This window comes from Streptomyces sp. NPDC002564 (genome assembly GCF_042889645.1).
Taxonomy (GTDB): Bacteria; Actinomycetota; Actinomycetes; order Streptomycetales; family Streptomycetaceae; genus Streptomyces.
The window spans coordinates 1-227,580 of the sequence record NZ_JBIARE010000012.1; the positions used below are offsets into that span (position 1 = coordinate 1).

Genomic DNA, 227,580 nt, shown 5'->3' on the forward strand with positions numbered 1-227,580 from the left:
GTGCACACCCGTGGTCGTCTCCTCGGTCACCCCACGGATCTCCGAGGCCAGCTGCGTCCACTTCTGCGAACCCTCACTGATCGTGCGGTTCAGCAGCTGCAGGATCACCCGGTGCTCATCGTTCTCCGCCGTCTCCACCCCGGGAACCGCACCGGCCTTCTCATACTCCACACCCTTGTGGACCAGCAGCGTGGCATCCCCACCGTCGTCCAGAATCATGTTCGGACCACCGGTCGGCGTGTTCGGCCAGGTCAGCGCCTGCTCCGTGCACCACCAGTACTCCTCCAGCGTCTCGCCCTTCCAGGCAAAGACCGGAATACCCCGCGGATCCTCCGCCGTGCCCTGCGGACCCACCGCGATCGCCGCGGCCGCATGGTCCTGGGTGGAGAAAATGTTGCAGGAGACCCAGCGGACCTGCGCACCCAGCGCCACCAGCGTCTCGATGAGCACCGCCGTCTGCACCGTCATATGCAGGGAACCCATGATCCGGGCCCCCGCCAGCGGCTGCGACGCCGCGAACTCCTTACGGATCGACATCAGACCGGGCATCTCATGCTCGGCCAGCGTGATCTCCTTACGACCGAACTCGGCCAGGGAGAGATCGGCGACCTTGAAGTCCTTGCCGTTGATGAGAGTCATGTGTGAGCTGCTCCTCGTGGTTGGTTCGAGGGTGGACATGGCTGACCTGCGGCATCGGACACACGGGTGCTCCGACGCGCGCAGCGCAGTCCGTCGGAGGCCCTCTCTCCCTCGGACGATCCGCACGCGGACCGCCCGACCGCCATCAGCAGCGACGTCTGGCTCGGTCTCCAAGCTACACCGATTGGCCCAGCAAGCCCCAGCCCGCCGTCAGGTACGCCATCACTGGCGGATAGGCCGTCAGACCCGGACGATATGGGACCTTTGCGCTTTTGATCCTGCGCTTATGTGTTGCAGGATGCCTTGAGATCGGGAACATTTGCGCGATCTTGTTCGGCAAAGGCGTTAGGAGATCCACGTGACCAGTCCGGCCGATCCCCCCATAGGCGGGGACACCAGTGGGCAGAAGAGGCTGAAACTGCTCGCGGTGACCGCCTGCCCGACCGGCATCGCTCACACGTACATGGCGGCCGAGAAGCTCTCGCAGGCCGCGGAGGGTCTCGGCATCGACATGAAGGTGGAGACGCAGGGCTCCATCGGGGCCGAGAACGTCTTGACTGACAACGATGTCAGGGAAGCCGACGGCATCATCATCGCAGCCGACAAGGACGTGGACCGCAGCCGGTTCGCCGGGAAGCGCGTCCTGTCCGTCGGCGTGTCCGAGGGCATCAGCAACCCGGAGGGCCTGATCGAGCGGGTGCGGAGCGCGCCCGTGCACGGCGGGGGTGCCGGTGGAGGCGCCGCCGCGGCGTCGTCGGGCGGTGCCGGTGGTTCCGGCGGCGGCCGGGAGCGGAGCGTCGCGTACAAGGCGCTGATGAACGGCGTCTCGTACATGATTCCGTTCGTGGTGGTGGGCGGTCTGCTGATCGCGATCTCGCTGTCGCTCGGCGGGCACACCGACCCCAAGGGCGGGCTCGTCATCCCGGACGGCTCGTTCTGGATGCACGTGAACCAGATCGGCACGATCGGCTTCACGCTGATGGTGCCGATCCTGTCGGGATACATCGCGTACGCCATCGGCGACCGGCCCGCGCTGGTGCCGGGCATGATCGGTGGCTGGATCGCCAACACCGGTGATCTGTACGACTCCAAGGCTGGCGCCGGCTTCATCGGGGCGATCGTCACCGGCTTCCTGGCCGGTTATCTGGTGTTGTGGATCAAGAAGGTCAAGGTCCCGAAGTTCGTCCAGCCGATCATGCCGATCATCGTGATCCCCATCATCGCGACGACCGCGCTCGGCCTGTTCTTCATCTACGTCATCGGCAAGCCGATCTCGTGGGTCTTCGAGCACCTGACGAGCTGGCTCAGCGGCATGACGGGGACCAGCGCGATCCTGCTCGGCGCGATCCTCGGACTGATGATCGCGTTCGACATGGGCGGGCCGGTCAACAAGACGGCGTTCCTCTTCGGCGCCGGGCTCATCGCGACCGGCAACCAGACCGTCATGGGCATGTGTGCCGCGGCGATCCCGGTGATGCCGCTCGGGCAGGGCCTGGCCACGCTGATCCGCAAGCGGCTCTACACCGAGCAGGAACGGGAGACCGGTCTCGCGTCGTTGTTCATGGGCTTCTTCGGCATCTCAGAAGGTGCCATTCCGTTCGCCGCCGCCCGGCCCGCGCAGGTCATCCCCGCCAACATGCTCGGCGGCGCCGTGGCCGGTGCCATCGCCGGCATGGCGAGCGTGAAGGACGCGGTGCCGCACGGCGGCCCGATCGTGGCGGTGCTCGGTGCCGTCGGCGGCGTGCCGATGTTCTTCATCGCCATCGCCATCGGTTCGGTGGTCACCGCGCTCGCCACCGTGACGCTGGTCGACCTCAGCGAGCGCAAGCGGCGCGGCGCTCCCCTGGTCGACGTGCCGGGCGGGCCCGAGCCGGTGCTCGCCGGGGTCGGCGCGACCGCGGGCGGCGCGGCAGGCGGCCTCCAGAAGGCCCCGCAGACCCCGCAGGCCACGGCGCCGAAGGCGTCCCCGGTACCGGCGGCGGCCCCCGCCCCCGAGCCGGAGCCCGCCGACGAGGTCCTCTCCGGCTATCTCACCGAGCAGACCGTGAAGGTCCGCCTGGACGCCAGCGACAAGGAGGCCGCCATCCGCGAGATGGCCGGGCTCCTCGCCACCACCGGCAAGGTCAACGACGTCGAGGAGCTGGTGCAGACCGCGCTGCGGCGCGAGGCGCAGGGCACCACCGGGCTCGGCGAGGAGATCGCCATCCCGCACGCCAAGACGGACGCCGTGGACTCCCCGCTCGTGGGCTTCGCGCGGTCGCCCGAGGGCATCGAGTGGGGTGCGCTCGACGGTACGAAGGCCAAGCTGATCTTCATGATCTCCGTGCCGGAGGCCGCCGCGGGCGACGAGCACCTGCGGATCCTCGCGCTCCTGTCGCGCAAGCTGATGGACACCGGCTTCCGGGAGCGGCTGGAGGCGGCACCGGACGACGCCGCGATCCTCGACGTCCTGCGTGAGGTGCGGTAGCTCTCACGGCGAGCAGGGCGCGTACGACCGGTACGCCCACGACGACGGGCCCCGCACCTGAACCGGTGCGGGGCCCGTCGTCGTGCGGCGGTCCGTGCGGACGTGCCGCCGAAGGCTCAGTGGCCGCCGGGCGACTTCGCCGGGTTGGTGCCGCGGGCCGCTGCCGTCTCGCTGAAGATGTCCGGCTCCAGGTAGATGACGCGGGCGATCGGGACCGCGGCGCGGATGCGCTCCTCGGCGGCGTTGATCGCGGCGGCGACCTCGGCGGCCGTCTCGTCGTGCCGGACGGCGATCTTGGCGGCGACGAGCAGCTCCTCGGGGCCGAGGTGGAGCGTGCGCATGTGGATGACCTTGGTGACCGTGTCGTCGTCGACCAGGGCCTTCTCGATCTTGCCGACCTCTTCGACGCCCGCGGCCTCGCCCAGCAGCAGGGACTTGGTCTCCGCGGCGAGGACGATCGCGATGACGATGAGCAGGATGCCGATGCAGAGCGTGCCGATGCCGTCCCAGACGCCGTCCCCGGTGGCCAGGGCCAGGCCCACGCCGCCGAGGGCGAGGATCAGGCCGACCAGCGCGCCGAAGTCCTCCAGGAGGACGACGGGGAGCTCGGGCGCCTTGGCGCGGCGGACGAACTCCTTCCAGGAGAGGTTGCCGCGCAGCGGGTTGGACTCCTTGATGGCGGTCCGGAAGGAGAAGCTCTCCGCGATGATCGCGAACACCAGGACCCCGACGGGCCAGTACCAGTGCTCCAGCTCGTGCGGGTGCTTGATCTTCTCGTAGCCCTCGTAGATCGCGAACATGCCGCCGACCGAGAAGAGGACGATCGAGACGAGGAAGGCGTAGATGTAGCGCTCGCGGCCGTAGCCGAACGGGTGCTGCGGGGTGGCCTCGCGCTGGGCCTTCTTGCCGCCGAGGAGCAGCAGGCCCTGGTTGCCCGAGTCGGCGAGCGAGTGGACGCTCTCGGCGAGCATCGAGGACGAGCCGCTGAAGATGAACGCGACGAATTTCGCCACCGCGATCGCGAGGTTCGCGGCGAGTGCCGCGACGATCGCCCTTGTTCCGCCTGACGCGCTCATGAGTGCCCCGGGTCCCTTCGCCTTCGTACGTTCTCTGCCATCGCGGGCGGGCAGCTCTTTGCCCGCCGTTTGCGGTGGGTCATTGTTGCAGCACGGGAGGGCCCTGGTGCGTCAGGCCACCACAGTGGCACGGAAAAGCGTGCCCACACCGGACACTTCGGCCTTTTCGCCCGCGGGGACGAAGGCGGACTGTCCGGGCTCCAGGGTCAGTTCGCCCGCGCGGACCGAGCCCGCCGTGCAGAGCAGGATCTGCGGGGTGGCGGCGGTGAGGTCGTGCGGGGCCGCGCCCTCGGGCAGCACGAAGCGGGAGAGGAGGAACTCGTCGATCGGCGTCTCGTAGACCTCCTCGCCGGTGGACGAGCCCTCCGGGCGCAGCACGCCGGGGTCGGTGGCCTCGAAGCGGACGATCCGCAGGAGTTCGGGGACGTCGACGTGCTTGGGGGTCAGGCCGCAGCGCAGGACGTTGTCGGAGTTGGCCATGATCTCGACGCCGAGGCCGTTCAGGTAGGCGTGCGGGACGCCGGCGCCGAGGAACAGGGCCTCGCCGGGCTGCAGTTGGACGTAATTGAGCAGCATCGCGGCGATGACGCCCGGGTCGCCGGGGTAGTGGTGGGCGATGCTCGCGTACGGCTCGTGGACGCCGCCGAGGCGCTGGGCCGCGGCGGTGACCTCGGTGACCGTCTCGGCCATCTGCTCGGGGTCGGCGCTCAGCACGGCCGTCAGGACCTCGCGCAGGGCCGCCTCTTCGGGCTGGGCGCGCAGCAGGTCGACGTACGGCTTGAGGGAGTCGACGTCGAGTGCCTCCAGGAGGTCGGCGGTCTCGCCGGGGGCGCGGAAGCCGCAGAGGCCGTCGAACGGCGTGAGGGCGCAGATCAGTTCGGGCTTGTGGTTGGCGTCCTTGTAGTTGCGGTGCGGGGCGTCGATCGGGACGCCCCGGCGCTCCTCGTCGGCGTACCCCTGCTTGGCCTGCGCGAGGTCGGGGTGGACCTGGAGGGAGAGCGGGGCGCCGGCCGCGAGGAGCTTGAGGAGGAAGGGCAGGCGCGGGCCGAACTTGGCGACCGCCGCCGTGCCGAGCTCGTGCTCCGGGTCCGCGGCGATGACCTCGTTCAGCGCGCCGCGCCCGGTGCGCGAGGGCGCGCCCGGGTGGGCGCCCATCCACATCTCGGCCTGCGGCTCACCGCTCGGCGCCACGCCCAGGAGCTCCGCGATGGCGGTGGTCGAACCCCAGGCGTAGGGGCGGATGGTGTTGGTGAGGCGGTCCACGGAGGGGGTCTCCCTTGCTACGTACGAGAGTGCTGAACTGCGGCCGCGACCGGTGCGGACACCTGGGTGGCCGGTGCGGTGGCGGCGGTGGCCGGTGCGGCGCCGGGGGCGGTCCGCGCGGGCACGGTCGGTGGGATCACGGCCGGTGCGGTCATGATCCGTCCCCCGAGGCGAGCGCCAGGTAAACGGCGGCGAAATCCGTGACGGCGATCAGGTCCGCGAGCGCTTCGAGCTCGTCGCCGTCCTCCGGCTCCAGCTCGCTGACGGCGATGTCGTGGCCGTGCGCCAGCTCGCGGGCGGCGGGCGCCGCGGTGAGGCCGCCGGCGTCCGCGGGGCGGTCGCGGAGCAGCACCACGCGCGCGCGCAGGGCGGCCGGGTCGTCGACGCGGTCGCGGAAGAAGTCGTCGGTGTCGTCGCCGCCCGCCGGGTTGCCCGCGAGCAGCGCGCCGTGCGCGGGCAGCGCCTCGGGCAGTTCGGCGGCGAGCGCCGCGTGCCCGGACAGCTCGGCGAGGATGGCCGCGAAGCGGCGCCCGGTGGCCGCGGCGGACCTGCCCTCGGTCCAGATCAGCGGGAGCGCGTCGGCGAGTTCGGCGGCGAGCGTCTTGGCGGGGTTGCCGTACGTCGCGACGGCCGGGCCGCAGCGCTCCGCGACGCGGTCGAGGCGGTCGGCGACCTTCTGGAGCGTGTCGACGGGTGCCACGAGCAGGCCGGTGCGGTCCAGGAGGACGAGCAGCGGGACGAGGAGGGCCCACAGGGTGCCGGGGGCGCCGGGCGCGGCCTCGTCCTCGACGCGGCGGGCCTCGTACGAGGCGGAGTCCCGGTCGGCGTCGTCGTGCGCGCCTTCGAACGCGCCGTAGGGCGAGGTCGCCATGGGGACGGTCAGGCCGTGGCTGCCGTCCACGCTCTCGGCGATCGGGGTGCGCGCGGGGGCGACCGCGACGACGGTGCAGCCGCGGCGGTACGCCTGGTCGGCGAGGAGCGAGAGGCCCGGTTCGGTGCCGTCCGGGGTGGCGATGAGGAGCAGGTCGACGGGGCCGGCCCAGCCGGGCAGCGCCCAGCGCAGGGCGCCGCCCGCGGGGGCGACGCCGGTGGGGGCCAGGCGGATCACCGGGCAGCCGGTGCCCGCGAGGCCGTCCAGCAGGTCGGCGACGCAGAGGGCCGCGGTGCCGGGGCCCGCGACGAGGACGGCGCGGGGGCGTCCGTCCGGCTTGAGCTCGGTCAGCCCGGCCTCGGTGGCGTGCCGGATCGCGGTGCGGACGCGGGCGCCGGCCTCCGCCGCGCCGCGCAGCAGTCCGCGGCGGTCGGCGCGGGCGAGCGCCTCGGGGGCGTCGAGCAGCGACTCGTCGAGCATGGGGTCAGGTCTCCGATCGCCGTGCGCGGGTTCCTGCGGGGTGCCGGGGCGGGAGTGCTCCCGGCGGGTGTCGCGGGCGGTCCAGACGGTGGCCGCGTGGGCCGCGTGCGTTGGATCGGCCCGAGGCGCCGTGCCGGGCGCCACGGGTCCGCGGGGGCCCCACGGCCATCCCCTAGGCCGGGCGGCGCGCCTCGTCGACCAGGAGGACGGGGATGCCGTCGCGGACGGGGTAGGCCAGACCGCACTCCTTGGCGTCCGCCGTGCAGACCAGCTCGGTCTCCGACTCCTTGAGGGGAGCGTGGCAGGCCGGGCAGGCGAGGATCTCCAGGAGGCCGGCTTCGAGCGGCATGGGGTGGGTCCCTTCGAGCGGATGCGGTGGGGTCACGAGCGGGTGGGCCGTGGGCCGCGCGGTGAGCTGTCCGCACACCGCGTGCGCCGCGGACCGCGCCGCCGCCGCACCGGATGCGGCCTGGTCAGCCTACCTCCGTGCGGGGCGTGGCGCGGGGGTGCGGACGGGCGGCCGGGGCGCGGGCTTTCGCGGGGCGGGAGCGGGGGCACGGTCCCCCGCCCCGGCCGCGCGGTGGTCGGTGGTGTGCCGTCAGCCGCGGATGATCGCCAGGGCCTCGTCCCGCACCTTGGCCATGGTGGCCTCGTCGCGGGCCTCCGCGTTCAGGCGGAGCAGCGGCTCCGTGTTCGACGCGCGGACGTTGAACCACCAGTCGGCGGCGGTCACCGTGAGGCCGTCGAGCTCGTCGAGGGTGATGCCGTCGCGGCCCTCGTACGCCGTCCTGATCGCGGCGAGGCGGGCGCCCTGGTCGTCGACCGTGGAGTTGATCTCGCCGGATCCGGCGTAGCGGTCGTACTGGGCGACGAGGCCGGAGAGCGGGCCGTCCTGGCCGCCGAGGGCCGCGAGGACGTGGAGCGCGGCGAGCATGCCGGTGTCCGCGTTCCAGAAGTCCTTGAAGTAGTAGTGCGCGGAGTGCTCGCCGCCGAAGATCGCGCCGGTCGTGGCCATCTCCGCCTTGATGAAGGAGTGGCCCACGCGCGTGCGCACGGGCGTGCCGCCGTTCTCCTTGACGACCTCCGGGACCGACCAGGAGGTGATCAGGTTGTGGATGACGGTGCCCTTGCCGCCGTGGCGGGCGAGCTCGCGGGAGGCGACCAGGGCGGTGACGGCGGACGGGGAGACCGGGTCGCCGTTCTCGTCGACGACGAAGCAGCGGTCCGCGTCGCCGTCGAAGGCGATGCCGAGGTCGGCGCCCTCCGCGCGCACCCGCTCCTGGAGGTCCACGATGTTGGCCGGGTCCAGCGGGTTGGCCTCGTGGTTGGGGAAGGTGCCGTCCAGCTCGAAGTACATCGGCACGACGTCGAGGGGCAGCCCGTCGAAGACGGTGGGGACGGTGTGGCCGCCCATGCCGTTGCCCGCGTCGACGACGACCTTGAGGGGGCGGACGGCCGTCAGGTCGACCAGGCCGCGCAGGTGGGCGGCGTAGTCGGTCAGGGTGTCGCGCCGGGTGAGGGTGCCGGGGGTGGCGGCGCTCCGCGGGGCGCCGGTCTCCAGCCAGCCCTCGACGAGGGCGCGGATCTCCGCGAGGCCGGTGTCCTGGCCGACGGGGGCGGCGCCCGCGCGGCACATCTTGATGCCGTTGTACCGGGCGGGGTTGTGCGAGGCCGTGAACATCGCGCCGGGCAGGTCCAGCGCGCCCGAGGCGTAGTACAGCTGGTCCGTCGAGCACAGGCCGATCTCGGTGACGTCCACGCCGAGCGCGGCGGCCCCGCGCGCGAAGGCCCGGGACAGGCCGGGCGAGGAGGGGCGCATGTCGTGGCCGACGACGATCGCGTCCGCCGAGGTGACCCGCGCGAAGGCGGCCCCGAACAGCTCGGCCAGTGACTCGTCCCACTGGTCCGGGACCACTCCACGGACGTCGTACGCCTTCACGATCTGGGACAGATCAGCAGTCACGGCCAACCCTCTCTGCAGGTTCTGCTAGCTCAGCGGGTACGGAGAGCCCTCCGCGGTCAGCACCAAGCTACCCGCTGGAACCGGTGCTGGACCGGGCGTCCCCGGCAGGCGTCTCACGGCAGCATCCAGCCGAGCACCGCCGTGCTCTGTCCGACGACGATCAGGCACATCACGAGGAGCAGGCCGAGGCTCCAGGGCAGCACCTTGCGCAGCAGGTCGCCCTCCTTGCCCGCGAGTCCGACGGCGGCGCAGGCGATGGTGAGGTTCTGCGGGGAGATCATCTTGCCGAGGACGCCGCCCGAACTGTTGGCGGCGGCGAGGAGTTCGGGCGAGAGCCCGGACTGCCGGGCGGCCGTCACCTGGAGGGCGCCGAACAGGGCGTTGGCCGAGGTGTCGGAGCCGGTGACGGCGACGCCGAACCAGCCGAGGACGGGTGAGAGGAAGGCGAGTCCGGCACCGGCGGCGGCCACGTAGTGCCCGATGGTGGCGGCCTGCCCGGAGAGGTTCATGACGTACGCGAGCGCCAGCACGGACGTCACCGTGAGGATGGCGTGGCGCAGTTCGTGGACGGTGGCCGCCCATTCGCGCACCGCCACGCGCGCGTGCACCCCGAGGACGGCGGCGGTGCCGATGCCGGCGAGCAGCACCAGGGTGCCGCCCGTGGAGAGCAGCGGCAGCGAGAAGACGTTGCCGCCGACGGGCTTGCCCGAGGGGTCGGCGACGTCCAGGAAGGGCCAGTCGACGGTGCGTGTCGCCCGCGCGAGGAGGTCCTTGACGGCGGGGATCTGGGCGATCGAGAAGACGGCGACGATCAGGGCGTACGGGGCGTAGGCGCGCAGCACTTGGGGGCGCGGGTCGGCGTGGTCGAGGTCGTCGCTGCGCGCGCCGGTCAGGACGGCGGCGCGGACGGGCTCGGCGGCGGGCCTGCGGGCCTGCGGCACCGCCATCAGCGCGCCCGCCCCGGCCAGGGCGGCGCCGATGTCGGCGAGTTGGGCCGAGACGTGGTTGGAGGCCGCGAACTGGGCGGCGGCGAAGGCGGATCCGCAGGCCAGCGCGGGCACCCAGGTCTCACGCAGACCGCGCCGCCCGTCCACGAGGATCACCAGGAGCAGCGGTACGACCAGGGCGAGCAGCGGGGTCTGGCGGCCGACGACGGTGGCCACGGAGTCGAGCGGCAGGCCCGTCACCTGAGCGAGCGTCACCACGGGGGTGCCCATGGCGCCGAAGGCGACCGGCGCGGTGTTGGCGACCAGGGAGACGACCGCGGCGCGCACCGGGTCGAAGCCGAGGGCGACGAGCATGACGGCGCTGATCGCGACGGGCGCGCCGAAGCCGGCGAGCGCCTCCAGGAGGGCCCCGAAGCAGAAGGCCACGACGAGTGCCTGGATGCGGGGGTCGTCGGAGAGCCGGCCGAAGGAGCGGCGCAGGATGTCGAAGTGCCGGGTGCGGACCGTCATCCGGTACACCCACAGGGCGTTGACGACGATCCACAGGATGGGGAAGAGCCCGAAGAGGACGCCCTGCGCGGCGCCGGACGCGGTCTGGCCGAGCGGCATGCCGAACACGAGCCAGGCGACCAGGACGGCGGCGGCGAGGCCGATGAGTCCCGCGCGGTGGGCCTTCATGCGGACGGCGCCGAGCAGGACGAGGACGGTCAGCAGGGGCAGGGTCGCGACGAGTGCGGACAGGCCGAGCGAGTCGGCCACGGGCTCCAGTTGCTGCACGAACACAGGGCGCCTCCCGGCTGTGGGGTGGCGAAATCCTCAGGGCCTGGGCGAACGCGCGTCAACGAGGCGGAAGGAGAAGATCCGGTGAAGGGCGCGCCGGGCGCGGGGCAGGCACGGACTCGGGAGGAGAGGGGAGCGGGCTCGGGTGCGGGCTCAGGAATCCGGTGAGCGCAGGACGCGGAGGTGGCCGCGGCGCGCGACCTCCATCGGGTCCGCGGCGCGCGGGCCGCCGCCCGCCTCGGCCGCGCGCTCCTGCGGACGGGCCGCCTCGCGCACGGCGTTGGCCAGCGCTTCGAGGTCGTCGCCGGAGGGGCGGGCCGGACCCGACGCGTCGGCGAGCCGGACGACGTCCCAGCCGCGCGGGGCGGTGAGGCGCTCGGAGTGCTCGGCGCACAGGTCGTAGCAGTGGGGTTCGGCGTAGGTGGCGAGGGGGCCGAGGACCGCGGTCGAGTCGGCGTAGACGTACGTCAGCGTCGCGACGGCGGGACGGCCGCAAGCGGTGCGCGAACAGCGACGTACAGGGCTCACGACGTTGGACGGTACCGCACTCTTGAGCGGGCCGCGACGACTCTCCACGAGGTCACCCCACCGTGTCGTGCCGCGGCCCGCCCCCGGACACCCCCCGCCGGGAACGCGCTGACCTGCACGGACACCGGGTACCGCACGGGCGGACCGTATTGAATCCGGTCACCACATGGTGTGGATCACGTCATTTGGCGCGAGCCCGGCGGTCCCGGAGAGATATGGAATCGAGTCCAAGCCCGGCCGGAACGGTCAGGAAGCGACATGTCGCGCACATCGCGGAAAGGTCGATCTCGGGGACTACTCTTCGTCAGTGATGGACGACCCCGTACAGCCCCGCTCAGCAGACCCGAGGCCCCGCCGTCGCGACCGCCACGGCCGGGGCATGCGCGGCCCTGTCGCGCCGCCGCAGGTGCCGCTCTCCGCGAGCCGCGGCGAGGCCTTCACCGACCTCGTGCAGGACTCCGTGGAGCGCCTGGAGCGGCGCTGGCCGCAGCTGACGGAGATCGAGTTCATGGTCCTCGAGGTGCCGCCCCTGGGCCGGGCCGACGGGGACTGGCAGGACGAGGTGGTGCCGCTCGGCGGGACGATCACCGCGTCCGAGGGGCGGCCCGCCCGCGTCGTCATCTACCGGCGCCCGGTGGAGATCCGCACCAAGGGCCGCGACGAGCGCGCGCACCTGGTGCACGAGGTGGTCGTCGAGCAGGTCGCCGAACTGCTCGGCCTGTCCCCCGAGTCGGTGGACCCGCGCTACGGGGACGAGGAGTGACCCCGCCCCGCCGACGTCACCTCGTGTCCGCCTGACCGCTCCGGACCTCCGCGGCACCGCTCACTTCTGCAGCACCGCCAGGTCCCGTTCCGCATGCGGCACCTCGACCGTCCCCCGGTCGTCCGGGAGCGTCTGGACGGTGAACATCGGGATGCCTTCCTCGGGGACCGCGAGCATCCGTGACGCGTACACCGGGCCGCCCGAGACCGGCTCCACCGTCAGCGCGTAGGACCCCTTGAGCCCGGCGGGCACCGGCGGGTCGGTGAGGGCCAGGGTGGTGCCGGCCTTGACCGTGTACGTCTTCGTGGCCGGGGAGCCGCCCTCGGTGCCGGCCGACGCCGTGACCTTCACCCGCGCCGACTTGTCCGGGGCCACCAGGGAGAGCGTGGAGCCCTTGGCGCGGTTGTCGGCGACGGTCGCCCGCGCGCCCACCTCGCCGGTCGCCGGGATGAACGCCGTCTCCTGCCGGGCGCCCTTGCCGCGGGTGACGCGCAGCGCCGCCACGACGGGCACCGCGTCGTCGGTCGGCGTCAGGAGCAGCGAGCCCGCCTCGCCCTTGGTGACGTCGCCGAGGTCGACGGCGGCCGTCATGCCGGACTTCACGTGCAGGCTCTCGTGCCCGGCGGGGGTGATCGTGCCGGTCGGCGAGGCCAGCTGGAGCTTGAGGTCCGCGTCGTCGGCACCCGGCGCGTAGGCCACCAGGCGGGCCGAGGTGGCGTCCTTGGGGATGCCCGGCAGGACGAGGCTGCCCGCCGGGTCGGCGGCGGCCGGCAGCCAGTCGCCGCCCAGCTTCTCGTCGGAGGACTGCACGGCGGCCGAGACCCGGCCGCTGCGCGCGATGACGTGCATCGTCAGGTTCGGGTACGCCTTGTCGGCGAGCGTGGACAGCAGCACCGGGACGCTGGAGTGCGGCTGGACCTGGATCGAGTCGCCGACCGGGGAGGTGACCTCGCCGGTCGGGCCGAAGAGCTCGACGTCGACGACGGCGGCGGAGTCGTCCGGGTTCGTCAGGTGGATGTAGTCGCTGCGGTCCTTGGCGGTGCTCGCGCCGGGGAACCAGAAGTCCGTGTCGGGGGCGGTGCAGTTGGTGCCGTGCATGCCGCGGCCGCTGCCCGCCGCGTACGTCGTGGTCTGCTGCACGGTCCAGCCGGGGGCGAGACCGCCGTCGGCCGTGCCGATGAGCGCGGGCGACTCGGCGCCCGACGCCTCGCCCGCGACCGGCTTGCCCGGGGCCTTCTGGGTCAGGAAGGGCTTGGCCTTCTTGTCCTTCTCCCTGGCCGCGTCGGTCAACGCCTTGCTCACCGGCAGCAGTCGCGCCGAGCCGCCCGCGTCACCGCCGCTGCCGCCGGGCGTGTAGGCGGTGTACGAGGTCTCGGCGAGGTCGGAGCCGCTGGGCACCGGGCAGAGCAGGCTGGTGCGCTCGACGGGCTGGTGCGCCGCGGCCTTCGCCCCGTCGTCGGCGGTGTCCGTGCCGCCGAACGCGGCGAACCCGGTGACGGCGCCGAGCGCGACGACGACGGCGATCAGGGACTGGGTGGTGCGGTTCACTGCTGGCTCCCGTCGGGGCGCTCACTGTCGGTGCCGTGCGGCGGCCGCGGGGGCTGCGGCGGCACCGGGGGCTGCTGCTGGTCGTACGCGGCGTCGTAGGCCCGGCCGTACGGCTGGTCGCCGGGCTGCCCGTACTGCTGCTCGCCCCCGTAGCCACCGCCCGCCCCGCCGTAGGAGGCGTAGGGGTCGTACTGGCCGCCCTGGTAGGCGTCCTGCTGGTACGCGGACCGGTCGTAGGACCCGCCCTGGTACGGCCCGGCCTGGTACTGCTGTCCGCCGTACGCCCCCTGTTCGGCGCCCGCGTGCGCGGGGGCGTCCCACTCCTCGTAGCCCTGCGCCTGCTGCGGCACCGGGGCGGGGGCCTCGGGGGCCTCCTCCGAGGGAGGCTGCGGGGGTGCGTCCTGGGCGGCCTGTTCGTTCTGGGCGCGCAGCCTGCGGGCCCTGCGGCCCTCGCCCTCGACCGCCGGGGCGGGGATGACGGGCTCGTCGGGCAGGTCGTCGTCGACGTGGCGGCGGCGGCCCGGCAGGGCGAGCACCACCAGGACGACGGCGAGTGCGCCCTGCGCCCACAGCCAGGCGGTGTGGCCCAGCGGGGCGTCGAAGGTGACGTCCAGGCGGCCGCCGGTCGCGGGCAGTTCGAAGCCCTGTGCCCAGCCGTCCACGGTGGTGCGGGTCAGCGGGCGGCCGTCCAGGGTCGCCGTCCAGCCCGGGTCGGCCGAGTCGGCCAGGCGCAGCACGCGGCCCGCGGCACCGGGCTTGAGCGTGGTGTGCAGCTCGACGGGGCCCGCGGCGACGGGCTCCGGGTCGCCGGTCTTCGGGACGACGGTGGCGCGTGCGACCTGCCGGTCGACCCGCCACAGGGCGCTGCCGTCCTCCTGGCTGAGCCGGGACAGGCCCGGCGTCGCGTCCAGGGTGCGGCTCATCTGGCGGGGCGCGCCGTCGCGGACCAGGACGTAGCGCACGGCGTAGCCGCCGAGCTGGTCGGCCTGGTCGGCGCCGGAGCCCGCGACCAGGCGGGCGACGATCGTGTCGAGCTGCTCGTCGTCGGCGGCGGCCGCGGTCAGTTCCGCGTCGCCGAGGCGGCCGCCGGAGCCGCGCACCAGGGTGTAGGCGACCTCGGCGGCGGAGTCGCTGTCGAGGACGAGGGTGCGGGCCTGGTCCTCGGTGCCGCTCTCCTCGGCGACGAACGCGGGCACCTGCACCGGGTCGCGTCGCTCCAGCGGGCCGTCGGCGCCGCCGATCATCCATCCGGCGGCCACGAGCAGCGGCCCGGCGGCGGCGGCGAACGCGATGAGCGCGGCGACCGGCTGGCGCCAGCCGAAGCTCTGCTCGGCGACCCGGGAGCGGGCGCCGTCGGCGCCGAGCGCGGCGGCGGCGAGGAGCGCGATGCCGTAGGCCAGGGTGGCCGGTCCGGCCCACGCCGAGCCGTTCGACAGGACGGCGAAGACCAGGGCGACCAGGGCGACGGCCCAGGCGGTACGGACGGCGCGCTGCCGCTCGCCGCGCAGCAGGGCGCCGAGCGCGGCGAGGACGATGCCGATGAGCAGCAGTCCGTGCACCGTGCCGGGTCCGCCGGGGCTCGCGCCGAGCAGGTCGAGGGCGCCGGCCGAGCCGGAGCCGAACTCCAGGCCCGCCTCCTCGAAGAAGCCGAAGGGCAGCAGCGTCAGCGACCACGGGGCGAGGACGAGCAGCGGGGTGCCGAGCGCGGCGAGCACGCGCGGGCCGTACCCGGTGAGGTCGGCGCGGCGCACCACGAGCAGGGCGAGGCCGAGCACCAGGGCGATCTGCCAGATGATCGGCGTGAAGGCGGTGGCGAGGGTCAGCAGCAGGGCGTACGCCCAGGTGGCGCGCCAGGTGCCGCGGGTGCCTCCGGGGGCGGCGAGGCCGCTCGCCGCGATGCCCGCGCGCGCGATGAGCGGCAGCAGGACGGCGAGGACCGCGGTGCCGATGCGGCCGCCCGCGAGCGCGCCGGTGGCGGCGGGCAGGAAGGCGTACGCGACGGAGGCCCAGGCGCGCAGCAGGCGCGAGGTGACCAGCGGGCGGGAGGCGAAGTACGCGGCGAAGCCGGCCAGCGGGACGGAGCCGACGAGCAGCACGGTGACCGCGAGCCCGGTGGAGCCGAGGAGCAGCGAGGACAGGCCGGCGACGAGGGCGAGGTAGGGCGGGGCGCCCTGGGTGCCGCCGGTGCCGACGGGGTGCCAGCCGTCCAGGTAGCGCGCCCACAAGTCGGCGGAGTCGGCGGGCGCGGGCAGCAGGGCGCCGCCCGCGAGCGCGCCGGTGCCGAGCAGGGCGCGGCAGGCGATGAGCGCGGCGAACAGGAGCACGACGAAGAGCACGGGGCCCGGCTTGCGGGCGATGCGCTTGAGGCGGGCGAACTGCTCGATCTCCAGGAAGTCGGCGTCGTCGCCGCCGGGTCCCGACTCGACGGCGCCGTGCCGTCCGGCGCCCGCGGGGGCCTCGGCGTCGGCGCGGCCCACCAGGCTGCCCGCCGCCTGTTCGACGGTGGCCCGCACGGTGGCGCCGGGCGGCGGGAAGAGCGCCCGCATCTCGCCCGCGTCGGGCAGCGGGGTGCCGCGCCGTTTGCGGGCGGCGAGGACGCGGCCGGGGCGGAGCAGGGTGGCGAGCAGGCCGGCGATCTCGTCGAGGGCCTGTCCGGGGGCCTTGCCGACGAGGTAGGCGACGGTGCGCAGGAGCGTGCCGACGACGATCCGGAAGAGGACCCAGGGCAGCACGGCCGCGCGGGCGTTGACCAGGAGGGCGTAGGTGGCGCCCGCCTTGTCGACGCGGTGCGGGGAGGTGGCGGTGCGGCCGACGCAGTCGACGGTGCGGCGCTCGCGCGAGGAGGCCTCGGCGTGCCGCACGACGGCGTCGGGGGCGACCAGGACGCGGTGGCCCGCGGCGTGCGCGCGCCAGCACAGGTCGACGTCGTCGCGCATGAGCGGCAGACGGCGGTCGAAGCCGCCGAGCTGTTCGTAGACGTCGCGCCGGATGAGCATGCCCGCGGTGGACACGGAGAGCACCGGCCGTACGTGGTCGTGCTGGCCCTGGTCCTGCTCGCGGCGGTCCAGGCCGGTCCAGCGGCGGCCGCTGTTGGCGATGGAGACGCCGACCTCCAGGAGCTGCCTGCGGTCGTACCAGCCGCGGAGCTTGGGGCCGACGACGGCGACGTCCTTGCCGAGCTCGTGTTCGTTCTCCACGACGCGGAGCAGTTCGGTCAGGGCGTCGGGGTCGGGCGCGCAGTCGTCGTGCAGCAGCCAGAGCCACTGCACGGGCTCGCCGTGCGGCAGGTCGGGGAGGTCGTAGGCGTCGTCGCGCCAGGTGCGGCTGACCGGGTCCCAGCCGCTGGGGCGCTTCAGGTACGGCAGCTCTTCGGGGGTGAGCACGGCGGCGGTGCGGACGGCCTCGTCGACGGCGGTGCCGAAGCCGGAGCGGCGGGCCAGGTGGAGCACACGGTCGGCGCCGATGGCCTCGGTGACCAGGCGGGCGGAGTCGTCCGCGCTGCCGGTGTCCGCCGCCACCGCGTTCTGCACGGGGCGCTCCTGGCCGAGGAGCCCGGCCAGGGCGTCGGGCAGCCAGCGGGCGCCGTCGTGGGAGACGAGCACGGCGGTCACGACGTGCCGCGGGAACTCGGGAGCGGCAGCGTCGTGGTGAGCGGCTGCCGAATGGCTGTGCACGGACATCGAGGTACGGGCCCCGGTTCGATGGACTGCGGTGGACGCCTGCGCCTGCGGGGGCGCCGGGGCGTCTCGGACGGGGCCCCACACTAACGGCTGGCATGAGGACGGCCCGCCGCCTGTGGATAACCCACGGGTGACGGGCCGTTCGATGCGCATTGGTTGAGGGAGGTGTGTGCCGAATTGGTCGGGCGGCACCCATGGACGGGGTCAGGGTCCGGTTCCTGCACGTGATTCCTTCGTACTGCCGTCGCGTACGCCTGTTCCCGTACGCGGGGGTGAGCGCGTGGGCTCAGACCGCGGCCTTCTTGAGGCGGCGGCGTTCGCGCTCCGACAGGCCGCCCCAGATTCCGAAGCGTTCGTCGTTGGCGAGTGCGTATTCGAGGCATTCCGAACGGACTTCGCAGGCGAGGCAGACCTTCTTGGCCTCGCGCGTGGAGCCGCCCTTCTCGGGGAAGAAGGACTCGGGGTCGGTCTGGGCGCACAGCGCGCGCTCCTGCCAGCCGAGTTCCTCGTCCGCGTCCTCGACCAGCAGTTCCTGAACCAGCTCGGTCATGTGCGCCCCTCGTCTGTCTGTGCGTCCCCGTGGTGCTGCCGTTACCGATTTCGGCTGAACGACACGAGTGAAATTACAAGTGTGCCGATCCGGGCCAGTCAAGCCGAGATCTGCTATTGGGCCCCTTATTCACTCTGCGGAACCAAGGCTATGCGGTAAGTGTTCAAATCGGCATAAACCCGGACAGCTTCGGCGACCCGTCCGACACTGCGTCATACGTTCCCTTCCGCCGGACCCCGAGGGGCCTCACTAGGAAGGACGTCGATGTTTGAGTGCCGGTTGCTGCGCCATGTGTCCCCTGGTTCGACTGCACAAACCTTTCGCCTGCCAGAACAACCGGATGAGGTGAAACATATCCCACATACCGGACACCGAGTTGACACCGAAGGTGTGACCCGGTGTTCTGGTGGGCATGCTCGCGAACATGGCTCTTTCGATGACCCGCACCAGCGGGTCCATCGGTGCTGCCCACGCGCGCTGTTGCTGTTCCTGCTCCAGCTGTTGAGTTTCTCCAGCTGTCGAGCCGCTTCTCCCGCACCACCGCGCATCTCCCGCACCTCCCCGCACCTCCCCGCACCTCTCTGCACCTCTCCGCGTTTCTCCCGGCGCGGGAAGCCCCCCGCGTTCCCGCGCCGCGCCCCACCTCCCCCGCGACACCCCAGCCTTCTTACGTTGAGGAACCACCGCACGATGAACAGCGACAGTGACCTCCAGATCGCCGGCGACATCCTCGAAGTCCCGCACCTCCTGCAGCCCGCCCGCGAGCACCCCGCCACCGTGGCCGAGTTCGTCGGCCTCGCCCGCGCCATCGCCGCCGACCGCTCCCGCTGGGCGCACCTGGTGCGCTACGACGCGGCCAGCCGCTGGTACCACCGCCTGACCACCGGTCCCGGCTACGAGGTGTGGCTGCTCTCCTGGGTGCCGGGACAGGGCAGCGGACTGCACGACCACGGGCCCTCGTCGGGCGTGCTCACCCTCCTGGAGGGCGAGTTGACCGAACGCACCGAGCGGGGCACCCGGGCGCTCGCCGCGGGCGCGCAGCGCGTCTTCGCGCCGGGGTACGCCCACGAGGTCGTCAACGACTCCCTGGAGCCGGCCGTCAGCCTGCACATCTACTACCCGGGCCTGACCGAGATGCCGATGCACGCGGCCCGGTGCGCCGCCGCCGTCGCGCCGGACACCACCGAGGATGTCGTAACCGCCTGACGCACTGTCGTACCCGCCTGACATGCTGGGTCCATGCGCATTGTGGTTCTGGCCGGCGGCATCGGCGGCGCCCGTTTCCTCCGCGGACTCAAGAAGGCCGCGCCCGACGCGGACATCACGGTCATCGGCAACACCGGCGACGACATTCACCTCTTCGGGTTGAAGGTCTGCCCCGACCTCGACACCGTGATGTACACGCTGGGCGGCGGCATCAACGAAGAGCAGGGCTGGGGGCGTACGGACGAGACGTTCAAGGTCAAGGAAGAGCTCGCCGCCTACGGGGTCGGGCCCGAGTGGTTCGGGCTCGGCGACCGGGACTTCGCCACGCACATCGTGCGGACGCAGATGCTGGGCGCCGGCTACCCGCTCAGCGCCGTCACGCAGGCGCTGTGCGAGCGGTGGCAGCCCGGGGTGCGGCTCATCCCCATGTCCGACGACCGCGTCGAGACGCACGTGGCCGTCACCGTCGACGGCGAGCAGAAGGCCGTGCACTTCCAGGAGTACTGGGTCCGGCTGCGCGCCTCCGTGGACGCGCACGCGGTCGTGCCCGTCGGCGCCGAGCAGGCCAAGCCCGCGCCCGGCGTCCTGGAGGCCATCGCCGAGGCCGACGTCGTGCTCTTCCCGCCGTCCAACCCGGTGGTGAGCGTCGGCACGATCCTCTCCGTGCCCGGCATCCGCGAGGCCATCGCCGACGCGGGCGTCCCCGTCGTCGGCCTCTCCCCCATCGTCGGCGACTCCCCCGTGCGGGGCATGGCCGACAAGGTGCTCACCGCCGTCGGCGTGGAGACCAGCGCCGCCGCCGTCGCCGAGCACTACGGCAGCGGGCTGCTCGACGGCTGGCTCGTCGACAGCGTCGACACCGGCGCCGTCGAGCGGGTCGAGAGCGCCGGGATCCGGTGCCGGGCCGTGCCGCTGATGATGACCGACGTCGACGCGGCCGCCGAGATGGCCCGCGAGGCGCTCGCGCTCGCCTCGGAGGTCCGCGCGTGACGGCGCCGTCGTACCGCGTGTGGGCCGTCCCCGGCCTGCCCGAGGTGCGCGAGGGCGACGACCTCGCCAAGCTCGTGGCCACGGCCGAGCCGGGGCTCGCCGACGGTGACGTCGTCCTGGTCACCTCCAAGATCGTCAGCAAGGCCGAGGGGCGGGTCGTCCGGGCGGACGACCGCGAGGCGGCCATCGACGCGGAGACCGTGCGGGTCGTGGCGCGGCGCGGGCCGCTGCGCATCGTCGAGAACCGGCAGGGCCTGGTGATGGCCGCGGCCGGCGTCGACGCGTCCAACACGCCCGCCGGGACCGTGCTGTTGCTCCCCGCCGACCCCGACGCCTCGGCGCGCGCGGTGCGGGAGGGGCTGCGGGACGCGCTCGGCGTGGACGTCGGCGTGATCGTCACCGACACGTTCGGGCGGCCCTGGCGGGCCGGGCTCACCGATGTCGCCATCGGGGCCGCCGGGGTGCGGGTCCTCGACGATCTGCGGGGCGGCACCGACGCGCACGGCAATCCGCTGAGCGCGACCGTCGTCGCCACCGCGGACGAACTCGCCGCGGCGGGCGACCTCGTCAAGGGCAAGGCGGCGGGGCTGCCCGTCGCGGTGCTCCGCGGGCTGCCGCACGTGGTCGGCGGCACGGACCCCGACGTAGGCGCGTCGGCGCTGGTGCGGGACGCGCGGGACGACATGTTCCGGCTCGGCACGTCCGAGGCGGTACGGGAAGCGGTGACGCGGCGGCGGACCGTGCGGGAGTTCTCCGACGAGGAGGTCGACCCCGGCGCGGTGCGGCGCGCGGTGGCCGCGGCGGTGACCGCGCCCGCGCCCCATCACACGACGCCCTGGCGGTTCGTGCTCCTGGAGTCCGCCGCGGCGCGGGTCGAGCTGCTCGACGCGATGCGGGACGCGTGGATCGCGGATCTGCGGCGGGACGGCAAGTCCGAGGAGTCCGTCGCGCGGCGGGTCCGGCGCGGGGACGTGCTGCGCAAGGCGCCCTACCTGGTGGTGCCGTGCCTGGTCATGGACGGCTCGCACACGTACGGGGACGCGCGGCGGGACGCGGCGGAGCGGGAGATGTTCGTCGTGGCGGCGGGGGCGGGAGTGCAGAACTTCCTGGTCGCGCTGGCCGGGGAGCGGCTCGGCTCCGCGTGGGTCTCGTCGACGATGTTCTGCCGGGACGTCGTGCGGGAGGTTCTCGGGCTGCCTGCGGGGTGGGACCCGATGGGGGCGGTGGCCGTGGGGCATCCCCTGAGTGAGCCTGCGGCGCGTGGGGGGCGGGGGGTGGAGGACTTCGTGGTCCTCCGCTAGGTCCCTGTGGGGCTTGGGCGGGTTTTGCGCCGTTCCTCGCGCCCCTTGTGCGTCTTCCGTCCGGACGGTCTTTTGCTGCGGGTGCGCTGGGGGTTTTGCGCAGTTCCCCGCGCCCCTGGGGGTGCCCTCCGGCCGTGCGTCTTTGAGTGCGGGTGCGCTGGGGGATTTGCGCAGTTCCCCGCGCCCCTGAGGGGTGCCTTCCGCCCGTGTGATTGCTCGTGCGGGTGCGCTGGGGGATTTGCGCAGTTCCCCGCGCCCCTGAGGGGTGCCCTCCGGCCGTGTGATTGCTCGTGCGGGTGCGCTGTGGGATTTGCGCAGTTCCCCGCGCCCCTGAGGGGTGCCTTCCGCCCGTGTGATTGCTCGTGCGGGTGCGCTGTGGGATTTGCGCAGTTCCCCGCGCCCCTGGGGGGTGCCCTCCGGCCGTGTGATTGCTCGTGCGGGTGCGCTGGGGGTTTTGCGCAGTTCCCCGCGCGCCTGGAGCCGTGGTTGTGTGCCGGGGGCTACCAGGATGCGATGTTGGTTTTGCGCATTTTGGGGGTTCTTCTTGGGGGGGTTCGGCCGCTGAGGAGGATCAGGCGGGTTGCTCGGTGGCGTTGGCCCTCGTAGGGGGTCAGGAGGCGGAGCATCTCCGTGTCGTCCGCGTCGCGGTCGTCCGCCAGGGCGTGGCCGACGATGCCGGGCAGGTGGAGGTCGCCGACCGTGACCGCGTCGGGGGCGCCGTTGGCCCGCTGGACGGTCTCCGCGGACGTCCAGGGGCCGATGCCGGGGATCAGTTCCAGACGGGCCTGCGCCGCCGCGGGCTCCATCGTGGCGGCCTCCTCCATGCGGGACGCCCGCGCGACCGCGCGCAGGATCGTGGCCGCCCGCTTGTCGTCCACGCCCGCCTTGTGCCACTCCCAGGACGGGATCAGGGACCAGGCGCGCGGGGCGGGCATCACGTGCATGCGGGCCTGGGCGGGGGTCGGACCGGGGGCCGGCTCGCCGAACGCGCGGACCAGCAGGCGCCAGGCGCGGTAGGCCTCGTCCGTGGTGACCTTCTGCTCCAGGATCGAGGGGATCAGGGTCTCCAGGACCAGGCCCGTGCGGGTCAGCCGCAGGCCGGGGCGGCGGTGCGCCGTCGCGGCGACCAGACGGTGGCGCGGCTCGAAGGCCGACGGGTCGTCGGACTCGCCGAGCAGGTCGGGGAGCCGGTCCAGGAGCCAGGACGCTCCCGGGCCCCACGCCTCGGCCTCGACGGTGCCGGAGCGCTGGGCGACCCGGAGCGTGCCGGGGCCCTGCGGGGTGCGGCTCGCGCGCCAGACGGAGCCGTCGGGGGTCGCGCGGAAGGTGGGGTCCGCCGGGCCGCGGCGCAGCGGACCGAGCGTCAGACCCAGGTCGAGGGCGTACGGCGGCCGCCAGACGCGGGTCAGGGCCGCGGTGGCCGGGCGCGGGACGCCCCGGGGCACGACCGTCCCGCCACCGCGCACCGTGGTGCGAGTGGGGCGCGGGGCGAAACGGGACGACATCTGTACGAGGGTAGGGGACGGCTCACCCCCGCCGGGCGGATCCCCGGGCCGGGGGGCTACTGGTCGGAGGAGAAGCGGACCGCGCCCGCCGGGAGCGTCGCCTCGCACCAGACGCGCACGCCCTCGCGCAGTTCGTTGTCGGCGCCGACCGTCGCCCCGTCGCCGACGACCGCGCCCGAGAGCGCCGAGCGGGCGCCGATCCGCGCGCCCGCGCCGATCAGGGAGTCCGTGATGACCGTGCCGGGCTCGATGACCGCGCCGGACAGGATCGTGCTGCCGGAGATCCGCGCGCCCTCGCCGACGCGCGCGTGCTCGCCGACCACCGTGCCGCCGGTGAGCTTCGCGTCCGGGGCGACCGAGGCGCTGGGCAGGACCAGGCGGTCGCCGCAGCGGCCGGGCACGGCCGGGGAGGGCGCACGGCCGAGGACCAGGTCCGCCGAGCCGCGTACGAACGCCTGGGGCGTGCCCAGGTCCAGCCAGTACGTGGAGTCGACCATGCCCTGGAGGTGCGCGCCGGAGGCGAGCAGGCCGGGGAACGTCTCGCGCTCGACGGAGACCGGGCGCCCCGCGGGAATGGTGTCGATGACCGAGCGCCGGAAGACGTACGCGCCCGCGTTGATCTGGTCGGTGACGATCTCCTCGGGGGTCTGCGGCTTCTCCAGGAAGGCGGTGACCCTGCCGGTCGCGTCGGTGGGGACCAGGCCGTACGCGCGCGGGTCGTCGACCTTCGTGAGGTGCAGGGAGACGTCGGCGCCGGACCGTTCGTGGGTGTCGACCAGGGCGCGGATGTCCAGGCCGGTGAGGATGTCGCCGTTGAAGATCAGCACCGGATCCGCGGGGCCCGAGCGCAGGCGCGAGGCGACGTTGCGGATGGCGCCGCCGGTGCCGAGGGGTTCGGTCTCGGTGACGTACTCGATGTGGAGTCCGAGGGCGGAGCCGTCGCCGAAGTAGGGCTCGAAGACCTCGGCGAGGTAGGAGGTGGCGAGGACGATGTGTTCGACGCCCGCCGCGCGGGCCCGCGCCAGCTGGTGGGTGAGGAACGGGACGCCCGCCGCCGGAACCATCGGCTTGGGGGTGTGGACCGTGAGGGGCCGCAGCCGGGTCCCCTTGCCGCCGACCAGGAGAATCGCTTCTGTCACCTGTCGTCTCTGCTTCCTGCTGGGGCCGGCCGAACTTGAGTTTCGGCCGGCCAGTGTATGCAGACTGATGTGCAGGTCGTGCAGGTCGTACCGTGCGAGCGGTGCGTCGGGCCTCAGCGGCCCTGGAAGCGGGCCGAGGTGGACCGGGCCTTGCCGAGCTTGCCGTACAGGCGGCTGCCGGGGCACTCGGTGGCGAACCCGTCCCGGTGCCCGGAGATCACGTTGAGCCGGACGTTCTTGCCCTTCGTGTACAGATTGCCACCGCCCGACTTCAGGTAGGTAGTACCGCGCGGATTGGCGCCGTACAGGCCGAGCTTCCAGGCGGTCAGCCGGGCGACGGCGTTCACGGCCGCCTTCGGCGGGGTGGAGTTGCTGTAGGTGCCGAGGACGGCGATGCCCATGCTGTCGGTGTTGAATCCGAGAGTGTGGGCCCCGAGGACCGGCTTGGCCACACCTCCGGCGCGTCCTTCGTAGATGTTTCCGCACCGGTCGACGGCGAAGTTGTAGCCGAAGTCACGCCAGCCGCTGCTCTTGACGTGGAAGCGGTAGATGCTGCGCAGCACCGCACCCGCCTCCGCGCAGCGGTAGTTGTTGCCGGACGCGCTGTGGTGCACGAAGGCCGCCTTCACGGTCTTCGTGTACGCGAAGTCCTTCTCGCGGAGCTTCTCGTCGGCGCCCCAGCCCTTGCGGGTGATGATGCGCGGGCGCGGGCCGACGAAGGGGCGCGCCTTGGCGGGCGGGCCGCCGCGGGCGGCGATCAGGTCGTCCTCGGTCTGCTTCTTGGTGAGTTCGGGGATGACCGGGGCGCCGATCGGCGCGAGGTCCGCGTTCACCGCCGACGCGGCGGCGGACGCGGCGCTGAGCGCGGTGGCGCGCGGCACCTCGGCCTGGGGGCCCTGCGGCGGGGCCTCGTCGCCGGGGTCGACGAGTTCGAGGTGCATGCCCTCGGGGAGCAGGCCCTCGGGGAGCAGGCCCTCGGGGGCGGTGGCCGCCCGGTCGGTGCTCCCGGTCCGCTCCGCGCGGACGCGGAGCTCGACGCCGTCGGAGTCGCCGACCCACAGCGGGGCGGTCGAGCCGCGGACGGCACCGGCGGCGCGCTCGGGGGTGCCGGGGTCGGCGGCGTGTTCGTGGTTGTGCGTCTCGACGTTCTGCCACCCGGACCAGGTGGTGGTGCCGGTCGCGCGGGTGCGGACCTGGACGGTGCCGTGGAGTTCGGCCTCGGGGTCGTTCCAGACGACGCCCACGAGGGAGAAGGGGCGGACATCGCGCCGGGCCAGGCCCTGTTCGCCCGCCCCGGCGGAGCCGAGGGAGCGGTCGGAGCCGAGCGGGGTGAGCGGGAGGGACTGGGTGCTGCCGGGGACCGCCTCCGCGGCGGGCCCGGCGGCCGACGGTGCGCCGGGCGTCGCGGCTCGGGCACCGGACGACGGCAGGGTGAGGGGCAGGGCCAGGGCGGCCGCGCACGTGACGCCGATCGAGGAAGCAAGGAATCCACGCATGCATCTGATAGTTGGCACAACGGGACATATCTGTCCATCGGGGAACTGACGGACCGTCGGCCGTGTCGGGCGTTCCCGCCGTCCGCGCTCCCCCGCCACGCCGCGGGGCGCGCCGGTGCGCGCGTACCCTTGCGCCCGTGAACGCCAACGACCGCACCCCTGCCGACCTGCTGCGATCCGCGCTCGCCTCGGACCCGGGCCGCCCACTGATCACCTTCTACGACGACGCCACGGGCGAGCGCGTGGAATTGTCCGTCGCCACCATCGCCAATTGGGTGGCCAAGACCGCGAATCTGCTCCAGGGCGACCTGAACGCCGAGCCCGGCGACCGGCTCGTCCTCCTGCTGCCCGCGCACTGGCAGACGGCCGTGTGGCTGCTGGCCTGTTCGTCGGCGGGCGTGGTCGCGGACGTCGGCGGCGACCCGGCCGAGGCCGACCTCGTCGTCAGCGGCCCGGACTCGCTGGATGCCGCGCGCGCCTGCTCCGGGGAGCGGGTGGCGCTCGCGCTGCGGCCGCTGGGCGGACGCTTCCCCGCGCCGCCGGCCGGCTTCGCCGACTACGCGGTGGAGGTGCCGGGCCAGGGCGACCGGTTCGCGCCGTACGCGCCGGTCGACCCGGGCGACGCGGCGCTCGTCGTGGGCGGCGAGGAGCTGACGGGCGCGCAGGTCTCGGAGCGGGCGTACCAGGACGCGCGGCGGCTGGGCGTGGGGACCGGCGGGCGGGTGCTGTCCGGGCTCTCCTACGGGACGTGGGAGGGCTTGAGCGCCGGTCTCTACGGGGCGCTGGCCATGGACGGGTCCGTGGTGCTCTGCCGTCACCTGGGGCAGCTTGCCGAGGAGGGGCTGGAGAAGCGGGTGGGGGACGAGCGGGTGGACCTCACCCTGCGGTGACTGGCCGTGGGCCTCGGGGGGATTCGGTGCGGGTTTGTGGGGGCTGGGCGCGCAGTTCCCCGCGCCCCTGGGGCTTGCCCCTTCGGGGCTCGCCCCCCCCTTTCGGGGCTCGCCCCCCCTTCAGGGCTCGCCCCCTCTTTGGGGCTTTCCCCTCGGGGCTTCGGCTGCTCTGAGGGGGCTTGGCTCGCCCATTCGGCCGATGCCGGGGGGTGGTCCAGAGGCCCCTCGTGGCGCGGCGGTCCATGGTCGTAAGGACGGACCATGCACCGACGCAGCCATGAGGGGTGGACGCACACGTGACCGAGACCGCGGGCACGCCTTCCGGACCGGACGAGAACCCGGGCCCGGAGGGCACATCGCCTGAGCCGAGGGCCACGTACGGACCCGGTGCGGGCGCGAGCCCCACCGGCGCGGGCGTCGCCCGGCGCAGGCGCCGCTGGCTGCGCTGGACCGCGCTCGGCGTCGCCGTCCTGGTGCTCGGCGCGGGCGGCGTCGGCTGGGCCGCGTACGAGAAGCTCAACGGGAACATCACCAAGGACACCGACGCGGCCGCCGAGCTGGCGCGCTACGAGAAGGAGCGGCCGACGCCGCTGGTGCAGGACGCGCAGAACATCCTGCTGCTCGGCTCCGACACCCGTGCGGGCAAGGGCAACCGCAAGTACGGCAGGGATCCCGGCACCCAGCGCTCGGACACCACGATCCTGCTGCACCTGGCGGCCGACCGGCAGAGCGCGACCGCCGTGTCGATCCCCCGCGACCTGATGGTGGACATCCCCGGCTGCCGCAAGCCGGACGGCTCCCGGACCCAGGCCCAATTCGCGCAGTTCAACTGGGCGTTCGAATTCGGCGGGACCGCCTGCACGATCCGTACCGTCGAGAAACTGACCAAGATCCGCGTCGACCACCACATGGTCGTCGACTTCACCGGCTTCAAGGACATGGTCGACGCGGTCGACGGGGTGCAGGTCTGCATCAAGGGACCGATCGACGACACCGACGCCCACGTGAAGCTCGCGCCGGGCCTGCGGACCCTCAACGGGGAACAGGCACTGGGTTACGTACGCGCCCGCAAGAGCCTCGGCAACGGCAGCGACACCGACCGGATGGACCGCCAGCAGGAGTTCCTCGGCGCACTCGTCAACAAGGTGCAGAGCAATGACGTCCTGCTGAATCCGACGAAGCTCTATCCCGTTCTCGACGCGGCGACTTCCTCGCTGACGACCGACCCGGGACTCGCGAGTCTGCGGGGTTTGTACGAACTGGTGCGCGGCATGCGCAACATCCCCACGGAACGGGTGCAGTTCCTCACCGTTCCCCGGCAGTCGTACACCTACGACGCGAACCGCGACGAGCTCGTCGAACCGGCCGCGGAACAGCTCTTCACCCGGCTGCGCACGGACACCCCGGTCGCCGTGGCCCGGCAGAAGCCCGCCACGTCCGGGTCGGGGGAGGAGGAGTCCTCCTCGTACGAAGAGAACTACGAGGAGCACTCCGAGGACAACGAGGACCACGAGGGCTACGAGGACGACCACGAGGACGACGAGAAGCCGGACGACCCTTCCCATACGCCGTCGCCCGCGCCGACATTCCGGGGCAACACGGCCGCGGGATCCACCTGTGGGTAAAACGATGCCCAAGGGAAGACGGCACCCCACAAAGAAATAGGGCGGATTGCCCAGTTGTAGGGGAGTGGAATTTGTCACCGGCGTCGTCCAACGCTGAACTGGGCGGATAGTGTGAGCGATCCGGTGCGCCGGGCCTTGTGGCCGCGCACCGCTGGATCGACTGACCGAGCGCCTTCTTGAGGGGGGAAAGGCGCCGCGTGGCCCCGACGGAGGACGCAAACAACCGTGGACGCGCAAGGCCGTGGGCGGGCGGAGAACATCGACCCCGCAGACCAGTGGGTGCTCAACCCGGACACCGGCGACTACGAACTGCGACTGAGCCCCTCCGCAGGGCAGTCGTCGGTACCGGGACCCCGTGGATCGTCGACCCGTCAGGGCGGCCGCGGCCGCTCGGCGCCGGGCCGTGAGCGATCACGTCAGGACGAGCGCGAGGAGCGCCGCGAGGTGCCCGGGCAGCGCAGGCGCCGCGTCAAGGAGCCCGAGCCGGGCTCGGGCGGCGGCCGGCGCAAGCAGAAGGCGCGCAAGGCCAAGGGCAGGAAGGTGCTGATCTGGACGGGCGGCACGCTGGCCTTCCTGCTCGTCGCGGGCTGCACCGGCGGCTATCTGTACTACCAGCACCTCAACGACAACATCACGTCGATAGACGACGACGGCGCGGGCACCGGCGGCTTCAGCAAGGACCGGGCCATCAACATCCTCGTGATGGGCACCGACAAGCGCAGCGGCAGCGGCAACAAGGGCTACGGGGACGAGGGCAGCGTCGGCCACGCGGACACGACGATCCTGCTGCACGTCTCCAAGGACCGTACGAACGCGACCGCGCTGAGCATCCCGCGCGACATGATCGTCGACATCCCGGACTGCCCGACCACGATGGAGGACGGCACCAAGAAGACCATCAAGGGCACGCCGAAGTCCCGCTTCAACGAGAGCCTCGGGCAGTACGACCGCACGCCGAGCTGCACCATGCGCACGGTCACGAAGATCACCGGCATCACGCCGGACCACTTCATGGTGGCCGACTTCAACGCGGTGAAGACGCTCTCCAGCGCGGTCGGCGGCGTGGAGGTGTGCCTCGCCAAGGACATCGACGACCCCAAGTCGCACCTGAAGCTGTCCAAGGGGAAGCACACCATCGAGGGCGAGGACGCGCTGGCGTTCGTCCGCACCCGCCACTCCGTGGGCACCGGCGGCGACTTGAGCCGGATCGAGCTGCAGCAGCAGTTCCTCAGCGCGCTCATGCGCAAGCTCAAGTCGAACGACACGCTCACCAGCCCGAAGAAGATGTTCAGCCTCGCCGAGGCGGGCACCGACGCCCTGGCCGTCGACTCCAAGATCGCCGACATCATGAAGCTCAAGGACCTCGGCATGGAGCTCGGCAAGCTCGACGTGAAGAACCTGAGCTTCGCCACGGTGCCGGTCATCGACAACCCCGAGGAGCAGGTCCACACCACGGTCGTGCCCGACCCGGCCAAGTCCGAGCAGCTGTTCGCGATGATGCGCGCCGACGAGTCGCTGACCGAGGTGAAGAAGAAGCAGAAGAAGGAGAAGGCCGAGGTGGCCGCCCGGCTCAAGGGCCCCAAGGCCGACGCCTCCGAGGTGCGCGTCGACATCTACAACGGCAGCGGGAAGACCGGCGCCGCTCAGACAACTCTCACGTGGCTGCAGAACAATGAGGGCGTGCTCAAGTCCAGCCAGCTGGGCAACGCGCCCTCGGACATCAAGAAGACGACGCTCGAGTACGCGCCCGACCAGGCCGATCAGGCCCGTCGGCTCGCCGACATCATGGGTCTTTCGGGCTCCGCCCTGAAGCCGGGCAAGAGTGAGAAGAACGCACAGGGCCTCCCGGCCATGAAGCTGACGCTCGGCGGAGACTTCAAGGGCGCGGGGGTGCCCGTCTCCGCTCCGTCGAAGGCGCCGGAGGGGATCCAGAAAGTCGAAGCCGACAAGACTGTGTGTGCCAAGTGACCTGAAGCGGTCGTTCTGCGTCTAACAATGCGCCAAGGCGCCGCAGAGCGGCCGCAGTTCAGGAATGGGGCGGGGAGGGGCTGGGGATGAGGCAGAACAGCGTGCGTAAGGAGGGGGCGCGACAGCGTGCCCCGCACGCAAGTGATCACGGCTGGGACAGCACCCGGCACGGGGGCGACGACGGCCCCGACGCGTCCTCGGGGAGTGGGGGTGAGCCCCCCGAGGGCAATGGCAGACACCGGCGCGGCACGGGCGGCGCGGAGCGTCCGCCGCGCCGCAAGCGCCGCGTCCTGCGCTGGTCGGCGACGATCCTTTCGGTGCTGATACTCGGTACGGCCGGCGCCGGATACCTGTACTACCAGCACCTCAACGGCAACATCGAGACGGACGACCTGAACCTCGGCGAGCACCGGGCGCCCGAGCCCACGCCCAACGCCGCGGGACAGACCCCGATCAACATCCTCCTCATCGGGTCGGACGCCCGGGACTCCAAGGCCAACCAGAAGCTGGGCGGCGCCAAGGAGACCTTCGGCTCGCCGCCGCTCGCCGACGTGCAGATGCTGCTGCACCTGTCGGCCGACCGCACCAACATGTCGGTCATCAGCATGCCGCGCGACACCCTGCTGCAGATCCCCAAGTGCACCGACCCGGACGACGGCAAGGTCTACGCGCAGTCCGGCCCGCGCACCATGACCAACGAGTCCCTCGGCCGCGGCGGCCCCGGCTGCACGGTCGCCACCTGGGAGAAGCTCACCAACATCCACATCAACCACTTCATGATGGTCGACTTCGCGGGTGTGGTCGCCATGGCGGACGCCATCGGCGGCGTACCGGTCTGCGTGGACAGGAACATCCACTCGCGCGACAGCCAGGGCCACGGCTCGGGCCTGAAGCTGAAGAAGGGCACCACGGAGGTCCAGGGCAAGCAGGCCCTGCAGTGGCTGCGCACCCGCTACGGCTTCGAGGGCGGCACCGACATCTCCCGCGCCAAGGCCCAGCACATGTACATGAACGCGCTGGTCCGCAAGCTCCGCGAGAACACCGGCCTGTCCAACCCCAACCAGCTGCGCAAGCTGGCCGAGAAGGCCACGGCCGCGCTGAAGGTCGACGACGGCCTGGACACCATCAAGAAGCTGTACGACCTGAGCGCCGAGCTCAAGAAGGTCTCCCCCGCGCGTACGACGATGACCACGATGCCGTTCGACTACGCCGGGGCGCGCGTCGTGCCCAAGCCCGGCGACGCCGAGCAGCTCTTCCGGCTGGTCCGCGACGACGTCCCGCTGGACGGCAAGGGCCGCAAGAAGCCCGCGGCGGAGAAGCCGTCGGACGACCCCGCGGCCGCCGACGGCGAGATCGCGGTGCAGGTGCAGAACGGCACGCGCAGCACCGTCGAGCCGCCGGTCAGCGGCCGGGCCGGCACGGTGGCGCAGCTGCTCACCGGCAAGGGCTTCACCAAGGCCACGCCGGACACCACGACGGCGCTCGCCGAGGAGCGGACGGTCGTGCGCTATCCCAGCAAGGAGCTGGAGGGCGACGCCCAGCGGATCGCCAAGTCGCTGGGTCTTCCGCTGAGTTCGGCGAAGAAGTCCACGGACGTCTCCGGGGTGACGCTGATCGTCGGCGCCGACTGGCGCGAGGGCGACGCGCCGCCCAAGCCGAAGAAGAAGGACGACAGGACGCCGGACTCCGCGGACGCGCTCAGCGGGTCCGACAAGAAGGCGTGCATGAAGGTGGACCCGAACTTCACCTGGTAGCGCACGGCGCGCGGGAACGACGGCGGCCCGGCCCCACCTCACCGGTGGGGCCGGGCCGTCCGCTCGTCGCCAAGGGGGCGCTCAGGCCTCCTGCGTCTCCCCCATGACCGCGGGGCGGCGCGAGGCGATGACCTTCCTGGCCAGCGCGCGCGGGCTGGTCAGGAAGCCCCAGCCCCAGGACATGTGCATGGTGGCGAGGGCCACCGGGATCTGCAGGCGGGCCTTCAGCGGCAGGCCCTTGCCCGCGGGGACGGACCCGGCGGCGATGGCCGCGAGGTAGCCGCCGGGGACGACCAGGCCCCACGGCGTGAGGGCCGCGCCGACCACGACGCCCGCGGCGATCGCGCAGACCGCGACCGGCGGCGCGAGGTAGCGCAGGTTGATGGAGCCCTCGTGGTAGCGGGCCACGACGTGGCGCCAGCGGCCGTAGTCCTTGTACTGCTTGGCCAGCGCCTTCACGCTCGGGCGCGGGCGGTAGGAGACCTTCAGCTCCGGCGAGAACCAGATCAGGCCGCCGGCCTCCCGGATGCGGAAGTTCAGCTCCCAGTCCTGGGCGCGGATGAACTCCTCGTTGTAGCCGCCCTGTTGCTCCAGGGCCTCGCGCCGGAAGACGCCCAGGTAGACCGTCTCGGCCTGCTGGGCGGCGCCGCCGGTGTGGAAGGCGGCGTTGCCCACGCCGATCTTCGAGGTCATGGCGGCGGCGACGGCCTGCTCCCAGGCGTTGGTGCCCTGGGCGTGCATGATGCCGCCGACGTTCATCGCGCCGGTCTCCTCCAGGAGCCGGACGGCGGTGGTGATGTAGCCCGGCGAGAGCGCCGCGTGGCCGTCCACGCGCACCACGACCGGGTGCCGGGAGGCCTTGATGGCGGCGTTGAGCGCCGCGGGCGTGCGCCCGGTGGGATTGGGGACCGTGTGCACCCGGGGGTCCTCGCGGACCAGCTCGGCGGCGATCTCGTCCGTGCGGTCGACGGAGGGGCCGAGCGCGACCACGACCTCCATCTCACCGGCGTACTCCTGGCGGAGAATCGCGTGGACGGCCTCGCGCAGATGCCGCTCCTCGTTGAGGACGGGCATGATCACGGATACGGCTGGCGGCTGCACCTCAGACTTCGCGTTCATCAGGCGTCACGTTACCGCGAATGGGGGACACGGGCGCGCGCCGTCCGGGTCGCTACCCCGGGCCGCATTTCGTATGGCATTACGTTTCTCGGGTCCCCCGGCTCGCCCCCACTCCGGCCACGGCCCGTCTCCCGCGGAGGTGTCCCGCTCGTGCCCACACCGCCCCGCTCCCCCGCCCGCCCACCGCGCCGCCCCCGACCACCGGCCGCCGCCGCGGCCCCGCGGCCGGTACGGCGGACGAGACGGCCGCGCTGGGCCATGCGCGTCGCGACGACGTTCTCCGTGGCGGTGCTTGCCGCGGCCGGCATCGGGCACTCCGTCGTCACCAGCCTGGACACCGGCATCCGGCGGGTCGACGCCTTCAAGGACATGAAGAACCGGCCCGAGCAGGGCAACGGGATGAACGTGCTGATGGTGGGCACCGACGGGCGCGACAAGATCACCCCGGCGGAGAAGCAGAAGTACCGGCTGGGCGGTGTGCCCTGCCACTGCACGGACACGATCATGATCGTGCACATCTCGGAGGACCGGGACCGCGCCAGCGTGGTCAGCCTGCCCCGGGACAGCTACGCCGACCTGCCGGCGCACACCGACCAGAACACCCGCAAGAAGCACCACGAGCACCCCAACAAGATCAACGCGGCGTACGCGGAGGGCGGCCCGAACCTCACGGTGCGCACCGTCGAGCACATGACGAAGGTCAAGATCGACCACTATCTGGAGGTCGACTTCACCAGCTTCATGAAGACGGTGGACGTGCTGGGGGGCGTGGAGATCTGCACGGCGCGCCCCCTGAAGGACTCCCACACCGGCCTCGACATGGCCGAGGGCACCCACCTCCTGAACGGCGGCGAGGCCCTCCAGTACGTCCGCTCCCGGTACGTCGACGGGGCGTCCGACCTCGGCCGCATGCAGCGCCAGCAGCGCTTCCTCGCGGCGCTCATCGCCAAGGCGACGAGCAGTGGGGTGCTGCTGAACCCGGTGAAGTTCCGGGACGTGACGCGCACGCTGCTCGGCTCGGTCCGGGCGGACAAGGGCTTCGGCACGGGCGAGATGCTGGACCTGGGACGGGCGATGCGCGGCTTCTCGCCGTCCTCGTCGGAGTTCACGACGGTGCCGCTGAGCGCCCGGGGCACGCTCCTGCCGGGCATCGGCTCGACGCTGCGGTGGCACCCGGTCAAGGCCGAGCGGCTCTTCGACGCGCTGCGCGAGGACCGGCCGCTGGCGCCGCACCGCTCGCGCTCCCGGGCCGCGCTGGTCGGCGTCGCGCCGCAGCAGATCCGGGTGCAGGTGGACAACGGCACGGGGGCGCCCGGCCTGGGCAGGCGGGTCGACGCGGCACTGCGCTCGACCGGCTTCCGCACCTCGCGGCTGCCGGGGAACGTGCCGGGCGCCGAGCAGAAGCCGCTCGGGCGCACCGTCGTCGCCTACGACCCGCGGTGGGACCGCTCGGCGAAGGCGCTGGCCACGTCCCTGCCGGGGTGCGAGATGCGCCGGGTGCCGGGGCAGGGGCCGACGCTGAAGGTGATCGCGGGCACGGACTTCAAGGCGGTGCGCCCGGTGCGGGCCGAGGACATCCACCAGGGTGAGTTCGGCGCGGTCACCGGGGACCAGGTCGTCTGCCCCTGAGCGGCCGTCCGGGGCTCAGTCGTCGAAGCCCTCGGCGACCCGGGACTCGCGCAGCTCCTTGATCGCCCGGCGGCGGGCCAGCCGGTGGGTGCGGCGGATCTGGGCCTCCTGGTGGCGCCGCCGGTCACGGTCCGTCTCGGGCAGGACGGGCGGGACCGTGCGCGGCTTGCCGTCGGCGTCGACGGCCGCGAAGACGAGGTAGGCGGAGCCGACCTGCTGGGCGGGCGTCGATTCGTTCCAGCGCTCGGCGAGCACCCGGACGCCGACCTCCATGGAGCTGCGTCCGGTCCAGTTGACCTGGGCCTTCACATGGACGAGGTCGCCCACCCGGACGGGTTCGAGGAAGGCCATCTCGTCCATGGACGCGGTGACCGCGGGGCCTCCGGAGTGGCGTCCGGCGACGGCCCCCGCCGCGTCGTCCACCAGTTTCATGATCACGCCACCGTGCACCGTGCCGAGGAGGTTGGTGTCACCGTGCGTCATGATGTGGCTGAGCGTGGTGCGGGACGCCGAAGTCGGCTTGCCCGGAATCTCCGATTCCGAGCGGGGAGCCTGGTCTGTCATCCCTCCACCCTATGCCGGACGTATGTCCGAGCCCTCCCCGGTCGCTTTGCATCAGCTCTGCAACAGCCCTGACCCGAATTACCGACCGCCCTGTAAGGCAGCCGTCAAAAGACGGCACACTGGGCCACATGAGCGATTGGCCTGACGATCAGGGCGGCCGGGGATACGGCCGCGGCAACGGGAACTCCCAGCCCGACGGAGCCCGTGTGATGCGGCACGTCCAGCGCGGCCAGCCCTCCCGTCCGGCCGGTCCGCCGCCCGGCGGGGTCCCGCCGCAGCCCGCGTACGACGACGGGTACGGCGACCGGTACGGGAACGGCCAGCCGTACGGCGACGCCCGCGACGAGGTCTTCGAGCCGCGCGCCGCCCGCCAGGACCCGTACGCCCAGGGCCCCGACAACGCGTACGACAGCGGCTACAACACCGGCCAGGTCTACGGCCAGCCCGCCGGCAACGGCGGGCAGGGCGGCACCGGGCGCCCGCCGCGCGGCCCGCGCCCCGCGCCGAACTGGCGCAAGCGGCTCAAGTGGGGGTCGATCGCGCTCGTCACCGTGCTGGTCGTGACGTCCGTCGTCACCTACTTCTGGGCCGACTCCAAGCTCAAGCGCGAGGTCGACCTCTCCAAGGTCATCGAGCGCCCCGAGGGCGGCGCGGGCACGAACTACCTGATCGTGGGCTCCGACAGCCGCGAGGGCATGTCCGCCGAGGAGAAGAAGGAGCTGCACACCGGCTCCGCCGAGGGCAAGCGCACCGACTCGATGATGATCCTGCACGTCGCGGACGACGGCGGGAACACGATGGTCTCGCTGCCCCGCGACTCGAACGTCACGATCCCCTCCTTCAAGGGCGCCGAGTCCGGCAAGCTCTACCCGGGCACCGGCCGCCAGACCAAGCTCAACGCGGCGTACGCGGAGGACGGCCCCGAGCTGCTCGTGCGCACCGTCGAGTTCAACACCGGCCTGCGGATCGACCACTACGCCGAGATCGGCTTCGGCGGCTTCGCCAAGATCGTGGACTCGGTCGGCGGCGTCGAGATGGACATCCCCAAGGCCTTCAAGGACAAGAAGTCCGGCGCCGACTTCGAGGCCGGCAAGCAGACGCTGAACGGCCAGGAGGCGCTGGCCTTCGTCCGGACCCGGTACGCCTTCGCGGGCAGCGACCTGGACCGCACGAAGAACCAGCAGAAGTTCCTCTCGGCCCTCGCCAACCAGGTGGCCACGCCCGGCACGATCATGAACCCGTTCAAGCTCTACCCCACGATGGGCGCGGGCCTGGACACGCTGATCGTCGACAAGGACATGGGCCTCACCGACGTGGGCTCCATGTTCTGGGCGATGAAGGGCGTCAGCGGCGGCGACGGCAAGTCGATGAACATGCCGATCGCGGGCACCGCCGGCGGCAACCTGCTGTGGGACAAGGCCAAGGTCAAGCAGCTCGTCGAAGAGCTGAACAACGACGAGAAGGTCACCGTCTCGGGCAGCTGACGACGGCCGCGTACCCCGAACGCTTCGCCCGCCGCGAAGCCGCGGCCGCTCCGTGACACGGTGGTCCGGACTGCACGACCCGACGTCCGGAGCCCTGCCATGGCAGACCTGCAGGAGGAACTCAACGCCACCGCCGAGGTGGGGGATCTCGACCTGCCCCCCGCCCCGCCCGAACCCCTCCCCCCGCCCGGGCCCGCGCCCGGCCGGGTGGCGGACCCCGAGCACGAGCACGAACCGGTGCGTGCCGCCGACCCGGCCGAGCGGGCCCGCGCGCTGCTGGCCGCGCACCCGGTCGCCGACGGCTACAGCGGTCTGCCCTGGGCCCTGCGCGAGCTGCCCTGGCACGACTTCGAGACGGGCGACTGCGGCCTGGAGAGCGACGTGCCGCGGCTGCGGGTGGGCCGGGTCGGCGCCCAGTTCTGGTCCGTGCACGTGCCGGACGGGTCCGGCTCCGCGCGGGCCGTCGCCGCGACGCTCGAACAGATCGACCTGGTCAAGCACGTCGTCGCCGCCCACCCCGAGAGCCTGCGGCTGGCCCGCAACGCCTCGGAGGCCGCCGACGCGCGCAACTGCGGCCGGATCGCCACGCTGATCGGCCCGGCCCACGGCGCGGCCATCGGCGACTCCCTGGGCGCGCTGCGCGCCCTGCACAGCCTGGGCCTGTGCGCCGTCACCCTCTCCGGCACGTCCTGGGCGGGCGCGGACGGCCTCACGCCGTTCGGCGAGGAGGTCGTGCGGGAGATGAACCGGCTCGGGGTCATCGCGGACCTGTCCGGGGCGACCGAGGCGACGGCGCGGCGGGTGCTCGCCGTCTCCAAGGCCCCGGTGATCTTCACCAGGTCCGGGGTCGCCGCCCTGAACGACCACCCGGCGAACCTCTCCGACGAGCTGCTGGCCGCGCTGGGCGCCGCCAAGGGCCTGTGCCTGGTGCCGCTGGCCGCCGACCGCACCGGCTCCACGGTGCGGGAGGTGGCGGACCACATCGACCACGTCCGCCGGATCGCGGGCCCGCAGTCCGTCGGGCTCTCGGGGACGTACGACACCGCCGAGTCGCACCCGGAGGGCCTGGCCGACACGGCGAGCTATCCGCGGCTGGTCGCCGAGCTCCTCGCGCGCGACTGGCCCGAGGCCGACCTGGCGATGCTCACCTGGGGCAACGTCCAGCGCGCGCTGCGCGGCGCGGACTTCACGGCGCGGGCGACCCGGGAGCGGCGGGCCGCGTCGACGGCGACGATAGACCGGCTGGACGGCTGACCGGCCCGCCCGCTCCCCGGCGGGTCAGGGAATCTTGCAGAGGCAGAACGGGTGGCCCGCGGGGTCCGCGTACACGCGGAAGTCCCGCTTGCCGCCGTCGTCGTCCAGGTCGAGGGGGCGCGCCCCGAGGGCGAGCACCTTCTCCTGGGCGGCGTCGATCTCCGCGTCGGTGCGCCCCGCGTCCAGGTCCAGGTGGAGCTGCTGCGCGTCCCCGTCCGAGTGCGGCCACCGCGGCGGGCGCAGGTCCGTGACCCGCTGGAAGGACACCTTGACGCGGCCGGGCGCCACCAGGTCCACCCAGTCGCCGTCGTCCTCGATCGTGCCGCCGATGATCGCGGCGTAGAACTCGGCGAGGGCGCGCGGGTCGGGACAGTCGAGGACGACGTTGCGCAGTCGGGCGACGGGCTCCGTCGGGTTCGTCGTCTCCGTCGTCTCCGTCGTCTCCGTCATGGGGGTACTCCTCTCCTCGTGGCGCCGGGCGCGCGGACGGCGCCCGGGCGGCACGTGTGCCCGCTCCCCCCATGCTCACACCCGGGCGACGAGTCCGCCGGACGGCCTCGTGGTGGGGCGGCGCCAGGGGTGGGGCGGCGCGCTAGGCGGCCGGGCGGCCCATCGCGCGGTAGGTCCAGCCGGCGGCGCGCCAGACCGCGGGGTCCAGCGCGTTGCGCCCGTCCAGGATCACCGCGGAGGTGGCCACCGCGCCGAGCTCGGCCGGGTCCAGCTCGCGGAACTCGCGCCACTCGGTGAGGTGCAGCACGACGTCGGCGCCGCGGACCGCGTCCAGGGCCGTGTCCGCGTAGCCGAGGGTGGGGAAGAGCCTGCGGGCGTTGACCATGCCCTTGGGGTCGTAGACGGTGACCTGGCCGCCCTGGAGGTGGATCTGCCCGGCGACGTTGAGCGCCGGGGAGTCGCGGACGTCGTCCGAGTCCGGCTTGAACGTGGCGCCGAGGACGGCGACCCGCTTGCCGAGGAAGGAACCGCCGCCGAGCGCCTCGCGGGCCATCTCGACCATCTGGCCGCGGCGGCGCATGTTGATGGAGTCGATCTCGCGCAGGAAGGTCAGGGCCTGGTCGGCCCCGAGCTCGCCGGCCCGCGCCATGAACGCGCGGATGTCCTTGGGCAGGCAGCCGCCGCCGAAGCCGATGCCGGCCCGCAGGAACTTCTTCCCGATCCGGTCGTCGTGGCCGAGGGCCTCGGCCAGCTTCACGACGTCGCCGCCCGCCGCCTCGCAGACCTCGGCCATGGCGTTGATGAAGGAGATCTTCGTGGCGAGGAAGGAGTTCGCCGAGGTCTTCACGAGCTCCGCGGTCGGGAAGTCGGTGACGACGAAGGGCGAGCCCTCCGCGACGGGCGCCGCGTACACCTCGCGCAGCAGCTTCTCCGCGTGCGCGCTGCGCACGCCGACGACGATCCGGTCGGGGTGCAGGGTGTCCTTGACCGCGAAGCCCTCGCGCAGGAACTCGGGGTTCCAGGCCAGCTCGACGTCGTCGCCCGCGGGGGCGAGCTCGGCCAGGCGGGCGGCGAGCCGGTCCGCGCTGCCGACCGGGACGGTGGACTTGCCGACGACCAGGGCGGGCTTGGTGAGGTGCTTGGCCAGCGACTCCACCGCGCTGTCCACGTAGCTCATGTCGCACGCGTACTCGCCGTGCTTCTGCGGGGTGTTCACGCAGACGAAGTGGACGTCGCCGAAGTCCGCGACCTCGGCCCAGTCCATCGTGAAGCGCAGCCGTCCGCTGGCGCCCTCGATGCCCGCGACGTGCTTGCGCAGCAGGTCCTCGAGGCCGGGCTCGTACATGGGGACCTCGCCCCGCTGCAGCATGTCGATCTTCTCGGGCACCACGTCGAGCCCGAGCACCTCGAAGCCGAGTTCGGCCATGGCCGCGGCGTGCGTGGCGCCGAGATAGCCGGTGCCGATCACGGTGATCTTGAGGGCCATGCGTGCTCCAGAGGTGCGGGGGCTTCGGTGCGCTGACCGAGCATAGTCCCGCGTGTCGCGGCGCACGGTCCCGCGTCTCCCGGCCGCGCACCGGGCCGGTTCGCCGCTGTCGGCAAGCTCACGTACCGGTCTCGCGGGAGCACCACTAAAATTTGGGTTACTTAACGGTAATTAGCGTCCTTGGAGCGTGAGAGACCTTGGCCGGATCGGCTGATTTCGACCTGTACCGCCCGTCCGAGGAGCACGACATGCTCCGCGACGCGATCCGCTCGCTGGCCGAGGCGAAGATCGCGCCGTTCGCCGCCGCGGTCGACGAGGAGGCCCGCTTCCCGCAGGAGGCCCTCGACGCGCTGGTCGCGAACGACCTGCACGCCGTGCACGTCCCGGAGAGCTACGGCGGCGCGGGCGCCGACGCCCTCGCCACGGTCATCGTGATCGAGGAGGTGGCGCGCGTCTGTGCCAGCTCCTCGCTGATCCCGGCCGTGAACAAGCTCGGCTCGCTGCCCGTGATCCTCTCCGGCTCCGAGGAGCTGAAGAAGAAGTACATGACGCCGCTGGCCGGCGGCGAGGGCATGTTCTCGTACTGCCTCTCCGAGCCGGACGCCGGTTCGGACGCGGCGGGCATGAAGACGAAGGCCGTGCGCGACGGGGACTCCTGGGTGCTCAACGGCGTCAAGCGCTGGATCACCAACGCGGGCGTCTCCGAGTACTACACGGTCATGGCCGTCACCGACCCGGAGAAGCGCTCGCGCGGCATCTCGGCGTTCGTCGTCGAGAAGGGCGACGAGGGCGTCTCCTTCGGCGCCCCGGAGAAGAAGCTCGGCATCAAGGGCTCCCCCACCCGCGAGGTCTACCTCGACAACGTCCGCATCCCGGCCGACCGCATGATCGGCGAGGAGGGCACGGGCTTCGCCACGGCGATGAAGACCCTGGACCACACCCGCATCACCATCGCGGCGCAGGCCCTCGGCATCGCCCAGGGCGCCCTCGACTACGCCAAGGGGTACGTCAAGGAGCGCAAGCAGTTCGGCAAGCCGATCGCCGACTTCCAGGGCATCCAGTTCATGCTCGCCGACATGGCGATGAAGATCGAGGCCGCCCGCCAGCTCACGTACGCGGCCGCGGCCAAGTCGGAGCGGGGGGACAAGGACCTCACCTTCCAGGGCGCGGCCGCCAAGTGCTTCGCCTCGGACGTGGCGATGGAGGTCACCACGGACGCCGTGCAGCTCCTCGGCGGCTACGGCTACACCCGTGACTACCCCGTCGAGCGCATGATGCGCGACGCGAAGATCACGCAGATCTACGAGGGCACGAACCAGGTCCAGCGCATCGTGATGGCGCGGAACCTGCCGTAGCCTGCGGCGCTTCAGCGGTGACGGTGCCCTCTCCCCGGCTTCGGGGGGGGGAGGGCACCGTCGCGTCTGCCCACGGCGGTCTCCGCGCGGGTGCGGCCTTGTTCCTGGCTGCTCGCGCAGTTCCCCGCGCCCCTGACGGGGCGCGCCCCGCCTCAGCCGTCCAGCTGCTCCAGCGTCGCGATCGACGGGCCCCTGCGGGACTGGAGGTCCCGGGCCACGTCCTCCGCCGCGCCGAGCACCCGTACCGCGTTCTGCCAGGTCAGCTTCGCGAGGTCGGCGCGCGACCAGCCGCGGGTCAGGAGCTCCGCGATCAGGTTCGGGTAGCCCGCGACGTCGTCCAGGCCGTCCGGGGTGAACGCCGTGCCGTCGTAGTCGCCGCCGATGCCGATGTGGTCGACGCCCGCCACCTCGCGCATGTGGTCGAGGTGGTCGGCGACCGTGGCGGCCGTCGCGACCGGGCGCGGGGTCGACTCCTCGAAGGCCGCGTGGACCTTCATGGCGTCCGGCGTCGTGTCCAGGTGGTGGAAGCCGTGGGCCCGCATGTTCTCGTCGGCGGCCTGCGTCCAGTCGACCGCGGCCTGCAGGACGAACTTCGGCACGAAGGTCGCCATCGCCACGCCGCCGTTGGCGGGCAGCCGCTCCAGGACGTCGTCCGGGATGTTGCGCGGGTGGTCGCACACCGCGCGCGAGGACGAGTGGGAGAAGACCACCGGCGCCACCGAGGTGTCCAGGGCCGCCCGCATCGTCGTCGCCGCGACGTGCGAGAGGTCCACCAGCATCCCGACCCGGTTCATCTCGCGCACGACCTCGTGGCCGAACGCCGAGAGGCCGCCGACGCCCGGCTCGTCCGTCGCCGAGTCCGCCCAGGCGATGTTGTCGTTGTGCGTGAGCGTCATGTAGCGCACGCCCAGCGTGTGCAACGCCCGCAGCGTGGCGAGGGAGTTGTTGATGGAGTGCCCGCCCTCGGCCCCCATCAGGGACGCGATGCGGCCCTCGGCGCGGGCCGCCTCCATGTCCGCGGCGGTGAGTGCGCGGCGCAGGTCGGCGGGGTAGCGGGTGATCAACTGGTCGACGCAGTCGATCTGTTCGAGGGTGGCGCTGACCGCCGCGTCGCCGGTCAGGTCGGTGCGCACGTACACCGACCAGAACTGCGCGCCGACGCCGCCCGCCCGCAGCCGGGCGATGTCCGTGTGCAGGCTGCCCGTCTGGTCGGCGGCGATGTCGAGGCGGCCGATGTCGTAACCGGCCTTCTCGCGCAGCGCCCACGGCAGGTCGTTGTGCCCGTCGGCCACGGGGAACTCGGCGAGCAGGGCCCGCGCCTCTTCCAGCTTCTGCGGATGCGTCATACCCGTCACTGTGCCGCTCACTTCCCCGAGCCGAAGCCGAATCCGGAACCCGCGCCCTCGACCTTGGCGCGAAGCCGCTTGCCCTTCTCCGTCGCCTGGTCGTTCAGCTCCTGCTGGAACTCCCGCATGCGGGACTGGAGTTCACCGTCGTGCGCGGCGAGGATACGGGCCGCGAGCAGGCCCGCGTTGCGCGCGCCGCCGACGGAGACCGTCGCCACCGGGACGCCCGCGGGCATCTGCACGATGGACAGCAGGCTGTCCATGCCGTCCAGGTACTTCAGCGGCACCGGCACGCCGATCACCGGCAGCGGGGTCACCGAGGCGAGCATGCCGGGCAGGTGGGCGGCGCCGCCCGCGCCCGCGATGACCGCCTTGAGGCCGCGGTCGGCCGCCTGCTCGCCGTACGCGATCATCTCGTGCGGCATGCGGTGGGCGGAGACGACACCGACCTCGTAGCGGATCTCGAACTCGTCGAGGGCCTTGGCCGCGGCCTCCATGACGGGCCAGTCGGAGTCCGAGCCCATGACGATGCCGACGAGGGGAGACGTGCTGCTCATTCGGTGATCGTTCCTCTGAGGTAGCCGGCTGCGTGACGGGCCCGCTCAAGGACCTCGTCCAGGTCGTCGCCGTAGGTGTTGACGTGGCCGACCTTGCGGCCGGGCTTCACGTCCTTGCCGTACATGTGGATCTTGAGCTGCGGGTCGCGGGCCATGCAGTGCAGGTACGCGGTGTACATGTCGGGGAAGTCCCCGCCGAGCACGTTCGCCATCACGGTCCACCTGGCGCGCGGGCGCGGGTCGCCGAGCGGCAGGTCCAGCACGGCGCGCACATGGTTGGCGAACTGCGAGGTGATGGCGCCGTCCTGGGTCCAGTGCCCGGAGTTGTGCGGGCGCATCGCCAGCTCGTTGACCAGGATGCGGCCGTCGTGCGTCTCGAACAGCTCGACCGCGAGGTGGCCGACGACGCCGAGCTCCTGGGCGATGCGCAGCGCGAGCTCCTGCGCCTCGCCCGCCAGGGCCTCGGACAGGCCGGGGGCGGGCGCGATCACCGTGTCGCAGACGCCGTCGACCTGCTGGGACTCGACGACGGGATAGGCGACGGCCTGGCCGTGCGGCGAGCGGACGACGTTCGCCGCCAGCTCGCGCACGAAGTCGACCTTCTCCTCGGCGAGCACCGGCACACCGGCCCGGAAGGGATCCTCGGCGTCCGCGACGGAACGGACGAACCACACCCCCTTCCCGTCATAGCCGCCCCGCACCGTCTTGAGGATCACGGGGAAGCCGTCGCCGCCGTCCGTGGCGCCCTCGGCCGCGAAGGCGGCCACGTCGGCCGGGTCCCGCACGATCCGATGGCGCGGACAGGGCACGCCGATCTCCGTGAGCTTCTCGCGCATCACGCCCTTGTCCTGGGCGTGCACCAGCGCGTCGGGCCCCGGACGGACGGGGATGCCGTCCGCCTCCAGGGCCCGCAGATGCTCGGTGGGTACGTGTTCGTGATCGAAGGTGATCACGTCGCAGCCCCGCGCGAAGTCACGCAGCGTGTCCAGGTCGCGATAGTCGCCGATGACGACATCGCCGACGACCTGGGCCGCGGAGTCCTGCGGGGTGTCACTGAGGAGCTTGAATTTAAGGCCGAGGGGGATGCCCGCCTCGTGGGTCATGCGGGCGAGCTGACCGCCGCCGACCATGCCGACTACCGGGAACGTCACGCCTCCAGGGTATCGGCCGGTATCGGCCACCCGGCAGCGGCCGGATACGGCGCCCCGCGGCCGGTCCTGTCACAGCGCGGCCACAGTGTCCGGGCGCCCGCGAGCGCCCGGGGGGCCCGCTGGTTAGCATGGCGGGGTCGACACGACCGAAACACCAATCCGTCGGCACGTAACCGACCGGCCGCAGGGCCGGTCCGCATCGACGGGGGCTGGGGCGACACCATGACGGAACGAGGCGCACTGCGGGTGCGGCTGGACAGCCTCACGCGCGAGATCGCCAAGTTCGGCGCCGTGGGGGCGGTCGGGACGCTGGTGAACTTCGGCGTCTTCAACCTCGTGCGGCACGTCACCGACCTGCACGTGGTGCGGGCCAGCGTGATCGCCACGGTCGTGGCCATCGCCTTCAACTACGTCGGCTTCCGGTACTTCACCTACCGGGACCGCGACAAGAGCGGCCGCACCAAGGAACTCACGCTGTTCCTGCTGTTCAGCGCGGTCGGCCTGGTGATCGAGAACGGCGTGCTCTACGCCGCGACGTACTGGTTCGGCTGGGACGGCCGGCTGCAGGCCAACTTCTTCAAGTTCCTCGGCATGGGCATCGCGACCCTCTTCCGCTTCTGGTCGTACCGCAGCTGGGTCTTCAAGGCGCTGCCCGCCCGCGATGCCGTCTCGCATGCCGAATCGTTCCTGGAGGAGACGGACGAGAAGCCCGTGGTGCGGCGCGCGAGCTGAGCCCGCCGCTTTCCGCCCGGGCCGAGCCCGCGCTTTCCGCCCGGGCCGAGCCTGCCGCTCCTGCCGCCCGAGCCCGCTAGCGGACCGTGCGGTCCTCCGCCTCGGCGGGCGTGCCCTTCGGCAGCGGCGTCCGTGACAGGAAGAGCCCGAAGACCGGCGGCTTCGTCTGCAGCATCTCCAGGCGTCCGCCGTCCGCCTCGGCCAGATCCCGGGCCACCGCGAGGCCGATTCCGGTCGAGTTCCGGCCGCTGATGGTCCGCTCGAAGATCCGCGCGCCGAGGTCCGCGGGAACGCCCGGGCCCTCGTCCGTGACCTCGATGACCGCCTGGTTGCCGGTGACCCGGGTGCGCAGGGCGACCGTGCCGCCGCCGTGCATCAGCGAGTTCTCGATCAGCGCGGCGAGCACCTGGGCCACCGCGCCCGGCGTGCCCACGGCCTCCAGGTGCCGCTTGCCCGAGCTGACGACGGCGCGGCCGGCGCTGCGGTAGGCCGGGCGCCACTCCTCCAGCTGCTGCTTGACGACCTCGTCCAGGTCGAAGGCGACGGCGGAGCCGGTCCGCGGGTCGCGGGAGTTGGTGAGCAGCCGCTCCACGACGTCGGTGAGCCGCTCCACCTGGGCCAGCGCGATCGTCGCCTCCTCCTTCACGGTGTCGAGATCCTCGGTGACGGTGATCTCCTCCAGGCGCATGGAGAGCGCGGTCAGCGGGGTGCGCAGCTGGTGCGAGGCGTCGGCGGCGAGCCGCCGCTCGGCGGTCAGCATCCGCCCGATGCGCTCGGCCGACCCGTCCAGGACGTCGGCGACGCGGTCCAGCTCGGGCACCCCGTACCGCTTGTGGCGGGGCCGGGGGTCGCCCGAGCCGAGGCGCTCGGCGGTCTCGGCGAGGTCGGTGAGCGGGGAGGCGAGGCGGTTGGCCTGGCGCACCGCGAGGAGCACGGCCGCGACGATGGCGAGCAGCGCCACCGCGGCGATGATCAGCAGGGTGCGGCCGACCTCGCGGGTGACCGCGGCCCGCGGCTCCTCGACGGTGACCTTCTCGCCCTGCTCACCGGGGCGGGTGGCGCTGATGACGTCGCCCGAGGGGCGGGCGCCGATCTCGATGGGGCGGCGGCCGGGGATGTCGATACGGGCGTACCGGTCGGTGGCGACCTGGTCGCGCAGGATGTCGCCGCTGATCCGCTCCTCGCTGATCAGGCGGCTGTCGACGATGCTGGCCAGGCGCAGCGCCTCGGAGTCCACGCGCTCCTGGGCGCTGCTGCTGATCGTCCTCGTCTCGACGATGACGAGGCTGACGCCGAAGACGGCGATCACCACGAGGACGACGGCGAGGGTGCTGTTGATCAGGCGACGGCGCATCTACTCAGTGTCGCGGATGTCGTGCCCCGTCAGGGCTGCCCGTGCCCGCGGGGTCGGGCGTCAGCTCTTCTCGAAGCGGAAGCCGACGCCCCGTACCGTCGCGATGTAGCGCGGGTTCGCCGCGTCGTCGCCCAGCTTCTTGCGCAGCCAGGAGATGTGCATGTCGAGGGTCTTGGTGGACGACCACCACGTCGTGTCCCAGACCTCGCGCATCAGCTGGTCGCGGGTGACGACCCGGCCCGCGTCCCGCACCAGCACCCGCAGGAGGTCGAACTCCTTGGCGGTGAGCTGCAGCTCCTCGTCGCCCATCCACGCGCGGTGCGACTCGACGTCGATGCGCACGCCGTGCGTGGCGGGCGCCTCCTTGGGCTCGGTGGCGCCGCGGCGCAGCAGGGCCCGGACCCGGGCGAGCAGCTCGGCGAGGCGGAAGGGCTTGGTCACGTAGTCGTCGGCGCCCGCGTCCAGACCGACGACGGTGTCCACCTCGTCCGCGCGCGCGGTCAGGATGAGGATCGGCACCGTGAGCCCGTCGGCCCGCAGCCTGCGCGCCACCTCCAGGCCGTCCATGCCGGGCAGCCCGAGGTCGAGCACGACCAGGTCGACGGCGCCCTGCAGACCTGCGTCGAGGGCGGTGGGACCGTCCTCACGCACTTCTACCTCGTACCCCTCCCTGCGCAGGGCACGGGCCAGCGGCTCCGAGATGGACGCGTCGTCCTCGGCGAGCAGTACACGGGTCATGGGGTGATGGTAGTCCGCGCCGGACAAGGGCAGGGAGGTGATCGGACGGTGAAGGATCGCGCCTGCGGCTGTGGGAAGGGATTCTGAGAATTACCTTTGATTGTGTGTCATTGGTTCCAGCGACACCTGTGATCCATGTCTCAAGTCCTTCCATATGCATCCCTGACGTGTCGTATGGTGACCCAACGCCTGATGCACTACTCAAGGACCTTTGGCCCGCTGTGCGCGCCTTAGGTCTCTTTTATGTGCGGGCCGGCTGCGGCCAGCCTTGAAAGGAATGACCTGTGGTCGGGCCCTGCGCGCGAGGATGCGCCCAGGGTGTGGATCCCGGAGTCGCCGTCCCTCACTCCCCCGCGCGGGGGTGAACCTCCCCTGGGCGTGGGGTTGGACGCCGCGACAACGGTGCCGACCGCCCCCCACCGGGCGCGCACACGCTCCTGCCGCGCGTCCCGAACCCACGAGGATCGACCCATGGCGTCCAGCCTGACGAAGGACTCCGCCAGTACCCCTGGCTCCGAGAAGACCTTCTTCGGCCACCCCCGCGGACTGGCCACACTCTTCATGACCGAGATGTGGGAGCGTTACAGCTTCTACGGCATGAAGGCACTGCTCCCGCTGTACCTGATCGCGCCCGGCGGCATGAACATGAGTGCCACCACCGCGACGGCGATCTACTCCGTCTACATGTCGATGGTCTACCTGCTCGCCATGCCCGGCGGCTGGATGGCCGACCGGTTCTGGGGTCCGCGCAAGACCGTCGTCATCGGTGCCGCGGTCGTGATCCTCGGCCACATCACGCTCGCGCTGCCGAGCTCGGCGACCTTCTTCGCCGGTCTCGCGCTCGTCGCGCTCGGCTCCGGCCTGCTGAAGGCGAACATCTCCGTGATGGTCGGCCACCTCTACGACGGTCCCAAGGACCCGCGCCGTGACGGTGGCTTCACGCTCTTCTACATCGGCATCAACCTCGGCGCCTTCCTCGCCCCGCTGTCCATCGGCACCGTCGGCGAGAACGTCAACTGGCACCTGGGCTTCGCGCTCGCCGCGGTCGGCATGGCGCTGGGCCTGGCCCAGTTCATGATCGGCTCGCGTCACCTGAGCGCGCAGAGCAGCGTGGTCTCGCAGCCCGCGACGCCGCAGCAGCGCGCCTCGGCCCTGCGCAACGGCCTGATCTGGCTGATCGTCGCCGCCGCGCTCTACACGCTGATGGGCGTGACGGGGAACTTCGCCGACTGGGCGCTGATGCCGCTGATCATCGCCGGCCTGATCATCCCGATCGCCGTCCTCGCCCGGATGAAGCGGGACAAGGAGCTGTCGCAGCTGGAGCAGTCCAAGCTGTCGGGCTACATCTGGTTCTTCGTGGTCGCCGCCGTCTTCTGGATGATCTACGACCAGAACGGCTCCACGCTGTCGATCTTCGGCAAGACCGCGACGACGAACAACCTGCTCGGGTTCGACTTCCCGACCTCCTGGTACCAGTCGCTGAACCCGATCTTCATCATGGCGCTCGCCCCGGTGGTCGCCTCGGCGTGGCTCTGGCTGAACAAGCGGGGCAAGGAGCCGAGCACGGCGGTCAAGTTCGCCTCCAGCCTCACGCTGATCGGCATCTCCTTCGCCGTCTTCCTCATCCCGCTGATCGACACCGCCAACAACGGCGGCCGGGTCAGCCCGATGTGGCTCGTGGCGATCTACTTCATCCAGACCGTCGGCGAGCTCTGCCTCTCCCCGGTCGGTCTCTCGCTCACCACGAAGATGGCCCCGGAGAAGTACAGCGCCCAGATGATGGGTGTCTGGTTCCTCGCGGTCACCGCGGGCGACTCCGTCACGGGTCTGCTCACCTCGCCGCAGCTCGGCGTGGACCTGAACAACTCGGGGGCGGTGGCCGTCGAGGCGCTCATCGCCGTCGCGGCGGGCTTCGGCATCTGGACGTCCCGCAAGAAGGTCAAGCAGCTGATGGGGTCGGTCAACTGACCCGTGCGGTCCTGACCTGACGTGCTCAAGGGCCGCCGTTCCCTCCGGGGAGCGGCGGCCCTTTCCCGTACGGGTTCCGTGCGATCCCGTCGGGGTTCCCGCGGGACGATCACCCGATACGTACGAACAGAGGACCGTTCGGCCACCCGCAGCGGTGGCGCCGAGCGTTTCTGGGCGGGCGGGGCGGCCGGGCGGTGCAGCATCGGGCCATGCGTCGTACGTTGCTGACCCTCGCCGTGTGCGGGGCGCTGCTCTCCTCCACTGCCGCCGCCGGCGCGGCCCCCGAGCCGCCCGCCGGGCGCCTCTTCCCCTACGGCGGCCACGCCCGCCAGAACATCACGGTGTACGGGGACAAGGGCCCGGCGCTGATGATCGTGCACGGCGGCTACTGGTCCAAGGACACGGACTGGAGCGGCTGGGCGCGGTGGTTCGCCGCGCGGGGCTTCACCGTGTACGACACGGACTACCGGCTGACCTCGGACGCCGTGTGGCCCGCGCAGCGCGACGACGTGCTGGCGGCGGTGCGCTGGGTGCGGCGGCGGGAGGGCGGCGAGCGGCCGCTCGTGCTCGGCTCCTCCGCGGGCGGGCACCTGGCCCTCCAGGCGGGGGCGTACGGGGCGGGGCATACGCGGGTCCGCGGGGTGGTCGCCCTGTCGCCCGTGGCGTCGCCGCGGCGGGCCTGGCGCGACGGGGCGAAGCGGGGGGCGTCCGCCGAGCGGCGGGAGCTGCGGAGGGCCGCGGAGCGGCTTGCCGGGTGCGTGCCGGATCGCGGGGTGCGGCGCTGCGAGGACCGGTGGGCGGACCTCTCCGTCGCCTCCCACGCCTCCGGCGCGGACGACGCGCCGCTGCTGCTCCTGCACTCGGCGGGGGACTTCGTGCCGCCGGCCCACTCGGCGGAGCTTGCCGCGGCGCAGCGGCGGGCGGGCCTCACGGACGTGACGGTCCGCACGCTCCCCGGCTCCGCCCACGGAGGCCCCCTCCTCAAGACCCCGGGCACCGCATCGGAAATCCTCCGCTGGCTCCGGAAACGGCCCTAACCCGCGCCGGGCCCTCCGGGGCTCCCCAGGGGCCCGCAGATCCCGCGCCGGGCACTCCAGGGCTCCCTCAGGGACACGCAGATCCCGCGCCGGGCACTCCAGGGCTCCCTCAGGGACACGCAGATCCCGCGCCGGGCACTCCAGGGCTCCCTAAGGGGCGCGGGGAACTGCGCGACAAGCCACGACGAACCCGCGGGCGGGCACGGGGCCCGCAGATCCCGCGCCGGGCGCTCCAGGGCTCCCTAAGGGGCGCGGGGAACTGCGCGACAAGCCACGGCGAACCCGCGGCGGGCCACGGACCCGCGCCACGCAGACGCGGTCACCGCGGGCCGCTGCGGGCCGCTCGCGCAGTCCCCCGCGCCCCTGACGGGGCACGAACACGAACCCCGCACCGGGTGCTCAACGGCTGCTGCTCAGCGGAGCCCTCCCCTGCGCCGGGGGAGAAACGTGAAGACCGCCCCGCCCAGCAGGATCACCGTGCCGGCCACCAGTCCGAGCGCCCGCAACGCACCGTCGTGTCCGGCCCCCGTCTCGGCGAGGCCGCCACCACTCGCGGAGCCCCCCGCCGAACCACCCGCGGAGCCCCCCGCGCCTCCCGCCGACCCGCCGCCGGAACCGGACGCGCCGCCCGGCTGGGCCTTCGTGTCGATCTCCAGGGAGACCTCGCTCCTGGTGGGCGTGCACGTCGTCGTCGTGCCCAGCGCCTTGACCGTCAGGACGCCCGGCGACAGCGTCGACCTGCCGTCGGCGCCCGGCTTGTACGTGCCGGTCAGGTCGGGGATGGTCATCGGGTCGCCGGACTTGATCGGCGCCTTGTTCGTCGGGCCCTCGACATGGACGGTGCCCTTGTCGGCGCCGCCCAGCGCGACCTCCATCGACGGCTTCACCGAGTCCGCCGGGATGTCCGCGGGGCTGTCCATCACGGCCTTCTTGAACTGCACCGTCAGGCCGTAACTCCCGCCGTCCTTCTTGGCGTTGATCTGCACCGGCGAGGTGGCTTCCTTGTCGCCGATCGGCGTCTTGCACTTGTAGGGGGTCTGGACCTCCTTGCCGGGGAAGTCGCTCCCTCCGCCGCCGCCACCCGACGTACCGCCCTCGGACGTACCGCCACCGGCGGCACCCCCCGAACCACCGCTGCCGCCGCTGCCACCGCTGCCGCCACCGTTCGCGCCGCCGTTGCCGCCCGAACCGCCGCCGGAACCCCCGCTGCCGTCCGTCACCTTGATCGTCGCGCCCGCCTTCACCTGCTCCTTGGGCGTGCACTTGGTGTCCGTGGAGATCGGCTTGCTGACGTTGATCGTGTACGCGTCCGGCGTGAGCGTCACCTCGCCCGCCGCGGTCAGCTTCAGCTTGCCCTTCATGTCGGACAGGAGCATGGGGCTGTTCTTCTTGATCGGCGGGTTCGTGCGCTCGCCCGCCACGGCGAGGCTGCCGGTCTGGCCGCCGGCCACCTTGACCGTGCCGGACGGCTTGACCGTGTCCTTGTCGAGGTCGAGCACATCGGGGTTCTTGGACGCGGCCTGCGTCGTCTTCCACACGACCTCGACCTGGTCGCCCACCTTGGCCGTGGCCGGTGCCGTGATCTGCACCTGCGTGGTGCCCTGCACGGGCGGCAGGCCGGAGATCGCCGGCGGGATGCACTCGGTCTTGTAGGCGACTTCGGCGGCCTGCGCGGGCCCTGCGGTCAGCAGGAGACCCGCTCCGCCCAGCAGGAGCGCGACCGAGGCCGCGCCCGCTCTCCGTCGTTGCGTGATCACGTGGTTCCCTTCGTCGGACGGTTGTCGGACGGTGCGGAGAGCCGGCCTGCGGGTGCGCCGGGGTCGGTGTCGGGGGTGAACCAGGGCAGCGCGGCGGTCGCCTCCGTCGTGCCCGCGCCGCTCGCGCCGGGGTCCCCCGGAGGTTTCGTACGGGAGGGGCGCGCCGCGTGGGCCGGGGCGCCGCCACCGGGCGTACGGGCCCTGCGGTCCGCGTCGACCGCGCCCTGCGGAAGCCTCAACTGCGGCATCCGCCGGACCAGTTCGGCGAAGCGCCCGGTGCGGTGGCGGCCCGCCCCGCGCCGGTGCGGGCGGAGCCGGTCGACGACCGCCATGCCGATGCGGAAGACGGCCGCGGGCACCACGACGCAGAGCAGGATCCAGAAGAGCGTCACGCCCCAGGGGCGGCCCACGCCCCACGGCTGTTCGGCGAGCACCTTCCCGCCGAACTTCAGCGAGACCAGGTAGTCGCCGTGCGCGCCCGCCGAGAGCTCCACCGGCAGCGTGATCCGCGCCTTCTTGCCCGGCGCGATCGTGCCGCGCCACTGCTGCTCCTCCCACTGCGGGGCGAACACGCCGTGCGAGGTGCCGACCTGGAAGACGGGGTCCTTGACGGGCGCCGGGCCGACGTTGCCGACGGTGAACTCCAGCTTGCGCTGCGGCGGGGCGCCGAACCACGTGAGCACTCCGCTGGAGCCTTCGAGCCCGGTGTCCGTCAGGACGGAGAGCCGTCCGCCGCCGGCCTGCGCGGGCAGTGCCTTCACGGGATGGCCCGCGACCTTGAGCACCGCGTCGACCTGCTGCTTCTCGCCGGTGACCGTCGCGACGTGGACGACGCAGGGGCAGGGCTCCGGCGGCTCGGCGACCGGCAGCTTCTTGTCGAAGGCGCCCTTCTTGTCGGTGGTGACGGCGCGGCCCTCGGCGTTGGCGCAGGAGTTGGTGCCGCCGAGCACCCCCTTGCCGGGCGCGGACCGTCCGCAGACGAGCATCATCAGCAGCGCGTCCGGCCGCCATCCCGCGCCCTTGACGGTCACCGAGCCGCCCTTGCCCGCCTGGGACGCGGAGAGCTTCACGGTCGGCCCGTCCGCGGCGGACGCCGTGGCCTGCGGCAGCAGCGCGAGAGCGAGGAGCGCGAGTGCGGCCAGTACGGCCCCGGCCGCGCCGGGCCTGTTCTTTCCGTTCACAGTTCCTCTCCCGTCCCCGCGACCGCCGCCCCGACCGGGGCCAACTCCCGTGTGCCGTGCTCCTGTTCGTCCGCCGGCTCCGGCCCTTCGGGGCGCCGCCGCCCGCGCACGAGGCGGACCGCGCCGGCCGCGGCGGCCAGCAGCAGGGCGCCGCCGCCCGCGACCGCGCCCCACGGCACGAAGCGGGCCGAGGCGGTGGCGGTGTCGCGGGCGCCGCCCGACGCCGTGGCGGTGAGCTCCACGTCGACCGCGTCCAGCGCCGGCGGGTGCGGCCACGGCTCGGTCAGCGAGACGCGCCGGCCGGGCAGCAGCTCGACCGGCAGGGTGCGCGCGGGGCGGTCGAGACGCGCGCCGAGGACGCCCTTCGCGTGCACCGCGAGCTTCGGCGTCAGCACGGTGTTGCCGCGGTTGACCAGGTCGTACGAGATGCGCTTCGCGCCCGTGTCGACCTTGACCCGCTCGACGGTGAGCGCCGAGAGCGAGGGCCCGCCGACCCGCAGGTGCACGCGCACGCCCACCGTGCGGCCGCCGCCGCTGGCGACGATCGCGCCGGGGTGGTCGCCGGGCACCGCGGTGTCGGGCACGGTCACGGTGAACGGCACCTCGGCGCGGGTCCGGGGCGGCACCTCGACCCGCCGCTTCGCGAAGGTGATCCACGCCCCGGTGTCCTCGGGGTGCTTCCCGGCCGAGGTGACGGAGAGGGCACCGGAGCCGGTGTTGGCCGCGTCCGCGCCGCGCAGGGTGACCGTGCGGGGCTTCGGGCCGGGGTTGGTGACGGCCAGGGTGTCCCGCAGCACCGTGCCGGGGCCGCCCTCCGCGTAGAAGGAGGGCCGCCCGTCCCGCACGGCACGGCCGCCGCCTCCCGCGAGGGGCGCGACGGTCCACCGCGCGGAGCCGCCGCCGTCGTCCGCGAGGGCGGGGCCCGCCCCCGCCGCCGCCAGGACGAGGGCGCACAGCGCGACCCGTGCGGCGGACGTCATCGGCGCATGCGGCTTCGGCGGCATCGGCGGCTCCTGATCTCCGTACGTGATCTTCCTGCGGGGTCCTGCCGGGCTACCGCGAGCGCGCCGCCTGGTTCCTGCGGGTCAGCCAGAGCGTGCCGGCCGCGCCCGCGAGCAGCACGGTGCCGCCGAGGGTGCCGAGCGCGACGGCGGAGTCCGCGGGGCCGGTCTGCGGGAGCTCGCCGCCGCCGGACGCGGAGTCGCCGGTGCCGCCGCTCGTGCCGGACCCGCCCGTCGTACCGCCGGAGCCGGAGTCGGAACCGCCGGAGCCGCCGGAGCCGCCGCCGGAGCCCTTGACGTCCAGTTCCAGGGACGGCTTGGGGTTGTTGGACGGGGTGCAGGTGGTGGTCGTGCCGAGCGCCTTGATGGTGAGGACGCCCGCGGTGAAGGTGACCTTGCCGCTCTTCTTGGGCGTGTACGTCCCCGACAAGTCACTTATCTTGATGGGGGTGTTGGCGGGGATCGCCTCGGCGTTCGTCGCGCCGGAGACCGGCACCGTGCCGCTCTCCGCGCCGCCCAGCTTGATCACCGCGCTGGGCTTCATCGCGCCCTTGCCGAGCTCCACGGGGCTGGACGAGACGCCCTTCTGGAACGACATCGTGAGCTTGTAGCCGCTGCCGCTCTTGACGCTCTTGATGTCGATCGGCGAGACCGCGCTCTTGTCCCCGATCGGCGTCTTGCACTGGTAGTTGACGTCCTGGACGGTGGCCTGCGCGGCGGGGGCGGCCAGCAGCACCGCTGAGCCGCCGGCCAGGGCGGCGGCAAGCGCGAGCGCGGCCGATTTCTTCGTGTGCGACACCTCGTTGTCCCCTCATGCCGGTCGTGGCGTGCCGCGGTGCGGAGGTACAGGTGTTACTGACGGCACATCAGATTGGGCGCTCAAGGTACGCCCGGGGCCTTGTGGAGGGAAGACAAAGGACGCGCCGGATCCGTAGTGATCCGGCGCGTGTGCGAACCGTGGGTAACAGCCGTGGCCATGGGCCGGCGGCGGGGGTCGCCCGGCGCTCTCCGCCGGGGGCGTGCCCGCGACGGGATCCGCCGGGGTCGCCCGCGACGGGATCCGCCGGACAGGCCCTAGGCGGGGGCGCCCAGCTCGGCCCAGACGGTCTTGCCCGCGACTCCCGGGGTGCGGACGACGCCCCAGTCCATGCAGAGCCGCTGCACGATGAACATGCCGTGGCCGCCGGGCCGCCCGGCCCGGTGCGGGGTGCGCGGCGCGGGCTGGCCCGTGCCGCGGTCGGAGACCTCGATGCGCAGCACCTTGCCGTCGCAGGAGAGCCAGAGCTCGTCGGGCCCCTCCGCGTGCAGGCAGGCGTTGGTGACGAGCTCGGAGACGACGAGGAGGACGTCCTCGGCGGCGGCGCGCCGGTCGGCGCCGTCGGCCGGCAGCCAGCCCCACGCGTGCAGCGCCTCGCGGGTGTAGTCCCGGGCGAGCGGGACGATGCCGCTCGCCCCGATCAGGCTGAGCCTGCGGACCTGCCGGCCCGCGGGCGCCTGGGAGACCTGGTCCGCGGGAGCGTCCGCGACGGCGGCCTCGGACTCCGGGCCACGGTCGCCCGGCGAGTAAGGCCGGGTGGTGCTCATCAGCGCTTCACCTCACCGACAAGGGGACTGAGGACTCTGGAAGACGTAGAGAACTCGGGGCGAAAGGGGACATCGGCTGCTTGCCGTTCTGACTGTGGGCGTGAGGACCGCTGTCGACGGATCCAGGTCTCTCCTGCCCGGACGAACCGTGAGAACACCCACTTCTTCGACACGGTCCGTGTGACGCTGGTAACGCCATGATCACGCAGGGACAACTGAAACGTAACTTTCGCGCGTGACCAGCAAGGACCCCGCCGCGGACTCAGTCACCGAGGGCCGCTTCGAGCGTCTCGTGGACCGTGAAGACGGCGTCCGCCCCCGTGATCTCGAAGACCCGGGCGACCACCGGCTGCATCCCCGCGAGGTGCACACCGCCGCCCGCGGCCTCCGCCTTGAGCCGCGCGCCGAGCAGGACGTTCAACCCGGTCGAGTCGCAGAACTCCAGACCCGAGCAGTCGACGACAAGCCGTGCGTAGCCCTCTTCCAGGCAGTTCTCGAGTGGCTCGCGCAACACATCGGCGGTGTGGTGATCCAACTCACCCGCCGGTGTCACGACGGCACTCGTGCCCACCTTCCGCACTTCGACCAGAAGTCGGCCCCTGTGCGCGCTGCCGACCGTCCCGCGGTCCATGCCGTCACTCTCTTCCGACCGTCGTGGCTGTTGATGACGCCCCTGAACATTACGCCCTCCCTACGGTCCGGGGTAGCCGAACATCCCCCCGAAATCGGACATTTAGCCTCAGAAGGCACTTGCGACCGACGCGCGGAAGCGGGTAGGGGTAGAAGAGACAGCAATCGACACGGACGGCTTCGGAGGCGCCGCACACCGCAGTGCACGTATTGGCATCGGCAGCCATATGCCGAGAACGATGGAGGACACCATGTCACCCCGGCTCGACGAATCGCATACTGACCAGGCGACGTCGACACTCCCGCCGCACCACTCCGCAACCGAGATCCCGGGCCCTGCCCACGAGCCCCTGCCGGCTCAGGACGCCCCGGAAGGCACCCACGGCCTTCCCGAGCTCCCCGAGATCCCGCCGTACGACGAGGTGGGGCCGCTGGATGCGAGGGCCCTGTCCAAGACCCTCTTCGAGCGTCTCGAATCGCTCGAGGAAGGCACGCACGAGTACGCGTACGTCCGCAACACCCTGGTCGAACTGAACCTCGCCCTGGTGAAGTTCGCGGCCTCCCGGTTCCGCTCCCGCAGCGAGCCGATGGAGGACATCATCCAGGTCGGCACCATCGGCCTCATCAAGGCGATCGACCGCTTCGAACTCAGCCGCGGCGTCGAGTTCCCCACCTTCGCGATGCCGACGATCGTCGGCGAGATCAAGCGCTTCTTCCGTGACACCAGCTGGTCGGTGCGGGTCCCGCGCCGCCTGCAGGAGCTCCGACTGGACCTCGCCAAGGCGGGCGACGAACTCGCCCAGCAGTTCGATCGCGCCCCCACGGTGGGCGAGCTCGCCGAGCGCCTGGGCATCTCCAAGGACGAGGTCGTCGAGGGGATGGCCGCCTCCAACGCCTACACGGCGAGCTCGCTGGACGCGCAGCCGGAGGAGGACGACTCCGAGGGCGCCCTCGCGGACCGCATCGGCTACGAGGACCACGGACTCGAAGGCATCGAGTACGTCGAGTCGTTGAAGCCGCTGATCGCCGAACTGCCGCCGCGCGACCGGAAGATCCTCTCGTTGCGCTTCGTCGCCAACATGACGCAGTCCGAGATCGGCGAGGAGCTCGGCATCTCGCAGATGCACGTCTCGCGGCTGCTCTCGCGCACCCTCGTCAAGCTCCGCAAGGGCCTGACCGTCGAGGAGTGACGCACCCCGCCGCCCCCAGCGGCAGCTGAACACCCCTGTGGGGCCCGCCGGACGAACACGGCGGGCCCCACAGCCGTATCCGCCCCCGCGCACCCGGTGTACTCGGTGTGCTGTTCTTCTGTTTGCTCTGTCCCGGATGTCACCCGTCGGGGGCGAGCGCCGCCTCGACCGCGGCCCGCGCGTGCAGCCGCGTCGTCGGGAACACCGGCACCGGGCTGTGCTCCTGCCCGATCAGCAGCTCGATCTCGGTGCACCCGAGGATCACGCCCTCGGCCCCTCGACGTACGAGTTCCCCGATGACGTCCCGGTATGCGTCCCGCGAGGCCTCGCGCACCACGCCGAGGCACAACTCCTCGTAGATCACCCGGTGCACGACCGCGCGCCCCGCCGCGTCCGGCACCAGCACGTCGAGCCCGTGCCCCGTGAGGCGGTCCCGGTAGAAGTCCTGCTCCATGGTGAACGCGGTGCCGAGCAGCCCGACCCGGCGCACCCCCGCCGCGCGCACCGCACCGGCGGTGGCATCGCCGAGGTGCAGCAGCGGCACGGAGACCGCGTCCGCCACCTGCGCGGCCACCTTGTGCATGGTGTTCGTACAGATCAGCACGAGCTCGGCCCCGGCCGCCTCGAGCCCCCGCGCCGCCCCGGCCAGCACGTCCCCGGCCCGCTCCCACTCCCCCGCGACCTGCAGCCGCTCGATCTCGGCGAAGTCGACGGAGTACAACACGCAGCGAGCCGAATGCAGCCCCCCGAGCCGCTCCCGCACGAACGTGTTGACGAGCCGGTAGTACTCGGCACTGGACTCCCAACTCATCCCACCGATGAGTCCGATGGTCCTCATGCCTCGTGGCCGACCCGGCGCCCCCGCTGCCACACCTCCCCCACCAACGGCACCCCCGGCCGGTACGCCAGGTGGACGTGGCTGGGGGCGGTCAGGAGGGTGAGGTCGGCTCGGGTGCCGGGGGTGAGGGTGCCGATGTCGGTGCGGCGCAGGGCCGCCGCGCCGCCCGCCGTGGCCGACCAGAGCGCCTCGTCGGGGGTCATCCCCATGTCCCGTACCGCCAGGGCGATGCAGAAGGGGACCGAGGAGGTGAAGGACGAGCCGGGGTTGCAGTCCGTGGAGAGGGCGACCGTGGCGCCCGCGTCCAGGAGGCGGCGGGCGTCGGGCCAGGCGGCGCGGGTGGAGAACTCCGCGCCGGGCAGGAGCGTGGCGACCGTGTCGCCCTGGGCCAGGGCGTCCACGTCCGCGTCCGTGAGGTGCGTGCAGTGGTCGGCCGACGCCGCGTCGAGCTCGACGGCCAACTGCACGCCGGGGCCGTACGACAGCTGGTTGGCGTGGATGCGGGGGTGCAGGCCCTTGGCCCGGCCCGCCGTCAGGATCGCGCGGGCCTGGTCGCCGTCGAAGGCGCCCTTCTCGCAGAAGACGTCGATCCAGCGGGCGTGCGGGGCGCAGGCGTCGAGCATCTCGCCCGTCACCAGCTCCACGTACGCCGCCGGGTCGTCGGCGTGGTCCGGGGAGACGATGTGCGCGCCGAGGAAGGTGACCTCCTCGGTGTGGCGGGCGGCGATGCGCAGGGCCCGCTCCTCGTCCTCGGTGGTCAGGCCGTAGCCCGACTTCGTCTCGAACGTCGTCGTGCCCTGGCGCAGGGCCTCCGCCAGGTAGTGGGTGACGTTGGCCTCCAACTGCTCGTCCGTGGCCGCCCGCGTCGCCGCGACGGTCGTGCGGATGCCGCCCGCCGAGTACGCGCGGCCCGACATACGGGCGTTGAACTCCTGCGTGCGGTCGCCGGCGAAGACCAGGTGGGAGTGGGAGTCGACGAAGCCGGGGATGACGGCGCGGCCCTGCGCGTCGTGGGCCTGGTCCGCCGCGGGGGCCTTGGCACTGGGACCCACCCAGGCGACGCGCTCGCCGTCCAGGACGACGGCCGCGTCCGTGAGGAGGCCCAGGGGGCTTCCGTCGCCCTGCGAGGGGTCGTTGGTGACGAGGCTTGCGATGTTGGTGATGACGGTGGTGGTCATGAGGGCTCCGGGGTGGCAGGGGCTCGGACGGGGGAAGCGCGTCAATCTCTCAGCGCCGCCACCGCCTCCGCCAGCGCCCCCGCCACGTCGGGCACCAGCGTGTGCGCCCCGTCCCGTACGACATGACGGCCGCCCGCCACCGTGTGCCGGACGTCCGCCGCCGTCGCGGCGAACACCGCCGTCTCCGCGGCGAGCCGCGGCACCGGTCCCGCCGTGCGCACCGAGTCCAGGGCGATCGTGGTGAGGTCGGCGAGCGCGCCCGGCTCGATGACGCCCGCGTCGGGCCAGCCCAGCGCCGCGTGGCCGTCCGCCGTGGCCGCGCGCAGCAGCGCCGCCGCCGTCCAGTGCCCTCGGGTGTGCGAGCGGAGCCGTTCGTTCAGCTCCATCGCCCTGGCCTCTTCGAGGATGTCGATCACCGCGTGGCTGTCGCTGCCCAGGGAGAGCGGGCTGCCCGCCCGCTGCAGCCGCGCCGCGGGCCCGATGCCGTCCGCCAGGTCCCGCTCGGTGGTCGGGCACATGCAGGTGCCGGACGAGGTGCCGCCGAGCAGGGCGATGTCCTCGTCCGTGAGGTGGGTGTTGTGGACGCCCGTGGTGCGGGCGCCGAGCACGCCGTGGTCGGCGAGCAGCCGGGTCGGCGTGCGGCCGTGCACCGCCAGGCACGCGTCGTTCTCCGCGGTCTGCTCGGAGAGGTGGACGTGCAGGGGCGCCCGGCGGGCCGCCGCCCACTCGGCCACCGTCCCCAACTGCCGTGCGGGGACGGCCCGTACGGAGTGCACGGCCGCCCCGATCCGGGCGTGCGGGCGCTCCTTGAGCGAGGAGACGCGCTCGGCCCAGGCGTCCGTCGTGCCGTCGGAGAAGCGCAGCTGGTGGCGGTTGGGCGGCTTGCCGCGCTCCGCGTCGAGCAGCCCGGAGGCGACGTAGGCCGTGTCGAGGAGCGTGATGCGCACGCCCGCGTCCGCCGCGGCCTGGACGAGCGCCTCGCCCATCGCGTTGGGGTCCGCGTACGGGACGCCGCCGGGCCCGTGGTGGAGGTAGTGGAACTCCCCCACCGTCGTGATGCCCGCCAGCGCCATCTCCGCGTACACCGCGCGCGCGAGCCGGTGGTACGACTCCGGGGTGAGGCGGTCCGCCACCGCGTACATGACCTCGCGCCAGGTCCAGAACGTGCCGGAGCCGACCTGGACGGTGCCGCGCAGGGCGCGGTGGAAGGCGTGCGAGTGGGCGTTGGCCAGGCCCGGCAGGGTCAGGCCGCGCAGCACGGCCGCCCCGGGCGGGGGCGCGTCGACGCCCCTGCGGACGGCCGTGACGCGGTCGCCCGTCACCTCCACCAGCACGCCCGGCTCCACCGTCGGGTCGAGCCAGGCCTGCTCCAGCCAGTAGGTCTCCGTGGTCACCTGCACGCCAGCCCTTCCAGTACGTCGGCCAGTGCCGTCACCCCGGCCAGGCAGTCGTCCTCGGCGGCGTACTCGGCCGGGGAGTGCGAGACGCCCGTGGGGTTCCGTACGAACAGCATGGCGGTCGGGATGGAGCCGGACAAAATACCCGCGTCGTGTCCCGCGCCGGTGCCGAGGACGGGCAGCGGCCGCGCGGCGCCCGCACCGAGGATCGCGCCGAGCTCGTCGCGCAGCGCGTCCTCGAAGTCGATGACGGGCGTGAAGGACTCGCGGACGACGTCGAGGTCGATGCCGTGCCGGTCCGCGTAGCCGCGGGCGGCCTTCTCGATGCCCGCGAGGACCGTGTCCAGGGACTCCTGGTCGGGCGCGCGCGAGTCGAGCCAGCCGCGGACGAGCGAGGGGATGGCGTTGACGCCGTTCGGCTCGACGGAGATCTTGCCGAAGGTGGCGACCGCCCCCGCGAGCTCGGCCTCGCGGCGGGCGGCGAGGACCGTCTCCGCGTAGGTGAGCATCGGGTCGCGGCGGTCGACCAGGCGGGTGGTGCCCGCGTGGTTGGCCTCGCCGCGGAAGTCGAAGCGCCAGCGGCCGTGCGGCCAGATGGCGCTCGCGATGCCGACGGGGTCGCCCGTCAGGTCCAGGGCGCGGCCCTGCTCGACGTGCAGTTCCACGAACGCGCCGATGCGGGCGAGGCGTTCGGGGTCGGGGCCGATCCCGTACGGGTCGTAGCCCGCCGCCTCCATCGCCTGCGGCAGCGTGACGCCGTCGCCGTCCCTGAGCCGGTGCGCGGCCTCGATGGTGAGCTGTCCGGCGGTGAGCCGGGAGCCCACGCAGGCCAGGCCGAAGCGGGCGCCCTCCTCGTCGCCGAAGTTGACGACGGCGAGCGGCCGGGTCAACTCGGCGCCCCGGGAGCGCAGTTCGTCCAGGGCGGCGAAGGAGGAGACGACGCCGAGGGGGCCGTCGAAGGCGCCGCCGTCGGGGACGGAGTCCAGATGGGAGCCGGTGACGACGGCGTCCCCCTGCTTCGGGTCGCCGAGCCAGGCCCATTGGTTGCCGTTGCGGTCCAGTTCGTAGGCGAGGCCGCGGGACTCGGCCTGCGCCTTGAACCAGGTACGGCAGTCGGCGTCGGCCTCCGTCCAGGCGTAGCGGCGGTAGCCGAGCGAACCGGCGTCCCGCCCGATGGGGGCCAGGTCCCGCCACATCTCCTGGAACGACGGGGGCGACGGAGGCGACGGAGGCGACGGAGGCGACGGGGCCGGCTCGTCGGCCCCCCGGCCGTGCGGCAGGCTCACGCGCCGTCACCCTCCCGCATCGGAATCCGCACGCCCTTCTCGTCCGCCACGGACTCCGCGATGTCGTACCCCGCGTCCACGTGCCGGATGACGCCCATGCCGGGGTCGTTCGTCAGGACGCGGCGGATCTTCTCGCCCGCGAGCGCCGTGCCGTCGGCGACGGAGACCTGGCCCGCGTGGATCGAGCGGCCCATGCCGACGCCGCCGCCGTGGTGGAGGGAGACCCAGGAGGCGCCGGAGGCGACGTTCACCATGGCGTTCAGGAGCGGCCAGTCGGCGATCGCGTCGGAGCCGTCCAGCATGGCCTCCGTCTCGCGGTACGGGGAGGCCACCGAGCCGCAGTCCAGGTGGTCGCGGCCGATGGCGAGCGGCGCGGCGAGCGTGCCGTTGCCGACCATGTCGTTGAACATGTCGCCCGCCTTGTCGCGCTCGCCCTGGCCGAGCCAGCAGATGCGGGCGGGCAGGCCCTGGAAGTGGACGCGCTCGCCGGCCATCCTGATCCAGCGGTGCAGTGACTCGTTCTCCGGGAAGAGGTCCAGGAGCGCCTTGTCGGTCTTGTGGATGTCGGCGGCCTCGCCGGACAGGGCGGCCCAGCGGAAGGGGCCCTTGCCCTCGCAGAAGAGCGGGCGGATGTAGGCGGGGACGAAGCCGGGGAAGGCGAACGCCCGCTCGTACCCGGCCAGTTGCGCCTCGCCGCGGATCGAGTTGCCGTAGTCGAAGACCTCGGCGCCCGCGTCCATGAAGCCGACCATGGCCTCGACGTGCCGGGCCATGGACTCCCGGGCGCGGGTGGTGAAGCCGGCCGGGTCCTTCTCGGCGGCCGTCGCCATGTCGTCGAAGTCGACGCCGAGGGGGAGGTAGGAGAGCGGGTCGTGCGCCGAGGTCTGGTCGGTGACGATGTCGATCGGGGCGCCCTCGGCGAGCAGCCGCGGGAACAGCTCCGCCGCGTTGCCGAGCAGGCCGATGGAGAGCGGGCGGCGGGCGTCCCGCGCCTCGACGGCCAGCTGGAGCGCGTGCTCCAGGGAGTCGGCGCGCACGTCCAGGTACCTGTGCTCGATGCGGCGCTCGATGGCGCGCGGGTCGACGTCGACGCAGAGGGCGACGCCGTCGTTCATCGTGACGGCCAGCGGCTGGGCGCCGCCCATGCCGCCGAGGCCCGCGGTGAGGGTGATGGTGCCGGCCAGGGTGCCGCCGAACCGCTTGGCGGCGACCGCGGCGAACGTCTCGTAGGTGCCCTGGAGGATGCCCTGGGTGCCGATGTAGATCCATGAACCGGCGGTCATCTGGCCGTACATGGTGAGGCCGAGCTGCTCCAGGCGGCGGAACTCCTCCCAGTTCGCCCAGTCGCCGACCAGGTTGGAGTTGGCGATCAGGACGCGCGGCGCCCACTCGTGGGTCTGCATGACGCCGACGGGGCGGCCGGACTGGACGAGCATCGTCTCGTCCTGCTTGAGGGTGCGCAGCGTGCGGACCATCGCGTCGAAGGAGCGCCAGTCGCGGGCGGCCTTGCCGGTGCCGCCGTAGACGACGAGCTTGTCGGGGTGCTCGGCGACCTCGGGGTCCAGGTTGTTCTGCAGCATGCGCAGGGCGGCTTCCTGCTGCCATCCCAGGGCGCTCAGTTCCGTACCGCGCGGGGCCCGTACGGGGCGGGGTCCTGACATGGCGGTGCCTCCTCGGTGAAGCCGCGGGCGAGCCGGCCCGGTCCGGCCGCTGCGCACCCGCTCGATGTGACCTTGTTATTCACATCCTGAGGTCATGAATAGAGCTAGTCAATAGCGAACGAATGCACGAGTACGGCAGCAGGGCCCCGCCCCGGATGATGGGATGGATCAATGGGCCACGACGACGACCGCACACAGCACCTCCGGGCGGCCACCGCCACCACCTCGGGCGCCGAGGCGGCCGCCCGCCGCGACCGGGCCGTGCGCGCCGCCGTCGAACAGGGCGTGGTGGGCCCCGCGGCCCCCGTCGCCGGCCTGCTCGACACCGCGGGGATCCGGGCGGGCGCCGCCGCCCTGCACGCCGCCTTCGACGCCGTCGTCCCGCCCGGCACCCCCGTCCTGCACGCCTTCGCGGTCAAGGCGACCCCGCTCGTCCCGGTGCTGCGGCTGCTGCGCTCGGCGGGCATCGGCGCCGAGGTGGCGAGCCCCGGCGAGCTGGCCCTGGCCCGGGCCGCCGGGATACCCCCCGCCGAGACCGTCCTCGACTCGCCCGCCAAGACCCCGGCGGAACTGCGCGAGGCCCTGGCCCTCGGCATCGCGGTGAACGCGGACAACCCCCAGGAGCTCACCCGGATCGACGCGATGATCCAGTCGGCCCGCACCGGCTCGCCCGTCGGCATCCGCGTGAACCCGCAGATCGGCGGGGGCGCGATCGGCGCCCTGTCGACGGCGACGGCCACCTCCAAGTTCGGTGTGCCGCTGCGCGACGAGGGCGCGCGGGAGTGGGTGGTGCGGGCGTTCCTCGACCGGCCGTGGCTGACCCGCCTGCACGCGCACTCCGGCTCGCAGGGCATGCCCCTGGAGATGATGGTGCGGGGCGTCGCGGCGACGTACGAACTCGCCGAGGAGATCAACGGGCGCGCCGGGCGGCGCCAGGTCGACACCGTCGACATCGGCGGCGGCCTGCCCGTCAACTTCGGCTCGGACGAGGAGACCCCGACCCACGCGCAGTACGCGCGCCGCCTCAAGGCCCGGGTGCCCGGACTGCTGGACGGGCGCTACGGCCTGGTCACCGAGTTCGGCCGCTCGCTGCTGGCCAAGCACGGCACCGTCCTCGCCCGCGTCGAGTACGCCAAGGAGGCGGGCGGCAGGCCCGTCGCGGTGACGCACGCGGGCGTGCAGGTGGCGACGCGGACCGTGTACGCGCCCGCGTCGTGGCCGCTGCGGATCGCCGCGTTCGACGCGCAGGGCCGCCCCAGGAGCGGACCGGTCGTCGGCCAGGACGTCGCGGGCCCGGCCTGCTTCGCGGGCGACCTGCTCGCCGAGAACCGCCCGCTGCCGCTGCTCGAACAGGGCGACTACGTGGCGGCGTTGGACACCGGCGCCTACTACTTCGCCCAGCACTACTCGTACAACAGCCTGACCCGGCCCGGTGTCCACGGCTTCGCCATCGACGGCGACACGGTGCGGTTCGCCGTGGTGCGCGCGCCGCAGACGACCGACGAGATCGTGGCCGAGGCGGGCGGCGCGGAGCGCGACGCGCTGCGGCACCTGTGAGCCCGCCGGGCCGCGGCCGGGCCGCCCGCAGGCTCTGAGCTTCCTCAACTCGCGCATAGTGACGTGGATCACGGGCAGACCCACTCTCCCAGGCCACGTTCTCGGGGGAGGCTCACGTGACGACGTCGGACCCGTCCACCACCGCACCGCAGCCGGAAGAGGAACCCGCGCTGCACCGCGCCATCGGCCCCAGACTGCTGATCCTCTTCGTGATCGGCGACATCCTCGGCACCGGCATCTACGCCACCACCGGCAAGGTCGCGGGAAAGGTCGGCGGCGCGCTGTGGCTGCCGTTCGCGATCGGCTTCGTGGTGGCCATCCTGACCGCGGCGTCCTACGTCGAACTGGTCGGCAAGTACCCGAAGGCGGCCGGTGCCGCGCTCTACACCCAGAAGGCGTTCAAGACGCCCTTCCTCACCTTCATCATCGCCTTCATGGTGATGTGCTCGGGGCTCTCCTCGGCGAGCGCCGCCGCCCGCGCCTTCAGCGGCGACTACCTCGGCGAGCTGACGAACGACGCGCTGCCGCCGACCCTGATCGCGATCACCTTCATCGTGCTGCTCGCCGCGCTCAACATGCGGGGCGTCTCGGAGTCGGTGAAGACGAACGTGGTCCTCACCCTCGTCGAGCTCACCGGCCTCATGATCATCCTCGCGATCGGCGCGTACGCCGTGCTGTCCGGGGACGGCGAGCCCTCGCGGCTCACCGACTTCGAGGCGAACGGCACCGGCTACGCCCTGATGACCGGCGTGCTGGGCGCGACCGCGCTCGGCTTCTTCGCCTTCGTCGGCTTCGAGGACTCGGTCAACATGGCCGAGGAGACCAAGGACCCCGTCCGCACCTTCCCGCGCGCCATCTTCATCGGCGTCGCGGTCACCGGCACCATCTACGTCCTGGTCGCGCTCGTCTCCTCGCTCCTGGTCGACTACAAGACCCTGGAGGGGTCCAGCGGCCCGCTCCTGGAGGTCGTGAAGGCCGGCGGCGTCGACTTCCCGCACAAACTGTTCGCCCTGATCGCGCTGTTCGCGGTCACCAACTCGGCGCTCATCAACATCATGATGGCCTCGCGGCTCTGCTACGGCATGGCCAACGAACGCATCCTGCCGCGCGCCATGGGCCGGGTCCTTTCCGAGCGCCGCACGCCCGTCGTCGGCATCGTCTTCGTCTCGCTGCTCGCGATCGGCCTGGTCTCCACGGGCGAGATCGAGGGGCTCGGCGACACCACGGCGTTCCTGCTCCTGTGCGTGTTCGCGGTGGTCAACGTCTCGGTGCTGGTGCTGCGCCGCGACCCGGTCGAGCACCGGCACTTCCGGGCGCCGACGGTCCTGCCGGTGCTCGGCGCGATCACCGCGCTGATCCTCGCGAGCCCGCTGGCGGACCGCCCGGCCGAGGTCTACATCCGCGCCGGGGTGCTCATCGCCATCGGCATCGGGCTCTGGGGCGTGAACAAGGTGGTACTCAAGGCCCGCGGCGAACAGTGAGCATCGCAGCGGGGGACGACTCGATCCCCTGACCGACACATTCGGTCAGGGGTGGACCGTTGACGGACCGTCTTCGAACGCGTCCTGTCGGCCTCGAACGCCTTCCCGCGGAATATGCCCAATCGGCACCGGACTTCGGCTCCGCTGCGTACTTTCCTCCCCACCGGGTGGTGGGGAACCGCCCGGTCGGGTGGTGGGGACCACCCGGTTTCACCTTGGGGATGGGGAGGCCGCGTGCCCGGAATCGACGAGTGTCTGTACGAAGCCATGACACTGCCCGGTGCCCGTGGAGCCGCGATCGTCGACTGGACCAGCGGACTCGCGCTCGGTTCGGTCGGCGATTCCCCCAACGGGGACTACGAGGCGACCGCCGCCGAGACCGCCGAGGTGGCCCGCTCCGCCGCCGAGTACCAGGCGTTCGCCCCGGTCGAGGACCCCGACGACGACTTCGCGCCGAGCGGTACGGGCGATACGGGCGGCACGGGTCCCGCGGGCGGCGCGTCCGGGGAGGGCGCGGACCCCAAGGGCCTGCCCGTCGAGGACCTCATGCTCACCACGCGGACCGGATTCCACCTGATCCGCTACGTGGAGACGACCTTCGACAGCAGCGTCTTCCTCTACCTCTGGCTCGACCGGCACACCGGGAACCTCGCCATGGCCCGGCTGCGGCTGCGCAGCCTGGCCGAGCGGCTGGTGCTGGGATGACCGCCCTCCAGGCCACCGAGCCCGCCGTCGTCCCGTGCTCCGCCGACGCCTTCGTCGCCTCGCCGCTGCTGACCCGGCTCGCCGCCGAGGGGGCCACCGGCGCCTTCCTGCGCGACCAGGGCACCCTCTACCTCGTCGAGGGCCGGGTCGTGCACGCCGAGAGCCCCGCGGCACCCGGCATCGACGTCCTGCTCACGGCGGGCGGCGCACTCGCCGCACAGGGCTGGCAGGACGCCCTGTCCCGCGCGGGGACCCGGCACGAGGTGGGCCGGGAACTGGTCGACAGCGGCCGGGTCGCGGCGGGCGAGCTGGAGGTGTGCCACCTCGGCGCGCTCTTCGACGCCGCCTTCTTCGTGCTCGGGGCGGCCGGCGGGCCCACCCGGTTCCGGCACGGCGTCGCGCACTGGCTGGGCCGGGTGCGCCCGGTGCCCGCCGCGGCGGTCGTCCGCGAGACCTGGCGGCGCCGGGCCCTCCTGGACAGCATCTGGCCCTGCCCCGACCTCGACACCGCCCCGGTCGTGCCCCGGCGGCCGGCCCCCGGGCAGCCCGTCACCGTGCGCCAGCGGGCCCTGCTGCGGCTCGCGGACGGCATCCGCACCCCGACGGCCATCGCCTGGGCGCTCGGCCGCCCCACGTTCCACACCCTGATCGAGGTCAGGCGGCTCGCCGCGGCCGGCCTGGTGGAGCCCCCGGAGCCGCCGGTGGCGACGGCCGGACCGGCGCCCGCCGTCCTGCCCTTCCCGGGCCCCGCCGACGACACCGAGCCCGACATCGCCCTGCTGCGGCGGCTCCGCGACGCACTGGAGGCGCTGTGAACGCCGGTGCCGCCGGCGCCGTGTGCCCCGCGGTCGCCACCCGGCCCGGGCCCCCGTCCGCATGAAGTTCTTCGCGCCCTGGAAGCGCGCAGGGAGGAGAGAGCTGGTGGCTGCCGAAGCCGACGTACTCGGCGAACTGAAACGGCTGCGGACCCGGATGCCCCAGCTCCGCGGCGCCCTGACCGCCAGCGTCGACGGCCTGCTGCTCGCGCAGGACGCCGGGGACGTGGAGGCGGAGGGCGTCTGCGCGCTCACCGCGGCGGCGCTCGGCGTCGCCCTGCGGCTCTCCGACGCCACCCACCAGGGCGGCTTCCGCGAACTGCTGATCCGGGGCGAGCAGGGCTACGTGGCCACGTACGCGGCCGGCTCGTCCGCCGTGCTCACGCTGCTCGCCGAGCCCCGTATCAACGTGGGCCGGCTGCACCTGGAGGCCCGCCGTTCCAGCGCGCTCATCGGAGAGCTGGTCGACGCCGCCGTCGAACGAGCGGAGGAAACCTGACCCATGACCCCCACCACACCCTCGTCGTCCCCCTCACCGCGGGCGACCGGCAGCAGACGGAAAGGAAGTGCCAAGCACATGACCGACACGGAGACCGCACTCAAGGATGCGACCACCTCGATCGAGGGCGTCATCGGTGCCGCCCTGGTCGACTACACGAGCGGGATGGCTCTCGGCACGATCGGGGGCGGGAAGGAGATGGACCTCCAGGTGGCGGCGGCCGGCAACACCGACGTGGTGCGCGCCAAGCTGCGCACCATGGAACTGCTGGGCCTGAAGGACGAGATCGAGGACATCCTCATCTCGCTGGGCAGCCAGTACCACCTCATCCGGCTGATGAAGGGCCGCAACAACAACGGCCTCTTCCTCTACCTGGCCCTCGACAAGGACCGCGCCAACCTGGCCATGGCCCGCCACCAGCTGCGGCGCATCGAGACCGGCCTGGACGTCTGAGGACTCCGGGCCGCCCGGCGGCGCCGCGCTCCCCCCGGGCGCGGCGTCGCCGTCGTGCGTGCGGGGGCCGGGTTCCGGGCTACTCCACGAAGAGGCCGCGGGCGGCGGCACCCGCGTCGAACTCCTCCAGGCGGGCCTGCGCGTCCGGCAGCCCGTCGCACAGGGCCTCCAGGAGGACCCGGCCCAGGAGCATCGGCGCGCAGGCCGTGTCGAAGGCGAGGCCGGTGCCGACCGCGGCGGGCAGCAGCAGGTCGGAGTGGGCGGCGACCGGGGCGAAGGCGGAGTCGGCGACGGTGACCACGGTCAGGCCCGCGCCCTGCGCGTAGGACAGCGCGTCGACGACCTCGCGGGGGTGGCGGGGCAGCGCGAAGCAGAGCAGCGCGGTGGCGCCGGCCCGCACCGCCGCGTCGACGCGGTCGGCGAGCATCGTGCCGCCCTCGTCGAGCAGGCGCACGTCGGGGTGGACCTTGGCGGCGAAGTACGAGAAGCCGTACGCCTGGGAGGCGGCGGCCCGCAGGCCGAGGACGGGCAGCGGGCGGGAGGCGGCGAGCAGCCGTCCCGCGCGCTCGACGGGCGCCGGGTCGGCGAGGACCTCGGCCAGGTGGCGCAGGTTCTCGATCTCGGCCTCGACGGCCTGCTGGTACTCGTTGGCGGCCGTCGCGCCGGTGGCCCCGGCGGGGGCGACGTCCCGCAGGTGCCGGCGCAGGGCCGGGTAGCCGTCGAAGCCGAGGGCGACCGCGAAGCGGGTGACGGAGGGCTGGCTGACCCCGGCGAGCTCGGCGAGCTCCACGCTGGAGAGGAAGGGCGCGTCGGCGGCCCTGCGCACCATGCAGTGCGCGATGCGCCGCTGGGTGGGCGTGAGCCGGTGGCCCTCGAAGAGCACTTGCAGTCGCGCGGCCGGGCTGTCGCTCATGCCGTCCCCCTCAGAATGTCCGTACCCGCAGTCGTTCCCGCGCCGAGCCCGGACCACAGCCGGGTGAACCGGTCGAGCAGTGCGGCCGCCGCCGTCACATCATCCGTCAGGGGCCGGTCCGCGACCTCCGCTTCCAGTACGGAGTCGGCGAGTTCGAAGGCTTCGAGGAGCGGGGTGCCGGGGTCGAGGCGCATGTCACGCAGCCGCAACGCCCGGATGGCGGCGACCAGTTCGCAGCCCACCACCATGCGGTAGGCCTCGCAGGCGCGCAGCGTCTGGCGGGCGGCGAGCGAGGCGAAGCTGGCCTGCTCCTCGACGCCGCGGGAGAGCACCGCGTGGCCGAGGGAGGCGGGCGCGGAGAAGGCGCGCAGGTCGCCGAGGGCGGCCCCGGCCGCGTACTCCAGGATCATCACGCCCGACGAGGCGGCCTCGCCGTCGGCGAGGAAGGGGCGCAGGCGGGTGAAGGCCGGCTCGTTCAGGGTGGACAGGCGCGAGGTCGACAGGCGGGCGGCCTGGGTCACGGCGAGCCGGAAGTGGTCCAGGGCCAGGGCGAGTTGGGCGAGGTAGAAGCCACCGTGGTGGTAGGCGGCCATGTCCTCGGGCGAGATCAGCGGGTTCTCGGCGGCGGCGTTGATCTCGACGGTGAGGACGTCCTCCAGGGCGTCGGCCGCGTCGTGGGCGGGGCCGTGGATCTGCGGCACGCAGCGGAAGCCGTAGGGGTCCTGGATGCGGCCGAGCGGCGGGGTGGGCCGGTCGGGGGCGCCCAGCAGGGTCCGCATGCGCTCGGCGACGGCGTACGAGCCGGGGTGGCGGCGGGCCTCGTGGACGGGCAGCGCGTACGCCTCGTAGGACCCGTCGACGGCCATCAGGGAGAGCGCGGCGACCACCTGGGTCGCGCCGATCAGGCCGCGCAGCTCGTGCAGGGCGAGCGCGGACTGGCCGAGGGTGAGGGCGTTGCTGCTGATCAGGGCGAGGGCGTCGTTGTTGTCCAGGGGCTGCGGCTCGGGGGGTGCGCCCGTGCCCCGCCAGGGGTGCTCACCGGCCAGCGCGAGGCCCATCTGGGCGAGGGCGGCGATGTCGCCGGTGCCGACCGAGCCGAATTCGTTGACGGTGGGGTGGGCGCCGGTCTCCAGTGCCCGGCACAGGGCGGTGACGACGCTGGGGCGCAGTCCCGCGCCGCCCGCGAGGAGCTGGTTGGCGCGGACCGCGAGCATGGCGCGGACCTGGCGGGCGGGCAGCTCGGCGCCGATGGCCCCGGCGTGCGAGCGCAGCAGCCGCAGGCCGTGGTCGGCGGCCGCCTCGGTGGGCACGGCCTCGTTCCGGTTGGCGCCGACTCCGGTGGACCGGCCGTAGACGCGGCCCCAGGCTGCGATCTCGCGCGCGGCGTTCCAGGACTCCTCGGCGCGCTTCATGCCGTCGGTGGCCGGCACCGGGCGGGCCTCGGATTCGGCCAGGCGTACGACGTCTGCGACCATCAGTCCCCGGCCGTCGAGGACGACGACCGCTTCCCTGTCGCCGGCCGCCGTGTCCGCGATACGAGACGACTTCACTCGCAAATCCTCCTCAACCGGACTCTTCGTCTTGCCCGTCGGCCACCGATGACGAGCGATTCACGCCGGGGCATTGACAACCTATTCAGACAGCAAGAACTCTGCATGACGATATACAGCCGGGCAAGGGACTCCACATGATCCAATTCGATACGGTCCACAAGCGCTTCCCGAACGGCACCACAGCGGTCCACGACCTCACCCTGGAGATGCCCGACGGCGGCGTGACCGTCCTCGTCGGATCTTCCGGTTGCGGCAAGACGACGACCCTGCGGATGATCAACCGGATGGTCGATCCGACCTCGGGCACCATCCGGGTCGGCGGCCGCGACGTCCTGGAGCAGGACGCGGCCGAGCTGCGCCGCTCCATCGGCTACGTGATCCAGCAGGCCGGCCTCTTCCCGCACCGCACGGTCCTCGACAACGTCGCCACCGTGCCGCTGCTGCTCGGCTGGGGCCGCCGCAAGGCGCGGGCCCGCGCCGCCGAACTCCTGGAGACCGTGGGCCTGGCCCCCGACGCGGGCAAGCGCTACCCGCACCAGCTCTCCGGCGGCCAGCAGCAGCGCGTCGGCGTGGCCCGCGCGCTCGCCGCCGACCCGCCCGTGCTGCTCATGGACGAGCCCTTCGGCGCGGTCGACCCGGTGGTGCGCACCCAGCTCCAGGACGAACTGCTGCGCCTGCAGCGCGAGTTGAACAAGACCATCGTCTTCGTCACGCACGACATCGACGAGGCGGTACGGCTCGGCGACCGCATAGCCGTCTTCCGCACCGGCGGCCACCTCGTGCAGTGCGCCGAGCCCGCCGAGCTGCTCGCCCGCCCCGCGGACGACTTCGTCGCGGACTTCCTGGGCGCGGAGCGCGGCCTGAAGCTGTTGTCCCTGTCGACGCTGAAGGGCGTCCCGCAGGGTCCCGCGCCGGAGGGCGGCGCATGGACGCTCCGCCTCGACCCGGCGGGGGCTCCCCTGGCCTGGCGGCACAAGGACGGGGAGTCCGCCGACGTCCCCGTACGCCCGCTGCGCGACGGCGACTCGCTGCTCTCCGCGCTCAACGAGTCGATATCCGCCCCGGCGGGTCTGGTCGCCCGGGTCGACGCGCAGGGCCGCCTGACGGGGGTCTCGTCGCGGGACGACATCCACGCGTCCGCGGGCGCGGCGCACGAGCAGGGCCGGTCGGTGTCCGACCGCGAGCCGGTGGGGGCCGACCGCGCACCCCGCGCCCCCGGGCCGTCCCCCGCATCCGGCGCCGCGACGCCCCTGAAGGAGACCTCGTGACCGTCGACTGGTCGTGGATAGGCGACCACACCGACGATCTGACCAGCCTCACCCTCACCCACCTCCAGGCCGCCCTCTCCGCGGTGGCCCTGGGGCTGCTGATCTCCCTCCCGCTGGCGGTGCTCGCGCACCGCGTCCGGCCGCTGCGCGGCCTCCTCCTCGGGCTCTCCAACATCCTGTTCACCATCCCCTCCATCGCCGTCTTCGTCCTGCTCCTGCCGGTCAGCGGCCTCACCCGGACCACCACCGTCGTCGGCCTGACCCTCTACACGCTCGTCGTGCTGCTGCGGAACACCGTCGAGGGCCTGGACTCCGTCCCCGCGAAGACCAAGGAAGCCGCCAAGGCCATGGGCACCCGCCCGCTGCGCACGCTGCTCACCGTCGAGCTCCCGCTCGCCCTGCCGGTGATCATGGCGGGCGTACGGATCGCGACGGTCATGTCGATCTCGCTGGTCTCGGTGGCGACGTACATCGGCGACGGCGGCCTCGGCCAGCTCTTCACCGACGGCTTCCAGCGCAACTTCCCCACCCCGGTGATCGTCGGCGTCGTCCTCACCCTGCTGCTCGCCCTCGTCGCGGACGCGCTGCTCGTCACCCTCCAGTACGTCCTGACGCCCTGGACCCGCCGCCGCAGGAGTGCCTGACATGTACGAACTCTTCAAGGACCTCGGCGCCTGGCTGGTCAGCGGCGAACAGTGGACCGGCGCCGACGGCATCGGGCACCGCCTGGTCGAGCACCTGCAGTACTCGCTGCTCGCCACCCTCGTCGCGGCCGCCATCGCGCTGCCGCTCGGCCTGCTCATCGGGCACACCGGCCGCGGCGCGTTCGTCGCCATCAACCTGTCCTCGTTCGGCCGGGCGCTGCCCACCGTCGGCCTGGTCGTGCTGGTCTTCCTCGCCAGCGGCCTGTCCATGTGGCCCGTCTACATCGCGCTGGTCGCCCTCGCGGTGCCCGCCATCGTCACCAACACGTACGCGGGCATGACCGCCGTCGACCCCGAGGTGCGGGACGCCGCGCGCGGCCAGGGCATGCGGGGCCACCAGGTCCTGTTCCAGGTCGAGCTGCCGCTCGCGCTGCCGCTGATCATGACCGGGCTGCGGCTCGCGCTGATCCAGGTCGTCGCGACGGCCACCATCGCCGCGTACGTCTCCTTCGGCGGGCTCGGCCGGTACGTCTTCGACGGGCTCGCCCAGCGCGACCTGGTCCAGGTGCTCGGCGGCGCCGTGCTCGTCGCGGTCGTCGCCGTCGTCCTCGACCTCGCGCTCTCCGCCCTCCAGCGCGCCCTCTTCCGCCACCGCCCCGCCCCGCAGGCCTAGGAGCACCCACCATGAACCGCAGAACTCTCCTCGGCGGCCTCCTCGCCACCGCGTCCGTCCCCGCGCTCGCCTCCTGCAGCGGCGGCATCACCTCGCTCAACGGCGACGGCGGCGGTGGGGGCGGCGGCGGCTCCAGCAAGGACGGCGTCACCATCGGCACCGCCAACTTCACCGAGAACCAGGTCCTCGGGTACCTCTACGCCGCCGCCCTCGCCGCCGACGGCATCAAGACGAACGTCCGCCCCAACCTCGGCACCCGCGAGATCCTCATCCCCGCCCTCAAGGGCGGCGACATCGACCTGCTGCCCGAGTACCAGGGCGCCCTGCTGCACTACCTGGACCCCAAGGCGAAGGCCACCGAGGAGGGCGAGATGCAGAACGCCCTCGCCATGCGGCTGCCGCGCGGCCTGCAGATCCTGCCCTACGGGCGGGCCGAGGACTCCGACGCGTTCGTCGTCACGCGCGAGACCGCGAAGAAGTACGGGCTGAAGTCCCTGGCCGACCTCGCCGAGCACAACGGCAAGCTGGTCATCGGCGCGGCCCCCGAGGTGAAGAAGCGCACGGTCGGCGCGGTCGGCCTCAAGGAGGTGTACGGCGTCGAGTTCAAGGAGTTCAAGTCCCTGGACTCCTCGGGGCCGCTGGTCAAGGGCGCCCTGCGCAAGGGCGACGTCGACGTCGCGAACCTCTTCACCACCGACACCGACATCGCCGCCGAGCACTGGGTGGTCCTCACCGACCCCAAGAACCTCGTGCCCGGCCAGCACGTCGTCCCGCTCGTCGCCGACCGCAGGGCCGACTCGGCCGTGCGCAAGGCGCTCGCCCGGCTCGGCGCGCTGCTCACCACCGAGGACCTCACCGAGCTCAACCGCCTGGTGGACAAGGACAAGAAGGACCCCGAGGACGTCGCCGACGACTGGGCGTCCCGGCACGGCCTGACCAAGAAGTAGGCCCGGCCCGACAGGAGGCCCGGCCCGACAGCGCCCCGGTCAAAAGGCCGGGGCGACACGGAAGTTGGCGGCACGGCGAGGGGAGCCGATCGGCATGGCAGCAGAGGACCTGGTGGAGCGGCGCTCCATCGACGTCGTCCCCGACGACGAACGGCACGGCACGGCGGTCAGCCAGTTCACGCTCTGGCTCGGCGCCAATCTGCAGATCACCGCGGTCGTCACCGGCGCCCTCGCCGTCGTCTTCGGCGGCGACGTGGTCTGGTCGCTGGCCGGCCTCGTCCTCGGCAACCTGCTCGGCGGCGCGGTGATGGCCCTGCACTCGGCGCAGGGCCCCCGGCTTGGCCTGCCCCAGATGATCCAGTCCCGGGCGCAGTTCGGCGTGAAGGGCGCGGTCGTCCCGCTGCTCCTGGTCATCGTGATGTACGTCGGGTTCTTCGCGAGCGGCAGCGTGCTCGCCGGACAGGCCACCGCACGGCTGACGCACACCGACGACACCACCGGCATCGTGCTCTTCGCCGCCCTCACCGCGGTCATGGCCGCGGTCGGCTACCGCGTCATCCACGTCCTCGGCCGGGTGGCGAGCGTGATCTGCGCGCTCGCCTTCGTCTACCTGGGCATCCGCCTCCTGGACCGCGTGGACCTGTCGGCGCTGCTCTCCGACGCCCACTTCGACCTGCCGATGTTCCTGCTCGCCGTGTCCCTCTCGGCGTCCTGGCAGCTCGCCTTCGGCCCCTACGTCGCCGACTACTCCCGCTACCTGCCGCGCACCACATCGGCGCGGGCCACCTTCTGGTGGACGCTGTCGGGCTCGGCGCTCGGCTCGCAGTGGTCCATGACGTTCGGCGTCCTGGTCGCCGCGAGCGCGGGCGACGCCTTCCTCACCGACCAGGTCGGCTACGTCGTGGGCCTCGGCGGCACCGGCCTGATCGCCTCCTTCCTGTACTTCGTGATCGCGCTCGGCAAGCTGACCATCAACGTGCTGAACACCTACGGCGGCTTCATGTCGATGGTCACGAGCATCAGCGGCTTCCGCGGCCAGAAGGTCCTCGGGCCGCGCGGCCGGGCCGCGTACATCGCGGTGATCATGGTGGCGGGCACCGCGGTCGCGCTGCTCGGCAAGGACAGCTTCCTGACGTCCTTCAAGGACTTCCTGCTGTTCCTGCTGACCTTCTTCACGCCCTGGTCGGCGATCAACCTGGTCGACTACTACCTGATCTCCCGCGAGCGGTACGACATCCCCGCGCTCTTCGACCCGCACGGCCGGTACGGCGCGTGGCGCCGGGACGCGCTGCTGGTCTACGGCGTGGGCCTGCTCGCCCAGCTGCCGTTCCTCGTCACGCACTTCTACACGGGGCCACTGGTCGATCCGCTGGGCGGCGCCGACATCTCGTGGATCGTGGGACTCGTGGTGCCCGCGGTCCTGTACTGGGCGCTGGCCCGGCGCAATCCGCCCGTCCCGGGGGCAGGGCCCAGGACGGAAAGGGGGGTTAGCCCCACCGCCACGGAGGCCTCCGCGCCGTAACGTGACCGGGTATGGAAGCCCGTGACGCCGAACTCAAGAAGGAACTCGACGCCACTCTGCACGCCCGCAGAGAGCTCGGCGAAGAGTACGACTCCGCCTTGGTCGACTCGTTCCTCGGGAAGGTCGAGCAGCGCCTTGACGGCACGATCGACCGCCGGATGCGCCGCCATCTGGCCGAGCAGCAGATGGTCGTCGCCCGCGGCGCCCGCTCCCCCGGCAACCCCGTCGACTCCTGGAGCGAGCGCTTCGGCTTCGGCGTCATCTCGCTGATCCTCGCGATCCCGCTCTCCGCGATCGCCGTGGTCAACGCCGGTCTGACCGGACTCCTGGTCTCCTGGGCCGGCATCTTCGGCGTGAACGCGGTGCACTCCCTGCGCGGCCTGGACTTCGGCCGCCGCCGCAGGGAGCGCGCCTCGGAGTGGGACGACTGAGCCGCCGAGCGCCCCGGCGGCTCACGCCTGGCGGGTGGGCAGCACGATCAGCTGACGCAGATTGACGTGGCGCGGACGGCTCGTCGCGTACGCGATGAGGTCGGCGATGTCCGCCGGGGCCAGCGACCCGACCGCACCGAACATGCCCTCCAGCTGGCCGCCGAGCTCCGCGTTGTCGATGTGCCCGCGCAGCTCGGTGTCGGTGAAGCCCGGCTCGACGTTGGTGACGCGCACGTCGCGCGGGCCGAGCTCGGTGCGCAGGGACTCCGACAGGTAGGTCAGCGCGGCCTTCGTCGCCCCGTACACCGCGTAGTGGGTGAACGGGATGTGCGCGCCGATCGAGGAGATGTTGACCAGGTCGGCGACCCGGCCGTCGGCCGCCGCCGCGATCAGGTCGGGGGTGAACGCCCCGATGATCCGCAGCGCGCCCGCCACGTTCGTGTCCAGCATGCGCTGCCACTCGTCCACGCGGTGGTCGGTGACCGGGTTCGGCAGCATGACGCCCGCCGAGTTCACGATCAGGTCGACGCGGCCGTACGCCGCGTGCACGCGCTCGGCGGCGGCGTCCACCGACGCCTGGTCGGTGAGGTCGGCGGGCACGGCAAGGGCCCGGCCGCCGTCCGCCTCGATCTTGGCGGCCAGCTCGTCGAGCCGGTCCGCGCGGCGGGCGAGCAGCGCGACCCGGGCGCCCCGGGCGGCGAGCAGCCGGGCGGTGGCCTCGCCGATGCCGCTCGCGGCTCCGGTGACGACGGCGGTGCGGTCCTGCGCGGTCTCGTACGACATGGGTGAACTCCCGGTGCGGTTGCGGCCGTCCGGGGTCGTCCCCGGCGGCGGTCACCACTGTGCGCGGCCCGTGCCGACCCACCCAGGGCCGAGCCTTTCCTGGGTCCGGCAGTACCAGGATCCGATCCGCCCCGCCGCCTAGGATCGGGCGCATGGACGGCGATCTCGGTGACTTCCTGCGCTCACGGCGCGCCCGCATACAGCCCGCGGACGTGGGCCTCGTGGCGCACGGCCGGCGCCGCGTGCCGGGCCTGCGGCGCGAGGAGGTCGCGCAGCTCGCGGGCGTGAGCGTGGACTACTACATCCGCCTCGAACAGGGCCGCGGCCCTTCCGTGTCCGACGCCGTGCTCGACGCGATCGCGCGGGTGCTGCGCCTGGACGGGACCGAGCACGCCTATCTGCGCGCGGTGGCCCGTCCCGTGCCGCGGGCGCGGGCGCCGCGGGCCGCCGCGCAGCGGGTCCGGCCCGGGCTGCGGCTGCTGCTCGACACGATCGACCGGGCGCCCGCGTTCGTCTTCGGGCGCCGGATGGACGTCCTGGCCTGGAACGACCTCGCCGACGCGGTCAACGGCTTCTCCCGGCTGTCCCCCGCCGAGCGCAACATCCCCCGGCAGGTCTTCCTCGAAGGGGCCGGGCGGCAGTGCTATCCCGAGTGGGAGGCGGTGGCCGCGGAGACGGTCGCGTATCTGCGGCTGGACGCGGCGCGGTATCCCTCGGACGCGGGGCTGTGCGCGCTGGTCGGCGAACTCTCCGTCAAGAGCGCGGAGTTCCGTCGGCTGTGGGCCGACCACCAGGTCAAGGAGAAGACCCACGGGGTGAAGCGGATCGACCATCCGGTCGTGGGCGAACTGGTCCTGCCCTACGAGACGCTGACGCTGCCGGGCGACCCCGACCAGCTCCTGGTCGTCTACACCCCCGAGCCCGGCTCGGACAGCGCGGACCGCCTGGCCCTCCTCTCCAGCTGGACCGCCACCCCGTCCTGACCCTCCAGGGGGGAGCGGTCGCGGGGACCGCCGCACCCCCGGGTCTCCCCAGGGGGCGGGACGACGGCGGTCCCCGCGAGGGACGCGTACCGGGTCAGGGCCAGGCCACGTCCAGGCGTCCTTGGAGGTCCGGGAGCCGCTCCGGAGGTCCTGACGCCGACAACCACCAATGTGCCGGAGCCTTGTTAAGCGGGTGCTGCGCGGACGTGACGTACGCGTACCGCTTGCGCGAAGTTCACCCCGGGCCCCGCCGCGCCGCGGTCACTGCGACTGCTGCTCCGCGAGGAACGCGAGGAGGTCCTGGCGGCTGACGACGCCCGTCGGCTTGCCCTCGACCAGCACGATCGCCGCGTCCGCCGCACCCAGCACCGACATCAGGTCCGCGACCGGCTCGCCGGAGCCGACCTGCGGCAGCGGCGCCGACATGTGCTTCTCCAGCGGGTCGGAGAGCGAGGCACGCTGCGCGAACAGCGCGTCGAGCAGCTCCCGCTCCACCACCGATCCGATGACCTCCGCGGCCATGACGTCGGGGTGGCCCGCGCCCGGCTTCACGATCGGCATCTGCGAGACCCCGTACTCGCGCAGCACCTCGATGGCCTCGCCGACGGTCTCCTCGGGGTGCATGTGGACCAGCGAGGGCAGCTCGCCGCCCTCCTTGCGGCTCAGCACGTCGCCGACGCGCGGCTGGTCGCCGGCCTCCTCCAGGAAGCCGTAGTCGTTCATCCACTCGTCGCTGAAGATCTTGCTGAGGTAGCCGCGCCCGGAGTCGGGCAGCAGCACCACGACGACGTCGTCCGGGCCGAGCCGCTCGGCGACCCGCAGCGCCGCGACGACGGCCATGCCGCAGGACCCGCCGACGAGGAGGCCCTCCTCCTTGGCCAGCCGCCGGGTCATCTGGAAGGAGTCCTTGTCGGACACGGCGACGATCTCGTCGGTGACGTTCCGGTCGTACGCGGTCGGCCAGAAGTCCTCACCGACGCCCTCGACCAGGTAGGGCCGCCCGGAGCCGCCCGAGTACACGGACCCCTCGGGGTCGGCGCCGACGACGGTGACCTTGCCCTGCGAGATCTCCTTCAGGTAGCCGCCGGTCCCGGAGATCGTGCCGCCGGTCCCGATGCCCGTTACGAAGTGGGTGATCCGCCCCTCGGTCTGCTCCCAGAGCTCGGGGCCCGTGGAGTGGTAGTGCGAGAGCGGGTTGTTCGGGTTGCTGTACTGGTCCGGCTTCCAGGCGTCGGGCGTCTCGCGCACGAGCCGGTCCGAGACGTTGTAGTACGAATCCGGGTGGTCGGGGTCGACGGCCGTCGGGCAGACCACCACATCCGCGCCGTACGCGCGCAGCACGTTGATCTTGTCGAGGGACACCTTGTCGGGGCAGACGAAGATGCACTTGTAGCCCTTCTGCTGGGCCACGATGGCGAGGCCGACCCCGGTGTTGCCGGAGGTGGGCTCGACGATGGTGCCGCCGGGCTTCAGGTCCCCGCTCTGCTCGGCCGCCTCGATCATGCGCAGCGCGATGCGGTCCTTCACGGAACCGCCGGGGTTGAAGTACTCGACCTTGGCCAGGACGGTCGCCTGGATGCCCGCGGTCACGTTGTTGAGCCTCACCAGCGGGGTGTTGCCGACGAGGCTGATCATCGAGTCGTGGAATTGCACCGTTGTCTCCGGGCTGCGATGTAGTGCGACGAATTGGTGCGGTCAGCCTAAGGGGCGGACTCATCCGTTCACCTCCGCTTGCGATTGGCCGACCGTGCTTACGGGGCAATGAGTGGATGTACGGCCGTACGAACCGGTACGGCACGAGGAGGTGGCTGCAGGGCATGTCGAGGGCGAGGGTGGCGAGGCGGATCGCCGCGGGCGCGGCGTACGGCGGTGGTGGCATCGGGCTGCTCGGAGCGGCCACGGTGGGCGTGGTGCTCGCCGAGGTACAGCTGGCGAAACGGAACGTGGGCAACGGCGGGCACGCGGATCCGCCGCGGGCGGACGGCCGGTACGGCGGGGTGTTCGCGGACCGTCCGGCCTGCGCCGAACCGGTGCGGTTCGCGATGCTCGGGGACTCCACCGCGGCGGGACAGGGTGTGCACCGGGCCCGGCAGACCCCGGCGGCGCTGCTCGCCTCCGGTCTCGCGGCGGTCGCCGAGCGGCCGGTCGACCTGCGGAACGTGGCGCTGCCGGGCGCCCAGTCGGACGATCTGGACCGGCAGGTGACGCTGATCCTCTCGGACCCGTCCTGGGTGCCGGACGTCTGCGTGATCATGATCGGCGCGAACGACGTGACGCACCGGATGCCGCCGACGCGGTCGGTGCGGCATCTGTCCTCCGCGGTGCGCAGGCTGCGTACCGCGGGTGCGGAGGTGGTCGTGGGCACCTGTCCCGACCTGGGCACGGTGGAGAACGTCTACCAGCCGCTGCGCTGGATGGCCCGCCGCGTCTCACGGCAGCTGGCCGCGGCGCAGACGATCGGGGCGGTGGAGCAGGGCGGGCGGACGGTGTCGCTCGGTGACCTGCTCGGGCCCGAGTTCGCGGCGAATCCGCGGGAGCTGTTCGGTCCGGACAACTACCACCCCTCGGCGGAGGGGTACGCGACCGCGGCGATGGCGGTGCTGCCGACGCTGTGCGCGGCGCTCGGGCTGTGGCCCGAGGAGGAGCGGCCGGACGTCTCGCGCCGCGAGGGGTTCCTGCCGGTGGCGCGGGCCGCGGCGCAGGCCGCGGCGGAGGGGGGTACGGAGGTCACGGCCGCGATGCCGACGGGGCCGCGGGGCCCGTGGGCGCTCCTCAAGCGCCGGCGCCGCCGCCGCATCCACACCCCGGACCACGCCCCCCTCCCCCACTGACCTCTCCCCGACTCCCCTCCGCGGCCGTCCGCGGCCGGGTGGGGGCTGGTCAATCCCGTCCGCGGCCGAGTGGGGACTCGTCCATCCCGCCCGCGGCCGGGTGGGGGCTGGTCGCGCAGTTCCCCGCGCCCCCAACCACTCCACCGCCCCCGGCAACGCCCCGCACCCCCAGAAACCCAAAACGCAAGGCCCGCCCCCCAGGGGCGCGGGGAACTGCGCGCCAAGCCACAGCGGCCCCGCAGCCAAAGACAACAAGCACCCACCCCAGCAGGGGCGCGGGGAACTGCGCGCCCAGCCACACCGAACCCGCAGCCAAAAAGCAACGAGCACCCCCCAGGGGCGCGGGGAACGGCGCGACCAGCCCCCACCGGACCCGCAGCCGAGAAGCACCCCCCTCCCGCCCCGGGCCCCGCGGCCTGAGCGCCCGCTTAGAAATGCGTCCCGTCTCACACCCCCCACCCGATGACCCACAGCAATACGTGCAGGTAACTTCCCAGTGAGTCCTGCCCCTTCGCCCCTGGAGCGCCCTGATGCCCGAAGCCGTGATCGTCTCCGCCGCCCGCACCCCGATCGGCCGTGCCTTCAAGGGCTCGCTGAAGGACCTGCGGCCGGACGACCTGACCGCCACCATCATCGAGGCCGCCCTCGCCAAGGTCCCCGGGCTCGACCCCAGGGACATCGACGACCTGATGCTCGGCTGCGGCCTCCCCGGCGGCGAGCAGGGCCACAACCTGGGCCGCATCGTGGCCGTGCAGATGGGCATGGACCACCTCCCGGGCTGCACCATCACCCGGTACTGCTCGTCCTCCCTGCAGACCAGCCGCATGGCCCTGCACGCCATCAAGGCGGGCGAGGGCGACGTGTTCATCTCCGCGGGCGTGGAGATGGTCTCGCGGAGCGTGAAGGGCACCTCCGACGGCCTGCCCGACACCCACAACCCGTTCTTCGCCGACGCCGAGGCCCGCACCGCGGCCGTCGCCCAGACCGAGGGCTCGTCCTGGCACGACCCGCGCCAGGACGGCCTGGTCCCCGACGCGTACATCGCGATGGGCCAGACCGCGGAGAACCTGGCCCGCAGCAAGGGCGTCACCCGCCAGGACATGGACGAGTTCGGCGTGCGCTCGCAGAACCTCGCCGAGGAAGCCATCAAGAACGGCTTCTGGGAGCGCGAGATCACCCCGGTCACCACCCCCGACGGCACCGTCGTCAGCAAGGACGACGGCCCGCGCGCGGGAGTCACCCTGGAGGGCGTGCAGGGCCTCAAGCCCGTCTTCCGCCCCGACGGCCTGGTCACCGCGGGCAACTGCTGTCCGCTGAACGACGGCGCGGCCGCCCTCGTGATCATGAGCGACACCAAGGCCCGTGAGCTCGGCCTGACCCCGCTCGCCCGCATCGTCTCCACCGGCGTCACCGGCCTCTCCCCCGAGATCATGGGCCTCGGCCCGGTCGAGGCGTCCAGGCAGGCCCTCTCCCGCGCCGGCCTCACCGTCGACGACATCGACCTCTTCGAGATCAACGAGGCCTTCGCCGCCCAGGTGATCCCCTCGTACCGCGACCTGAACATCCCGCTGGACAAGCTGAACGTGAACGGCGGCGCGATCGCGGTCGGCCACCCCTTCGGCATGACCGGCGCCCGCATCACCGGCACGCTCATCAACTCCCTCCAGTTCCACGACAAGCAGTTCGGCCTGGAGACGATGTGCGTGGGCGGCGGCCAGGGCATGGCCATGGTCATCGAGCGCCTCAGCTGACCCCCGGAAAACCCCGGTCCCCGCTGACTCAGCGTGCGCCGGGCTGACGCTCCGTCGCTGCATCACTTCGTGACCCAATCTCCCCCAGGATGTGACCTATCTCCTGGGGGAGATACATATGCCCAGCTCAGAGCACATCTGTGGGTAAACCCCGGGCCCAAAGACCTGTCCAATTCGTGACGTAATGCACTGACAGGTGGATCGTGCAGGCTTCAAGCTGATGTAGGAAGTCGGGGGTCGACTTGAAACCGGGAGTACGTCAGTGAGCGCCTTGCCTCTTGCCCTGCTGCTCTCCACGGCCGCTGCCACGGCCGTGGGCGTCGCTGCCCTGCACGCGGTGCACGGCCTGCGGAAGCAGCTCGCCGAGATCACAGCCCTGCACACCGAGCTGGCCGAAAGCCGTGCCCTGAGCGGTCCGCACCCCACGGTGCCGGGCGCCCGCGGCACGCTGGACACGGACGAGATACGCGCGGCCGTGACCGAGGCGCTCGCCGAGGAGCGCGAGCGCGAGCTCGCCGAGGCCCGGGCGTTCTGGGCCGCCCAGGAGGCCCGCGAGGGTGTCGAGGGCCCCGGCCTGCTCGGTGGCCTGACCGGCCTGCCCGAGGGCATCGCCGACGAGCTGTTCCTGCCCCGCCAGGCGGACTTCGCCGGCCTCGAGGCGGACAGCCTGGAGCCGGTCGCCGAGTCCTTCGCGGACCCGGCCGTCACCGACGAATTCGCCGGGGACTCGCCGGAGTTGGCCGCGGCCCGCCGCCGCCACCCCTCGCACCCGGACTTCGTGCCGGTGCAGTCGCCCGCCGCCGAGGGGCACGGCGACCACGAGCGCACGGTGGCGTGTCTGGAGGAGCTGGCCGACGCCCGCACCGCCCTCGCCGACGTCCGCCCCGGCCCGCTGGGCACCCTGGACGTGTACGTCTTCGCCGACGGCACGACGCTGTGCATGACCCCGGGGCACCGGGAGACCGCGGAGCTGCTCGCGACCGCGCTGCGCGAGGGCCGCACCCCGTTCCTGCTGGGCGGCTCCGGCATCTCCGGCGCGTACGCCCTGACCTTCGAGTGCGGCTCGGAGAACATCTACATCCTGGCCGACCGCGTCATCGCCTCGGTCTGACGGACAGGGCCGAGGTCGCTCAGACCCCGGCCCGCTTCTGTGCCTCCTCCACCAGCTCCAGCGCCCGCGCCAGCTCCTCGGGGTCCGTGAGGACCAGGGCGAGGTCGCGCCCGGCGACGGTGATCTGGTCGGCCGCGGCGAACATCCCCGCGTCCGGCATCTGCCGCGGCTCCGCTTCCGGTTCCTCGATGCGCTGCGTGCGCAGCGCCAACTCGCGGGCCAGGGCGAGCGCTTCGGTCGCCGCCCCGCGCTGCAGGCGGCTCTGCGGCGCGGCCCGCAGGCGGTCGGCGAAATGGTCCACTGCGGCCGTCAAAGGCGTCGTATCGAGCACCCCGCGACCTTATGCGCCTTTCCGGGACTGTTGCCAACGTCCCAACCCTCAGGCACGGTGTCGTGAAGGACGGAACACATCGCGACGCGTCCGGAGGCGCCGATGTCCCAAGTCTTCTCCGAGGAGACCCACCGCAACCTGCTCGCCCGAATCCCCCAATGCACCGGTCGTGAAGTGTCCGACTGGCTCCGCGCCGTGGAGGACGGCCCCTCTCTCTTCCGTTTCGAGGAGAAGGTCAGCTGGCTCCGCGCCGAACACAACCTCGCGTACGGCCACGCGAAGGCGATCATCCACGAGTACGACCTCAGGCGGGCCGCCCGCAACCTGCTCTGACCGGCCCGACCTGCGTTCATCCCTCACACCCGTCCCTCACACACGACGGCGAAGGGCCCGCGGACCGTTTCCGGTCCGCGGGCCCTTCGGTCGTGCGTCACGCGTCTCAGCCATGGGCCGAGAAGTCTCAGTCGTTGCCCGAGAAGATCGCGATCAGGCGCAGGAACTCCATGTAGATCCAGACGAGCGTCATCGTCAGACCGAACGCGGCGAGCCAGGCCTCTTCCTTCGGCGCTCCGTAAGCGATGCCGTCCTCGACCTGCTTGAAGTCCAGGGCCAGGAAGCACGCGCCGAGCAGGATGCCGACGATGCCGAACACGATGCCGAGGCCGCCGCTGCGGAAGCCGAGGCCGTCACCGCCGCCGAAGACCATGAACAGCAGGTTCACGGCGGTCAGCAGCAGGAAGCCCATCGCCGCGGCCATCACGAAGCCGTAGAAGCGACGGTTGACGCGGATCCAGCCCGCCTTGTACGCCACGAGGACGCCGATGAAGACGGCCATCGTGCCGAGGACGGCCTGCATGGCCGCGCCGCTCGCGATGCGGTTGTCCACGACGCTGGAGACGACGCCGAGGAAGACACCCTCCAGCGCCGCGTACGTCAGGATCAGCGCGGGCGAGGCCTTGCGCTTGAAGGCCTGGACGAGGCCGAGCACCATCGCGACGAGGCCGGCGCCGATCGCGATGCCGTAGGACTTGCTGATGTTCGCGTCGTCGACCGGCAGCAGCGCCCAGGCGATGGCGGCCGTGACCACCAGCGTGCCGAGCGTGGTGGCGGTCCGCAGGACGACGTCGTCCATCGTCATGCGGGACGCCGAGGGCGCCTGGGGGACGCCGTGCTGCACGTCCTGCTGGGCGTACGGGTTGGTGGCGTAGGGGGTGCCCGCGGCCTGCTGACCACCGGCGTACGGATTGCCCTGCGCGTACGGGTTGCCCTGCTGGGTCTGGGTCGCGGCTGCGGGTCCCCCGGCCTGCGGCTGCTGGCCGAAGCCGGCGAAGCCGTTGTCGCGGCTGAACCCCCGTCGCGAGAAGACCGGGTTACTGCTCCTCATTTCACTCCTCCATGGCCACCGTGCGTGGCTTTGGTACAAGAGTAATGCGTAGGCAAAGGGATGGGCCTAGTGCCTGGGGAGGATCTTTCCCTCACTGTGACGGAGAACGCGTGACGAGGGCCGCACTGTTCCCGGATCGGTACCGTTCCGCCGCTCGGGTGGCCCGGGCGGGACCCGGGTGGGAGGAGAGTGGCTCACGGGGCTCGGGCGACGGGGTGCCCGGGGGCGGCGGCCCACGGCTCGGGCGACGCGGCGACGGGGGCGATGCGGTGACGCTCGGTGTCCGCTCTCTCACCCGGCCGCCCGTACCCGGTCGTCGCGCGCGGGTGCCGAGCGGTCCCGCGGCGGAGTGCTTGACGCGCCGTCAGGCATATGCGGATGTGCCCGGAGCCGGACTCGAACCGGCACGCCCCCGAGGGGCAGCGAGGTTTAAGCTCGCCGTGTCTGCATTCCACCATCCGGGCAGGCCATGTGGGCTCCGCGTCGAGGCTTCGACCCTATCGGGAGGCGTCCCCCGCACAGCGGGCGGGCAGACCGATGTTGTCTTATTTTATTGACGCCTGAGGGAGCATCAGTCCGCCGCACGCCCCATCGGTACTTGCCGGAGGCCCATCCCTGGGCCCGCCCTGTCTCGTGGGCCTCTGCGCGGAATGACGGAATTTAGCCGTCCGGACGTTCCCGGTCCCGCTTTCTCCTCCTTTCCGCCCCGAGTCCGCCTTGAGCCGTTCTCGAGGCGTCCGGGAGTTCGGCGGCATCAGGGACGCTCCTCATCCCCAGGTATGACACGGCGGGCCGGAGTCCGACCGGAGAGGGCCACCCGAACCGGAACAGCGGCTGACTACACGGCGCCGATCGGGCAAGAGGATGGACTACGTCCCCACTCGTCGTCCCGACAGGAGCACCGTCCCGTGACCACCACCCCCTTCGCCGCCCGCGCCACCACCGTGGCCGCGCGTGCCACGGACCTCTCCAAGGTGTACGGACAGGGCGAGACCCAGGTGGTCGCCCTGGACCACGTCTCCGTCGACTTCGGGCAGGGCGAGTTCACCGCGATCATGGGCCCCTCGGGCTCCGGCAAGTCGACCCTCATGCACTGCGTGGCCGGCCTGGACAGCTTCAGCTCCGGCTCCGTGCGCATCGGCGAGACCGAGCTGTCCACGCTGAAGGACAAGCAGCTCACCAAGCTCCGCCGGGACAAGATCGGCTTCATCTTCCAGGCGTTCAACCTGCTGCCGACGCTGACGGCGCTGGAGAACATCACGCTGCCGATGGACATCGCGGGCCGCAAGCCGAACCGCCAGTGGGTCGAACAGGTCATCGAGATGGTCGGCCTCTCCGGGCGCCTGAGCCACCGGCCCACCGAGCTCTCCGGCGGCCAGCAGCAGCGCGTGGCCGTGGCCCGCGCCCTGGCCTCCCAGCCGGAGATCATCTTCGGTGACGAGCCCACCGGAAACCTCGACTCGCGCTCGGGCGCGGAGGTCCTGGGCTTCCTGCGCAACTCCGTGCGCGACCTCGGCCAGACCGTCGTGATGGTCACGCACGACCCGGTCGCCGCGTCGTACGCGGACCGCGTGATCTTCCTCGCGGACGGGCGGGTCGTGGACGAGATGCACGGGCCGACGGCGGACGGGGTGCTCGACCGGATGAAGCACTTCGACGCGAAGGGCCGCACGAGCTAGTGGCCGCCCGGCCGCAGGCGGTTCCCTCTCCGCCTGCCCGGCCGGGCATGTGTGTCGGGACCGCTGCGGGCCGGTCGTGGCTCGTCGCGCAGTTCCCCGCGCCCCTGGAGAGGCCCCTGCGGGCCCTCCTCCCCCTCTCCTCACCCTGGACTCACACCCATGTTCCGTACCGCCCTGCGCAACGTGCTCGCGCACAAGGCCAGGCTGCTGATGACCGTGCTCGCCGTCATGCTCGGCGTCGCCTTCGTCTCCGGCACCCTGGTCTTCACCGACACCTTCGGCAACGCCTACAAGAACAAGTCGGCGAAGAGCTTCGACCACGTCTCCGTCGCCGTCCGGCCCGACGGCGGCTCCTCCTCCGACGACGGCGAGACCAAGGGCCCGGCCCGGCTCACCGACGGCCTCCTGAAGAAGGCCGGGTCGCTGCCCGGTACCGACTCCGCCATCGGCGCCGTCTCCGGCTTCACCGCGCTCGCCGACAAGGACGGCAAGCTGGTGGGCGGCGAGTGGGGCACCACCGGCGCCAACTACTACCCGGGCAAGGACGGCAAGGACCCGCGCTACGACTTCGCCAAGGGCGGCGCCCCGAAGTCCGCCGGTGACATCGCGCTGGACTCCCGCACGGCGGCACGCACCGGCTACCAGGTCGGCGACAGCGTCCGCTACTCCACCGACGGGCCGGTGCGCACCGCCAAGGTCAGCGGCATCTTCGACACCGACGACGGCAGCGTCGTCGCGGGCGGCAGCCTCGTCGTCCTCGACAACAAGACCGCCCTCAAGGCCCTGAACAAGTCCGAGTACGACGAGATCGACGTCAAGGCCGCCGCGGGCACCTCCGAGACGGCGCTCAAGGACTCCGTCGAGAAGATCCTGCCCAAGGACACCGAGGCGGTCACCGGCGCCCGGCTCTCCGCCGACCAGGACCGCATGATCGAGCAGCAGACCAGCTCGATGAGCCAGGTCCTGCTGATCTTCGCCGGCATCGCGCTCTTCGTCGGCATCTTCATCATCGCCAACACCTTCACCATGCTGGTCGCCCAGCGCACCAAGGAGCTCGCGCTGATGCGCGCCGTCGGCGCCTCGCGCCGCCAGGTGACGCGCTCGGTGCTCATCGAGGCCTTCCTGGTCGGCCTGATCGCCGCCGTGGCCGGCTTCGGGCTCGGCATCGGCGTCTCGGTCGGCCTGCAGGCCCTGATGAACTCCGGCGGCGCCTCGCTGCCGGACGGCCCCCTGGTGATCGCGCCGACCACGATCGTCGTGGCGCTGGTCATCGGCGTGTGCGTGACCATGCTGGCCGCCTGGCTGCCGGGCCGCCGCGCCGCGAAGATCCCGCCGGTCGCCGCGATGAACAGCGTCCACGCGACGCCCACCACGCGCGGCCTGGTCGTGCGCAACACCCTCGGCTCGCTGATCGCCGCCCTCGGCACGGTCCTGCTGTTCATGGACGACAACTACGTGAAGGCGGCCGGCGCGGGCACCATCCTGGTCGGCGTCATCGTGCTCACCCCGCTGCTGTCGCGGCCCTTCATCGCCGCCTCCGCGCCGCTCCTGAAGCCGTTCGGGGTCACCGGCAAGCTGTCCCGCCTGAACTCGGTGCGCAACCCGCGCCGCACGGCCTCCACGGCCGCGGCCCTGATGATCGGCCTGACCCTCATCACCGCGATGACGGTCATCGCGACCTCCATGGGCAGCGCCATCAACAAGATGGCGGCGGGCTCCCTGAAGGCCGACTACAGCGTCTCCATGGCGAACTTCCAGCCGCTGACCCCGGAGGTCCGCGAGAAGATCGACAAGCTCCCCGACGTCGAGGCGAGCAGCCCGCTGCGCACCGCCTACGGCGAGGTCGACGGCAGCTACACGAACATCAACGGCGTCGACCCCAAGACCTTCGGCAAGCTCGTCGGCCTCGACCTCACCAGCGGCTCGGCGGACGACCTGAAGGCCGGCACCGCGCTGGTCGACGCGGACACCGCCAAGGACAAGGGCCTCAAGGCGGGCGACACCTTCCCGCTGAAGTTCGACGACGACGGCAAGACGGTCCGGCTGAAGGTCGCGGGCGTCTACGAGAGCAACGAGATGCTCGGCGGCCTGTTCACGCCGACGTCCGTGGTCGACCCGCACGTCTCCAAGGTGGTCGACAAGCAGGTCCTGGTGAAGATGAAGGGCGGCACGTCGGACCGGGCCGAGGACGCCATCGTCAAGGCGCTCGGCGACAACCCGGCGATCACCATCCAGGACAAGGACGCGATCAGCAACGCGGTCGCGGGCGGCATCAACATGATCCTGAACATGCTGTACGGCCTGCTCGCGATGGCCATCCTGATCGCGGTGCTCGGCGTCATCAACACGCTGGCCATGTCGGTCTTCGAGCGCAAGCACGAGATCGGCATGCTGCGGGCCATCGGCCTCGACCGGGCGAAGGTCAAGCAGATGGTGCGCCTGGAGTCGGTGGTGATCTCCCTGTTCGGCGCGGTGCTCGGCATCGGGCTCGGCCTCTTCATGGGCTGGGCCGTGGGCGGCGGCATCGCCGAGAAGGTCCCCACCTACGCCATGGAGGTCCCGGTCGGCCGGATCGCGATCTTCCTGGTGATCGCGGCGGCGGTCGGTGTCCTCGCGGCCATGTGGCCCGCCCGCAGCGCGGCCCGGCTGAACCCGCTGATGGCGATCAAGAGCGAGTAGCTCCCGCCGGGGGCGACCGCCGAAGGGCCCCGGACGGGGAATCCCGTCCGGGGCCCTTCGGCGTGTCCGGCACTTCGCCGCCGCGCGGCTCGTCCTCAGGCGCCGGACGGCCCGGTCACCGGTCCCGCCAGTCCCTGGTGCGCAGGGGCAGGCCCGCGGCGCCGTCCTGAGGGGTCTTCACCGCGAGGACCTGGTTGACGCCGATGCGGTTGCGCTCGAAGGCGAGCGCGGAGGCGGCCATGTAGAGCCGCCAGACGCGCGCCCGGCCGGGCGAGGTCAGCCGCTGCCCCTGAGCCCAGTGCGCCTCCAGGTTCGCCACCCAGCCCCGCAGCGTGAGGGCGTAGTGCTCGCGCAGCGACTCCAGGTCGCGGACCTCGAAGCCGGCCCGCTCCAGCAGGGTGACCGTGCTGCCCACGGGCGCGAGCTCCCCGTCGGGAAAGACGTACGCGTCGATGAACTCGTCCACCGCGTACGCCGACTCGTCGGCCTGCGGGCGCCGGGCGATCTGGTGGTTCAGGAGCCGTCCGCCGGGCTTGAGGAGGGCGTACAGGTCCTGCGCGTACTCCAGGTAGCGCTCGGCGCCGACGTGTTCGGCCATGCCGATGGAGCTGATCGCGTCGTACGGGCCGTCCCGCACGTCGCGGTAGTCCTGGACGCGGATCTCGATCCGGTCGGTCAGCCCCTCCTCGGCGATCCGCTTCCTGGCGTACGCGGCCTGCTCCTGGGAGAGGGTGACGCCGACGACGGTCACGCCGTGCTCGCGGGCCGCGTGGACGGCCATGGAGCCCCAGCCGCAGCCGACGTCCAGCAGCCGCATGCCGGGCCGCAGGCCGAGCTTGCGGCAGACGAGGTCGAGCTTGCCGCGCTGGGCGTCCTCCAGGGTGGACCCGGGCGACTCCCAGTAGGCGCACGAGTAGACCATCGAGGGGCCGAGCACCAGCTCGTAGAAGTCGTTGCCGACGTCGTAGTGGTGGCTGATGGCCCGGCGGTCGCTGCGCTTGGTGTGCAGGTGGAGACGGCCGCGTCGGCGCGTCTCCTCGGGCGGCGGGGCGGGCGGCAGGAAGGGCGCGGAGAGGGCGACCAGCGAGCGGATCGCGGCCCGCACCTTCGGGTCGCGCAGCGACTCACGCAGGCTCCGCGCGTCCTCGCCGCGCTCCCAGATGAACCCGGCCATCAGGTCCAGGGTCCGGTAGAGGTCGCCGTCGACGTCCAGGTCGCCGGCCACCCAGGCGCGGGCCAGGCCCAGCTCGCCCGGCTTCCACAGCAGGTGCCGCAGGGCGCGGCGGTCGCGCACGACCAGGACGGGGGCGCCCGGCGGCCCCGCCTCCGACCGGTCCCAGGCGCGGATGCGCACCGGCAGCGGGGCTCCGATGAGCTGCTCGGCGAGATTCTTCAGCCGCAGTGCGGCGTCCTGCATGACGCACACCTCCGAAGTGAACGGTCCGACACCACGTAAACACCAAAGGGTCGGGTGCGCAGTCCCGGTGCGGCGTCACGGATCGGCAAAATAGATGGTTCAGGCATCTACTTCGGTCCGGGAACGCCGAAGGGGGCCGCCCGCACCACGGATGGCGGACGGCCCCCTTCGGGGTGGATCAGTGACGCGAGGTCAGGAGGCCTTCGCCCGCTCCTCGGTCTTCACCGCGGGCGCCGGCTCGGCGGCGACCGGCGGCTTCGGGGCGGGCTTGGCCGCCTCGTAGAACTCCTCGCGCGGTGCCTCGAGGGCACCCAGCGAGACGACCTCGCGCTTGAGGAACATGGCGAGCGTCCAGTCCGCGAAGACGCGGATCTTGCGGTTGAACGTCGGCATCGCCATGCCGTGGTACGCGCGGTGCATGTACCAGGCGAGACGGCCCTTGAGCTTGATCTTCATCTTGCCCATGACGATCATCGCGACGCCCTTGTGCAGGCCGAGACCGGCGACCGCACCCTTGTTGGCGTGGCTGTACTCCTTCTGCGGGAAGCCCCGCATGCCGGAGATCACGTTGTCGCCGAGGACCTTGGCCTGGCGCAGCGCGTGCTGGGCGTTCGGCGGGCACCAGGCGTTCTCGTTGCCGGCCTTGCGGCCGACCATGTCCGGCACCTGGGCGTTGTCGCCCGCGGCCCAGATGTAGTCGGTGCCCTGGACCTGGAGGGTCGTCTGGGTGTCGACGTGGCCACGGGGGCCGAGCGGCAGACCGAAGCGGGACAGCGCCGGGTTGGGCTTGACGCCCGCGGTCCACACGATGGTGTTGGAGTCGACCTCGAGGCCGTTGTTCAGGACCACGTGGCCGTCCACGCAGGAGTCCATGCCGGTCTTCAGGTAGACCTCGACGCCGCGGCCTTCCAGGTGCTCCTTGCCGTACTGGCCGAGCTTGGGACCGACCTCGGGGAGGATCTTGTCCGCGACGTCGACGAGGACGAAGCGCATGTCCTCGCGCTTGACGTTGCTGTAGTACTTGGCCGCGTCGCGGGCCATGTCCTCGACCTCGCCGATGGTCTCCGCACCCGCGAAGCCACCGCCGACGAAGACGAAGGTCAGCGCCTTGCGGCGGACGTCCTCGTCCTTCGTGGAGTCGGCCTTGTCGAGCTGCTCGAGGACGTGGTTGCGCAGGCCGATGGCCTCCTCGACGCCCTTCATGCCGATGCCCTGCTCGGCGAGGCCGGGGATCGGGAAGGTGCGGGAGACCGCGCCCATCGCGATGACCAGGTAGTCGAAAGGCAGCTCGTACGCCTCGCCGACGAGCGGCGCGATCGTGGCGACCTTGCGGTCCTGGTCGATGGTGGTGACCCGGCCGGTGAGGACCTCGGCCCTCGGCAGTACGCGTCGCAGCGGTACGACGACGTGCCGAGGCGAGATGCTGCCGGCGGCGGCTTCGGGCAGGAAGGGCTGGTAGGTCATGTACGACCGGGGGTCGACGACCGTGACGGTCGCCTCTCCGAAGCGCATCTTCTTGAGAATGCGCCGAGCTGCGTACAGGCCTACGTACCCACCGCCTACTACGAGGATCCTGGGACGCTCCGTGGTGCTCATGCCATCGAGTATCCACCTGCCCGCCGGGGGTCGCTCGTGCGCCCCTTCACAAGCATGCGCACCCCCTCTGCTACACTTCGCCGCCCACGTGACCGAGGTCATGGTGACGGCGGGGAACCAGGACGGCACGCGAGTCGTTGTCCACCCCTCGTGAGCTGCGCTCCGAGGCCCCGCGGGGGACGGACCGGCCGGCCGCGCAACACGGGCGACACCCGCGCGAAGCGCTCCGGTCACACGCCGTGGAGGCCCCACGGACCCCGTTCGGGGGTCCCACGCCCCCGAACCTCGCCCATCGGGGCCCTTTTCCTTGTGAAGAACTTCACGAAGTTTTCCGACGGAGTGTCGCCGGAGGGCCTTTCGACCCCCCTGGCGACCGCTCAGACGCTACAGGACGCGCTCAGGCGTACCCCCTGGCGGGCCCGCGGCGGGCCCTCAGGCGAGGGACCAGCCGATGCCGTCGAGGATGTCGTGCTCGCTGACGACGACCTCCCGCGCGGCGACCCTGTCCATGATCGCGAGCAGCACGAGCGCGCCCGACGCGATGACGTCGACACGGCCCGGGTGCATCACCGGGATCGCGGCGCGCTCGGCGTGCGTGGCGTGCGTCAGCCGCTCCACGATGGCGCCGACCTGCTCGTAGGAGATCCGGGCGTGGTGGATCGCCCGCCAGTCGTAGGTGTCGAGGCCGAGCGCGATGGCCGCGATCGTGGTGACGGATCCGGCCAGGCCCACCAGGGTGCGCGCCTCCTTGAGCGGAACGGTCCGCTCGGCGAGGTCCAGGGCCGCCTCGATGTCCGTGCGGATGGCCTCCAGCTGCGCCTCGGTCGGCGGGTCGGTGACGACTCCGTCGCGTACGAGGTGGCGCTCGGTCATCCGCACGCAGCCGACGTCGACGGAGCGGGCCGCCGCCACCCGCTCCACGCCGACCACGAACTCCGTGGACCCGCCGCCGATGTCCACGACCAGGTACGGCGTGGCGAGGTCGGCGCGGCCGGTCAGCTCCTTGGTCGCCCCCGTGAAGGAGAACTCCGCCTCCTGGTCGCCGGTGATGACCTCCGGCTCGACGCCCAGGATGTCCAGGACGCCGCGGACGAACTCGTCGCGGTTCTCCGCGTCGCGCGAGGCGGAGGTGGCGACGAAGCGGACGCGCTCGGCGCCGTGCTCCTTGATGACCTCGGCGTACTCGCGGCAGGCCGCGAAGGTCCGCTCCAGCGCCTCGGGGGCGAGCCGCCCGGTCCGGTCGACGTCCTGCCCCAGGCGGACGATCCGCATCCGGCGGTCGAGGTCGACCAGCTCACCGGTGGCCGGATCGGCGTCGGCGACGAGCAGCCGGATGGAGTTGGTGCCGCAGTCGATGGCGGCGACGCGGGTCACGCGGCCCCCTCGGGGGCGCACGGCGTGACGCACGGGCCCTTGGCCCACCACTCGGGCAGCATCGCGAGGGCCTCGTCGCCCAGCGGGTTCACGCCGGGGCCCGCGGCCAGCGAGTGGCCGACCAGGACGTGCAGGCACTTCACGCGGTCCGGCATGCCGCCCGCGCTCGGGAAGCCCTCCAGGACCTCGATGGCGTCCCGGCGCCCGATGTAGTCCTCGTGCGCCTTGCGGTACGCGGCCGCCAGCTCCGGGTCCGTCTTCAGGCGCTCGGACATCTCCTTCATGACGCCGTTGGCCTCGAGGGTGCCGATCGCGGACGCGGCCCGCGGGCACGTCAGGTAGTACGTCGTGGGGAACGGCGTGCCGTCCGGGAGGCGCGGGGCGGTCTCGACGACGTCCGGCTGCCCGCAGGGGCAGCGGTGCGCGATGGCCCGCAGGCCGCGCGGCGGGCGGCCGAGCTGCTGCTTGAAGGCCTCGACGTCGGCGTCGGTCGGCTCGGTGCGCTCAGTGGTCGGCGGGGGCGTTTCCATGCCTGTCTTCCGTGTCCTTGGGTCAGTCGTCGGGTCGGTCGGCCTTGTCGACGCCGTCCCAGACGTTCGAGTACCAGGGGCGCGTCGCCGCCCCCTGGTCCGCGCGGCGGCTCTGCGCCGCCGCGGGGTCGATCACCGTGAAGCCGGTCTCGCCCGGCAGCACGTAGTGCAGGCGGTCCCGGATGCGGTGCTCCGCGTACGCGTCGTCCTGCCAGCGGGCCTTCTCGTCGCGCAGCTTCTCGACGTCGGCCCGGTGCTCGGCGCGCTGCCTGCGCAGGTCGTCGACCTCGGCGCGCTGCGACACGTACTGCCGCATCGGGTACGCGAGGGCGACCACGAGGGAGCAGAGCACCAGCGCGAGCAGGGCCGCGCGGCCGGTGAGCCGGGAGCGGCGCGCCTGGCGCTTGGTCTGGGAGCGGTAGACCCGCTCGGCGGTCTGCTCACCGAGCAGCCGCAGGCGGGTCGCCGTGGAGAACCGGTCCTTGGTCCCGGCCTTGGGCATGGTTCCGCCTCCCCAGAGCAGCGCGTATACGTACGTACGTCCCCGCACACGGTACGGGACCGGGTGCGGGGACGTAGGTAACTACGTGGCGCTAAGAGCTCAGCCCTTGAAGCGCGGGAAGGCGCTGCGGCCGGCGTAGACCGCGGCGTCGTCCAGGATCTCCTCGATGCGCAGGAGCTGGTTGTACTTGGCGACACGCTCGGAGCGGGCCGGGGCGCCGGTCTTGATCTGGCCGCAGTTGGTGGCGACGGCCAGGTCGGCGATGGTGACGTCCTCGGTCTCGCCGGAGCGGTGCGACATCATGCACTTGAAGCCGTTGCGCTGGGCCATCTCGACGGCGTCCAGGGTCTCGGTCAGCGAACCGATCTGGTTGACCTTGACGAGCAGGGCGTTGGCCGAGTTCTCCTCGATGCCGCGGGCCAGGCGCTCGGGGTTGGTGACGAACAGGTCGTCGCCGACGAGCTGCACCTTGTCGCCGAGCTTCTCGGTGATGACGTTCCAGCCGGCCCAGTCGTCCTCGAACAGCGGGTCCTCGATGGAGACGAGCGGGTACGAGGCGACGAGCTCCTCGTAGTACTCGGTCATCTCGGCGGCCGAGCGGGACTTGCCCTCGAACTCGTACGTGCCGTCCTTGTAGAACTCGGACGCGGCGACGTCGAGGGCGAGCGCGATCTGCTCGCCGGGGACGTAACCGGCCTGCTTGACGGCCTCGAGGATGAGGTCGAGGGCGGCGCGGTTGGAGTCCAGGTTCGGGGCGAAGCCGCCCTCGTCGCCCAGGCCGGTGGACAGGCCCTTGTCCTTCAGGACCTTCTTGAGGGTGTGGTAGACCTCGGTGCCCCAGCGCAGGGCCTCGGAGAAGGACTCCGCGCCGATCGGGGCGATCATGAACTCCTGGATGTCCACGTTCGAGTCGGCGTGCGACCCGCCGTTCAGGATGTTCATCATCGGGACGGGCAGCAGGTGCGCGTTCGGGCCGCCGAGGTAGCGGAACAGCGGCAGGTCGCTGGCCTCGGAGGCGGCGTGCGCGACGGCGAGGGAGACGCCGAGGATGGCGTTGGCGCCGAGCGAGCCCTTGTTGTCGGTGGCGTCCAGGTCGAACATGGCCTGGTCGATCAGGCGCTGCTCGGTGGCGTCGTAGCCGACGAGCTCCGGGCCGATCTGCTCGATGACGGCGAGGACGGCCTTCTCGACACCCTTGCCCTGGTAACGGTTGGGGTCACCGTCACGGAGTTCGATGGCCTCGAAGGCACCGGTGGAGGCACCGGACGGAACGGCGGCACGACCGGTGCTGCCGTCGTCGAGGCCGACCTCGACCTCGACCGTGGGGTTGCCTCGGGAGTCCAGGATTTCCCGGGCTACGACGACGTCGATGGACGGCACGAGCATCTCCTTCTGGGATGTGACGCATTTACGCGAGCCGCTTCGGCCCTGCGTCTCCTGAGCCTAACGGGCTCCGGGGCTTCGGCCAGCCGACCGCCCGTCCCGTGGGACGCGCGCGGGCCCAAATACCCGGGAAACAGGACGGAAGCCCGCGTTTCTACTGGCCGGTAGCTCGCTAGGGGCGAACAGCCGGTGCCCGGCCGCGGGCGGCACCGGACGCGGACATGGCCCCGCCCCGGTGCGTACGGGGGATACGCGCACCGGGGCGGGGAGCCCGTGGGGACGGGGCGGCCGTGCGTCCGCCGAGGCACGGCCGGGAGGGCCGGTCAGCCTCAGCTGAGGTGCAGCTGCTGGCCGGGGTAGATCATGTCGGCGTTGTCGATGATGTCGCCGTTGAGCTTGTAGACCTTGTGCCAGCCGCCCTTGACGTGCTTCGCCTCGGCGATCTTGGACAGGGTGTCGCCCGTCTTGACCTTGTACTCGCCGTCGCCCTTCTTGACCGTCTTGCCGGTCGGGGTCTCGACGGTCTTCTTGCTGTCGGTCTGCGGCGTGGGCTGCGGCTTCGGCGCGGCCTGCTCCTGCGGAGCCTGCTGCTGCGGAGCCTGCTGCGGCTGCGTCTGCTGCGGCTGCGGCTTGGTCTGCTCCTGCTGCGGGGCCTGCTCCTGCGAGCCGCCGCCACCGCCGGAGGCGTTGGAGAGGCCGGTGCCGCAGTTCGGCCAGGCGCCCTTGCCCTGACCGGCCAGGACCTTCTCGCCGATCTCGATCTGCTGGGCCTTGGAGGCCTTGTCGGCGGTCGGCGCGTACTTCGTGCCGCCGTAGGCGGACCAGGTGGACGGCGTGAACTGCAGACCGCCCTGGAAGCCGTTGCCCGTGTTGATCGACCAGTTGCCGCCGGACTCGCACTGGGCGACGGCGTCCCACTCGGAGGCGGTGGCCGCGCTGGCCGAGCCCGCCGCCATCAGCGGGGCGGCGACGGCGGCACCGGTGACGCCGACGAGCGTGGCGACACGGGTGGCCTTGGATGCGCGACGGTGCTTGCCCTTGCCGTTAAGCAGCATGAGTTGATCCCCTACACCGACGCCTGCGAGGTGAGCTGTCGGGTTCGGGCCGATGTGGTTGCCCGGTCGCGCTTCCTTGAGTGCGACTTCACCCCTAGCCGTTCCCGCCCGTCTCCCGGCCTCCCCGCCTTGCGGCTGGTGGCCCTTCAACGGACGGACCCGGCACAAACCTTGGGTCCCCCGCTCCTGCCTACGGCGCTCATGAGCGACGACTGTTCCCGTCCGGCCGTTGGCAGGATTCGGCGTACCGACCGGCGGGGCCCACCAGTGGCGAGCGGTCACGACCGTAGACACGCGCTCGCCGGAATTTCAAAGACGATCAGGGCTTCTGAGACCCATCTCTCACTCGCACCAAACGGGACATACGGCACGAAGTCCCCGGCCGACTCTTCGTCAACTTCCGTTACTTTTCGCCCAGATCGAGGCTCTGACCGGGGAGGATGAGGTCCGGGTCGCCCCCGACGGTCTTCTTGTTCGCGCTGTAGAGCCGGTGCCATCCGCCGTCGACCGCCAGGTCGTCCGCGATGACCGAGAGGTTGTCCCCGGAGCGCACCGTGTACGTCCCGTCGGCGACCTTCCCGGTGCGCTCCGCGCCGCGCGAGGCGTGCCGTCCGGAGCGGCCGTCCGCGCTCTCGCCCTCGTCCGCCCGGTCGCCGCGGTGGCGGCCGGAGGAGCCGTCGGAGGCGTCGCTCCCGCCGGTTCCCGCGGCCTCGCCGGCCTCGTCGGACCCGCCGGCGGGGTCGGCCGAGTCCTCGGGGTCCGGCGAAGTGGAGTCCTTCTCGCCGGACTTGTCGGAGTCGTCCTCGCCCCCGGCGTCGCCCTTGCCGCCCTTTTCGCCGGACTCGTCGTGATTCTTGTCTCCGGCGCCGTCGCCGGAGCCGGGCGTGTCGTCCGCGTCGCCGGACGGGTCCGCGGAGTCCGGGGCGTCACCGGACGGCTCGTCGGTCGCGCCGGACCCCTTGCCGTCCTTCCCGTCCTTGCCGCCCTTGCCGTCCTCGGAGCCCGTGGAGCCCTTCGTGCCCCCGGAGCCCTTCGCGTCCTTGCCGTCGGACCCCTCGGCGTCGCCGGACGGGTCCGAGGGCTGCGGGGTGACCGGGCCGCCCGGGTCCACGTCGGCCGCGGCGCCGCCGTCGGTGAGACCGGCGATCGGGGCGCAGCTCGGCCAGGCCTGCGGACCCTTGGCGTCGAGGATCTTCTCGGCGACGGCGATCTGCTGGGACTTGGAGGCCTGCTCGGCGCTCGGCGCGTACGCGAGGCCGCCGTATCTCTCCCACGTCTCCTGGGAGAGCTGGAGCCCTCCGTAGTACCCGCTGCCGGGGTTCGCGCTCCACGCGCCGCCGCTCTCGCACTCGGCCAGCTTGTCCCACGTGGTGGTGTCCGCGGCGCTGGCGCCGGTGGCGCCCAGCAGCGGGATGGCGATGGCGGATCCGGTGACTCCTGCCGCGACGATGAGGGCCGGGGCTTGGCGGGGGCGTCGGTGACGACCATGGCCGGAGAGCATGCGGTTGCCTTTCAGGAGACTGCTGCGACTACCGGGGCGCCGGGGGCGCCCAAGTCGTCGTGAACGTAGCCGCACTCGAACGCTTGTCACAAGTCGATGCAGCGGAGATCACGTGAAAGTCACATTCCTGACGGACCGTCACCGTGGGCTTCTCCGGGCACCGTCCTCTGTGCGGTCGTGAACTCCACGGGCAGGGTGCGCAGTCCACGCATGATCAGCCCACCACGCCAGCGCAAATCGGCCGGATCCCCCGCGAGTTGCAGGTCGGGAAGGCGGCGCAGCAGCGTCGCGAGCGCGGTCTGCCCCTCCAGGCGGGCCAGCGGGGCGCCCAGGCAGTAGTGGATTCCGTGCCCGTACCCGAGGTGCTGGTTGTCGGTGCGGGAGAGGTCCAGCGTGTCCGGCTCCGCGAACCGCGCGGGGTCGCGGTCGGCGGCGGCGAGCACGACGAGGACGGGGTCGCCCGCGGCGATGTCCTGGCCCCCGATCGTCAGCGCCTCGGTCGCGAACCGCCAGGTGGCGAGCTCGACCGGACCGTCGAAGCGGAGCAGCTCCTCCACGCCGGTCGCCAGCAGCGCGGTGTCGCCGGCCGCCAGCGCCCGCTGCAGCCGTTCGCGCTGCTCGGGGTGGGTGAGCAGGGCGTACGTGCCGTTCCCGATGAGGTTGACGGTGGTCTCGAAACCGGCGAAGAGCAGGATGAAGGCCATCGCCGCGGCCTCGTTCTCGGTGAGGTGCTCGCCGTGGTCGGAGGCGCGGATGAGGCCGGAGATCAGGTCGTCGCCCGGGTCAAGGCGCTTGCGGTGGATGAGCTCGGCGAGATAGCCCCGCATCTTCTTCACCGACCGTGCGACGCCGCCCCGCGGGCCGCCCCCGTGCCGGATCATCATGCCCGCCCAGTCGCGGAAGTCGTCCTGGTCCTCGCGCGGGACGCCGAGCAGGTCGCAGATGGCGTAGATGGGGAGCGGGAAGGCGAACTCGTGGATGAGGTCGGCGCTGCCCTCCGCCACGAACCGGTCGATGAGCCGGTCCGTCAGCTCCTGCACGCGGGGCGCGAACTCGGCGACGCGGCGGGGCGTGAACGCCTTCGCGACGAGGCGGCGCAGCCGGGTGTGGTCCGGCGGGTCGATGTTGAGCAGATGCGTCATCAGCTCGGCCTTGCGCTCGCCGGGGATGCCGGTCTTGCCCTTGGCGTGCGCGGGTTCGGCGTGGTGCGCCGGGTTCTTGCTGAGCCGCTGGTCGGCGAGTGCGTGGCGGGCGTCGGCGTAGCGGGTGACCAGCCAGGCGTCCACGCCGCTGGGCAGCGTGGTGCGGTGCACGGGGGAGTTCTCGCGCAGCCAGGCGTACGCGGGGTAGGGGTCGGTGGCGAACTCCCACGTGAAGAGGTCTGGCCCCTGGGCCTTGGGCGGGTGGGGTGGGGCCGGGGTCTGGCTGGTCTTGTCGGTCACCTCTCGACGGTATCCGGAGGTGGGGTGGTGGCTGTTCGTGGAGTGTTGGGGGCGGGTGGTCTGTGGTTGCCCGCGCCGTTCCCCGCGCCCCTTGGAGGGCTGCCCGCGGGGTGTTGGGTGCGGGTGGGCTGTGGTTGGTTGCGCAGTTCCCCGCGCCCCTTGGAGGGCTGCCCGTCGAGTGTTGAGTGCGGGTGGTTCGTGGTTGCTCGTGCCGTTCCCCGCGCCCCTGGAAGGGCTGCCCGTCGAGTGTTGGGTGCGGGTGGTTCGTGGTTGGTTGCGCCGTTCCCCGCGCCCCTGGAAGGGCTGCCCGTCGAGTGTTGGGTGCGGGTGGTTCGTGGTTGCTCGCGCCGCTTTGGGGGGCTAGTCGGGGGTTTGTTCCTTGGTGAGGATTGCCGTGCGGTAGGTGCGGGCCGCTGCGCGGAGGGACGCTTCCGGGTCCGTGCCTTCCGCCTCGGCCCGGAGGGCAAGGGCCAGGAGGGCGTAGCCGATGCCCTCGCCGGTCGGGACCGGCACGTCGAGGTCCGCCGTGCGGACGCGGGAGGCCAGCTTGGCCGCCAGGGCCAGGGCGGGCTGGCCGAGCGGGATGCCCTCGGTGAGCGACGTGCGCTGCTTCTCCTCGGCCTTCGTGCGCAGCCAGTGCGCCTTGACGTCCTCGGGGGTCTGCGCCGAGTCGTCGCCGAAGACGTGCGGGTGGCGGTGGATGAGCTTGTCGACGATGCCGCCCGCGACGTCGTCCACGGAGAACGCCTCGTCGCCCGGCTCGCCGGACGCCTCCTCGGCGATGCGGGCGTGGAAGACGACCTGCAGCAGGACGTCGCCGAGCTCCTCGCGCAGCTCGTCCCTGTCGCCCTCCTCGATCGCCTCGACCAGCTCGTACGCCTCCTCGATGCCGTACTTCGCGAGGCTCTTGTGGGTCTGCCGCGAGGACCAGGGGCACTCCTCGCGGATCCGGTCCATCACCTGGACCAGGTCGAGCAGCCGGGCACCCGGCAGGTCGTACGAGGCGGGCAGGAGCTCCAGGTCCGGCATGGCGACGCGGCCCGATCCGGCGAGCCTGGCCAGGCCGTCGGTCAGGGCGCGGTCGCCCTCGGCGGTGGCGACGACCAGGACCGTGCGGCCGCCCGCGCAGGCGTCCACCAGCTCCTGCGCGCCGGGCGCCGCCCGCTCGACCCGCACGCCGGCCTCGGCCAGGTAGGGCAGCTGGGGGTGGTCGGCGTCGGCGCAGAGCACCGCGTCGGCGGCGTGCAGCGCCTGCCAGGCGGGCCAGGACAGCAGGCCGGGCGCGACGCGGTGGCTGGTGGTCAGCAGGATGACGCGGCCGGCGGGCGCGTCCGCGGCGTCGGCCGGAGGCGGGGTCTCGGTCTGGTTCACGCCTCGAACGTAACCCAGCCCACCGACAGCACCCCGGCCCCCTGCCTCACAGGACGGTCACGCCGGCTGCTCGGGCCGCGGCGCCCCGGCGTCGGTGACCTCGCGCACCCACGGCGTGCGGGCGTCCGCCCGCTTGTTCTTGTCGACGTCCCACGTGCCGTAGCGCGGGTTCAGGTCGATGTCGAGCTTCTTGGAGGCCGCCGACAGCGCCTTCCAGAAGACGGCCTGGCCCTGCTGGGTGTTCATGTCGGCGCCCAGCTTGCGGGCGAGCTTCTGCGCCTCGATCTCGGTGCGCAGGCTGTCCTCCAGGTGGTCGGGCGCGACGCTGTACTGCTGCAGCCAGCCCTCCTCCAGGGCCTTCTTGCCGCCCGCCTGCTGCTCCAGGCCCGCCCGCATGGTCTGGATGTCGCGGCGGGTGACGCTCACCCCGGCGTCGGTGGCCGCCCGGTGCAGGACCTTGTCCAGGACCATCGTGTGCAGGGTGCTGCGGGTGAGGCCGCCGGACTTGGCGATGGCCTGCGCGTACTGGGCGTCGTCGGGGATGGCGGCCCGCTGGGCGTCGCGCACCTCGTTCACCCGGCCCTCCAACTGCGCGACCGTGATGCGGTCACCGCCCACGACGGCCGCGGCGCCTGGGTGCGCCTCGCTGCCGCAGGCGGTCAGGAGGGGAGCCGCGGCGATCGCGGCCGCGGAGAGGATGAGCGCTGTGCGACGACGGCGGTGCAAGTGAGCCTCCCGTTGGAGATGGTGCAATTCGCTGTGGCGCGCGAGCGCCTCCACCTGGGGCGGTGGTCGGGCGACGGGCGGGCGCACGAGGTCTTGCGGTGATCGATGGTAGGCAGTGCCCGTCCTCCGGGCCAGCCATTCGACACCTATTCGACCAACGATTTCCCGGGAGTTGAGGCACTCTCCACCCCGCCGTACGAGCGCTAGCCGCGCACTTGTCCGAGCCAGTGCAGGGTCCGCCGGACCTCCGCGGGGAAGGGGTGCCCCGGGCCGTGCAGCAGTTCGGCGTCGTGCAGCAGCCGGGCCAGGGTGTCGTGGGCGGCGGCCCGGTCGCCGAGGGCGAGCAGCAGATGGCCGATGCGGCGGCGGATCTCCAGGGACTGGTGGCGGTCCTCCGTCGCGTACTGGTTCTCGTAATAGGGGAGCAGCGTGCGGTACTCGGCGAGCGCCGCCGCGGCCTCGCCGAGCTGTTCGAGGCACTGCGCGGCCTCGTAGCGGAACTGCAGCGAGTGCGGGTCGGCCTGGCCCGACTCGGCGGCCCGCTCGTCGGCGAGGCGGCGCAGTTCGGGCAGGGCCCTGCGGTACTGGCCGTCGTCCATGAGCGTGGCCGCGTACTGCTTGCGCAGGGTGCGCACGACCGGGGAGTGCTCGCCGTGCTTGGCGGCGGCGGCCGGCAGGATCGCGCCGAGGATGTCCACGGCCTGGGTGATGCGGCCCTCGCCGAGGAGGCGCCGGACGTCCTCGACGGCCCGGGCGAGGTCCTGGCGGGGCGGGCCGCCCGGGGGCTGCGCCGGCAGGTCGGGGGCGGCGGCGGGCGTCGCGGCGCGGTCCGGCCAGGGGGCGTGCGGGCGCAGGAAGGGGCGGGTGGGGTCGAGGGGGTGGCCCGACGGGGTGCCGCGGGCGGGCAGCAGCGGCGCCAGGTCGGCGTAGACCTCCTGGGCGCTGGCGTACCGGTGCTGGGGGTCCTTGGCGAGCAGGCGCAGGACGAGGGACTCCAGGGCCTCGGGCACCTCGGGGCGCAGCCTGCGGACCGGCAGCGGCGGTTCGTACAGGTGGCGGTGGAGGACGCCGAGCGCGGTGGAGCCGGAGAACGGCACGTCCCCGCTGAGCAGTTCGTGCAGCAGCACGCCGAGCGCGTACAGGTCGGTGTACGGGCCGACGGCGCCGCCCATCGCCTGTTCGGGCGCCATGTAGGCGGGGCTGCCGATCGGGGATCCGGTGTGGGTGAGGCGGGTGGTGTCGGTGTCCATGGCGGAGGCGATGCCGAGGTCGAGGACGGCGATGGTGCCGTCCTGCCTGACCATCACGTTCCGCGGCTTGAGGTCGCGGTGCACGATCGGCACCGCGTGCACCGCGGAGAGCACCGCGCACAGCTGGGCGGCGACGGCGACGGCCCACGGCCAGGGGTAGGGGTCGTGCTCGGCGAGGTGGTCGCCGAGGTCCGCGCCGTCGACGTACTGCATGACGAGGAACAGGGCGCCGTCCTCGGCGGGTTCGGTGCCCGCGTCGTGCACGGTGACCAGGCCGGGGTGGTCGACCTGCGCGGTGACGCGGCACTCGCGCACGAAGCGGCGGCGCAGTTCCTCGGCCTCGGCGCCCGCGACCCGGTCGGGGCGCAGCAGCTTGACGGCGACGCGGCGGTCCAGGCGCTGGTCGTACGCCGTCCAGACCTGGCCCATGCCGCCCTGGCCGATGAGCGTGGCGAGTTCGTAGCGCCCCGCGACGATGCGGCCGCCGGGGCCGCCGGTCGCCCCGGTCCCCGGCGACGTGCCCGGTGTCACGGTCAGCTGCCGCCTTCCTGCTTGCGCAGATAGTCGCTGAGCTCGTCGAGCTCGGCCCGGACCTGGTTGATGCGGGCGGGCGCGGGCCGCCCGGGCGGCGGGGTGTGGCTCGACGGGGGCGGGGTGTGCGTCGGGGGCGGGGTGTTCGGGGGTGCGCCGAACTGGGTCGGCGCGAGGTGGACCGGGCCGGGCGGGGTGGGCTGCTGCGGGTAGCCGTAGGCCGCCGGGGGCGGGGCGTAGCCGGTGAAGGGGGCGGGCCGGAAGCGCCGGTGGGCGCTGAAGTGGCGGATGTCCGCGAAGAGGTAGTAGGCGACGGCGGCCAGCAGGGTGCTGAGCAGGACGATCATCCCCGCGTTCCCCGGGCCCTGGAAGTCCTCCTCGCCCGGGTCGATGCCGATCAGCACGAGGGCCGTCACGTCCAGCGCCGTGACCGCGGCGAACAGCACCCAGTCGTGCGCCTTGCGGGTCACCAGGCCGAGCCGCAGCATCGGCGCCCACGCGAGCATCCCGCAGGTGACCACCGCGAGGGCCACGAACACCACGCGCAGGGTCACGTGCGTGTTCCCGGCCGGGGGCGGCGGGGGCTGCGTCGCATAGCCGTGGCCGTGCATGGCTGCTCCTGGTGCCTGAAGAAGGGAGTGGACGAAAAGGGCGTGGACGAAAGCGTGCTGGTTCGAGCGTATAGGCCGACTCGGACAACCGGTCCAGGGTTGTACCGAACCGTTGTCGTACTGGTCACGCGGTGCCCGGCGGAAGGGTTCCCTCCGTCAGTCCGTCGTGCAGGCCGCGCACCAGCCGCTCGCCGAGCCGGGACGCGTGGCGCAACGCGTCCTCGAAGGCGGCGAGTTCGCGGAACCGCTCGGCGTAGCCGCGCTGTCCGGCGAGCGGCAGGCGGGGCAGCTCCAGGCGGCGGACGTCCAGGCGCGCGGAGGTGGAGGCGTAGCTGCTGGCCCTGCGGTGGCTCGCGGTGCCGCGCAGGAAGCCCGCGAGGAACCACGGGTCGAGGGCCGCCGGGTCGGGGCGCAGCAGGGCCAGGCCCCGGCCGAGCGCGGCGCCCGCGGCGGCCTCGTCGATCACGCGGGCCGCGGCGCCGCCGCCGAAGACGGGGACGACGACGTCGCCGGGTGCGGTGCGTACGGGCTCGTCGTCCGCCGTGCCGTCCTGGGCGGTGCCCGTGGGCGGGCCGCCGCCGAGCACGTCGTGGTCGGTGAGCACGGGCGTGCCCGCGGGGCCCGCGCCGGTGCCGGTGTGCAGCGCGAGCGCCCCGGCGCGGGCCAGTTCGCCGACGGTGGTGAGCGGGGGGCGCCCGGATCCTTCGGCGGGCGGCGCGAGGTCCTCGGCGCGCGGCGTGAGGTCGACGGCCCGGCGCAGCGCCTCGCCCAGGCCCTGGCGCACGGCCGCGAGTTCGGTGCCGCCGCCCTGGGCGGGCGGCGGGAGGCGGCGTGCGGGCGCCAGGTCGACCTCGTCGTCGAGGAGTTCGAGCACCGGCACGCTGCGCGCGACGCCGGGGCGTTCGTCGAGCGTGCCGTGCCGGTCGACGTGCTGCCAGGCGTCGAGGACGGTGTCCTGGACGGCGGGCCAGAGCTGTTGGTCGCGGCCGTCGGCGGCGAGCAGCCCGGCCGTCTCGACGAGCAGCAGCTCGGGCGCGGGCCGCGCGGCCGCGTCGGGCCTGCGCAGCACCCAGACGTGCAGGGGCAGGTTGTACGGGGGTGCGGCGCCGGCGGGCAGCGCGATGACGGCGCGCAGCGCGCCGCGGCGCAGCAGGTCGGCGCGGATGCGGCGGCCCGAGCGGCGGGAGGCGGCGGCGGGCGGCATCAGCAGGACGGCGGTGCCGCCGTCGGTGAGCCGGGCCAACGCGTGCTGGACCCAGGCCAGTTCGGATTCGGCGCGGGCCGGGAAGCCGTACTCCCAGCGGGCGTCGTAGGCGAGTTCGTCGTGGCCCCAGTTGCGTTCGTTGAACGGCGGGTGGCAGAGCACGGCCTCGACCCTGCGGTCCTCGTGGCCGTCGGCGCGCAGGGTGTCCCCGGCCAGGGTGCGCACGGTCGCGTCGGAGTGCAGGGCCAGGCGCAGCGCGGTGAGGGCGGCGAGCTCGGGGGCGCTGTCCTGGCCGGACAGGTGCCGGCCGGGGCGGGCCGGGACGGCGCGCAGCAGGGCGCCGGTGCCGCAGGCGGGGTCGAGGACGGTGCGGGGCGTCCCGGCCAGGCGGGCCATCAGGTCGGCGGGTCCGGCCGGGGTGAGCGTGTACTGGCGGGGGTTGGCGTCGGTGTGGCGGCCGAGGAGGAACTCGAAGGTCTGCCGGGCGCCCAGTTCGGCGGCGAGTTCGGCGACGCCGCGCAGGAGCGGGACGGACGGCAGGAGCGCGGTGGCGTCGGGGACGCGGACGGCGCGCTCGCGCCGGGCGCCGAGGCGCGGGGTGACGACCCCGTCGAGCTCGGCGGGCAGCAGCCGGGCCATCCGCTCGTCGGAGACGGCGCTCACCGCGAGCCAGGCGGGCGGCCTGTCGCGGACCAGGAGCAGGGCGCAGCCCGCGTGCAGCAGGGCGGTGACGGGGCCCGCGGGGTGTCCGGCGAGCTGCTGCCAGACGCGTTCGCGCAGCGGGACCTCGACGAGTTTGCCCTGGTCGCGCAGCCACTGTTCGACCTCGGCGAGCGCGAAGGAGGGGCTGCTCCCGGTGCCGCCGACGGGTCGCGGGAAGTCGCCGTGCCGTCGGCGCCAGTTGCTGACGGCGGCCCGGCCGACCCCGGCGAGGCGGGCGATCCCCGCGGCGGTGACCTCGGTCGTGTCGTCCCGCGGCGTCATCTGGCTGCTCCCCTCGTCGCGCGGGGTCCTCGCGCGGCGTCGAGCATACCCAGGCGCGGGTCCGCACGTACCGCTTCACGGCCGTTAACCGACGGTTCACACAAACGCGTGTTGACTCGGTTCACACACTCCTGCTCTGATGTGTCTCACCGAACGACTTCCCTGGGGGGATCTCCATGCGTCACCACCCGCGTCACCACCTGCGCGCCCGCCTGCGCCGCTCCGCCGCCGTCGCCGCCTGCCTGACCGCGGCGGCCGTCGGCCTCGCGGCCTGCGGCACCGAGTCCGCCGGCACGGCGGCGGAGCGGAGCGGGACGCCGAAGGGTCCCTTCGCGGGACTGTCCGGGGCCGACATCGCACAGAAGGCGATCGCGGCGACCTCGAAGGCGACCTCGCTGCGCATCGCGGGCAAGGTGACGGACGAGGAGAGCGGGCCGATGTCGCTGGACATGGCGCTGAACACCTCGGGCACCTGCGCGGGCACCATCGGCAGCGGGCAGGGCTCGGTCGAGCTGCGCATCCCGGGCCCGGCCGCGGGCGGCACCGTCTACATGAAGTACGACGAGAAGTTCCTGCGCGCGCAGAGCAAGGGGGAGCCGGCCGCGGACGTGCAGGCGGCGGTGGACATGGTGGCGGGCCGCTGGGCGAAGACGCGGACGACCAGCGCCGACGCGAAGGAGATCGGCTCGTTCTGCGACCTCGACGTGCTCCTCGCCGACTTCAAGGACTCGGGCACGCTGGCCCGCAGGGGCGCGACGACCACGGTCGGCGGCACCCCGGCGATCAAACTCACCGAGAGCGACGGCAAGGCGACGTACACGCTGTACGTCGCCACCCGCGGCAAGCCCTACCTGCTGCGGATCGACTCGCGGGACCGCGCCGCGCAGCCCGAGTCCCTGACGTTCACCGACTACGGCAAGCCGGTGCGGGCGACCCCGCCCACCGGTGACGTCCTGGACCTGGACAAGCTCTAACGGCGGGCGGCAGGCGCCTCAGAGGGCGTGCCGCACCCACACGTTCGGCTCGACGTACACGCCGTAGCCGCGCGCCGGTTCGCAGTGCACCGGCACCAGCGCGCCCGCCACCTCGACCGGCCCTTCCTCGTCGAAGGGCAGCCCGGTCCACTCGCGCCACTGGGCGGTCGAGCCGGACACGGTCATGGAGGCGTGCGCGACCTTGTCGACGATCCCGCCGCCCCGTACGTGCACCCGCAGCCACGGGTCGTACGGAAGACCGTCCTCGCGGGTGCGGAAGGCGTACTCGTCGATCGGGGCGGCCGGTTCACGGTGCTTGGCGTTGGGGCGCACGGGCGCGACGACCTCGCTGAAGCCGTGGGCGCGGGCGTTGTCCCGCATCGCCGCGAGCATCCGCGCGGAGACGCCCCGGCCCCGCGCGCTCTCGGCCACGGTGATCTCGATCGCGCTGACCGTGTCCGCCTCCGCGCCGTGCCGCAGGTCGGAGAAGGCCCACAGCAGGACCTGGCCCCAGCCGCCGTCGGGCAGTTCGCCGTCCCCGCGGGCACGCAGCGCGAACGGCACGCTGAAGCCGCGGGCGACGACCTCGCCCCCGGCATCGGTGGCCACCAGGACGTACTCCGGCAGCTCCGCGACGATCCGGCCGATCAGCGACCAGCCCACCGGGTCGTGCTGGATGAACTCCGGCCAGTCCTCGGCCATGCTCCAGAGGGGGAGGGTGAGTTCGGGCCGCTCGGCCAGCGTCGTGATCTTCAGGTCCATGCGGCGCACGCTACGGGGCCCCTCCCGGCACGGCATCCGATTTATCCGGGGCCCCGGCCCGGCCCGGCGCGCGGGCCGGGCACGTCAGCGGGCACGTCAGCGGGCGTGGAAGCGGCCCGGGGCGAGGGTCGGGGCGTTGCCCGCGGGCAGCTTCTCGCCGGGGCAGGTGGTGAGGACCTTCTTCATCGCGTCCCGCTCGGCGCCGGTCACCCACACCCCGTACTTCTTCTTCACCGCGACCTGCCCGGCCACGTAGGTGCAGCGGTAGGCCTTGTTCGGCGGGAGCCAGGTCGCGGTGTCGCCGTCGCCCTTGCCGCGGTTGGGGCCCGCGTCGACCGCCAGGAGGTTGAGCGGGTCGTTGGCGAACGCGATGCGCTTGCCGGGCTCCCACCGGAAGGCGCCCTTCTGCCAGGCGTCCGACAGGGCCACGAGGTGGTCGATGTCGACCTGGCTGCGACCGCGCCGGAAGGTGACGTCCTTGCCGGTGTAGGGGTCGGGGGACAGCGTCCCGGAGGCCACCCGGCAGTCGCCGCCCTGGTAACGGACGTCCTTCAGGTCCCGCTTGAGGATGTCGTCGCGGGTCGGGCAGCTGTTGGAGTCGGTGTCGGCCCAGGCGCTGCCGAACCGCGCGCGGTCGTAACCGGTCTTGGGCGCCCGGCCCTTGACGGTCAGCGCGTCGACGGCGGCGAGCGCGGAGCCCGCCTTCGCGCCGGGACCGCCCACGCCCCTGTCCTTCAGGTCGTCGGCCTGGTCGCAGCCGGTGAGGAGCGCGGGGAGGGCGAGCAGGGCGAGCAGCGCCGGTGCGGTGCGCCGGTTCACCGGACCACCACCGCGTCGCCGAGGGAGACCGGCGCGGGCGCCAGCATCTCCGTGTGGAGGCCGATGCACATGTCGCGTTCGGTGGTGAGGGTCTTCAGGATGCGGTTGTCGGCGGCGAGGCCGGGCTGGGCCTGGGTGACCATGACGCAGCGCTTGACCCGCTTGAGGCCGCGCAGCCGCAGGGGCGGGGCGCCCGCGGTGCCCCCGATGACGATCTCGCGGTCCACCCAGTCCTCCTCGATCCAGGGTTCGTCGGTCTCGACGACGATGTTCTTGCGCAGCCGCCGTACGTCGACGGGCTCGCTCTCGCCCAGCAGGTCGGCCAGCGCCCGCAGCGAGGCGGTGCCGACGATCGAGACGGCCGACACGTCCTTGTGGCTGTCCTCGCCCTCACGGACCAACTCGACGCCCGCGCCGAAGCGTTCGGGGATGCGCGGGTCGCCGGGGCGCAGCGTCGCGCCGTCCGGGGCGGTGATCACCGGCAGGCCGTCCGCGTCGTACGTGGCGCAGTGCTCCAGGAGCCCCGGCGTACGGCGGAAGCGCGCGTGGTTCTTGCCGCTGCCCAGCTTCCCGTCGGCGTACCGCAGGGCCCACAGCCGGTCGCCGGCCACGCCGCGCGCATGGCACTCCAGACGGTCGTGTTCCTCCCCGAGCATCGACTTCACCGGGAACCGGCGCAGATTCACGACCTTGAGCGGCACGGCGCTCTCCCCTCCCCTGGGCGGACTCTCGCGGCCACCACGGTAGCGGCCAAGTGGTCCAGACCATATCGCCTCTTCGTCGAGCAAACGGGACACGGCGGACGTATCGTCGTCGGTGAGTCCGCTCCCCTCCCCCGCCTCTCAAGGAGTTCTCCCCATGGGCATCTTCGACCGGTTCAAGGACCAGGCCCAGGACAAGGGGGAGGACGTCGCGCAGGCGATGGACGCGGAGATCGAGGGGAAGACCGGCGCCGCGCCCGCGGGCCCGGACCGGCCGCGCGACGAGCCGTCCGCCGGGAAAGAGGAGCCGGACGCCGGCCGACCGGCCGCCGACGCACCGGACGCCGACGCCCCGGGCACCGAGGAGCCGGACGCCCCGCGCGGCCGGCGGCCCGCCTGACGCGCCCCGCCACCCCGGCATTACCCCGGCGGTAATCGACCGGCCACCGCCGCCCCGGCAGGATCGGGGCCGTCAGCCGGAGCCGAACCCGAGGAGCACCCCATGACCGCCGACGTCGCCACCGAGACGGCTGCCCGCACCCGCGCCGTCGTGCAGGAGTTCCTGACGGCCCGGATGGCCGGGGACACCGCGCGGATGACCGAGCTCTTCGCCGACCGGGTCGACTGGCTGCTCGCCGAGAACCCCGCCGCGCCGTGGATCCGGCCGCGCTCCACCGGCGCCGAGTGCGCCGCCCAGGCCGCGGAGCTGGCCGAGCACACCGTCGCCGAGGACGCCCGGGCCAGCCTGGACACCTTCCTCGTCGACGGCGCCGACGCGGTCCTGATGGGGCACCTCTCGGGCACCGTGCGCGCCACCGGCAGGTCCTTCGAGGGCCCCTTCGCCCTGCGGCTGACCGTCGAGGAGGGCCGGATCACCCGGCACCACCTCTACGAGAACGGCCTGTCGATCGCGCAGGCCTGCGCCCCCGCGGCCTGACCGCCCCCTGCCCCGGCCCTGCGCCTACGCCTGCGCCTGCGCCTGCGCCTACGACCCAAGGATCGACGTCAGGAACTCGCCGACCCAGCCGAGGAGTTCGCGTCCGACCAGCGGCTTGCCGCCGACCTTCGCGGTCTTCGGGCGCGGCACCAGGACCTGGTGCGCGGCGGCCTTGATGACGGTGCCGGGGTAGAGCCGCTTCAGGCGCAGCTCCTGCGACTCCCGCAACTCCACCGGGGCGAAGCGGATGTTGGTGCCCTGCAGCACGATCTCGCCGACCCCGCAGGCGCGGGCCAGCATCCGCAGGCCCGCCACGAGCAGCAGGTTCTCCACCGGCTCCGGCAACTTGCCGTAGCGGTCGGTGAGTTCCTCGCGCACCGAGGCGATGTCCTGCTCCGTGGTGGCCGAGGCGATGGCACGGTAGGCCTGCAGGCGCAGCCGCTCGCCGGGGGCGTAGTCGTGCGGGACGTGCGCGTCGACCGGCAGCTCGATCTTGACCTCCAGCGGCGGCTCCTCCTCGACCCCGCCCTCCAGGGAGGCCCGGTAGTCGGCCACGGCCTCGCCGACCATCCGCACATACAGGTCGAAGCCGACGCCCGCGATGTGCCCGGACTGCTCGCCGCCCAGCAGGTTTCCGGCGCCGCGGATCTCCAGGTCCTTCATCGCGACGTACATGCCCGCGCCCATCTCGGTGTGCTGGGCGATGGTCGCGAGGCGCTCGTGGGCGGTCTCGGTCAGCGGCTTCTCCGGCGGGTAGAGGAAGTAGGCGTAGCCGCGCTCGCGGCCGCGCCCGACCCGGCCGCGCAGCTGGTGCAGCTGGGAGAGGCCGAAGTTGTCGCCGCGCTCCACGATCAGCGTGTTGGCGTTGGAGATGTCGATGCCGGACTCGACGATCGTCGTCGAGACGAGCACGTCGAACTTCTTCTCCCAGAAGTCCACCACGACCTGTTCCAGGGCCTGTTCGGACATCTGGCCGTGGGCGGTCGCGATCCGGGCCTCCGGCACGATGTCCCGGAGCCTGGCGGCCGCCCGGTCGATGGACTCGACGCGGTTGTGGATGTAGAAGACCTGGCCCTCGCGCAGCAGTTCACGGCGCACGGCCGCGCCGATCTGCTTCTCCTCGTAGGGGCCGACGAAGGTGAGCACCGGGTGGCGCTCCTCGGGCGGCGTGGTGATCGTCGACATCTCGCGGATGCCGGTCACGGCCATTTCGAGCGTACGGGGAATGGGCGTCGCGGACATGGTGAGCACGTCGACGTTGGCCCGGAGCTTCTTCAGCTGCTCCTTGTGCTCGACGCCGAAGCGCTGCTCCTCGTCGACGATGACCAGGCCCAGGTCCTTGAACTTGGTCTCGGACGAGAAGAGGCGGTGGGTGCCGATGACGATGTCGACGGAGCCGTCCCGCAGGCCCTCCAGGGTCGCCTTGGACTCGATGTCGGTCTGGAAGCGGCTGAGCGCCCGGACGTTCACCGGGAACTGGGAGTAGCGCTCGGAGAAGGTGCCGAAGTGCTGCTGCACCAGGAGCGTGGTCGGGACCAGGACGGCGACCTGCTTGCCGTCCTGCACCGCCTTGAAGGCCGCGCGGACCGCGATCTCCGTCTTGCCGTAGCCGACGTCGCCGCAGATCAGCCGGTCCATCGGGACCGTCTTCTCCATGTCCTCCTTGACCTCGGCGATCGTGGTGAGCTGGTCGGGCGTCTCCGCGTAGGGGAAGGCGTCCTCCAGCTCGCGCTGCCAGGGGGTGTCGGCGCCGAAGGCGTGGCCGGGCGCCGCCATGCGCGCGGAGTACAGCTTGATGAGGTCCGCGGCGATCTCCTTGACCGCCTTCTTCGCCCGCGCCTTCGTCTTCGTCCAGTCGGCGCCGCCGAGCCGGTGCAGCGTGGGGGCCTCGCCGCCGACGTACTTGGTGATCTGCTCCAGCTGGTCGGTGGGGATGTAGAGCCGGTCGCCGGGCTGGCCGCGCTTGGCGGGGGCGTACTCGACGACCAGGTACTCGCGGGTGGCGCCCTGGACGGTGCGCTGGACCATCTCGATGTAGCGGCCGACGCCGTGCTGCTCGTGGACGATGTAGTCGCCGGCCTCCAGGGTCAGCGGGTCGATCGTCTTGCGGCGGCGGGCCGGCATCCGCTGGCCGTCCTTGCCGGCCGCCTTCTGGCCGGACAGGTCGGTCTCGGTGAGCACGGCCAGCTTGAGCGCGGGGTCGATGAAGCCGTAGTCGATCGAGCCGCAGGAGACATGCACGACGGACGGCGTCAGCTCGGCCAGGTCCGCGTCCAGGCGGGCCGCGATACCCTCGCCGCCCAGGACCTCCACGGTGCGCGACGCGGGGCCGTGGCCCTCGGTGACGTAGACCGTGCGCCAGCCGTCGGCGAGCCAGCCCTTGGTGTCGGCGAGGGCCTTCGCGGTGTCGCCGCGGTAGGTCTCCGGGGCGTGCATGCCGAGCTTGAGGGTGTCGTCGTCCAGCTCCTCGTCGGCGGCGAACGGCGAGACCGACCACCACATCATCCCGAGGTCGCCCGCGTGGTCCCGGACGTCCGCGATGCCCCACAGGGAGGCGGCGCCCACGTCGATGGGGGCCTCGCCGCCGCCCGCGGTGGCCGCCCAGGACGCCTGGAGGAACTCCTGCGAGGTCGCCACCAGGTCGGCGGCGCGGGTGCGCACCCGCTCCGGGTCGCAGACCACCGCCATGGACCCCTTCGGCAGCACGTCGAGCAGCAGCTCCATGTCGTCCACCAGGACCGGGGCCAGCGACTCCATGCCCTCGACGGCGATGCCCTCGGCGATCTTCCCGAGCAGCTCGCCCAGCTCCGGGTGGAGCTCGGCCAGGGCGGCGGCCTTCTCGCGGACCGCGTCGGTGAGCAGCAGCTCACGGCAGGGCGGCGCCCACAGGCCGTGCTCGGCGACTTCCAGGGAGCGCTGGTCGGCGACCTTGAAGTACCGGATCTCCTCGACGTCGTCGCCCCAGAACTCCACGCGCAGCGGGTGTTCCTCGGTGGGCGGGAAGACATCGAGGATGCCGCCGCGCACGGCGAACTCGCCGCGCTTCTCGACCAGCTCGACCCGGGAGTACGCGGCGGCCGCGAGCGCCTCGACGATCTCGTTCAGATCGGTGCTCTGGCCGGAGCGCAGCGCCACGGGCTCCAGGTCGCCCAGGCCCTTGACCTGCGGCTGCAGCACCGAGCGGACCGGCGCGACGACCACCGAGACCGGGCCGGTCTCCGGGTCGTCCTCGCGCGGGTGGGCGAGCCGGCGCAGCACCGCGAGGCGGCGGCCGACCGTGTCGGAGCGAGGCGAGAGGCGCTCGTGCGGGAGCGTCTCCCACGAGGGGTACTCCGCGACGCCGTCCGGCGGCAGGATCGTGCGCAGCGCGGCGGCCAGGTCCTCGGCCTCCCGGCCGGTGGCCGTCACGGCCAGGACGGTGCGGCCGGACTCCCTGGCCAGCGCCGCCACCGCGAAGGGCCGGGCCGCGGGCGGGCCGACCAGGTCGACGTGCATGCGGTGGCCGTCGGTCGCGGCCTCGGCCGCTTCGGCGAGTGCCGAGTCCTTGACGACAGCGTCGAGCAGACCGTGCAGGCTCATTGAAGGCTTTCCGTCCAGATAACCGGAGTGAGTGGGCAGCGCGAAGGGCCCGGCACGTCGTACGGGCCGGGGGTCTCCAGCGTACGACTCCGGGCTGATCGGCGCGGCCCGGTCGGGCCGGGTCCGGCGGCCGGGACCCGGCGCCGCCTCCCGGACAATGTCCCGAAAGAGCCGGTCCGAAAAATTATGGCCCCCCGCGTAAACCGGACGCGTGTGCCAGGCGTACTGCCTACGAGAGCCCCGCACGCCACAGCTGCACCACGCGCCGCACGCACCAGGAGACCACTTGACCGACGAGGAGTTCGAGGCGTTCTACGCGCACTCCGTGCGACCGCTGGTCGGGCAGGTGTATCTGATGACGGGCGACCTCCACGAGGCGCAGGACGTGGTCCAGGAGGCCTTCGTGCGGGCCTGGGCGCGCCGCTCCCGCCTGGAGCGGGACGCCGGACCCGAGGCGTGGATCAGGACCGTCGCCCGGCGGCTCGCCGTCTCCCGGTGGCGCCGGCACGGGCGGTCCGCGGACGCCTGGCGGCGCCACCACGGCGGCCGGCCGGCCGACATCGCCGAGCCCGACCCGGGCACGGTCGCGCTGGTCGCCGCGCTGCGCAGGCTCCCCGAGCGGCAGCGGCGGGTCGCCGTCCTGCACTACGTGTGCGACCTGTCCGTCCAGCAGGTGGCCGCGGAGACCGGGATCGCCGCCGGGACCGTGAAGTCCCACCTCTCCCGCGCCCGGGCGGCCCTCGCACCGCACCTCGACGACGCGCCCACCTCGGAGGAGCCCCGTGACTGAGCCCCCGTCCCCGCCCGACGACCGCCTCGCCGGCGCGCTCCGGCGGGCCGCCGCGGCGGGCGGCTCGCTCGCCGCGCCCGCCCCCGCCGGACAGGTCGCCGCACGCGGGGCCCGCCGCAGGCGCCGCACCCAGGCGCTGGCCGCGGCCGCCGCCGTGTGCCTGGTGTCCGGCGGCGTGGCCCTCGCCGCGGTGCAGCTGGGGCAGCGGGGCGAACCGGTGGGGCCCGCGGTGCCGCCGAGCCCGACGAAGTCCGCGTCCCTGCCCGAGTCCGCCCGCTCCACCGACTCCGCCCGCTCCGGACTCCCCCACTCCGGCCGCACCCCCTCCGGCCAGGCCCCGCCACCGCCCACGGCCACGCCCTCCGACCTGCCGACCCGGCTGCCGCCGTCCACGGCCCCCGCCACGTCCACGCCCCCGACCGGATCGCCCTCGCCCGCCTCGTCGGGCGACTGAGTACGGTCGAACACACCGCCGCACCCGCCACGCCCCGCTCCCCGCAGGGGCCGCACCGCCTCCCACCAGAAAGCCACCCCATGCCCGGAGCCCAGACCGACCTCCCCGCCCAGGAGCGCGCCGACGAGCTCATACCGGGGCGGGACCGGACCCGCCCCGCGCCCGCCACCGGCGTGCCCGCACGGCTCCGGAACCGCGCCCCGCGACTCCTCGGGAACGCCGCCCCCCACCTGCTGGCCGCCGTGCTGTTCGTCGCGTACACCCTCGTGTCCGTCAACCGGTGGCGGCGCCTGGAGTCCCTGTCCTGGGACCTCGGCATCTTCGAACAGGCCGTCCGCGCCTACGCCCACCTCCAGGTGCCGGTCGCCGACCTCAAGGGGCCCGGCGCCAACATCCTGGGCGACCACTTCAGCCCCATCACCGCCCTCCTCGCCCCGGCGTACCGCCTCTTCCCCTCCCCGCTGACCCTGCTCGTCGCCCAGGCGCTGCTCCTGGCCGTCTCCGCGATCCCCGTCACCCGGGCCGCCACCCGGCTCCTGGGCCGGGCGTCCGGGCTCTGCGTCGGCGTGGCCTACGGCCTGTCCTGGGGCATCCAGCGCGCCGTCGACTTCGACTTCCACGAGATCTGCTTCGCCGTGCCGCTGATCGCCTTCGCCCTGGAGGCGCTGCTGCGCGGGCGCCCGCGGGCCGCGCTGCTGTGGGCGCTGCCGCTGGTCCTGGTCAAGGAGGACCTGGGCGTGACGCTCGCGGCGCTCGCCGTCGTCGTGGCGATCCGCTCCCGCCGCACGGACCCGAAGGCCGTGCCCTGGGCCCTGGGCGTCGCCGCGTTCGGCGCGGTCGCCACCCTGGTCACCCTCACGCTGGTCGTCCCCGCCTTCAACTCCGTCGGCGCGTACGACTACTGGGACAAGGTCGGCGAGGCGGGCGGCGCCGCCGGTCTCCTCGACGGCACCGGCACCAAGCTGCGCACGCTGGCCTGGCTGCTGATCCCCACCGGCGGGCTGCTCGCCCTGCGCTCCCCGCTGCTGCTGGTCGCCCTGCCCACCGTGGGCTGGCGGTTCCTGTCCGCCGACGACCACTACTGGGGCACCGACTGGCACTACAGCGCCGTCCTGATGCCGGTCGTCCTGCTCGCCCTCGCCGACGCCGCGCACACCGCGCGCCGCGACCGGCGGCCGTGGCTGCGCGCGTACGCGGACCGGCTGCCCGCCTGCGCCGCCGCGGCCGCCCTCGCCCTGACCACCGCGCTGCCGATCGGCGGCCTCACCGAGGCGGCGACGTACGAGAAGAGCAAGCAGGTCGTCGCCGTCGAGCGGATGCTGGACCGGATCCCGGACGACGCGACCGTCGAGGCGAACATCGGCCCGATCTCCCGGCTGACCTCGCGGACCCGGGTCTTCTGGGTGGGCGCGGCCCGTCCGGTCGTGCCCGACTACTTCGCCCTGGACGTCCGCGACGGCTGGACCAAGAACCCCGTCGCGTACGCCGAGTCGCTGCACCCGGGCACGCACTACGTGGCCGAGGACACCGCCCACGGCTACGTGCTGCTGCGCCGGGAGTGAGCGGCGCCCGGCCCGCACGTACGGCGGCCCCGGCGGGCGCGTGACGCGCCGGCCGGGGCCGTCCCCCGCTCCCCCGTGGCGGTGGCTATTCGGTGGCGATGGCGTCGAGGACGTTCATCCGGCCGGCCCGGAAGGCGGGCACCAGCGCGGCGAACAGGCCCACGAACGCCGACCCGACGAAGACCGCGACGATCGTCGGCCAGGGGATCTCCAGGACCTTCAGGCCCTCCAGGGCCAGCAGCTTCTGGGCGGTGGCGCCCCAGCCCATGCCGAGACCGAGGCCGAGCAGCGCGCCGAACAGGGCGATGACCACCGACTCCATGCGGATCATGCGGCGCAGCTGGCGGCGGGAGAGACCGATCGCCCGCATCAGGCCGATCTCGCGGGTGCGCTCCACCACCGAGAGGGCCAGGGTGTTCACCACGCCGAGGATCGCGACGATGATCGCGAGGCCCAGCAGGCCGTAGACCATGTTCAGGAGCTGGCCGACCTGGTCCTTCAGCGTCTGCTTGAAGTCGGTCTGGTCCATCACCTTGTACTGCGGGTACTTCTCCAGGGACTCCTTCAGGGAGGCGTAGGCGGCCTTCTCCTGACCCTTGTCGGCCGAGGCGAACATCATGTCGTTCTGCGGGATCCGGTCGGCGGGGACGTACCGCTCCATCGTCGTGATGTTGAGGTACATCGCGCCCTTGTCGACCGACGTGTCGTCCTCGGTGATCGCCGCGAGCCGCAGGGTGGCCGTCCTGCCGTGCTCGAAGGCGATCTTCAGCCGGTCGCCGACCTTCAGCCCGTGCTCGGCGGCGAAAGCGTCGCCGACCGACATGGCGTCCTTGCCGTAGGCGGCGGGCAGCTTGCCCGCGACGGTCTCGCGGCGCAGGTCGGTGGCGTAGGACGGGTCGGCGGCGCTCAGGCCGACGCCGTCGACCTTCTTGCCGGCGGGCGTCGTCATGTCCGCGTTGATCTGCTTGTAGCGGGTGATGTGCGCGATGTGGTCGGCGGTGCCCAGGGACCGGGCGGCCTTCTCGGTGATGGAGATGCCGGGCTGGGTGGGCTGGACGATGAAGTCGGCGCCGACCGACTTGTCGAGCTCGTCGGTGGCCGAGGCCACCATCGAGGAGCCGACGACGGAGAGGCAGGCGACCAGCGCGAGGCCGATCATCAGGGCCGCGCCGGTGGCGCCGGTGCGGCGCGGGTTGCGCAGCGCGTTGCGCTCGGCCATCCGTCCGACCGGGCCGAACATCCGCAGCAGCAGGGCGCTGATGACGCGGACCACGCCGGAGGCGAGCACCGGGCCGATGACGACGAAGCCGATGAGGGTCAGGACGACGCCGCCGCCCAGGAAGAGCGAGCCCTCGCTCGCCTTGTCGGCCTGCGCCGCGGTGTAGAGGCCGAAGCCGCCCGCGCCGGTCAGGACCAGGCCGATGACGGCGCGCAGCGCGCTCGCCCTGCCGTCGGCCGGGGTGCCCGCGTCGCGCAGTGCGGCCATCGGCGAGACCTTGCCGGCCCGTCGTGCGGGGAGGTAGGCGGCGAGGACGGTGACGACGATGCCGAGGACCATGCCGAGGACCGGCGTCGTCCACTTCACCGTGAGGTCGCCGGTGGACAGTTCCATGCCCATCCCGGCCATCAGCTTCATCAGGCCGATCGCCAGGCCGATGCCCGCGCCGACGCCGAGGACCGAGCCGAAGACGCCGAGCAGCAGCGCCTCGACGAGCACCGAGCGGTTGACCTGCTTGCGGCTGGACCCGATGGCCCGCATCAGGCCGATCTCGCGGGTGCGCTGGGCGACCAGCATCGAGAAGGTGTTGATGATGAGGAAGATGCCGACGAGGAAGGCGATCCCGGCGAAGCCGAGCATCGCGTACTTCATCACGTCGAGGAAGCTGCCGACGTCCTTGCGGTTGTCGTCGGCGGTCTCCTGCTGCGTGCGGACCTCGTAGCGGGACGTGTCCAGCGTCCTGGCGACGTCCGCCTTCAGGGCGCTGTCGCTGACGCCCGCCTCGGCGGCCAGGTTGACGTGCGTGAACCGGCCGGTAGCGCCCAGGAGTTCGCGCTGCGAGGTCCGGGTGTCGAAGTAGACGATCGCGGCACCGGGGTTGGTCACCTTGAAGGTGGCGATGCCGGAGATCCTCGCGGTGTGGTCGCCGGTCGCGGCGATGGTGCGCAGCTCGTCGCCGATCTTGAGGTGGTGCTTGTCGGCGGTGTCGGCGTCGATCATCACGTCGGCGGGGCCGCGCGGGGCGTGGCCGGAGGTGATGTCCATCGAACGCAGCTCGTTGCGCGTCCAGTTGCCCGCGATGGTCGGGCCGCCGCTGGTCGGCCCCATGTTCTTGTTCCGGTCGTCGACGACGGTCACGCTCTGGCTGCTGACCGCGCCCTCGGCGGACTTCACGCCCGGCGCCTTCGCCACCTGTCCGACGACGGAGGCGGGCAGCGACTCGGGCTTGCCGCTGCGCGGCGTGTCGCCCGCGTCCCCGGCGGACTCGGGGCTGACGGTGACGTCGGCGGAGGTCGCCGCGAAGAGCTTGTCGAAGGTGGTGCTCAGGGTGTCGGAGAAGACGAGGGTGCCGCACACGAACGCCACCGAGAGGACCACGGCGACCGCGGAGAGCGCCATGCGGCCCTTGTGCGCGAAGAAGTTGCGCATCGAGGTCTTGAGGACGGTCATGACGTACGCCCCCGCGCGTCGAAGGACTTCATGCGGTCCAGGACCTGGTCGGCGGTCGGCTGGTGCATCTCGTCGACGATCCGGCCGTCGGCGAGGTACAGGACGCGGTCCGCGTACGAGGCGGCGACCGGGTCGTGGGTGACCATCACGATGGTCTGGCCGAGCTCGGTGACCGAGCGGCGCAGGAAGCCCAGCACCTCGGCGCCGGCGCGGGAGTCGAGGTTTCCGGTCGGCTCGTCACCGAAGATGATCTCGGGCCGGGAGGCGAGGGCGCGGGCCACGGCGACGCGCTGCTGCTGGCCGCCGGAGAGCTCGGTGGGGCGGTGCTTGAGGCGCCCGGCCAGGCCCACGGTCTCCACGACCTGGTCGAGCCAGCCGCGGTCGGGCCTGCGGCCCGCGATGTCCATCGGGAGCGTGATGTTCTCGATGGCGTTCAGGGTGGGCAGCAGGTTGAACGCCTGGAAGATGAAGCCGATCCGGTCCCGGCGCAGCCGCGTGAGCTTCTTGTCCTTGAGGCCGGTGATCTCGGTCTCGTCGAGGTAGATCTGCCCGCTGCTGACCGTGTCGAGGCCGGCGAGGCAGTGCATCAGGGTGGACTTGCCGGAGCCGGAGGGCCCCATGATCGCGGTGAACTGCCCGCGGGCGATGTCCACGTCGATGTGGTCGAGCGCGACGACGCGGGTCTCCCCGGTGCCGTACGCCTTCACGACCTGGCGCGCCCGAGCCGCCACGGCCGTACGCCCTCCAGTGCCCCCGTGCCTGGGTGTGGTCACAGCCGTTGTCACGGTACGTCTCCTATGTCGGTCATGCGATGCGTCAGGTGTGTGCGGTACTTCACGGTGCGTGCGGTGCGTGCGGGTCCGCGCGGTGTGCCCTGCGCGGGCGGTGCGGCGCGGTGGTGGTGTGGTGGTGCGGCGCGCGTGAAGTGCGGTGTGAGCGGTACGACTTCGGCGCGTCCTCAGTCTCCGGCCGCGAGGGGGTCCGGCGCGCTGGTGCTCAGCGCAGTCTTTTCCGGGGGAAAACCCCACCCTTGTTGGTGTGGTTCTCCGAGCCCCGTACGAGCCGCCGTACGAGCCGCCCCCGTGCCCGGCTCGTAAAGACAATCTAAGAACAGCCCGGGGCCCGCCTCATCCTCCGGCGGGACGAACGCCCCCCGGTCCGATGTACGGAGGTACCCCTAGGGGATCTCCACCCGCCGGTGGAGATCACCTCAGGGTTGCCTCCACCCTGCCCTCCACCTCCGCCGGGTGAGAAAGTGGCCCGCAGCAACCGGATGCAGGGGGAAGGAAGTTCCGTGGGCACCCAGGACGCGATACGCGGCAGGGGCGCGGTCGTCGCCGCGCTCATGCTGGCCATGGCGCTGGCCGCCGTCGACTCGACGATCGTGTCGACCGCCGTCCCGCAGATCGTGGGCTCGCTGGGCGGCTTCTCGATCTTCTCCTGGCTCTTCTCCGGCTACCTCCTCGCCGCCACCGTCACCCTGCCCGTCTACGGCAAGCTCTCCGACACCTTCGGCCGCAAGCCGGTGCTCGTCGTGGGCTGCGTGCTGTTCCTGCTGGGCTCGGCGCTCTGCGCGTGCGCCTGGAACATGGAGTCGCTCATCGCCTTCCGCGTCGTCCAGGGGCTGGGCGGCGGCGCGGTCCAGGGCACCGTGCAGACCCTCGCGGCCGACCTCTACCCGCTCAAGGAACGCCCCAAGATCCAGGCGAAGTTGTCGACCGTCTGGGCCACCTCGGCCGTCGCGGGACCCGCGCTCGGCGGCTTCATCGCCTCGTACGCGGACTGGCGCTGGATCTTCCTGATCAATCTGCCCATCGGGGCGGTCGCCCTCTGGCTGATCGTGCGCCACCTGCACGAACCCGAACGGGAGAGCGTCCCGCGCGGCCGCGTCGACTGGCCCGGCGCGCTCGCCGTCTTCGCCTGCGGCGGCACGCTCCTGACCGCCCTCGTGCAGGGCGGCGTCGCCTGGGACTGGCTGTCCGCGCCGTCCCTCGCCCTGTTCGCCGCCGGGCTCGCGCTGATCGGCGCCGTCGTCCTCATCGAGCGCAGGGCGGCCGAGCCGATCATCCCCGGCTGGGTCTGGCAGCGCCGCACCATCGCCGCGGTGAACCTCGCCCTCGGCGCGCTCGGCCTGCTCATGGTCGCCCCCACGGTCTTCCTGCCGACCTACGCCCAGTCCGTGCTCGGACTCGCGCCCGTCGCCGCCGGGTTCGTGCTCTCCGTGATGACGCTGAGCTGGCCCGTCTCGGCCGCGCTCAGCCAGCACGTCTACCGCAGGATCGGCTTCCGCAACACCGCCGTCGTCGGCATCGGCGCCGCCGCCCTGATCCTCTTCGCGTTCCTGCTCCTGCCCTACCCCGGCAGCGCCTGGCAGCCGGCCCTGCTCATGCTGCTGCTCGGCGCCGCGCTCGGCCTCTTCCAACTGCCGTTGATCGTCGGCGTCCAGTCCACCGTCGGCTGGGCCGAACGCGGCACGGCCACCGCCTCCGTCCTCTTCTGCCGCCAGATCGGCCAGACCCTGGGCGCCGCCCTCTTCGGCGCGGTCGCCAACGGCGTCCTGAGCGCCCGCCTCGGCGGCTCGGGCTCCCTGGACTCGGTGGCCCGCATCCTGGACGACCCCGGCTCCGTCGCCGACCCCGAACCCCTGCGCCGGGCCGTCGACGCGGCGGTCGACGCGGTCTACCTGGGCGCGGCCTGCGCGGCCCTGGCCGCCCTCCTGGTCCTCCTCTTCCTGGCCCCCCGCCGCTTCCCGGTCCTCCAGGAGAACCACCTCGCACCCCGACCGGAACGGGTGCCGCCGAAGTGACCGCGCCTCCGGTGCTCCTGGCCGAGGGCGAACGGTTCACCGCTCGGTTCACGCCCCCCCGCATCCGGCGGTCCGTCGGGCGGGCGCGGGACCCCAGGGCTGGGCCCCAGGGCGGGGAGCCCAGGGCGGGGGCCCTTCCCTACGGTGTCTCCTCCGCCGGGGCGCGGCCCGTCAGGGCGGCCAGGCTGGTGCGGACGTGGTCCATGTGGGCCCGCACCTCGTCCCACTGCTCGCCGTGCTCGCGCAGCACCCGCTCCGTCTCGCGGGCCACCCGCTCCTCGACGACGCCGGCCTCCGCGACCAGCTCCGCGGCACGGGCCTCCGCGTCCTCCTGGCGGTGACGTGCGGACTCCTCCGCCTCGGCGAAGGCCCGCTTGGCCTCCGACAGGCGCGCCTCGGCGGCGGCCACCCGCTCCGCCTCCCACGCGTCCGACGCCGCCTCGCGGTCCGCCGCCTCCCGCTCGGCGGCCTCCCACCGCTCCTTGTGCTCCTTCTCCTGCTCCGCGAGCATCCCCTCGCACCGCTGCCGCATCTCCCGCAGCGCCGCGAGCGCCTCGCCCCGCCACTCCTTCACGTCCCGCCGGGCGGCGAGCCGCGCCTCGTCGGCCGTGGTCCGGTCCGCGCGCAGGCGCCGGTCCGCCCGCTCCTCCGCGTCCGCGCCGACCGCGTCGGCCGCCGCGCGCGCGGCGTCCCGCAGCTCCCGCGCCCCCGCCTCCGCGGCCTCCGTCACCGCCTGCGCGTCGGCCCTGGCCGCCTCCAGGACGGCGGCCCCCTCGGTCTCGGCGAGCGCCAGGATCTGCCGGGCCCGCTCTCCGAGCGTCTCGTACGTCTGAGGGGCGAGCCGGGACACCACGTCCCGCAGGCGCTCGGCCTCCGCCTCCATCTCCTTGGCCAGGACGGTCAGCCGGGCCGCGCGCTCCCACGACCCGTCGCGCTCCTGGGACAGGGCGGCGGCGTACGCCTCGACCTGTTCGGGACGGTAGCCGCGCCCCCGCACGGTGACGAAGCCGTGCGGCGACGACGATGCACCGCTGCTGCTCATCCTTGGATCCCCTCTCCGAGGTACCACGCGCGTACAGCACGATTGGCGCACATCTTGATGGATCAAGTGGAAGTGCTCATAACGCGACACTCCGCCCACTCCACCCGGTCAAGGATGCGCCAATTGGTGGCAGAAGTCGGAATCGGGGTGTCGTCCCCGGCCGCGCACGGCCGAGGCGCCCGCCCCCTTCCGGGGGTCGGGCGCCTCGGTCCGGCACGTCGTGCCGTACGACGACGGGCTACAGCAGGCCGTCCCACATCTGCTCTAGGAGCACCGACCACCAGCTCTCCGGCGACGCGAGCGCCGCCGGGTCCAGGGCGGCGAGCTGGCTCTGGAAGTCGACGGTCCAGCGGCCCGCCTGCTCCTGGTTGAGCCCGTACCGCAGCCGCCACATCCGGCCGAGCAGCGCCATGCAGCGGGTGAACTCGGGCAGCCCGGTGTTCACGAACTGCGGCGGCACCGGCGCACCGCCGGGCCCCGCCTCCACCGGCACGGCCACGATGTTCGCCGTCCCGTACTGCACGCACAGGGCGCGGCCGAAGTCGCTGCCCATCACCAGGTACGAGCCCGCGTCCGACGCGGCCTGCACCCCCCGCTCCTGCGCCAGCTCCGCCAGGGTCGGCACCGGCCTGCCCGGCTGGGCCTGCGCCCAGAAGAACGGCCCGAAGTCGACGGGCAGCCCCGCCACCACGAGCGTGTGCGCCACGATGTCCGGCACGCCCTGGCGCGACACCGCCCGCTGGTCGAAGCGGAAGATGCCGGGGCCGAAGGCCGCGGCCAGCTCCTGCGCGACGCCCTCCGGCGGGATCGGCGGGACGGGCGGCATCGGCTGCAGCGGTGCCCGCACCGGCGCGGGCCTGGCCGGGCCGTCCGCCACCTGGTGCAGCTCGCCCTGGTGGGCGAGGAGTTGCTGCATGCCCTGCCGGCGCGACGCGTGGTCCCTGCCGTACGGGGCGATCGAGGTGATCCGCGCCTGCGGCCAGGTCTCGCGGATCATCCGGGCGCAGTACGCGCCCGGCAGCTCGCACGACTCCAGCTCGGTGTGCAGCTCCAGGACCTGCTGCGGCGGCACGTTCATGCCGCGCAGCTCGTGCAGGATCTGCCACTCCGGGTGCGGGGTGCCGGGCGCCGAGCGGCGGATGACCTGCTGCTCGGAGCCGTCGGCGGCGCGGTAGCGCAGCACGGCCTGGTAGCCGGGGCCGACGGTCGGCTGGCCGACGGGCGGCTGCGGATAGCCGTACGGCTGCCCGCCCGGCGGCACACCGGGCGCGCCGGGTCCGGGCATGCCCGGGGCGGGCGGCGGCATACCGGGCGCGCCCGGACCGCCGACGGCGGGGCCGGCCAGCATCGTCGCGGCGTGGTGGACACCGCCCGGAGGCGTACCGGGGGCCGCGGGCGGCAGCGGGGCGCCGGGCGGACCGGGAGGCTGGGGAGCACCGGGAACGCCGGGCGGACCCGGGGGCTGGGGCGCACCGGGAGCACCCGGCGGCTTCACACCACCGGGACCGCCCATGCTCGGATCCGCCAGCATCGTCGCCGCGTGGTGGACACCGCCCGGAGGCGTACCGGGGGCGCCGGGCGGACCCGGAGGCTGCGGGGCGCCCGGAGCACCGGGCGGGCCGGGAGGCTGGGGCGCACCCGGAGCACCGGGCGGACCGGGAGGCTGCGGAGCACCGGGAGCACCCGGCGGCTTCACACCACCGGGACCGCCCATGCTCGGATCCGCCAGCATCGTCGCGGCATGGTGGACACCGCCCGGAGGCGTACCCGGGGTACCAGGCGTACCCGGCGTGCCGGGAGCGGCCGGAGCACCCGGGGCGCCGGGCGGCTGGGGCGCACCCGGTGCCGCGGGCGGCCCGGGCTGCCCGTCCGGGCCGAGCGAGGAGACGAGCTGCGTCGGGACGTACCCACCGGCAGGCGTGCCGGGCGCACCGGGCCCGGACGGCGGCGGCGTACTCCCCGCGGGCGCGGCGGGCGCACCCGGCGGGGCGGGAGGCGGCGGCGTGCCCGCACCGCTCCCCCGCGGCCCGTCCGCCTTGCTCGTGGCGGCGGAGGCGAGGTCACCGGCCGCTGCCGAGGCGTCGGGCCCCTGCGGATAGCCGTAAGCGGAAGCACCCGGCGGCGGAGGCGGCGGCGAACCGGCAGGCGGCTGCGACGCGTTCGGCGGCGGACCCGCAGGTGCGGCAGGCGCCTGCGGATAGCCGTAAGCCGAAGCACCCGACGGAGGCGGCGGCGAACCGGCAGGCGGCTGCGACGCGTTCGGCGGCGGGGCGGTGGGGCCGCCCGGCGACGCGTCGTCCAGGGCGGGCGCGACCGACGTCCGCGGCAGCTGGCTGCCCCCGTGCATCAGGGCCGTCTTGGCTTCCGGCGCGGCACTCGGCGGCGGCGCGTCGTCCTCGTCGAGGTTGGCCAGCGGCGGCGCGAACACCGTCGCGGGCAGCGCCACCGAGTGGTCGTCGCCCTCGTCCGCGTTGGTGTCCGTACCGGCCCACGGGGTCGCCCCCGCGGGCAGGCCCGGCGACGTCGCGGGCAGGCTGTCGGCCCGCTCCGGCTCGCCGCCCCCGTCCGCCGCCGCGGGCCACGGCGTACCGCCGCCCGGCGCCGCAGGGCCCGAACTCCCCGTCTCCGCAAGCCCGTCCGGCGAAGCCGAAGCCGCGGCCGGAGACGGAGAAGAGAACGGAGAAGGAGCAGGGGAAGGGGAAGGGGAAGGGGAAGGGGAAGGGGAAGGGGAAGGGGAAGGCGACGGAGATGGCGACGGCGCCAAGTCCTGCGGCTCCGCGGCCTCGTCGGCCCGCTCCGCGTCCTCGTCGGCCCGCGCACCCGCCCCCGCCCCCGCCCGCCGGTCCGGAATGCCGAGCTTGTCCGCCGCCTCCTGGAGCCACTCCGGCGGGCTCAACAGGAACGACGTCTGGTTCAGGTCGACCCGCTCCGGCGGCGGGGGCGCCGCGTCCTGCGGACCCACGTCCGGCAGCCCGTACTCCTCCTCGTACCGCCGGATCACCTCGCCCACCGGCAGCCCGGGCCACAGCGTGGCCTCGCCGCTGTCCCGCGCGATGACGAGCCGCTGGGCGCCGCCGTCGGACACCGGACCGTTCTCCCGGTCCTCGGCCCACACGACGAACCCCAGGTCGAACTCCCGGACCCGCACCTCACGGTGCTGATAGCCGGGCACCTCGCCGTTGATCCACTCCTCGGCGCGCTCCTGCGCCTGCGCGAAGGTCACCATCGCCACGTCACTCCCCACCCGAGGACACGGGGACGGCCTGCGCGAAGCCGCCGTCCACCATCAGGTTCGCCACGGTCTCCAGCTCCGGCGGATTGCCCGCGAGCCGGGACAGGAACGCGTCGAAATCGTCGCCGCACGGCAGCAGCAGCCGCCGCACCCGCTCGGCCGGCGGCCACGAAGCCGCCTCCGAGACGTCCCGCGCGTCGTCGTACGCGCAGAACCACACCGACCCGACCCGGTCGCCCTTGACCTTCACGGCCAGCAGACCGCCCTGCACGAACCCGACTCCCAGGTAGTCCTTGGTGAGATGGTCGCGCAGGCACTTGTTCACGTACACCAGATCGTTCACCGCGGCCTCGTCGCGCACCGTGAAGAACGGCTGGTCCACCAGGAGGCCCAGCTCCGCGTCGAGCGCGGCACCGACCGGCGCGCAACCGCCCGCCGCCTTCAGGAACGTCCGGTAGGCGCCCGGCAGCCGGTACCCCAGGTCCTCCTCCACGCCCTGGACCTGCTGCTCGGTCACCGCCACCGCCGACTTCGGCAGCGCGAAGTGCGCCGGCCGCGTCTCCTGCAGCGGACGCGTGCCCCGCTTGTCCTGGTCCACCGGCGTCGTCGCGATCCCGCCGTGGTGGCGCAGCAGCGCCTTCACCTCGACCGGCACCAGTTCGAGCCGACGGCTGTTCGGCACGTGGTGCCAGGTCCAGCCGTGCGGGGTCGCCACCGCGGGAATCGTGTCCCACAGCTCGTGCCCCTCGGCCGCCGACGCCGCGTTCGCCGACACGTAGTCCGTCAGGCGCAGTTCGTCCACGCCGAAGCCCTCCGGGGGCTCGGCGATCTCGGCGGCCGCCCGCGCGTACGCCGAGAAGTCCGGATAACCGTGCTCGTCGACCCGCACCCCTCTGGGATGGCGCGCGGCCCGGACCGGATCCGGGAAGTGCACGACCTGCCCGGCGTAGGCCGCGTTCGGCGGCGCGGACTGCTGCCCCAGCCGACCTGTCGTCATGGCGGTTGCCCCCTGCGGCACTGTGGAAGGTTCTGGTTCCGTCGTACGGACCGACCGGCAGAACCGGCTCAACCGGCTCGCGAGAACCGCCTCCGGCCCGGCGACGTCGACACAGCCTATGCGCAAGAACGGCACCGGTCACCGGGCCTCCGCTTCCATGACCACCAGCCACCGGACGGTCACCGTGCGACGAAACCCGACGGAAAGCCAGGCGTGTCGCAGTGCCCCAGCTTCCGCACCACCCGCCCCATTTGGCAGGCTGTCCCCGCGACGCGGGGGCGTGGCACACGCGGTGACGACCGCGCAGCAGGGGGAGGGAAGAGCACGATGCAGACGGCACAGAGCGGCATGCCCGGCCACACACTGCCCACCACGGCAGCCACCACCGACGGCACGAGGGACCACGGGACGGACCGGGCCACCGGAGACCCCAGAGTCGGCTGGAGCACCACGGCCGCCCACGCACCCGTCCTGCGCCAGCGCCGCGACGGCATCCTGCCCACCGTCGCCGCCGCCCTCTCCGTACGCGGCCAGACCACCCTCACCTGCACCGCGGGCCGCGGCGAGGAACCCCCCGCCCTGCACCCGCTCGTCCAGGACTTCCTGGACACCCTCACCAGCGGCCAGCGCGAACGCTTCACCGGCCGCTGCGCCGAGGCGATCCTCATCTCACGCCACCTCGGCGCCGCCGACGCGAGCCGCTCCAAACGCGCCTCGCGCAAGGCGATGACCAACGGCGAGGCCCGCAAGGCACTCAAACACGCCAAACTCACCACCCGCCGCATCCGCGAGGACGGCGACCCCCTGCACGGCGCCTTCGCCCAGCCCTGCCGCTCCTGCTCCGCCCTCACGGCCCACTTCGGCGTACGGGTCGTCGACCCCACCGCCGAGGCCTGACCGCCCCCCGGACACCCGCAGGACCGGCGCCCCACCCACCGACCGCCCGTCCCCACGACCGTCCGCCCCAGAGAACAAGGGCCACCCCATGCACCCCGAGCAACCCGCCACGACCACCGCACCGGCCGCCGGCGGCTCCACCCGCTTCCCCGTCCCCGTCGACGCCGCGCTCCGCGCCGCGGGCTGGCGCCCGGGCCACTGGGACATAAAGCAGGCGGAGATCTGGGCCGACGCCCTGCGCGGCCACACCTCACCCGCCGGACACCGGCACACCGTCTTCCCCGCCGCCGTCGAGGCCTGGGCCGAATTCGGCGGCCTGCACATCACCCCGCAGGGCCCCGGCCGCCAGATAGCCCCGGCCACCGTGCACCTCGACCCCATGTACGGCCTGCACCTCGCCCGCACCCTCGGCGACCTCGGCCGCGCCCTGGACACCGAGGTCTGCCCCATCGGCGAGGAGACCGACACCCAGGCGCTGCTCGCCATCGACACCGAGGGCCGCGTCTACAGCCTCGACCACAGCGGCGACTGGTTCCTCGGCGCCCACATCGACCAGGCGCTCGCCACGCTCGTCACGGGCGCCCAGCCGGTCCGCCTGTCGGCGAGCGCGGGAGCGTAGAAACAGGAACACGCCCCCGGGGAGGGGAGCCGACGGCCGGGACCTCGCGGATCCGGCCTAGCCCAACGCCACCGCCGCCGCGGGCAGCACCGCCGAGACACGGAAACCGCCCCCGTCCGTCGGCCCCGACACGAACACCCCGCCCAGACCCGTCACGCGTTCCTTCATGCCCACCAGGCCATTGCCCCCGCTGGGCAGCCGCGCGTCGGCCGAGCCCACCTCCGGCGGGGGTTCGTTCTCCACCTGCATCGCGATCTCGGCGCCCCGGTGCGCGAGCCGCACGTACGTCTTCGCGCCCGCCGCGTGCTTGTGGACGTTGGTCAACGCCTCCTGCACCACCCGGTACGCCGTCTGCTCGACGTCCGCCGCATAGTCCCGCGGCTCGCCCTCCACCGAGAGCTCCACGGCCATCCCCGCGGCCCGCGACTGGCCCACCAGCTCGTCCAGCTCCGCCAGCGAGGGCCCGTCCTCGTCCACCGCGCGGGACGCCGCCGCGGCCGCCGCGAACCCCACCGCCGCCAACGGCAGCGGCTCCGCGGGCTTCACCGCCTTGGCGCCGTCGCCCGCGCGCAGCACCCCGAGCATCTCGCGCAGCTCGGTCAGCGCCTGCCGGCCCATGTCCCCGACCAGCGCGGCGTTCTTCACCGCCTTCTCCGGATCCTTGCGCGCCACCGCCTGCAGCGCCGCCGCGTGCACGACCATCAGGCTCACCCGGTGCGCCACCACGTCGTGCATCTCGCGGGCGATCCGCGTCCGCTCCTCGTTGCGCGCCCACTCCGCGCGCTCCTCCGCGCGCTCGGCCAGCAGCTGGAGCTCCCGCTCCAGGCTGTCCGCCCGCTCCCGCATGCCCTCGACGAGACGGCGCCGCGCGCCCACGTACAGGCCGAGGAGGACCGGGGGCGCGGTCACGCCGACCGCGGCGGTCACCGCGAAGAAGGGGATGAACTCGCTGCCGATCGACGGGCTGCCCTCCGCCGCGTCCTGGTTGGCCCGCACCAGCGCGACGACCAGCGTCCCCGCCATCGACATGCCGGCCAGCGCGCCGGTGATCCGGCGCGGCAGCTCCGAGGCGGCCAGCGTGTAGAGGCCGACGACCGTCAGGAGCACGCCCATCTGCGCGGGCGTGATCGCGATCGATATCAGCACCACGGCGATCGGCCAGCGCCGCCGGATCAGCAGCGAGGCCCCCGCGAGCACGCCGAAGCCGACCCCCACCGGCGTGGGCAGCCCGGAGTCGCGCGCGAAGGCGATCCCCTCCGCCCCGCACTCCGCCGCGGACAGCGCGGCGAGCCCCACGTCCAACGCGGCGCCCCGCCACCGCTCCCACCACCACGGCCCGGTCATGGCCGTGGTGCCGTCGTCCCCCGTCGTGGTCATGTCCTCCAGCGTACGGGCGTTCCGCCCCGGTTTTCCGGTGAGTTTCCCCCGCGGTGATCGAGCACACGCCCCGTTCGACGAGAAGCGAAACCACCCGCTATCCCTCGACCTGTCGAACCCTTCACCCTTTGACACCGGACCTCCGCATTCCGGACGAACGTCGTCACATGACAGAGATCACGCGCCCCGACCCGGGAGCGACCGGCAAATCCGGGGCCGAGTTGCACCGTCGCATCGAGGGCGCCTGGTACGGCATAGTGTTGTCCGCACACCGCTCCGACCGGTGAGATCGGACGTGTGCGGCGAACCATCCCGGGTCGTCTAATGGCAGGACAAATGGTTTTGGTCCATTGAATGAGGGTTCGATTCCTTCCCCGGGAGCTCCGTGATGCGGGTCCCGACCTCCCAGGTCGGGACCCGCCCTCATTTCCACCCCCCTACGCCCCGGTATCCTGCGGATGTCTCCTCCCCCCAGAGGAACCCCAACCCATCCGAAGCCGAAGGGCACCCTCGTGAGCGCCAACCGCCCGGCAGCCGTCGTCGTCCTCGCAGCGGGTGAGGGCACCCGTATGAAGTCGGACCGCCCCAAGGTCCTGCACGAGATCTGTGGTCGTTCCCTCATCGGGCACGTGCTCCACGCCGCCTCCGCGCTCTCGCCCGAGCGGCTCGTGACCGTCGTCGGCTTCCAGAGCGAGCAGGTCCGCGAGCACCTGGGCGTCATCGCGCCGCAGGTCCGCACCGCCTACCAGGCCGAGCAGAACGGCACGGGGCACGCCGTGCGCATCGCGCTGGACGAGCTCGGCGGCACCGTCGAGGGCACCGTGATCGTGGTCTGCGGCGACACCCCGCTGCTGACCGGCGAGACGCTGCGCAAGCTGGCCGCCACGCACGACGGCGACGGCAACGCGGTGACCGTGCTGACCGCCGAGGTGCCGGACGCGACGGGCTACGGCCGCATCGTGCGCGACGGCGCCGACGGCGCGGTGACCGCGATCGTCGAGCACAAGGACGCCTCGGACGCGCAGCGCGCGATCCGGGAGATCAACTCGGGGGTGTTCGCCTTCGACGGGCGCCTGCTGGCGGAGGCGCTCGGCAAGGTCCGTACGGACAACAGCCAGGGCGAGGAGTACCTCACGGACGTCCTGGGGATCCTGCGCGAGGCCGGGCACCGGGTCGGTGCCGCCGTGGCCGACGACCACGAGGAGATCGCGGGCATCAACAACCGCGTCCAACTGGCGCAGGCCCGCCGCACCTTGAACGACCGCCTGCTGACCGGCGCGATGCTGGCCGGTGTGACGGTGGTGGACCCCGCGTCGACCTGGGTGGACGCGACGGTCACCTTCGAGCGGGACGCGATCGTGCACCCCGGCACGCAGCTGCACGGTGCGACGCACCTGGCCGCGGGCGCCGAGGTGGGCCCCAACACCCGCCTGAAGGACACCACGGTGGGCCCGGGGGCCCGGGTGGACAACACCGTCGCGGACACCGCGGAGATCGGCGAGGGCGCGAGCGTGGGCCCGTTCGCGTATCTGCGGCCGGGTACCCGGCTTGGAGTGAAGGCCAAGGCAGGTACGTATGTGGAGATGAAGAACGCGACGATCGGCGACGGTTCGAAGGTGCCCCACCTGTCGTACGTGGGGGACGCGACCATCGGCGAGTTCTCCAACATCGGCGCCGCGAGCGTCTTCGTGAACTACGACGGCCAGGCCAAGCACCACACGACGGTCGGGTCCCACTGCAGGACCGGTTCGGACAACATGTTTGTGGCTCCCGTCACGGTCGGGGACGGTGCCTACACCGCCGCCGGGTCCGTGATCACGAAGGACGTGCCGGCCGGTTCGCTGGCCGTCGCCCGGGGCCAGCAGCGGAATATCGAGGGCTGGGTGGCCCGAAAGCGTCCGGGGAGCGCGGCCGCGAAGGCGGCGGAGGCGGCGTCCCGGGAGCCGGCCGGCGAAAGCTGACCGGAAACAGGTGCGCCTGACACGGCGTACCGTGATAGGTGCACATTCGGCCGACTCGACGCACCGGGACGCGTGAGTACGGCAGCGGGAAGAACTCTCTGAGGAGACAGTGCTGTGACCGGGATCAAGACGACCGGCGAGAAGAAGTTGATGCTCTTCTCCGGCCGCGCCCACCCCGAGTTGGCCGAGGAGGTCGCACACAAGCTGGGTGTCGGCATCGTGCCGACGAAGGCCTTCGATTTCGCCAACGGCGAGATCTACGTCCGCTACCAGGAGTCGGCGCGCGGCGCCGACTGCTTCCTGATCCAGAGCCACACCGCTCCGATCAACAAGTGGATCATGGAGCAGCTGATCATGATCGACGCGCTGAAGCGCGCGTCGGCCCGCTCCATCACCGTCATCGTGCCGTTCTACGGTTACGCGCGGCAGGACAAGAAGCACCGCGGTCGTGAACCGATCTCGGCGCGGCTGATCGCCGACCTGATGAAGACCGCGGGCGCGGACCGCATTCTCACGGTCGACCTGCACACGGACCAGATCCAGGGCTTCTTCGACGGCCCGGTGGACCACCTGTTCGCGCTGCCGATCCTCGCGGACTACGTGGGCGCGAAGGTCGACCGCACGAAGCTGACGGTGGTCTCGCCGGACGCCGGCCGCGTGCGCGTCGCCGACCGCTGGTGCGACCGTCTCGGCGCGCCGCTGGCGATCGTCCACAAGCGCCGTGACAAGGACGTCGCGAACCAGGTGACCGTCCACGAGGTCGTGGGTGAGGTCAAGGGCCGCGTCTGCGTCCTGGTCGACGACATGATCGACACCGGTGGCACGATCTGCGCCGCCGCCGACGCGCTGTTCGCGCACGGTGCCGAGGACGTCATCGTGACGGCGACGCACGGTGTGCTGTCGGGTCCGGCCGCGGACCGTCTGAAGAACTCGAAGGTCAGCGAGTTCGTGTTCACGGACACGCTGCCGACGCCGAGCGAGCTGGAGCTCGACAAGATCACGGTGCTCTCGATCGCGCCGACGATCGCGAACGCGGTGCGCGAGGTGTTCGAGGACGGCTCGGTCACGAGCCTCTTCGAGGAGCAGTAGGACCGCCGGGGCCGCCCGGCCCCTGAAGATCCTTTTGGGTGTGGCCTCCCGGCCGAGTAGACTTCTGAAGTTGCTCGGCGAGGGAGGCCGCACTTCTTGGTGCGGCGGTCCGTTATCGACGCGCTCTTCGTAGCAGGCCAGTCGTATGGCCGGGTAACCCCATCCGACACCTGTTGTACGAGGAGTGCACATGTCTGAGGTCAAGCTCACCGCTGAGACCCGCACCGAGTTCGGCAAGGGCGCCGCCCGCCGCATCCGCCGCGAGGACAAGGTCCCCGGCGTCCTGTACGGCCACGGCGCCGAGCCGGTCCACCTGACGCTGCCGGGCCACGACCTGCTGATGGCGCTGCGCACGCCGAACGTCCTGATCTCCCTGAACGTGGACGGCAAGACCGAGCTGGCGATCCCGAAGGCCGTGCAGCGCGACGCCCTCCGTCAGGGCATCCTCAAGCACGTCGACCTGCTCATCGTGAAGCGCGGCGAGAAGGTCACCGTCGAGATCCCCGTGCAGACCGAGGGTGAGCTCGCGCCGGGCGCCAACCTGCTCGAGCACGTCCTGAACACGCTGCCGGTCGAGGCCGAGGCCACCCACATCCCGACCGAGGTCACCGTCTCGATCGCGGGCCTGGACGCCGGTGCGTCGGTTCTCGCCAAGGACATCCCGCTGCCCAAGGGCGTCACGCTGGCCGTCGAGGACGACGCGGTCGTCCTGCAGGTCCTGGCCGCGCAGGCCGAGGAGGCCCCGGCCGAGGGCGAGGCCGAGGGCGACGCGGCCGCCGAGGCCTGAGCCTCGCGACGCACGTTCGGCACGGCAGCCGCCGCTTCCCTCGGGGGGCGGCGGCTGCCGCGTATGAGGCAGTGATGCGCGTATGAAGGAGACATGCACGTGACGACGGATGCCAGCGCCCCCTGGCTGATCGCGGGCCTGGGGAATCCGGGCCCGGAGTACGCCATGAACCGGCACAACGTCGGCTTCATGGTGGCCGACCTGCTCGCGCAGCGCATGGGCGGCAAGTTCAAGCGGGCCGCCAAGGCGCAGGCCCAGGTCGTCGAGGGCCGGATCGGTGCGCCGGGTCCGGGCAGCCGTCGGGTGATCCTGGTGAAGCCCATGTCGTACATGAACGTCTCGGGCGGTCCGGTGACGGCGCTGCGGGACTTCTACAAGGTGCCCACCGAGCACATCGTGGCGGTCCACGACGAGCTGGACATCGACTACGCCACGCTGCGGCTGAAGCTGGGCGGCGGCGACAACGGCCACAACGGACTGAAGTCGATGACGAAGGCGATGGGCCCGGACTACCACCGGGTGCGGTTCGGCATCGGGCGTCCGCCGGGGCGGATGCAGGTCGCCGACTTCGTCCTGAAGGACTTCTCCTCGACCGAGCGCAAGGAGCTCGACTACTTCGTGGACCGCGCGGCCGACGCGGTGGAGGCCCTGGTCACGGAGGGTCTGGAGCGGGCGCAGAGCACGTACAACTCCTGACGCGCAGCGCGGTCACCGCACCGCATGCGGCGACGGCCCGCCCGGACCGATGTCCGGGCGGGCCGTCGCCGTCCGCGGGCGGCCGTGGTTCAGCCGGTGTTGCGCAGGCCCGCCGCCACGCCGTTGACGGTGAGCAGCAGGGCCCGGCCGAGCAGCGGGTCCGGCTCCTCGTCGGCCGCGGCCGCGTCGCGCTGGCGCTTGAGGAGGGCGACCTGGAGGTAGGAGATCGGGTCCAGGTAGGCGTCGCGGATGGCGAAGGTCTGCTGCAGGGCGGGGTGGGAGTCCAGGAGCTCTTCGCCGCCGGTGATGCGCAGGACCTCGCGGACGGTCAGCTCGTGCTCTTCCTCGATGGTGGCGAAGACGTGCTTGAGCTCGTCGGGGACCAGGCTGTCGACGTAGTGCCGGGCGATGCGCAGGTCCGTCTTGGCCAGGGTCATCTCGACGTTGGAGACGAAGTTCCGGAAGAAGTGCCAGTGCTCGTGCATCTCGTCCAGGACGGTGTCCAGGCCGGCCTCGCGCAGCGCCTTGAGGCCGGAGCCGACGCCGAACCAGCCGGGCACGATCTGCCGGGACTGGGTCCAGCCGAAGACCCACGGGATGGCGCGCAGGCCGTCGAGCGAGACGCCGGAGCCGGGGCGGCGGGAGGGCCGCGAGCCCAGGTGCAGGTCGGCGAGCTGGTCCACCGGCGTGGACGCGAGGAAGTACGTCGGCAGGTCCGGGTCCTCGACGAGCTTGCGGTACGCGGAGTGCGCGGCGTCGGAGACGACGTCCATGGCCGCGTCCCAGCGGGCCAGCGCCTCGTCGGACTGGCGGGGGGCGGTGTGCAGGGCGGAGGCCTGCAGGGTGGCCGCGACCGTCAGCTCCAGGTTCTCCCTGGCCAGCGAGGGGACGAGGTACTTGTCGGAGATGACCTCGCCCTGCTCGGTCACCTTGATCTCGCCCTCCAGGGTGCCCCAGGGCTGGGCGAGGATCGCGTCGTGCGAGGGGCCGCCGCCGCGGCCGACGGTGCCGCCGCGGCCGTGGAAGAGGCGCAGCCGCACGCCGTAGCGGTGGGCGACGTCGCGGAGCCTGCGCTGGGCGCGGTGGATCTCCCACTGGGAGGTGGTGATGCCGCCGAACTTGGAGGAGTCGGAGTAGCCGAGCATGACCTCCTGCACGTCGCCGCGCAGGGCGACCAGGCGGCGGTACGAGGGGTCGGCGAGCATCTCGTCGAGGATGACGTCGGCGGCGCGCAGTTCGTCGGTGGTCTCCAGGAGCGGCACGATGCCGATCCTGGCCCAGCCCGCGTGCAGGTCGACGAGACCGGCCTCACGGGCGAGGACGGCGGCGGCGAAGACGTCGTCGGCGCCCTGGCACATCGAGATGATGTAGGACTCGACGACCTCGGGGCCGAAGACCTCCAGGGCCTTCTTGACGGTGTGGAACACGCCGAGGGTCTTCTCGCCCGCGGCGTCCAGCGGGGCCGGGGAGGGGGCGAGGGGACGGCGGGACCTGAGCTCCTTGGCGAGGAGCTTCTGGCGGTACTCGCGGGGCATGTCCGTGTAGCGCCAGGACTCCTCGCCCAGGCGGTCGAAGAGCTGGCCGAGCGCGTGGTGGTGGGCGTCGGCGTGCTCGCGCACGTCCATGGTGGCGAGCTGCAGGCCGAACGCGGCGAGGGTGCGGATGGTGCGGTTCATCCGGCCGTCGGCGAAGAGGGCGCCCTTGTGCTCGCGCAGCGAGGTCTGGATGAGGGTGAGGTCGTGCAGCAGCTCGGCGGTGCCGAGGTAGTCGCGGCCGTCCTCGTGGGCGCTGCCCTTGGCGAGGCGCTGCTTGGTGTTCTCCAGCTTCTGCCGGATGCAGGTGGCCTTGAGCCGGTAGGGCTCCTCGGCGTTCAGCCGCTTGTAGCGGGGGCTGATCTCCGGGAGGCGCTCCAGGTCGCACTGGAGGGAGGCCTTGAGCTCCTCGGTGGCTCCGGTGTAGCGGATGGAGTTGGAGAGGAAGCCGCGCAGCTCGTCGATCATGTCGAGCGCGTCGTTGATGCCGTGCTCGTGCTGGAGGATCAGCACGTCCCAGGTGACCTGCGGGGTCACGTTCGGGTTGCCGTCGCGGTCGCCGCCGATCCAGGTGCCGAAGCTGAGCGGGCGGGTGCCCTCGGGCAGGGCGACGCCGACCCGCTCCAGCTCGGCGGTGAGGTCCTCCAGGACGTCGCCGACGGCGCCGGCGTGCAGCTCGTCGAGGTAGTAGATGGCGTTGCGGGCCTCGTCGGCGGGCTCGGGGCGCACGACGCGCAGCTCGTCGGTCTGCCACACCAGGTCGATGTTCTCGGCGAGGCGGACGTCGTGGCGGCGCCGGTCGGACTCGATGACCGGGGTCTCCAGGAGCTCGGCGACGCGGCGGAGCTTGTTGAGGACCGAGCGGCGGGCCGCCTCGGTGGGGTGCGCGGTGAAGACGGGCCGCACGTTGAGGTGCTGGACCGTCTGGCGCAGGTGCTCGGGGTCGGCGTCCTTGAGGCGGTCGGCGGTCCGGGCGAGCAGTCCGCCCTCGGCGGCCCGCCGGGTGCGCAGTTCGCGGCCGCGGTGCACCTGCTCGGTGACGTTGGCCAGGTGGAAGTAGGTGGAGAAGGCGCGGACCAGCTTGGCCGCGGTCTCCAGTTCGGTGCCGCGCAGGAGGGCCGCGGCGGCCTCGCCGTCCTCGCGGGTCAGCCGGCGGACCTTCTCGACCAGTTCGAGGAGCTCGGGGCCCTCCTGGCGTACGAGGGTCTCGCCGAGCAGGTCGCCGAGGCGGCGGATGTCGGCGCGCAGCTCGGTGCTGGCGGTGCTGGTGGCCTGCTGGCCCTGGTCGTCGGCACTGCTCACAGGTGCGGCTCCTTGCAGTGTGGAAGCACGTCAAGACTGGGAGGGGTCCCGGGTGGGGATCCGGGGGAGATACAGAGCGGACCGCGCTGTCCGACCGTGTCCAAGGATAGGTGTCACTTCGGCGCTCGGAGCTCACGGCCTCTTGCCGCGGCGCTCCTCGCTGCCATACTTACGTCGCCGTAGGTTACGGACCCGTAGGAAAAGACCGGCTCCGTTCCCGCGTGCCCGTAGACAACCCTCATTCCTCGACCCCACAGGGGACGTGCCCATGACGACAACCTCCGATGCGTACTCCGACGCCGATGTGATCGAAGACGCTCCGCGGGCGGCCGGCGACCCGGCCGCCGAGATTCCCTCCGCGACGCTGGGCGGTGAGCAGAAACGATCTCTGGAACAGATCACGCTGCTGCTGTTCATCGCCGTGCCCTTCCTCGCCCTGCTCGCGGCGGTGCCGCTGGTCTGGGGCTGGGGGGTGAGCTGGCTGGACCTCGGCCTGCTCGTCTTCATGTACTTCCTGGGGTGCCACGGCATCACCATCGGCTTCCACCGCTATTTCACGCACGGCTCCTTCAAGGCGAAGCGGCCGCTGCGGATCGCGCTGGCGGTGGCGGGGTCGATGGCCGTGGAGGGTCCGCTGGTGCGCTGGGTGGCCGACCACCGCAAGCACCACAAGTTCTCCGACGCGGAGGGCGACCCGCACTCCCCCTGGCGGTTCGGCGAGACGGTCCCGGCGCTGATGAAGGGCCTGTGGTGGGCGCACATCGGCTGGATGTTCGACGAGGAGCAGACGCCGCAGGAGAAGTACGCGCCGGATCTGATCAAGGACCCGGCGATCCGCCGGATCTCGCGGCAGTTCCTGTTCTGGACGATCGTGTCGCTGGGCATTCCGCCGCTGGTGGGCGGTCTGGTGACGATGTCGTGGTGGGGCGCGTTCACGGGCTTCTTCTGGGGTTCGCTGGTCCGGGTGGCGCTGCTGCACCACGTGACGTGGTCGATCAACTCGATCTGCCACGCGGTGGGCAAGCGGCCCTTCAAGTCGCGTGACCGCTCGGGCAACGTGTGGTGGCTTGCGGTGCTGTCCTGCGGCGAGTCCTGGCACAACCTCCACCACGCCGACCCGACGTCGGCGCGGCACGGCGTGATGAAGGGGCAGATCGACTCCTCGGCGCGGATCATCCGCTGGTGCGAGCAGCTGGGCTGGGCGTCCGACGTGCGGTGGCCCTCGCAGTCGCGGCTGGAGTCGCGGCGCAATCCCGCGGGCGCGGGCGAGTCCCGCCGCCCGGCGCGCTCCGCCGACGCGGCATGATTGACGACGTGGCGACCGACTCCAGCAACGCGAACCCTGCCGGCAAAGAGAAGCAGCCCCGGCGCACCCGCCGGACCCGGATGACGGGGGCCGAGCGCCGGGAGCAACTGCTGGACATCGGCCGTACGCTCTTCGCCGCCAAGGGCTTCGAGGGCACCTCGGTGGAGGAGATCGCGGCGAAGGCCGGGGTCTCCAAGCCGGTGGTGTACGAGCACTTCGGCGGCAAGGAGGGGCTGTACGCGGTGGTGGTCGACCGCGAGATGCGGGCGCTCCTGGACATGGTGACGGGGGCGCTGACCGCGGGGCATCCGCGTGAGCTCCTGGAGCAGGCGGCGTTCGCCCTGCTCGACTACATCGAGACGTACACGGACGGTTTCCGCATCCTGGTGCGCGATTCGCCGGTGGCGCAGTCGACCGGCACCTTCGCCTCGCTGATCTCGGACATCGCCACGCAGGTCGAGGACATCCTGGGCCAGGAGTTCAAGACCCGTGGCTTCGACCAGAAGCTGGCGCCGCTGTACGCGCAGGCGCTGGTCGGCATGGTGGCGCTGACCGGCCAGTGGTGGCTGGACGTGCGCAAGCCGAAGAAGGCGGAGGTGGCCGCCCATCTGGTCAACCTGGCCTGGCACGGCCTGGACGGTCTGGAGCCGAAGCCGCGGTTGATAGGGCACAGGAAGAGCTGACCGCCCGCCCCGGCGTCAGTCGCCGGGGCGCGGCTCCAGGAACTCCAGGCGGTTGCCGACCGGGTCGTGGGAGTAGAACCGCCGGTGCCCGGGGAGGCCGTCGTCCCAGACGACCTCGGCGCCGTGCGCGGCGAGCCGGTCGGCGTAGGCCTCGATGTCCCGTACGCGCAGCCCGGGGTGCGCCTTGCGGGCGGGCCGGAAGTCCTCCTCGATCCCCAGGTGCAGGTGCACGCCGCCGGTGCTGAACCAGCAGCCGCCGCGGGCGGCAAGCACCGGGGGCTTCGCCGTCTCCGTCATGCCGAGCACGCCGCCGTAGTAGGCGCGCAGGGCGGGTTCGCTGCCGGGCGGGGCGGCGAGCTGGACGTGGTCGACGGCCGTGAGCATCAGGCACCGTCCTTGACGGCGACCGCGAAGATCCTGCGGAAGGGGAGGACCGTGCCGTGGGCCGTGGCCGGGTAGGCCTCGCGCAGCAGGTCGCGGTAGGCGGTGAGGAATGCCTCCGTGGCCGCCGGGTCGTCGGCGAGCGCGGTCAGGACGGGGCGCAGGCCGGTGCCCTTGACCCAGTCGAGGACGGGGTCCTCGCCGGTCAGGAGGTGCAGGTAGGTGGTCTCCCAGACGTCGGCCGCGCAGCCGAGGTCCGCGAGCCGCGCCAGGTAGTCGCCGGGGGCGAGGACGGCGTCGGCGTGCCGGAGCAGGCCGCCGAGGCGCTCGCGCCAGGGCGGGGACGCGGCGAGCTCCCGCATCAGGACGTGGCTGGGGGCGTCGAAGTTGCCGGGCACCTGGAAGGCGAAGGTGCCGCCGGGCGCGAGGGCCCGGGTCCAGGCGGCGAAGGAGCCGGGGTGGCCGGGCACCCACTGCAGGGTCGCGTTGGACAGGACCAGGTCGTACGTGCCGGGCGCGGGCGCCCAGTCGGTGGCGTCGGCGGGCGCGAAGTCGAGGCGGCCGCCGCCGGGGGTGGGCCCGGCCAGGGGCTCGGCGCGGGCCAGCATCTGCGGGGAGTTGTCGTAGCCGGTGATGTGGGCGTCGGGCCAGCGGTCGGCGAGCAGCCGGGTGGTGTTGCCGGGGCCGCAGCCGAGGTCGGCGATCCGGGGCGGGCGGCCGCGTGCGGGCAGCTCGGGGACGCGGGCGAGCAGGTCGGTGAAGGGGCGGGAGCGGTGGTCCCGGTGGCGCAGGTACTGGCCGGGATCCCAGGTGGCGGCGGCTGCGGCGGCGGACATGGGGGCCTCCTCGGGGACGGGCGCGGGCGCGCCGGTCGGCGTCGCGCCGGGGTCGCGCTGACGTCCCGTACGCGCTTCTCCGCCATCCTGAACCCCGAAGTCTCTTGACGTCAAGAGACTTCATGTCGACAGACCCCCTACACTGATCGTCATGGAGGACGAGGTCGATCGGCTGGTCGCAGCGTGGCGCCGGGAGCGCCCGGACCTCGACGTGGAACCACTCGAGGTACTCAGCCGCGTGAGCAGGCTCGCGCGGCACCTGGACCGCGCCCGCAGACTCGCCTTCGCCGAGCACCATCTGGAGCCCTGGGAGTTCGACGTCCTGACGTCGCTGCGGCGCGCGGGCGCGCCCTACCAGCTCTCCCCCGGCCAGCTCCTGACGCAGACGCTCGTCACGTCGGGCACGATGACCAACCGCATCGACCGGCTGGCGAAGAAGGGCCTGGTCGAGCGCCTGCCCGACCCCAGCGACCGGCGCGGCGTCCTGGTGCGCCTGACCACCGAGGGCCAGGACCGCGCGGACCAGGCCCTGGCCGGCCTGCTCGAACAGGAGCGGGCGATCCTGGTGGAGCTCTCCCGCGCCCAGCGGGGTGAACTGGCCGGGCTGCTACGCCAGTTGACCGCCCCGTTCGACAACATCCCCGGCTAGGTCGGCCGGGCCCACGCCCGCGCGCCGGGCGAGCGCCACGGCGGCGAGGGTGGAGTGCACGCCCAGCTTGCCCAGGACGTTCTGCATGTGGGTGCGCACGGTGTGCGGCGAGAGGAAGAGCCGCTCGGCGACCGCCTTGCGGCCCAGGCCCGCCACCATGCAGCGCAGCACCTCGCGCTCGCGCGGGGTCAGCGACTCGACCAGGCGCTCGGACTCGGTGCGGTGCTTGCGGGCCGCGGTCAGCTCGCGCAGCACGCCGGTGAGCAGGGCGGGCGGCAGGTGCGTCTCGTCGCGCAGCACGCCCCGTATGACCGTCAGGAGCCGGGAGAGCGAACAGTCCTTGGCGACCCAGCCCGAGGCGCCGGCCTGCAGCGCGAGGGCCGCGCGGCGCGGGTCGTCCTTCTCGGCGAGCACGACGGTGCGCACGGCGGGCTGCCCGGAGCGGACCCCGGCGACCAGCGAGATGCCGTCGACCAGCCCGTCGGCGGCGCCGTCCTGGACGGGGGCGGCCACGGGGCTCCCCCCGGACCGGGCGAAGCCGAGGGTCTGGGGGAGGCCGCCCTGCATCGCGCTCGCGGTGGCGCCGAGGTCGGCGTCGACGAGCAGCACGTCGTATCTGCGGCCCTCGGTGACCGCCCGCTCCAGGCAGCGCAGCGCGGCGGGGCCGCTGCCGGCCGCGGACACGTCGACGTCGGGCTCGGCCGCGAGTGCGGCGGCCAGCGACTCGGCGAAGATGCGGTGGTCGTCGACGACCAGGACTCGAATACGAACCACGGAAACCCCCTTCCCCGCGCTCCTGCCAGGAGCTGGGGATACCCCTTGATCGGGGACCGGTTGGTGCGGGTACGGCGCCCGGAGCGAGGATTCGCGCAGTCCCACGGCCGCCGCCGTGCTGTGACTGCCCACCCCACTGCCAGGCGTCGTACCCGACTGTCTCGCCCCCTGATCAGTGCCGGCCCCCACCGGCACTGCCCTTCAGAGTAGGGCCGGACGCCCGGAGCGGAAGGTGATTTGCAGAACTGATTGACCGACGCGTTTATGGTGAGCCGTATGTTTCGTATTGAGACGGGAGTCGACAAAGAGCGACTTGGTCTGCTCCGCTCGCGGCTGAGCGAGACGAACACGGCCGCGTCCCCGGCCCTCCGCGCCCTACGCGGCACCCGCGACGACCAGGAAGTTCCCCTGGCGATCTGGGCGTTGGACGACTCGGGCGGCCTGGCGGCGGGGCTCGCCGCGCACACCTGGGCGCGCTGGCTGCACGTGAACCACTTGTGGGTCGACGACCGTCACCGCGGGGCGGGGCTCGGCTCCCGGCTGCTCGCCGAGGCGGAGCGGGTGGCCCGGCAGGAGCGCGGCTGCCTCAACTCCCGGGTGGAGACGTGGGACTTCCAGGCCCCGGGCTTCTACCGCGGCCAGGGGTACGAGCTGGTGAGCGTGATCCCCGACTACCCCGAGGGCGTCAAGGAGTTCACGCTCACCAAGCGGCTGGGCTGAGCCGGGCAGCGGGCGCTCAGGCCGCGAGGCCCAGCGCCAGCGCGCCGACCACCGGCGCCGCGTACACCAGCGGGAAGGGGATGTGCGCGTACCAGCGGGCCCGCACCACGGTGACGACGGCCCCGGCGAAGTAGAGGACCAGCGCGATCCCGGCCGCGAGGCCGACGGCCGGGACGAACAGGCCCACGAGCAGGCCCGCGGCGCCCGCGGCCTTGGCGGCGCCGAGCCGGGGCAGCCACGTCATGGGGACGCCGTAGTCGGCCATCGGCTGCACGACCCACTGGGCGCGCAGGAAGACGGAGGCGGCGGAGAAGCCCACCATCGCGGCGGCGACCAGGGTGACGACTGTCTGGGTGGTGGACATCGTGGGTGCTCCTCTGCGGGCGGCGCCCGGTGCGGAGTGTCGCCCCGGGCTGGTGTCTGGCTGCTTTCACTGCCATGACGGAGCCCTCGGGCGGAGTGTGACCGCTCGGCGGAGAACTCTTTTCCCCGCCCCGGCCGCGGTGCGCTCACGCCTCCCGGCGCGCTCCCGTCGACGCCACCGCGGGGAACACCCGCGGCGTCCGGAAGCCCGCCGCGGCGAAGGCCTCGACGACCGACTTCGTGACCGTGTCCGCCTCCGCCGCCTCGACCAGGACCACCGCGGAGCCGCCGAAGCCGCCGCCGGTCATCCGGGCGCCGAGTGCCCCCGCCGCGTTCGCGGTGCTCACCACCAGGTCCAGCTCAGGGCAGGAGATGCGCAGGTCGTCGCGGAGCGAGGCGTGGCCCTCGGTCAGAACGGGGCCGATCGCCCGGACGTCACCGGCGTCCAGGAGGCCGATGACCTGCTCGACGCGGTGGTCGTCCGACACGATGTGCCGCACGTACCTGCGGATCCGCTCGTCGGTCAACCGCGCCAGGGCGGCAGGAAGTTCGGCGTACGCCACGTCGCGCAGGTGGGACACCCCGAGCAGGCGCGCGCCCTCCTCGCACCCGGCCCGCCGCTCGGCGTAGGCGCCGTCGCCCAGCGCGTGCTGCACGCGGGTGTCGACGACCAGGAGCCGCAGCCCGCGGGCCGCGAGGTCGAAGGGGATCTGCCGTATCGACAGGTCGCGGCAGTCCAGGTGCAGGACGTGGCCCTCGGTGCAGCACGCCGACGCGGTCTGGTCCATCACGCCGCAGGGCACCCCGACGAAGGCGTTCTCGGCGCGCTGGGCGAGGACCGCGAGCTCGGGCCGGGTCAGCCCGAGGCCGTACAGGGCGTCGAGGGCGAAGGCGGTGACGACCTCCAGGGCCGCCGACGAGGAGAGGCCCGCGCCCGTGGGGACCGTGGACGCCAGGTGCAGGTCGGCGCCGGTGACGGCGTGCCCGGCGCCCCGCAGCGCCCAGACGACCCCGGCGGGGTAGGCGGCCCAGCCGCCGTCGGACAGCGGGGCGAGCTCGTCCACCCGCAGCTCGACGAGCGGGGCGTCGATGTCCGCGGAGTGCAGCCGCAGCACGCCGTCGGTGCGCCGGGCGACGGCGGCGACCGCGGTGTGCGGGAGGGCGAGCGGCATCACGAAGCCTTCGTTGAAGTCCGTGTACTCGCCGATGAGGTTGACCCGGCCGGGTGCCGAGAAGACCCCTTCGGGCTCGTACCCGTACAACGCGCGGAACCGTGCGGCGACTTCGGTGACCGGATCCATGATCCCCCTGCCCTCCCTGCGGACTGGCTGTGCTGTGCGGTCTGCGGAGCGGTCCGCGGACTATCCGTTGCGCCCGGCGAACGCCCAGGCGTCGGCGACGATGCCCGCGAGGTCCGCGCGGGTCGGGTTCCAGCCGAGCTTCTCGCGCGCGGTGGCGGCGGACGCGACGAGGACCGCGGGGTCGCCGCCGCGGCGGGCGGCCACGACCTCGGGGATCGGGTGCCCGGTGACCCGGCGGACGGTCTCGATGACCTCGCGCACCGAGAAGCCGTTGCCGTTGCCGAGGTTGCAGATGAGGTGCTCGCCGGGGGTGGCGGCGCCGACCGCGAGGAGGTGGGCCTCGGCGAGGTCGGCGACGTGGATGTAGTCGCGTACGCAGGTGCCGTCCGGGGTCGGGTAGTCGTCGCCGAAGACGCTGATCGCCTCGCGCCTGCCCCGGGCGACCTGGAGGACGAGCGGGATGAGGTGCGACTCGGGGTCGTGGCGCTCGCCGTACGCGCCGTACGCGCCCGCGACGTTGAAGTAGCGCAGCGAGACGGCGGCCAGGCCGTGCGCGGCGGCCTCGCCGGTGATCATGTGGTCGACGGCGAGCTTGGAGGCGCCGTAGGGCGAGGTGGGGGCGGTCGGGTCGGACTCCGTGATGGGGGTGTTCACGGGCTCGCCGTAGGTCGCGGCCGTCGAGGAGAAGACGAGCCGGCGCACGTCCGCGTCGCGCATCGCGGCGAGCAGCGCCATGGTGCCGCCGACGTTGTTGTCCCAGTACTTCTCGGGCTTCACGACGGACTCGCCGACCTGCGAGAAGGCGGCGAAGTGCAACACGGCGTCGAAGGAAGAGTCCAGCCACTTGGCGGCATCGCGGATGTCGCCCTCGACGAAGGCCGCGTCCGCGGGGACGCCCTCGCGAAAGCCCGTCGAGAGGTTGTCGAGGACGGTCACCTGGTGCCCGGCCTCGATCAGATGCTGGGCGACCACGCTTCCCACATAGCCCGCCCCGCCGGTGACCAGGTACTTACCGCTCATGAACTCGCTACCTCTCGCAGTCGCTGGGCCGCGGCTTCCGGCGGCACGTCGTTGATGAACACGCTCATGCCGGATTCGGAACCCGCGAGGAACTTCAGCTTGCCCGAAGTGCGGCGAATCGTGAAAAGTTCGAGGTGCAGGGCGAAATCGTCCCGATTGATGCCGTCGTGTCCGTCCAGCGCGGTGAACGGCGCCTGGTGCCAGGCCGCGATGTAGGGGGTGGGGCTCTCGGCGCCGCCCTCGCGCTCGCCCGGGCCGAAGAGCCGGTCGAAGCGCCGCAGCAGTTCCAGGTAGATCCGCGGGAACTCCGTGCGCGCCGCCTCGTCGAGGGCGAGCAGGTCGGGCACCCGGCGCTTGGGGTGGAGGTGCACCTCGTAGGGCCAGTGCGCCGCGTACGGCACGAAGGCGATCCAGTGCTCGCCCTCCAGGACGACCCGCTCCCCCGCGCTCTCCCGGGCGACGATGTCGTCGAAGAGGTTGCCGCCGCCGGAGGTCTCCTTGAACGCGGCGAGCGAGCGGAGCATCAGGGCCGTGCGGGGGGTGACGAAGGGGTACGCGTAGATCTGCCCGTGCGGGTGGCCGAGGGTCACGCCGATCTCGGCGCCGCGGTTCTCGAAGCAGAACACCTGCTCCACGGAGGGCAGGTGGGAGAGCTCGGCGGTCCGGTCGGTCCAGGCCTCGAGGACCAGACCGGCCTGCTCGGGGGTGAGGTCCGCGAAGGACGCCGTGTGGTCGGAGGTGAAGCAGACGACCTCGCAGCGGCCCGCGTCCCCGGCGAGCGAGGGGAAGCGGTTCTCGAAGACCACGACGTCGTACGAGGAGTCGGGGACCTCGCTGAGCCGGTCCCCGGCCGAGGGGCACAGGGGGCACTCGTCGGCCGGCGGGTGGTAGGTGCGGCCCTGGCGGTGCGAGGCGATGGCCACGGCGTCGCCGAGCAGGGGGTCCGTGCGGATCTCCGAGGTGGTCGAGACGGGCCCGAGCGGGCGCCGGTCGACGGCGTCGCGCACGGCGTCGTCGCGCACGTCGTAGTAGATGAGCTCACGACCGTCGGCGAGACGGGTCGAGGTCTTCTTCACGTCCGGGGCTCCTCACCACCCACCCAACAGAACCGCACATAACAAATCACAAGCCAACAGCTCAGTCAATGCCGGGCCACCCGCCGCCGGCCCGCCCGACCCCGCATGATCGCGGGAGGCCTCGATCACAATCAAACAAAGAACACCAACAGAAGTGTTCAGTTATTGAAGCGAGGGGCGTAGGTTCCGGTCTGATCCGTTCGCGCAACGAAGCGAGTTCACATGCAGTCCCCGACACAAACCCTGGCCGAGGGGCTTCGGCTGCCCACCAACGGCCTCGACTACGCGATCCTGGCGATCTACTTCGCCGTGGTCCTCGGCATCGGTTTCGCCGCCCGGCGCTCGGTGAAGACCAGCCTCGACTTCTTCCTCTCGGGCCGCTCCCTGCCCGCCTGGGTCACCGGCCTCGCCTTCGTCGCCGCGAACCTGGGCGCCACCGAGATCCTGGGCATGGCCGCCACCGGCGCGCAGTACGGCGTCGCGGTCGTCCACTGGTACTGGATCGGCGCCATCCCGGCCATGGTCTTCCTCGGCCTGGTCATGATGCCGTTCTACTACCGCAGCAAGGTCCGCTCCGTCCCCGAGTTCCTGCTCCAGCGCTTCGACAAGTCGGCGCACCTGCTCAGTTCGGCGCTCTTCGCCTTCGCGGCCATCCTCATCGCGGGCGTGAACCTCTACGCCCTGTCGATCGTCGTCGAGGCGCTGCTGGGCTGGCCGCAGTGGGTGGCGATCGTCGTCGCGGGCCTGTTCGTGCTCGCGTACATCACCATCGGCGGCCTCTCCTCGGCGATCTACAACGAGGTCCTGCAGTTCTTCGTGATCCTCGCCGCGCTGATACCGATCTGCGTCATCGGCCTGAAGAAGGTCGGCGGCTGGGACGGTCTGACCGGCTCCATCGAGAAGCAGCACGGCGAGAACTTCATGACCGCCTGGGGCGGCACCGGCATCGGTGACGCCAACCCGCTCGGCGCCAACTGGCTGACGATCATCCTGGGCCTCGGCTTCGTGCTCTCCTTCGGCTACTGGACGACGAACTTCGCCGAGGTGCAGCGCGCGCTGTCGGCCAAGAACCTCAGCGCCGCCCAGCGCACCCCGCTGATCGCCGCCTTCCCGAAGATCTTCATCGTCTTCCTGGTGATGATCCCGGGCCTGGTCGCCGCGGTCCTCGTCCCGAAGATCGGCACCCCCGGCTCGGACCTGACGTACAACGACGCGATCCCCTATCTGATGCAGGAGTTGCTGCCCAACGGCGTCCTGGGCATCGCGGTCACCGGTCTGCTCGCCGCGTTCATGGCGGGCATGGCGGCGAACGTCTCGTCCTTCAACACCGTGTTCACGTACGACATCTGGGCGAAGTACGTGGTCAAGGACCGTGAGGACGGGTACTACCTGAACTTCGGGCGGCTGATCACCGCGATCGGCGTGCTCGCCTCGATCGGCACGGCGTTCATCGCCTCGTCGTTCTCGAACATCATGGGCTACCTGCAGACGCTGTTCTCCTTCTTCAACGTCCCGATGTTCGTCGTCTTCATCATCGGCATGTTCTGGAAGCGCGCCTCGATGAAGTCCGGCGTGTGGGGCCTGGTCGCCGGCACCTCGGCGGCGATGATCAACTACTTCTGGATCTACAAGCAGGGCGTCATCGACATCCCGACCGACCAGGGCGCCAACTTCGTCTCGGCGATCGTCGGCTTCGTCGCCGGTGCCGTCGTGATGGTCGCCGTCACCCTCTTCACCGCGCCGAAGCCGGCGGCCGAACTGGCCGGCCTGGTCTACGGCACGGCCTCGCCCGGCCTGGAGGACGAGGGGGCCGAGGCGGGCGACGACGCCTGGTACCGCAGGCCCGCGCTGCTCGGCTGGGGCGCCGTCGTCCTCGCCGCGGCCTGCTACCTGCCGTACTCGCTCTAGCCCCGATCGGAGGACCGAAGACCATGTCCGACCTGCACAACGAAGTCTCCGAGCTGGAGCGCAAGTCCGCGACCGCCGCCCGTCTCTTCGACATCCGGCGCATCATCGGCGGCCTGTTCGTCGTCTACGGGATCATCGTGACGATCGCCGGCATCACCGCGTCCGACGCCGACCTGAAGAAGGCCGAGGACATCAACATCAACCTGTGGACGGGCCTCGGCATGCTCGCCCTCGGGCTGTTCTTCCTCGGCTGGCTCTGGCTGCGCCCGACGGCACCGCCCACGCCCGAGGAGCCGCAGGCCCAGGAGAAGTGACCGCCGCCCGCCCGCCGGCGGGCGCACCCCCCGTCGGGGCCCGGCTCACCTCGGTGGCTCGGGCCCCGTCGGCGTGTCCGGGCCCTCGGCGCCGCCCGCGTGGTGGGCGTAGGCCGCCGCGGGCCGCTCGGCGCGGTCGAGCAGGCCGGTGCGCGCGGCGAGCGCGGCGGCCTCCAGGCGCGAGCCGACGCCCAGCTTCATCAGGACCCGCTGCACATGGGTACGTGCGGTGCTCGGCGCTATCCCCATCCCGGCGGCGATCAGCCGGGTGTCCTCGCCGTCCGCGACCCGGACCAGGACCTCGACCTCGCGGGGCGTGAGCATCTGCAGGAGCCGCTGGCCCTCGTCGTCGGGCTGGGCGGCCGGGTTCAGCAGTTCGCCGAAGGCGCCCTGGAGCAACTGGGGCGCGACGGCGGCCTCCCCGGCGCGCGCCTTCATGATGGCGCGCTCCACTCCTTCGATGCGCTCGTCGTGCCGCACGTACCCGGAGGCGCCGGAGGCGAAGGCCGCGGCGATCCCGCGCGGGCTCGGCACCGGGCCGAGCACCACCACGGCCACCTGCGGACGCTCCCGCTTGATCTTGACGACCGGGTCGAACATGCCCGGCTCGGCCGGTGTCGCCGTGCCCAGGAGGCAGACCTCCGGCGCCCTGCTGATGACCAGCTCCGCCGCTCCCGCGGCGGGCGCGGCGGCCGCGAGCACCCGGTGCCCGCGCAGTTTCAGCGCCGAGGCGAGGGCCTCGGCGAGCAGTCGATGATCGTCGACCACCATGAGCCGCACACCCATAGCAACCCCCCAGTTCCCCCCACTGATCCCCCGGTCCACCGGTCGCCCTGCTCTCCCGCTCCCCGTGGACCGCGGGCCCCCCGACCCTCCATCCCCCGGAAGCTACACGCTTGTTCGACGTTGCGCGCCCCCTACCGGCCAGAAGCGGCCCGGAATGCCGAAATCCCTGCCATTGCCGGGTGGTGGCGCGTACCGGGTGGTAGACGGACGGCGGCGGCCGCCCCCTCGTCCGTGCGAGGGGGCGGCCGCCGTCGGTGGATCCGCGCCTACTTGGCGACGAAGCCGATCGCCACGTACTCCTTCTCGTCCTTCGAGAAGGGCTTGCTCAGGAGCTTCTTGCCGAGGAACAAGTGCCCGTTCGCGTAGAGGAGTTCGTTGGACTTCGGGACCATGCCGCTGATCGCGCCGGTGACCGCCTCGGTGCCCGGGGTCTCCAGGAGCTTGGTCTCCTTCATCGTCTTACCGTCGAGGGAGACGATCTGGGCGCCCTGCTTGTAGCCGTGCGCCTTGTACGCGATGACGTTGCCGCCGTCCATGCGGACCGGGAAGATCTCGCCGTTGTCACCGGCGACCGCGCGGTCGCTGGTCGGCTTGCCGGTGGCCAGCGAGAACGACACGATCTCGTTGGTGCGGTTGTAGCTCTCGCCGCTGCCGTCGTGCTGGCGGGTGGGGACGTACAGCCGGTCGTTGCCGACCGCGATGGAGTGGCAGTCGTTGACCATGTTGACGCCGCAGTCGTGGTCGTACTTGCCCTCCTCCAGCGAGATCTTGGTGCGCAGCTTGCCGTTGCCGCCCAGCGCGAAGACGTCCGTCACGCCGGATGCGGTGATCTCGGTGGTGTCCTGGCCGAAGACGACCGGGTTCGTCGAGATGATCTTGGCGTTGTCCACGCCGTCGGCGATCGGGTACGTCCACTTGTCGTCGCCGGTCTTCGGGTCCAGGAGCTGGACCTTCAGCTTGTAGTCGCCGAACGTGCCGCACTTGCGGACCGCGACGAGCTGGTCGCCGCCCGCGTAGCCGACGTCCTGGCACTTGCCGACCTTCGGCGACCAGAGCGACTTGCCCTTGACGTCCCAGGCGGCGCCGCCGCTGGAGGTGGCCGCGCCGGCGGCGATCGTGGTGCCCGAGATGGTGACTTCCTTGAAGGCCGCCTTCACGCCGTTCGACTCGGCGCTCTCGGTCCACAGCTTCTTGCCGGACTTGAGGTCAATCGCGGAGACGTCGGTGCACTGCTCGTAGTCGCCCTTCTTGTTCCGCTTCGCCTCCTCGGAGACGACGGCGACGATGCCGTCCTCGGTGACCTCGCGCGACATCGCGCAGGTCATGCCGGCGAGCGGGACCGTCCACTTCTTCTTGCCGGTGTCCGGGTCGTAGCCGTTGACCTCATTGATGCCGGACTTGGCGTAGACGTCCTCGGTCAGCACCGAGCCCGTGGCGGTCCAGATCTGGTCCTTGGGGATCTCGGGCTGGGGCAGCTGCATGAGGACCTTGGCCGCGGGGTCGGCCGGGGCCTTCTCCTTGGCCGTGCCCTGGCCGGGCAGACCGCCGCCCTTCTCGCCGCCCTTGCCCTCGCCCTTGCCGCCCTTGCCGCCGGAGCCCTGCGAGGTGGTCTTCGAGTCGTCGTCCTTCGTGGAGGCGTAGAAGATGCCGCCACCGACGATCAGCGCGATGGCGACGACCGCCGCGATGATGATCGTCGTCTGCTTGCCGATCTTCTTGCCGCCACCGCCGGTGCCGCCGGGGCCCGCCATGGGCTGCGCCGGCATGGTGGGCGGCTGCTGGTAACCCTGCTGGTACGGCTGCTGATAGCCCTGCTGGTACTGCGGCTGGGCGGGCTGCGTCGGGTAGCCGTAGCCCTGCGGGGCCTGCGGGGCCGGGGGCTGCTGCGGGTAGCCGTAGGGCGGCTGGCCCGCCGGGGGCGCCGGCGGGGCCTGCGGCGGCTGACCGGGCGGGGCCGGGGGCTGCGCGGGCGGCGGGCTCTGCGGCTGCTGGGCCGGGGACCCGGGCGCCTGCGGGTAGCCGTACGACGGGTCCGGGGCCTTGCCGAAGCCTCCGGGCGGAGGGTCCTGCGGGGCGCCGAAGCCGCCCTGGGAAGGCTCGTTCGGCGGCGGCTGCGGCGGCTGGGGCGGCTGGGGCGGCTGAGTCATGAGGGTGTCGATTCCTTGGGGACGGGAAGGGGCGAGAGCAGTCGGGCGAAGGACGGGGCGGCAGCGGTCACTTGCCGAAGGCGAGCATCAGTTTCGACTCGCTGGACGTGCTCATGATGTTGGTGGTCGAGATGTAGAAGCGCCCGTCCACGTAGTCGACGTCCTTGGAGTAGAAGCCGCTCTCGATCCGCGAGGTGCCCTTCGGGTGCTGCAGAAGGGTCCTGGGCCGGTGCGAGCCGCTCGTCGCGAGGGAGACGACACGGCCGCCGGAGTCGTACGACGGTTTGATGTACGCGATGAGCGAGCCGTCGGCCATCTTCAGCGGGAGCATCGTCTCGTCCGTCGGCGACTTGGCGCGCCAGGCCTCCTTGCCGGTGGCCAGGCTGAACGCGACGACGTCGTTGGCGTCGCTCTTCTCGTCCGTCGGCAGGTAGAGGTACTTGTCGTCCGCCGTCACGCCCAGGCAGCCGCCCAGTTCACGGTCGAGGACCGACGTGCCGCACTCGGGGGCGAAGTTGTCCTTGGTGACGATCTCGGAGCGCGTCCTGTCGCTGTTCTCCTCAAGGACCGAGATGTTCCACTTCTTCTTCTCCTCGTTGCGGAGGTAGACGACCGTGGGACTGACCGAGTAGAGCTTGCTGATCCGCCAGCCCTTGGGGAACTTCTTGGTCCACAGGGCGCGGCCGGTCTTCGGGTCGAGCTGCTGCAGCTCGTCGTGCTGCTTGGGCGTGCTCGCGCCGCAGGACAGCGCCATGATGAGCTTCTTGCCGCCCGCGAAGCCGTTGGGGAAGCAGCTGCCCTCGTCCTTCTTGCCCGCGACGAAGAGCTTCTTGCCGTCGCTCATGCGCAGCGCGGTGCCCGACTGGTCACGGCCGACCATCAGCACGTCGCCGACCACGACGAGGTGGCTCTGCATCGCGAAGTCGAAGAGGCCCTCCTCCTTGACCGGCTTGCCCCAGCCCTTCTCGCCCGTCTTGAGGTCGACGACCTGGAGCTGGTTGCACTTGGCGCTGCTCTTGGTGCCTTCCTTGTACGCGACGACGATCCTGCCGTCGTCGGTGGCGGTCTGCGTCGCCGCGCAGATCTTCTGCGGGAACTCGATGGGCTTCCAGGCGGCCTTGCCGCTGTCCACGTGGTACGCGAGGAGCTGCTTGTAGGCGGCCTTGACGGCGATGCCGTCCTGCACCCACATGCCCGGGGCGTCGCCGCCGGAGCCGGGCACCTTGGGGGCCTCCTTGTACCAGAGGACCTTCGCCTCGCCGGCCTGGCGGCCCTCGTTGAGGTCCTCCTTGCCGTCGTAGCCGTCCCCTTCGCCCGTGCCCGGGTCCGCCGAGGCCGACGCGGTGGGCTTGGGGTCCTTGTTCTTCGCCTCGGATTTCTTCCCGCCGTCGTCACCTCCGCCGACCACGGCGTAGGTGACACCGCCCGCGACGAGCAGCGCGGCCACGGCCGCGGCGACGATCACCACGAGCTTCTTGCGCTTGCCGTCACCGCCGCCGGGCGGGGTGCCCGGCCCGGCGGGGAACTGCGGCTGGGTGGGCGGCTGCGGGTAGCCGTACTGCGGCTGCGTGCCGTACGGACCGGCCTGCTGGGGCTGCCCGTAGGGACCGGGCTGCTGGGGCTGCGTGCCGTACGGACCGGGCTGCTGCGGCTGGCCGTAGGGACCGGGCTGCTGCTGGGGTTGGCCGTAGGGGCCGGGCTGTTGGGGCTGCCCGTAGGGGCCCGGCTGCTGCGGGTAGCCGTAACCGGGCTGGGGAGCGGCGGGCGGCGGGGTCTGCGGCGGCTGGCCGGACGGCGGCTGCGGCGGCTGACCGGGTGGCTGGGGCACTCCGGACTGCCGTGGATCCTGCGGAGCTCCGAAACCGCCGGACGGCGGCTGGTTGGGCGGCTGAGTCATCAGCGCTCCCCCCTTCACTGATTTTCGGCACGCCAATGGGTGCTTTCAGGTCAGCCTTTCTATCACCCTGAGCCCGTACCACACGGGGCCGGTCCACCCCCTGTTCCCAAGGGAGGACCGGCCCGTGATGCGTCCGTTACGCGAGCTCCACCGGGTCTCTACGCGTCGTCGGCGAGCTCCAGCCAGCGCATTTCCAACTCTTCCCGCTCGCCGACCAGTTCGCGCAGTTCGGCGTCCAGTTTGGCCACCTTCTCGAAGTCGGTGGCGTTATCGGCGATCTGGGCGTGCAGCTTGCTCTCCTTTTCGGACACCTTGTCCAGCTGCCGCTCGATCTTCTGGAGCTCCTTCTTGGCGGCGCGCGCGTCGGCCGCGGAGACCGTCCTGGTGGCGGTGGACTGCGCGGGCGCGGCCTGCGCGGGGGCCGCGGGCACCGCCGCCTGCGCCATGCGCTGCCTGCGCTCCAGGTACTCGTCGATGCCGCGCGGCAGCATCCGCATCGTGGCGTCGCCGAGCAGCGCGAACACCTGGTCCGTCGTGCGCTCGACGAAGAACCGGTCGTGGGAGATGACGACCATGGACCCCGGCCAGCCGTCGAGGACGTCCTCCAGCTGCGTCAGCGTCTCGATGTCCAGGTCGTTGGTCGGCTCGTCGAGGAAGAGGACGTTCGGCTCGTCCATCAGCAGGCGCAGCAGCTGCAGCCTGCGCCGCTCACCGCCGGAGAGGTCGCCGACCGGCGTCCACTGCTTCTCCTTGTTGAACCCGAACGTCTCGCAGAGCTGTCCCGCGGTCATCTCGCGGCCCTTGCCGAGGTCGACGCGCTCGCGCACCTGCTGCACGGCCTCCAGGACGCGCAGGGTCGGCTTCAGCTCGGCGACCTCCTGGGAGAGGTAGGCCAGCTTCACCGTCCTGCCGACGGCGATCTTCCCGGCCGCGGGCTGGACGTCGCCGTCGCTGCGGGCGGCCTCGGCCATGGCGCGCAGCAGCGAGGTCTTGCCCGCGCCGTTCACCCCGACCAGGCCGATGCGGTCGCCGGGGCCGAGCTGCCAGGTCAGGTGCTTGAGCAGCAGCTTCGGTCCGGCCTGGACGGACACGTCCTCCAGGTCGAAGACCGTCTTGCCGAGCCGCGTCGTCGCGAACTTCATCAGCTCGCTGGTGTCCCGCGGCGGCGGCACGTCGGCGATCAGCTCGTTGGCCGCCTCGATGCGGAACTTGGGCTTGCTGGTGCGGGCCGGGGCGCCGCGGCGCAGCCAGGCCAGCTCCTTGCGCATCAGGTTCTGCCGCTTGGTCTCCTCGGTGGCGGCGATGCGCTCCCGCTCGGCGCGCGCGAACACGTAGTCCGAGTAGCCGCCCTCGTACTCGAAGACGGAACCGCGCTGCACGTCCCACATGCGGGTGCACACCTGGTCGAGGAACCAGCGGTCGTGCGTCACGCAGACGAGCGCCGAGCGGCGTGTGCGCAGGTGCCCGGCCAGCCAGGAGATGCCTTCCACGTCGAGGTGGTTGGTCGGCTCGTCGAGGACGATCAGGTCCTGGTCGGCGATGAGCAGCTTGGCGAGCGCGATGCGGCGCCGCTCGCCGCCGGACAGCGGGCCGATCACGGTGTCGAGCCCCTGCGGGAAGCCCGCCATGTCGAGCCCGCCGAACAGGCCGGTCAGCACGTCCCTGATCTTGGCGCTGCCCGCCCACTCGTGGTCGGCGAGGTCGCCGATGACCTCGTGCCGGACGGTGGCGGCCGGGTCGAGCGAGTCGTGCTGGGTGAGCACGCCGAGGCGCAGCCCGCCGTTGTGCGTGACGCGGCCGGTGTCGGCCTCCTCCAGCTTGGCGAGCATCCGGATCAGGGTCGTCTTCCCGTCGCCGTTGCGCCCCACGACGCCGATCCTGTCCCCCTCGGACACGCCGAGTGAGACGCCGTCGAGCAGGGCACGGGTGCCGTACACCTTGCTGACTGCCTCGACATTGACCAGATTGACGGCCATTTCTCTCCTGACAGGGGGGATCGATCGATCCTCCAGCGTAGTCGCCCGGACGGCCCTGCCCGCCGGCCGCTCCCCGGGGCCGGGCGGGCGCGCTCAGAGCACGCGGGCGCCCGGCGCGGGCGAGGGGGCGACGCGGGCCGTGCGGCAGGTCCCGGAGGCGCGCAGCGCGTCGGCGATCCGCCCGGCGGACGCGGCGTCCCGCGCGAGGAACGCGGTCGTGGGGCCCGAACCGGAGACGAGCGCGGCGAGCGCGCCCGCGGCCGTGCCGGCCGCGAGGGTGTCGTGGAGCGCGGGGAAGAGGGAGAGGGCGGCGGGCTGCAGGTCGTTCGAGACGGCGGCGGCCAAGGCGTCGGCGTCTCCCGTGCGCAGCGCGTCCAGGAGCGCGGGCGAGGCCTCGGGGGCGGGGGCGGCGGGCGTGAGCCGGTCGAACTCGCGGTACACGGCGGGTGTGGAGAGCCCGCCGTCGGCGACGGCGAACACCCAGTGGAAGGTGCCGCCCACCTCCAGCGGCTCCAGCTTCTCGCCGCGGCCGGTGCCGAGGGCGGCGCCGCCGACCAGGGAGAAGGGCACGTCACTGCCCAACTCGGCGCAGATGTCGAGCAGTTCACCGCGTGACGTGTTCGTCCCCCACAGCGCGTCGGCGGCCACGAGGGCGCCCGCGCCGTCCGCGCTGCCGCCGGCCATGCCGCCCGCGACGGGGATGTCCTTGGCGATGTGGACGTGCACGTCGGGGGCCCGGCCGTGGCGCGCGGCGAGCAGTTCGACGGCGCGGGCGGCCAGGTTCGTGCGGTCCAGGGGCACCTGGTCGGCGCCGGGGCCCGCGCAGGTGATCCGCAGCCCGGCGGCGGGGGTGACGGTCACCTCGTCGTGGAGGCCGACGGCGAGGAAGACGTTGGCCAGGTCGTGGAAGCCGTCGGGGCGCGCGGCGCCCACCGCGAGCTGCACGTTGACCTTCGCGGGGACGCGGACGGTCACGCTCACGCGGCGGCCTCCTTGTGCTCGGCGATGCGGGCGAACTCCTCCACGGTCAGGGCCTCGCCGCGGGCCTGGGGCGAGACCCCGGCGGCGACGAGCGCGGCCTCGGCCGCCGCGGCGGATCCCGCCCAGCCCGCGAGGGCGGCCCGCAGGGTCTTCCTGCGCTGCGCGAAGGCGGCGTCGACGACGGCGAACACCTCGCGCTTGGAGGCGGTGGTCCGCACCGGCTCGGCGCGGCGCACCAGCGAGACGAGTCCCGAGTCGACGTTCGGGGCGGGCCAGAAGACGTTGCGCCCGATGGACCCGGCGCGCTTCACGTCCGCGTACCAGGCGGCCTTCACCGACGGCACGCCGTACACCCGCGAGCCCGGCCCGGCGGCGAGCCGGTCGGCGACCTCGGCCTGCACCATCACGAGCGTGCGCTCGATGGTCGGGAAGGTGTCGAGCATGTGCAGCAGGACGGGCACGGCGACGTTGTACGGGAGGTTCGCGACCAGCGCGGTCGGGGCGGGGCCCGGCAGCTCCCGTACGAGCATGGCGTCGCTGTGCACCAGCGCGAAGGAGTCGGCCTTCTCCGGCAGACGCGCCTGCACGGTGGCGGGCAGCGCGTCGGCGAGCACGTCGTCGATCTCGACGGCGGTGACGCGGTCGGCGCTCTCCAGCAGGGCCAGCGTCAGGGAGCCGAGCCCCGGGCCGACCTCGACGACGACGTCGTCCGGGCGGACCTCCGCGGTGCGGACGATGCGCCGCACGGTGTTGGCGTCGATGACGAAGTTCTGGCCGCGCTGCTTGGTGGGACGTACGCCCAGGGCAGCGGCCAGTTCGCGGATGTCGGCGGGGCCGAGGAGGGCGCCGTGCTCAGTGCTCACCGCACCAGGTTACGGGGCCTGGCCCCTGGGCCTCGAACGGTCCCACGGGGCGGGGGCCCGGGGGGGTGGGGTTCACCCCGTCTCCCCCTGCGGCCCCGAACAGGCCCGCCGCTCCGCGGCGGATACCTCCCACCCACCCACCCGTTTGCCCTGCGCCGTTCGGCGGGAGTAGGGGCGGGTGAGTCCCGCTGAGCCGGAGGGGGCCGGGTGAGCCCCGCCCTCGTGCCGGGCGGGGGCGGGTGGGTGGGGAACTCCCCCCACCTCTCCGGTCGAGGGGACTTGTCGGCTCACTCCCGCCTCTTCGGTCGAGGGGACGTGTCGGTTCTCCCTCGTCTTTTCGGTCGAGGGGACTTGTCGGCTCACTCCCGCCTCTTCGGTCGAGGGGGCGTGTCGGTTCTCGCTTCCGCCTCTTCGGTCGAGGGGGCGTGTGGGCTCACTCCCGCCTTTCCGGTCTAGGGGGCGTGTCGGTTCTCGCTTCCGCCTCTTCGGTCGAGGGGGCGTGTGGGCTCACTCCCGCCTTTCCGGTCGAGAGAGCCTGCGGGCTCACCCCCGCCCCTCCGGTCGAGGGGACTCACGGAACAAGCCCCACCGGCCCGCACCCGCGAGCGAGACGCGAGGGGACGTGGGGGTATGTGCGCACGGAGCACCGAGGAAACAATGGCGTCTTTGTTCGTGCAGCGGGGCGCAGGGATAGCGAGTACGCACATACCCCCGCGGCCCCGCCCCACGAACCAAGCCGGGGCGCAGACGATCACCCGTGAAGCCGGGACCCACAGTGCGGCCACGGACTGGCCCCACGCTGCACGTACAGCTTCTTCGCCCGGAACGTCTGCTCCGCCGCCGTGGCGTCCTGCGGCCGCCCCGCCCCACCGAGCGCCTGCCACGTCCGCGTGTCGAACTGGTACAGCCCGCCGTAGGTCCCCGACGGATCCACCGCCGCGGGCCGCCCGCCCGACTCGCAGTGCGCGAGCGACCCCCAGTCGAGCCCGTCCGCCCCGGCCACCGACGACGGCATCTGCTTCGTACCGATCCGGACGACCCGCTTCTGCGGCTCGCGCACCACCTCGGACCTGACCCGCCGCGGCTTCTGCCGCACGCCGTTGACGGTCCGCACCGTGTACGTGACGCGCCGGACCCCCTGCCGCCCCGCCTGCACCACGACCTCCGTGCCGCGCAGGACCGTCGCGTCCTCGGTCTTCTCCACGTCGAACGGGATCGGCTCCTCCCGCACCTCCTTGGTGCCGGTGACCCGCATGACCGTGACGGTCTGCCCGTCGCGCGGAAAGCTGCCGGGCGCGACCGACGTGGTGTCCTGCCCGCGCAGCGTCACCCCGGACTCGGCGACGGCCTCGCGCACGGTCGCCGCGTTGGTGCGGATGGTCCGCTCCCGCCCGTCGACCATGATCGTGACGGTGCGTTCGGTGCGGACGTCGAGGTCGAGCCCGTCCCGGTCGATGCGGCGGCTGCGCGAGGCGGACAGGGCGGCGCCCTCCGCGCGGACCCCGAGCTGCCGGAGCGCGCCGTCCACCGTGCGGGCCGTGGTCCACACCTTGCGCCGCTGCCCGTCGAGGGTGAGGTGGACGGGCCGCCCGTAGCGGACGGCGATCTCGTCGCCGCTGGCGAGGACGGTCCCGGCGCCGGGCGCGACGATGTCGTGGCTGCCGACGTCGACGCCCTCGTCGTCGAGGAGCTCGCCGACGTCGTCCGCGAAGGTGTGCAGGGTGCGCGGCTTGCCGTCGACGATGAGCTGGACGGCCTTGTCGTTGGCGACGAACGCGGACGTGCCGCCCGCGAGGAAGGCGACGACGAGGGCCTGCGGCAGCAGCCGGCGCATCGCGTCGGGCACGGGCCGCTCCGGGGCGCCCCGCCGGGGCCCGGCCGCCTTCTTGCGGCGCGCGGCCCGGCGCGCGTCCGCCCGCCCGCCCTCGGGCGCCCCGGCCTGCCGGGGAAAGGGTTCCTCACCCACAGACTCGGAACCCACGGAACCCACGGAACCCACGGAACCCACGGAACCCACAGACCCCACAGACCCCTCGGAACCCACGGGATACGACGCGGGCCGCCACTCCTCGTACGACGGCGATCCGTACTGGGGTTCGTACGGCGGCTCATACGTCTCGTACGTCTCGTACTGCGCATTGCTCACGACGACGCTCCAGGGGTCCGTACCGGGCGGACAGAACCTAGCGGAGCTCTCGTCACTCTCCAAAGCAGGACGACTACGCTGTGTCGCCGCCCTCCCCGTCAGTAGCCAAACGCACGAGCGGTGTTCGCGGAAACGGCCGTGGCCATGGCGTCCTCGTCGATGCCGCGCACCTCGGCCATCGCGCGCAGCGTGACCGGAATGAGATACGGAGCGTTAGGCCGTCCGCGGTACGGGGCGGGCGTGAGGAACGGCGCGTCGGTCTCCACCAGGACGAGGTCGAGCGGCGCGACGGCCAGCGCGTCCCGCAGATCCTGCGCGTTCTTGAAGGTGACGTTGCCGGCGAAGGACATGAAGTAGCCGTGCTCGGCGCAGATTTCGGCCATGGCGGCGTCGCCGGAGTAGCAGTGGAAGACGGTCCGCTCGGGGGCGCCCTCCTCCTTCAGGATCCGCAGCACATCCGCGTGGGCCTCGCGATCGTGGATGACGAGGGCCTTGCCGTGCCGCTTGGCGATCTCGATGTGGGCGCGGAAGGAGCGCTCCTGGGCGGCCATGCCCTCGGGCCCGGTGCGGAAGAAGTCCAGGCCCGTCTCGCCGACGCCGAGGACCTGCGGCAGTGCGGCGAGCCGGTCGATCTCGGCGAGCGCCTCGTCGAGCGCGGCGTCGCCGCCCGGCTCGCGCGCGCCCTGCCGGGACCAGCCGTCGGGGTCGCCGAGGACGATGCGGGGCGCCTCGTTGGGGTGCAGGGCCACGGTCGCGTGCACGCTGTCGTGCGCGGCGGCGGTCTCGGCCGCCCACCGGGAGCCGCGGAGGTCGCAGCCCACCTGGACGACCGTCGTGACGCCCACGGCCGCGGCCTTGGCGAGGCCCTCCGCCACCGTGCCCGACTGCATGTCGAGGTGGGTGTGGGAGTCGGCGACCGCCACCCGCAGCGGTGCGGGCGGGGGCGGCGGGACGTCGGCGTTCTTCGAAGGCATGCACCGATCCTACGAAGGCGGGCGGACCCCGCGGACCGTAGGCCCGTACGGCAGCCTTCGACCCCCCGTGTCCCCCCGCCCCGCCCGGCGGCACCGGTCGGCGCCGGTGCCGGTCAGTCCGGCCCGCGCCGGTCAGTACCGGTCAGTGCCCGTGCCGGTCAGTGCCCGTGCCGGTCAGTGCCCCTTCCGGTGCTGAAAGGGATGCAGCAGGTCGGACAGATGCCAGTGGTGCTTGTCCGCGCCGTCGACGCCGTCGACGCCATCGGTGCCGTTGGCGGCGCCACCGGGCGCCCCGCGCCCCCGGCCCTCGCGCTGCCTGCGCATCATGTCGAGCACCGAGGACACCTGTCCGGCCCGCATGATCCGCACGACGTGGCCACCGCAGTTCAGGCACGTGGGGCGGGTCAGCGGAGACGGCACGTGCTGCCCGTCCGCCAGGTACGTCACGAACTCGTGGCCCGTGGCGTCCACGTGGTGCTCTATCTCGTAGGACTGTTCCCAGCCGTGCCCACAGCGCATGCAGGCGAAGGCGTACGACTCGTGAACGACATTCAGTGCCGTGGTGGGGTGGCCGGTGTCGGCGATCTCACTCATGCCAGCTGCTCCTCTTGCCCGAGGGACAAGCACTGCCGGTGTCCGGGGAGTGGCCCCGGACCGGAAGCGTGGGGACGGGTGCGTCCCTTCAACCAGTGGACGCCTTTCCCGGAGCGTGCGCATCAGACCTGTCGAGCATTGGAGCCGTTTTGGCCTTTCCATAGGAAAGAGCCCTGGTGCGCGGCCCGCGCTTTGCCTTTCACGATAGTCCTTTGCCTGCCGATGGGCTGCCCCGATCCGCATTCTTTGCCGCCACGACGGCATCGAAGACCTCGCGTTTGGGCAGCCCCGCCTCGGCGGCGACGGCGGCGATCGCCTCCTTGCGTCGCTCGCCCGCCTCCTCGCGCACCCGCACCCTGCGCACCAGCTCGTCCGGGCCCAGATCGGCGGCGCTCTTCTCCGGGGCACCCTCGACGACGACGGTGATCTCACCGCGTACGCCGTCGGCGGCCCACTCGGCGAGTTCCTTCAGCGAACCGCGCTTGACCTCTTCGTACGTCTTGGTCAGCTCGCGGCAGACCGCGGCCCTGCGCTCGTCGCCGAACGCCTCGGCCATCGCGGCGAGCGTGTCGTCGATGCGGTGCGGGGCCTCGAAGTAGACGAGGGTGCGGCGGTCCTCGGCGACCTCGCGCAGGCGGGACAGGCGCTCGCCCGCCTTGCGCGGCAGGAACCCCTCGAAGCAGAAGCGGTCCACGGGCAGCCCCGACAGCGCGAGCGCGGTGAGCACGGCGGAGGGTCCCGGCACGGCGGTCACCCGCACGTCCCGCTCCACCGCGGCGGCGACCAGGCGGTAGCCCGGGTCGGAGACCGACGGCATGCCGGCGTCGGTGACCAGCAGCACCCGCGCGCCACCGGCCAGCGCCTCGACCAGCTCGGGCGTGCGCGCCGATTCGTTGCCCTCGAAGTAGGACACGACCCGCCCGCCGATCTGCACGCCGAGCGCCTGGGTCAGCCGGCGCAGCCGCCGGGTGTCCTCGGCGGCGACCACGTCGGCGGACGCCAGCTCGGCGGCGAGCCGCGGCGGGGCGTCGGCGACGTCACCGATGGGGGTGCCTGCCAGCACCAGGGTTCCGGGAGAATCAGCGCTTCCTGTCACGGTTCCATCCTCGCAGGGGCTGGAGGCGGGACTCGCACAGTCTGGTTCCCTACGATGGCGCGGTGACCAGTACCGCGTCTTCCCCGGACACCCGCGAGGGCCAGGCGGCCGAGGAGCAGCAGCCCCCGTGGCAGCGGCGGCTGCGCCGATTCGGCCATGCGGAGCGGCCGAGAGCGGACGTGGGGGCGCGTCTCGTGCCCGCGTACACGGAGCCGGGCCCCCGCCTGTGGGCGGCGCTCGGCCTGTCCGGCGCCGCCGCCGGCCGGGTGGCGCGCTGGTCCGGCTGGCTCGGTCCGCTGCTGATCACGCTCGTCGCCGGGGTGACCCGGTTCCTGAACCTCGGCAATCCGAAGGCCGTGATATTCGACGAGACGTACTACGCGAAGGACTCCTGGGCGCTCATCCACCGCGGCTTCGAGGTCAACTGGCCGGAGAAGATCAACGACGACGTGCTGCGCCAGGGCGGCGACATCGCGATCCCGCACGACGCGGCGTACGTGGTGCATCCGCCGGTCGGCAAGTACGTGATCGGGATCGGCGAGTGGCTGTTCGGCTTCGACCCGTTCGGCTGGCGGTTCATGACGGCGGTGCTCGGCACGCTGTCGGTGCTGATGCTGTGCCGGATCGGGCGGCGGCTGTTCCGCTCGACGTTCCTGGGGTGCCTGGCGGGCGGGCTGCTCGCGGTGGACGGCCTGCACTACGTGATGAGCAGGACCGCGCTGCTCGACCAGGTCCTGATGTTCTTCGTGCTGGCCGCCTTCGGGTGCTTCCTGATCGACCGGGACACGGCGCGGGCCCGGCTCGCCGCGCTCCTGCCGCGCGACGAGGACGGCCGGGTGCGGCCCGACGCGCACGTCGCCGGGACGGCCCGGCTCGGGTGGCGGCCGTGGCGGTGGGCGGCCGGGCTCTGCCTGGGCCTCGCCTTCGGCACCAAGTGGAACGGCCTGTACGTCATGGTCTTCCTCTGCTTGATGACGGTGCTCTGGGACGTGGGCGCGCGCCGGGTGGCGGGCGCGGCGCGGCCCTACCGCGCGGTCCTGCGGCGGGACGTGCTCCCGGCGTTCGTCTCGACGGTGCCGGTGGCCCTGGCCACGTACGTGCTGTCGTGGCTCGGCTGGATCCTCTCGCCGGCGGACGGCAGCGGCGGCTACTACCGCAACTGGGCGGCCACCGACGGCAAGGGCGGCGGCTGGACGTGGCTGCCGGACTGGGTGCGCAGCCTGTGGCACTACGAGCACGCGGTGTACGAGTTCCACGTGGGCCTCTCCTCGCCGCACACCTACCAGTCCAACCCGTGGAGCTGGATCGTCGACGGCCGTCCCGTCTCGTACTTCTACGAGTCGCCGCTGCCCGGCAAGGACGGCTGCCCCTCGGACACCACGGAGAAGTGCGCCCGCGAGGTCCTCGCGCTCGGCACGCCGGTGCTGTGGTGGGCGGCGGCCTTCGCGCTGCTCTACGTGCTGTGGCGGTGGGTGTTCCGCCGCGACTGGCGGGCGGGCGCGATCCTGTGCGGTGTGGTGGCGGGCTATCTGCCCTGGTTCTTCTACCAGGAGCGGACGATCTTCTACTTCTACGCGGTCGTCTTCGTGCCGTTCCTGTGTCTCGCGGTGGCGATGATGATCGGCGCGATGCTGGGCCCGCCGGGTTCGAGCGAGCGGCGCAGGCTGGTGGGCGCGGCCGCGTCCGGCGTTCTCGTGCTCCTCATTCTCTGGAATTTCATCTATTTCTGGCCCATCTACACCGGAACCGCGATTCCGATCGATTCCTGGCGTTCGCGAATGTGGCTGGATACATGGGTGTAAGACGCACCTTGGACACCGTCGGATAACAAAGGGCCCGCGCTTCTCCCCCTCCCCTTAAAGTTCGGACCATTGACCTTTCCGGGCCGTCACGGGCCGGGGAGGCTCCTGGGGAGGGGAGCGCATGGTGCGCAAGGGCGTGAAGATCGCGCTGGTGGGCGGGGTGTTCACCGCGATGGTGGGGGGCGCCGGGTACGGCGCGTACAACCTGGTGAGCGGCGTGACCGGGAACAGCGGACCGTCCCGGCCGGGCACCTCCGAGGTGCGGTCGGGTCCGCCGTCGGCCGCCGAGGTGCGCGAGACGTCGCGGAAGTTCCTCGCGGCGTGGGCCGACGGCGACGCCCGGCAGGCCGCCGCGTACACCGACAACGCCGAGGCCGCGGGCAGGGCCCTGACCGGCTTCCGCGAGGACGCGCACCTGACGAAGGTGAAGCTGACGGCGCAGCAGGCGTCCGGCGCCCGCGTGCCGTTCGCCGTGTCGACGACCGTCTCGTACAAAGGCAGGAGCAAGCCCTTCTCGTACGACTCGCAGCTCACGGTGGTGCGCGGGAGGACGACCGGGCGGCCGCTCGTGGACTGGTCGGAGGCCGTCGTGCACCCCTCGCTGGAGCGCGGCGACACCCTGGTGACGGGCGAGGGCGCGGCGCCGCCCATCCGGGCCGTGGACCGCGCGGGCGCCGTCCTGCGTCCCAAGGACTACCCCTCGCTCGGCCCGATCCTGGACACGCTGCGCGAGAAGTACGGCGAGAGCGCGGGCGGGACGCCGGGCGTCGAGCTCTACGTCCGGCACGAGGACGAGGACGCGGGGTCCCGGACGCTGCTCACCCTCACCGCGGGGAAGCCGGGCACGCTGCGCACGACGCTCAGCGCGGGCGTGCAGAAGGCCGCCGAGCGCGCCGTGCTGCGCAGCGGCGAGTCGTCCGTGGTGGCGGTGAAGCCGAGCACCGGCGAGGTCCTCGGCGTCGCCAACAACCGTGAGGACGCCTTCAACGCGGCGTTCCTCGGCAAGGTCGCGCCCGGCTCGACGATGAAGATCGTCTCGGCGGCGATGCTCATCGACAAGGGCGTCACCAAGGCGACCGGCTCCGCGCCCTGCCCGGACACGGCGGTGTGGCAGAGCCAGACCTTCCACAACCTGAAGGGCATGGCGCCGAACGAGGCGGCGTCGTTCTCGGAGAGCTTCGCGCGCTCCTGCAACACGGCGTTCGTGAAGCTCATCGACGAGGACGGCGTCACGGACGCCTCGCTGACCGAGGAGGCGCAGGACAACTTCGGCCTCGGCAAGGGCGACTGGAAGGTCGGCGTGCCCTCCGCCGACGGTTCGGTGCCGCCCTCGGGCGGGCCCGAGCGCGCGGCGAACGCCATCGGCCAGGGCCAGGTGGAGATGAACCCGCTGAACATGGCGTCGGTGACGGCGACGGCGATGACGGGTGCCTTCCGCCAGCCGGTGCTCGTGCCGCGCTCCCTGGACGACCGCGAACTGGCCACCGCCCGGGGCCTGTCCCCCTCCACCGTGCGGCAGCTGCGCCAGATGATGAACCGCACCGCGGTCAGTGGCACCGGTGCGCGGGTGATGGCGGGCCTCGGCCCGGACATGGGCGCGAAGACGGGGTCGGCCGAGGTCGACGGCCAGGAGAAGTCGGACAGTTGGTTCACCGGCTACCGGGGCGATGTCGCGGCGGCGGCGATGGTGCAGCGCGGCGGGCACGGCGGCGACACGGCGGGGCCGATCGTGGCGGCGGTGCTGGCGGCAGGGTAGTCGGTGCGGGGGCCGGTCGCCCGGCCGGGCGGTGAAGTGGTCAAGGGTTTCTCCGGGCGCCTCTAAGGTGGCCTTCCGGTGAGGAGCCGGGGGTTCGGGGAACTGCGGAGGGTTTGTGGGCAAGCGAAGGCGCGCCACCGAGCGCAAGAGCGTCGGTATCAAGAACGTGAACGTGCACCCGGGGGTGCTCGGCGGGGTGGCCGCCGTCGTGGTGTGCGGCGTGGGGGCCGCCGCGTTCGCGTTCTCCGGCGGCGGCGACCCGGACGGCGCGAGCGTCGACGAGAAGCCGGTGGCCTCGGGCCCGCCGACGTCCGCCGAGGTGCGCACCACCGCGCGGGCGTTCCTCGCCGCGTGGGCCGGGGGCGATGTGGCGCGGGCCGCCGCGCTCACCGACGACCGGGCGGCCGCCAAAAAGGCCCTGACGTCGTACGGCAAGGACGGCCACCTGACGAGGACCACGCTCACACCGGGCAAGCGGTCCGGCGCCGGGGTGCCGTTCAAGGCGGCGGCCACGGTCTCGTACGGGGGAAAGAGCAAGCCCTTCTCGTACGAGTCCGAACTGACCGTCGTGCGCAGGAAGAGCGACGGGAAGACGCTGGTCGGCTGGCGGCCCTCGGTGGTGCACCCGGAGCTCAAGGAGGGGGACCGGCTGGTCACCGGTGAGGCGGGCGACCCGCCGATCAAGGCGGTGGACCGGGACGGCGCCGAGCTGACGGCGGCCAAGTACCCGTCGCTGGGCACGGTCCTGGACGGGCTGCGCGAGAAGTACGGCAAGAAGGCGGGCGGCAGGGCCGGCGTCGAGCTGCGCGTGGTGCGGGCCGACGGCGGCGACGAGAAGTCCGGCGCGCGGTCCGCGAAGAAGAAGGACGACGCCGAGTCCGTCCCGGACAAGACGCTGCTGACGCTGGCGCCCGGCACCCCGGGGACGCTGAGGACGACGTTCAGCGGGTCGCTGCAGGCCGCCGCCGAGCGGGAGACCGCCAAGCGGCAGCGGGCGTCCGTCGTCGTGGTCAAGCCGAGCACCGGCGAGATCCTGGCCGCCGCGAACTCCAACCCCGGCGGCTTCAACACGGCCTTCCAGGGCTCCATCGCGCCCGGCTCCACGATGAAGGTCATCAGCTCCTCGATGCTCCTGGAGAAGAAGCTCGCCGGGGTCGACAAGAAGCACCCCTGCCCCAAGTACGAGACGTACGGCGGCTGGAAGTTCCAGAACGACGACAAGTTCCAGATCAAGGGCGGCACGTTCCGGGCGAGCTTCGCGCGCTCGTGCAACACGGCCTTCATCAGCCAGGCCAAGAAGCTGGAGAACGACTCCCTGACCAAGCAGGCGCAGGAGGTCTTCGGCCTCGGCCGCGACAACTGGTCGATCGGCGTGCCGTCCTTCGACGGCGCGGTGCCGGTGCAGAGCGACGCGCAGATGGCGGCCTCGCTGATCGGGCAGGGCGGGGTGCGGATGAACCCGCTGAACATGGCGTCGGTCGCGGCGACGGTGAAGTCCGGCACGTTCCGCCAGCCCTATCTGGTCTCGCCCGACCTCGACGACCGCACGCTCGCCACGGCCTCGCGCAGGATGTCGGGCGCGACGGCGTCGGCGCTGCGGGACCTGATGCACTACACCGCGGTCGCGGGCACGGCGGTCGAGCCGATGGCGGGGCTCGGCTCCGACATGGGCGCGAAGACCGGCTCGGCGGAGGTCGACGGCCAGAAGAAGCCCAACGGCTGGTTCACCGCGTACCGCGGCGACCTCGCGTCGGCGGCGGTCGTCCAGGAGGGCGGCCACGGCGGCGACTCGGCGGGGCCCGTGGTGCGGGCGATGCTGCGGGCCGGGGGCTGAGCGGGCGACTCCGCCGGGCCCCGGGGGCGGCGCCCGGTACCGGGTGTCCGCTCTGCGGATACCTGGTCGCGTGGCTCGTACACCGACCGCTAGCGTGCCGGGTATGAGCGCTACCTCACCCGAGACGTCCGACGCCCACCCCCGATTCGCCGAGGCCCTGCAGGAACTGGGCCTCGGCGATCTGCTTCCCCGGGTCCGCCGCTTCCCCGAGCGGACCCGCACCGCGGCCGAGGCGGCCGCCGCCATCGGCTGCGGACTCAGCGAGATCTGCAAGTCCCTGATCTTCGCGGCCTGGGGGTCGCCGCGGCTGGACCAGGGCCGGGAGCCCGGGCAGGGCGTCCCGGTGCTCGTCCTGATGGACGGCGCCTCCCGTGTCGACCTGGAGCGCGTGCGCCAGGAGCTCGGCGCCGAGAAGGTCACCCGGGCCGGGGCGGACCTGGTCAGGGAGGCCACCGGGTACGCGATCGGCGGTGTGCCGCCCTTCGGCCACGCCACCCGGACCGTGGTCCTCGCCGACCGGTCCCTGCTCGACCACGACGTGGTGTGGGCGGCGGCGGGCACGCCCCACGCGGTCTTCCCGATGGCACCGCGGACGCTGATCGCCCACGCGGGCGGCGCGCTGGTGGACGTGCGCGAGACCGCGGAGTGACCCCGCTGGTCGCGGCGGCCGTGCTGCTCGCCGCCGTCACCCACGCCAGCTGGAACGCGATCGCCCACCACATCACGGACAAGCTGGTCGGCTTCACGCTGATATCCGGCGGCGGAACCTTGATCGGCCTGTGCCTGGCCCCCTTCGTCCCGCTCCCGGACGCGGCGGCCTGGCCCTACCTGATCGTCTCCGCCGCCCTGCACGTCGGCTACTACGCCCTGCTCATGAGGTCGTTCAAGCTCGGCGACTTCGGCCAGGCCTACCCGATCGCGCGCGGCACCGCGCCGCTGGTCGTCACCGTCCTCGCCGCCCTCTTCGCGGGCGAGGTCCCCGACGCCTGGCAGGCGGCGGGCGTCGCCGTCTCGTGCGCGGGCCTGACCTGGCTCGCCCTGTGGGGCATCCGGGGCTCGGGCCGCCGCCCCGACTGGGCCGCGATCGGCGCGGCGCTCGCCACCGGCGTCTCCATCGCCGCGTACACCGTGGTGGACGGCCTCGGCGTACGGTCCGCCGGGTCGCCGATGAGCTACATCGCGTGGCTGATGATCATGGAGGGCGTCACGATCCCGCTGTACGCGGCGTACCGCTGGCGGGGCGAACTGGTCCCGCGGCTGCGTCCGTTCGCGGCGGTCGGCCTCCTCGGCGCGGCCCTCTCGGTCGCCGCCTACGGCCTGGTCCTGTGGGCCCAGACCCGGGCCGACCTGGCGCCCATCTCCGCGCTGCGGGAGTCGTCGATCATCGTCGGAGCGGCGATCGGCGCGGTCTTCTTCAAGGAGCGCTTCGGGGCGCCACGGCTGCTCGCGGCGGGCCTGATGGTCGCGGGCATCGGGCTGATGCTGCACGCGGGCTGAGACCGATGCGGGGCGCCGGGGGCGCGGGGGTGCCGGGGGCGCGGGGGGCGCCGGGGGCGCGGGGGGCGCCGGGGTGCCGGGGCGCCGGGGGCGCCAGCGGGTCGGCGGGTGGCGGGTTGGCGGCGGGCCTACGGGTCGGCGGCGGGTCGGCGGCGGGCCTGCGGGCCTGCTTCGCCAGCGGGCCGGCAGGCGGGACGCCGGGTCTCCGGCGGGCGGGTTCGGGGGCTGAGCCCGTCGGCGGGCGGGTCCAGGGGTCGGCCCGTCGGCGGGCGGGTCCAGGGGTCGGCCCGTCGGCGGGCGGGTCCAGGGGTCGGCCCGTCGGCGGGCTCAGCCCAGGGCCACCGGCAGGGCCGCGCAGCGGCGGGCGCGTCCAGGGGTCGGCCCGTCGGCGGGCTCAGCCCAGGGCGACCGGCAGGGCCGCGCAGCGGCGGCAGGCGCGGGCCGAGGCCGCCACCACGGCGTGCGCGGCAGCCGCGAGCGCGCCGGCCGCCGCGAGCAGCGGCCACTGCGTGGCCAGGGCCGCGGCGACGGCGAGCGCGAGGGTCGCCACCGCCATCGCGGCGCTCGCGGTGGTCCCGGCCCAGGCGACCAGGCGCGGCAGCCGGTGCGGGGCGGGCAGCCGCCGGGCGAGCGGCCCGGTCGCCGCCAGGGCCGCGGCGGCGCACAGCGCGGCGAGGGTCGCGACGAAGGCGAGGTGGACCGCGAGCAGCTGCGCGGCATGCGGCAGGTGCCCGGGCGTGCCGTCGTCCGCGGTGCGGGCGAGGTACCAGCAGGCGACCAGGAAGGGCGCGGTGAGCACGACCGTCCGCGCGGTGTGCCGGGCCTGGGCGATCGTCAGTTCGCGCTGGCAGGCGGGGACCAGTTCGTCGACGGTCCCGAACTCCCGTACCGCGCGGCGGGCCGCCTCCTCGCCGGGCAGGCCCGTCCCGGCATGGGCCGCCGCGGTGTCCAGGAGGCCGTCGTGCAGCTCCTCGACGAGCCGGGACTTGGCCCGCGCCGGGCCGTGCAGGGCGGCCGTCAGCTCCGCCACGTGCGCCTCGACGGGGCCGGTGCGCCCGCCGGTGCGGGGCGGCGCGTCCGCCCGTGTCCCGCGCCTCACGTCGCGAGTCCGGGCCGGGGGCCGGGGTTGAGGACCGAGCCGATCGCCGTGGTGAACGCGCTCCAGGCCGCCCGCTCGCCGGCCAGCGTGGCGCGCCCCGCGTCGGTGAGTTCGTAGGCCCTGCGGCGTCGTTCGCCGGCCGCCGACTGCCAGCTGCTGGTGAGCAGGCCGAGGCGCTCCAGCCGGTTCAGCGCCGGATAGATCGTGCCCGTGCGCAGTTCGAGGACACCGCCGCTGCGGCGCTGCACCGCGGCGATGATCGCGTACCCGTGCAGCGGGCCCGGTTCCAGCACGGCCAGCAGCAGTCCGTCGAGGTGCCCGCGCACCGCATCCGCCTTCATGAGGAGGCAGCCTACCCACAGAAGGTGTTGGCAGTGTATGTATTGGCAGCCAACTTATTTGCGTTGCCTGCCTACGCATGGCTTCGCCCGCCCCGCGCCCGCGCGCTCCTCGGAGGCCCGCGCCCGCGTACTCCTCGGAGGCCCCGTGACGAAGTTCCTGCTGTCCGTGCACGTCCTCGCCGCGATCCTGGCGGTCGGCTCGATCACGGTGGCCGCGTCGATGTTCCCCCGCTACGCGCTGCGCGCCCTGGGCGCCGCCGGGTCCGGCGACGCCGACCGGTCCCCCGGGATCGCCGCGCTGCTGCACCGGATCTGCCGCGCCTACGCCGTCGCCGGGCTCGCCGTCCCCGTCTTCGGCATCGCCACCGCCGCGCGGCTCGGCGTCCTCACCGACGCCTGGCTGATCGCCTCGCTCCTCCTGACGACGGCCGCCGCCGCGCTCCTCGCGCTGGCCGTCCTGCCCGGCCAGCGGCGCCTGCTCGCCCTGGCGGACGACGGGTCCGGGGCCGCGCCGCCCGGCGCCCGGCCCGCGGCGGCCCGGCTGGCGATGCTCACCGGCGTCTTCAACCTCCTGTGGGCGACGGTCACCGTGCTGATGATCGTCCGCCCCGGCTCCACGACGGGAGCGTGACCATGTGCCCCGCGCGCACCCTGCGTCCGCTGCGCATCGCCTCCGGCGCGGAGGCGGCCTCCCTCGTGCTCCTGCTGGCCAACCTCGCCACGGTCCACGCCCGCCCCCTCTCCGCCCTGCTCGGCCCCCTGCACGGCACGGCCTACCTGGCCGTCATCGCCCTCACCTGGCTGCTCCCGCCGCCCCTCCCGCCCGGCGTCCGGTGGCGCGCCCTGGTACCGGGCGTCGGCGGGCTGCTGGTGCTGCGCCGCACGGACGGCACGGACAGCACAGACAGCTCGGACAGCACAGACAGCGCGGACGGCGCGTCAGTGGCGACGAAGCGCTGACGCACGCGCGCGGGTGCGGCGGGAGTGCCGCGGCCGGCGGCCTACAGCGCCTCGCGCAGCGCCCGTACCAGGGCCTGGGCCCGGGGGTCGGCGGTGACGCCCTTGTTCATGCCGTTGGTGACGTAGCCGAAGGCCACGCCCGTGTCCGGGTCGGCGAAGCCGAGGGCGCCGCCGCGGCCCGGGTGGCCGAAGGAGCCGTCGCCGAGGAGCGGGGAGGCGCCGCCGTGCAGCATGTAGCCGAGGCCGAAGCGGGTGCCGACGACCAGGACGCGGTCGGGGCCCGCGGACGCCTCGGTCGCGGCCAGGGCCGCGGTGGCGGGGGTGAAGAGCCGGGCGGCGCCGTCGACGTCGCCGATCAGCGCGGCGTAGAAGCGGGCGAGGCCGTCGGCCGTGGCGATGCCGTTCGAGGCGGGCAGGGCCGCCGCCCGGTAGGCGGGGTCGTTCTCGTCCGGCCGGGGGTCGATCGCACCGAAGGCGCGGCGGGTGAGAGAGGCGGGGTCGGCGTAGGCCTCGGCGACGTTGCGCCGGGGCCGCATCCGCAGCCCGCCGGGTGCGGCGGGCGGCTCGATCCGGCCCAGCAGGCCGACCCGGGGCGCCTGCTCCGGCGGCAGCCCGACCCAGAGGTCGAGGCCGAGCGGCCCGGCGATCTCCCGCGCGATCCACTCCCCCACCGGCCGTCCCGTCACGCGCCGCACCAGCTCGCCGGTGAGCCAGCTGTACGTCTGCGCGTGGTAGCCGTGGTCCGTGCCCGGCTCCCAGAACGGGGCCTGGGCGGCGACCACCGCGGCCGCCAGGTCCGGGTCGAGCGCCTCGGCGGGTGTCAGCGGGCGGTCCAGGGCGGGCAGGCCCGCGCGGTGCGCGAGGACGTGCCGGACCAGGACGCTTTCCTTGCCGCGCGCCTTGAACTCCGGCCAGTGGTGGCCGACCGGCGCGTCCAGGTCGAGGTCCCCGCGCTGGTGCAGCAGGAGCAGCGCGGCGGCGGCCACGCCCTTGGTCGCCGAGCGGACGATCTGCGCGGTGCCGGGCGTCCACGGGGCGTCCCCCTCGACGTCCTTCGTGCCGCCCCACAGGTCCACGACCCGGTGTCCGTCGCGGTAGACGGTGACCTGCGCGCCCCGCTCCCCGCGCTCGGCGAAGTTGCGCAGGAAGGCGTCCCTGACCGGCTCGAAGCCGGCGGCCACCGTGCCGTGCACCCCGCCCGTGACGTCCTGCGCCTGACCCATGACATCGTCCATGCCAAGGCCAACAGTCACACTTCGCCGCCGATTCCCTGGCCGCCCGCCTTCACCGTCTTCGGATCGAAGCCGAAGGGGAGCTCCAGGCGGTGGGCGCTCATCAGGGCCTCGTCGGAGAGCAGCGCGCCGGTCGGGCCGTCGGCCGCGATGACGCCCTCGCTGAGGATCAGGGCGCGGGGGCAGAGCTCCAGCGCGTAGGGCAGGTCGTGCGTGACCATGAGGACGGTGACGTCCAGGGACCGGAGGATGTCGGCCAGTTCGCGGCGCGAGGCCGGGTCCAGGTTGGAGGACGGCTCGTCCAGGACGAGGATCTCCGGCTCCATCGCGAGCACCGTGGCGACGGCGACCCGGCGCCGCTGCCCGAAGGAGAGGTGGTGCGGCGGGCGGTCCGCGAAGGGGGCCATGCCGACCTGGTCCAGCGCCTTGTGCACGCGGGCCTCCAGCTCGGGGCCGCGCAGCCCGGCCGCGGCGGGCCCGAAGGCGACGTCCTCGCGGACCGTGGGCATGAACAGCTGGTCGTCGGGGTCCTGGAAGACGATGCCGACCCGGCGCCTGATCTCCGCCATGTGCCGCTTGCCGACGGGCAGCCCGGCCACGGTGACCGTGCCCGCGCCGCCGGTCAGGATGCCGTTCAGGTGCAGGACGAGGGTGGTCTTGCCCGCGCCGTTCGGCCCGAGCAGGGCGACGCGCTCGCCGCGTCCGACGGTGAAGTCGACGCCGAAGAGGGCCTGGTGCCCGTCGGGGTAGGCGAAGGCGAGGCCGGCCACTTCCAGGGAGGGCGCGGGCGCTGATGCAGAGGTCACAGGGTCCATCCCAACAGGCATACGGCGAGTGCGGCGACCGGCAGGGCCAGCGCGTGGGTCCACTGCGCCCGGGAGGCGCTGACGTCGTCGATGACCGGCATCGACCCGGCGTATCCCCGGCTGACCATCGCCAGGTGCACCCGCTCGCCGCGCTCGTAGGAGCGGATGAAGAGGGCGCCCGCGGACTTGGCGAGGACGCCCCACTGGCGCACGCCCCGCGCCTCGAAGCCGCGCGACTCCCGGGCGATCTTCATGCGGCGCATCTCGTCCGTGATGACGTCGCCGTACCGGATCATGAAGGAGGCGATCTGGACGAGGAGCGGGGGCAGCTTCAGGCGCTGGAGGCCGAGGAGCAGTTCGCGCAGCTCGGTGGTGGCGGCGAGCAGGACGGAGGCGGCGACGCCCAGGGTGCCCTTGGCCAGCACGTTCCAGGCACCCCAGAGGCCGTTGACGCTGAGGGAGAGGCCGAGGACGTCGACGCGCTCGCCCTGGGCGACGAAGGGCAGCAGGACGGCGAAGGCGACGAAGGGGACCTCGATGAGGAGCCGCTTCAGCAGGAAACCGGCCGGGACGCGGGCGGCGCGGGCGACGGCGGCGAGCAGCAGGGCGTAGACGCCGAAGGCCCACATCGCCTCGCGCGGGGTGGAGACCACCACGACGACGAAGCAGAGGACGGCCGTGAGCTTGGTGTGCGGCGGCAGCGCGTGCACCGGCGAGCGGCCTTTCCGGTACAGCCGGTGGGCGTGCCCCGCACCCATGTCAGGCCTTCTCGGACGGGGCGGCGGACGACTCGGGCACGGCGGTCGGCGAGCTGTCGCCCGAGCGGCGGCGGCGCAGTCCCCAGAAGACCGCGGAGCCGGCGACGACGGTGACGCCGACGCCGATCACACCGGCCAGGCCGCCGGAGATCCGGGCGTCGGCGATGTCCTTGACGCCGTAGTCGGCGAGGGGGGAGTCCGCGGTGGCGTGCTCCTCGGCCTTCTTGTCGATGCCCTTGTCGTGGGCGACCTTCTCCAGGCCGTCCGGGTTCGCCGAGGCGTAGAAGCTGACGAAGCCGGCGAGGACGAGGGAGGCGACCAGGCCGGCGGCCCACACCTTGCGGGTGGAGCGGGGGGCGGCCGGGGCGGGCTCGGCGGCGGGGGCGTCCACCAGCTCGCCGCCGACGCGCAGCTTCAGGGGCCGGGTCAGGCCGCGGGCGCCGTACACGAGGTCGGGGCGGACGGCGATGACGGCGCCGACGGTGAGGGCGGTGATGGCGGCCTCGCCGATGCCGATGAGGACGTGCACGCCGACCATCGCGGTGGCGACCTTGCCGATGGGGACGTCGGTGGTGCCGCCGACGGCGTAGATGAGGGTGAAGGCGACCGCGGCGGCGGGCACGGAGAGCAGCGCGGCGGCGAAGGAGGCGACGGTGACGGAGCGGCGGCCGCGGGGCAGCGCCTTCACCAGGCCGCGGAAGACGAGGTAGGCGACGACGGTGGTGACGATCGCCATGTCGGAGATGTTCACGCCGAGCGCGGTCAGGCCGCCGTCCGCGAAGAGCACGCCCTGCATGAGCAGGACGACGGAGACGCAGAGGACCCCGGTGAAGGGGCCGACGAGTATCGCGGCGAGCGCGCCGCCCAGGAGGTGCCCGCTGGTCCCGGCCGCGACGGGGAAGTTCAGCATCTGCACGGCGAAGATGAAGGCGGCGACCAGACCGGCCAGCGGTGCGGTCCGTTCGTCCAGCTCGCGCCGGGCGCCCTTGAGGCTGACGGCCACGGCGCCGGCCGCGACGACCCCGGCGGCGGCGGACACCGGGACATTGATGAACCCGTCGGGGACATGCATGCGCTCGCTCCTGGGCAGGGGCCCCTGGACAGGGCAGATCGCTCGTGAACCGTTCAATGATAGTGCCTTGTTGCAAACGGTTTGCAAGAGCGTCGCGGTCCCGAATCGGCTACGCCTCGCCTGCGGCGAAACACCGTACATATGGGACATTGGTGAGGAAGGGCCCGTACGGATGAGGAGTTCAGTGATGTCCGCAGTCGAGCAGTACGCACGCGCCCATCTCGTCACGGACTCCTCCGAGGGCCACCGCGCCGTCCCCGTCGTCCTCCACTACGACCCGGAGGCCGACCCGCAGGCGGTGCGGATCGGCCTCCCCGGCTCCCCGCACCGGGTCTTCTCCCGGCAGCTCCTGGAGCAGGGGATGCGGGCCCCGGTGACGTCGGGGCCGGTCCACGTGTGGCCGTGCGGGCGGGTCCAGACGGTCGTGGAGTTCCACGACCGGGACGGGGTGACGGTCGTCCAGTTCGACGCGTCGGCACTGGTCCGCTTCCTGCGCCGCACCTACGCGACCGCCACCCCGATCACCCGCTAGGCCCTACACCCCCGGATCGGACCCGGATCGGACCCGGATCAGACCCGGATCGGACCCGGATCAGACCCGGACCGGCTCCCGGTCCTCGTCGGACACCGGGCCCGCGCCCTTCTCCTCCGCGGTCCGCAGGCCCTCGCCCTCCACGTCCACGTTCGGCAGCGCACGGTCCAGCCGGCGCGGCAGCCACCACGCCTTCTTCCCGAGCAGCGCCAGCACCGCGGGCACCAGCGCCATCCGGACCACGAAGGCGTCGAAGAACACCGCGATCGCCAGGCCGAACCCGATCATCTTGACCATCTGCTCCGACGACCCGATGAAGCCCGCGAAGACGGCGATCATGATGACGGCGGCGGCGGAGACGACGCGGGCGCCGTGCCGGAAGCCGGTCACGATCGCCTGGCCGGGGCGCTCGCCGTGCACGTACGCCTCGCGCATCCGGGTCACGAGGAAGACCTCGTAGTCCATCGCCAGGCCGAAGACCACGCCCACCATGAAGATCGGCATCATCGACATGATCGGGCCGGTCTGCTCCACGCCGAAGAGCGAGCCGAGCCAGCCCCACTGGAAGACCGCGACGACCGCGCCGAGGGCCGCGAGGACCGAGAGCAGGAAGCCGAGGGCCGCCTTGAGCGGGACCAGGATCGAGCGGAAGACGACGATCAGGAGCAGGAACGCCAGGCCCACGACGAGTGCCAGATAGGGCAGCAGGGCGTCGTTGAGCTTCTGCGAGACGTCGATGTTCATGGCCGTGGTGCCGGTGACCATGATGTCGGCGCCGGTGTCCGAGGCGATCCGCGGGCCGGTGTCGCGGATCGAGTGGACCAGGTCCTCAGTCTCGATGCCGCTCGGCTTGGAGGACGGCACGACACTGACGATCGCGGTGTCGCCGGCCTTGTTGAGCACGGGCGGCGCGACGGTCAGGACGTCGTCGAGCTTGGAGATCGTCTTCCGGATCTCACCGGCCGCGGCCTTCGGGTCGTCCGCGCCCTTGAGGTCGCCGACGACCATCAGCGGCCCGTTGAAGCCGGGCCCGAAGCCCTCGGAGACCAGGTCGTACGCCTTGCGCTGGGTGGTCGACGTCGGCTGTGCGCCGTCGTCGGGCAGGCCGAGCTCCAGCTGCGAGACCGGCAGGGCCGCCGCACCCAGGCCCACGATGCCGACCAGCAGCACCGCGATCGGACGGCGCACCACGAACCGGGCCCAGCGGGTGCCCATGTTCTCCTTCGCCGCCCCGCCGGAGGCGTCCGCGGCCTTCTTGCGGCCGCCGCCGAAGAGCCTGCTCTTCTCACCCATGGGCATGACCCGCTTGCCCGCGTACCCGAGCAGCGCCGGGATGAGGGTGAGCGCGATGAGGACGGCGATCACGACCGTGCCGGCCGCCGCGAAGCCCATCTTGGTGAGCATCGGGATATTCACCACGGCGAGGCCGACCAGCGCGATGACCACGGTGAGCCCGGCGAAGACGACCGCGGAGCCCGCGGTCCCCACGGCCCGGCCCGCCGCCTCCTCGCGGTCCCGGCCGTCGGCCAGTTCACCGCGGTAGCGCGAGACGATGAAGAGCGCGTAGTCGATGCCGACCGCGAGGCCGATCATCATGGCGAGCGTCGACGTGGTGGTGCCGAGGTCCAGCGCGTTGGCGAGCGCGGTGATCGTCGAGACGCCGATGCCGACGCCGATCAGCGCGGTGAGCAGCGGCAGACCGGCCGCGATCAGCGAGCCGAAGGTGATGACGAGGACGACCGCGGCGATGGCGATGCCGATGACCTCGGTGGCCCCGGTCTCCGGCATGGCCTGCAGCGCGTCGCCGCCGACCTCGACCGTCAGGCCGGACTCCCGCGCCTTGTCGGTGGTCTTCTCCAGCGCGTCCCGGTCCTCGTCGGTCAGCTCCATCGAGGTGACCTTGTAGGAGACCGAGGAGTAGGCCGTGGAGCCGTCCTTGCTGACCGTCTTGGCCCGGAAGGGGCTGTCCGCGCGGGCCACCTGGTCCGAGCCGGACTTCAGGGCGGCGACGGTCTTCTCGATCTCGGCCTTGTTGGCCTTGTCGGTGACCTTCTGGCCGTCCGGCGCCTTGAAGACGACCCGGGCACTCGCCCCGTCGGCGCTGGCCTCGGGGGCCCGCTTCTCCAGGAGGTCGAAGGCCTTCTGCGCCTCGGTGCCGGGGATCGAGAAGGAACTGGAGGCGGCGGTGGGCGCGGAGGCCGCGCCGACCCCGGCGAGCGTCAGCAGCGCCACCCAGATCAGGGCGACGAAGTGCCGCCGCCGGAAGGCGAGTTTGCCTAGTTTGTAGAGGAAAGTTGCCACGAGGGCGTACTCCCGGTCAGGTCGTGTGTCCGGATTGGGCAAGGTGGATCAGCCCGACGACGTGAGCGGTCGCGTCAGGTGCGGGGGATTCGGCTGTGGGGAGGTGCTGGGGGAGGTCAGACGCCGAGGGCGGGGAGGATCACGGCGTCGACGTACGAGGCGAGGAAGCGCTGGTCGACCGGGCGGTCCTCGATGAGGTCCCGGGCGACGAAACCGCCGACCATCATGTGGACGACGTACTCCAGCGCCGGGTTGTCCGCGGCCACTTCACCGCGGTCCACCGCCCGGCGCAGCAGGTCGTTCAGGCCGGTGAGCTCCGGCTCGACGAGGAGGTTGCGCAGCGCCTGGTGGAGTTCGGGATTGTCGTGGATGGCGTGGAAGAGGCCCCGCATGAGCGCGGCGTCCCGCTCCATCTGGCAGTCGTCCGAGCGCGCCACCATCTCGTACAGATCGCCGCGCAGCGATCCGGTGTCGATGTCGGCGAGCGACGCGGGCTTGTTGTGCCGCAGCGCCTTGGCGATCAGCTCCGGCTTGCTCCCCCACTGGCGGTAGAGGGTGGCCTTGCTGGAGCGCGTGCGGGAGGCGACGGCGTCCATGGTGAGCGCCTCGTACCCGACCTCGCGGAGCAGGTCGAGCACGGCCTCGTAGAGCTCGGCCTCACGCTCGGGCGTGATCCGGCTGCGTCGCGTCGTTGCCACGTCAGTCATGATCTCCACCTCCCGCTCCGAACGAAACGATTCCGTCCACCCGGACTCTACCCAGCCCCTTAACGAAACGAAACCGTTTCGTACGTGTGCTGCGTCACGCCCCGCCGCGACCGCGCGGATCACCCCCGGCACGAGTTGCCGCCGCCTGCCGGGCGGAAAAGCATGGTGAGGTGACCGACGCGCGCGACGATGCCCAGGACGCCAGTGCCCCGGACGACCACGCATACCTGCGTTTTCCGCATCTCAGCGGCGACCGCCTCTGCTTCGCCGCCGAGGACGACCTGTGGGTGACCCCCCTCACCCCGCAGGGCGTCCCGGCCGGCCGGGCCTGGCGGCTCACCGTCGACCGGACGAAGGTGAGCCACCCCCGCTTCTCGCCGGACGGCCGCCACATCGCGTACACGACCTGGCGCAGCCTCGACCCGGAGATCCACCTCGCCCCGGTGGACGGCGGGCCCGCGCGCCGGCTGACGTACTGGGGCAGCACCGACACCCGGGTCTGCGGCTGGTCCCCCGACGGCGACATCCTCGCCGTCTCCTCGCACGGCCAACCCTTCTCGTACTTCTGCTGGGCCTACAGCGTGCCCGTCGACGGCTCGCCGGGCGGCCGGCTGCCCTGGGGCCCGGTCTGGGACATCGCGATCACCGACGGCCTGGCCGACGGCGGGGCCGAGCGTAAGACGCTGCTCCTGACCGGCAAGCCGCCGCACGAACCGGCCGCCTGGAAGCGGTACCGGGGCGGCGCGACCGGCCGTCTGTGGGTGCACGGCGAGCAGATCCTCGCCGACCTCGACGGGCACCTGGACGCGCCGATGTTCGTGTCCGGACGCATCGCGTTCCTCTCCGACCACGAAGGCGTCGGCAACCTCTACTCCTGCCTGCCCGACGGCTCCGACCTGCGCCGCCACACCGACCACGACACGTTCTACGCCCGGCACGCGGCCAGTGACGGCACCCGCGTCGTCTACCAGTGCGCGGGGGACATCTGGCTGGTCGACGGCCTCGCGCCGGACTCCGTGCCGCGCCGGCTCGACGTGCGGCTCGGCGGGCCGCGGCCCGGGCGGCGGACCTACCAGGTGCCGGCCGCCCAGCACGTCGACGCGCTCTCGGTGGACACCACGGGCCGGGCCAGCGCCGTCGTCATACGCGGCTCCCTCTACTGGCTCACCCACCGGGACGGCCCGGCCCGCACCATCTCCGACACCCCCGGCGTACGGGTCCGGCTGCCCGAGATGCTCGGCACCGGCGGGCAGGTCGCCTACGTCACCGACGCCGAGGGCGAGGACGCCGTCGAGATCGCCCATCTGCCCCGGGCCAGCGGCGACCGCGGGCCGCGCAGGCTGGCGAGCGGGGGCCTGGGCCGGGTGCAGGAGATGGTCGCCGACCGCGACGGCGAACGCCTGGCCATCGCCTCCCACGACGGCCGTCTGCTGCTCCTCACGGTCTCCGACGCGGCGGAGGGCGGGGCGGCCGGGGACGGCGGGACGGGCGGGGACAGCGGGACGATCGGGGACAGCGGGACGATCGGGGACGGCGGGACGGGCGGGGACGGTGACGGCGAGGTCACCGAGCTGATCCGCTCCGTCAACGGCCCGGTCCGCGACCTCGCCTTCTCCCCCGACGGCAACTGGCTGACCTGGTCGCACCCGGGCATCGGCCGCTCGCTGCGGCAGATCAAGCTGGCCCGGATCGCGGGCCCCGGACCCCGCACCGTCGTGGACGTCACCAACGGCCGCTTCGAGGACGAGAACCCCGTCTTCACCCGCGACGGCCGCTACCTCGCCTTCCTCTCCTGGCGCGGCTTCGACCCCGTCTACGACGTGCACACCGGCGACCTGTCCTTCCCGCTGGGCTGCCGCCCCTACCTCGTACCGCTGTCGTCCGCGACGCCCTCCCCCTTCGCGCTGCTGCCCGACGGGCGCCCGGCGGCGGGCGGCCTCGACCCGGCCGACGGCGGCGGGGGCGGCACCACCACCACGGTCGAGGTCGAGGGCCTGGAGGCGCGGGTGACGCCCTTCCCGGTCGCCGCGTCGAAGTACTCCGCGCTGCACCCCGTCAGCGGCGGCGGCCTGGTCTGGCTGCGCTGGCCGATCTCCGGCGCGCTCGGCGAGACCTTCGCCAACCCGTCCGACACCTCGGGGCGCCCCACCCTGGAGTACTTCAACATCGCCAAGGCCAAGAAGTCCCAGCTCGTCGACCACCTCGACTGGTTCGCGCCGAGCGGCGACGGCTCCCGGCTCGTGGTCGTCGACCAGGGCGACCTGACCGCGGTGCCCGCCACCGAGCAGGGCGACGGCGACACCACGGTCTGGATCGACCTGCGCCGCATCCTGCACGACGTCGACCCGGCCGCCGAGTGGCGCCAGTCCTTCGACGAGGCGGGGCGCATCATCCGCGCCTACTTCTGGGACCCGGGCATGAGCGGCATCGACTGGGACGGGGTGCTCGCGCAGTACCGGCCGCTGGTCGAACGCGTCGCCTCCCCCGACGAGTTCGCCGACCTGCTGCGCGAGGTCCTCGGCGAGCTGGGCACCTCGCACGCGTACGTCTCCCCCTCGCGCCGCAACGAGGGCCCGCCGCACTACCAGCGCGCCATGGGCCTGCTCGGCGCCAACCTGGTGCGCAGGGACGAGGGCTGGACCGTCCAGCGCATCCTGCCCGGCGACTCCTCCGACTCCAAGGCGCGCTCGCCGCTGGCCGGCGCGGGCATCCGCGAGGGCGCGGTCCTCACGCACATCGACGGCCGCGCGGTCGACCCGGTGGCCGGCCCCTACCCGCTGCTCGCGGCGGCGGGCGGCACCACGGTCGAGCTCACCTTCCTGCCCGCCGGGGGCGAGGGCCGGGCCCGCCGCGTCGCGATCGTCCCCCTCATCAACGAACGCCCCCTGCGCTATCAGGACTGGGTGGCCAAACGCCGGGACGTCGTACGGGAGTTGAGCGGCGGCAAGTGCGGCTACCTGCACATCCCCGACATGGGCGGCTCGGGGTGGGCCCAGTTCAACCGGGACCTGCGCCTGGAGGTGTCGCGGCCCGCGCTCATCGTGGACGTGCGCGGCAACGCGGGCGGCCACATCAGCGAGCTCGTCGTCGAGAAGCTGACCCGCAAGATCCTCGGCTGGGACCTCACGCGCAACGCCCAGCCCGTCTCGTACGCCTCGAACGCGCCCCGCGGACCGGTCGTGGCGCTCGCCGACGAGGCGACGTCCTCGGACGGCGACATGATCACGGCGGCCTTCAAGCTGCTCGGGCTCGGCCCCGTCGTGGGGCAGCGCACCTGGGGCGGCGTGGTCGGCATGACCGGGCGGCACGCGCTCGGCGACGGGACGGTGATCACGGTGCCGATGAACGCGGGCTGGTTCGACGCGTACGGGTGGGGCGTGGAGAACCACGGCGTCTCCCCGGACCTCGACGCGCTGCGTACGCCGCTGGACTGGGCGGAGGGGCGGCACGCCCAACTCGACGACGCGGTACGCCTCGCGCTGGATCTCCTGGAGCGGGAGCCGGCCGCCGATCCGCCCGGTTACTCGGACGTACCCGACCGCAGCAGGCCGCCGCTGCCGCCCCGCCCCTGACCGGCCCCCGAGGGGCCCGCGACCGGTCACCGACACGCTGCGTCATGATCGAAATGCGAGGAATGTCCGGTCGTGCAAATCTGGTCGAGGCCCCATCCCCCTCACCCAACAACGGGAGTGAATCGCATGGGCATCAAGGACCAGTTCCAGGACAAGGCTCAGGACCTCGCCAACAAGGCGAAGGACATGGGCGGCGCGAAGGGCGACGAGGCGAGCGAGCGTGCCTCGCAGGCCCGCGACGAAGCGCGCGACCGTGCCTCTCAGGCCCCGGACCAGGCCAGGGACGCGGCGCAGGAGCAGCAGGACAAGTTCAACCAGGACTACGACGCCTGACGTTGCACTGCGCTCGACCAGAAGAGGCCCCCCGGGACGCCGGGCGGGCCTCTTCTCCGTTCCTCCGCTTCCCTGTCCCCGTTCCCCGTTCCCCGTTCTCCGCTCTCCGCTCTCCGCTCTCCGCTCTCCGCTCTCCGCTAGGAGTTCGCCCGGGCCTTCTCGTCCGCCGAGCCCCCCGCCCCCACGAGCCCCGTCGACACCGTCCCGAGCCGCGGCTCGAACCGCTTCATCTCGCGCTGGCCGACGGACCCGATGACCGAGGGCAGGTAGCCCCGGATGCCCTGCATCCCCCGCAGCCACCACTGCGCGTACACATGGCTGGAACGGCGCTCGATGCCGGCCACGATCCGGTCGACCGCGGGACCCAGCGGGTACGTCTTGTTGGACGGCCACGGCAGCCGCTGGCGCAACTCCCGCATCACGTCGTCCTGATCGGCCCCCCGCACCATGTCCGTGTCGGTCCAGGAGAGGTAGCCGACGCCGACCCTGACGCCCTTGTAGCCGACCTCCGCCCGCAGCGAGTGCGCGTACGCCTCGACGCCGGACTTGGACGCGCAGTACGCCGTCATCATCGGCGCCGGCGTGATCGCGGCGAGCGAGGCGATCTGCAGCAGATAGCCGCGGCTCTCCATGAGGACGGGCAGGAAGGCCCGCCCGGTGACCGCGCTGCCGATGAGGTTGACCTCGATGACCCGGCGCCACGCGTCGGGATCGGACTCCAGGAAGGGCCCGCCGCTGGCGACGCCCGCGTTGGCGACGACGATGTCGACCTTGCCGAAGTGCTGCTTGACCTCCTGGGCGACCCGCGCCATCGCCACGTGGTCGGTGACGTCCGCGTGCCAGTGCGCGGACTCCGTGTGCAGCCGCTCCGACACCTGCTTCAGCTCGTCCGGCTCCAGGCCGACGAGGGCGACCTTCGCGCCGCGCGCCGACAGCTTGCGGGCGAGCAGCTCACCGACTCCGCGCGCCGCGCCCGTGACGACCGCGACCTGCCCCTCCAGGCTGACCCTGCTCATGCGCCCTCCTTGACCTGTATGTACGTTGCGACGAGTTCCCTGATCCGCCCGCTGACGGCCTCCGGCGCCTCCACGGGCGTCATGTGCCCGGCGCCGGTCAGTTCGGTGAGCCCCACGCACCGGGGCAGCGCGGCCGCGAGGCGGCGCGCGTGGACGACGGGCGTGAGCCGGTCGGCGGTGCCGGCGAGCACCGCGGTCGGCAGCCGCAGTTCACCGACCTCGACGTCGAGCTGGAGCGACTCCAGGACGTGCGACCAGCCGTACCGGACATCGCGCGGGCAGGCGTGCACGATCCGCGCACAGGCCTCGACCCGGTCCGGCGCCGCGCCGGGCCCCATCGTGGCGTACCGCAGGATCCGCCGGGCCAGCGGCGTGACCGGGCCGAGCGGCGCGCGCGAGCCGAGCACGGACCGGGTGATCCGGGTGCGCGCCCGCCCGGCGCGCAGCAGCGGCACCACGGTCGCCTCGGCGACCAGCGCCGAACTGCCCGTGCTGCACAGCAGGACGGCCGCGGCGTGCTCGCGCACCGCGGCCCGGCCGCCCGCCGCCATGATCGTCATGCCGCCCATGGAGTGCCCCACGAGGACGGCCTGTTCGCCCGGCGCGAGCGTCGCCGCGAGGACGGCTTCCAGGTCGTCGGCGAGGGCACGCGTGCTGTAGCCGTCGGCGGCGGGCGCGGCGCTGCGTCCGTGCCCGCGCTGGTCGTAGGCGATGACGCGGTGGTCGGTGGCGAGGTCCCGCAGCTGCGCGGCCCAGAACGCCGTCGAGCAGGTCCAGCCGTGCGCGAGCACCACGGCGGGCGCCGACTCGGGCCCGTGCACCTCGACGTGGAGGCGGGCGCCGTCGGCGGAGACGGCGGTCAGTTCGCGGGCGGCGGCGGGCGGCGCGTAGGGCCCGCTCGTCACGTGGGTGAGGCGGCTCATGCCCCGGCCTCGACCTTCTCGGTCCCGGAGCCGCGCCCGCCGGTGCGGGAGTCGGGCACGGCCTTGAGCCCCTTGGGCTCCCTGAGCACCTCGTACTCGGAGAGGTCGACCCGGCGCGTCGCCGCCCGGAACTCGGTGGTGGTGCCGGGCCAGACCGTGGTGTTGACGCCGTTCTCGTCGAGGTACCAGCTGTTGCAGCCGCCGGTGTTCCACACGGTGCGCTTCATCCGCTCCTGCACCCGGTGGTTCCAGGCGTCCACGGCGGCGGGCCGGGCGGCGAGGGCGGCGCGACCGCCGAGGACGTCCAACTGCCGCATGTAGTCGGCGAGGTAGTTCAGCTGGGACTCGATCATCAGGATCATCGAGGAGTTCCCGAGGCCGGTGTTGGGGCCGATGATCGTCATCCAGTTGGGGAAGCCGGCCGCGGTCGCCCCGCGCAGCGACTTCATGCCGTCCTTCCAGGTCTCCATGAGGGTGTGCCCCTCGTCGCCCACGACCCGGTCGGCGATCGGCATGTCCGTCACGTGGAAGCCGGTGCCGAAGATGATCGCGTCGACCTCGGCCTCGGTGCCGTCGGCGGCGACGACGGTGTTGCCGCGCACCTCGGTGAGGCCGCTGGCGACGACGTCGACATTCGGCCGGGCCAGCGCCGGATAGTAGGCGTTGGAGAGCAGGATGCGCTTGCAGCCGATGCGGTAGGTCGGGGTCAGCTTGGCCCGCAGCGCCGGGTCCTTGATGGCCCGGTGCATGTTCCGCTTGGCGAGCTGCTCGACCATGCCGAGCTCGTTGGGCCGCTTGGTGAACGCCTGGACCTGCAGTTCCCTGATGCCCCACAGGAGGCCGCGCCGGGCCTGGGTGGTGAAGGGCAGCTGCTTGTGCAGCCAGCGCTCGGCGCCGGTGATGGCGCGGTCGGCGCGGGGCATCACCCACGGGGGCGTGCGCTGGAAGAGGGTGAGCCTGCCGACCTGCTTCTGGATCTCGGGCACGATCTGGATGGCGGAGGCGCCGGTGCCGATCATCGCGACGCGCTTGCCGCGCAGGTCGTAGTCGTGGTCCCAGCGGGCCGAGTGGAAGACCTTGCCGGGGAAGGTGTCGATGCCCGGGATGTCGGGGGTCTTGGGGTCGGAGAGCGGCCCGGTGGCGGAGACGACGACGTCGGCGCTGTAGGTGCCGTCGCTGGTCTCGATGACCCAGCGCAGCCGCTCGGCGTCCCAGCTCATCAGCTTCACCTCGGTGTTGAGGCGAAGGTGCGGGCGCAGCCGGAAGGTGTCGGCGACGTGCTCCAGGTACTCGTGGATGTGCTCCTGGCCGGAGAAGGTGCGCGGCCAGTCGGGGTTGGGCGCGAAGGAGAACGAGTACAGGTGCGAGGGGACGTCGCAGGCGCAGCCCGGGTAGCTGTTGTCCCGCCAGGTGCCGCCCACCGCGCCGGCCCGCTCCAGGACGACGAAGTCGGTGATGCCCTCCCGGCGCAGCCGCACAGCGGCCCCGAGGCCACCGAACCCGGATCCGATCACCGCCACCCGTACGTGCTCGTGCTCTGTCATTCCGCCGCCTCCCGGAAGTACCGAACTGAAGTACCGAACCCTGCCAGTAGTCACTGGCACAATTGGGAGCGTAAGCCAGTCGCGTACTCATGGGTAGGGGTAGGGCGGGGGAAAGTTACCGGCGGTACCGGCGGCCCGGGCCCGGACAGGCCCTAGGCTTCCCGCGTGGCAGACGAACGAGAAGGCGGACGCGGGAGCACACCGGACGGCGACGTACGCGAGTACCGCATGGAGGAGCTGGCCAGGGAGGCCGGCATCACCGTGCGCACCGTGCGCTTCTACCGCGAGCGCGGCCTGATCCCGCCGCCGCGCCGCGAGGGCCGCATCGCCTGGTACGACGAGCACCACCTGGCCCGGCTGCGCACGATCGCCGCCCTCCTGGAGCGCGGCCACACCCTGAACGGCATCGCCGAGCTCGCCGACGCCTTCGAGAAGGGCCGGGACGTCGGCGAGCTCCTCGGCTTCGGCGAGCCCACCGAGGAGCAGCCGGTCCGCCTCACCCCCGAGGAACTCGCCGACCACTTCGCGGGCGAGGTCACCCCCGAGAACCTCGCCGCCGCCATGGACCTCGGCTACCTCGGCACCGACGGCGACGAGCTCGTGCACATCAGCCGCCGCCTGCTGGAGGCCTCATCCACCCTGGTGCGCAAGGGAGTTCCGCTCGCCGCCGTCCTGGAGGCGGGCCAGCGCGTGCGCGAACACGCGGACGCGCTCGCGGGGTTGTTCATCGCGGTCATGCGCACCCACACGCCCGCCACGGCGGCCGTCGACATCGAACAGCTGCGCCCGCTGGCCAAGAGCGTGGTGGAGGCGGAGCTCTCGATGGCCCTGGACCGCCGCCTCAAGCAGACCTGACCGCGCCGCCCCCGCACCGCGCGGGACCGGCCACCGACACAGCCCGCACCGCCTGCACCGCCTGCACCGTCAGATCAGACCGGCAGCCACCAACGTGCCTTGTAGATACCGCCGTTGACGTACCGGTAGCTGCTCTGCGGCCGGTGCACGCTCACCGTCGTGGTCCACCAGGTCTCGCCGAGCCCGCTCTCCGGCACGGTGGTCACGACCTGCCCGGTGCGCGGGTCGTCGCCGACGGCCTTCACGGACTTGCGGGAGATCTCCGCGGCCCCGGCGAAGTCCTGCACGAACGTGCGGCTCTTCTTGTCGTACTGGAACACCGCCGCGTTGGTCGTCACCCACAGGCGCCCCGGCCGCCCGGCGACCGGGAACAGATCGTGCCCGCCGGGGGTGCGCCCGGGCGTGCTGGCCGGCAGACCGAGCGTGGACGTCCTGGCCAGCGCGGGCCGCGCGGCCGTGCCGCCCACCGCGTACGTCACCAGCTCGTCGTCGCCGAGTGCCCACAGGAGCCCGAGCGCGGCGTCCCAGTGCAGCGCGTGCGCGCCCTTGAGTTCGGCCTCGGCGAACCGGGTGGCGCGCGGCCCCTGCGAGGCCGCGTACAGCCGCACCCGCGCGCCCGTGCTGCACGCGACGGCCACGTTGCCGTCGGGCAGCAGCTCGGCGCTGTGCGGGTTGAACAGGTCGTCGCCGGGTCCGATCACCGTGCCCCAGTACCGCCGGCCGGTCGGGTGCTCGACGACGGCGACGAAGCCGAACGACGCGGTCGTCAGGACGTAGGTGCGCCGCCGGTGCCTGCGCACCTTCGCCTCGCACGGGTAGACCCAGCTCAGCTCGGGGCTCAGGTCGCGGTAGCGCGGGTCGCCGAGCGGCGAGAACTGCCAGCGCACGACGGAGGCGTCGGCCGCCGGGTCCCACACGCGCCGCCGCGGGTCGAGCACGAGCAGCCGCCTGCTCGCCTGCTCGGTCAGCAGGACGGGCGGCGTCCCGGCGGGCGCCCCGCCGTCGCCGCCCGCCGCGTCCGCGCGCGCGGCGGGCAGCGCCGCCGCGGCCCCGGCACCCGCCGCGCCCAGCACGACGGCACGTCTCGATGGCATGGCCGGCATGAAGTCCCCCCGGGACCTTGGCAGTTGGTCATGTACGCGACCGCAATCTGCCATGCCGCCCAGTCCCGGGACAGCCTCGTACCGGACTTTGTGAGCGTGTCCCGCCGCCGACCACCCGCATGGACGACGGCAGGCGGCTGCTCAGGATCTCCCGGGCCCTGGGACTAGAGGTCGTAGGCCACCGTCACGGGCGCGTGGTCGCTCCACCGCTCCGTGTGGCTCGCGGCCCGCTCGACGTACGCCTTGATCGCGCGCTCGGCGAGGCCGGCCGTCGCCACCTGGTAGTCGATGCGCCAGCCCGTGTCGTTGTCGAAGGCGCGCCCGCGGTAGGACCACCACGAGTAGGGGCCCTCGACGCCGGGGTGCTGCGCGCGCACGACGTCCTCGTACTCCTCGAAGACCTCGTCGAGCCAGGCGCGCTCCTCGGGCAGGAAGCCGGAGTTCTTCTTGTTGCCCTTCCAGTTCTTCAGATCGGCCTCGCGGTGGGCGATGTTCCAGTCGCCGCAGACGAGCACGTGCCGCCCCTCGGCGGCGGCCCGCACCTTGAGCTCCTTGAGGTACGCGAGGAACTCGCCCATGAACCGGATCTTCTCGTCCTGCCGCTCGGTGCCGACCTCGCCGGAGGGCAGGTACAGGCTCGCCACGGTGACGCCCGGCAGATCGGCCTCGACGTACCGGCCGCTGCCGTCGAACTCCTGCGACCCGAAGCCGACCCGGACGCGGTCCGGCTCGCGGCGCGTGTACAGCGAGACGCCGGCCCGCCCCTTCGCGGCGGCGGGCGCGTGCACGACGTGCCACCCCTCGGGGTCCCGCACCTCGTCCGGCAGCTGCTTCTCCTCGGCCCGCACCTCCTGCAGGCACAGCACATCGGCCGAGGTCTCGGCGAGCCACTCCACGAAGCCCTTCTTGGCGGCGGCACGCAGCCCGTTCACATTCACGCTGGTCACAGTGAGCATCCCGGCACGATACCGGCACACTGGACGACGTAATCGCACCCGTTTCGCATAGAAGTACGATGGAGCGCATGACTATCCAGGCTCGTGACACCGCCGCCCCCGTCCATCTGCGCACGGTCACCTTCGCGCACCCGGACGCGATCCGCCTCAACGACAGCGTGCAGCTGGAGTACGCGGAGCGCTACGGCGACGACGGGGACGTCACACCCCTCGACGCGACCATGTTCGAGCCGCCGCGCGGCCGCTACCTCATCGCCTACGACGAGCACGGCACCGCCCTGGCGACCGGCGGCTGGCGCTCCCTGGACAAGAACGAGGAGGGCTACGAGGACGGCGACGCCGAGCTGAAGCGGATGTACGTCACCCCGCAGGCCCGCGGTCTCGGCCTGGCCCGGCGCATCCTCGCCGCTCTGGAGGACGACGCGCGGGCGGCCGGCCGCGTCCGGATGGTCCTGGAGACCGGCACGAAGCAGCCGGAGGCGATAGCCCTCTACCTCTCCAGCGGCTACGCCCTCGCCGAGGTGAAGTTCGGCCACTACCGCTTCGAGGACATCAGCCGCTGCTACGTGAAGCAGCTGTAGCCCGCCCGACCCCGGCGACCGGGGCCCGCCCCGGCCCTACTCCCGTACCGCCGGGCGCAGGTCCAGCTCCGCCAGCGCGCCGCCGTCGGCCGGATTGACGAACCGCAGCCCCGCGCCCAGCACCTGCGCCTGGCCCTGCGCGATCGTCAGACCGAGGCCGAGGCCCACTCCCCGCTCGCCGCACCCGCTGCGGAACCGCTGCGGCCCACCGGCCAGCAGGGACTCCGGGAACCCGCCCCCGGAGTCCCGCACCCGCACCACCCCGGCGTCGACCTCGACCGCCACCGGCACCGCCCCGTGCCGCAGCGCGTTGCTGACCAGGTTGGCGACCACCCGCTCCACCCGCCGCGGATCCGTCTCCACCTCCGCGTCCCGCACCACCCGCACCGTCACGCCCGGCGCGCCCGCCGCCCCCGCGGCGGCCGACCTGCGCACCAGCTCCCCCAGCGCGCACCGCTCGGCGGCGACCTGCTCGCCCGCGCCGTCGAGCCGGGCCACCTCGATCACGTCGTCGACCAGTTCCCGCAGCCGCTGCGCGGACTCCCGCACCAGCTCGGAGGGGCGGCCCGGCGGCAGCAGTCCGGCCGCCGTCACCATCCCGGCCACCGGGGTCCGCAGCTCGTGCGCGATGTTCGCCGTCACCTCCCGCTCGGCCTGCAGCCGTGCGGCCAGCGCGTCGGCCATGGTGTTCACGGCGGACGCGAGCCGGGTGATCTCGTCCTTGCCGCGCAGCGGGAGCCGTGCCGTCAGGTCGCCGTCCGCGATGCGCTGCGCCGCCCCCGCCTTGGTGCGCAGCCGCCTCCCGAGCCGCGTGGCGACGAGCAGCCCGGCCGCGCAGGCGAGCGCCGTCCCGATCCCGCCGGAGATCCACAGCACCCGGTCCAGGTCCCGGACGGTCTCCGCCTCCCGGTCGTAGGGCCGCTTCAGCGCGACGACCTCCTTGCCGGACCTGCTCGCCGCCCACAGCTGCGGCACCCGCCCGCCCCGGTCGAGGTAGACGCCCCACCGGCCCTTCGCCACGGCCCCGGCGAGCGGGCCCGGCAGGTCGACGGGGTCGATGAGGGTGCGGTCCCCGTCGATCCCGGCCGCGTGGTCCTGCACCGCGGTCCGCAGCCGGTCGCCGATCTGGCTGCGGGCGGCCGCGTACTGCGCCTCGACGGTGCGGTGGTGCACGAGCAGGCCCATCACCAGGGCCACCACCGCGGCGGTGGCCGCGATGGCGATCCCGATCTTGGTACGCAGTCCCATGCCGCTCCCCGCGTCCTCAGAGGTCCGGCACCGAGAGCCGGATCCCCTGGAACTGCACGTTCACCGCGGCGGCGGGCAGTTCGTCGGCCTTCTTCGGCTCGACGGTGGCCCGCCGGTAGTACGCCACGCGCTCCTGCTCCTCGAGACCGCTGAGGGTGAGCGTCGCGTCGTAGGGCCTGCTCGCGCAGCCGGGCCGGCACCAGGGGCCGCCGAGCTTTCCGGTGGCCCGCGCGGTCGGGCCGCCCCAGTCCCGCCAGCTCAGCTCGGAGAGCGTGACGGCCTCGGTGAGCTCCACCAGCGTCGGCTGCTGCACCGGCTGCCCCGCCGCGTCGGCCAGATACACCGGACCGCTCACGCGGGACGGCTGCAGCGCGGGCCCCTCCACATGCAGCCCCCGCGGCTCGGCACACCCGCCCATGAGCACGGCGGCGAGAGCGGTGCCGCACAGAACGGCGGCCCTCGAAGGGGACGGCATGCCATAAATGTATCCGGAGCCGGACAATGTGCACGGCGCTTCGGTGTCGGCGCGACGCGGATGTCGACACAACGATGTCGGCGCAACGCAAAGATCCCGCCCAGTTCGATGAACTGGACGGGATCTCATGTGCAGTGGACCTGTGGGGATTTGAACCCCAGACCCCCTCGATGCGAACGAGGTGCGCTACCAGACTGCGCCACAGGCCCTTGCAACGAGTGAAACTCTAGCATCCCGATCGGGGTGCTCGGAAATCCGGTCCTGGCTGGTCAGCCAGGGGGATCTCACACCGCCTCACTCGTTGGCCGCGCGCGGCCTGCCGCCGTCCTCGTACTGGTCGAAGAGCGGCGTGCGGCCGCGCTCGCGGGCCCGCCGCGCGGACGCCGCGCGGCGCTTGTCGCTGCGTCCGCCGCCGGCGTCGGCGCCCTCGGCCGCGTCGATGTCGCCGGAGTCCTCGGCGGACCGCGCGGGCTCGGCCGCGTGCTCCACCGGGTGCTCGGCGGTCGGCTCCGCGGTGCTCGACCGCGCCGCGCTCCACGCGTCGGGCGCGCCCAGGTCGACGCTGCCGGTGGCGCGCGGGGCGACCGGCGCCGTCACGTAGGTGGGCAGCGGCACCGGGACCGGGTCCCAGCTGTCGCCGCGGCCGGGGCCGCGCTGGCGCTCGCGCTGCTGGTCGACCCACTCCGCGTGGTCGGTCTGCTCGACGAGGGCGCGGCGGTCGGCGGCGAGCGCGGACAGACCGGTCTCCGTCCCGGGGCTCGCCCCGTCCTCCGCGGGTTCGTCGACGACCGGCTCGGCGCCCGTGGGCCTGCGGCGCGGCTGGCGCTCGCGCAGCCGCTGGGCCGCGACCTCGGCCCGGCGCCGGTCCATCGTGTACGTGAAGCGGCGCCGCTCCTGCCCGCGCAGATAGACGATGTACGCGCTCAGCAGCACGGCCGGTGCGGCGGGCGCCCACAGGAAGGCGAGCCCGCCGACCCCGGCGACGACCGCGCCGATCGTGAAGGCGACGAAGAGAAGGACCGTCGTCCGGCGGCGCCGGGCGAGGACCTTGCTGCGGCGGGCGCGCGCGGCGGCCTCCGCGGAGGCGGCGCGCTGCGCGGGCGTCGGCCTGGGCCGGGGGGCCGCGGCGGGTTCGCGCTCACGCACGGACTCGCGGGGCCGCTCGGGCTCACGGGTGCGCTCGGCCTCACGGGTGCGCTCGGGTTCGGGTTCGCGCTCGCGGGGGCGGGCCTTCTGGCGGGGTGCGGGCTCGGCCCGTCCCGCGGGAGGCTCCGCCCGCCCCGGCCGGGGGTCCGCCGTGCCGGTCGGGGGCGCGGCGAAGGAACGGACGTCCACCGAGCCGGTGATCGCGTCCGCTTCGTCGCGCTGCTCCCCTTCCTCGGGCGAGCGCGCTTGCAGGTCCTTGGCGTAACGACGCTCCATGCCCGCCCGTCCGGACAGCAGCCGGATGGCGGTGCTGAAGCGTTCCGTCGGACGGGCTTCGTTCAGCTCGTCCTGCCTACGGAGCCACATCGGCACCAAGTAGGCGGCCCAGGCCCCGACGATGACTGCGTAGATGAGGCCGCTGCTGCTCACGCTCACACGGTAGAGGGGTTTCCGTGAGGCCATCTGCCAATTGGGCCGGTGTGTCGCACGATCTGGCTGATATCTCGAACTTTTTTTGTGACTGATGCGATCAACCGGCCGCCGTCGGCGTGAAATTAATGCCTGAGACAAGACTCATACGCGCCTCGGACGGTCGTTCACCGATCAATTTCGAACACGTATTTCATTTACGGGGGTGGGGAACCGGCCTACGCCGTGTTCCGAGGTCGCGCCTGGTGCCAGCGGCGCAACAACCCTTCCGGTACCTCTTCGACCGTGAGCGCGAAGACGAGGTGATCGCGCCACGCACCGTCGATGTGCAGATACCGCGGGCGCAGCCCCTCCTCGCGGAATCCGAGTTTCTCCACGACCCGTCGGCTCGGCGCGTTCTCGGGGCGAATACAGACCTCGATACGGTGCAGCCCGACCGAGCGGAAGCAGTGGTCGACGGCGAGCGCGACGGCGGTCGGCATCACGCCGCGGCCCGCGACGGACTCGTCGACCCAGTAGCCCACGTGCCCCGAGCACATCGAGCCCCAGGTGATCCCGGCGACCGTCAGCTGTCCGACGAGACGGCCCTGGTACTCGATGACGAAGGGCAGCATCCGGCCCGCGCCCGCCTCCGTGCGCAGATGACGGACCATCTGGCGGTAGGTGGGGCGGTGCACGATCGGGCCGCTCGGGGTGGGCGGCGGGATCGTGGCCTCCCAGGGGCGCAGCCAGTCGCGGTTGCGCCGGTTGACCTCGCGCCAGGCCCGCTGGTCGCGCATCTTTATGGGGCGGAGGGCGATGTCGCCGTCCGTCAGCTCGACGGGCCAGGAAGGGCTGTTCAGCTCGCACCCCCGGGCGGAGCGGGATGGTCGCCGCCGCGCAGCTGGTCCACGGCGTGCCGCAGCAGGGGCTCCAGGACGGCGAGCCCGTCGCGCACGCCGCCGGAGGAGCCCGGCAGGTTCACGATCAGCGTGCGGCCCGCGACCCCGGCGACGCCCCGCGACAGCACGGCCGTCGGGACCTTGTCCCTGCCGTACGCGCGGATCGCCTCCCCGATGCCCGGCACTTCGTGGTCCAGGAGGGCGCGGGTGACGTCGGGGGTGCGGTCGGTGGGCGAGATGCCGGTACCGCCGGTGGTCAGGATGACGTCGTGGCCCGCCTCGACGCCCGCGCGCAGGGCCTGCCCGACCGGCTCGCCGTCCGGGACGACCTGCGGCCCCTCGACGGCGAAGCCGAGCGCGGCCAGGCCCTCGGCGAGGATCGGTCCGCCGCGGTCGGGATAGATCCCGGCGGCGGCGCGGTTGGAGGCGGTCACGACGAGCGCGCGGTACGGAGCCGCCGCGGCGCCGTCGGCCTGCGCGCTGCCGCCCGGCCCGCTCCCGGGGGTGTTCCGGTCGCTCATTCCTGTGCCCCTTCGCGGCTCCAGACCCCGGACTTGCCGCCCGTCTTCTCCTCCACCCGGACCTCGCTGATGACGGCGCCCTTGTCGACGGCCTTCACCATGTCGACCACGGTGAGGGCGGCGACGCTCACCGCGGTGAGGGCCTCCATCTCGACGCCCGTGCGGTCGGTCGTCTTGACCGTCGCGACGATCTCGACGGCGTCGTCGGCCACGGAGAGGTCGAGCTTGACCCCGGAGACGGCCAGCGGGTGGCAGAGCGGGATCAGGTCCGGCGTGCGTTTGGCCCCCATGATGCCCGCGATCCGCGCGGTGGCCAGGGCGTCGCCCTTGGGCACTCCCTCGCCGCGCAGCAGCTCGATCACGCGCGGCGAGACCCGCACCCGGCCACTGGCGCGGGCGGTGCGCGCCGTCACGTCCTTGGCGGACACGTCGACCATGCGGGCCGCGCCCGCCTCGTCGATGTGGGTCAGTCGCTGCTGCTCAGGGGCTCCGGGGGTGTCCCCCCGGGAAATCGCGGTCATGTGCTTGGCGCTCCCGGTCCGGGCCCCGCGCGGTGCGGCGCGCGGGCCTGTTGTGCGCGACACGGTACCGCGCGGACGGGCTCCTCAGCCGAGCAGGACCACCTCGACGTCCGCGCCGGGCTCCACGGAGGTGGTGTCCTCGGGGACGACGATGAGCGCGTCGGCGTGCGCCAGGGCGGCGATCAGGTGCGAGCCGGAGCCGCCGACGGGCGTCACCCGGCCGCTGTCCGCCTCGTACCGGCCGCGCAGGAACTGGCGGCGGCCCGCGGGCGAGTGCAGCGACTTGTCCGCCGCCAGCTCCGCGCGCGCGGTGGGCCTGTGCACCCCGGGCAGGCCCATGAGGGTGCGGATGGCGGGGCGCACGAAGAGCTCGAAGGAGACGTACGAGGAGACCGGGTTGCCCGGCAGCGCGAGCAGCGGGGTGTGGTCGGGGCCGATGGAGCCGAAGCCCTGCGGCTTGCCCGGCTGCATGGCGACCTTGCGGAACTCCACGCCGCTGCCCGCCCCGATGCCGTCCTCCTCGTCGGGGCCGCCGACGGAGGTCAGGGCCTCCTTCACGACGTCGTACGCGCCGACGCTGACGCCGCCCGTGGTGACGATGAGGTCGGCGCGGATCAGCTGGTCCTCGATGGTGGAGCGCAGCGTCTCGGCGTCGTCGGCGACGGCGCCCACGCGGTAGGCGATGGCTCCGGCGTCGCGGGCGGCGGCGGTGAGGGCGAAGCTGTTGGAGTCGTAGATCTGGCCGCTCGCCAATTCCTCGCCGGGCTGGATCAGTTCGCTGCCGGTGGACATGACGACCACGCGCGGGCGGGGGCGGACCTTCACCGTGCCGCGGCCGATCGCGGCGAGCAGCGCGATCTGCGGGGGCCCGAGGACGGCGCCGGCGGCCAGCGCGCGGTCACCGGCCCGCACGTCGCTGCCGCGGGCCCGCACGTGCGCGCGGGCCTCGGCGGAACGGTGCACCCGGACCTCTCCGGAGGCGCCCTCGGGGGCGGCGCTGTGGGCGCGCATGCCGGCGACGGGGCCCTCGCCGAGCCCGCCGTCGGTCCACTCGACGGGCACGACCGCCTCGGCGCCGGGCGGCAGCGGGGCGCCGGTCATGATGCGGGCCGCCTGGCCCGCGCCGACGGTGGGCTGCTCGCCCGCGCCCGCCGCGACGTCGCCGATGACGGTCAGGACGGCGGGGAACTCCTCGCTCGCGCCCGCGACATCGGCGACCCGTACCGCGTACCCGTCCATGGAGCTGTTGTCGAAGGGCGGCAGCGAGACGGGCACCGTGACGTCCTCGACCAGGACACAGCCCTGGGCGTCGAGGAGTTGGAGCTCGATGGGTTCGAGCGGGCGGACGGTCCCGAGGATGTCGTCCAGATGCTCTTCCACCGACCAGAAGGGCTGGTGGTCGGTGGTCGGTGTCGTCGTGCTGCTGCTCAAAGTGCTACATCTCCTCGGTGACGTAACGGCGAAGCCAGGCCTGGAAGTCCGGTCCCAGATCTTCACGTTCGCACGCGAGTCTGACAATGGCACGCAGATAGTCGCCCCGGTCACCGGTGTCATAGCGGCGGCCCTGGAAGACCACGCCGTGCACCGGGCCGCCGACCTTCTCGTCGTACGCGAGCTGCTGGAGGGCGTCGGTGAGCTGGATCTCGCCGCCGCGGCCCGGCTCGGTCTTGCGCAGCACCTCGAAGATATGGGGGTCGAGGACATAGCGGCCGATGACCGCGTAGTTCGACGGCGCGTCGGCGACGTCGGGCTTCTCGACCAGGTCGGTGACCCTGACGACGTCGCCGTCCTCGGTGGCCTCGACGGCCGCGCAGCCGTACAGGTGGATCTGCTCGGGATCGACCTCCATGAGGGCGACGACGCTGCCGCCGTGCTGCTCCTGGATCTCGACCATGCGGGCCAGCAGGGGGTCGCGCGGGTCGATGAGGTCGTCGCCGAGGAGCACGGCGAACGGCTCCTGGCCGACGTGCGGAGCGGCGCACAGGACGGCGTGCCCCAGCCCCTTGGGGTCGCCCTGGCGCACGTAGTGCATCGTCGCGAGGTCGCTGGACTCCTGGACCTTGGCCAGCCGGGCCTCGTCGCCCTTCTTCAGGAGGGCGGACTCCAGCTCGTAGTTGCGGTCGAAGTGGTCCTCCAGCGGACGCTTGTTGCGACCGGTGATCATGAGGACGTCGTCGAGACCCGCGGACACGGCCTCCTCGACCACGTACTGGATCGCGGGCTTGTCGACGACCGGAAGCATCTCCTTGGGAGTCGCCTTGGTGGCCGGCAGGAACCGCGTACCGAGACCTGCGGCCGGGATGACCGCCTTGGTGATCCGGTTGTGGGGGGGCTGAGACTCAGTCATGGCGCCACCATATCCGGTGCGTATGTGCGGAATCTGTGGGTCCGGATAATTCGTGGGCATATGCGCCGAACAGGAAGGAATGGTGAGATCCGCATGAGCGGAACCAGTGGAACCAGCGAAACCAGCGGTGCCGAAGCCGAGGGTCAGCCAACCAAGCGGACGTTGCGGCGGGACTTCCTCGCGGTGAGGAGCGGGTTGACTGGGGATGACGCACGGACGGCGGCCGCGGTTCTCGCCGAGCGCGCGCTGGAGCTGCCGGAACTCGCCGGGGCGCGGACCGTGGCGGCGTACGTGTCCGTGGGCGGCGAACCGGGCACGCGCGCCCTGCTCGACGCCCTGCACGCGCGCGGGACCCGCGTCCTGCTCCCGGTGCTCCTGCCGGACAACGACCTGGACTGGGGCCGCTACGGGGGCGCGGGCTCGCTGACCCCCGTGCAACACAAGGGGAAGATGCAGCTGTTGGAGCCGTCCGGCGACCGGCTCGGGCCGGACGCGGTGCTCGCGGCGGACGCCGTGCTGCTGCCGGGACTCGCCGTGGACGCGCGCGGCATGCGGCTCGGGCGCGGCGGCGGATCGTACGACCGGGTCCTGGCCCGCCTGGAGCGCGCGGACGCCGATCCCGCCCTGGTGGTGCTCCTGTACGACTCCGAAGTCGTCGCGCGCGTCCCCGCGGAGGCGCACGACCGGCCGGTGCACGCCGTGGTGACGCCGTCCGGGGTGCGCCGCTTCCGCTGAGCCCCGCCGATCCGCCGGGGCGCCCGGAACGCCGAAAGGGCCCTCCACGCGTGCGTGGAGGGCCCTTTCAGGATGCGCCGTGGAGGACCGTCAGGGGCGCAGCACCAGCTTGTCGCCCGTGCTGCCCTCGACCGCCTTCTCCGTGAAGGACCAGGGCAGCAGTTCGCCCTTGGCCCACTTGTCGGTCTGGTCGGTGTAGTGGTCGTTGTACGCGTGCCCCGAGGCGCCGGTGAGGTTGATCCACTTGGACTTGTCGAGGTCCTTGAGGTTCACCACCATGCGCATCGACGGCACCCAGACCACGCCGTAGCCGCCCGCCGCGTTCCAGCCGGTCGCGTTGACCGCGGCCTCGCCGCCGCCGAGGTTCCACGGGCCGCGGTTGAGCACGAACTGCAGCCAGCCGGGACCCTCGGTGCCGAGCGTCTGGTTCTTCAGCGTGAGGCGGTGCAGACGGCCCCAGCTCCAGGTGTCGGCGTCCTTGCCGAGCTTGGCCGTCAGGTCCCAGCGCGCGTCCTCGAGAGCCCGCTTGAACAGCTGGTCGCGGGTCTTGGTCTCGTCGTCGGTACGCGTCTTCGGCGCCTGCCACCAGGCGTTCTTCTCGTCGTCGATGATCCGGCGGATCACCTCGTAGTAGCGGTCGCCGCCGTCCGGCTGGGCCGCGTCGGGGTCCCGCTGGCCGCACTCGCGCACCTTCTCGCCCTCGTCGGCCGGGCCGGTGTTGCCCGCCGGCTCGACGTTGAGGCACTGGCCCTTGACGCGCAGCTCCTTGGGGAGCTTGTTGCCGAAGGCCAGCTTGAGGATGTTGCGCCAGACCGAGTTGAAGTACGCGGCGGCCGCCGAGTCGGCGTCCTGCGTGTAGTCCCAGCCCTCCAGGAGCTGCTGCGCCTCGCGGACGTACTTGTCCTTGACGTCGATCTTCAGCAGCTTGGGCACCAGCAGCTTGGCGATCTCGCTGCTGTTGTCCATCTGCATGAGGCGCATGTCCTCGGTGGAGATCTTGCCGCCGTTCTTGATCTTCGACTGGATGAGGTCGTCGATCCGCTGGCTGCGCGCTCCGTAGCCCCAGTCCGCGGTCAGCTTGTAGGGGTACTTGTCCTTGTCGATCACGGCCTGGTTGGCGGTGACGATGTAGCCGCGCTTCGGGTTGTACTCGTAGGGCAGCGCGCGCTGCGGGATGTAGCCGGTCCAGCGGTAGGCGGGGTCCCAGCCCGGCGCGGGCAGCGAGCCGTCGCCCTTGCCGCGGGTCGGGATCCTGCCGGGTGCCTGGTAGCCGATGTTGCCGTCGGTGTCGGCGTAGATCAGGTTCTGGGAGGGCACCTCGAAGGAGGCGGCCGCCTTGCGGAACTCCGTGAAGTTCTTCGCCTTGTTCAGCTCGAAGACGGCGTCCATGGACTTGCCGGGGTTCAGCGCGGTCCAGCGCAGGGCCACTCCGTAGCCGTCGCCCCGGTCCGGGGCCGCGGCGTCCACGTGGGCCTTCCTGCCGACCTTGACCAGCTCGTCGTCCCGGTCGGAGATCAGCGGCCCGTTGTTGGTCTCACGGACCGTGATCTTCTTCGAGCTGCCGCCCGCGACCTTGATGGTCTCCTCGCGCGACCGGAAGGGCAGCACCTTGCCGCCGTACTGGTACCCGTCCCCGGTGAACTTCTCCAGGTACAGGTCCGTGACGTCGGCGCCGAGGTTGGTCATGCCCCAGGCGATGTCCTGGTTGTGGCCGATGACCACGCCCGGCATGCCGGAGAAGGTGTAGCCCGAGACGTCGTACTGGCACTTGTCGGAGACCGACCGGCAGTGCAGGCCCATCTGGTACCAGACGGAGGGCAGCTGCGGGGCCAGGTGCGGGTCGTTCGCCAGCAGCGGCTTGCCGGTGATGGTGTGGTCGCCGGAGACGACCCAGGAGTTCGAGCCGATGCCGTTGCCGTTCGGGCCGAGGATCGCCGGGACCTCGTCCAGGGCATCGGAGAGGCCCGAGAGCTGCGAGGTCATCCCGTCCGGGGCCTGCGTGCCGCCCGCGAGGCCGGTACCGGCGGTGCCACCGGCGCCGGAGGTACCCGTGCCCGTTCCGGTGCCTGTGCCTGTGCCTGTGCCGGTGCCGGTGCCTGTGCCTGTGCCTGTGCCTGTGCCTGTGCCGCTACCCGTACCGGTTCCGGTACCCGTTCCCGTGCCGTTGCCTCCCGGCGTGCCGGACGAGGAGGCGGTGCTCTTGGGGTCGTACTCCTCGGTGGCGCTGTTGTAGGCGCCCTCCTGGACGATCGGCTTGTTCCGCTTGTACGGGTAGGCCGGGTACAGGTCCTTGATCTGCGAGGGGCCGAGGCGGCTCGTCATCAGGGAGCGGTCGATCTCCTCCTGCATGTTGCCGCGCAGGTCCCAGGCCATGGCCTTGAGCCAGGCCACGGAGTCGACCGGCGTCCACTTCTGCGGCTTGTAGTCGTTCTCGAAGCCGAGCGCCGCGTACTCGACGGAGATGTCCTTGCCGTCCTTGCCGTCGAGGTAGGCGTTGACTCCCTTGGCGTACGCCTGGAGGTACTTCTTCGTCTCCGGCGAGAGCTTGGTGTCGTACTCCTTCTTCGCCACCCGGTGCCAGCCGAGCGTGCGCAGGAACTCATCGGTCTTGACCTGACCCTTGCCGAACATCTCGGAGAGCCGTCCGGAGGTCATGTGACGACGTACGTCCATCTCCCAGAAGCGGTCCTGCGCCTGGACGAAGCCCTGCGCCATGAAGAGGTCGTCGTCGGACTCGGCGTAGATCTGCGGGATTCCGTTTCCGTCCCGCTTCACGTCGACCGGGCCGGCGAGCCCGTCGAGCTTGATCGTTCCCTTGGTCTGCGGGAAGGAGGCGCGCACGGTGCTGACGCTCCAGTACGCGCCGAAGCCGATGCCTCCGACGATGGCCAGGACCAGGACGATCACGACGAGGCGGGCTCGGCGCCCCTTCTTCTTGCCGGACTTATGGCCGGAAGAGGCGGTGGTGTTGGAGGGCATCGCTGTCCTTGCTGTCCTTACGCGAGCGGCAGGGCGGGCTGTGCTGTCGACTGGGCGGCTCTGGGAGCGCTGGAGCAACCATAGGCGCAGGGCGTTGCGGCTCCGGACGCGGAGTCAGGAACCCGACCCCGTCGAGATCGAATAGTCATTCGACGGCGTCAAGGAAGCGTTAACAATTAGGTAAGGTAACGAAGTACTCGCCACACGGAGGAAGGAACGGCCCCTGACTGTCCACCACCTCAACCAGCTCCTGCTCGTCTGCTCGCTCGTCCTGCTCGTCGCGGTGGCGGCGGTCCGGATCTCCTCGCGCAGCGGGCTCCCCAGCCTGCTCCTGTACCTGGGCATCGGCATCGCCATGGGCCAGGACGGCGTCGGCGACGTCCACTTCGACAACGCCGAACTGACCCAGGTCATCGGCTACGCCGCCCTGGTCGTGATCCTCGCCGAGGGCGGCCTCGGCACGAAGTGGAAAGAGATCAGGCCCGCCCTGCCCGCGGCCGCCGTGCTCTCCACCGTCGGTGTCGCGATCAGCGTCGGCGTGACGGCCGCCGGAGCCCACTACCTGGTGGGCCTGGAATGGCGACAGGCGCTGATCATCGGCGCGGTGGTCTCGTCGACGGACGCGGCCGCGGTCTTCTCGGTGCTGCGCAAGGTGCCGCTCCCCTCCCGCGTGACGGGTGTGCTGGAAGCGGAGTCGGGGTTCAACGACGCCCCTGTGGTGATCCTCGTGGTGGCGTTCTCCACGGCGGGACCGGTGGACGACTGGTACCTGCTGATCGGCAAGATCGCCCTGGAACTGGCGATCGGCGCCGCGATAGGCATCGCGGTCGGCTGGCTCGGCGCCTACGGCCTGCGGCACGTGGCCCTGCCCGCCTCCGGCCTCTACCCGATCGCCGTCATGGCGATCGCGGTCACCGCCTACGCCGCGGGCGCCATGGCGCACGGCAGCGGATTCCTCGCCGTCTACCTCGCCGCGATGGTGCTCGGCAACGCCCGGCTGCCCCACTGGCCGGCCACCCGAGGCTTCGCCGAGGGGCTCGGCTGGCTCGCCCAGATCGGCATGTTCGTCCTGCTCGGCCTGCTGGTCACCCCGCACGACCTGCTCGACGACACCTGGCCCGCGATCGTCATCGGCCTGGTCCTGACCGTGGTGGCCCGGCCGCTCGAGGTCGTGCTCAGCCTGCTGCCGTTCCGGGTGCCCTGGCAGGAGAAGGCGCTGCTGTCCTGGGCCGGACTGCGCGGAGCGGTGCCCATCATCCTGGCGACCATCCCGATGGTGAGCGGCGTCGAGGACAGCCAGCGGATCTTCAACATCGTCTTCGTCCTGGTCGTCGTCTACACCCTCATCCAGGGCCCCACGCTGCCCTGGATGGCCCGCAAGCTGCGGCTGGGCGACTCCTCGGAGGCCGCCGACCTCGGCGTCGAGTCCGCGCCCCTGGAGCGGCTCCAGGGCCATCTGCTGTCCGTGGCCATCCCCAAGGGCTCGCGCATGCACGGCGTCGAGGTCGCCGAGCTGCGGCTGCCCACCGGCTCGGCGGTCACGCTGGTCGTCCGCGAGGGCGAATCGTTCGTCCCGCTGCCGACGACCGTGCTGCGGCGCGGCGACGAGCTCCTGGTGGTGGCGACGGACCCGGTGCGCGACGCCGCCGAGAAGCGGCTGCGCGCGGTCGGCCACGGCGGAAAGCTCGCCAGCTGGCTGGGAACCGACGGAGAAAAGCACCAATCGTAGGTGGCGGGGGTCTCATCGGCTGCAATCACAGGGCCGAATGACCCCCTCCCCTGTACGATGAAGGCACCAGATCGAACCAACTCTGCCTGAAGCAGAGCTGGCGCGACCGTATGGCGGTCGAGGCACCCCCGCAGTGGAGCCCGGCATCTACCGCAGTTCCGCGCAAGAGGACAGCTCTCGGCGCCCCCGCACGGGCGCTACCAGGCGGCAGAAAGGCACGGGCCGTGGCATCCACGGTCACCGAATCCCGCCCGGGTTACGGACAGCTCCTGCGCACCCCTCGCGCCTGGACCTTCCTGCTCCCCGGCTTCGCGGCGCGCCAGCCGTTCGCGATGCTGACCATCTCCATCGTCCTGCTGGTGCAGCACACCACCGGCTCGTACGGAGCCGCGGGCGCCGTCTCCGCCGTCACCGGCGTCTCCATGGCGCTCTTCGCCCCCTTCGGCGGCAAGCTCGCCGACCGCTTCGGGCAGCGCGCCGTGCTGGTGCCCGGCATCCTCGTGCACACCGCGTCCGTCATCACGCTGACCGTCCTCGCGCTGTCCGACGCCCCGCTGTGGGCGCTGTTCGTGGCCGCCGTGCCCGCGGGCGCCTCGACGCCGCAGATCGGCCCCATGGTGCGGGCCCGCTGGGGCGTCAAGCTCCAGGACTCCCCGCTCGCCACCACCGCGGCCGCCTTCGAGTCGGTCACCGACGAGCTGACCTTCGTCCTCGGCCCGCTCTTCGCCACCGCGCTGTGCACCACCGTCGACCCCGCCGCGGGCCTGCTCACCGAGGCCGGGCTCACCCTCGTCGGCGGCCTGCTGTTCGCCGCCCAGAAGAGCACCCAGCCCAAGCCCTCCGCCCTGCACGACGAGCACGCGCGCGTGGAGCACGTCTCCGCGCTGCGCATCCCCGGCGTACGGGTCCTGATCGTCACCTTCCTCGGCATCGGTGCCGTCTTCGGCGGCATGCAGGTCTCGCTGGCCGCCTTCACCGAATCGATCGGGCAGCCGGGCCTGAACGGCGTCCTGTACGGCACGTTCGCGGCCGGCAACATGCTCTCCGGTGTCGCCTGCGGCGCCATCGCCTGGAAGATCTCCCCCCAGCGACGCCTCCTCGTCGGGTACGCGGCACTGACCCTGATGGCCTCCGGCCTGTGGGCCGCGCAGTCCGTGCTGCTGCTCGCCGGGCTCGGCCTGCTGGTCGGCGTCTGCATCGCGCCCGCCCTGATCACCGGCTACACGCTGGTCGACAAGCTGGTCGCGCCGACCGGCCGCACGGAGGCCTTCACCTGGCTGACGGGCGCGGTCGCGCTCGGCCAGGCGGCGGCCGTCACGGTCGCCGGACAGCTGGAGGACCGCCTCTGGGACGGGGCCGGATTCCTGGTCCCGCTGGGCGGCACGGCACTGGCCTTCGTGGTCCTCGTGGCGCTCCGTTCGCGGCTCGTTCCCCGGGCCCCGAGCCGCACCGTGGCGCGTGGCGTCGGTCACCGCGTGCCGGTGACGGTGGACTGATCTCGCGGAATACGTCACTATGGACCGTCGTTAGCACTCATCGAGTGAGAGTGCCAGGAGGAAGCAAGTGCCGACGTACCAGTACCAGTGCACCGAGTGTGGCGAGGGCCTCGAGGCGGTGCAGAAGTTCACCGATGACGCCCTGACCGTGTGCCCCAACTGCGACGGACGCCTCAAGAAGGTGTTCTCGGCGGTCGGCATCGTCTTCAAGGGCTCCGGCTTCTACCGCAACGACAGCCGCGGCTCGTCGTCCAGCAGCACGCCGTCGACCGCGTCGTCGAAGTCGTCTTCGTCGTCGGATGCGTCGGGGTCCTCGGGTTCCTCGGACTCGAAGTCGTCCTCCACGTCGACCTCCTCGTCCTCGGGGTCGTCTTCCTCGGACTCCAAGTCCTCCGGCTCCTCCTCGACGTCCACGTCGTCGACCTCGGCCGCCTAGGACTTCTCCGCACGCTCTTCCGTGCGAGCCCGCCGTCCCCGCGACGGCGGGCTCGTCGGCGTTTCCCGGCCCGGCTACTGTGCGGCCCATGGTGAACCAGGCGAACGCCACGCGGGCCGGTATCGGCGTGATCGGCGGCTCCGGCTTCTACTCCTTCCTCGACGACGTCACCGAGGTGCGGGTCGACACCCCCTACGGACCGCCGAGCGACTCCCTCTTCCTCGGTGAGATCGCGGGCCGCCGGGTCGCCTTCCTGCCCCGGCACGGGCGCGGCCACCATCTGCCGCCGCACCGCATCAACTACCGCGCCAACCTCTGGGCGCTGCGCTCCGTCGGCGTACGCCAGGTGCTCGGGCCCTGCGCGGTCGGCGGACTGCGGCCGGAGTACGGACCGGGGACGCTGCTGGTCCCCGACCAGCTCGTGGACCGCACGCGGTCGCGGGCGCAGACCTACTTCGACGGGGCGCCGCTGCCCGACGGAAGCGTGCCCCACGTCGTGCACGTCTCGCTCGCCGACCCCTACTGTCCGGTGGGCCGCGACGCCGCGCTGGCGGCGGCCCGCGGGCGCGGCTGGCAGCCGGTGGACGGCGGCACGCTCGTGGTGATCGAGGGCCCGCGCTTCTCCACCCGGGCGGAGTCGCGCTGGTACGCGGCGCAGGGCTGGTCGGTGGTGGGCATGACCGGCCACCCCGAGGCGGCGCTCGCCCGCGAACTGGAGCTCTGCTACACGTCGTTGAACCTGGTCACCGACCTGGACGCGGGCGCGGAATCCGGCGAGGGCGTCTCGCACGACGAGGTGCTGCGGGTCTTCGCGGCCAACGTGGACCGGTTGCGGGGCGTGCTGTTCGACGCGGTGGCGGGACTGCCGGAGCCGGGCGAGGAGGGCGCGGGGGGCCAGGAGGGCCCGCGGGGCCCGGGGGGCGAGGACGGCGACGGGCGCACGTGTCCGTGTGCGGGGGCGCTGGGCGGGATGGATCCGGGGATTCGGCTGCCGTGAGGTGAGCGGGCAGGCAGGCAGGCGGGCAGGCGGGCAGGCGGGCAGGCGGGGGGAACTTCCCCTTCGGGTGACGGAGTTGTCCACAACCGGTGAGTAGTCCATGGGCGTCGGCGGGAATCGGCGCGGGCCTGCATCGTGAGGACGGAAGCCGAGATCCTCGCACCGCAGGCGGTGGTTGTCGTGACGCATGTTCCTCCCCGGACCCGGCCCGCAGACGGGTGCCCGGTCCCTGATTTCGCCCCCGTGCGGGTGCGCGGCGGGCACCCGCGGCTGCGCGGACTGCTCCGGCACCGGCGCCGGGCGCTGGCCGTGGGGCTCGCGCTGACCGCGGCCGCGCTCGCCGCCACGGCCCCGCGGGAGGCGGACGGCGCGCGGGGCGTCGCGGCCGCCGCCGAGCGGCCCGGCCGGCAGCGGCCCCCGGGCCCCGGCGCGGAGCAGGCGCGGGTGACGGCCCCCGTGCGGATCGCGGACGCGGAGGCGGTGCGGCTCCTGCGCCCCGGCGACCGGATCGACGTGATCGCCGCCGGCGGTTCCCCCGCGGGCGGTGCGGAGCCGCGGGTGGTGGCGGCGGGCGCCCGGGTGTCGCAGGTGCCCGACCCCGGGGACGGACCCGTCGAGAGCGGCGCCTTGGTGGTGCTGTCGGTACCGAGGGACACCGCGGCGCGCCTGGCCGGGGCCGGGGCGAGCGCACGGCTCGCGGTGACGCTGCGATGAAGCGGAACGTTCACGATCGCACTGACAGCCTGTCAAGTCTCTCGTTCGTGCGCGTCAATTGGACAGCTCAGGCAGGGCCTGACGTAGGTTGCGAAGTTGTTTGTCCCGCACCCCGCACATGCAACGAAAGGCCTTGTGGTGAGCGAGAAGAAGGAACCGGGCGTCTGGGAGGGCTTCAAGGCCTTCCTGATGCGCGGCAATGTCGTCGACCTGGCGGTCGCGGTGGTCATCGGCGCCGCGTTCACGAACGTCGTGAACTCGGTGGTGAAGGGTGTCATCAACCCGCTCGTCGGCGCCTTCGGCACGAAGGACCTCGACCACTACCGCTCGTGCCTGAAGGCCCCCTGCGAGACGAACGGCGCGGGCGACGTCATCAAGGGCATCCCGATCATGTGGGGCACCGTGCTCAGCGCGGTCCTCAGCTTCGTGATCACCGCGGCCGTCGTGTACTTCCTGATGGTGCTGCCCATGGCCAAGTACCTGGCGCGGGTGGCCGCCAAGAAGGCGGAGAAGGAGGGCACCCAGGAGGTCATCGAGATCACCGAGCTGGAGGTGCTCAAGGAGATCCGCGACGCCTTGGTGGCGCAGCGCGGCACCGGGCACCGCGAGGAGTAGCCCCGGCTCAGATGTGGTGGGGCGGCTTCTCGTCGAGGAAGCGCGCCAGGTCCGCGGCGCTGTCCCGGCCGGCCTCGGCCCGCTCGCCCCACCCGCGGTCCGTGTCGTCGGCGGACTGCTGCGACAGCGGATCGTCGAAGATCAGCGCACTGCCCGGCTTCTTCGCGCTCGCGTTCGCCGCGCTCGCGGGCTTCTTCGCGTCGTCCGGCCCGGGGTTCTCCGGATCGCGCGGTTCGGGGGCGGGGGCGGTGCTCATGCGTCCAGGGTACGTCGGGCGGGCCGGGCAGGCCGGGCGGGCCTCAGACGGCCTTCAGGCCGTGCGCCGCGAAGATCTCCTTGGCGGCGGCCACCTGCTCCGGGGTGGGCGAGGGGGTGTCGCGCAGCGTGAAGTCCTTGCCGAGCGCGTCCCACTTCGCCTCGCCGAGCTTGTGGAAGGGCAGTACGTCGACGCGCGAGATGTTGCCGAGCGAGGCGGCGAAGCGGGCGACGCCCTCGATGTTCGCCGGGTCGTCGGTCAGCCCCGGGACGAGGACGAAGCGCACCCAGGTCTCCTGGCCCAGGTCGGCGAGCCGGTGGGCGAAGTCGAGGGTGGGCCGCAGGGGGCGGCCGGTGACCCGCTGGTAGGTCCCGGGGTCCCAGGACTTGATGTCGAGCAGGACCAGGTCGACGTCGCGGAGCAGGGCGTCGGTGGCGCGGGCGCCGAGGAAGCCGGACGTGTCGAGGGCGGTGTGCAGCCCCAGTTCGTGCTTGAGGCGGTGCAGGAGCTCACCGGTGAAGACGGGCTGCAGCAGGGGCTCGCCGCCGCTGACGGTGGCTCCTCCCCCGGCCGCGGAGATGAACGTCGTGTACTTGGCGGCTTCCGCGATCACGTCGTCGGCGGTGGTCCGCTTGCCGTTGCGCATCCGCCAGGTGTCCGGGTTGTGGCAGTACAGGCAGGTCAGCGGGCAGCCCGCGAGGAAGGTCACGAAGCGCGACCCCGGCCCGTCGACGCCGGTGGACAGGTCCCAGGAGTGGATCGAGCCCGTGACGGGACGGTGGGTGGCGGCCGCCGCGGGAGTGGCCGCGTCCTCGTCGACCGCGTGGGGGCGTACGGGGATGTCGGTACCGAGCAGGACAGCCATGGCGGAACTCCCGAACTGCTGACAGGACGTGGTGTGCGCGGCGCCCGGGGCCGGGGTGAGGGCCCGGCCCCGGGGCCGCGGATCGGGGGCGGCTCCCGGGCGGGAGCCGGTGGCTCAGAGCGAGCCGTGGAAGGTGCGGTTGATGACGTCGAGCTGCTGGTCGCGGGTGAGCCGGATGAAGTTCACCGCGTATCCGGAGACCCGGATGGTCAGCTGCGGGTAGTTCTCCGGGTGCTCCATGGCGTCCTCCAGGGTCGCCTTGTTCAGCACGTTGACGTTCATGTGGAAGCCGTCGCTGGCCATGAAGCCGTCCAGGACTCCGGCGAGGTTCGTGATCCGCTCCTCGGGGGTGCGGCCGAGCGCGTCCGGGGTGATGGTGTTGGTCAGCGAGATGCCGTCCTCGGCGTCGTCGTAGGGCAGCTTGGCGACCGACATCGCCGAGGCGATGTAGCCGTGCTCGTCGCGGCCGTTCATCGGGTTGGCGCCCGGGGCGAAGGGCGTGCCGGCGCGGCGGCCGTCGGGGGTGTTGCCGGTCTTCTTGCCGTAGACGACGTTCGAGGTGATCGTCAGCACCGACTGGGTGTGCACCGCGTCGCGGTACGTGGGGTGCTTGCGGATCTTGTCCATGAAGTCGTGCACGATGCGCCGGGCGATCTCGTCGGCACGGTCGTCGTTGTTGCCGTAGGCGGGGTAGTCGCCCTCGATCTCGTAGTCGACGGCCAGGCCCGTCTCGTCGCGGACGACCTTGACCCGGGCGTGCTTGATCGCCGAGAGCGAGTCGGCGGCGACGGAGAGACCCGCGATGCCGCACGCCATGGTGCGCAGGATCTCCTGGTCGTGCAGCGCCATCTCGATGCGCTCGTAGGCGTACTTGTCGTGCATGTAGTGGATGACGTTGAGCGCGTGGACGTACGTCTTCGCCAGCCAGTCGAGCATCGCGTCGTACTGCCGCACGACGGTCGCGTAGTCCAGGTAGTCGCCCTCGATCGGGGTGAAGCCCTGCACGACGGTCTTGCCGGACTTCTCGTCGCGGCCGCCGTTGATCGCGTAGAGGAGCGCCTTGGCGACGTTGACGCGGGCGCCGAAGAACTGCATCTGCTTGCCGACGGCCATCGCGGAGACGCAGCAGGCGATGGCGGTGTCGTCGCCGTACTTGGGCCGCATCAGGTCGTCCGACTCGAACTGGATGGCCGAGGTGTCGATGGCGACCTTGGCGGCGAAGTCCTTGAAGCCCTGCGGCAGCTGCTGCGACCAGAAGACCGTGAGGTTCGGCTCGGGGGCCGGGCCCAGGTTGTAGAGGGTCTGCAGGGCGCGGAAGGTGGTGCGCGAGACCAGCGGGCGGCCGTCGTCGCCGATGCCGGCCATCGACCAGGTCACCCAGGTGGGGTCGCCGGAGTAGAGCTCGTTGTACTCGGGGGTGCGCAGGAAGCGGACGATGCGGAGCTTGATGACGAAGTCGTCGATGAACTCCTGGGCCTCGGCCTCGGTGATGCGCCCGGCCTCGATGTCGCGCTGCAGGTAGATGTCGAGGAAGTTGTCGATGCGGCCGATCGACATGGCCGCGCCGTTCTGCTCCTTCACGGCGGCGAGGTAGGCGAAGTACAGCCACTGGACGGCCTCGCGGCCGGTGGTGGCGGGCTGCGAGATGTCGTAGCCGTACGACATCGCCATGGCCTTCAGTTCCTTGAGGGCCTTGATCTGCTCGGAGACCTCCTCGCGTCCGCGGATGACCTCCTCGGTGGCCCACTCCTCGCCGAGGGCGGCCTTGTCGGCCTCCTTGGCGGCGATCAGGCGGTCGACGCCGTAGAGGGCGACGCGGCGGTAGTCGCCGATGATGCGGCCGCGGCCGTAGGCGTCGGGCAGGCCGGTGATGATGCCGGAGGAGCGGCAGGCGCGGATCTCGGGGGTGTAGGCGTCGAAGACACCTTCGTTGTGGGTCTTGCGCAGGTGGGTGTAGACGTCCCTGACCTCGGGGTCGGCCTCGTAGCCGTAGGCGTTGAGGGCGCCCTCGACCATGCGCCAGCCGCCGTTGGGCATGATGGCGCGCTTGAGGGGGGCGTCGGTCTGCAGGCCGACGATGAGGTCCTTGTGGTCGGCGGCGGTGCCGTCGATGTATCCGGGCCGGAAGGCGTCGATGCGCGAGGGGGTCTTCACGTCGACGTCGTGGATGCCGCGCTCGATCTCCGTGGGGAACATGGAGAGGAGGGTCTGCCAGACCTCGGTGGTGCGCTCGGTCGCGCCGGCCAGGAAGGAGTCGTCGCCCTCGTACGGGGTGTAGTTCTGCTGCACGAAGTCGCGGACGTCGATGGCGTCCCGCCACAGGCCGCCCTTGAAGCCGTCCCAGGCCTCGCCGTTCACTGTCGTTTCCGCAGGAGTGGCAGTCATGACCCGCACCTTCCGTATCGCTTCTTCGCTATGCCTCCATTCCACTCCTTTTTGATCGATCAGCGGGCCCGCAATGGTCCTCGATCGGGGACCGGAGGTCCCTTTCCTCGGCGTAAAACTGTGCGCACCTATGCCCTGAGCTGGGATTTCTCCTGGGACTTTGGACCTAAGTTCGCTTGTGAACGCATTCACAAGAATTTCCGGGAAATCCTGTGGTACCGCCTGCACCCGCTGTACCGGATCCGGAGAGAGCCCCGGACGCACGAAAGCGGGTGGGCCGAGTGCTCCCACACTCGGCCCACCCTGTCGGTGGCGCTCACGCCGCCCGGAGCGTCCGGGGCATCAGCTGGGCGACTCCGCGCCCTTGCGGGCGTAGAACCACCAGGCGACCGCGATGCAGCTCACGTAGAAGCCCACGAAGCCCCACATCGCGCTGGTCACCGCGAAGTTGGCGAACATCGCCGGGATGAAGAAGAAGCCGTAGGCCGCGATGGCCGAGGTGAAGCCGGTGACGGCGCCCGCCTCCATCTCCGACTGCTTCAGCGCCTTGGCGTACTCGGGCGTGCCCTCGGTCAGGCCCTTCAGGTGCTGGTTGCGGAAGATCACCGGGATCTGGCGGAACGTGGAGCCGTTGCCGATGCCGGAGAAGAAGAACGCCAGCAGGAAGCAGGCGAAGAAGCCCCAGAAGTTGCCGTTGTCGCCGCCCGCGGGCAGGAAGTTGATGACGCCGATGATCGAGAGCGCCATGCCGACGAACGAGATGATGGTGACGCGCGCGCCGCCGATCTTGTCGGCGATCCAGCCGCCGGCCCAGCGGGCGAGCGCGCCCACGGCCGGGCCCATCCAGGCGTAGGTGGCCGCCGAGTAGGCCGCGTCGATCGGGGTGAAGGTGGTCTTGATCAGCATCGGCAGGGCCGCGGCGAAGCCGATGAACGAGCCGAACGTACCGACGTAGAGCCAGGTCATCAGCCAGTTGTGCTTGCGCTTGAAGATGATCTTCTGCTGGCTGAAGGGGGTCGACGCGACCTTCAGGTCGTTCTGGCCGAACCAGGCGATGACGGCCAGGATCACCAGGACCGGCACCCACAGGAAGGCCGCGTTCTGCAGCCAGACCGGTGTGCCGTCCGCCTTGTGCTGGGCGGAGCCGACCGCGATGACCGAGCTGGTGATGACGATCGGGGTGAGCAGCTGGACGACGGAGACGCCCAGGTTGCCGAGGCCGCCGTTGATGCCGGTGGCGTTGCCCTTGTCCTTCTTCGGGAAGAAGAAGCCGATGTTGGCGAGCGACGAGGCGAAGTTGGCGCCGCCGATGCCGCAGAGGGCCGCGATGGCGATCATCACGCCGTACGAGGTGTCGGGGTTCTGGACCGCGATGCCGAGCCAGATCAGCGGGATGACCAGGACGACCGTGGAGAGCGCGGTGAACCGGCGCTGGCCGATCATCGGGCCCAGGAAGGTGTAGAAGATACGGGCCGTGCCGCCCGTCAGACCCGGGACGGCCGTCAGCCAGAACAGCTGGGAGGTCGAGAACCCGAAGCCGACGTCCTTGAGGTTGGTCGCGGTGACCGACCACACCTGCCAGACGACGAAGGCGACCAGCAGGGCGGGGACCGCGATCCACAGATTGCGGGCGGCGACCTTCTTGCCGGTGGACTTCCAGAAGAGCTCGTTCTCCGGCTCCCAGTCGGTGATGGTCTTGCCGGGGCGGTACTGCGCGGGGTCGTACGACGTGCCCGTGGGCGCGGTCTGCGTCGCGTGGGCGGCAGGCGATCTCATGTTGGTTCCCAGTTCCCTCAGGGTCCCGACCTTGCTACGGGGCCTGACGTATCCACCATCCGTCCCGCGGGTCCCCGGCAGCAGAGGCCTAGGACACCAGAGAGCCGGGCCGAAGAGCGTGAGTGTGCCGGGACTTCGGACCCCGCCGCGGCGGCCGGGTCAGACCTCGTGCACCGGCAGGGCCACCGACGGGTCGTCCAGGCACTGCCCGGTCCGCAGGTCGAACTCCTGCTTGTGCATCGGCGAGGCCACCACGGGGCGCCCCTCGCGGGTGCCCAGGATGCCGTGGGCGATCACGTCCGCCCCGGAGAACGGATCACGGTTGCCGACCGCGTAGACCCGGCCCTCGGCGTCCTTGAAGAGCGCGGCCTCGGTGCCGTCGGGCAGGACCGCCGCCCGGCCGCGCCCCGGCTCCAGGAACTCGGGCGACGGCTGCGGGAGGTGCTGCTCGAAGCGCGCCAGGGCCTGCGGGTCGTCGAGGACCGCCTGCCACTCGTCCTGGTAGGCCGCCGCGTGCCGGTCCATCTGGGCCTCCAGCTCGGCGCAGATGCCCAGGGAGTCGTCGATCAGGACCGACGTGAGGTGCTCCAGGCCGCCGATCCGCTCGAACCACGGGGCGGTGCGCTCCAGGCGCTCCCCGGTCCGCAGGTAGTACATGAGGAAGCGGTCGACGAGGCGGAAGAGCTCGGCCGCGGACAGGTCGGCCGCGAGGAGGTCGGCGTGGCGGGGGCTCGCGCCGCCGTTGCCGGCGACGTAGAGGTTCCATCCGTTGGCGGTGGCGATGACGCCGATGTCCTTGCCCCGGGCCTCGGCGCACTCGCGCAGGCAGCCGGAGACCCCGCCCTTGATCTTGTGCGGCGTGCGCAGGCCCCGGTAGCGCAGCTCCAGGTCGATGGCGAGCTGCACGGAGTCCCCCTGCCCGAACCGGCAGAACTTGGCGCCGACGCAGGACTTCACCGTGCGCAGGGACTTGCCGTAGGCGTGGCCGGACTCCAGGCCGACGTCGACCAGGCGGCGCCAGATCGCCGGGAGTTGCTCCGCGCGGGCGCCGAACAGGTCGATGCGCTGACCGCCGGTGATCTTCGTGTAGAGGTCGAAGTCGCGGGCGACCTCACCGATCGCGATGAGCTGGGCCGGGGTGATCTCGCCGCCGGGGACGCGCGGGACGACGGAGTAGGTGCCGTCCTTCTGGAGGTTGGCGAGGAAGAGGTCGTTGGAGTCCTGCAGCGCGGCCTGTTCGCCGTCCAGGACGTGGCGCAGACCGAGTTCGGGGGCGAGGGTGCCCAGGACGTTGCCGACGACCGGCTTGCAGACGGTGCAGCCCCCGCCGCCCAGGCCGTGCTTCTCCATCAGCTCGGTGAAGGAGCGGATGTGCTCGGTGCGGATCGTCTCGTAGATCTCGGCGCGGGTCAGCGCGAAGTGCTCGCACAGGCCCTTGGCCTTCTCGATGCCGGCGGCGGCGAGCTCCGCGTCCAGGACGGTCTGCAGGGTGGCGACGCAGCCGCCGCAGCCCGTACCGGCCTTGGTGCAGCGCTTGATGCCGCCGATGTCGGTGAGGGAGTTCTCGGCGACGGCGGCGCGCACGGCGCCCTTGGTCACGTTGTGGCAGCTGCACACGACGGCGTCGTCGGGGAGTGCGTCGGCGCCCGGCAGCTCGGCGCCCGACGCGGGCACGACGTAGGCCTCCGCGGGGGCGGGCAGGGCGCGGCCCGCGTGCGGCACCAGCGTGCCGTAGGCGTCCGCGTCGCCGACCAGGATGCCGCCGAGCAGCTGGCCCTCCGGGCCGAGCAGCAGCTTCTTGTAGACGCCCTCGCGGCTGTCGGAGAAGACGACGGAGACCGCGCCGCCGTCCTCCCCCTCGGGCGCGAAGGGGTCGCCGAAGGACGCGACGTCGGCGCCCATCAGCTTCAGCTTGGTGGAGGTGTCCGCTCCGGTGAACAGCGAGGTGCCGTCCCCCGCCAGGGCGTCGGCGGCGGCCTCGGCCATCTGGTAGCCGGGTGCGACCAGGCCGTAGACGCGGCCGTCGGCGCTCTGGGCGCACTCGCCGATCGCGTAGACGTAGGGGTCGGTGGTGCGGCAGTGCTCGTCGACGACGACGCCGCCCCGGTCGCCCACCGCCAGGCCCGCCTCGCGGGCGAGCCGGTCCCGGGGGCGCACGCCCGCCGAGAAGACGACCAAGTCGGCGTCGAGGGTGCGGCCGTCGCTCAGGCACAGGGCGCGCACCGCCCCCTCGTCGTCCGTGCGCACCTCGGCGGCGCCCACCCCGGTGTGCACGGCCACGCCCATCGACTCGATCGTGGCGCGCAGGGCGGCGGCGCCCCCGTCGTCGACCTGCAGCGGCATCAGCCGGGGGGCGAATTCGACGACGTGGGTGCGCAGTCCCAGGGTGCGCAGCGCGCCGGCCGCCTCCAGGCCGAGGAGTCCGCCGCCGATGACGACGCCCGTGGTCCTGCCCTCCCCGGAGGCGTACGCGGTGAGGGTCTCGACGTCGTACAGGGTGCGGTAGGTGAAGCAGCCGGGGGCGTCGGCGCCCGCGATGGGCGGCACGAAGGGGTAGGAGCCGGTGGCGATGACCAGGGCGTCGTAGGGGACGGAGGCACCGTGGGTGGTGGTGACCGTGCGGGCCGCGGTGTCGATGTGCTCGGCCGGGTCGCCCAGGCGCAGATCGATGCCGTGGCGGTCGAGGAAGCCGTCGTCGCACAGGGAGAGTTCGGCGTCGGTGGCGCCGGTGAACGCGGAGGAGAGGTGGACGCGGTCGTAGGCGGTCCTGTCCTCCTCGGCGAGTACGGTGACGCGCCAGCCGGGGCGATCCGGTGCCGCCGGGTCGGCGAGGGCCCCGCGCTCGGCGAGCGTCTCCAGGAAGCGGTGGCCCACCATGCCGTGGCCGATGAGCACCAGGTTCTGGGTCATGGGGGTCACACTCCGTCGCGCTGGGGTACTCCCCCGCCGGGTCGCTCCGGACCGGGGATCTTCCCTTCGACGGTAGGCCGGTCCCGGACCGGCGCCGGGCAGCCAAGGACCTGTTCGCGCGGGCCCAACGGCCCGTGGGATCGGGGCTTTTGGCGGCGGACCGGCGGGCGGCACCGGCGTAGCGTCGTCGGCGACGGGCTGCTTCCCGACCGACAGCGCAGCCCGGCGCGATGCGGTTTCCGGGGCGGGAGTGCGGCGACACCACCTTCCCGCCCCGGGCCCTCGCGCAGAGATCCTTGGTTCTCCGGCTCCGGGTGGGATGGACAGTGCGACCTCTCGTTCTCGCCGTGCACGGCAGTGCGCTCCCCGGTGCGGGGCGCACCCTGCGGCGGCTCGCCGACCGCGTCGAGCGCCTCGGCGGCACCCGCCCCGTCATCGGCCACCTCGACCACCAGTCCCCCTCCCTCGCCGACGCGCTGCGCGGATGCCCCGGCGCCGTCGTCGTGCCCCTCCTCCTCGGCGACGGCTATCACCGCACCGTCGACATCCCGGCCGTCGTCGCGGACCGGGGCGCGGGCTGTGTGCTCACCGAGGGGCTCAGCGGGGACCCGGCCGTCGCGCTCGCCCTGCGCGACCGGTTGCGCGAGGCCGAGCGGCACGCGGGCGTGCGGGCCGACGCGGTGGTCCTCGCCGCCGCGGGATCCTCACGGCCCGGCGGCAACGACGGGGCGCTGGCCGCCGCCCGGCAACTGCGCGCGCTGCTCGCGGACGTCCCGGTGCGCGACGCCTACTGCTCGGCCGCCGCGCCCACCGTCCCCGACGCCGTGGCGCGGCTGCGGGCCGACGGGCACCGGCGGGTGGCCGTGGCCACGCATCTGCTCGCCCCCGGCCGGTTCACGGTGGCGCTCGCGGCGGCCGGCGCCGACGCGGTGGCCGAGCCGCTCGCGGACCACCCGCGGCTGGCCGGTCTCGTCGTGCGGCGGTACGGGCAGGGGCTGCGTCACCCGGGTGGCCCCGCCGCGGCGCTCGGCGCCGCGGCCTGACCGGGCGGGGCGTTTCTGCTGTCCTGAGGGGATGACGACTTCCCCCGCCGCACCGCCACCCGCCGCAAGCCCCCTGCGTCCGCTGCGTGCCCGCGGGCGCGACGAGGAGCACCGGGCCGCGACACCGCTGGAGCTCTTCTTCGACCTGTGCTTCGTCGTGGCGGTCGCGCAGGCGGGCGCCGAGCTGGTGCACGCCGTCGCCGAGGGGCACGCGGGCGAGGGCGTGCTGAACTACGCGATGGTGTTCTTCGCGCTGTTCTGGGCGTGGGTCAACTTCTCCTGGTTCGCCTCGGCGTACGACAACGACGACGTGCTGTTCCGCGTGGTCACGCTGATCCAGATCGCCGGTGTCCTGGTCTTCGCCGCGGGGGTCTCCCGGGCCTTCGAGGAGCACGACTTCCTGCTCGTCTGGCTCGGCTATCTGATCATGCGGATCGCGCTCGCCACCCAGTGGCTGCGGGCGGCCAGGGCCGCGTCGGGCGCCGAGCGCGGCACGGCCCTGCGGTACGCGGCCGGTGTGGCGCTCTGTCAGATCGGCTGGTCGGGGCTGCTGTTCCTGCCCGAAGGCGCCCGGTCCTGGCTGTTCCTGGCGATGGCCGTCGCGGAGATGTGCGTGCCGGTGATCGCGGAGCGCGCGTACACGACGGCCTGGCACCCGCACCACATCTCCGAGCGGTACGGCCTGTTCACCATCATCGTGCTCGGCGAGAGCCTGGCGGCGGCGACCGTCGCGGTGAAGTCGGGCATCGAGGAGCACGACGCGCTGGACGAGCTGCTGCCCCTCGCCGCGGGCGGTCTCCTCATCGTCTTCGCCGCCTGGTGGATCTACTTCGTGGTGCCCGTCCACGACCGTCTGCGCGGCAACCGCCAGGCGTTCCTGTGGGGGTACGGCCACTACGTGATCCTCGGCTCGGCCGCGGCGATCGGCGCCGGGATCGAGGTGGCCGTCGAGCAGGCCGTCGGCAAGGCGCATGTCTCGACGTGGGCCGCGTCGGCCGCGGTGACCGTGCCGACGGCGCTCTACCTGCTCGCCGTGTGGGCGCTGCACTCCCGCTACTTCAAGGTGGGGGCCGCCCAGCAGCTGGTGCTGCCGGTCAGCGCGGTGGCGGTGCTCGCGAGCACGTTCGCGGGGCGCTGGGCGGTGCTCGTGGCGGGCATCGTGACGACGGCGACGGTCGCGACGGGGGTGACGCTCACCACCCGGATGACCCGACGTGCGTGACGGCGCCCCGTGGTACGCCTTCCCCATGACCTCTGACGCCGACGGCGCCCCGCACCCCACCGACGCCACGACCGACGCCACGACCGACGCCGTGCCCGCCCCCGGGGCGCGTACGCCGGCCGGCTCCCTGACCGATGTCGCGGGCCTGCGCGTGGGCCACGCCACCCTCGTGGGCGACGGCCGGCTCACCGGCACCACCGTGGTCCTGGCCCCCGAGGGCGGCGCCGTGGCCGCCGTCGACGTGCGCGGCGGCGGACCCGGCACCCGGGAGACGGACGCCCTGGACCCGCGCAATCTGGTCCAGCGCGTCGAGGCGGTCGTCCTCACCGGCGGCAGCGCGTACGGCCTGGACGCCGCGTCCGGGGTCGTGGCGTGGCTGGAGGAGCGGGGCCGGGGCGTGCGGGTGGGCCCCGATCCCGCGCACGTCGTGCCGGTCGTCCCGGCCGCCTGCGTCTTCGACCTGGGCCGGGGCGGCGACTTCGCGGCCCGCCCGGACGCGGCGACCGGCCGCGCGGCGGTCGGGGCCGCGGCCCGCACCGCGCCGTTCACCCCCGTCGAGGAGGGCGGCGTCGGGGCGGGGACCGGCGCGGCGGTCGGCCCGTTCAAGGGTGGCGTCGGCAGCGCGGGCGTCCGGCTCGGCTCGGGGATCACCGTCGCCGCGCTGGTCGTGGCGAACGCCGCGGGCTCGGCGGTCGATCCGGGCACGGGCGCGCTGTACGGGGAGCACTTCACGGGCCGGCCGGTGCCCCGCCCCGAGCCCGCGGTCCACGAGGAGGCGAACCGGCGGCTGGCGGAAGCCGCCGCGGAGAACGGGCCGCCCCCGCTGAACACCACCCTCGCCGTGGTCGCCACCGACGCGGTCCTGACCAAGGCGCAGGCCCAGAAGCTGGCGGGCACCTCGCACGACGGCATGGCCCGCGCGGTGCGCCCGGTGCACCTCCTGAACGACGGCGACACGGTGTTCGCGCTCGCCACCGGCGAGCACGCGCCGGCCGCCGACAACCCCCTGGCCCTCAACGAGATCCTCGCCGCGGGCGCGGACATGGTGACGGAGGCGATCGTGCGGGCGATGCGGGCGGCGGACACCGTCCGGACGCCGGGCGGCACCTTCCCCGGCTACCGCGACCTCTACGGCGAACGCCCATAAGCCGCAAGAGAGTCAAAAAGCCGCCATACAGGGCCTGTTGGGCGCGAGAAGTGTGCCCGCACTCACATCGACCGGACGGAACCCCTCCGCGCACTCGGCCGCTCTTAACCCGTACTGGATCAGAACACGTACTTGGAGCAGCCCGTGACAAGGTCGGTCATAGTCAACCCCCGGCGCCGTGCCCTGCTGGCGGCCACCGCGCTCGCCGCCGTGGGCGCGCTGACCCTGACGGCCTGCGGGGGCGATGCGGACGCCAAGGACGACAAGAAGGGCGGCAGTTCCGCCGCCAAGGGCGCGGACATCACCATCTCCTCGAAGGACGGTGCCACCGACGCCTCGATCAACGCCACCGGCGTCAAGGTCAAGGGCGGCAAGCTGACCAGCGTGAAGATGACGTCGGTGACGTCGGGCACCGCGGTCGAGGGCACGATGTCGGGCGACGGCGCGAGCTGGAAGCCCAAGGCCCAGCTGGAGCGCGGCACGAAGTACAAGGTGACCGCCAACGCCAAGGACTCCAGGGGCAACGCGGCGACGGAGAACGCGACGTTCACCACCGTCTCCTCCGCCGACAGCTTCATCGGCACCTACACGCCGGACGGCGGCACCACCGTCGGCGTCGGCATGCCGGTCTCCTTCACCTTCGACAAGGCGATCACGGAGAAGAAGGACGTCCAGTCGCACATCACGGTGACGTCCAGCAGCGGCCAGAAGGTCGTCGGCCACTGGTTCGGCAACCAGCGCCTGGACTTCCGCCCCGAGGAGTACTGGAAGGCCGGCTCCAAGGTCACGATGAAGATCGCCCTGGACGGCGTGAAGGGCGCGAACGGCGCCACCGGCGTGCAGAACAAGACGGTCACCTTCACCGTCGGCCGCGCCCAGGTCTCCACGGTCGACGTCCAGGCGAAGAAGATGACGGTCGAGCGCGACGGCAAGGTCATCAAGTCGGTGCCGATCTCGGCGGGCAGCCCGTCGAACCCGACGTACAACGGCAAGATGGTCATCTCGGAGAAGTTCACCCAGACCCGGATGAACGGTGACACCGTCGGCTTCGGCGGGGAGTACGACATCAAGGACGTGCCGCACGCGATGCGCCTGTCCTCGTCGGGCACCTTCATCCACGGCAACTACTGGGGCTCGCCGTCGATCTTCGGCAGCGCCAACACCAGCCACGGCTGCGTCGGCCTGCAGGACGCGCGCGGCGCCGGCGACCCGAACACCCAGGGCGCCTGGTTCTACAGCAACTCCCTGATCGGCGACGTCGTGACGGTCAAGGGCTCCCCCGACAAGACCGTCGCCCCGGACAACGGCCTCAACGGCTGGAACATGTCCTGGAGCGAGTGGACGGCGGGCAGCGCGGCCTGACACGCACCCCCCAACTGAGCGGGCCACGCGGGAACTTCCCACGTGGCCCGCGCGTTTTCCGGTTCCCGGGCATGATGTCGGACCCAGGGTCTACGGTATGCACTCACCAGGTGACATGTAGCGACGCCGGGAGAAAGCCTTGAGCGTTCCGTACGACACCGCGTACGAACCATCCGAGCCATCCGAGTCGCCCGAGCCGCACTCCCCGGAGGAGCACCTCGAGCGACTCCTCGGCCGCGCCCTGAACTCCTTCGACCTGCCGGACGAGGTGATGGGCCGCCTCGGCTCCGCCCTCGCCCACAACAGCACCCTGCACTCCGCGCACCACAGCTCGGGCCTGCACCGCGAGACGTACCGGCACACCTGGCTGCTCGCCGACGCGTCCGTGCTCACGCTCTGGGAGCTCGTCCACAACACCGCACCGGGCGCCGCCCCGACCCACGAGGTCTACGCGGACGAGGAGGAGGCCGGTGTCGCCACCTCGCGCCTGCCGCTGCCGCCGGACCCGCCGCCCTGCGGCCGCCCCGTGCTGCTCGACCTGCCGCCCGACCCCGAGCCCCGCCACGCGTACGTCCCCGACGACTCCGCCGACCACGCGCGCCGGCTCCTGCGCCGCGCGGAGAACCCGGACGGCGATCACCCGGGCCCGCAGGTCGTGCGGCTGCTGCGCGCGGCGTTCGCGCACCAGATCACCCAGGCCTTCGGCCGCCCCTGCCTGACCGGCGAGCTGCGCATGTGCTTCTCGCTCTACGAGCACGCGTTCCTGCTCTTCGACGGCGGCGAGACCAGCCTGTGGGAGGTCGAGCACACGCTCACGCCCGACGGACGGCACGTGTGCGAGGTCTACGACACCGAGGAGGCGGCCCGCGCCGCGATGGAGCGCAGAGCCCAGGAGTGGACGCGGAGCCGGGGCACCCGGACCCAGGGCTGACCACCCGCGCCGGGCGCCGGACCGTCCTACGGGCGTCCCTCGCCGAACTGCCGTACGAGACCGGCGAAGGCGGCGCGCTCGTCCGCCGTGAGCTCCACGGTCTCCGAGCGCGGCGGCCCCTGCTGGGCGGGCAGCGCGCGCAGCCCCTGGGACTGGCGCCACACCTCGGTCGCGGGCCGGTCCCTGCGCATGACCCGCACCAGGCCGACGGCCCAGACGACGGTCGCCACGGCGAGCACGGCCACGCCTATCTGCTGAACGATCGAGACATCCTGGAGCATGCGGCCCAGTAGACAACAGGGGCGGGGTCTTTCGACAGGGGGTAAAGGGACTTAGGTCCCGAAGTGACGCAAGTCGCACACTCCGGGACCCTACGTCCCGTCAGTACCCGTACCCACCCGATGCGACGTCCGCTCGGACGGCCGCTCAGACGGTCGCGGGCGCCTGCTTCGTCTCCGCCGCGTCGGCCGCCGGGCCGACGGCCGCCGTCTCCTCACCCGCCGAAGGCGCCGTCTTCCGTGCGCCCTTGAGGAGGACGACCACGAGCGTCGAGACACCGACACCGGCGGCGATGGCGACGAGGTAGAGCAGCGGCTGGCCGATCAGCGGGACCACGAAGACCCCGCCGTGCGGTGCGCGCAGCGTGCAGCCGAAGGCCATCGACAGGGCGCCGGTGACCGCGCCGCCCGCCATCGAGGCGGGGATCACGCGCAGCGGGTCGGCCGCCGCGAACGGGATCGCGCCCTCGGTGATGAAGGAGGCGCCGAGGAACCAGGCCGCCTTGCCGTTCTCCCGCTCGGTCTTGGTGAACAGGCGGCCGCGGACGGTGGTGGCGAGCGCCATCGCGAGCGGCGGGACCATGCCGGCCGCCATCGCCGCGGCCATGACCTTCAGGCTGCCGTCGGTCGGGTGGGCGAGGCCGCCGACCGCGAAGGCGTACGCGACCTTGTTCAGCGGGCCGCCGAGGTCGAAGCACATCATCAGGCCGAGGATGACGCCGAGGATGATCGCGTTGGCGCCGGAGAGGCCCTCCAGCCAGTCGGTCAGCGCGTTCTGCAGCGAGGCGATGGGCTTGCCGACGACGAGGAACATCAGGAAGCCGACCACCGCCGAGGAGATCAGCGGGATCACCACCACCGGCATGATGCCGCGCAGCACGGCCGGGATGCGCACCCGCTGGATGCCCATGACGACGGCGCCCGCGAGCAGACCGGCGGCGAGCCCGCCGAGGAAGCCCGCGTTGATGGTGACGGCGACCGAGCCGCCGACGAAGCCGGGGACCAGGCCCGGCCGGTCGGCCATGCCGTAGGCGATGTAGCCGGCGAGGACCGGGACCAGGAAGGCGAAGGCGAGCCCGCCGATCTGGAAGAGCAGCGCGGCCCAGCTGGTGTGGTCCGTCCAGATGAAGTGCTCGGCGACGGAGGGGGCCTTGTCGATCTTCCAGCCGCCGATGGCGAAGCCCAGGGCGATCAGGAGACCGCCCGCGGCGACGAAGGGGACCATGTAACTGACGCCGGACATGAGCCACTTGCGGAGCTTGGTGCCGTAGCCGTCGCCGCTGTCGCCCGCGCCGTCCACCGGGGTGGGCCCGCCCGGGGCGGTCGTCTCGCCGCGGGCGGCCTTCTCGCGCACCTCCGCGATGAGTTCGGCGGGACGGTTGATGCCCGCCTTCACGCCCACGTCGACGGTGGCCTTGCCCGCGAAGCGGGGCTTGTCCCGTACGGGGACGTCGTGCGCGAAGATCACCGCGTCGGCGGCGGCGATCACCGCGGGGTCGAGGCGGGTGAACCCGGCCGAGCCCTGGGTCTCGACCGTGAGTTCCACGCCCGCCTCGCGGGCGGCGTTCTCCAGCGACTCGGCGGCCATGTAGGTGTGCGCGATGCCGGTCGGGCAGGAGGTGACGGCGACGATACGGAAGGGCTCCGCCGGGTCCGCGCCGCCCGCCGGGTCCTGGCCCGCGGGCTCCCGCGCCGCCGCGGGCGCGGCCGTGGCCGTGGCCGTGGGGGTGGTCGCCGGGTCGTCCGTCCGCTCGCCGCTGATCAGCGCCGCCGCCTCCGCCGCCGTGCCCGCGGCACGCAGCGCGCCGGTGAACCCGGCGTCCATCAGCTGCCGGGCCAGCGAGGACAGGATCGTCAGGTGCGCGTCGTCCGCGCCCGCCGGGGCCGCGATCAGGAAGATCAGGTCGGCGGGGCCGTCCGGCGCCCCGAAGTCGATGCCGCGTGCCGACCGGCCGAAGGCGAGGGTCGGCTCGGCGACGTGGGCGCTGCGGCAGTGCGGGATGCCGATGCCGCCGTCCAGGCCGGTCGGCATCTGCGCCTCGCGGGCGGCCACGTCGGCCAGGAACCCGTCCAGGTCGGTCACGCGCCCGAGGGCCACCATGCGTTCGGCGAGGGAACGCGCCGCGGCTTCCTTGGTTTCGGCGGACAGGTCGAGTTCGAGGTCGACCAGGTCCGCGGTGATCATCTCGCTCATCGCGGGCTCCTTCGCACGCGTATCGCCCGGTGGGCGGGGGCTGCTGGGGGGACGGTGGCAGGGAGGATCATGCGGCGGGCTCCGTCAGTACGCGGTCCAGGGGGACCTCGTCCGTCACGGTGACCGCGTCCGGGACGAGGTCCGCGGGGGTCGGCATCACGCTGCCGGGCAGCTGGACCGCGGCCGCGCCGTGCGCCACGGCGGAGGCCAGTGCCCGGGGCCCGCTGCCGCCGGCGATCAGGAAGCCGGCCAGCGAGGAGTCACCGGCGCCGACGTTGCTGCGGACGGCGTCGACGGGGGCGCTCGCGAAGTACGTGCCCGTGGCGTCGACCAGGAGCTGGCCGTCGGCGCCCAGGCTGGCGAGCACGGCGCGGGCGCCGGAGGCCCGCAGTTCCTCGGCGGCCTCGACGGCGTCACCGACGGTGGTGAGCGGGCGGCCCACCGCCTCGGCGAGCTCCGCCGCGTTCGGCTTGACCACGTCGGGCCGCTCGGCGAGCGCGGCGAGCAGTGCGGGGCCCGAGGTGTCCAGGGCGATCCGGGCACCGGCCGCGTGCGCGCGGGCCACGAGATCCGCGTACCAGGAGGGCCGCAGGCCGCGCGGCAGGCTGCCGCAGCAGGCGATCCAGTCGGCGCCCACGGACCGCTCGCCGACGGTGGCGAGCAGCAGCTCGCGCTCCGCGTCGGACAGTTCGGGACCGGGGGCGTTGATCTTGGTGAGCGTGCCGTCCGGTTCGGCGACCGCGATGTTGGAGCGGGTCTGCCCGGCGACCGGGACCGGGGCGGCCTCGATGCCCTGCTCGTCGAGGAGCTGGGCGACCAGCGCGCCGGGCGCGCCGCCCAGCGGCAGCACGGCGACCGTCCGCACGCCCGCGGCGGCGGCGGCCCGCGAGACGTTGACGCCCTTGCCGCCCGGGTCCATGCGGTCGCCGGTGGCGCGGACGACCTCGCCCCGGTCGAGCGAGGGGACCTCGTAGGTGCGGTCGAGGGAGGGGTTGGGCGTGACGGTGAGGATCATCCTCGTACCGGCCGCCGGTGCGTGCGTGCCGTCGGGGGCTGTTTCGGTGCTCATGCGCGTACTACTTCCGTGCCGGCGCGCTCGATGGCGGCGGCGTCGTCCGGGGCGAGGCCCGTGTCGGTGATCAGCAGGTCCACGTCGGCGAGGTCGCCGAAGCGGGCGAAGTGCTCCTGGCCGTGCTTGGCGGAGTCGGCGAGCAGCACGACGCGGCGGGCCGCGGCGATGGCCGCCCGCTTCACGGCCGCCTCGGCGAGGTCGGGCGTGGTGAGGCCGCCATCGGCCGAGAAGCCGTTGGCGGCGAGGAAGACGACGTCGGCGCGGATCTCGCCGTACGCCCGCAGGGCCCAGGCGTCGACGGCGGCGCGGGTGCGCCGGCGGACCCGGCCGCCGATGAGGTGGAGCTGGACGCCGGGGTGGTCGGCGAGGCGGGCCGCGGTGGGCAGCCCGTGCGTGACGACGGTGAGCGTCGACTCCAGCGGGAGCGCCGCCGCGAGCCGGGCCACGGTCGAACCGGCGTCGAGGATGACGCTGCCCTCGTCGGCGGGCAGTTCGGCGAGGGCGGCGCGGGCGATGCGGTCCTTCTCGTCGGCGGCGGTGCCCTCGCGCTCGGCGAGGTCGGGCTCGAAGTCGAGCCGTCCGGCCGGTATGGCGCCGCCGTGCACGCGGCGCACGAGCCCGGCCCGGTCCAGGGCCTTCAGGTCGCGCCGGATGGTCTCCGCGGTGACCTGGAAGGTCTCGGCGAGGGACAGCACGTCGACCCGCCCGCCGTCCCGCGCCAGCCGCAGGATCTCCTGCTGCCGCTCCGGTGCGTACATGTCCGTCTGCCTCCGCCGAGTGCCCGAGCTTGTGGTTTCACTCGGAGACTACGACCGGGTTTGCAGAAAGTAAACAAGTTCGGACTCGAGACGGACACAAACAGACTTTGGTGCCGCGGGGAGGCACCCCTTGGTACCGAGGACCACCACCCCTAAAGACCCGCGGACGGCGGGCCTTAGGACAGAGGGGGGCGAGGAGGCTGGGCAGGAGGGCGGAACGCACGCTCGCGACGGCTCCCGCTAGGGGGCGTCTCTCCGATCTTCGTGGACAGGCCGCGGCGTCTGGTGCGGTGCATCGCCGTGCGGCCGGGCCGCCCTCGTACTGGTGGTAC

General features: G+C 72.7%; 193 protein-coding genes, 3 tRNA genes and 1 riboswitch. Of the genes, 80 read left to right on the forward strand and 116 right to left on the reverse strand.

Going from position 1 to position 227,580, the window contains the following annotated elements; all coding sequences use genetic code 11:
• A partial coding sequence (locus ACFYXE_RS31890; protein ID WP_389318602.1) for an adenosylhomocysteinase occupies positions 1-639 on the reverse strand: 639 nt, incomplete at its 3' end.
• 358 nt (positions 640-997) lie between these two features.
• On the opposite strand from ACFYXE_RS31890, the gene ACFYXE_RS31895 reads away from it, so the two are divergent.
• Positions 998-3,106 carry a fructose-specific PTS transporter subunit EIIC gene (locus ACFYXE_RS31895; protein WP_389318604.1) on the forward strand — a complete coding sequence of 703 codons (2,109 nt, stop codon included), beginning with the start codon at positions 998-1,000 and terminating at the stop codon, positions 3,104-3,106.
• 116 nt (positions 3,107-3,222) lie between these two features.
• On the opposite strand, the gene ACFYXE_RS31900 is transcribed toward ACFYXE_RS31895, so the two are convergent.
• The 8 genes from ACFYXE_RS31900 to ACFYXE_RS31935 form a co-directional block, all read right to left on the reverse strand.
• The gene (locus ACFYXE_RS31900) at positions 3,223-4,182 is read right to left on the reverse strand and encodes a cation diffusion facilitator family transporter (protein WP_389318606.1); all 960 of its coding nucleotides are present in this window, start codon (positions 4,180-4,182) and stop codon (positions 3,223-3,225) included.
• A 111-nt stretch (positions 4,183-4,293) separates the two neighbouring features.
• Positions 4,294-5,445, reverse strand: coding sequence for a mannose-6-phosphate isomerase, class I (manA, locus tag ACFYXE_RS31905; RefSeq protein ID WP_389318608.1), 1,152 nt, complete (start codon positions 5,443-5,445; stop codon positions 4,294-4,296).
• A gap of 17 nt (positions 5,446-5,462) precedes the next feature.
• Positions 5,463-5,600: a hypothetical protein gene (locus ACFYXE_RS31910; RefSeq protein ID WP_361175557.1), complete on the reverse strand. Its 138-nt coding sequence runs from the start codon at positions 5,598-5,600 to the stop codon at positions 5,463-5,465.
• Positions 5,597-6,796, reverse strand: a complete 1,200-nt coding sequence (locus ACFYXE_RS31915; protein WP_389318611.1) for an SIS domain-containing protein — start codon at positions 6,794-6,796, stop codon at positions 5,597-5,599. The genes ACFYXE_RS31910 and ACFYXE_RS31915 overlap by 4 nt, the downstream gene beginning before the upstream one ends.
• 172 nt (positions 6,797-6,968) lie before the next feature.
• On the reverse strand, positions 6,969-7,145 hold the full coding sequence (locus ACFYXE_RS31920; RefSeq protein ID WP_361175563.1) for a Trm112 family protein: 177 nt from the start codon (positions 7,143-7,145) through the stop codon (positions 6,969-6,971).
• 249 nt (positions 7,146-7,394) lie between these two features.
• Positions 7,395-8,759, reverse strand: a complete 1,365-nt coding sequence (locus tag ACFYXE_RS31925; protein ID WP_389318614.1) for a phosphomannomutase/phosphoglucomutase — start codon at positions 8,757-8,759, stop codon at positions 7,395-7,397.
• A 113-nt stretch (positions 8,760-8,872) separates the two neighbouring features.
• On the reverse strand, positions 8,873-10,489 hold the full coding sequence (locus ACFYXE_RS31930; protein WP_389318616.1) for an L-lactate permease: 1,617 nt from the start codon (positions 10,487-10,489) through the stop codon (positions 8,873-8,875).
• 150 nt (positions 10,490-10,639) lie between these two features.
• On the reverse strand, positions 10,640-11,062 hold the full coding sequence (locus ACFYXE_RS31935) for a DUF3499 domain-containing protein (protein ID WP_389318618.1): 423 nt from the start codon (positions 11,060-11,062) through the stop codon (positions 10,640-10,642).
• Between the two features lie 262 nt (positions 11,063-11,324).
• Between ACFYXE_RS31935 and ACFYXE_RS31940 the strand changes: the two genes are divergently transcribed.
• Entirely contained in the window at positions 11,325-11,777 is a 453-nt protein-coding gene (locus tag ACFYXE_RS31940; RefSeq protein ID WP_389318620.1) for a metallopeptidase family protein, read from the forward strand.
• 60 nt (positions 11,778-11,837) lie between these two features.
• Here the strand turns inward: ACFYXE_RS31940 and ACFYXE_RS31945 are convergent, their stop codons facing one another.
• The 3 genes from ACFYXE_RS31945 to ACFYXE_RS31955 all read right to left on the reverse strand — a co-directional run bounded on the left by ACFYXE_RS31945 (position 11,838) and on the right by ACFYXE_RS31955 (position 17,555).
• A complete protein-coding gene (locus ACFYXE_RS31945) occupies positions 11,838-13,325 on the reverse strand; it encodes a DUF5719 family protein (protein ID WP_389318622.1) in 1,488 nt (495 codons plus the stop codon).
• A complete protein-coding gene (locus ACFYXE_RS31950) occupies positions 13,322-17,005 on the reverse strand; it encodes a glycosyltransferase (protein WP_389318624.1) in 3,684 nt (1,227 codons plus the stop codon). Before ACFYXE_RS31950 ends, ACFYXE_RS31945 begins: the two co-directional genes overlap by 4 nt.
• Before the next feature lie 286 nt (positions 17,006-17,291).
• Positions 17,292-17,555, reverse strand: a complete 264-nt coding sequence (locus ACFYXE_RS31955) for a WhiB family transcriptional regulator (protein WP_016642094.1) — start codon at positions 17,553-17,555, stop codon at positions 17,292-17,294.
• Positions 17,556-18,245: 690 nt separating this feature from the next.
• On the opposite strand from ACFYXE_RS31955, the gene ACFYXE_RS31960 reads away from it, so the two are divergent.
• The 3 genes from ACFYXE_RS31960 to ACFYXE_RS31970 are packed head-to-tail and all read left to right on the forward strand — an operon-like array spanning position 18,246 to position 21,052.
• Complete coding sequence (locus ACFYXE_RS31960; RefSeq protein ID WP_389318626.1) at positions 18,246-18,761, forward strand: cysteine dioxygenase; 516 nt, start codon at positions 18,246-18,248, stop codon at positions 18,759-18,761.
• A gap of 33 nt (positions 18,762-18,794) precedes the next feature.
• Positions 18,795-19,751: a 2-phospho-L-lactate transferase gene (gene cofD / locus ACFYXE_RS31965; protein WP_361175584.1), complete on the forward strand. Its 957-nt coding sequence runs from the start codon at positions 18,795-18,797 to the stop codon at positions 19,749-19,751.
• Entirely contained in the window at positions 19,748-21,052 is a 1,305-nt protein-coding gene (locus tag ACFYXE_RS31970; protein ID WP_389318629.1) for a coenzyme F420-0:L-glutamate ligase, read from the forward strand. The genes cofD and ACFYXE_RS31970 overlap by 4 nt, the downstream gene beginning before the upstream one ends.
• Positions 21,053-21,552: 500 nt before the next feature.
• Here ACFYXE_RS31970 and ACFYXE_RS31975 read toward each other — a convergent pair whose 3' ends face one another.
• From ACFYXE_RS31975 to ACFYXE_RS31985, 3 genes are all read right to left on the reverse strand, one after another.
• Positions 21,553-22,557, reverse strand: coding sequence for a DNA-3-methyladenine glycosylase family protein (locus ACFYXE_RS31975; protein WP_389318631.1), 1,005 nt, complete (start codon positions 22,555-22,557; stop codon positions 21,553-21,555).
• A 56-nt stretch (positions 22,558-22,613) separates the two neighbouring features.
• On the reverse strand, positions 22,614-23,696 hold the full coding sequence (locus ACFYXE_RS31980; RefSeq protein ID WP_361175593.1) for an NDP-sugar synthase: 1,083 nt from the start codon (positions 23,694-23,696) through the stop codon (positions 22,614-22,616).
• 113 nt (positions 23,697-23,809) lie between these two features.
• Positions 23,810-25,192 carry a peptidoglycan recognition protein gene (locus ACFYXE_RS31985; protein ID WP_389318634.1) on the reverse strand — a complete coding sequence of 461 codons (1,383 nt, stop codon included), beginning with the start codon at positions 25,190-25,192 and terminating at the stop codon, positions 23,810-23,812.
• 137 nt (positions 25,193-25,329) lie between these two features.
• Between ACFYXE_RS31985 and ACFYXE_RS31990 the strand changes: the two genes are divergently transcribed.
• From ACFYXE_RS31990 to ACFYXE_RS32005, 4 genes are all read left to right on the forward strand, one after another.
• Complete coding sequence (locus ACFYXE_RS31990) at positions 25,330-26,082, forward strand: TIGR03089 family protein (RefSeq protein WP_389318636.1); 753 nt, start codon at positions 25,330-25,332, stop codon at positions 26,080-26,082.
• 296 nt (positions 26,083-26,378) lie between these two features.
• On the forward strand, positions 26,379-27,707 hold the full coding sequence (locus ACFYXE_RS31995) for an LCP family protein (RefSeq protein ID WP_389318638.1): 1,329 nt from the start codon (positions 26,379-26,381) through the stop codon (positions 27,705-27,707).
• A gap of 225 nt (positions 27,708-27,932) precedes the next feature.
• Positions 27,933-29,675 carry an LCP family protein gene (locus ACFYXE_RS32000; protein WP_389318640.1) on the forward strand — a complete coding sequence of 581 codons (1,743 nt, stop codon included), beginning with the start codon at positions 27,933-27,935 and terminating at the stop codon, positions 29,673-29,675.
• A gap of 86 nt (positions 29,676-29,761) precedes the next feature.
• Positions 29,762-31,429, forward strand: coding sequence for an LCP family protein (locus ACFYXE_RS32005; RefSeq protein WP_389318642.1), 1,668 nt, complete (start codon positions 29,762-29,764; stop codon positions 31,427-31,429).
• Positions 31,430-31,510: 81 nt separating this feature from the next.
• On the opposite strand, the gene ACFYXE_RS32010 is transcribed toward ACFYXE_RS32005, so the two are convergent.
• Positions 31,511-32,548, reverse strand: a complete 1,038-nt coding sequence (locus ACFYXE_RS32010) for a glycosyltransferase family 2 protein (RefSeq protein ID WP_389318644.1) — start codon at positions 32,546-32,548, stop codon at positions 31,511-31,513.
• Positions 32,549-32,806: 258 nt separating this feature from the next.
• Between ACFYXE_RS32010 and ACFYXE_RS32015 the strand changes: the two genes are divergently transcribed.
• Positions 32,807-34,177 (forward strand): LCP family protein, encoded by a 1,371-nt coding sequence (locus tag ACFYXE_RS32015; RefSeq protein WP_389318646.1) that lies wholly within the window; start codon positions 32,807-32,809, stop codon positions 34,175-34,177.
• A 15-nt stretch (positions 34,178-34,192) separates the two neighbouring features.
• On the opposite strand, the gene ACFYXE_RS32020 is transcribed toward ACFYXE_RS32015, so the two are convergent.
• Positions 34,193-34,741, reverse strand: a complete 549-nt coding sequence (locus tag ACFYXE_RS32020) for an acyl-CoA thioesterase (protein ID WP_361181321.1) — start codon at positions 34,739-34,741, stop codon at positions 34,193-34,195.
• A 128-nt stretch (positions 34,742-34,869) separates the two neighbouring features.
• Here ACFYXE_RS32020 and ACFYXE_RS32025 point away from each other — a divergent pair, with 128 nt between their 5' ends.
• Positions 34,870-36,225 (forward strand): LCP family protein, encoded by a 1,356-nt coding sequence (locus ACFYXE_RS32025; RefSeq protein WP_389318649.1) that lies wholly within the window; start codon positions 34,870-34,872, stop codon positions 36,223-36,225.
• Positions 36,226-36,324: 99 nt separating this feature from the next.
• Positions 36,325-37,479: a dipeptidase gene (locus ACFYXE_RS32030; RefSeq protein WP_389318651.1), complete on the forward strand. Its 1,155-nt coding sequence runs from the start codon at positions 36,325-36,327 to the stop codon at positions 37,477-37,479.
• A gap of 24 nt (positions 37,480-37,503) precedes the next feature.
• Here the strand turns inward: ACFYXE_RS32030 and ACFYXE_RS32035 are convergent, their stop codons facing one another.
• Positions 37,504-37,929, reverse strand: a complete 426-nt coding sequence (locus tag ACFYXE_RS32035) for a VOC family protein (protein ID WP_389318653.1) — start codon at positions 37,927-37,929, stop codon at positions 37,504-37,506.
• 142 nt (positions 37,930-38,071) lie between these two features.
• Positions 38,072-39,415, reverse strand: coding sequence for a UDP-glucose/GDP-mannose dehydrogenase family protein (locus ACFYXE_RS32040; RefSeq protein ID WP_361171743.1), 1,344 nt, complete (start codon positions 39,413-39,415; stop codon positions 38,072-38,074).
• Between the two features lie 197 nt (positions 39,416-39,612).
• Here ACFYXE_RS32040 and ACFYXE_RS32045 point away from each other — a divergent pair, with 197 nt between their 5' ends.
• Positions 39,613-40,770, forward strand: coding sequence for an acyl-CoA dehydrogenase (locus ACFYXE_RS32045; RefSeq protein WP_361171746.1), 1,158 nt, complete (start codon positions 39,613-39,615; stop codon positions 40,768-40,770).
• A gap of 152 nt (positions 40,771-40,922) precedes the next feature.
• On the opposite strand, the gene ACFYXE_RS32050 is transcribed toward ACFYXE_RS32045, so the two are convergent.
• The 3 genes from ACFYXE_RS32050 to ACFYXE_RS32060 are packed head-to-tail and all read right to left on the reverse strand — an operon-like array spanning position 40,923 to position 43,803.
• A complete protein-coding gene (locus ACFYXE_RS32050) occupies positions 40,923-42,116 on the reverse strand; it encodes a dipeptidase (RefSeq protein WP_389318656.1) in 1,194 nt (397 codons plus the stop codon).
• 17 nt (positions 42,117-42,133) lie between these two features.
• Positions 42,134-42,673, reverse strand: coding sequence for a 5-(carboxyamino)imidazole ribonucleotide mutase (gene purE, locus ACFYXE_RS32055; RefSeq protein WP_389318658.1), 540 nt, complete (start codon positions 42,671-42,673; stop codon positions 42,134-42,136).
• Entirely contained in the window at positions 42,670-43,803 is a 1,134-nt protein-coding gene (locus tag ACFYXE_RS32060; RefSeq protein WP_389318890.1) for a 5-(carboxyamino)imidazole ribonucleotide synthase, read from the reverse strand. Before ACFYXE_RS32060 ends, purE begins: the two co-directional genes overlap by 4 nt.
• A 243-nt stretch (positions 43,804-44,046) precedes the next feature.
• Between ACFYXE_RS32060 and ACFYXE_RS32065 the strand changes: the two genes are divergently transcribed.
• Entirely contained in the window at positions 44,047-44,556 is a 510-nt protein-coding gene (locus ACFYXE_RS32065; RefSeq protein ID WP_389318660.1) for a GtrA family protein, read from the forward strand.
• Between the two features lie 76 nt (positions 44,557-44,632).
• Here ACFYXE_RS32065 and ACFYXE_RS32070 read toward each other — a convergent pair whose 3' ends face one another.
• Positions 44,633-45,910, reverse strand: a complete 1,278-nt coding sequence (locus ACFYXE_RS32070; protein WP_389318662.1) for an ATP-binding protein — start codon at positions 45,908-45,910, stop codon at positions 44,633-44,635.
• Positions 45,911-45,970: 60 nt separating this feature from the next.
• Entirely contained in the window at positions 45,971-46,648 is a 678-nt protein-coding gene (locus ACFYXE_RS32075) for a response regulator transcription factor (protein ID WP_361171785.1), read from the reverse strand.
• Positions 46,649-47,119: 471 nt separating this feature from the next.
• On the opposite strand from ACFYXE_RS32075, the gene ACFYXE_RS32080 reads away from it, so the two are divergent.
• On the forward strand, positions 47,120-48,616 hold the full coding sequence (locus tag ACFYXE_RS32080) for an oligopeptide:H+ symporter (RefSeq protein WP_361171788.1): 1,497 nt from the start codon (positions 47,120-47,122) through the stop codon (positions 48,614-48,616).
• Between the two features lie 209 nt (positions 48,617-48,825).
• Entirely contained in the window at positions 48,826-49,653 is an 828-nt protein-coding gene (locus tag ACFYXE_RS32085; RefSeq protein WP_389318665.1) for an alpha/beta hydrolase family protein, read from the forward strand.
• Positions 49,654-50,066: 413 nt separating this feature from the next.
• Here the strand turns inward: ACFYXE_RS32085 and ACFYXE_RS32090 are convergent, their stop codons facing one another.
• The 6 genes from ACFYXE_RS32090 to ACFYXE_RS32115 all read right to left on the reverse strand — a co-directional run bounded on the left by ACFYXE_RS32090 (position 50,067) and on the right by ACFYXE_RS32115 (position 55,807).
• Complete coding sequence (locus ACFYXE_RS32090) at positions 50,067-51,407, reverse strand: hypothetical protein (protein WP_389318892.1); 1,341 nt, start codon at positions 51,405-51,407, stop codon at positions 50,067-50,069.
• Positions 51,407-52,591 (reverse strand): hypothetical protein, encoded by a 1,185-nt coding sequence (locus tag ACFYXE_RS32095; RefSeq protein WP_389318667.1) that lies wholly within the window; start codon positions 52,589-52,591, stop codon positions 51,407-51,409. Before ACFYXE_RS32095 ends, ACFYXE_RS32090 begins: the two co-directional genes overlap by 1 nt.
• Positions 52,588-53,595 carry a hypothetical protein gene (locus ACFYXE_RS32100; RefSeq protein ID WP_389318669.1) on the reverse strand — a complete coding sequence of 336 codons (1,008 nt, stop codon included), beginning with the start codon at positions 53,593-53,595 and terminating at the stop codon, positions 52,588-52,590. The genes ACFYXE_RS32095 and ACFYXE_RS32100 overlap by 4 nt, the downstream gene beginning before the upstream one ends.
• Before the next feature lie 49 nt (positions 53,596-53,644).
• Positions 53,645-54,391, reverse strand: coding sequence for an LPXTG cell wall anchor domain-containing protein (locus ACFYXE_RS32105; protein WP_389318671.1), 747 nt, complete (start codon positions 54,389-54,391; stop codon positions 53,645-53,647).
• Positions 54,392-54,666: 275 nt separating this feature from the next.
• A complete protein-coding gene (locus tag ACFYXE_RS32110; protein ID WP_361171800.1) occupies positions 54,667-55,176 on the reverse strand; it encodes an ATP-binding protein in 510 nt (169 codons plus the stop codon).
• Positions 55,177-55,438: 262 nt separating this feature from the next.
• Complete coding sequence (locus tag ACFYXE_RS32115; protein ID WP_361171803.1) at positions 55,439-55,807, reverse strand: STAS domain-containing protein; 369 nt, start codon at positions 55,805-55,807, stop codon at positions 55,439-55,441.
• 238 nt (positions 55,808-56,045) lie between these two features.
• On the opposite strand from ACFYXE_RS32115, the gene ACFYXE_RS32120 reads away from it, so the two are divergent.
• Positions 56,046-56,996 carry an RNA polymerase sigma factor SigF gene (locus tag ACFYXE_RS32120; protein WP_389318674.1) on the forward strand — a complete coding sequence of 317 codons (951 nt, stop codon included), beginning with the start codon at positions 56,046-56,048 and terminating at the stop codon, positions 56,994-56,996.
• A 139-nt stretch (positions 56,997-57,135) separates the two neighbouring features.
• Here the strand turns inward: ACFYXE_RS32120 and ACFYXE_RS32125 are convergent, their stop codons facing one another.
• The 5 genes from ACFYXE_RS32125 to hutU all read right to left on the reverse strand — a co-directional run bounded on the left by ACFYXE_RS32125 (position 57,136) and on the right by hutU (position 63,356).
• Positions 57,136-57,834, reverse strand: coding sequence for an aspartate/glutamate racemase family protein (locus tag ACFYXE_RS32125; protein WP_389318676.1), 699 nt, complete (start codon positions 57,832-57,834; stop codon positions 57,136-57,138).
• Positions 57,831-59,012, reverse strand: coding sequence for an imidazolonepropionase (hutI, locus tag ACFYXE_RS32130; RefSeq protein ID WP_389318678.1), 1,182 nt, complete (start codon positions 59,010-59,012; stop codon positions 57,831-57,833). Before hutI ends, ACFYXE_RS32125 begins: the two co-directional genes overlap by 4 nt.
• Positions 59,013-59,053: 41 nt before the next feature.
• Positions 59,054-60,406: a formimidoylglutamate deiminase gene (locus tag ACFYXE_RS32135; RefSeq protein ID WP_389318894.1), complete on the reverse strand. Its 1,353-nt coding sequence runs from the start codon at positions 60,404-60,406 to the stop codon at positions 59,054-59,056.
• Positions 60,403-61,605 carry an allantoate amidohydrolase gene (locus ACFYXE_RS32140; RefSeq protein ID WP_389318680.1) on the reverse strand — a complete coding sequence of 401 codons (1,203 nt, stop codon included), beginning with the start codon at positions 61,603-61,605 and terminating at the stop codon, positions 60,403-60,405. The genes ACFYXE_RS32135 and ACFYXE_RS32140 overlap by 4 nt, the downstream gene beginning before the upstream one ends.
• 86 nt (positions 61,606-61,691) lie before the next feature.
• On the reverse strand, positions 61,692-63,356 hold the full coding sequence (gene hutU / locus ACFYXE_RS32145) for a urocanate hydratase (protein WP_389318682.1): 1,665 nt from the start codon (positions 63,354-63,356) through the stop codon (positions 61,692-61,694).
• Positions 63,357-63,527: 171 nt separating this feature from the next.
• On the opposite strand from hutU, the gene ACFYXE_RS32150 reads away from it, so the two are divergent.
• The 6 genes from ACFYXE_RS32150 (at position 63,528) to ACFYXE_RS32175 (ending at position 68,866) form a co-directional block, all read left to right on the forward strand.
• Entirely contained in the window at positions 63,528-64,913 is a 1,386-nt protein-coding gene (locus tag ACFYXE_RS32150) for a diaminopimelate decarboxylase (protein WP_389318684.1), read from the forward strand.
• Positions 64,914-65,029: 116 nt separating this feature from the next.
• The gene (locus tag ACFYXE_RS32155) at positions 65,030-66,394 is read left to right on the forward strand and encodes an APC family permease (protein WP_389318686.1); all 1,365 of its coding nucleotides are present in this window, start codon (positions 65,030-65,032) and stop codon (positions 66,392-66,394) included.
• A gap of 234 nt (positions 66,395-66,628) precedes the next feature.
• Positions 66,629-67,099, forward strand: a complete 471-nt coding sequence (locus tag ACFYXE_RS32160; protein WP_389318688.1) for a hypothetical protein — start codon at positions 66,629-66,631, stop codon at positions 67,097-67,099.
• Entirely contained in the window at positions 67,096-67,914 is an 819-nt protein-coding gene (locus tag ACFYXE_RS32165; RefSeq protein ID WP_361171830.1) for a transcriptional regulator, read from the forward strand. The genes ACFYXE_RS32160 and ACFYXE_RS32165 overlap by 4 nt, the downstream gene beginning before the upstream one ends.
• 61 nt (positions 67,915-67,975) lie before the next feature.
• Positions 67,976-68,413, forward strand: a complete 438-nt coding sequence (locus tag ACFYXE_RS32170; RefSeq protein WP_361171833.1) for a roadblock/LC7 domain-containing protein — start codon at positions 67,976-67,978, stop codon at positions 68,411-68,413.
• Between the two features lie 78 nt (positions 68,414-68,491).
• Complete coding sequence (locus ACFYXE_RS32175; RefSeq protein ID WP_361171836.1) at positions 68,492-68,866, forward strand: hypothetical protein; 375 nt, start codon at positions 68,492-68,494, stop codon at positions 68,864-68,866.
• Positions 68,867-68,945: 79 nt separating this feature from the next.
• Here ACFYXE_RS32175 and ACFYXE_RS32180 read toward each other — a convergent pair whose 3' ends face one another.
• Together ACFYXE_RS32180 and ACFYXE_RS32185 are read right to left on the reverse strand one after the other, a co-directional pair.
• Positions 68,946-69,779, reverse strand: a complete 834-nt coding sequence (locus ACFYXE_RS32180; protein WP_361171839.1) for a MurR/RpiR family transcriptional regulator — start codon at positions 69,777-69,779, stop codon at positions 68,946-68,948.
• Positions 69,776-71,335 carry an aromatic amino acid ammonia-lyase gene (locus ACFYXE_RS32185; RefSeq protein ID WP_389318692.1) on the reverse strand — a complete coding sequence of 520 codons (1,560 nt, stop codon included), beginning with the start codon at positions 71,333-71,335 and terminating at the stop codon, positions 69,776-69,778. The genes ACFYXE_RS32180 and ACFYXE_RS32185 overlap by 4 nt, the downstream gene beginning before the upstream one ends.
• Positions 71,336-71,466: 131 nt before the next feature.
• Between ACFYXE_RS32185 and ACFYXE_RS32190 the strand changes: the two genes are divergently transcribed.
• The 6 genes from ACFYXE_RS32190 to ACFYXE_RS32215 all read left to right on the forward strand — a co-directional run bounded on the left by ACFYXE_RS32190 (position 71,467) and on the right by ACFYXE_RS32215 (position 76,817).
• Positions 71,467-72,600: an ABC transporter ATP-binding protein gene (locus ACFYXE_RS32190; protein WP_389318694.1), complete on the forward strand. Its 1,134-nt coding sequence runs from the start codon at positions 71,467-71,469 to the stop codon at positions 72,598-72,600.
• Complete coding sequence (locus ACFYXE_RS32195; protein WP_389318696.1) at positions 72,597-73,244, forward strand: ABC transporter permease; 648 nt, start codon at positions 72,597-72,599, stop codon at positions 73,242-73,244. Before ACFYXE_RS32190 ends, ACFYXE_RS32195 begins: the two co-directional genes overlap by 4 nt.
• A gap of 1 nt (position 73,245) precedes the next feature.
• Positions 73,246-73,917: an ABC transporter permease gene (locus ACFYXE_RS32200; protein WP_361171848.1), complete on the forward strand. Its 672-nt coding sequence runs from the start codon at positions 73,246-73,248 to the stop codon at positions 73,915-73,917.
• An 11-nt stretch (positions 73,918-73,928) separates the two neighbouring features.
• Positions 73,929-74,864 (forward strand): ABC transporter substrate-binding protein, encoded by a 936-nt coding sequence (locus ACFYXE_RS32205; protein WP_389318699.1) that lies wholly within the window; start codon positions 73,929-73,931, stop codon positions 74,862-74,864.
• 94 nt (positions 74,865-74,958) lie between these two features.
• Positions 74,959-76,386, forward strand: coding sequence for a purine-cytosine permease family protein (locus ACFYXE_RS32210; RefSeq protein WP_389318701.1), 1,428 nt, complete (start codon positions 74,959-74,961; stop codon positions 76,384-76,386).
• Between the two features lie 11 nt (positions 76,387-76,397).
• The gene (locus ACFYXE_RS32215) at positions 76,398-76,817 is read left to right on the forward strand and encodes a hypothetical protein (RefSeq protein WP_389318703.1); all 420 of its coding nucleotides are present in this window, start codon (positions 76,398-76,400) and stop codon (positions 76,815-76,817) included.
• A gap of 21 nt (positions 76,818-76,838) precedes the next feature.
• Here the strand turns inward: ACFYXE_RS32215 and ACFYXE_RS32220 are convergent, their stop codons facing one another.
• On the reverse strand, positions 76,839-77,600 hold the full coding sequence (locus ACFYXE_RS32220; RefSeq protein WP_361171860.1) for an SDR family oxidoreductase: 762 nt from the start codon (positions 77,598-77,600) through the stop codon (positions 76,839-76,841).
• Between the two features lie 152 nt (positions 77,601-77,752).
• Between ACFYXE_RS32220 and ACFYXE_RS32225 the strand changes: the two genes are divergently transcribed.
• Positions 77,753-78,583: a helix-turn-helix transcriptional regulator gene (locus ACFYXE_RS32225; protein WP_361171864.1), complete on the forward strand. Its 831-nt coding sequence runs from the start codon at positions 77,753-77,755 to the stop codon at positions 78,581-78,583.
• Positions 78,584-78,844: 261 nt separating this feature from the next.
• Here the strand turns inward: ACFYXE_RS32225 and ACFYXE_RS32230 are convergent, their stop codons facing one another.
• Positions 78,845-80,236, reverse strand: a complete 1,392-nt coding sequence (locus ACFYXE_RS32230) for a cystathionine beta-synthase (protein ID WP_389318706.1) — start codon at positions 80,234-80,236, stop codon at positions 78,845-78,847.
• 164 nt (positions 80,237-80,400) lie between these two features.
• On the opposite strand from ACFYXE_RS32230, the gene ACFYXE_RS32235 reads away from it, so the two are divergent.
• The 3 genes from ACFYXE_RS32235 to ACFYXE_RS32245 all read left to right on the forward strand — a co-directional run bounded on the left by ACFYXE_RS32235 (position 80,401) and on the right by ACFYXE_RS32245 (position 84,276).
• Positions 80,401-81,414: an SGNH/GDSL hydrolase family protein gene (locus tag ACFYXE_RS32235; protein ID WP_361171870.1), complete on the forward strand. Its 1,014-nt coding sequence runs from the start codon at positions 80,401-80,403 to the stop codon at positions 81,412-81,414.
• 530 nt (positions 81,415-81,944) lie between these two features.
• Entirely contained in the window at positions 81,945-83,165 is a 1,221-nt protein-coding gene (locus tag ACFYXE_RS32240; protein ID WP_389318708.1) for an acetyl-CoA C-acetyltransferase, read from the forward strand.
• Positions 83,166-83,427: 262 nt separating this feature from the next.
• Positions 83,428-84,276: a hypothetical protein gene (locus tag ACFYXE_RS32245; protein ID WP_389318710.1), complete on the forward strand. Its 849-nt coding sequence runs from the start codon at positions 83,428-83,430 to the stop codon at positions 84,274-84,276.
• Between the two features lie 19 nt (positions 84,277-84,295).
• Here the strand turns inward: ACFYXE_RS32245 and ACFYXE_RS32250 are convergent, their stop codons facing one another.
• Entirely contained in the window at positions 84,296-84,607 is a 312-nt protein-coding gene (locus ACFYXE_RS32250; RefSeq protein ID WP_361181025.1) for a hypothetical protein, read from the reverse strand.
• Positions 84,608-84,709: 102 nt separating this feature from the next.
• Here ACFYXE_RS32250 and ACFYXE_RS32255 point away from each other — a divergent pair, with 102 nt between their 5' ends.
• The gene (locus ACFYXE_RS32255) at positions 84,710-84,940 is read left to right on the forward strand and encodes a DUF4287 domain-containing protein (protein ID WP_361181026.1); all 231 of its coding nucleotides are present in this window, start codon (positions 84,710-84,712) and stop codon (positions 84,938-84,940) included.
• Between the two features lie 127 nt (positions 84,941-85,067).
• On the opposite strand, the gene ACFYXE_RS32260 is transcribed toward ACFYXE_RS32255, so the two are convergent.
• Both ACFYXE_RS32260 and ACFYXE_RS32265 read right to left on the reverse strand, forming a co-directional pair.
• Positions 85,068-85,991, reverse strand: coding sequence for a Bax inhibitor-1/YccA family protein (locus tag ACFYXE_RS32260; protein ID WP_389318712.1), 924 nt, complete (start codon positions 85,989-85,991; stop codon positions 85,068-85,070).
• A gap of 381 nt (positions 85,992-86,372) precedes the next feature.
• Positions 86,373-86,455, reverse strand: a tRNA-Leu gene (locus tag ACFYXE_RS32265).
• 444 nt (positions 86,456-86,899) lie between these two features.
• Between ACFYXE_RS32265 and ACFYXE_RS32270 the strand changes: the two genes are divergently transcribed.
• Positions 86,900-87,670: an ABC transporter ATP-binding protein gene (locus ACFYXE_RS32270; protein ID WP_361181028.1), complete on the forward strand. Its 771-nt coding sequence runs from the start codon at positions 86,900-86,902 to the stop codon at positions 87,668-87,670.
• Positions 87,671-87,829: 159 nt separating this feature from the next.
• The gene (locus tag ACFYXE_RS32275) at positions 87,830-90,349 is read left to right on the forward strand and encodes an ABC transporter permease (protein ID WP_389318715.1); all 2,520 of its coding nucleotides are present in this window, start codon (positions 87,830-87,832) and stop codon (positions 90,347-90,349) included.
• A gap of 115 nt (positions 90,350-90,464) precedes the next feature.
• Here ACFYXE_RS32275 and ACFYXE_RS32280 read toward each other — a convergent pair whose 3' ends face one another.
• The 14 genes from ACFYXE_RS32280 to ACFYXE_RS32345 all read right to left on the reverse strand — a co-directional run bounded on the left by ACFYXE_RS32280 (position 90,465) and on the right by ACFYXE_RS32345 (position 107,826).
• A complete protein-coding gene (locus ACFYXE_RS32280) occupies positions 90,465-91,766 on the reverse strand; it encodes a class I SAM-dependent methyltransferase (protein ID WP_389318717.1) in 1,302 nt (433 codons plus the stop codon).
• 192 nt (positions 91,767-91,958) lie between these two features.
• Positions 91,959-93,362: an NAD(P)/FAD-dependent oxidoreductase gene (locus ACFYXE_RS32285; RefSeq protein ID WP_361177088.1), complete on the reverse strand. Its 1,404-nt coding sequence runs from the start codon at positions 93,360-93,362 to the stop codon at positions 91,959-91,961.
• Positions 93,363-93,794: 432 nt separating this feature from the next.
• Positions 93,795-94,736, reverse strand: coding sequence for an exopolyphosphatase (locus tag ACFYXE_RS32290; RefSeq protein ID WP_389318719.1), 942 nt, complete (start codon positions 94,734-94,736; stop codon positions 93,795-93,797).
• On the reverse strand, positions 94,733-95,266 hold the full coding sequence (locus ACFYXE_RS32295) for a DUF501 domain-containing protein (protein ID WP_361177092.1): 534 nt from the start codon (positions 95,264-95,266) through the stop codon (positions 94,733-94,735). Before ACFYXE_RS32295 ends, ACFYXE_RS32290 begins: the two co-directional genes overlap by 4 nt.
• Before the next feature lie 22 nt (positions 95,267-95,288).
• Entirely contained in the window at positions 95,289-95,768 is a 480-nt protein-coding gene (locus tag ACFYXE_RS32300) for a septum formation initiator family protein (RefSeq protein WP_389318722.1), read from the reverse strand.
• Between the two features lie 99 nt (positions 95,769-95,867).
• Positions 95,868-97,148 carry a phosphopyruvate hydratase gene (gene eno, locus ACFYXE_RS32305; protein WP_361177096.1) on the reverse strand — a complete coding sequence of 427 codons (1,281 nt, stop codon included), beginning with the start codon at positions 97,146-97,148 and terminating at the stop codon, positions 95,868-95,870.
• Positions 97,149-97,480: 332 nt separating this feature from the next.
• Positions 97,481-98,206: a transglycosylase family protein gene (locus tag ACFYXE_RS32310; protein WP_389318724.1), complete on the reverse strand. Its 726-nt coding sequence runs from the start codon at positions 98,204-98,206 to the stop codon at positions 97,481-97,483.
• Between the two features lie 4 nt (positions 98,207-98,210).
• Positions 98,211-98,414, reverse strand: a riboswitch (cyclic di-AMP (ydaO/yuaA leader).
• Positions 98,415-98,609: 195 nt separating this feature from the next.
• Positions 98,610-99,707 carry a transglycosylase family protein gene (locus ACFYXE_RS32315; protein ID WP_389318726.1) on the reverse strand — a complete coding sequence of 366 codons (1,098 nt, stop codon included), beginning with the start codon at positions 99,705-99,707 and terminating at the stop codon, positions 98,610-98,612.
• A gap of 119 nt (positions 99,708-99,826) precedes the next feature.
• Positions 99,827-101,149 (reverse strand): cytochrome P450, encoded by a 1,323-nt coding sequence (locus ACFYXE_RS32320; RefSeq protein ID WP_389318728.1) that lies wholly within the window; start codon positions 101,147-101,149, stop codon positions 99,827-99,829.
• 360 nt (positions 101,150-101,509) lie between these two features.
• Positions 101,510-102,520: a nucleoside triphosphate pyrophosphohydrolase gene (locus tag ACFYXE_RS32325; protein ID WP_389318730.1), complete on the reverse strand. Its 1,011-nt coding sequence runs from the start codon at positions 102,518-102,520 to the stop codon at positions 101,510-101,512.
• Between the two features lie 57 nt (positions 102,521-102,577).
• On the reverse strand, positions 102,578-103,246 hold the full coding sequence (locus ACFYXE_RS32330; protein WP_361177106.1) for a SurA N-terminal domain-containing protein: 669 nt from the start codon (positions 103,244-103,246) through the stop codon (positions 102,578-102,580).
• 203 nt (positions 103,247-103,449) lie between these two features.
• Positions 103,450-104,973, reverse strand: coding sequence for a protein kinase (locus ACFYXE_RS32335; protein ID WP_389318896.1), 1,524 nt, complete (start codon positions 104,971-104,973; stop codon positions 103,450-103,452).
• A 56-nt stretch (positions 104,974-105,029) separates the two neighbouring features.
• Entirely contained in the window at positions 105,030-105,638 is a 609-nt protein-coding gene (locus ACFYXE_RS32340) for a hypothetical protein (RefSeq protein WP_389318732.1), read from the reverse strand.
• A gap of 124 nt (positions 105,639-105,762) precedes the next feature.
• Complete coding sequence (locus ACFYXE_RS32345; protein WP_389318734.1) at positions 105,763-107,826, reverse strand: N-6 DNA methylase; 2,064 nt, start codon at positions 107,824-107,826, stop codon at positions 105,763-105,765.
• Positions 107,827-108,002: 176 nt separating this feature from the next.
• Between ACFYXE_RS32345 and ACFYXE_RS32350 the strand changes: the two genes are divergently transcribed.
• A complete protein-coding gene (locus ACFYXE_RS32350) occupies positions 108,003-108,800 on the forward strand; it encodes a hypothetical protein (protein WP_389318736.1) in 798 nt (265 codons plus the stop codon).
• An 18-nt stretch (positions 108,801-108,818) separates the two neighbouring features.
• Here the strand turns inward: ACFYXE_RS32350 and ACFYXE_RS32355 are convergent, their stop codons facing one another.
• From ACFYXE_RS32355 to ACFYXE_RS32365, 3 genes are all read right to left on the reverse strand, one after another.
• Positions 108,819-109,562 (reverse strand): N-acetyltransferase, encoded by a 744-nt coding sequence (locus ACFYXE_RS32355; protein ID WP_389318738.1) that lies wholly within the window; start codon positions 109,560-109,562, stop codon positions 108,819-108,821.
• Positions 109,563-109,658: 96 nt separating this feature from the next.
• Positions 109,659-110,300, reverse strand: a complete 642-nt coding sequence (locus ACFYXE_RS32360; protein WP_361177126.1) for an HNH endonuclease family protein — start codon at positions 110,298-110,300, stop codon at positions 109,659-109,661.
• A 77-nt stretch (positions 110,301-110,377) separates the two neighbouring features.
• Positions 110,378-111,082, reverse strand: a complete 705-nt coding sequence (locus ACFYXE_RS32365; protein WP_389318740.1) for an MOSC domain-containing protein — start codon at positions 111,080-111,082, stop codon at positions 110,378-110,380.
• Between the two features lie 157 nt (positions 111,083-111,239).
• Between ACFYXE_RS32365 and ACFYXE_RS32370 the strand changes: the two genes are divergently transcribed.
• Both ACFYXE_RS32370 and ACFYXE_RS32375 read left to right on the forward strand, forming a co-directional pair.
• Positions 111,240-111,482, forward strand: coding sequence for a hypothetical protein (locus ACFYXE_RS32370; RefSeq protein WP_389318742.1), 243 nt, complete (start codon positions 111,240-111,242; stop codon positions 111,480-111,482).
• Positions 111,483-111,584: 102 nt separating this feature from the next.
• A complete protein-coding gene (locus tag ACFYXE_RS32375; protein WP_389318744.1) occupies positions 111,585-112,019 on the forward strand; it encodes a nuclear transport factor 2 family protein in 435 nt (144 codons plus the stop codon).
• Between the two features lie 48 nt (positions 112,020-112,067).
• Here the strand turns inward: ACFYXE_RS32375 and mfd are convergent, their stop codons facing one another.
• The gene (gene mfd, locus ACFYXE_RS32380; protein WP_389318746.1) at positions 112,068-115,598 is read right to left on the reverse strand and encodes a transcription-repair coupling factor; all 3,531 of its coding nucleotides are present in this window, start codon (positions 115,596-115,598) and stop codon (positions 112,068-112,070) included.
• Between the two features lie 286 nt (positions 115,599-115,884).
• Between mfd and ACFYXE_RS32385 the strand changes: the two genes are divergently transcribed.
• From ACFYXE_RS32385 to ACFYXE_RS32395, 3 genes are all read left to right on the forward strand, one after another.
• Complete coding sequence (locus ACFYXE_RS32385; protein ID WP_361177122.1) at positions 115,885-116,388, forward strand: SigE family RNA polymerase sigma factor; 504 nt, start codon at positions 115,885-115,887, stop codon at positions 116,386-116,388.
• Positions 116,381-116,842 (forward strand): hypothetical protein, encoded by a 462-nt coding sequence (locus tag ACFYXE_RS32390; RefSeq protein WP_389318749.1) that lies wholly within the window; start codon positions 116,381-116,383, stop codon positions 116,840-116,842. The genes ACFYXE_RS32385 and ACFYXE_RS32390 overlap by 8 nt, the downstream gene beginning before the upstream one ends.
• A gap of 80 nt (positions 116,843-116,922) precedes the next feature.
• Entirely contained in the window at positions 116,923-118,404 is a 1,482-nt protein-coding gene (locus ACFYXE_RS32395) for a DUF2079 domain-containing protein (RefSeq protein WP_361181086.1), read from the forward strand.
• Between the two features lie 85 nt (positions 118,405-118,489).
• Here the strand turns inward: ACFYXE_RS32395 and ACFYXE_RS32400 are convergent, their stop codons facing one another.
• Positions 118,490-121,072: an ABC transporter permease gene (locus ACFYXE_RS32400; protein WP_389318751.1), complete on the reverse strand. Its 2,583-nt coding sequence runs from the start codon at positions 121,070-121,072 to the stop codon at positions 118,490-118,492.
• On the reverse strand, positions 121,069-121,857 hold the full coding sequence (locus tag ACFYXE_RS32405; RefSeq protein WP_389318753.1) for an ABC transporter ATP-binding protein: 789 nt from the start codon (positions 121,855-121,857) through the stop codon (positions 121,069-121,071). The genes ACFYXE_RS32400 and ACFYXE_RS32405 overlap by 4 nt, the downstream gene beginning before the upstream one ends.
• Positions 121,858-122,345: 488 nt before the next feature.
• On the opposite strand from ACFYXE_RS32405, the gene ACFYXE_RS32410 reads away from it, so the two are divergent.
• On the forward strand, positions 122,346-123,878 hold the full coding sequence (locus ACFYXE_RS32410) for an MFS transporter (RefSeq protein ID WP_389318899.1): 1,533 nt from the start codon (positions 122,346-122,348) through the stop codon (positions 123,876-123,878).
• Positions 123,879-124,017: 139 nt separating this feature from the next.
• On the opposite strand, the gene ACFYXE_RS32415 is transcribed toward ACFYXE_RS32410, so the two are convergent.
• The 3 genes from ACFYXE_RS32415 to ACFYXE_RS32425 all read right to left on the reverse strand — a co-directional run bounded on the left by ACFYXE_RS32415 (position 124,018) and on the right by ACFYXE_RS32425 (position 129,149).
• Positions 124,018-124,920: a cellulose-binding protein gene (locus ACFYXE_RS32415; RefSeq protein WP_389318755.1), complete on the reverse strand. Its 903-nt coding sequence runs from the start codon at positions 124,918-124,920 to the stop codon at positions 124,018-124,020.
• 238 nt (positions 124,921-125,158) lie between these two features.
• A complete protein-coding gene (locus ACFYXE_RS32420) occupies positions 125,159-128,146 on the reverse strand; it encodes an SUKH-4 family immunity protein (protein ID WP_389318901.1) in 2,988 nt (995 codons plus the stop codon).
• A gap of 7 nt (positions 128,147-128,153) precedes the next feature.
• A complete protein-coding gene (locus ACFYXE_RS32425; RefSeq protein WP_361177317.1) occupies positions 128,154-129,149 on the reverse strand; it encodes an SMI1/KNR4 family protein in 996 nt (331 codons plus the stop codon).
• Positions 129,150-129,476: 327 nt separating this feature from the next.
• On the opposite strand from ACFYXE_RS32425, the gene ACFYXE_RS32430 reads away from it, so the two are divergent.
• Positions 129,477-130,046 (forward strand): YwqJ-related putative deaminase, encoded by a 570-nt coding sequence (locus ACFYXE_RS32430; protein WP_389318758.1) that lies wholly within the window; start codon positions 129,477-129,479, stop codon positions 130,044-130,046.
• A gap of 88 nt (positions 130,047-130,134) precedes the next feature.
• Positions 130,135-130,665, forward strand: a complete 531-nt coding sequence (locus ACFYXE_RS32435) for an SUKH-3 domain-containing protein (protein ID WP_389318760.1) — start codon at positions 130,135-130,137, stop codon at positions 130,663-130,665.
• Positions 130,666-130,722: 57 nt separating this feature from the next.
• On the opposite strand, the gene ACFYXE_RS32440 is transcribed toward ACFYXE_RS32435, so the two are convergent.
• On the reverse strand, positions 130,723-132,042 hold the full coding sequence (locus ACFYXE_RS32440) for a histidine kinase (protein WP_361177311.1): 1,320 nt from the start codon (positions 132,040-132,042) through the stop codon (positions 130,723-130,725).
• Between the two features lie 310 nt (positions 132,043-132,352).
• Between ACFYXE_RS32440 and ACFYXE_RS32445 the strand changes: the two genes are divergently transcribed.
• The 5 genes from ACFYXE_RS32445 to pth all read left to right on the forward strand — a co-directional run bounded on the left by ACFYXE_RS32445 (position 132,353) and on the right by pth (position 136,575).
• Positions 132,353-132,423: transfer RNA gene (locus ACFYXE_RS32445), tRNA-Gln, on the forward strand.
• A gap of 131 nt (positions 132,424-132,554) precedes the next feature.
• Positions 132,555-134,003 (forward strand): bifunctional UDP-N-acetylglucosamine diphosphorylase/glucosamine-1-phosphate N-acetyltransferase GlmU, encoded by a 1,449-nt coding sequence (gene glmU, locus ACFYXE_RS32450; RefSeq protein ID WP_361177307.1) that lies wholly within the window; start codon positions 132,555-132,557, stop codon positions 134,001-134,003.
• Positions 134,004-134,117: 114 nt separating this feature from the next.
• On the forward strand, positions 134,118-135,092 hold the full coding sequence (locus ACFYXE_RS32455) for a ribose-phosphate diphosphokinase (RefSeq protein WP_389318763.1): 975 nt from the start codon (positions 134,118-134,120) through the stop codon (positions 135,090-135,092).
• 190 nt (positions 135,093-135,282) lie between these two features.
• Entirely contained in the window at positions 135,283-135,879 is a 597-nt protein-coding gene (locus tag ACFYXE_RS32460) for a 50S ribosomal protein L25/general stress protein Ctc (RefSeq protein ID WP_389318765.1), read from the forward strand.
• Between the two features lie 93 nt (positions 135,880-135,972).
• Complete coding sequence (gene pth, locus ACFYXE_RS32465; RefSeq protein WP_389318767.1) at positions 135,973-136,575, forward strand: aminoacyl-tRNA hydrolase; 603 nt, start codon at positions 135,973-135,975, stop codon at positions 136,573-136,575.
• Positions 136,576-136,664: 89 nt separating this feature from the next.
• Here the strand turns inward: pth and ppc are convergent, their stop codons facing one another.
• Positions 136,665-139,409, reverse strand: coding sequence for a phosphoenolpyruvate carboxylase (gene ppc, locus ACFYXE_RS32470; protein WP_389318769.1), 2,745 nt, complete (start codon positions 139,407-139,409; stop codon positions 136,665-136,667).
• Positions 139,410-139,677: 268 nt separating this feature from the next.
• On the opposite strand from ppc, the gene ACFYXE_RS32475 reads away from it, so the two are divergent.
• Together ACFYXE_RS32475 and ACFYXE_RS32480 are read left to right on the forward strand one after the other, a co-directional pair.
• Positions 139,678-140,715 (forward strand): fatty acid desaturase, encoded by a 1,038-nt coding sequence (locus tag ACFYXE_RS32475; RefSeq protein WP_361177297.1) that lies wholly within the window; start codon positions 139,678-139,680, stop codon positions 140,713-140,715.
• On the forward strand, positions 140,712-141,398 hold the full coding sequence (locus ACFYXE_RS32480) for a TetR/AcrR family transcriptional regulator (protein ID WP_361177295.1): 687 nt from the start codon (positions 140,712-140,714) through the stop codon (positions 141,396-141,398). The genes ACFYXE_RS32475 and ACFYXE_RS32480 overlap by 4 nt, the downstream gene beginning before the upstream one ends.
• Before the next feature lie 15 nt (positions 141,399-141,413).
• On the opposite strand, the gene ACFYXE_RS32485 is transcribed toward ACFYXE_RS32480, so the two are convergent.
• Together ACFYXE_RS32485 and ACFYXE_RS32490 are read right to left on the reverse strand one after the other, a co-directional pair.
• Complete coding sequence (locus tag ACFYXE_RS32485) at positions 141,414-141,782, reverse strand: VOC family protein (protein ID WP_361177293.1); 369 nt, start codon at positions 141,780-141,782, stop codon at positions 141,414-141,416.
• A complete protein-coding gene (locus tag ACFYXE_RS32490; protein WP_389318772.1) occupies positions 141,782-142,615 on the reverse strand; it encodes a trans-aconitate 2-methyltransferase in 834 nt (277 codons plus the stop codon). The genes ACFYXE_RS32485 and ACFYXE_RS32490 overlap by 1 nt, the downstream gene beginning before the upstream one ends.
• Positions 142,616-142,766: 151 nt before the next feature.
• Between ACFYXE_RS32490 and ACFYXE_RS32495 the strand changes: the two genes are divergently transcribed.
• Positions 142,767-143,264, forward strand: a complete 498-nt coding sequence (locus ACFYXE_RS32495) for a MarR family winged helix-turn-helix transcriptional regulator (protein ID WP_389318774.1) — start codon at positions 142,767-142,769, stop codon at positions 143,262-143,264.
• Here the strand turns inward: ACFYXE_RS32495 and ACFYXE_RS32500 are convergent.
• Complete coding sequence (locus tag ACFYXE_RS32500) at positions 143,223-144,038, reverse strand: LuxR C-terminal-related transcriptional regulator (RefSeq protein ID WP_389318776.1); 816 nt, start codon at positions 144,036-144,038, stop codon at positions 143,223-143,225. The two genes, ACFYXE_RS32495 and ACFYXE_RS32500, sit on opposite strands and share 42 nt — an antisense overlap.
• Positions 144,039-144,302: 264 nt before the next feature.
• On the opposite strand from ACFYXE_RS32500, the gene ACFYXE_RS32505 reads away from it, so the two are divergent.
• Positions 144,303-144,758 carry a GNAT family N-acetyltransferase gene (locus tag ACFYXE_RS32505; protein WP_361177285.1) on the forward strand — a complete coding sequence of 152 codons (456 nt, stop codon included), beginning with the start codon at positions 144,303-144,305 and terminating at the stop codon, positions 144,756-144,758.
• 16 nt (positions 144,759-144,774) lie between these two features.
• Here ACFYXE_RS32505 and ACFYXE_RS32510 read toward each other — a convergent pair whose 3' ends face one another.
• The 4 genes from ACFYXE_RS32510 to galT all read right to left on the reverse strand — a co-directional run bounded on the left by ACFYXE_RS32510 (position 144,775) and on the right by galT (position 148,518).
• Complete coding sequence (locus ACFYXE_RS32510; RefSeq protein ID WP_389318778.1) at positions 144,775-145,122, reverse strand: DoxX family protein; 348 nt, start codon at positions 145,120-145,122, stop codon at positions 144,775-144,777.
• Between the two features lie 145 nt (positions 145,123-145,267).
• Positions 145,268-146,422, reverse strand: a complete 1,155-nt coding sequence (gene galK, locus ACFYXE_RS32515) for a galactokinase (RefSeq protein WP_389318780.1) — start codon at positions 146,420-146,422, stop codon at positions 145,268-145,270.
• Positions 146,423-146,482: 60 nt separating this feature from the next.
• Positions 146,483-147,442, reverse strand: coding sequence for a UDP-glucose 4-epimerase GalE (gene galE, locus ACFYXE_RS32520; RefSeq protein WP_389318782.1), 960 nt, complete (start codon positions 147,440-147,442; stop codon positions 146,483-146,485).
• Positions 147,439-148,518: a galactose-1-phosphate uridylyltransferase gene (galT, locus tag ACFYXE_RS32525; RefSeq protein WP_389318784.1), complete on the reverse strand. Its 1,080-nt coding sequence runs from the start codon at positions 148,516-148,518 to the stop codon at positions 147,439-147,441. Before galT ends, galE begins: the two co-directional genes overlap by 4 nt.
• A 222-nt stretch (positions 148,519-148,740) precedes the next feature.
• Here galT and ACFYXE_RS32530 point away from each other — a divergent pair, with 222 nt between their 5' ends.
• Positions 148,741-150,426, forward strand: a complete 1,686-nt coding sequence (locus ACFYXE_RS32530; protein WP_361177275.1) for a sodium:solute symporter family protein — start codon at positions 148,741-148,743, stop codon at positions 150,424-150,426.
• A 23-nt stretch (positions 150,427-150,449) separates the two neighbouring features.
• A complete protein-coding gene (locus tag ACFYXE_RS32535) occupies positions 150,450-150,740 on the forward strand; it encodes a hypothetical protein (protein WP_361177273.1) in 291 nt (96 codons plus the stop codon).
• A 45-nt stretch (positions 150,741-150,785) separates the two neighbouring features.
• On the opposite strand, the gene ACFYXE_RS32540 is transcribed toward ACFYXE_RS32535, so the two are convergent.
• The 10 genes from ACFYXE_RS32540 to rsmI all read right to left on the reverse strand — a co-directional run bounded on the left by ACFYXE_RS32540 (position 150,786) and on the right by rsmI (position 164,200).
• Positions 150,786-151,526: a LuxR C-terminal-related transcriptional regulator gene (locus ACFYXE_RS32540; RefSeq protein WP_389318787.1), complete on the reverse strand. Its 741-nt coding sequence runs from the start codon at positions 151,524-151,526 to the stop codon at positions 150,786-150,788.
• A 266-nt stretch (positions 151,527-151,792) separates the two neighbouring features.
• Complete coding sequence (locus ACFYXE_RS32545; RefSeq protein WP_389318789.1) at positions 151,793-153,673, reverse strand: PQQ-binding-like beta-propeller repeat protein; 1,881 nt, start codon at positions 153,671-153,673, stop codon at positions 151,793-151,795.
• Positions 153,674-153,740: 67 nt separating this feature from the next.
• On the reverse strand, positions 153,741-155,570 hold the full coding sequence (locus ACFYXE_RS32550) for a PQQ-binding-like beta-propeller repeat protein (protein ID WP_389318791.1): 1,830 nt from the start codon (positions 155,568-155,570) through the stop codon (positions 153,741-153,743).
• Positions 155,571-155,728: 158 nt separating this feature from the next.
• Positions 155,729-157,546, reverse strand: coding sequence for an ABC-F family ATP-binding cassette domain-containing protein (locus ACFYXE_RS32555; RefSeq protein ID WP_389318793.1), 1,818 nt, complete (start codon positions 157,544-157,546; stop codon positions 155,729-155,731).
• Positions 157,547-157,639: 93 nt separating this feature from the next.
• Complete coding sequence (locus ACFYXE_RS32560; protein ID WP_389318795.1) at positions 157,640-158,527, reverse strand: 4-(cytidine 5'-diphospho)-2-C-methyl-D-erythritol kinase; 888 nt, start codon at positions 158,525-158,527, stop codon at positions 157,640-157,642.
• On the reverse strand, positions 158,524-159,390 hold the full coding sequence (rsmA, locus tag ACFYXE_RS32565) for a 16S rRNA (adenine(1518)-N(6)/adenine(1519)-N(6))-dimethyltransferase RsmA (RefSeq protein WP_361181044.1): 867 nt from the start codon (positions 159,388-159,390) through the stop codon (positions 158,524-158,526). The genes ACFYXE_RS32560 and rsmA overlap by 4 nt, the downstream gene beginning before the upstream one ends.
• A 751-nt stretch (positions 159,391-160,141) precedes the next feature.
• Positions 160,142-161,536 (reverse strand): ubiquitin-like domain-containing protein, encoded by a 1,395-nt coding sequence (locus tag ACFYXE_RS32570; protein WP_389318797.1) that lies wholly within the window; start codon positions 161,534-161,536, stop codon positions 160,142-160,144.
• Positions 161,537-161,634: 98 nt separating this feature from the next.
• Entirely contained in the window at positions 161,635-162,510 is an 876-nt protein-coding gene (locus tag ACFYXE_RS32575) for a TatD family hydrolase (RefSeq protein WP_361176702.1), read from the reverse strand.
• Between the two features lie 174 nt (positions 162,511-162,684).
• Positions 162,685-163,104: a hypothetical protein gene (locus tag ACFYXE_RS32580; protein ID WP_389318800.1), complete on the reverse strand. Its 420-nt coding sequence runs from the start codon at positions 163,102-163,104 to the stop codon at positions 162,685-162,687.
• Between the two features lie 199 nt (positions 163,105-163,303).
• The gene (gene rsmI / locus ACFYXE_RS32585; RefSeq protein WP_389318802.1) at positions 163,304-164,200 is read right to left on the reverse strand and encodes a 16S rRNA (cytidine(1402)-2'-O)-methyltransferase; all 897 of its coding nucleotides are present in this window, start codon (positions 164,198-164,200) and stop codon (positions 163,304-163,306) included.
• A gap of 62 nt (positions 164,201-164,262) precedes the next feature.
• On the opposite strand from rsmI, the gene ACFYXE_RS32590 reads away from it, so the two are divergent.
• The 5 genes from ACFYXE_RS32590 to ACFYXE_RS32610 all read left to right on the forward strand — a co-directional run bounded on the left by ACFYXE_RS32590 (position 164,263) and on the right by ACFYXE_RS32610 (position 171,089).
• Positions 164,263-166,002 carry a dolichyl-phosphate-mannose--protein mannosyltransferase gene (locus tag ACFYXE_RS32590; RefSeq protein ID WP_389318804.1) on the forward strand — a complete coding sequence of 580 codons (1,740 nt, stop codon included), beginning with the start codon at positions 164,263-164,265 and terminating at the stop codon, positions 166,000-166,002.
• 124 nt (positions 166,003-166,126) lie between these two features.
• Positions 166,127-167,758, forward strand: coding sequence for a penicillin-binding transpeptidase domain-containing protein (locus ACFYXE_RS32595; protein WP_389318903.1), 1,632 nt, complete (start codon positions 166,127-166,129; stop codon positions 167,756-167,758).
• A gap of 115 nt (positions 167,759-167,873) precedes the next feature.
• Positions 167,874-169,592 (forward strand): penicillin-binding transpeptidase domain-containing protein, encoded by a 1,719-nt coding sequence (locus ACFYXE_RS32600; RefSeq protein ID WP_389318806.1) that lies wholly within the window; start codon positions 167,874-167,876, stop codon positions 169,590-169,592.
• Between the two features lie 103 nt (positions 169,593-169,695).
• Positions 169,696-170,241 carry a YbaK/EbsC family protein gene (locus tag ACFYXE_RS32605; protein WP_389318808.1) on the forward strand — a complete coding sequence of 182 codons (546 nt, stop codon included), beginning with the start codon at positions 169,696-169,698 and terminating at the stop codon, positions 170,239-170,241.
• Positions 170,238-171,089 carry a DMT family transporter gene (locus ACFYXE_RS32610; RefSeq protein WP_389318810.1) on the forward strand — a complete coding sequence of 284 codons (852 nt, stop codon included), beginning with the start codon at positions 170,238-170,240 and terminating at the stop codon, positions 171,087-171,089. The genes ACFYXE_RS32605 and ACFYXE_RS32610 overlap by 4 nt, the downstream gene beginning before the upstream one ends.
• 394 nt (positions 171,090-171,483) lie before the next feature.
• On the opposite strand, the gene ACFYXE_RS32615 is transcribed toward ACFYXE_RS32610, so the two are convergent.
• The gene (locus tag ACFYXE_RS32615; protein ID WP_389318812.1) at positions 171,484-172,188 is read right to left on the reverse strand and encodes a permease prefix domain 1-containing protein; all 705 of its coding nucleotides are present in this window, start codon (positions 172,186-172,188) and stop codon (positions 171,484-171,486) included.
• The gene (locus ACFYXE_RS32620; protein WP_389318814.1) at positions 172,185-172,529 is read right to left on the reverse strand and encodes a PadR family transcriptional regulator; all 345 of its coding nucleotides are present in this window, start codon (positions 172,527-172,529) and stop codon (positions 172,185-172,187) included. Before ACFYXE_RS32620 ends, ACFYXE_RS32615 begins: the two co-directional genes overlap by 4 nt.
• A 145-nt stretch (positions 172,530-172,674) precedes the next feature.
• Here ACFYXE_RS32620 and ACFYXE_RS32625 point away from each other — a divergent pair, with 145 nt between their 5' ends.
• Complete coding sequence (locus ACFYXE_RS32625; RefSeq protein ID WP_389318816.1) at positions 172,675-173,160, forward strand: hypothetical protein; 486 nt, start codon at positions 172,675-172,677, stop codon at positions 173,158-173,160.
• Positions 173,161-173,162: 2 nt separating this feature from the next.
• Positions 173,163-173,489 (forward strand): hypothetical protein, encoded by a 327-nt coding sequence (locus ACFYXE_RS32630; protein WP_389318905.1) that lies wholly within the window; start codon positions 173,163-173,165, stop codon positions 173,487-173,489.
• Positions 173,490-173,530: 41 nt separating this feature from the next.
• On the opposite strand, the gene ACFYXE_RS32635 is transcribed toward ACFYXE_RS32630, so the two are convergent.
• Genes ACFYXE_RS32635 through ACFYXE_RS32650 form a run of 4 tightly spaced genes read right to left on the reverse strand, consistent with a single transcriptional unit; the run spans position 173,531 to position 177,357 of the window.
• Positions 173,531-174,712, reverse strand: coding sequence for a serine hydrolase domain-containing protein (locus tag ACFYXE_RS32635; RefSeq protein ID WP_389318818.1), 1,182 nt, complete (start codon positions 174,710-174,712; stop codon positions 173,531-173,533).
• 26 nt (positions 174,713-174,738) lie between these two features.
• Positions 174,739-175,536 carry an energy-coupling factor ABC transporter ATP-binding protein gene (locus tag ACFYXE_RS32640; RefSeq protein WP_389318820.1) on the reverse strand — a complete coding sequence of 266 codons (798 nt, stop codon included), beginning with the start codon at positions 175,534-175,536 and terminating at the stop codon, positions 174,739-174,741.
• Complete coding sequence (cbiQ, locus tag ACFYXE_RS32645) at positions 175,524-176,285, reverse strand: cobalt ECF transporter T component CbiQ (protein ID WP_389318822.1); 762 nt, start codon at positions 176,283-176,285, stop codon at positions 175,524-175,526. The genes ACFYXE_RS32640 and cbiQ overlap by 13 nt, the downstream gene beginning before the upstream one ends.
• Position 176,286: 1 nt before the next feature.
• Positions 176,287-177,357: an energy-coupling factor ABC transporter permease gene (locus ACFYXE_RS32650; RefSeq protein ID WP_389318824.1), complete on the reverse strand. Its 1,071-nt coding sequence runs from the start codon at positions 177,355-177,357 to the stop codon at positions 176,287-176,289.
• Positions 177,358-177,544: 187 nt separating this feature from the next.
• On the opposite strand from ACFYXE_RS32650, the gene ACFYXE_RS32655 reads away from it, so the two are divergent.
• Positions 177,545-177,889 (forward strand): SsgA family sporulation/cell division regulator, encoded by a 345-nt coding sequence (locus ACFYXE_RS32655; RefSeq protein WP_361176722.1) that lies wholly within the window; start codon positions 177,545-177,547, stop codon positions 177,887-177,889.
• A 60-nt stretch (positions 177,890-177,949) separates the two neighbouring features.
• Here the strand turns inward: ACFYXE_RS32655 and ACFYXE_RS32660 are convergent, their stop codons facing one another.
• Positions 177,950-180,190 carry an MMPL family transporter gene (locus tag ACFYXE_RS32660; RefSeq protein ID WP_389318826.1) on the reverse strand — a complete coding sequence of 747 codons (2,241 nt, stop codon included), beginning with the start codon at positions 180,188-180,190 and terminating at the stop codon, positions 177,950-177,952.
• Positions 180,191-180,306: 116 nt separating this feature from the next.
• Positions 180,307-180,897 carry a TetR/AcrR family transcriptional regulator gene (locus tag ACFYXE_RS32665; RefSeq protein WP_361176726.1) on the reverse strand — a complete coding sequence of 197 codons (591 nt, stop codon included), beginning with the start codon at positions 180,895-180,897 and terminating at the stop codon, positions 180,307-180,309.
• 170 nt (positions 180,898-181,067) lie between these two features.
• Here ACFYXE_RS32665 and ACFYXE_RS32670 point away from each other — a divergent pair, with 170 nt between their 5' ends.
• Together ACFYXE_RS32670 and ACFYXE_RS32675 are read left to right on the forward strand one after the other, a co-directional pair.
• Positions 181,068-184,469: a S41 family peptidase gene (locus ACFYXE_RS32670; protein WP_389318829.1), complete on the forward strand. Its 3,402-nt coding sequence runs from the start codon at positions 181,068-181,070 to the stop codon at positions 184,467-184,469.
• A gap of 126 nt (positions 184,470-184,595) precedes the next feature.
• The gene (locus ACFYXE_RS32675; RefSeq protein ID WP_361176730.1) at positions 184,596-184,802 is read left to right on the forward strand and encodes a hypothetical protein; all 207 of its coding nucleotides are present in this window, start codon (positions 184,596-184,598) and stop codon (positions 184,800-184,802) included.
• Between the two features lie 137 nt (positions 184,803-184,939).
• Here the strand turns inward: ACFYXE_RS32675 and ACFYXE_RS32680 are convergent, their stop codons facing one another.
• The 3 genes from ACFYXE_RS32680 to ACFYXE_RS32690 are packed head-to-tail and all read right to left on the reverse strand — an operon-like array spanning position 184,940 to position 188,285.
• Positions 184,940-185,818 carry an SDR family oxidoreductase gene (locus ACFYXE_RS32680; protein WP_361176732.1) on the reverse strand — a complete coding sequence of 293 codons (879 nt, stop codon included), beginning with the start codon at positions 185,816-185,818 and terminating at the stop codon, positions 184,940-184,942.
• A complete protein-coding gene (locus tag ACFYXE_RS32685; RefSeq protein ID WP_389318832.1) occupies positions 185,815-186,741 on the reverse strand; it encodes an alpha/beta fold hydrolase in 927 nt (308 codons plus the stop codon). The genes ACFYXE_RS32680 and ACFYXE_RS32685 overlap by 4 nt, the downstream gene beginning before the upstream one ends.
• Positions 186,738-188,285, reverse strand: coding sequence for a flavin-containing monooxygenase (locus ACFYXE_RS32690; RefSeq protein ID WP_389318834.1), 1,548 nt, complete (start codon positions 188,283-188,285; stop codon positions 186,738-186,740). The genes ACFYXE_RS32685 and ACFYXE_RS32690 overlap by 4 nt, the downstream gene beginning before the upstream one ends.
• Before the next feature lie 228 nt (positions 188,286-188,513).
• Here ACFYXE_RS32690 and ACFYXE_RS32695 point away from each other — a divergent pair, with 228 nt between their 5' ends.
• Positions 188,514-189,140 (forward strand): MerR family transcriptional regulator, encoded by a 627-nt coding sequence (locus tag ACFYXE_RS32695; protein WP_361176744.1) that lies wholly within the window; start codon positions 188,514-188,516, stop codon positions 189,138-189,140.
• A gap of 74 nt (positions 189,141-189,214) precedes the next feature.
• Here ACFYXE_RS32695 and ACFYXE_RS32700 read toward each other — a convergent pair whose 3' ends face one another.
• Positions 189,215-190,234: a DUF6528 family protein gene (locus ACFYXE_RS32700; RefSeq protein ID WP_389318836.1), complete on the reverse strand. Its 1,020-nt coding sequence runs from the start codon at positions 190,232-190,234 to the stop codon at positions 189,215-189,217.
• A 173-nt stretch (positions 190,235-190,407) separates the two neighbouring features.
• Complete coding sequence (locus ACFYXE_RS32705; protein WP_389318838.1) at positions 190,408-191,199, reverse strand: exodeoxyribonuclease III; 792 nt, start codon at positions 191,197-191,199, stop codon at positions 190,408-190,410.
• A 68-nt stretch (positions 191,200-191,267) separates the two neighbouring features.
• On the opposite strand from ACFYXE_RS32705, the gene ACFYXE_RS32710 reads away from it, so the two are divergent.
• On the forward strand, positions 191,268-191,780 hold the full coding sequence (locus ACFYXE_RS32710; protein ID WP_389318840.1) for a GNAT family N-acetyltransferase: 513 nt from the start codon (positions 191,268-191,270) through the stop codon (positions 191,778-191,780).
• A 36-nt stretch (positions 191,781-191,816) separates the two neighbouring features.
• On the opposite strand, the gene ACFYXE_RS32715 is transcribed toward ACFYXE_RS32710, so the two are convergent.
• The 9 genes from ACFYXE_RS32715 to galU all read right to left on the reverse strand — a co-directional run bounded on the left by ACFYXE_RS32715 (position 191,817) and on the right by galU (position 199,348).
• Positions 191,817-193,028 (reverse strand): HAMP domain-containing protein, encoded by a 1,212-nt coding sequence (locus ACFYXE_RS32715; RefSeq protein ID WP_389318842.1) that lies wholly within the window; start codon positions 193,026-193,028, stop codon positions 191,817-191,819.
• A gap of 16 nt (positions 193,029-193,044) precedes the next feature.
• Positions 193,045-193,503, reverse strand: a complete 459-nt coding sequence (locus ACFYXE_RS32720) for a hypothetical protein (protein ID WP_389318844.1) — start codon at positions 193,501-193,503, stop codon at positions 193,045-193,047.
• Between the two features lie 135 nt (positions 193,504-193,638).
• Positions 193,639-193,712: transfer RNA gene (locus tag ACFYXE_RS32725), tRNA-Ala, on the reverse strand.
• Positions 193,713-193,797: 85 nt separating this feature from the next.
• A complete protein-coding gene (gene glpR / locus ACFYXE_RS32730) occupies positions 193,798-195,078 on the reverse strand; it encodes a gephyrin-like molybdotransferase receptor GlpR (RefSeq protein ID WP_389318846.1) in 1,281 nt (426 codons plus the stop codon).
• A gap of 218 nt (positions 195,079-195,296) precedes the next feature.
• A complete protein-coding gene (locus ACFYXE_RS32735; protein WP_389318907.1) occupies positions 195,297-195,920 on the reverse strand; it encodes a GNAT family N-acetyltransferase in 624 nt (207 codons plus the stop codon).
• Positions 195,917-196,480 carry a molybdenum cofactor biosynthesis protein B gene (locus ACFYXE_RS32740; protein ID WP_389318848.1) on the reverse strand — a complete coding sequence of 188 codons (564 nt, stop codon included), beginning with the start codon at positions 196,478-196,480 and terminating at the stop codon, positions 195,917-195,919. The genes ACFYXE_RS32735 and ACFYXE_RS32740 overlap by 4 nt, the downstream gene beginning before the upstream one ends.
• A complete protein-coding gene (gene moaC / locus ACFYXE_RS32745; RefSeq protein ID WP_389318850.1) occupies positions 196,477-197,001 on the reverse strand; it encodes a cyclic pyranopterin monophosphate synthase MoaC in 525 nt (174 codons plus the stop codon). Before moaC ends, ACFYXE_RS32740 begins: the two co-directional genes overlap by 4 nt.
• Positions 197,002-197,085: 84 nt before the next feature.
• Positions 197,086-198,432, reverse strand: coding sequence for a gephyrin-like molybdotransferase Glp (gene glp, locus ACFYXE_RS32750; RefSeq protein WP_389318852.1), 1,347 nt, complete (start codon positions 198,430-198,432; stop codon positions 197,086-197,088).
• A gap of 4 nt (positions 198,433-198,436) precedes the next feature.
• The gene (gene galU, locus ACFYXE_RS32755; RefSeq protein WP_389318854.1) at positions 198,437-199,348 is read right to left on the reverse strand and encodes a UTP--glucose-1-phosphate uridylyltransferase GalU; all 912 of its coding nucleotides are present in this window, start codon (positions 199,346-199,348) and stop codon (positions 198,437-198,439) included.
• A 93-nt stretch (positions 199,349-199,441) separates the two neighbouring features.
• On the opposite strand from galU, the gene ACFYXE_RS32760 reads away from it, so the two are divergent.
• Positions 199,442-200,083: a 5-formyltetrahydrofolate cyclo-ligase gene (locus ACFYXE_RS32760; protein WP_389318856.1), complete on the forward strand. Its 642-nt coding sequence runs from the start codon at positions 199,442-199,444 to the stop codon at positions 200,081-200,083.
• 90 nt (positions 200,084-200,173) lie between these two features.
• Here the strand turns inward: ACFYXE_RS32760 and ACFYXE_RS32765 are convergent, their stop codons facing one another.
• Positions 200,174-203,062, reverse strand: coding sequence for a penicillin acylase family protein (locus ACFYXE_RS32765; protein WP_389318858.1), 2,889 nt, complete (start codon positions 203,060-203,062; stop codon positions 200,174-200,176).
• Positions 203,063-203,285: 223 nt separating this feature from the next.
• Here ACFYXE_RS32765 and ACFYXE_RS32770 point away from each other — a divergent pair, with 223 nt between their 5' ends.
• From ACFYXE_RS32770 to mscL, 6 genes are all read left to right on the forward strand, one after another.
• Positions 203,286-204,791, forward strand: coding sequence for a potassium/proton antiporter (locus ACFYXE_RS32770; protein WP_389318909.1), 1,506 nt, complete (start codon positions 203,286-203,288; stop codon positions 204,789-204,791).
• A gap of 224 nt (positions 204,792-205,015) precedes the next feature.
• Positions 205,016-206,287, forward strand: coding sequence for an MFS transporter (locus ACFYXE_RS32775; protein ID WP_389318860.1), 1,272 nt, complete (start codon positions 205,016-205,018; stop codon positions 206,285-206,287).
• Positions 206,288-206,354: 67 nt separating this feature from the next.
• A complete protein-coding gene (locus ACFYXE_RS32780) occupies positions 206,355-206,723 on the forward strand; it encodes an FmdB family zinc ribbon protein (RefSeq protein WP_389318862.1) in 369 nt (122 codons plus the stop codon).
• 88 nt (positions 206,724-206,811) lie between these two features.
• Positions 206,812-207,720: an S-methyl-5'-thioadenosine phosphorylase gene (locus tag ACFYXE_RS32785; protein WP_389318864.1), complete on the forward strand. Its 909-nt coding sequence runs from the start codon at positions 206,812-206,814 to the stop codon at positions 207,718-207,720.
• Positions 207,721-207,963: 243 nt separating this feature from the next.
• Positions 207,964-208,434: a hypothetical protein gene (locus ACFYXE_RS32790; protein WP_389318866.1), complete on the forward strand. Its 471-nt coding sequence runs from the start codon at positions 207,964-207,966 to the stop codon at positions 208,432-208,434.
• A 138-nt stretch (positions 208,435-208,572) separates the two neighbouring features.
• The gene (gene mscL / locus ACFYXE_RS32795) at positions 208,573-209,049 is read left to right on the forward strand and encodes a large conductance mechanosensitive channel protein MscL (protein WP_389318868.1); all 477 of its coding nucleotides are present in this window, start codon (positions 208,573-208,575) and stop codon (positions 209,047-209,049) included.
• Between the two features lie 7 nt (positions 209,050-209,056).
• Here the strand turns inward: mscL and ACFYXE_RS32800 are convergent, their stop codons facing one another.
• The 5 genes from ACFYXE_RS32800 to nirB all read right to left on the reverse strand — a co-directional run bounded on the left by ACFYXE_RS32800 (position 209,057) and on the right by nirB (position 217,241).
• Positions 209,057-209,305 (reverse strand): hypothetical protein, encoded by a 249-nt coding sequence (locus tag ACFYXE_RS32800; RefSeq protein WP_361180691.1) that lies wholly within the window; start codon positions 209,303-209,305, stop codon positions 209,057-209,059.
• Between the two features lie 43 nt (positions 209,306-209,348).
• Positions 209,349-210,170: a pyruvate formate-lyase-activating protein gene (gene pflA, locus ACFYXE_RS32805; RefSeq protein ID WP_389318870.1), complete on the reverse strand. Its 822-nt coding sequence runs from the start codon at positions 210,168-210,170 to the stop codon at positions 209,349-209,351.
• 114 nt (positions 210,171-210,284) lie between these two features.
• Positions 210,285-212,555 (reverse strand): formate C-acetyltransferase, encoded by a 2,271-nt coding sequence (gene pflB, locus ACFYXE_RS32810; protein ID WP_361180687.1) that lies wholly within the window; start codon positions 212,553-212,555, stop codon positions 210,285-210,287.
• Positions 212,556-212,897: 342 nt separating this feature from the next.
• Positions 212,898-214,331, reverse strand: a complete 1,434-nt coding sequence (locus ACFYXE_RS32815; RefSeq protein ID WP_361180686.1) for a NarK family nitrate/nitrite MFS transporter — start codon at positions 214,329-214,331, stop codon at positions 212,898-212,900.
• Between the two features lie 159 nt (positions 214,332-214,490).
• A complete protein-coding gene (gene nirB, locus ACFYXE_RS32820; protein ID WP_389318873.1) occupies positions 214,491-217,241 on the reverse strand; it encodes a nitrite reductase large subunit NirB in 2,751 nt (916 codons plus the stop codon).
• A gap of 326 nt (positions 217,242-217,567) precedes the next feature.
• Between nirB and ACFYXE_RS32825 the strand changes: the two genes are divergently transcribed.
• The 5 genes from ACFYXE_RS32825 (at position 217,568) to ACFYXE_RS32845 (ending at position 222,946) form a co-directional block, all read left to right on the forward strand.
• The gene (locus tag ACFYXE_RS32825) at positions 217,568-218,284 is read left to right on the forward strand and encodes a sirohydrochlorin chelatase (RefSeq protein ID WP_389318875.1); all 717 of its coding nucleotides are present in this window, start codon (positions 217,568-217,570) and stop codon (positions 218,282-218,284) included.
• Positions 218,285-218,315: 31 nt separating this feature from the next.
• On the forward strand, positions 218,316-219,506 hold the full coding sequence (locus tag ACFYXE_RS32830; RefSeq protein ID WP_389318877.1) for a low temperature requirement protein A: 1,191 nt from the start codon (positions 218,316-218,318) through the stop codon (positions 219,504-219,506).
• A gap of 25 nt (positions 219,507-219,531) precedes the next feature.
• Positions 219,532-220,653 carry a P1 family peptidase gene (locus ACFYXE_RS32835; protein WP_389318879.1) on the forward strand — a complete coding sequence of 374 codons (1,122 nt, stop codon included), beginning with the start codon at positions 219,532-219,534 and terminating at the stop codon, positions 220,651-220,653.
• 132 nt (positions 220,654-220,785) lie between these two features.
• Entirely contained in the window at positions 220,786-222,015 is a 1,230-nt protein-coding gene (locus ACFYXE_RS32840; RefSeq protein WP_389318881.1) for an Ig-like domain-containing protein, read from the forward strand.
• Between the two features lie 139 nt (positions 222,016-222,154).
• Positions 222,155-222,946 (forward strand): DUF6227 family protein, encoded by a 792-nt coding sequence (locus ACFYXE_RS32845; RefSeq protein ID WP_389318883.1) that lies wholly within the window; start codon positions 222,155-222,157, stop codon positions 222,944-222,946.
• A 26-nt stretch (positions 222,947-222,972) separates the two neighbouring features.
• Here the strand turns inward: ACFYXE_RS32845 and ACFYXE_RS32850 are convergent, their stop codons facing one another.
• From ACFYXE_RS32850 to ACFYXE_RS32865, 4 genes are all read right to left on the reverse strand, one after another.
• On the reverse strand, positions 222,973-223,227 hold the full coding sequence (locus ACFYXE_RS32850; protein ID WP_361177548.1) for a hypothetical protein: 255 nt from the start codon (positions 223,225-223,227) through the stop codon (positions 222,973-222,975).
• Between the two features lie 145 nt (positions 223,228-223,372).
• The gene (locus ACFYXE_RS32855; RefSeq protein WP_389318886.1) at positions 223,373-225,418 is read right to left on the reverse strand and encodes a fructose-specific PTS transporter subunit EIIC; all 2,046 of its coding nucleotides are present in this window, start codon (positions 225,416-225,418) and stop codon (positions 223,373-223,375) included.
• A 67-nt stretch (positions 225,419-225,485) separates the two neighbouring features.
• Positions 225,486-226,433 carry a 1-phosphofructokinase gene (gene pfkB / locus ACFYXE_RS32860; RefSeq protein ID WP_389318911.1) on the reverse strand — a complete coding sequence of 316 codons (948 nt, stop codon included), beginning with the start codon at positions 226,431-226,433 and terminating at the stop codon, positions 225,486-225,488.
• A gap of 50 nt (positions 226,434-226,483) precedes the next feature.
• A complete protein-coding gene (locus tag ACFYXE_RS32865) occupies positions 226,484-227,248 on the reverse strand; it encodes a DeoR/GlpR family DNA-binding transcription regulator (protein WP_389318888.1) in 765 nt (254 codons plus the stop codon).
• Positions 227,249-227,580: the final 332 nt, after the last annotated feature.

Excerpts from the sequence above, each read along its gene's own strand:
- ACFYXE_RS31900 (WP_389318606.1), bottom strand. The coding sequence starts at position 4,182 with ATGAGCGCGTCAGGCGGAACAAGGGCGATCGTCGCGGCACTCGCCGCG.
- ACFYXE_RS31910 (WP_361175557.1), bottom strand. The coding sequence starts at position 5,600 with ATGACCGCACCGGCCGTGATCCCACCGACCGTGCCCGCGCGGACCGCC.
- ACFYXE_RS31915 (WP_389318611.1), bottom strand. The coding sequence starts at position 6,796 with ATGCTCGACGAGTCGCTGCTCGACGCCCCCGAGGCGCTCGCCCGCGCC.
- ACFYXE_RS31920 (WP_361175563.1), bottom strand. The coding sequence starts at position 7,145 with ATGCCGCTCGAAGCCGGCCTCCTGGAGATCCTCGCCTGCCCGGCCTGC.
- ACFYXE_RS31940 (WP_389318620.1), top strand. The coding sequence starts at position 11,325 with ATGGACGACCCCGTACAGCCCCGCTCAGCAGACCCGAGGCCCCGCCGT.
- ACFYXE_RS31950 (WP_389318624.1), bottom strand. The coding sequence starts at position 17,005 with ATGTCCGTGCACAGCCATTCGGCAGCCGCTCACCACGACGCTGCCGCT.
- ACFYXE_RS31955 (WP_016642094.1), bottom strand. The coding sequence starts at position 17,555 with ATGACCGAGCTGGTTCAGGAACTGCTGGTCGAGGACGCGGACGAGGAA.
- ACFYXE_RS31960 (WP_389318626.1), top strand. The coding sequence starts at position 18,246 with ATGAACAGCGACAGTGACCTCCAGATCGCCGGCGACATCCTCGAAGTC.
- cofD (WP_361175584.1), top strand. The coding sequence starts at position 18,795 with ATGCGCATTGTGGTTCTGGCCGGCGGCATCGGCGGCGCCCGTTTCCTC.
- ACFYXE_RS31975 (WP_389318631.1), bottom strand. The coding sequence starts at position 22,557 with ATGTCGTCCCGTTTCGCCCCGCGCCCCACTCGCACCACGGTGCGCGGT.
- ACFYXE_RS31985 (WP_389318634.1), bottom strand. The coding sequence starts at position 25,192 with ATGCGTGGATTCCTTGCTTCCTCGATCGGCGTCACGTGCGCGGCCGCC.
- ACFYXE_RS32005 (WP_389318642.1), top strand. The coding sequence starts at position 29,762 with ATGAGGCAGAACAGCGTGCGTAAGGAGGGGGCGCGACAGCGTGCCCCG.
- ACFYXE_RS32010 (WP_389318644.1), bottom strand. The coding sequence starts at position 32,548 with ATGAACGCGAAGTCTGAGGTGCAGCCGCCAGCCGTATCCGTGATCATG.
- ACFYXE_RS32015 (WP_389318646.1), top strand. The coding sequence starts at position 32,807 with ATGCGCGTCGCGACGACGTTCTCCGTGGCGGTGCTTGCCGCGGCCGGC.
- ACFYXE_RS32020 (WP_361181321.1), bottom strand. The coding sequence starts at position 34,741 with ATGACAGACCAGGCTCCCCGCTCGGAATCGGAGATTCCGGGCAAGCCG.
- ACFYXE_RS32025 (WP_389318649.1), top strand. The coding sequence starts at position 34,870 with ATGAGCGATTGGCCTGACGATCAGGGCGGCCGGGGATACGGCCGCGGC.
- ACFYXE_RS32030 (WP_389318651.1), top strand. The coding sequence starts at position 36,325 with ATGGCAGACCTGCAGGAGGAACTCAACGCCACCGCCGAGGTGGGGGAT.
- ACFYXE_RS32035 (WP_389318653.1), bottom strand. The coding sequence starts at position 37,929 with ATGACGGAGACGACGGAGACGACGGAGACGACGAACCCGACGGAGCCC.
- ACFYXE_RS32040 (WP_361171743.1), bottom strand. The coding sequence starts at position 39,415 with ATGGCCCTCAAGATCACCGTGATCGGCACCGGCTATCTCGGCGCCACG.
- ACFYXE_RS32050 (WP_389318656.1), bottom strand. The coding sequence starts at position 42,116 with ATGACGCATCCGCAGAAGCTGGAAGAGGCGCGGGCCCTGCTCGCCGAG.
- purE (WP_389318658.1), bottom strand. The coding sequence starts at position 42,673 with ATGAGCAGCACGTCTCCCCTCGTCGGCATCGTCATGGGCTCGGACTCC.
- ACFYXE_RS32060 (WP_389318890.1), bottom strand. The coding sequence starts at position 43,803 with ATGGTCGGCGGCGGTCAGCTCGCCCGCATGACCCACGAGGCGGGCATC.
- ACFYXE_RS32065 (WP_389318660.1), top strand. The coding sequence starts at position 44,047 with ATGACGGAACGAGGCGCACTGCGGGTGCGGCTGGACAGCCTCACGCGC.
- ACFYXE_RS32070 (WP_389318662.1), bottom strand. The coding sequence starts at position 45,910 with ATGCGCCGTCGCCTGATCAACAGCACCCTCGCCGTCGTCCTCGTGGTG.
- ACFYXE_RS32075 (WP_361171785.1), bottom strand. The coding sequence starts at position 46,648 with ATGACCCGTGTACTGCTCGCCGAGGACGACGCGTCCATCTCGGAGCCG.
- ACFYXE_RS32080 (WP_361171788.1), top strand. The coding sequence starts at position 47,120 with ATGGCGTCCAGCCTGACGAAGGACTCCGCCAGTACCCCTGGCTCCGAG.
- ACFYXE_RS32085 (WP_389318665.1), top strand. The coding sequence starts at position 48,826 with ATGCGTCGTACGTTGCTGACCCTCGCCGTGTGCGGGGCGCTGCTCTCC.
- ACFYXE_RS32100 (WP_389318669.1), bottom strand. The coding sequence starts at position 53,595 with ATGCCGCCGAAGCCGCATGCGCCGATGACGTCCGCCGCACGGGTCGCG.
- ACFYXE_RS32110 (WP_361171800.1), bottom strand. The coding sequence starts at position 55,176 with ATGAGCACCACCCGGCCTTACTCGCCGGGCGACCGTGGCCCGGAGTCC.
- ACFYXE_RS32115 (WP_361171803.1), bottom strand. The coding sequence starts at position 55,807 with ATGGACCGCGGGACGGTCGGCAGCGCGCACAGGGGCCGACTTCTGGTC.
- ACFYXE_RS32120 (WP_389318674.1), top strand. The coding sequence starts at position 56,046 with ATGGAGGACACCATGTCACCCCGGCTCGACGAATCGCATACTGACCAG.
- ACFYXE_RS32125 (WP_389318676.1), bottom strand. The coding sequence starts at position 57,834 with ATGAGGACCATCGGACTCATCGGTGGGATGAGTTGGGAGTCCAGTGCC.
- hutI (WP_389318678.1), bottom strand. The coding sequence starts at position 59,012 with ATGACCACCACCGTCATCACCAACATCGCAAGCCTCGTCACCAACGAC.
- ACFYXE_RS32140 (WP_389318680.1), bottom strand. The coding sequence starts at position 61,605 with ATGTGGCGGGACCTGGCCCCCATCGGGCGGGACGCCGGTTCGCTCGGC.
- hutU (WP_389318682.1), bottom strand. The coding sequence starts at position 63,356 with ATGTCAGGACCCCGCCCCGTACGGGCCCCGCGCGGTACGGAACTGAGC.
- ACFYXE_RS32150 (WP_389318684.1), top strand. The coding sequence starts at position 63,528 with ATGGGCCACGACGACGACCGCACACAGCACCTCCGGGCGGCCACCGCC.
- ACFYXE_RS32165 (WP_361171830.1), top strand. The coding sequence starts at position 67,096 with ATGACCGCCCTCCAGGCCACCGAGCCCGCCGTCGTCCCGTGCTCCGCC.
- ACFYXE_RS32170 (WP_361171833.1), top strand. The coding sequence starts at position 67,976 with ATGAAGTTCTTCGCGCCCTGGAAGCGCGCAGGGAGGAGAGAGCTGGTG.
- ACFYXE_RS32175 (WP_361171836.1), top strand. The coding sequence starts at position 68,492 with ATGACCGACACGGAGACCGCACTCAAGGATGCGACCACCTCGATCGAG.
- ACFYXE_RS32180 (WP_361171839.1), bottom strand. The coding sequence starts at position 69,779 with ATGAGCGACAGCCCGGCCGCGCGACTGCAAGTGCTCTTCGAGGGCCAC.
- ACFYXE_RS32190 (WP_389318694.1), top strand. The coding sequence starts at position 71,467 with ATGATCCAATTCGATACGGTCCACAAGCGCTTCCCGAACGGCACCACA.
- ACFYXE_RS32200 (WP_361171848.1), top strand. The coding sequence starts at position 73,246 with ATGTACGAACTCTTCAAGGACCTCGGCGCCTGGCTGGTCAGCGGCGAA.
- ACFYXE_RS32205 (WP_389318699.1), top strand. The coding sequence starts at position 73,929 with ATGAACCGCAGAACTCTCCTCGGCGGCCTCCTCGCCACCGCGTCCGTC.
- ACFYXE_RS32210 (WP_389318701.1), top strand. The coding sequence starts at position 74,959 with ATGGCAGCAGAGGACCTGGTGGAGCGGCGCTCCATCGACGTCGTCCCC.
- ACFYXE_RS32215 (WP_389318703.1), top strand. The coding sequence starts at position 76,398 with ATGGAAGCCCGTGACGCCGAACTCAAGAAGGAACTCGACGCCACTCTG.
- ACFYXE_RS32220 (WP_361171860.1), bottom strand. The coding sequence starts at position 77,600 with ATGTCGTACGAGACCGCGCAGGACCGCACCGCCGTCGTCACCGGAGCC.
- ACFYXE_RS32225 (WP_361171864.1), top strand. The coding sequence starts at position 77,753 with ATGGACGGCGATCTCGGTGACTTCCTGCGCTCACGGCGCGCCCGCATA.
- ACFYXE_RS32235 (WP_361171870.1), top strand. The coding sequence starts at position 80,401 with ATGTCGAGGGCGAGGGTGGCGAGGCGGATCGCCGCGGGCGCGGCGTAC.
- ACFYXE_RS32240 (WP_389318708.1), top strand. The coding sequence starts at position 81,945 with ATGCCCGAAGCCGTGATCGTCTCCGCCGCCCGCACCCCGATCGGCCGT.
- ACFYXE_RS32255 (WP_361181026.1), top strand. The coding sequence starts at position 84,710 with ATGTCCCAAGTCTTCTCCGAGGAGACCCACCGCAACCTGCTCGCCCGA.
- ACFYXE_RS32260 (WP_389318712.1), bottom strand. The coding sequence starts at position 85,991 with ATGAGGAGCAGTAACCCGGTCTTCTCGCGACGGGGGTTCAGCCGCGAC.
- ACFYXE_RS32275 (WP_389318715.1), top strand. The coding sequence starts at position 87,830 with ATGTTCCGTACCGCCCTGCGCAACGTGCTCGCGCACAAGGCCAGGCTG.
- ACFYXE_RS32280 (WP_389318717.1), bottom strand. The coding sequence starts at position 91,766 with ATGCAGGACGCCGCACTGCGGCTGAAGAATCTCGCCGAGCAGCTCATC.
- ACFYXE_RS32285 (WP_361177088.1), bottom strand. The coding sequence starts at position 93,362 with ATGAGCACCACGGAGCGTCCCAGGATCCTCGTAGTAGGCGGTGGGTAC.
- ACFYXE_RS32295 (WP_361177092.1), bottom strand. The coding sequence starts at position 95,266 with ATGGAAACGCCCCCGCCGACCACTGAGCGCACCGAGCCGACCGACGCC.
- ACFYXE_RS32300 (WP_389318722.1), bottom strand. The coding sequence starts at position 95,768 with ATGCCCAAGGCCGGGACCAAGGACCGGTTCTCCACGGCGACCCGCCTG.
- ACFYXE_RS32310 (WP_389318724.1), bottom strand. The coding sequence starts at position 98,206 with ATGCTGCTTAACGGCAAGGGCAAGCACCGTCGCGCATCCAAGGCCACC.
- ACFYXE_RS32315 (WP_389318726.1), bottom strand. The coding sequence starts at position 99,707 with ATGCTCTCCGGCCATGGTCGTCACCGACGCCCCCGCCAAGCCCCGGCC.
- ACFYXE_RS32340 (WP_389318732.1), bottom strand. The coding sequence starts at position 105,638 with ATGCACGGCCACGGCTATGCGACGCAGCCCCCGCCGCCCCCGGCCGGG.
- ACFYXE_RS32345 (WP_389318734.1), bottom strand. The coding sequence starts at position 107,826 with ATGACGCCGCGGGACGACACGACCGAGGTCACCGCCGCGGGGATCGCC.
- ACFYXE_RS32350 (WP_389318736.1), top strand. The coding sequence starts at position 108,003 with ATGCGTCACCACCCGCGTCACCACCTGCGCGCCCGCCTGCGCCGCTCC.
- ACFYXE_RS32355 (WP_389318738.1), bottom strand. The coding sequence starts at position 109,562 with ATGGACCTGAAGATCACGACGCTGGCCGAGCGGCCCGAACTCACCCTC.
- ACFYXE_RS32370 (WP_389318742.1), top strand. The coding sequence starts at position 111,240 with ATGGGCATCTTCGACCGGTTCAAGGACCAGGCCCAGGACAAGGGGGAG.
- ACFYXE_RS32375 (WP_389318744.1), top strand. The coding sequence starts at position 111,585 with ATGACCGCCGACGTCGCCACCGAGACGGCTGCCCGCACCCGCGCCGTC.
- mfd (WP_389318746.1), bottom strand. The coding sequence starts at position 115,598 with ATGAGCCTGCACGGTCTGCTCGACGCTGTCGTCAAGGACTCGGCACTC.
- ACFYXE_RS32395 (WP_361181086.1), top strand. The coding sequence starts at position 116,923 with ATGCCCGGAGCCCAGACCGACCTCCCCGCCCAGGAGCGCGCCGACGAG.
- ACFYXE_RS32400 (WP_389318751.1), bottom strand. The coding sequence starts at position 121,072 with ATGACCGTCCTCAAGACCTCGATGCGCAACTTCTTCGCGCACAAGGGC.
- ACFYXE_RS32410 (WP_389318899.1), top strand. The coding sequence starts at position 122,346 with ATGCAGGGGGAAGGAAGTTCCGTGGGCACCCAGGACGCGATACGCGGC.
- ACFYXE_RS32415 (WP_389318755.1), bottom strand. The coding sequence starts at position 124,920 with ATGAGCAGCAGCGGTGCATCGTCGTCGCCGCACGGCTTCGTCACCGTG.
- ACFYXE_RS32420 (WP_389318901.1), bottom strand. The coding sequence starts at position 128,146 with ATGGTGACCTTCGCGCAGGCGCAGGAGCGCGCCGAGGAGTGGATCAAC.
- ACFYXE_RS32425 (WP_361177317.1), bottom strand. The coding sequence starts at position 129,149 with ATGACGACAGGTCGGCTGGGGCAGCAGTCCGCGCCGCCGAACGCGGCC.
- ACFYXE_RS32430 (WP_389318758.1), top strand. The coding sequence starts at position 129,477 with ATGCAGACGGCACAGAGCGGCATGCCCGGCCACACACTGCCCACCACG.
- ACFYXE_RS32435 (WP_389318760.1), top strand. The coding sequence starts at position 130,135 with ATGCACCCCGAGCAACCCGCCACGACCACCGCACCGGCCGCCGGCGGC.
- ACFYXE_RS32440 (WP_361177311.1), bottom strand. The coding sequence starts at position 132,042 with ATGACCACGACGGGGGACGACGGCACCACGGCCATGACCGGGCCGTGG.
- ACFYXE_RS32460 (WP_389318765.1), top strand. The coding sequence starts at position 135,283 with ATGTCTGAGGTCAAGCTCACCGCTGAGACCCGCACCGAGTTCGGCAAG.
- pth (WP_389318767.1), top strand. The coding sequence starts at position 135,973 with ATGCACGTGACGACGGATGCCAGCGCCCCCTGGCTGATCGCGGGCCTG.
- ACFYXE_RS32475 (WP_361177297.1), top strand. The coding sequence starts at position 139,678 with ATGACGACAACCTCCGATGCGTACTCCGACGCCGATGTGATCGAAGAC.
- ACFYXE_RS32480 (WP_361177295.1), top strand. The coding sequence starts at position 140,712 with ATGATTGACGACGTGGCGACCGACTCCAGCAACGCGAACCCTGCCGGC.
- ACFYXE_RS32485 (WP_361177293.1), bottom strand. The coding sequence starts at position 141,782 with ATGCTCACGGCCGTCGACCACGTCCAGCTCGCCGCCCCGCCCGGCAGC.
- ACFYXE_RS32490 (WP_389318772.1), bottom strand. The coding sequence starts at position 142,615 with ATGTCCGCCGCCGCAGCCGCCGCCACCTGGGATCCCGGCCAGTACCTG.
- ACFYXE_RS32495 (WP_389318774.1), top strand. The coding sequence starts at position 142,767 with ATGGAGGACGAGGTCGATCGGCTGGTCGCAGCGTGGCGCCGGGAGCGC.
- ACFYXE_RS32505 (WP_361177285.1), top strand. The coding sequence starts at position 144,303 with ATGGTGAGCCGTATGTTTCGTATTGAGACGGGAGTCGACAAAGAGCGA.
- ACFYXE_RS32510 (WP_389318778.1), bottom strand. The coding sequence starts at position 145,122 with ATGTCCACCACCCAGACAGTCGTCACCCTGGTCGCCGCCGCGATGGTG.
- galK (WP_389318780.1), bottom strand. The coding sequence starts at position 146,422 with ATGGATCCGGTCACCGAAGTCGCCGCACGGTTCCGCGCGTTGTACGGG.
- galE (WP_389318782.1), bottom strand. The coding sequence starts at position 147,442 with ATGAGCGGTAAGTACCTGGTCACCGGCGGGGCGGGCTATGTGGGAAGC.
- ACFYXE_RS32530 (WP_361177275.1), top strand. The coding sequence starts at position 148,741 with ATGCAGTCCCCGACACAAACCCTGGCCGAGGGGCTTCGGCTGCCCACC.
- ACFYXE_RS32535 (WP_361177273.1), top strand. The coding sequence starts at position 150,450 with ATGTCCGACCTGCACAACGAAGTCTCCGAGCTGGAGCGCAAGTCCGCG.
- ACFYXE_RS32540 (WP_389318787.1), bottom strand. The coding sequence starts at position 151,526 with ATGGGTGTGCGGCTCATGGTGGTCGACGATCATCGACTGCTCGCCGAG.
- ACFYXE_RS32545 (WP_389318789.1), bottom strand. The coding sequence starts at position 153,673 with ATGACTCAGCCGCCCCAGCCGCCCCAGCCGCCGCAGCCGCCGCCGAAC.
- ACFYXE_RS32550 (WP_389318791.1), bottom strand. The coding sequence starts at position 155,570 with ATGACTCAGCCGCCCAACCAGCCGCCGTCCGGCGGTTTCGGAGCTCCG.
- ACFYXE_RS32555 (WP_389318793.1), bottom strand. The coding sequence starts at position 157,546 with ATGGCCGTCAATCTGGTCAATGTCGAGGCAGTCAGCAAGGTGTACGGC.
- ACFYXE_RS32575 (WP_361176702.1), bottom strand. The coding sequence starts at position 162,510 with ATGCCTTCGAAGAACGCCGACGTCCCGCCGCCCCCGCCCGCACCGCTG.
- ACFYXE_RS32580 (WP_389318800.1), bottom strand. The coding sequence starts at position 163,104 with ATGAGTGAGATCGCCGACACCGGCCACCCCACCACGGCACTGAATGTC.
- ACFYXE_RS32605 (WP_389318808.1), top strand. The coding sequence starts at position 169,696 with ATGAGCGCTACCTCACCCGAGACGTCCGACGCCCACCCCCGATTCGCC.
- ACFYXE_RS32620 (WP_389318814.1), bottom strand. The coding sequence starts at position 172,529 with ATGAAGGCGGATGCGGTGCGCGGGCACCTCGACGGACTGCTGCTGGCC.
- ACFYXE_RS32630 (WP_389318905.1), top strand. The coding sequence starts at position 173,163 with ATGTGCCCCGCGCGCACCCTGCGTCCGCTGCGCATCGCCTCCGGCGCG.
- ACFYXE_RS32635 (WP_389318818.1), bottom strand. The coding sequence starts at position 174,712 with ATGGGTCAGGCGCAGGACGTCACGGGCGGGGTGCACGGCACGGTGGCC.
- ACFYXE_RS32640 (WP_389318820.1), bottom strand. The coding sequence starts at position 175,536 with ATGGACCCTGTGACCTCTGCATCAGCGCCCGCGCCCTCCCTGGAAGTG.
- cbiQ (WP_389318822.1), bottom strand. The coding sequence starts at position 176,285 with ATGGGTGCGGGGCACGCCCACCGGCTGTACCGGAAAGGCCGCTCGCCG.
- ACFYXE_RS32650 (WP_389318824.1), bottom strand. The coding sequence starts at position 177,357 with ATGCATGTCCCCGACGGGTTCATCAATGTCCCGGTGTCCGCCGCCGCC.
- ACFYXE_RS32655 (WP_361176722.1), top strand. The coding sequence starts at position 177,545 with ATGTCCGCAGTCGAGCAGTACGCACGCGCCCATCTCGTCACGGACTCC.
- ACFYXE_RS32665 (WP_361176726.1), bottom strand. The coding sequence starts at position 180,897 with ATGACTGACGTGGCAACGACGCGACGCAGCCGGATCACGCCCGAGCGT.
- ACFYXE_RS32675 (WP_361176730.1), top strand. The coding sequence starts at position 184,596 with ATGGGCATCAAGGACCAGTTCCAGGACAAGGCTCAGGACCTCGCCAAC.
- ACFYXE_RS32680 (WP_361176732.1), bottom strand. The coding sequence starts at position 185,818 with ATGAGCAGGGTCAGCCTGGAGGGGCAGGTCGCGGTCGTCACGGGCGCG.
- ACFYXE_RS32685 (WP_389318832.1), bottom strand. The coding sequence starts at position 186,741 with ATGAGCCGCCTCACCCACGTGACGAGCGGGCCCTACGCGCCGCCCGCC.
- ACFYXE_RS32690 (WP_389318834.1), bottom strand. The coding sequence starts at position 188,285 with ATGACAGAGCACGAGCACGTACGGGTGGCGGTGATCGGATCCGGGTTC.
- ACFYXE_RS32695 (WP_361176744.1), top strand. The coding sequence starts at position 188,514 with ATGGAGGAGCTGGCCAGGGAGGCCGGCATCACCGTGCGCACCGTGCGC.
- ACFYXE_RS32700 (WP_389318836.1), bottom strand. The coding sequence starts at position 190,234 with ATGCCATCGAGACGTGCCGTCGTGCTGGGCGCGGCGGGTGCCGGGGCC.
- ACFYXE_RS32705 (WP_389318838.1), bottom strand. The coding sequence starts at position 191,199 with ATGCTCACTGTGACCAGCGTGAATGTGAACGGGCTGCGTGCCGCCGCC.
- ACFYXE_RS32710 (WP_389318840.1), top strand. The coding sequence starts at position 191,268 with ATGACTATCCAGGCTCGTGACACCGCCGCCCCCGTCCATCTGCGCACG.
- ACFYXE_RS32715 (WP_389318842.1), bottom strand. The coding sequence starts at position 193,028 with ATGGGACTGCGTACCAAGATCGGGATCGCCATCGCGGCCACCGCCGCG.
- ACFYXE_RS32720 (WP_389318844.1), bottom strand. The coding sequence starts at position 193,503 with ATGCCGTCCCCTTCGAGGGCCGCCGTTCTGTGCGGCACCGCTCTCGCC.
- ACFYXE_RS32740 (WP_389318848.1), bottom strand. The coding sequence starts at position 196,480 with ATGAGCGACCGGAACACCCCCGGGAGCGGGCCGGGCGGCAGCGCGCAG.
- moaC (WP_389318850.1), bottom strand. The coding sequence starts at position 197,001 with ATGACCGCGATTTCCCGGGGGGACACCCCCGGAGCCCCTGAGCAGCAG.
- galU (WP_389318854.1), bottom strand. The coding sequence starts at position 199,348 with ATGACTGAGTCTCAGCCCCCCCACAACCGGATCACCAAGGCGGTCATC.
- ACFYXE_RS32760 (WP_389318856.1), top strand. The coding sequence starts at position 199,442 with ATGAGCGGAACCAGTGGAACCAGCGAAACCAGCGGTGCCGAAGCCGAG.
- ACFYXE_RS32765 (WP_389318858.1), bottom strand. The coding sequence starts at position 203,062 with ATGCCCTCCAACACCACCGCCTCTTCCGGCCATAAGTCCGGCAAGAAG.
- ACFYXE_RS32785 (WP_389318864.1), top strand. The coding sequence starts at position 206,812 with ATGGTGAACCAGGCGAACGCCACGCGGGCCGGTATCGGCGTGATCGGC.
- ACFYXE_RS32800 (WP_361180691.1), bottom strand. The coding sequence starts at position 209,305 with ATGAGCACCGCCCCCGCCCCCGAACCGCGCGATCCGGAGAACCCCGGG.
- pflA (WP_389318870.1), bottom strand. The coding sequence starts at position 210,170 with ATGGCTGTCCTGCTCGGTACCGACATCCCCGTACGCCCCCACGCGGTC.
- pflB (WP_361180687.1), bottom strand. The coding sequence starts at position 212,555 with ATGACTGCCACTCCTGCGGAAACGACAGTGAACGGCGAGGCCTGGGAC.
- ACFYXE_RS32815 (WP_361180686.1), bottom strand. The coding sequence starts at position 214,331 with ATGAGATCGCCTGCCGCCCACGCGACGCAGACCGCGCCCACGGGCACG.
- nirB (WP_389318873.1), bottom strand. The coding sequence starts at position 217,241 with ATGACCCAGAACCTGGTGCTCATCGGCCACGGCATGGTGGGCCACCGC.
- ACFYXE_RS32830 (WP_389318877.1), top strand. The coding sequence starts at position 218,316 with ATGACGACTTCCCCCGCCGCACCGCCACCCGCCGCAAGCCCCCTGCGT.
- ACFYXE_RS32835 (WP_389318879.1), top strand. The coding sequence starts at position 219,532 with ATGACCTCTGACGCCGACGGCGCCCCGCACCCCACCGACGCCACGACC.
- ACFYXE_RS32850 (WP_361177548.1), bottom strand. The coding sequence starts at position 223,227 with ATGCTCCAGGATGTCTCGATCGTTCAGCAGATAGGCGTGGCCGTGCTC.
- ACFYXE_RS32855 (WP_389318886.1), bottom strand. The coding sequence starts at position 225,418 with ATGAGCGAGATGATCACCGCGGACCTGGTCGACCTCGAACTCGACCTG.
- pfkB (WP_389318911.1), bottom strand. The coding sequence starts at position 226,433 with ATGATCCTCACCGTCACGCCCAACCCCTCCCTCGACCGCACCTACGAG.
- ACFYXE_RS32865 (WP_389318888.1), bottom strand. The coding sequence starts at position 227,248 with ATGTACGCACCGGAGCGGCAGCAGGAGATCCTGCGGCTGGCGCGGGAC.